The following is a 230,686-nucleotide window of genomic DNA, read 5'->3' as shown; positions in this document are numbered from 1 at the left end:
GGTGTGTATTTCGGTGAGAACTGGATCAGCATCGACCCTGCAGTGGACTATGACGAAACCTTGGCCAAGGTCCAGGAAGTTGTCGAGGGCTATCCCGGCATCGTGCGCGATGTTCAAACATATCTGAAGGAGAGAATCCGCGAGGTGCTGACGGGCGCCAGCACAGCCGTCGTCGTAAGGCTTTACGGGGACGACCTGGCGCTCCTGCGCTCAGAGGCCGCAGAAATCCAGGCGATCTTTGACAGCACCGAGGGGGCCATCGACGTCCACACAGAGCTGCAGAAGGACATACCACAGATCGATATTGAGGTAGATCTGGAAAAGGCCCAGCAACACGGGCTGAAGCCGGGCGACGTGCGGCGGCAAGCGGCATGGCTGGTCGCCGGTGAGGAAGCCGGCGACGTCTACCGTGGCGGCAAGGCCTATGACGTCCAGGTCTGGAGCCCGGTAGAGGTCCGTTCTGACCTCACCAGCATCAGGAATCTCCCCATTGATACTCCCAACGGAGAGAAAATCCTGTTGTCCGACGTGGCAAGCGTGCAGGTGAAACCAACACCCAACGTCATCGAGCGTGATGCTCACTCAAGGCGCATCGACATCGAGGCAAACGTGACAGAAGGATCCCTGGGCACGGTTGTTGCGGCCATGGAGGAAGGGCTCAAGAACGTGGAGCTGCCCCCGGGCTTCCGAACGGAAATCCTGGGCGAGTTCAAGGAGCGCCAAGAGGCGACCAACACGCTGCTGACCCTCTCCACCGTGGCGCTGGCCGTGATTTACCTGCTGCTGCAGGTAGCCTTCGGAAGCTGGCGTCTTGCGACGTTGGTCATCCTCACGCTGCCAATTGCCCTCGTCGGCGGTGTGTTCGCCGCCTTCCTCGGAGGGGGGGTGCTGTCACTGGGCTCCATTGTGGGCTTCCTGACAGTCATGGGCATCGCGGCCAGGAACGGCATTCTGCTCATCAACCACTGCCAGCACCTGGAGAAAAATGAGGGCATGAAGTTCGGGCCCGATCTCGTGCTGCGCGGTGCTGCAGAGCGGCTCTCGCCGATCCTGATGACCACGCTCTCCACCGGGCTGGCCCTCGTTCCTCTGGTGGTCCTGGGCGACCTTCCAGGTCACGAGATTGAACACCCCATGGCGCTCGTGATCCTTGGCGGGCTGGTGACGTCCACACTGGTTAACCTCTTCGTGGTGCCGTCGCTCTACCTGAGGTTCGCCAAGTCCCGGAAACAGCGGGACGAGGCGCCGCCACGGGAACCGGAGCTCGCCAACGCCTGACGAGCTGCATGCAGTAACTAGGCCTTCCGCCGCCCACGCCCCGCCAACCGCGGGAACGTGGGCGGCGGTGGCGTGGGGACGCCCTGCAGATCAACGCCGCTGCGCCGCCGGCGTAGTTCCAGGGCGAGGCTTTCGTGCCCCCGTTCCATGGCCCATCGGTGGTTCGCCGCGAAGGCGGGTTTCAGGAGCAAGCCCAGGCGCCGGAGCAGTGGCTTGGCTGCACTGACCTGCCAGTCGTAGGTGATGACGGTTTCCGGGCCGTCCTGCTCGAAAGTCCAGTGGCCGGTGCCGTTGAGATCCCCGGTAGCCCGGATACTGAAGCCTGTGCTGGTGACTGGGGAGGTGACGGTCAGCGTCCATCGCAGCGTATAGGGCAGCCAGCCTTTGGTGTGAAGCTTGGCCATTCCTCCCACTCCGCCGTCCCGCCCGCGGTGTAGGGGCTCCACGGATAGGTAGACCGAAGGCCACCACTCCGGAAGTGCGGTGGCGTCTCTGAGGACGGCTACGACCTCATCCGGCGTAGCGGCCACCCGCCATACTGTCCGGAACTCATAGTCACTGCTGCTCACGGTTGCCTCCCGGCAGTCGCCTGTCGCAGCAGTTCACGTTTGGGTCAGCGTTCATACCGTGGATGTTATCCGGGCCGGACAATGTTGATCGTTCCTTGATGTGCCGTCCGTATACTCCGGAGCACCCGTAGCCGCAATGATGCAGGCCTTCTGCGGCGAAGGTAGGTAGCCCGCTCTGACTTCCAATGGGGCGGGCTGCCGCTCCAACCCGGTCAGGAACCCAGGAATGGCCAGGGGGGATACGCGGCCGGTCGGGTGCGTTCCGCGTGTGGGGGCAGGGCGGATCACCCGGCAAGGGCCGCAATTTCACAATCGGATGTTGTCAGAATGTAGCCACGCAGGCTCTTTTGACAGAGCAAAGGCCCTGTTTCCCTTGGAAAGGATAGGGAAACAGGGCCTTGCTCATTGGCGGTGACGGTGGGATTTGAACCCACGTTGGCTTTGACACCAAACAACATTTCGAGTGTTGCACCTTCGGCCGCTCGGACACGTCACCAACCTCAATAGGGTACCGGAGCATGGCGCCCAACCCCAAAACGTCCCCTCAGAACCGGGGGGTTAGCCATCAGCACTGGAACAGGAGGCCGCGCCGTGAGTCTGCTTTCGCCCGCGGGCAGCCGGGCGTTAGATTCATAAGCAAGATGACTACTTCCCAGCAGCACGCAGAAGCAATCGCATATTGGACCACAGGCCCGAACCAAGGCGAGATCCGCGCCGAGGAGCTCCAGCGCCCCGGTCCGGATGAGGCCCTCGTCCGAACGCTGTATTCCGGCATCAGCAAAGGCACGGAGCTCGTGGTGCATCGCGCTGCGGTGCCGCCGTGCGTCGCCGGGCGGATGCGTGCCCCATACCAGGAAGGTTCTTTCCCTGCCCCCGTAAAGTTCGGCTATCTCTCGGTGGGAATCGTTGAGGAGGGTCCGGGGGACTGGCCAGGCCAGGCCGTGTTTTGCCTGCATCCGCACCAAGACCGGTACGTCGTCCCCGTCTCGGCGCTGACCCGCATTCCCGACAACGTCCCTCTCCGCCGGGCCGTGCTCACCGGCACCGTGGAAACCGCCGTGAACGCGTTGTGGGAGGCAGGGCCGCGGCTGGGGGACCGTATCGCCGTGATCGGTGCAGGCCTGGTCGGCGGGATGGTGGCGACTCTGCTGCGCACCTTCCCGCTGGCCAGGCTCCAGCTCGTGGACGTGGACCCGGCCCGCAAGGACCTTGCCGACGCCCTCGGCGTGGAGTTCGCCCATCCGGATAACGCCCTGCCCGACTGCGACATCGTGTTCCACTGCTCGGCGTCCGAAAGCGGCCTGGAACGCAGCCTGAACCTCGTCGGCGACGAGGGCGAAATCATCGAGATGTCCTGGTACGCCGACCGCAAGGTGACGCTGCCCCTGGGAGAGGACTTCCACGCCCGCAGGCTCTCCATCCGGGCGAGCCAGGTTAGCGAGGTGGCGCGGGCACGGCGCCACCGCCGCACCAACGCCCAGCGCCTCGAAACGGCGGTGGCGCTGCTGACGGACCCGGTTTTCGACGCTTTCCTCACCGGCACATCTGCGTTCAAGGAACTGCCCGACGTCGTCCAGCGGCTGTCGGACGGGACGTTGCCGGCGCTGTGCCATGTCATCGAATACCCGGCAGACATCGAATATCCAACTACAGAAACCACGAGGTAACCGTGTTCAGCCTGACCGTCCGACGCCACTTCATGATCGCCCACAGCCTGCCCCGGGAAGCTTTCGGGCCGGCCCAAGCCCTGCACGGGGCGACCTTCGTGGCCGAGGTGGCCTTCCGCCGTCGTGCACTCAACGATGAGGCCATCGTCCTGGACATCGGCGCGGCCGGCGGGATCCTCGAAGAGGTGCTCGCCGGGCTCAACTACCGCAACCTGGACGAGCACCCGGACTTTGCGGGGAAACTGACCACTACGGAAGCCCTGGCGCAGTACATCGCCGAGGCGGTGGCCGAGCGGCTGCGGAACGACGAGGACGGCCGCGAACTGTCCGGCCTGGACGTCACCTTGCGGGAGAACCCGGACGCCTGGGCATCCTATGCCCTCGACTTGTCCTAGGTGTCCTGATGCAGTTCCGGCCGGCAGCCGTCCGCCTCCTCGTTCCCGGCAACATCCAGCACAACTCCGGCGGCAACGTCTACAACGCGTCCCTGATGGATGGGCTCGCCCGGTTGGGGGTCAGCGTGGCCAGCGAACCGGTGGAGGGTGAGTGGCCGGTCGCCTCCCCGGAAGACCGACGGCGGCTGGCTGGTCTGCTGGTGGCCGGCGCCGTCGGGCCCGGGACCGAGTCCCACGACGATTCCGACGGCGGAACGGTCACCGTTGTTGACGGGCTCGTCGCCTCCGGCGCGCCCGAGGCGTTGGAGGAAGCGGCGGCGGCCGGCCAGCGGCCCTGGATCCTGCTGCATATGCCGCTGCTTGACCATCCTGAGTTGGAGAGCCGATCGCTCCGCGCCGCTGCCGGGGTGATTTGCACGAGCAGTTCCGTGGCGGCGGAGATCACTCAGCGGCACAGCGCAACCCGAGTCCATGTCGCGCTGCCGGGAACCGAACCCGCTGGGCCGGCCGGAGGCTCGGATCCCCGCCACTTGATCTCCGTGGCGGCGTTGCTCCCGAACAAGGACCAGCTGACCCTCCTGCATGCCCTTGCGCTGGTGAAGGACCTGCCGTGGACTGCCGCCCTCGTCGGTTCCCAGGAGGCGGACCCGGACTACGCCGGGGCTGTCCGGGCGGCATGCAAGGAACTCGGGCTGCAGGACCGGGTGCGGATCGCCGGGGAAGTGACGGGCCAGGCGCTGGATAAGGAATGGCATGCCGCCGACCTCAGCCTGCTCGTTTCCAAGGTGGAAGCCTTCGGCATGGCCGTCACGGAGTCCCTGGCGCGCGGCCTTCCGGTTGTGGTCCGGTCCGGCACCGGGGCAGTGGAGGCCCTGAGCCTGGGGGCCGTGGAGAGTACAGCAGCGGGAGGCGGCACCACTGCATTGCCAGGGGCCGTCGTCGTCCTTGGCTCAGACCCCGCCCCGCTCGCGGCTGTACTCCGCGACTGGCTTACGTCACCTGAGCTGCAGGCGACGTGGCGCCGCGCGGCGCTCGCTGGAAGGGAACGGCTGCCCGGCTGGGACGCAACCGCCCGCGGTGTCCTTGACATCATCAGCCGCGAAGAGCTTTAGGAGGCTCACCCCTAAGCCATGCCGGTCCTCACGTCCCCGGGGGATCACCTGCACCTTGGATTCTTGCGGGTTCGACCCTGCGATGCGCGGCGAAGAACTCGCGCAGCACCGCGCCGCATTCCTCTTCCTGCACGCCTGCATACACCTCCACCCAGTGGTTGAGGCGGCGCTCACGGAGGATGTCGAACACCGACCCGGCAGCTCCAGCCTTTTCATCCCAGGCACCGAACACCACGCGGTGGATCCGTGCCAGCACGATCGCCCCGGCGCACATCGCGCAGGGTTCCAGCGTCACCACCAGGGTGCAGTCCTCGAGCCGCCAGCCGTCACTCCGCCCACCCTGAAGCTCAGAGCGCTCCCGAAGCATTGCCGCGGCCCTTCGGATGGCCACCACCTCAGCATGGGCGGTGGGATCCCCAAGCGCCTCCCGTTCGTTGCGGCCGCTTGCCAGGACTGCGCCGTTCGGGCCGATAACGACGGCGCCGATGGGCACGTCTTCGGTGGCCAGCGCCCGCCGGGCTTCTTCGAGGGCGAGGCCCATCCATGCGAGGTGTTGCGGATCTGCCGGGCCCATGGCTCAATGATAGTTTCGAAGGGTATTTAGCTTCGGACACCACCTCGCCGGGAGAGATCATGAAATCTCTGACAGATCGATTTGGCCGGTGGCTGGGACCGTACGCCGCTTTGTGGATCACGCTCATCGTGGGCGGTTTCCTGGTGATCACGCTGGCGCTGCTCGGGGCGGAGGTCTACCAGGACGTTGTGGCCAAGGATGGGGTTTCCGGCCTGGACCGGCCCGCCCTTGAATTGGCCAAGCAGTACCGGAACCCGGGGGTGGATGCCGCAGTCACGGCGTTCACCAATATAGGTGGCGGCATCGGCATGCCCATTCTCGCGAGCATCCTTGTCGCGTGGCTGACCTACGTGAGCCGCAGCTGGCGTCCCCTCATTCTTGTCGGCGGCGCGGCGGCGGTTTCAGTCACCGCAACTACCGTGGGCAAAACCCTGATGGGCCGGGTGCGTCCCGACCACCTGGACGCTGTTCCGCCTTTCGAATTCTCGCCCTCGTTCCCCAGCGGACACACCCTGAACACCACGGTGGTGATCGGTGTTGTGGTGTATCTGATGTGCCTGCAGATGGACAGAGCCAGGGTCCGGGCCGCCGTCATCACCGTAGGAACGCTGTTCATCATCGCCATGGGCCTGAGCAGGGTCTTTCTTGGACATCACTGGCTTACCGACGTTATGGCGGCGTGGTTGCTGGGACTGGCTTGGGTGGGCATCGTCATTCTCGCCCACCGGCTGTTCCACATGATCCGGCGGCGCGAGCATGCCGGGCCGGCACCGACCTTCGAGCATCCTGCACACCTCACCCCTGAGCCCGAGGGCGGCGGCGCCGGGGCAGAGGCTGCAGCTCCGGAGACGTCCGGCGTTCGCCATGGCAACGAGGCTGACAGGGAGGATCCGCGCGGCGGCGGCGATGGCGGCGGCGGCTCCCATGGCAGCCGAAGCCGGGGTGGGGAGCCATTGTCCGGGTGATAGTTTTGACGCATGCGCACACTCGTCGTGGATCATCCCCTGGTCGCCCACAAGCTCACCGTCCTGCGGGATAAGCGCACTTCCTCGCCGGGATTCCGCCAGCTGACGGAGGAGCTCGTTACGCTCCTCGCCTATGAGGCCACCCGGGATGTCCGGACCGAGCCTGTCACCATCGAAACCCCGGTTGCCAGCACCGTGGGAACTGCCTTTACCAAGCCCACCCCGCTGGTTGTTCCGATTCTCCGGGCAGGCCTGGGCATGCTCGAAGGCATGACCAAGCTGGTTCCCACCGCCGAGGTCGGCTTCCTGGGTATGGCCCGCGATGAGGAAACCCTCGACATCATCACCTACGCGGAGCGGCTGCCGGAGGACCTCACGGGCCGGCAGATCTTCGTGCTGGACCCCATGCTTGCCACCGGCGGCACCCTGCGCGAAGCCATCAAGTTCCTCTTCAAGCGCGGAGCGTCCGACGTGACGTGCATCTGCCTGCTGGCAGCCCCGGAAGGCCTGGCGAAACTTGAAGAAGAACTTTCCGGCGCAAACGTAACGATCGTGCTTGCCTCGATCGACGAGAAACTGAACGAGAAGTCGTACATCGTGCCCGGCCTCGGTGACGCCGGCGACCGCCTGTACGGCCCCGCGCATTAGGCCCCGCACGGCGGGCCCCCATGCACCGGTTTTCCGGAGCAGGTCTTACGGCATAGGGGGTGGCCGGCGAGCCTGTGCCGATGGACCGGAAACTTGAACTCGTTTTCGTCCCGGTATCCGATGTGGACCGCGCCAGGAACTTCTATGTCAACAAGGTGGGCTTCAATGCGGACTATGACGGGCGGGCAGTAAAAGGAATCCTTTTCGTCCAGTTGACCCCGCCGGGCGAAGTCAGGGCTGATGAGGCAGGATGGAAGCCATGAGACTTCCCGCTGAATCCACCACCATCACGCTGACTGCCCGTGCTGTCCTGTTTGACATGGATGGCACACTGGTGGACTCCACTGCGGTGGTGGAACAGGTCTGGGGCGACTTTGCAGCACGTTACGGACTGGACATCGCCGAGATCCTGCGGACATCCCATGGGATCCAGGCCGGGGACACCGTGCGGCGTTTTGCCCCGGAGGGATCGGACGTAGTGGCATTGACCGCCGAGCTGGGCGCCATGGAGCGGGTCCGCACGGAGGGCATTGTTGCCTTGCCGGGTGCTGCTGACCTGTTGCGGAGCCTGCCTGCCGACGCCGTGGCACTCGTGACGTCCGCGGACCGCGTCCTAGCTGACATCCGGATGGAAGCAGCGGGACTGGGCATGCCGGCCACGGCCGTCACCGCGGAGCTTGTCACCCGGGGCAAGCCCCACCCCGAAGGATACCTGCGGGCCGCCGAACTGCTGGGCGTGGATCCTGCGGACGCTGTGATTTTCGAAGACGCCCCCGCCGGCATTGCGGCTGGACGGGCCGCAGGCATCCGGACCATAGCGGTAGGCATGAACACCGGTGAAGTGCCCGACGACGTGCTCCGCATAGCCGACTACGCCTCGGTCAGGGCGTCCGTGGCAGCGGACAGCCACGGCAGCAGGGTCATTTCCCTCAGCCTCTAACTCCACTGCCACCAACTGCACTGCCGCTGACTCGTCGCATTTCTGCACCGCTTTCCGCTCCGCAGCATGGTGCAGTGATGCCGAAGGGCCCCGGACCACGCGGATCCGGAGCCCTTCGGGGACTCAAAGCGGCGCAGAAATGCGGGCCGTCCCCGGGAAAAGTGCCGGGACAACCATGCCTCGGTGGTTTAGTACCAGTTGTTGGCGTAGTGGAAGTTCAGCGCCTGGCAGGGAGAACCGTACCGCTCCTCGATGTAGCCCAGGCCCCAGTTGATCTGGGTGCGGTAGTTGGTGCGGTAGTCGGCCCCGGAGCTGGCCATCTTTTCAGCGGGCAGGGACTGCACAATGCCGTAGGCCCCGCTGCTGGGGTTTGTGGCGGTGGTGCGCCATTCGGACTCCTTGGTCCAGAGCTTCTTCAGGCACTGCATCTGGTCCGGAGCCCAGCCGTAGGATGACAGCTTTCCGGCGGCGTAGGCTTGGGCGCCGGCCGGGTCGTTGACAGCGACCGGAGCTGCGGGCTTGCGGGCCGGGGCAGGCTTAGTTGGTGCAACCTTGGCGGGAACGACCTTCGCTGCCGGAGCAGCGGCCGGCTTCGGTGCGGGGGCAGCCTTCACAGCCTGCTTGGGAGCGGCCTTGGCCGGTGCAGCCTTGGCCGGTGCCGGTGCGGCCTTCTGCGTGGCCTTGGGTGCAGGCTTGGTGACGGACTGCGGTGCAACCGAGGCTGCCGTCGGGGACGGCAAAGCGGAAATCAGCGTCTTGTCGAAGCTGAGCGTTTCAATGGCGTCGGCTGCGGCCGGAGCCGCCTCGGACGTCGCTTGGGGAGTGGTCTGCTCGGCCGCCTGCCCTGCGGCGCCGACCCCTACGAGGACCGTGCAGGCGGTGGCCAGCACTGCCGTGCGGCGGCCCAATGACGGGATGTTCGCGGTGAGCCGGCCCCAGGCAGATGCGGGGCGGGCGGACTCGGCGCGGTGGCGTGAAATCTTACGGCTGGACTGCTGGGAAGCGCGATCAGGGCGCGACTGTGCCTTGAATTCAGACATGGTTGATTGCCTCTCAACACCTGCGGAGTTAGCTGTCGGGTTCGGATGAGGTCATCCGGCCGCACGGAAAAAAATTCACGTGCCGGCTTCACCCCAAGGGCTGATGCGGAAAGCCCGGGACTCTGGTTCCCCCGCCTCTGCCTGGTCTAGCGGAATCCGGGAAGCGGCAGAGCTGGGCGTCAATCCGAACATGCGGCCCTAGTGGTTGCCGCACTCTATCGACCGTACAGGAGGCTTCGGTCAAAATCACAATTAGGTAACGGACATCACGACTGCGGCGCGTCGTCTTGTGCCGCGACCCCGGGGCAGTGGAGCCGTGAACCGGGTCCGGCCGGGGCGCGGTGTGATTGCCACGCCCCCTAATGCGCCTCGACAGTCGACTGCACGATCAGCAGCCCCCGGCCCGCTGTGCGTCGGCCGATTTTTTTTCATTGTGTCCCCGTTACGGCTGGACAACGGTGAATTCATGACTCTCGAATTCCGGCCATCCTTGGGCGGCTGAAGAATCTACGATTGTAAGGGTGCTTCTTTTCCTAAAATTCGCCAGAAGCGCGTATCTGAACGTTCGGTCTGGAAAAAGGCGCCAAGAAGTTACCCGTCGGAGAATTGTGATTTGAAGCACAAAAGGGCGACTTGTCTCACGATGCGGACCAATCCGCCCATTGTTACTTGCTAGTTCTCATTGTTACGTTGCACACTTTCAAGTGTGAACAAGGACTCAACAGCACCTGCAGCCGCAGACCATTGGACCAGCACACCCGCTGCTGCCTACATGCGCTGTTGTCGAATGCACGCCTGACTTTCCCATCCCTGAAGTTATAGGCATTCGCCCCCCAGCCCAGCGTCGGGCGCCCTCCCCAGACCCATTGCGGGGACCAAGCATTCGAGCCGCGATGACGGCCATTCACATTGAGGTAAGCATTCATGTCAGTTGCATCTGGATACGTCCACATCTCCGTCCGTAACGCCAATAAGGCAGGCCAGGCGCAGGGACTGCGCCAAGGCTTCGGGGCCCGCCCGGCGTTCCCCGGCAGCCAGGTCAGCAGCGCCCCTGCACCCGGCTATGCGCCGCAGGGTTACAACCCTAATTCCTATGGCCAGCTGCGCGCTGTGCCGACCGAGGAAGCTGCCCCGCTGACGGCCCCGACCCCCGTCCTGGCTCCCGGAGCCGGCGCCGCAGTCCGGCCCGTGCAGAACGACAACGTTGCGCGTGGCTTCGTCCTCTACATGGGCATCGATGAGGAGACCGCCGCGGCCGCGGGGACCTCGATCGCAAAGCTGGCCCAGGAGATCCGGGCGTACGCGCAGTCGCTCGTTACCGGCGCAGAAAGCTATGCAGCCGTCGCAGTAGCGCCGGCCAGCGCTCCCGGGTCCGCGCTCGACGTCGTCCGCTCCACCTTCGGTGACCCCACCGTCAACACAAGACAGCAGCGCCCCGAAACCACTCGCCTACAGCCTGCCCAGGATCCCCGCCCTTCCGGCGTCCTGATCGACCTCGCCCGGCGTGAGGTGCACCTCGACGGCGAATCGCTGAACCTGACTTTCAAGGAGTTCGAACTGCTGAACTACCTCGTCGAGAACGGAACGCGCACGGTGGGCCGCGATGAGCTGCTGGAAGGCCTGTGGCGCAATGCGGAGGAAGTGCCGAATGAGCGCACCATCGACGTTCATATCCGCCGCCTCCGTTCGAAGCTGGGCCGACTGGCCAACACCGTCCGGACTGTCCGCGGCCAGGGATACCGCTTTTATGAGCACCCCGAAGTGGTTGTTTGGGCCGCTCCGGAATACTCGATCTAGTCCTTCAGCGACGCGCCAAAGCGGCTTTCTGCCGTGCCTTAGACACCTCCTTCGTTCCTCCCCACCGTCCCCCTCGCCTCGCAAGCTCGGCCAGGGCACCCTGACGGCGAGGCCCCTCGTCGGCGATGCGGCACCATGCAGAAAGTCGCTTTGCCGCATTCGGGTCCAGCGAGCATCGGCCTCCGCGGCTATCGGGGCTAGCGGGTTTGGGTTGGCTAGGCTGGGGCCATGAGTGCTCACCATAAGAAGCGACTGGTCATTATGCGCCATGCGAAGGCCGACTGGCCGGGCGGCGTGGCTGACCACGACCGTCCCCTGGAAGCACGGGGTCACCGGGAGGCCCCCTTGGCTGGCAAATGGCTGCTGAAGCACAACATTGTCCCCGACTTCATCCTGTGTTCGAGCGCGTTGCGGACCCGCCAGACCTGCACCTGGGTGTGCAGCGAGCTGGGCGACAAGGCTCCGACGCCGAAACTGGAGGACGGCCTCTACGGCGCCACCGCGCTCCGCATGTTGTCCGTCATCAACCATGTGCCGGACACAGTGACCACCCTCATGGTGATCTCGCACATGCCCGGGGTCCAGGACCTGGCCATGCACCTGGCCTCGCGGGACTCGAATCACGACGCCTACATGGACGCCGCCACCCGCTTTCCCACCAGCGGACTCACAGTCCTGGAAACCGAGAAATCCTGGGCAGAGCTGGACGGGCAGGACGCACGGATCACCCACTTCAAAGTGCCCCGGGCGCACTAGAAAATCCGCGGGTACTCTTAACCTAGCGCTGTCTAGTGGGGAAGGGCCCGCCATGCTTGATTCTGTTTTGTTACGGTGGCGGGCGGATGCGCGGCGGTTCGCCGCCGTCGTCGTGGTTTTGGCTCTCTTCCTGGCAGGCGCACCGGGTGCCCAAGCTGCGCCCGCAGGCGAGCAGCTGTCCACCAGTGTGGTGACCACGCCCACCCATCCCTGGGTGCTTGTGAACAAGTCCCGGCCCCTGAACCCGATTCAGTTCGTTCCGTCGGATCTGGTGTATTGGAACGGCACCGGCCACCGGCTCAGGAGGAGTGTTTCGGCCGCGGCGAATCAGATGTTCACCGGTGCGCGCGCTGCCGGGCACTCGCTGGAAGTGATCAGCGGTTACCGTTCCTATGCCACGCAGCGGGACCTGTACAACTACTATGTCCAGACTTATGGCCAGGCCTACGCTGACCAGATCTCCGCCCGCCCTGGCCACAGCGAGCACCAGACCGGCCTCGCCATGGATGTCGGCAACGTGGGCGGAGGCTGCGGCCTGACCGCCTGTTTTGGGGACACGGCCGGCGGCCGCTGGGTTGCGGCAAACGCACACCGCTACGGTTTCATCGTCCGGTACCCGCAGGGCTACACGCACATCACGGGATACGCGTACGAGCCGTGGCACCTGCGCTATGTAGGGGTCGCGCTCGCCACCGATATGAAAGTCCGCAGCATTCCGACCATGGAGCAGTTCTTCTCGCTTCGACCCACGATCAAGAGCGCAGCGGACGTGCTCGCGGCCGATTCAAGCGGAGCACTCTGGAACTACCCGGCCAACGGCCGGGGCGGATACGGTCCGCGGGTGAAGATCGCCAGCGCCGGATGGACCGGGCTGAAAGCAGGCTTTGTGGCGGACTGGAACTCAGACGGAATCAACGACATTGTGGCCCAATGGAACAGCGGCCGGCTTGCGGTCTACCGCGGCAAGGGTGCCGGCGGTTTCCTCAGCCCGATCATCGTCGGAGCGACCGGCTGGCAGCCCATGAACATCACTGTCGGCAAGTGGCACAACGGTCACCGTTACCCGGGCGTCGTGGGCACCGGCGCCGGCGGCGTCCTGGTCTACTACAGGAACACCGCCGGCGGCGCCCTGAGCACGCCCCAGCGCGTGGGTTTCGGTTTCGAGGGGACGAAACTGACTATGGCGGATTTCGATAACGACCGCCGGCAGGATCTCCTGGTCACTAAGCCAACGGGCGAACTCCTGCTCTACCGGTCCGACGGGTCCGCCCGGCTCCTGCCCGAGGCGCGGCGGAAGCTGGGGAATGGCTGGCACGTCATCGCGCAGTCACACGCCTCCTTTGGATTCCTGGGCACAGAAACACGGGGCCTCGCCGCGAAAACCACGGACGGACGGCTGTTCTACTACGGCCTCCGAACCAACCAGTTCACGTCAACCCGCCAAGTGGGCAACGGATGGGGCGCCTACAGCGTCTTCCGCTGAGGCCGCTGGGTCCGCTGCACCTGATGCTGGGACGGTTGACGTTGCGTGGCCTGGCGCTGTCGCGGTTGACGTTGCGTGGCTTGGCGCTGCGGCGTTTGACGTTGTGTGGCCTGCCGCTGTGGAGCCGGACGCCGTGCAGCGGGTGACCGGGCGGCAGAAGACGGCGCCGCGCGCCGTTGCCCCACAGTGGCGCGTGAAGGGCGGGCCGCGCGGCGGCGTCCCGGCCACGTCGCGGCGCCAAACAGCACGAGCAGCGTGACTGTTCCCGCGGCGGCAGCCAGATAGAAGTAGATATCCGGGTCTGTCGTAGATACCGCCCTGCCCAGAGTGGAAGGAGTATCAGTGAACGCCAGCCCCCACATCCGCAGGAACGCCATGCCGCACCCGATGAAAAGGCTCGTCCCGGCGGCGCCGACCAGCAGGGCAAGATAGCGGCGGCGGGCAAACGCTTCCGCTACGGACGCCACATAGCCCACAGCCAGGAGCCCAAGGAAGGTGAACAGCACGGCTTCTTCCAGCGTGATGGCAGTCAGCACCAGCATGCCGAGGGCGGCGAAAAACGCTCCGACCGCTGTCTTTCCGCTCCTACCCATGTGGCTCATGGGACTAATCATCTCCGAGAACCGCGCTCCTGCAGCACCAGCCACGCGTATGCGCCGAGACTCAGGCGCCAGTCGCGTCCGGGGGTGTCAGAGGCCGTATTTTTCAAGCAGCCGCAGCCACACCTCACTGATCGTGGGGTAGGAGGGGACCGCATGCCAGAGGCGGCCCACCGGCACCTGGCCCACAATGGCTATGGTTGCCGCGTGCAGCATCTCCGCGACGTCGGGGCCTGCAAAGGTGGCGCCCAAGAGTACCTTCCGTTCCTCGTCGATGACGAGCTGTGCCCAGCCGTCGTAGTTGTCCGCGTGCAGGGACGAGCCCGCGACGGCGATGGGCAGTTCCACCGACGCGACGCTGTAGCCGTCCTTCCGCGCCTGCTCGACGGAGCGGCCGACGCTAGCCACCTCGGGGTCGGTGAACACCACACTGGGAACGGCGTGCTCGTCGGCGGTCTGGGCATAGCGGCTCCACGGCTCGGGGGTTCCTTGCAGCTCTCCCTTGGCACGTGCGGCGATCGCGGCGCCGGTGGCACGTGCCTCGTACTTCCCCTGGTGCGTGAGCAGGGCTTTGCCGGCAGCATCGCCAACAGCGTACAGCCACGGGCCCTGCTCGTTTCCGGCAGCGGCGTTCACCAGTCCGGTTGAGTCGGTGCTGAGGGTGAGGGGCTTTCCATCCCGGGCAGCGAGTCCGGCGTTCTCCAGGCCGAGTCCGTCCAGCGCCGGCCGCCGCCCGGTGGACACCAGCAGCCTGTCCGCCGTCACGGTGCTGCCGTCGTCAAGCGTCAGGGTGAGTGAACCGTCGTCGTTCTGGCGGACGCGCTCGGTTGTGGTGTGGAGGCGGATTTCCACTCCGTCAGCCCGGAGTCCGGCGGCCACCAGCTGTGCTGCCTCTGCCGGTAAATTGCCCAGCAGGCCGGCGCGGGCCACGAGCGTGACGGCCGATCCGAGGCGTGCGAAGGCCTGGGCGAGCTCCGTGCCGGATACGCCGCCGCCCAAAACGGCAAGGCGTTCGGGCACCTCCTTGGCGGAGGTGGCTTCGCGCGTGCCCCAGAACCGGACGTCGGAAAGGCCCTCGACCGGGGGTGTGTTGGGCGTGGAGCCGCTGGCAAGTACGACGGCGTGGCGCGCCGCGAGCGTGTGGGCAATGCCATCCAGTCCGGCTACTTTTACGGATCGCGGAGCAGCAATCCGGGCCTTGCCCCGGATCAGTTCGATGCCGGCGCCGTCCACCCAAGCCACTTGGCTGTCGTCCTGCCAGTTGGCAGCGAACGAGTCCCGTCGCTTGAGAACGGCAGCGGCATCCAGAGTTTGGGTGACTGCTTCGCTGGCACCCGGCACCGCCTGTGCCCCATGGAGGGCGGAGCCCGGCCGCAGCAGCGCCTTGGACGGCATGCAGGCCCAATACGAGCATTCGCCGCCGACGAGTTCGGCCTCGATCAGCACGGCTGTCAGACCGCCCTGCACCACCCGGTCGGCCACGTTTTCCCCGGAGGCACCCGCTCCGATCACAACTACATCAAATTCCCGCTCAACGGCCTGTGGCGACATGGCTACAGCCTACGCCCGCCGTCCCCGTGACCTGCCGGCAGGAACGGTGGCGGACACAGCGGGGAGGCGCCCGCGTCCGAAGCCGCCTGCGTAACAATGGCGGTTCCCCCGAGCCGCATATAGGACATCCGCTAGCGTGAGGAATCCAGCCCCCGAAGGAGAGCCGATGCCCGTCAGCAAACATGGTTCCGCCTGCCCGGTTCAGTGCCCAGGCTCGTCTCCGTGCCCTCCAGTCCGACATCATGGAGCTGATCCTGCAACGCGAACTGGAAGTGGGGGACGCCCTGCCCACCGAAAATGAGCTGTGCGTGGCCCTGGGGGTCGGGAGGAACACGCTGCGCGAATCGCTCAAGGTGCTCCAGGCCCTGGGCGTCATCGAGGTCCGCCAAGGCTTCGGCATGTTCGTTGCGCCGAGCAATTTCGAGGCGCTTGCCGACGGGCTCATCTTCCGCGGCAGACTGTCACTGCGCCACCACGGGCTCGAAGCGCTGCAGCTCGTGGACGTGCGCCAGGCGCTGGAGTCGGGGCTCATCGGAAGTTCAAAATGGACGTGATGGAGGCCGGCCAGCTCGCGGCCATAGAAGAGTCCGTGGTCCGCATGGAGGACCTCGCAGCCATGGGCGAGCCGTTCGTGGAGGCGGATTCTGATTTTCACAGCAGACTCTTTGCACCCCTGAACAACGAACTGCTGCTTAACCTGCTGGGCGTCTTTTGGAAGGTCTACCGGAAGATCCACACGGAGATCGGGCCGGGCATTGAGGACCTGCCGGCCTTGGCCGCCCTGCACCGTGACATTTATACGGCGGTGGCTGCCGGGGACAAGGCCAGGGCAGCTGAAGAGCTGGGCCGGCACTTCGCGGGGATCCGCCGGCCTCGCTGAGGCTGTGGGGGAGTAAAAAGACTCGTCCGTGCCCTTTCGCAGCAGGCATGCACCAGCTCATCGCCTTAACGCAGAAGGTCCGCACCATCCGGTGCGGACCTTCTCTCTGTGCGCCCAAAGGGATTCGAACCCCTGACCTTCTGTTCCGTAGACAGACGCTCTATCCAGCTGAGCTATGGGCGCATCTTCGGCTCCGGCGAACTTTCCGCTCGCCCCGAACCTCGAATAACTTTACGCGAGGAGAGCCGTAGTTCCAAATTGGAAAGTGTGTAATATCCGTAACTAGACCGGCCTACGTGACCTTCGTCACTAATTTAGGAAAATGTCAAACACTTCCCCTTGATTTTCCGCGGTTTTTGTCTCCGAAAGAGAAGACGTCCGATGTCTGACTGGAAATCTAGACCACTGGAAGCCCAATAGCATTTAGGACACACCACTGAACCCGAAGAAGGGAACCGAAATGGGCCATCTGGCGCGACTGCCGCTGCTTGAGAAAGCACCCACCACACACGCCGGCCTGCTGGCGTGGGTTGAAGAGGTCGCTGGGCTGACCCAGCCGGACCGGATTCACTGGGTTGACGGCTCTGAGGAAGAGAATACCCGCCTGACGGACGAGTTGGTCGCCGCCGGCACACTCAAGCGGCTGAACCCGGAGCTTTTCCCCAATTCTTTCGCTGCATTCTCCGACCCCGCCGACGTAGCTCGGGTGGAGGAGCAGACCTTCATCTGCTCGGAGAATGAACACGATGCAGGCTTCACCAACAACTGGATGCCGCCGGCCGAGATGAAGGAGAAGCTGCGCGGGCTGTTCTCCGGCTCGATGCGCGGCCGCACCATGTACGTCATCCCGTTCGTGATGGGCCACCTCGACGCCGAGGACCCCAAGTTCGGTGTGGAGATCACGGACAGCGCCTACGTTGTGGCCTCGATGCGGATCATGGCGCGCATCGGCACCGACGTGCTGGACCGGATCACCGAGACCAACGCGTTCTTCGTTCCCGCCCTCCACTCGCTGGGCGCACCCCTGGAGCCCGGCCAGGCCGATGTGCCGTGGCCGTGCAACCCGGACAAGTGGATTGTGCACTTCCCGGAGGAGCGCTCCATCTGGTCCTTCGGCTCCGGTTACGGCGGCAACGCCCTGCTGGGCAAGAAGTGCTACGCCCTCCGCATCGCCTCGGTCATGGCACACGACGAGGGCTGGCTTGCCGAGCACATGCTCATCCTCAAGCTGACTTCCCCGGAAAAGAAGACCTACTACGTTTCCGCAGCTTTCCCGTCGGCCTGCGGCAAGACCAACCTTGCCCTGCTGGATCCCACCATCGAAGGCTGGAAAGTGGAGACCCTCGGGGACGACATCACCTGGATGCGTTTCGGCAAGGAGGGCGAGCTCCGCGCAGTCAACCCGGAAGCCGGCCTGTTCGGTGTCGCACCCGGCACCGGCTGGGGCACCAACCCCAACGCCATGCGCGCCATTGCCAAGGGCAACAGCATCTTCACCAATGTTGCGCTGACCGACGACGGCGGCGTGTGGTGGGAAGGCATGACCGAGGACGTGCCCGCCCACCTTACCGACTGGCAGGGCAGCTCCTGGACGCCGGAGTCCGGCAAGCCGGCTGCACACCCGAACTCCCGTTTCTGCACGCCGATCGACCAGATCGACATGCTGGCCGAGGAGTACCACAACCCCGACGGTGTGGAGCTCTCCGCCATTCTCTTCGGCGGCCGCCGCAAGACCACCATCCCCCTGGTCACCCAGGCCCGCGACTGGTCGAACGGCATCTTCATGGGCGCAACGCTGTCCTCGGAGACCACCGCTGCTGCAGCCGGTGCCGTGGGCGTGGTCCGCCGCGACCCGATGGCCATGCTGCCGTTCATCGGCTACGACGCGGGTGACTACCTGAACCACTGGGTCAACCTGTCCGCCAAGGCAAACCCCGCCCGCCTGCCGAAGATCTTCCTGGTCAACTGGTTCCGCCGTACCGCCGACGGCGGGTTCGCCTGGCCCGGCTTCGGCGACAACGCACGTGTGCTCAAGTGGGCCATCGAGCGGCTCGAAGGCAAGGCCGATGCGGTCGAGACCCCCATCGGTTTCGTGCCGACGGGTGATTCGATTGACCTCACCGGACTGGACATGACCCCGGAGCAGGTCGAGGAGGCTGTCCACGTGGATCCGGCTGAGTGGCAGACCGAGCTGGCCTCGATTGAGGAATGGTTCGCGAACTTCGGCAGCTCGCTCCCCGAAGCCCTCCGCCAGGAACTTGAGGGCCTGAAGGCCCGCCTGGGCTGAGACACAGAGTCTTCAACAACTGAAAACCCGTACGACGGCGGCCCCGCACCTTTTCAACGCAAGATGCGGGGCCGCCGTCGTCCGCTCTGCCCCCTGCAGCGTGAGGGCAAGCGCGAACGGACACTTAAGCCCCGGGGCTTAAGTGTCCGTTCGCACTATTTAAGGGTGGCGTCAGAATGCCTCCCAGCTGTCCGGACCGGAAACTTCGTAGTGGATCCGGGTCGCCGCGATGCCGCCGTCGATGGCTTCGCTAGGATCTTCTTCATGAAAGGGAGCGGGCCGCGCAGGTACAGTGCGGCGTCGGCCGGGAGCGCCACCTCGCGCAGGGACAGGAACCCGGATGCCGTGCCCGCCTGCGGCTCCTCAAGCCACAGCTCGAGCTCAGCCCCATCCAGGCGCGCCGCGTCCGCGGTCATCTCCGTTAGCGCGGACCGGGGGCAGGCCAGAAGGCCGGAGGCTTCAGAGACGGGGGCTCAAAGGCCGGAACGCAGCCCGATGGCCTTAAAGACGGGTGCCATCTGGCGCGAATTCGGAAGTTCGGACACCACAACCTCGTCGAGTTCCTGATAGAAGGCCTCGCGGGCGCGTTTAAGGGCGCCGCGTAGAAGGCACTCTTTAATGAGCGGGCAGTTCCCGGCCGGGCCGACGCACTCCGCGGCGTCTTCCCGGGTATTGAGCTGCCTCAGTACCTGCCCTACGGTGACGCGGCGGCCGGCTGGACTGAGCCGCGATCCTCCATTGCGTCCCCGTTCGACGTCGATCAGTCCCAAAACCCGCAGTTTGGCCATGGCCTTGCTGACGTGGTTGTAGGGCGTGCCGACGGCGTCTGCCACACTCTGGGTGGTCAGGAGACCGGCCTCCGGCGCGGCCGCGAGCACCATGAGGGCGCGCAGGCTGACGTCGGCGAAGGCGTTGATTTTCATGGCTCAAGCCTAATGACCCGGTGCAAGTCACACTGCGGGGTTGACGGCGGCATGGCCGGCCTAGTCCACCCAGACGGCGGGTTCGTTGGCGTCCGCGGCGATGTCTCCGAATTCCCACGCGGTGTTGTCCCGGTTGGGGGCGTAGGGCAGTACAGCTGCGAAGACGGCACCGCTTCGGTGCTCCGCCGCCACGTGAATGGCATCGGAGTTTTCCTCGGTCAGGGTGATGTCGCAGACGATGGCGGCAGCACGGAACTCCTCGCGCTTCTGGCGGAGCAGCTCGGTGATGTCGTTGATCATGCTGTCAGCATCGAACTCGTCGCCGTCTTCCGCCGGGGATACCGTCAGGAGACGGACCTCGCCACCGTTCTCCACTACGAGGGCGAAGGGCAGGAAGGCGCCGTTCCGCTCAAGCTGCTCCCGGGCTGCCCCCATGCCGGTACCGAGCAGGTTTTCCAGGTCGGCGGCCGTTGCCTCCGGAACCGAGTCCCGCCAGGACGGTTCGGACTGCGGCGCTGCTTTTGCTGCGCCGTCTGCCATTCCTTCTGTCATGTCGGGAGCCTAGCTGCGGACGAGGGCGAGCACGCGGTCGCGGACCCGCTGCATGGTGGCCTGGTCAGTTGCTTCTGCGTTCAGCCGCAGGTAAGGCTCGGTGTTCGAGGGGCGGAGGTTGAACCAGTAGCTGCCGTCATTGGCCGTGAACGTGCTGCCGTCCAAGTGGTCCACCGTGACATCTTCGCCGGCAAAATCGGTGCGGACGCGTTCGACGGCGGCGGCTTTGTCCTCGATCGCGGAATTGATTTCGCCGGAGGAAACATACGGTTCGTATTCTCGGCCGAGTTCGGACAGCGGGCCGTCCTGCTCGCCCAAGGCAGCCAGCACGTGCATCGCTGCCAGCATGCCGGTGTCAGCGTTCCAGAAGTCGCGGAAGTAGAAATGGGCGGAGTGCTCCCCGCCGAAGACGGCACCCTCTTTGGCCATGACTGCCTTGATGAACGAGTGTCCAACCCGCGTCCGGACCGCGCGGCCACCCGCCTCTGCTACGATCTCGGGCACTGCTCGGGACGTCAGCAGGTTATGGATGATGGTGGGCGTCTCCTCGCCCTGGGCTTTGGCCCGGACGATCTCGCGGCGGGCCACCATCGCGGTGATAGCAGACGGCGACACTGTCTCGCCCCGCTCGTCAATAACGAAGCAGCGGTCGGCGTCGCCGTCGAACGCCAGGCCGATGTCAGCCCCGTGTTTGATGACGGCGGCCTGCAGATCGCGCAGGTTTTCCGGCTCCAGCGGGTTGGCCGGGTGGTTCGGGAAGGAACCGTCCAGCTCGAAGTACAGCGGGATGATGTCCAAGGGGAGCTTGGGCAGCAGGGCGTCGCCGAGGACAGCGGGAGTGGTCAGGCCCGCCATGCCATTGCCGGCGTCGACTACCACCTTCAGCGGCCGGGAACCCGAGAGGTCAACGAGCTTGCGCAGGTATTCGGAGTAACCCTTGAGAACGTCCTGCACACCGATCTGGCCGCGGGCCGCGGCAGCCGGGATGGAGCCTTCGTTGAGGTAGTGCTCGGCGAGGGCCTGGATCTCCTTGAGTCCTGTTTCAGAGGAGATGGGCACGGCACCTGCCTTGGCCATCTTGATGCCGTTGTATTCGGCCGGGTTATGGCTCGCAGTAAAGGTGGCGCCTGCTGCATTGAGCGCGCCGCAGGCGTAGTACAGCTCGTCGGTGGAGATCAGGTCCAGCAGTTGGACATCTGCTCCGCGGGTGGCGGCGCCATTGGCGAAGGCCTTGCTGAATTCGGGGGAGGAGGGGCGCATATCGCCGCCGACCAGGACCGTTTGGCCTTCCAGTTCCAGCACATCGACGAATGCGGCCCCCACGGCTTCGACGATTTCAGCGGTGATGGATTCGCCCACGATGCCGCGGACGTCGTACGCCTTGAAGGAAGCTGAAAGGTCAAAAATATTGGTCTCGTTGCTAGTCACGGGACTTATCTTACGTTGAAGCGCTCTGCAGCCTGGGGAGGGGAAGTCATGAACGTGCCTATGGCGGCCCGCTGCAATTTTCCGCTCGGCCGGGGCGCGGGGCGCGGGGCGTTGTCCACATGGGAGGCTCCGGGCTTTGGCGTGTCAGAGGCGGCTGGGATACTGAATCAATGCCCCATAACCAGCACGCCTCAGTTCTTGCCTCTGCCACCGGCGCACCGTCAGCATCCTCAGCAGCGTCACCCAAGGGGCCTGCGGGGTCGCGTGACGAGGCGCTCGGCGTGCTGCGGGAGCTGGTCGGCCACCCGGGCGCTGAGTTACATGACGGCCAGTTTGAAGCGATTGAGGCACTGGTCGACGGCGGGCGGCGGGCACTTGTGGTCCAACGGACAGGCTGGGGCAAGTCGGCGGTGTACTTCGTGGCATCACTGCTGCTCCGGCGGCGCGGTGCGGGTCCTACACTGATCGTGTCCCCGCTACTGGCGCTGATGCGGGACCAGGTTGCGGCAGCTGCCCGTGCCGGGGTGCGGGCGGTGGCCATCAATTCCGCGAACCAGCTGGAGTGGGACAACGTGCGGGAGCAGCTCGCGGCGGACCAGGTAGACGTTCTGCTCGTTTCCCCCGAGCGGCTCACGAACCCATCGTTCCGTGAGAACCAGCTTCCGGAACTGATCCGCCGCACCGGGCTCCTCGTGATTGACGAGGCGCACTGCATCTCGGACTGGGGCCACGATTTCCGCCCCGATTACCGGCGGATCGCGGACCTCATCACCCAGCTCCCGGACACCGTTCCCGTGCTGGCCACCACCGCCACGGCCAACTCCCGCGTGGTTCACGACATCGAGGAGCAGCTGGGTGATGGCGTGCTGACCATCCGCGGCTCGCTGGGAAGGGAATCCCTGCGGCTGGGTGTGCTCACGCTTCCGGATTCACGTGAGAGGCTGGGCTGGCTGCTGACCCATCTGGCGGATCTACCGGGCAGCGGAATTATCTACACCCTGACGGTATCGGCAGCCGAGGACACAGCCCGGCTGTTGGCGGAGGCCGGGCACCAGGTGCTGGCCTATACCGGCCGCACCGACCCGGCTGACCGGGAACGGGCGGAACAGCTCTTGAAGGACAACGACGTCAAGGCACTCGTGGCCACATCCGCGCTGGGAATGGGCTTCGACAAGCCGGACCTCGGCTTCGTCGTCCACCTCGGGGCCCCGTCCTCGCCGGTGGCTTATTACCAGCAGGTGGGCCGCGCCGGGCGTGGGGCTGCCAACGCGGACGTCCTGCTGCTTCCGGGGTCCGAAGACAGGGACATCTGGCAGTATTTCGCCACGGCATCCATGCCTTCGGAAGAGAAGGCCTCCGCGGTGCTGACTGCCTTGGCTGAAGCCGGTACGGCCGTTTCGACTGTGGCGCTGGAGGCCCGCGTGGACCTGCGGCGGACACCGCTGGAGCTGTTGTTAAAAGTGCTGGCCGTCGACGGGGCCGTCGAGCGCGTGGGCGGCGGTTGGCGGTCGACCGGGCAGCCCTGGACGTACGACGCCGAGCGCTACCGCAGGATCGCGGAAGCACGGGTAGACGAGCAGGATTCCATGGTCATCTACCAGGACACCGCCGGATGCCGCATGGAGTACATCACGTCAGTGCTGGACGACGAGACCGCCGCGGCTTGCGGGCGGTGCGACAACTGCGCGGGCCGGTGGTTCCCGGCGGACATCTCGTCCTCGGCGACGGAGGCTGCCGGCCAGACACTCAGCCGGGCGGGCGTCGTCCTCGAACCGCGGCTGCAGTGGCCGAGCGGTATGGACCGGCTTGGGGTGCCGGTGAAGGGGAAGATCAAGCCGGACGAGAGCCTTGCAGAGGGCCGGGCGCTGGCCAGAATGACTGACCTGGGGTGGGGAGGTGCCCTGCGGGAAGTCTTTGCCGCGGGCGCTCCGGACCGGGAAGTGGATGCCGGCATGCTGCAGGCGTGCGTCCAGGTGCTGCGCGAATGGGGCGCCGGCGACTCCCGGACTCCCGGTTGGAGTGGCGCCGGCCGGCCGGCCGCCATCGTCAGTTTGCCGTCGCGCGGTAAGCCGGTGCTCGTGGAATCACTGGCCAGGGGAATTTCCGACATTGGCCGCATTCCATACCTGGGCCGTCTGGATCTGGAGCATGGCGGGCCAACGGGCGGCCGCGGCGGCAACAGCGCCTACCGTCTCGCGGGGGTGTGGGAGCGGCTGGTGGCCGGCCCGGCGCTGCAGTCGGCTTTGGCAGGACTTGGCGGGCAGAGTGTCTTGCTGATCGATGACCTGGTGGATAGCCGATGGACTGTGACCGTTGCCGGCCGTGCGCTCAGGCGGGCCGGTGCCGGGGCGGTTCTGCCGCTGGTGCTCGCCCAGGCCGGCTAATTTCGGCCCCGGCATGGCGGGGCAGCATCAGGCTGTCCGCCGTGCTGAGCAGCATCAGCAAGGCGATGGCCAGGAAGGCGCCCCGGTAGGCCGCCGCATCCTCTCCGCCTGCTGAGGCGCCCAGCACGGCGTCCCATCCGGCCGTGAGGAGAGGAGCCGCGTCGAATACGCGGAGGAGAAGTGCTCCCACCGCGATGCCTGCCCCCGTGCCAAGCTGGACAAGCGTGGCCGAGACGGCGTTGGCTGAAGTCAGCTGCCCGGGCACGATGTCTGCATACTGGACCGAAGCGTAGGCAGAGAACCCGATCGACCGGAATGCGCCGCTGCAGACCAGCAGCGCAAAGATCAGCGGCTCGGGAGTCCCCGGAGTGAGGGTGCCGAAGAGCGCGAATGTCACCGCTGAGGCCAGGGACGCAAAAACGAGGACCGGCTTGAACCCGAAGCGGCGGATCAGCGGCGTGGTCGCCGGCTTGATGCCGATGTTCCCTATGAATACGGCTGCCACCATGATGCCGGCATGGATGGGGCTCCACCCGAAGCCCTCCTGGAACATCAGCGGCAGCAGGAAGGGCACGGCGCTGATGGTGAGCCGGTAGATGAAGCCGCCGGTGTTCGTTGCCCGGAACGTGCGTGTCGAAAAAACCGTCAGGTCGAACAGCGGATTGGCTGCCTTGCGCATCCACAGCACTGCGGCGGCCAGGGCCGCCACTCCGGTTAGAAGCGCCGGCAGGCTCCAGGGCCCGTCCAGGTGGGCACTGGCCAACTCCAGCCCGGCAACGAGGGAACCGACGCCCGCGGTGGTGAGAACCAACCCAAGCCAGTCGAGCCGGCGTTCGCGGTCAACCGGCACTCCCGGAACGAGACGGAGGGCTGCCAGGAACGCGGCGATGCCCAGTGGCAGATTGACCAGGAATATCCAGTGCCAGGATAAGTACGTCGTCAGCGCCCCTCCCACCAACGGCGCCAGCACCGGGGCCAGCAGGCCGGGCCACACGAGGTAGGCAGTGGCGCGCAGCAGCTCAGCCTTGGGGGTCCCGCGGAGTACCACGAGCGTTCCCACAGGGACCATCATGGCCCCGCCTGCGCCCTGCAGAATGCGGCTGAACGTCAGCATTGTGAGGTCCTGGCTCAAAGCGCAGAGCAGGGAAGCCACCGTGAAGAGCGCAATGGCAAGGCAGAAGACGCGCCGGGCTCCCAGCCGCTCGGCCAGCCAACCGCTCAGCGGAATGCCCATGGCCACGGTCATCAGGTAGGCGGTCATGGTGATGTTTACGCTGGCCGCCGCCACGCCGAAGTCCGCGGCGATACTCGGAATGGCGGTCACCAGCACCGTTCCGTCCAGGAACTCCATGAAGAACGTGGCAGCCACGAGCAAAGCCAGCCTCGGGTTCCAGGGGCGCACGGCGGCTCCGCCGCTCATGGGCTCCTGCACCAGCTCATTGCACTCATCCCATCATCCTGCCACTGCGGGAGGGATGGCTGCCTTCTGTGTCCGCGAACCGGAACACGGGCAACCCCCGCCAGGAACGCAAAAGGCCCCGGTCCAAGGACCGGGGCCAAACGCGGAGACGGGGGGATTTGAACCCCCGGTCGAGTTTAACCCCGACCCTTCATTAGCAGTGAAGTCCATTCGGCCGCTCTGGCACGTCTCCATCGGCTATTACTAGCCCACCAAGGATACGCAGAACCGGCCATTCAGTGCAAAACCGCGCGGGGAAGTCCCTGCAGCGTGTCGGGCTGAGGCGAGGGTTTTCTCGGGATGGTGCGTTCATTCCCGGTGCTTTGTCCCGCCCAACGCAGGCCAGAACAACGCCGCCGAGGGGTCAGGCAGTCCCACCCGCCAGGGACTTCCAGAGGAAGTGCTGGCTGCGGCCCTGGAGTGCTGCCGCCTGCCGGTTGTCCGACGCCCCGGCATGCCCGCCTTCGAGTGCTTCATGGAACCAGACGTTCCGGATGCCCATGGCCTGCATGCGGGCGGCCATTTTGCGGGCCTGCACGGGGCCCACCCTGTCATCCGAGGTCGCCGTCCAGATGAAGGTCTCCGGATACTCGACCCCGTCCTTCAGCAGGTGATAGGGAGAGAAGGTCTTGATGAATTCCCAGTGCTCCGGGACGTCGGGGTCCCCGTACTCCGCGATCCACGAGTGCCCGGCCGACAGCTTGGTGTACCGCCGCATGTCGAGCAGGGGCACGCCGCAGGACACCGCCCCAAAGAGGTGCGGATAGCGGGTCAGCATGTTGCCCACCAGGAGCCCGCCGTTCGAGCCGCCCACACAGCCAAGCCGCTCCCGGCTTGTGACGCCCCGGGAGATAAGGTCCTTCGCCACGGCGGCAAAATCCTCATAAGCCCGGTGCCGGTTTTCCTGCAGCGCTGCCCGATGCCACGAGGGCCCGTATTCCCCTCCGCCGCGGATGTTGGCCACGACATAGACCCCGCCCCGGCTGTGGGAAGTAGCTGCGCCTGCGTCAGAAGCGCCGCCACCGGCGTCCGGGACCGGGGTACTGTCCGCACCATCGGCGCTGCCAGGCGAGCCGTGCCCGCTAGCATCGGCAGGCGCCGTCCGCCGCTCCAGCCAGGCGCGGCCGACGGCCCCGCTGTAGGCAGGCGTACGGGAGACTTCGAAGCCCCCATACCCGGACAGCTGGGTTGGGTTTTGCCCGTCCAGCACGAGGTCGCGCGAGGCGATCTGGAAGTACGGCACCCGAGTACCGTCCTCGGAGACGGCAAAGTGCTGCTGCACTTCATACGCAGCGTCGTTAAAGAACGACGGCGATGCCTTGACCACCGCATGGCTGCTCACCACGCCTGATTCCCCGGCAGGAACGGGGCCCCCGGCAGGATCTGCCCGTTTCAGGGTTCCGCGCGTCAGCGTGGTGGGGGTGGTGAAGCCGGTAGCGACCAGCCAGAAATCGTTTCCGGCTCCTCCGGGAGCGCCTTGGGATAGGTAGTCAGTGTCGTCATCCGCGTCGTCCTCATCGTCCACGGCGTAGGCATTGACGTCATGGAGCGGCGGGCAGGCGTCCAGCAGTGAGGAGGCCCAGGCACCGTTTCCTGTTGCGGAGGCGGCCTGAGAGGGATCAAGCACGCGAATCTCGGAGGAGACATCCCGCAGCAGGTTCAGCAGCAGGAAATTCCGGGTCCAGCTCCAGGACTGCAGCGACGTTTGGGCGTCAGGTGTAAAGAGGACCGTGAGCCCGCGCTCGCCGGAGAGGAAGCGGTCAAAGTCCGCAGCGAGCAGCGATCCCGCCGGGTAGCTCGTGCCGTCCACCGTCCACTCGCCCTGGGGGCGGAAGAGCAGCCACTCCCGGTGCAGGCTGAGGTTGACGTCGGTTGGAACGTCGATGGCCGTCCAGGAATCGCCCCTGAGCACCGACGTCGTCCTGTTGAAGAAGTCGATCCAGTCGACCGCCAGGGTCCGCTCAAAGCCCGGCGTATCGTCGTGAACCACGATTGCCATCATGTGGTCCTCCGGGATCTCGAAGATCCGCGGTGCCTTGGTCAGCGGTTGGCCGCGGCGCAGCCGGACCGCCGTCCGCGCATAGGAAGAGACCGTCCGCGGCAGGCCGTCGGCCGTGCTGGCCACCAGCAGCGTGTCCGCGTCCAGCCACGAAACGTTCCCCTTCGCCGTCGGAAGGTCAAAACCTCCGCGGGCGGGGTCCACGAAGGTGCGGGTTTCGACGTCGAACTCGCGGTAGCGGTTGGCGTCCCCGCCGTCGGGGGAGAGTGCCAGCAGTGCCAGCCGGTAGGGCTGGCCGGGTTCGGGCCGGAGGAAATTCGCCCCGTGAAAGACCCATTCCTCACCTTCGTCTGCGGCGAGCGCGTCCACGTCCAGCAGCACGTCCCACTCGGGGGCATCGCTGCAGTAGCTCTCCCACGTGGTCCGCCGCCACAGGCCCTTCGGATTCTCCCGGTCCTTCCAGAAGTTGTAGTACCAGTCACCGCGCTTGGTCACCATCGCGATCTTGTCCGTGGAGTCCAGCACTTCGAGGATCTCGCCTTCGAGACGCTCGTACTCGGCGTCCTGGAGCAGGTCCTCCGTGCGGGCGTTCTGCTCGCGTACCCACGCCAGCTGTGCTTCGCCGTGGATGTCCTCCAGCCAGATGTTTTCGTCAATAGGCTCGGGTGCGGTCCCTGGTGGAACGGCGTCCGATGCGGGAGCTGAGTCAGCTGTGATGGTCATCGCCCCATCCAAACAACTTCGCGGCTCAGTCAGCAAGTCACATGCCGATACTCTGGATGCCGTGGTCACATCGCAAAACATCCGGACGGTACTGATAGGTGCCGGCCCGAGGGGCACCAGCGTGCTGGAGCGGCTGTTGGCCAACTGGTCCGCCGCCGCCGCTGCCGATCCCGGAGCAGGCCTGCACATCGATGTGGTCGATCCCTACCCGGCAGGCCCCGGCCATGTGTGGCAGCCGGGCCAGTCGCGGCTCTACCTGATGAACACGCAGTCTTTCTATCCCACGCTTATCCCGGAGGACCCGCACCTGGCCGCCCCCCTCGCCGGAACGACATTCGACCGCTGGCGCGAATCCCAGCAGCAGGACCCGCTCCCCACCCTGACGGATGAGGAACGGGCGGAACTGGCGGTCCTCAAGGCCGGCGATTTCCCCAGCCGTGCCCTCTACGGCAGGTACTTGCGCTCCACGCTTGAGGAGCTGCTTGCGGTGCTGCCCAACGGCGTCACAGTGGACTTTCATGAAGCCGTTGCCACCGCGGTGCGCCCGTCAGGGGACGGAACGTTCGACGTCGAACTGGCCGACGGCGGGCCCCTCACCGCGGACTCGGTCGTGTTCGCCCTGGGCCACCTGGACGCACGGCTGAGCCCCGAGCAGCGACAGCTGCAGGCGGCGGCCGCAGAGCTGGGACTGCGCTACTTCCCGCCGGCCGCTCCCGCCGACGTCGACTGGTCCGCGGTTCCGCCGCTCGAACCGGTGCTGGTCCGCGGCATGGGGTTGAACTTCTTCGATGTCATGGGCCAGCTCACCGAGGGCAGGGGCGGCAAGTTCGTCGAGGGCGGTGAAGCGTTGGCGTACGTGCCCTCCGGCCAGGAGCCGCTGATCATTGCGGCATCCCGTCGCGGCACGCCCTATCGGGCCAAGGCGGCACTGGGCGGCTATTACCCGGCCTCCGTAACCCTGAAGTACTTCACGCCTGCGGCAATAAACCGCTTCGAAGCTACCGGCATCACTCCGGCCTTCGACCACGACCTGTGGCCCCTCCTGCACCGTGACGCCCTGTGGGCCTACTACTGCACACTCGTGCGTTCCGAGCCGGAAGCTGTACCGGATTCCGGCTCGTTCCTGAAAGAACTGGACGTGGCCATGCACCCGCACGCCCACAGCACGGTGAGGTGGGAGGAAACTGTCCGTGCCGTCGTCGAAAGTCACGTCCGGGAAGAGGACAGGATCGACCTGCTGAGCCTCGCGGCGCCGCTGGCGGGGCGCAGCTTCAGCTCACGCGCGGAGCTGGACGCCGCCGTCACCGAGTACCTGCTCGATAACGCCCGCCGGTCGGCGCGCGGCGAGGACGACCCGGTGAAAATGGCCATCGGAGCCCTGCATCACGGCCGCGCCGTGCTGAAATCGGTGGTGGCCGACGGCGGTATCACCGACGAGTCATGGGTCGCCGGCCTGCGCGGCTGGTTTGAGTCCTTTGTGGAGGGCCTGGCCAGCGGCCCTCCGGCGCTCCGGTCCGAGCAGTTGGCGGCGCTCGCGCAGGCCGGAGTCGTCAGCTTTGTGGGGCCAGACCCCAAATTCGGCGTGGACCGGAAAGCTGGTTTGTTCACCGCCGTCTCACCGTGGGTGGACGGCGGGGCAGCGGAGGCCCGGACCATGGTGGAAGCCCTGGCCCCGGCCAACCGGGTGACCGTCAATGAATCCCCGCTGCTGGAACAGCTCCTGACGGACGGCCTCGTGCGGCCACGGACCATGATGACCGTGGAAGGCACCCCGGTGCAGGCGACCGGGCTGGATGTCAGGCCGCACCCCTACCGTCCTGTGGCTGCCAACGGGGAAGTGGCGGACCGGCTCTTCGTGCTGGGACTCCAGCTCTCGGCCACGCAATGGGGCACCGCGATCGCTGCGGAGGCTGTCCAGCAGGGCGGGCCCGTCTACCCCAGCGGCCAGCGCACCCTGCGCGACGCCGACGAGATCGCCCGCGCCATCCTCCACCTCTGACGCTCTCTCAGGTCCTGCCGCTTTGGCCCTGACGCTCTCTCAGGTCCTGCGGGTTTCCCCTGACGCTCTCTCAGGTTCTGCCGCTTTGGCCCTGACGCTCTCTCAGGTCCGGCGGGTTTCCCCGGGGCAGGGCGGGCAACCCTGACGGCAACCCGCACTACGGTGCCGGATTCCTCCGCAGTGAGAACTAGAGTTCCACTACCGGCAGCCGCATGCGGAGGGAACCCTCAGGTGCACCGTCGCGGCGCCACCCACGACAGGGATGCTGCCCAGAGGAGTGACGGTGCCGGCAGAGTCAGTAAAGACCGTACCCATCGACCTGTTGACGGGACTGCCCAAAGACGCCATGTCGAGTCTGGAGACTTCGAGCGTTACGGCGTCCCCTCTGCTGACTTCGGCAGGCGTGGAGTTCATCACCGCCGCTGAACGCCGGGCGAAGTCAGCAGAGGGGACTGTGCCCACGAAGGTACAGAATCCAGGCATCGCGGCGTCGTAGGTGTAGCTGATGTTCCTGGACAGAGCGAGCTGCTGATAGGGCCGGCTGGGCACGGTTCCGTCCGGGTTGGTCTGCCATTGCTGTTCCAGCAGCATCTTGAACTGGGCGCCGGTCAGGGACGTGGTCCAGAGGCTGTTCACGAACGGCAGGACGGAATTGGCCTCGGCGTACGTGATGGTTCCGTCAGGGGCGTAGTACAGCTCATTCCGCAGACCGCCGGCGTTTCATCACACCGATTTCCGCTCCACCGGCTTCAGGAGACCACAGTGCGTTCCGGAGGGCCTCCGCTACGAGGTTGCCAGCGTGGATTCGCTGGCCCGGTCGTCCCTTTGTGCCGGCGTGACGAGGCTAGGCACCTCCTGGGTCACCGTGCCGATGACCGCCACCCTGATGCCGTTCATAACGAGGACGGTGTACTCGGGCAGCACCGGGTCGGCGGTGCCCTTTGCATAGACGTTGGCCCCCAGGTACGGGAACCGGACGCCGCCGCCGGCGATGCGGTCACCCGGCTCAGCCCAGCCGCCGTCGAACTCGTGGTTACCCACCGCGGAGGCTTTCAGCTCGAGGGCGTCCAGGACATCAAGGGTGGGCTGGTCCCGTGCCACTGCAGAGGCGAACAGCGAAGCGCCGATGTTGTCTCCGGCGGAGAGGAAGGCTGTGGCTCCCGGAGCGGCTTCGGCACGCAGCTGCTCGATTGTTCCCGCAACTCGATTGTTCCGGCAAACAGCACCGTGTTCGTATCGATGCGTCCGTGGAAGTCGTTGATGCCGAGAAAAACCAGGTCGATCGTGTCCAGCGCAGGAGGGGGTCCGGAGCCAGCCACGGCGCGCTGGTGGTGGCCGTCTCCGTTCCCGTGCCGCCCCATGTGGGTTCCAGAGGACGCCGGGGGCTCAGCTCTGCGCCCCCCGGCCGGTGTCTGCGACGATCTTGAACGTGGCTCCGATGGGGTCCGTCAGCGTGGCGATACGCCCGAAGGGAGTGTCTTCCGGACCCTCCACCACGGTCCCGCCCATTTCCACAGCCTTTGCGATCGACGCATCAGCGTCCGACACGGCGAAATAAACCTGCCAGGTGGAGGGGGCTTCGGCGGGAAGATAGCCGGAGGCGTCCAGGATGCCTGCCTTCGCCTCAGCGCCGGCGCCCAGCGTTGTGTAGCGGAACTCCGGAGTGTCGCTCATGATGTCTGTGGCCCAGCCGAAGACCCGCTGGTAGAACTTCACGGCGGCGTCGTAGTCCTTGGCGTGGAGCTCGTGCCATGCTGGGGTGCCGTCCTCGGCCACCAGTTCGTAGCCGCGCATTTCACGCGGCTGCCAGGCGCCGATGGAAGCACCGGAAGCGTCGCCGAAAATTGCCATGTGCCCCTGCTCCGGAACGTCCATGGGCGCGACAAACACCTGCCCGCCGTTGGCTGTGACGGCCTCGGCGGTGGCCGCTGCGTCATCCGTCCGCAAGTATGTAGACCACATATCGGGCAGGGCGGCCTGGTCGGCATCCTTCTGCATGATGCCTGCGACCATCTTGCCCTTCTTCAGGGCGGTGATGTAGCCGCCGTACTTCTCCTGGTCGCCGGCCTGGAAGTCCCAGCCGAACAGTGCGCCGTAGAACTGCTGCGCTGTGTCTGCGTTGGAGGTCATCAAATCGATCCAGCAAGGAGCGCCAGGGGTGATGTCAGGCGTGGGCATAGTCAGCTCCTGGTGTCGGCAGCGGAAACACGTCCGCAGGTCAAGGGGATGTGGAGACAGCTCCGACCCTATGCCGGGGCAATGACAGTTTCAATGGTTCCGGCAGTCAGAGCCGGTCGGAGTAGGACGTCCCGGGCTCGTTGTCGTCATCTGCTTCCACCCATTCGATGAAGTCTTTGAGCGACATGCACCAGTAGTAGTCCGAGTACCTCAGGCCCTGCTTCTCTGTCTTGCTCACGGCGGCGACCTCCCCCCCGAAAAATCGAACTGGCTGCGTAGTGGTGCCCCTTCCCGGGACGGGGCAAGGGCGCCGTGTTCTTACTAGTGAACGCCTGCGCTGCCGTTTGCGCATGAGTGGTGCGTACTCGAATTTTCCCGGCGCAGGTACTCGCTGATACTTGCTTTTGAGGGCGGCGATTCCGGTCTACCTGCAATGGAAGAGGCCTGCCGGTCAACCTCGCGGTTGGCCCGGCAGGCCTCTCATGTGCGCTCAGAAATGCGCTGTGCGGAAGGTAAGAGATTCGAACTCTTGGTACGGGGTTACCGCACACTGGTTTTCAAGACCAGCTCCTTCGGCCGCTCGGACAACCTTCCCTGACTAGTAGTGTTTCATAGGCAGTTGGCTGCAACAAAAACTGAAATGTGGCAGTTGGTGCCGGAGCACACTACTTTGGGGGCAGTATCAGCAAGGAAATCGGGAGTTCTGCATGAAAGCCGTCTACATCTCTGAGCCGGGAGGGCCGGAAGTACTGGAAATCCGCGAGGTCCCAGCCCCGGTTCCCGGGCCCGGCGAAGTCCTGATCGATGTTGTGGCTGCAGGCCTGAACCGCGCGGACGTGCAGCAGAGGAGGGGCTACTACCCGCCCCCTCCGGGTGCTTCGGAGGTTCCCGGCCTTGAAGTTTCCGGCCGCATCGCCGGCTTTGGTGAGGGCGTCACCAAACCGTTTTCCATTGGGGACAAAGTTGTGGCCTTGCTGGCCGGCGGCGGTTACGCGGAACGGGTCGCCGTCCGTGCAGAGCAGGTTCTGAGAGTTCCCGACGGCGTTGACCTGGTCACCGCTGCGGCCCTTCCGGAGGTCGCGGCTACGGTCTACTCGAACCTCGTCATGACTGCACAGCTGCAGTCCGGTGAAACAGTCCTGATCCACGGGGCCACCGGCGGGATCGGCACCATGGCCATCCAGTTCGCGAAGGCAATCGGTGCCACGGTCGCCGCTACGGCCGGCACCGATGAGAAAGTCGGCACCGCCAAGGCCTTCCTGGGGGCAGATATCGCCATCAACTACGCGGAGGAGAACTTCGCGGAGAGCCTGCGTGCCCAGAACGGCGGCAAGGGCGCAGACGTGATCCTGGATGTGGTCGGCGCCAAGTACCTGCAGCAGAACGTTGATGCGCTCGCAGATTATGGCCGGCTCATCGTCATTGGCCTGCAGGGCGGCGCCAAGGGCGAACTCGACCTTGGGCAGCTGCTGCGGAAGCGGGCCGCTGTTGTTGCCACTGCTCTCCGGCCCAGACCCGTCGAAGAGAAGGGCATAATCATGACCGCTGTCCGGGATGCCGTGTGGCCACTCGTCGCTGACGGCCGAATCCACCCCCTCGTGGCCAAGACGTTCCCGCTGGACCAGGTCAGGGCCGCCCACAGGTATTTCGACTCAGGGGAACACGTGGGCAAGATCCTGTTGGTGATGTGATGTCCATCCGCCACAGCCTCCTTGCCCTGCTGCAGGAACGGCCGCGGTACGGGTACCAGCTCAGGAGCGAGTTCCAGGACCGTACGGGTGCCGCGTGGCCGCTGAACATCGGGCAGGTCTATACGACGCTGGAACGCCTGGAACGTGATGGTCTCGTCCGGAAGGATCCTGGGACAGACGGCGGGCAGGTGGTGTACAGCATCACCGATGAAGGAGCAGGCCAGGCCGATGCCTGGTTCTCGGCCCCTGTTGAACGTTCGAATCCGCCGCGGAATGAGCTGGCCATCAAGCTCTCGCTTGCCCTGTCGTTGCCCGGGGTGGATGTCGGGGCCATAATCCGTGCCCAGCGCGCAGCAAGGCTTGCCGTGCTGCAGGAGCAGACCAAGGTAAGGCGTCAGACGGTTGCGAACCCGCGAAGGGCGGACCTGGCCTGGCTGCTGGTCCTGGACTCGTTGATCTTTCAGGCTGAGGCAGAGATTCGCTGGCTGGACCTCTGTGAGGCCCGCATGGCGCAGCTGGCTCCCAGCGGTAGTGCCGCCAGTCGCTGAGCCGTAGCCGTTTGGCGCATCATTCCTACCGCACGGTGATTCTGCATTCCGATCGCTTTCCCTCGTTGGTAGGGTGCGCGTGAGGGAATTGTTCCATTGTGGAATCTCAAGGAGGAGACATGAGCAGCAGCATGCCTGGCGGCAGGGCTGGTACGGCAGATGAGGATCTGGAGCTGAAGCACGATCCGTCGCTGCCGCCGACGGCCGTCGATGACGCGGTCCGCGAAGCTGAGGAGCGTAAGTGGACGCCCATGAAGATTGCGATCTGGTCAGCGATCGCGCTTTTGGGCGGCGTGGCCTGGTTCATGCTCGCCATCGTCCGGGGCGAGACCGTCAACGCGATCTGGTTCGTGTTTGCCTCCGTCTGTACCTACCTGATCGCCTACCGCTTCTACTCGAAGGTCATCGAGCGCTACATCACCAAGCCGAACGACCGGCGGGCCACCCCTGCTGAGTACAAGGCCGACGGAAAGGACTACGTCCGCACGGACCGCAATGTTCTGTTCGGACACCACTTTGCGGCGATCGCCGGCGCCGGCCCGCTGGTGGGCCCGGTCATCGCGGCGCAGATGGGCTACCTGCCCGGCACTATCTGGATCATCCTCGGCGTCGTTCTTGCCGGAGCCGTGCAGGACTACCTCGTCCTGTTCTTCTCGATGCGGCGGGGCGGGCGCTCGCTGGGCCAGATGGCCCGTGAAGAACTAGGCGTGATCGGCGGAACTGCCGCTCTCATTGCCACACTGCTCATCATGGTGATTATCGTGGCGATTCTCGCCCTCGTCGTCGTGAACGCCCTGGGCGAAAGTCCATGGGGTATCTTCTCCGTGGGAATGACCATTCCCATTGCCCTGTTTATGGGGGTTTATCTACGGTTTATCCGTCCCGGCAGGGTCATGGAAGTTTCCCTGATCGGCTTCGTCCTGCTGATGGCCGCGATCATCGGAGGGGGCGTTGTTGCGGAGACCGAGTGGGGCGCGGCGTTCTTCCACCTGGACAAGGTCACCATCGCATGGGGCATCATCGTCTACGGCTTCATAGCCGCGATCCTGCCAGTCTGGCTGCTCCTGGCTCCGCGTGACTACCTCTCCACGTTCATGAAGATCGGCGTCATCGTCATGCTTGCGCTGGCCATCATAGTGGTCCGCCCCGAAATCAGTGTTCCGGCGTTCAGTGAGTTCGCCAGCCGCGACAATGGCCCGGTTTTCCCGGGGGCGCTGTTTCCGTTCCTCTTTGTCACCATCGCCTGCGGCGCCCTGTCTGGCTTCCACGCGCTGATCTCCTCCGGCACCACGCCGAAACTGGTCGAGAAGGAACGCCAGACACGCCTGATCGGCTACGGCGGAATGCTCATGGAGTCCTTCGTGGCGATCATGGCCCTCGTGGCAGCCATCTCCATTGACCGCGGGCTGTACTTCGCCATGAACTCGCCAGCCGCTCTGACGGGCGGGACCGTGGAAACCGCGGCCACCTGGGTGAACAGCCTGGGGCTGTCCGGGGTGAATCTGACACCTGAGATCCTGTCGCAGACTGCGGCCAACGTCGGCGAGGAAAGCATCGTTTCCCGCACCGGCGGCGCACCCACCCTGGCCGTGGGACTGGCCCACATCATGCAGCAGTTCATCGGTGGTACCGCGATGATGGCGTTCTGGTACCACTTCGCCATCATGTTCGAGGCGCTGTTCATCCTGACAGCAGTGGACGCCGGCACCCGCGTGGCACGCTTCATGCTGCAGGACTCCATCGGCAACTTCGTCCCCAAGTTCAAGGAGCATTCCTGGCGGCCGGGAGCCTGGCTGTGCACCGCCATCATGGTTGGGGCCTGGGGTGCCGTGCTGCTGATGGGCGTTACCGACCCGCTGGGCGGCATTAACACGCTGCTTCCGCTGTTCGGAATCGCAAACCAGTTGCTCGCTGCCATAGCGCTATCCGTGTGCATGGCCATCGCAGCCAAACGGGGCTCTTTCAAATACCTCTGGATTGTCGCCCTTCCGCTTGCCTTTGCTGCGGTCGTAACCATCACGGCGAGTTTCCAAAAGATCTTCTCGCCGGTTCCGGTGGTGGGGTACTTCGCCAACAATGCGGCGTTCAGCAAGGCACTTGCGGAAGGCAAGACTGAATTCGGCAGCGCGAAAACCGTGGCGGCCATGGAGGCCGTGGTCCGCAACACGATGATCCAGGGATGGCTCTCGGTGATCTTCGTAGTCCTGAGCATCATCGTCATCATTACGGCGGTGATCGCCACGGTAAAGGCCTTCCGGAACCAGGCCAACGGCGTCTCCCACACCGATCACGAGGACCCGGCAGTACCCTCGAGGGTATACGCGCCGGCCGGCTTCATCCCCACCCCGGCAGAGCGCGAGTTGGTGGCAGAATGGAACAAGCTTCCTGCCGAACTGCGGCTCGAAAAGCCCGTGCACCACTGAGACGGCGCCGACTATGAGCGCGATAACCGAAGGATTGCGGGACTTTGCCCGGTACCTTGGCGGTGTGATGGGGGCGGACGCATATCAGAAATACCTGGAGCACCATGCCGCTGCCGGGCACCCAAACCCGCCCCTGACTGAGCGGGAATTTTGGCGGGACAAGACTGACCGGCAGGACAGCAACCCGCAGGGACGGTGCTGCTGACCCCACATGGTCACCGCGCCGCCGCCGGACACTGCAACGTCCGACGGCGGCACGGCCTTTCCTGCCGAAGGAAACGTGCACTTTTGGCTGGCAGGACAGCCAGGCCCTGATCAACAGCTTCATCGACTGGACTCCCGATTCGGGGGTCGTGAGAGTATGAACCCATGAGCGATCCGAACGACACTCGAACCACCCCGGCTGACACGTCAGACCCAGCATTCGAGGGCTCCAGGCCCGGCGACGAGTCCCCCGTGGAGGGCACGGCCATTGAGGCTGAGCCGATCCCGGTGAACGGCGACAAGCCCGATGGCTCCTCCAAACCCAAGGGGAGCAGTCTGCAGGATCTCGTGGATGAGCCCGCCAAGGTGATGCGGATCGGCACGATGGTCCGGCAATTGCTGGAAGAGGTGAAATCCTCCCCGCTGGACGATGCTGCGCGCGGCAGACTTGCCGAAATCCACGAGCGTTCCATCAGGGAACTCGAGGACGGTCTCGCCCCGGAGCTCATGGAGGAGCTGGAACGGATCAGCCTGCCGTTCCCGGACGATGCCACGCCGTCGGACGCGGAGCTGCGGATCGCCCAGGCCCAGCTGGTTGGCTGGCTCGAAGGCCTGTTCCATGGAATCCAGACAGCCATTGCTGCCCAGCACGCGGCACGGGAACACGCCATGCTCCAGCTGCGCCAGCTCCCGCCTGGCACTGTCATTGCGCCAGGTGTGGTCATCGGCGAGAACGGCGAACCGCAAAGGGCCAAGTCCCCGCAGCAGCCGGCCAGCCCGCTGAAGCCGGGGGAACCTGAGACTCCGGACCACGGCCCGGGCCAGTACCTGTAGGTCGGGATTGGGGTTTTTCACAGCCGCCCGGCAAGGGCGCAGAGACGACGCCGAACTCGGCAAAGGCCTGTGGCGCCGGGCGCATGACCGCTTTCACCGTGGACTGGACCGCTACCACCAGGTCCTGGAGGGCGTTGAGGATGAGCCCCTCTACGCGGAACTTGTCGACATCGCGAATCAGCTTGCGGAACTGTCCGGCCGCGTCCGGGACGTCTGCGTTGAAGCGCAGCGGCGTTCTCCGAGTGAAGGGCTGGACATCCCGCACTCACTCTCCGGTGTCCACCGTGCACTGTCGAAGGCAGGGAACTCGCTGGCGGCGACAGCCGAGGCGGCAGCCATGCTTCGGCTTGCGGTCGGGCCGGTTCCGGTGGGCGCTGCGTCGGTCTGGAGAAGGGCGGAGACCGTGTTTGAACAGGTAGCGGAGGCCGAGCGCCAACTTGCTGCCGCCGGTCCCGCTCCTGGCCTGTGATTACGGCCGTGATTCCAGGGCTGCGACCGGGAGCGTGACTCTTGGGATGCGGAAATATTCCCCGCCCGGGGCATTAAGCGCCTAGCTTACCTGCCGGTAGTTTCCTGCCGCTGCGCGGCACTTCTTGGCAAGATGGACAAATGACTTCTTCACGCACACTGACATTCAATGACGGCAATACCATTCCCCAGCTCGGCTACGGGGTGTGGCAGGTGGAAGACGACGTTGCCGAGAAGGTGGTCTTCCAGGCATTCCAGGCCGGGTTCCGCCACATCGATACGGCCAAGATCTACGGCAACGAGTCCGGAGTGGGCCGCGCCATCGCGAGCTCGGGGCTGTCGCCGGAGGAAATCTTCATCACCACCAAGCTGTGGAACTCGGACCAGGGTTACGAGTCAACGCTCGCGGCCTTCGAGGAGTCCATGGAGCGCCTGGGCCTGGAAACCCTGGATCTCTACCTGATTCACTGGCTTCAGCCGAAGCAGGACAAGTACGTGGACACCTGGAAGGCGCTGATTGAGCTGCAGAAGCGCGGCAGGGTGAACTCGATCGGCGTCTCCAACTTTACGGTGGAGGGCCTGCAACGCATCATCGACGAAACCGGCGTGGTTCCCGCCATTAACCAGGTGGAGCTGCACCCGTTCTTCAACCAGGCTGAACTGCGGGAGTTCAACGCGTCCAAGGGGATCCTGACGCAGGCCTGGTCGCCGCTGGGCCAGGGCGGCGAGCTCCTGCACGACCCCGCCATCACCGCCATCGCGGACAAGCATGGTGCAACGCCGGCGCAAGTGGTTATCGCGTGGCACCTGGCCATTGGAAACGTCGTCATTCCGAAGTCGGTGACGGAGTCCCGGATCCGCGAAAACTATGCGGCCCTGGACATCACGCTCGATGCCGCCGACGTCGAATCCATCAACGGACTGGACCGTACTGCTGCAGGGACCGGACGCATCGGCCCGGACCCGGCCGTCTCCGACTTCGCCTAACCGCCCGGACGAAACGTCCGGGCTGGCAGGCCCCGTCGCCCTGAGCTGCTGTTTCGGCAGGGTTCTCAGCGCGGCGGGGCCTGCCCTTGCGGGCACCAGTACGGTGGCACCAGCCGTTCGAGCCTCATGCCCGGACTCGGTACGGTCAGGCCGCGGCCTGTTCCTGCCGGACAGCCACTGCATCGACAATGGCCCAGTCGTCCTCGCATGACAGGCAGCGGCTGACGAACCTCTCGGCTTCAGCCTGGGTATCGAAGATCTCGGTCCTGATGCGTCCGCAGTCGGCTTCGAAGTACGTGACGTGGAATTCATGGTTCATTTCCATGCCTCCATGGTGCAGCCGGGGTCTGACATTTTTAGCTTTTCAGTCCGGTGTGTTGCGGAGACGGAGCACACGTTCCTTCGCCAGCATTGCCGTCCGCCGGCTCTTCTCCGCAGCCCGGACAGACTGCTTTGCCTCTGCCTCTGCCGTTTCGCGCTCTTTCCGCAGTGCCTCCAGGGACGCTTCCAGGGCTCTTAGCCGTTGTCTGGTCTCACTGACGTCAGCTGTCAGGCGCGCGAATTCCTCGGCGGCCTTGTTAAGGGCCTCCTCGCGCGCCTCGGCCTCTGCCGCCGCTGCGGAGGCGGCTGCCTCTGCCTCAGCCAGTGCCGCTTCGGCTTTTTCGAGAAGGGAGGGCGAGGGCGGCCGCGGAGTCCGGTCCACGGCCTGCAGGCGGGGTTTCTCCGGACCGGCCGCAGGGCGGCGTTTGGACTGTGGCTGACTCTCAGGGCGGATTTTGACAGGTGGTTTCGGGCCCGCAGCTTTGCGGGTAGCTGGTTTCGGAGGTTCAGCTACCTGACCGAGGGCGGAAGGAACTGCAACCGCGCCTTCGAGATCAACCCGGTCCACCCCGTCGGCGTTGAGAACCCGCAGGAGCATGCCACTTTGTACGGCGGCCGCAGCCGCGGGGTCGGCGGTGGCAGCCCGCAGCGTCTCCTCCACCTCGGCGGCCACAGGGGCGCTGACCGGCCTCCCCTGTTGTTTTGCGGCGAGGCGCGCTGCACCGACGGCGTCGGTGAGCAGCTTGCGCCGCTCCCGTGCCAGCTCCCGTAACGCCGCGGCGTCAAGCGCTGCCTGGGCGCCCTGCATCGTTTGGCCCAGGTCGCGGAGCTGCCGGACAGTGTCCGGACGGTGGTAGGCCAGCATGTTCACGGTCCAGGCTGCGGCGGAGGGCTTGGGCAGGGCCTTGATAGCCAAGGACAACGGCCGGTTCGATTCAGCTGCCGCAGCCTTGGCGGCGGCGGTGCGGGCAGCGACAAACTCGTCGAACGGCAGCGCGTAAAGGTGCCGCGCGACGCCGGCAATCTCCTGCTCTTCCATGCCAGTCATCTTAGGACGGCGGTGATCAAGAACTGCATAGGGGCCGACGGCGGCTGGGGGACACCGCCCTGGTCTCAGACAGGCGGTTCCGCCGCCGGCCCAGCTCCGGTGTTCCATTTCTTATTATGGTCTTTTTTTACGTGCAGAAAAGGGGCGGCATTTTCCCGGAGCGGCATGCCATGGTTACCGCTTCGCGGCAGCGCTGCGTACGAAGGCGTCACCGCTGCTGACGAAAGCGTCAGCGCGTGGTTGTGGCTCCGCTTGCTCCAGTCGTACGCTGTGCGGCGTTGAGGATGACCTGGCGCAGGTTCCGGGTTTGTTTAAGGACGCGTCGCTGATGGTGGGCTCCCGTGCCGTTGGCCAGGATGTGCTGCATGGTGTCGTGGACTCTGGTGAAGTCCCCGGTATCAGTCAATGCCGGCCGGATGTGCTCCAGAAGTGCTGAGAGGCATTCTTTTGCGGGCCGTGGTTTGTTATGCAGGGGGTGGATGAGGTCCCCGTCGAGGCTGAACCTGCTGGCCCGCCAGGAGGCCAGGCGCAGCATTTCAGCCGGCACGGCCGGGGGTTCGTTTCCTCGTGCCCAATCCCGGGCTGCGGTTTCAACCAGCGCCCGGGCGACTGCTGCGATGGCAATGGCGTGGTCAGCGTCAAGGCAGACGTCGGGAACTCGGACTTCAACGGTTGGGTAGGTGGCAGAGAGCCGGGCGTCGAAATAAACCATCGCCCCGTCGAGCAGGACGTTGCAGGAGAGCAGCATGTCGAGGAGCCGGTTATAGGCTTGCGCGGAACCGAAGACCTCCGTAGGCCCTGCCGTTGGCCAGCGTCTCCAGACCTGGTAGCGGAAGCTGGCGTACCCGGTGTCTTGGCCGAGCCAGAACGGGGAATTCGTCGACATCGCGATCAGGAGGGGAAGCCAGATGCGGATCCCATCCAGGACTGCCACGCCTTCTTCAGCTGAACTGATCGAGACGTGGATGTGGAATCCGCACATGAGCTGTTCGCGCAGAATGAGCCCGAAGCGTTCCTCCATGGCTTCATAGCGCGGGCGGCGGGTAGGGCGCGGAAGATCCGGGAGTGGTGAGGTGCCCACCGCCACCGCCAGGGCGCCGAATGCCAAAGCCTGCCGATTGGCTTCCACGCGGCCGGCCCGCACAGCGTCGGCCAACCGGTCAAGGCTTGTGAAGGGCGCGGACACGGCTTCAACCTGCTCCAGCTGAACCTCGCCCCTTAGAGAGTTATTCCGCCTGCCGGGGTCCGGCTGTTCCCGGGCAGCGGCGGGAGCCTTCCCCGCCCGGGGACTGGGTGCCGCATCCACCAGTTGTTGGCCCACGGGAGCATGCACACCTGTCCTGGCGTCCACCAGCAGGAATTCCTCTTCGACACCGAAGCTTCGCACACGGACAGTCTTGCGTATCTCCGAGGTTGGACGGAAGGGATGGCGCCACCGGGCGGGCCCCCTCTTCCGCAAACATGCCAGAGTGTGTTGGGATGGCCTGATCTTGAGAAAGGCGTGACCATGACCGAAGAGAATCTTCCGGATGATGAACTTGAAGTAGTTCAGGATGACGACGTCCTGCTTGATGAAACTCCAGGTGCAGCTTCCTCCATGGAACTGGACCCTGTGTTCGGAGAGCCGGACAGCTATCCGGGAGCTGCCGAGAATAACCCTGACCGCTGGCAGGATGATCCACTGCTGCAGGAGGAGGCAGTTTCGGGGGAGGAAGAGGATTTCCTGAGTGAGCAGACCCTGCGTGATGAAACACGGGGAAGGGCAGACGTGCCGACTATTGGAGAAGCCGCCGCCGACGTCGATTTCGGCGAAGTTCCTCCTGGCGAGGAAGCGGACGCAAGTGATGACCAGACGAATTTTGGCGGGTCCCCGCTGAGCCAGTTCGACCCGGATGACCTCGAGCGCTGACCCGCCACCGCGCCGTCAGGAGGGGAACCTGCAGGGTCTGGACACCGGTAGACAGCAGACTTACCGTTCAGGAGTAGTGGTTGCCTGTTCCATCAGGGCAGGAACTGCTGCCGGTCCGTTTCGGACCGCCCGTTACGACAGGAGGAAGCAGATGGAAACCGTTGAAGAGACTGTTGATGTCGCAGTCCCGGTCCGTACGGCGTATAACCAGTGGACGCAGTTCGAATCCTTTCCGCAGTTCATGTCCGGTGTGGAATCCGTGACCCAACTGACCGACACAACCAACCACTGGGTTACCAAGGTCGGCGGGGTGAAACGTGAATTTGATACGGAGATTGTTGACCAGGAGCCTGACGACCGGATCGCCTGGCGCAGCACCGACGGCAAATCGCACGCCGGCATCATCAGGTTCACACCCCTGGATGCCAATCACACCAAGGTAAAGGTCCATTTCGAGTGGGCACCGGAAACAGTCACGGAGAAAGCAGGAGCGGCTCTCAAGATCGACGAAATGCAGGTCAAAGCCGACATGCGTAAGTTCAAGGATTTCATCGAATCGCGCGGCACCGAAACCGGCGGATGGCGCGGGGAAGTCGAGGATACCGGCCCGACCGGGCAGATCTAACTCCGCAGCTGCCGGGGAGGGGTACTTCCCATGATTGCGGGGAAGTACCCTGTCAGTCGGGCGTCCGGGCTTTTCCTACTCACTGGTAGGGGCGCTCCGGCGCCCGATGTCGCGTGACGGCTACCACCCGCGGCGGCGTGCCCACGGACTGAGTGGAAGGCCCGCCCGGGGAAGGCAGGCGGGAGGCGCGCCTATATCCGAAGAGGGTCCGAGGAAATTCATGGTTCTCCCCGGTGTTTTGGTTTCTTCCGCTACTCCGAAACCCATCCCGGTTCCGGCAGCTCGGGCTTACTCCGGCACCCGGGGACCAGTACATTTGCCAGGAGGGGCTTTCGTGCAGTACCTGCACCAAGTAGAGTCCCGGAATGAGCACTTCACCGTCAGCCCGGCTCTCGGCGCCGTTGAAGAGAGAAACCTTTTCGTCGCGAAGGCTCTTCATCCTGTCCGCCATCGGATCCGCTGTGGGCTTGGGCAACATTTGGCGCTTCCCCTACATTGCTTACGACAATGGTGGCGGAGCCTTCCTGATCCCCTACCTCACGGCGCTGCTGACGGCCGGCATCCCGCTCCTGTTCCTCGATTATGCGGTCGGGCACAAGTTCCGCGGCTCCCCACCCTTGGCCTATCGGCGGCTTCACCGGGCCGCTGAGCCGCTGGGCTGGTGGCAGGTGCTGGTCTGCTTCGTCATCGCAGCCTATTACGCGGTGATTATCGCCTGGTCGCTGATGTACATGATCTTCTCCTTTACGGAAGCCTGGGGCGACGACGCTGAGGGCTTCTTCTTCGGAGAGTTCCTGGCCGTGGCTGAAGCGCCGGGCCTGGGTTTCGAGTTCGTACCCTCGGTGTTCTTCCCGCTGCTGCTTATCTGGGTTGCTGTCATTGCCATCATGGTGGCCGGGATACGCAAGGGCATCTCCCGCGCGAACGCTGTCCTGCTGCCGCTGTTGATGGTGATGTTCCTCCTGCTGGTAATCCAATCACTCTTCCTGCCGGGGGCGGCGGACGGCCTGAATGCTTTCTTCACCCCGGACTGGTCCGCCCTCGGTGACCCGTCTGTGTGGGCTGCGGCCTACGGACATATCTTCTTCTCACTCTCCGTGGGCTACGGCATCATGGTCACCTACTCCTCCTACCTCAAGCGCAGGACGGACCTGACCGGATCTGGAATGGTGGTTGCCTTTTCCAACTCCGGCTTCGAGATCCTCGCCGGTATCGGCGTTTTCGCGGCACTGGGCTTCATGGCGCAGGCTTCCGGGGCTGCGGTTGGCGACGTCGTGACCCAAGGCATCGGTCTGGCGTTCATTGCGTTTCCCACCATCGTGTCGCAGGCCCCTTTCGGCGCCTTCATGGGAGTGCTGTTCTTCGGATCCCTGGTGTTTGCCGGCATTACATCGTTGATTTCCGTGCTGGAAGTGATTGTCGCCGCTGTGCAGGACAAGCTGGGCTGGGACCGCGTCCCGGCATCAGTGGTGGTCAGCGTCCTGGTTGCGGCCGTCTCGCTGGGGCTGTTCCCCACGGCGACAGGCCTGTACCTGTTGGACACCTCAGATGCTTTCGTCAACAGCTTCGGCATTACCCTCGGCGCGCTCGTGACCGTAGTGGTGCTGGCGTGGTTCCTGCGCAAGCTTCCACTGTTGTCCGCCCACCTCAACCGGATTTCGACCATAAAGATGCGCCGGACCTGGATGGTGTTGGTCTCAGGCATTGTGCCGCTCGCGCTTATTTACATGGTGGCCAATGAATTCACGACGAAGATCTCCACGACCTATGAGGGTTACCCCGACTGGTTCGTTGGAGTATTCGGCTGGGGAATGGCAGGTGGACTGATTGTCCTCGCGCTGGTACTGACCTTCATTCCATGGAGCAGGCGCTCCAAAGCCCACCACGACCCTGAATACGACTCCCTGGTGGCCAACGAAGCAAAGGAGACGGCGCTGTGACACCTATCGCCATCATCATGATGATCATTGCCATCGTTACCGTCTGGGGCGGCCTGGTGCTGGCACTGCTGAACCTTCACAGGCACCCGGAAGACGAAGGGGCGTTGCCCGAGGAGCAAGCCTGGGAGCTTTGAACCCAGAGGTACTCGCTCTCTTGGCCAGCGTCGCCACAAACACCCCTTACCGCCACGGGATCAGCGATGCTGCGCGGTCCTTCCCGAGCTGGCTATCAGAATTGGACTGAGACCTTTTCGTTGCGCACCTCCTCCCGCCGGGCCGGTCGCGGCGTCGTCTTCCCGCAGCGCCGTGCAGCCCGGCGGCTTGAGGAAACGCACGACGGCGTGCGGCGGTGTTGGGTGACAAGGTGCTGCTCCTCATGGTGCATCCGCCGCCCTGATTCATGTGTGAGAATGAGGCGGGGTTGAGCAAACGGCCTGCGGACCTATGCCTAGGAGCAATGTGGCTTACCTTATCCGGAGCGGTAGCACTTCCGCAGTTGGTCGGGAGCAGTCAGTGAATCCGCGCGTCCTTGGGGGTACGCAATGACGCGCAGGATGGGCGTTGAGGAAGAATTCCTGATCGTGGACGGCGAGAACGGGACCCCACTGCCTCTGGGCGAAGTCCTCGAACAGCTCAGCGACTTTCCCCGCCTCACCAGCGAGATGAAACAGGAACAGGTTGAAACCTGCACCCTGCCGCGGGTCAGCCTCTCCGAACTGGCCCATGACATCAGTTCCGGGCGGGAGAACGCAGACGCGGCGGCCAGGAGGGCAGGAGCACGGGCGGCTGCGCTGGCAACCTCGCCGCTGCCGGTGGAGTCCACCATCGCCCCGGGGAAACGCTGTGCGCAGCTGATGGAGAGGTTCGGGCTTACCGCCGTCGAACAACTGACCGGCGGCTGCCACGTGCATGTGGAGATCGAGTCGGAAGACGAAGGCGTCGCCATCCTGGACCGCATCCGGATCTGGCTGCCCGTCCTACTGGCCATCAGCGCCAATTCGCCGTATTGGAACGGCCTGGACTCAAGCTACGCGAGCTACCGCTGGCAGGCCTGGGGCCGGTGGCCCACAACCGGCCCGGCTGACATATACGGCTCCGCTGCTGCCTACCACCGTGAGATCGGGCAGGTCCTCAGCTCCGGCGTGCCTCTGGACAAGGCGAACCTGTACTTCGACGCGCGGCTCAGCCACAAGCACCCGACCGTGGAGGTCCGGGTGGCGGACGTGTGCTTGTACGCGGACGACGCCGTACTGATGGCAGCCCTGGTCCGCGGGCTGGCGGAGACCGCGGCACGGCAGTGGCGCGACGGCGTCAGCCCGGTCCCGGCTTCAGCCACCCAACTGCAACTCGCGTCCTGGCGGGCCAGCCGCTACGGACTCGATGGCGAGTTGGCGGACCCCGTGTCAGGAAAGCCCCGGGGTGCATTCGAGCCGGTGATGGCCCTGCTGGACCACCTCCGGCCGGTGCTGGAGGAACAGGGCGAGCTCAGTACCGTGGAGTTCCTGCTATTCCAGGTCCTGAACCGGGGGACCGGCGCCGCCGTGCAGCGCAACTCCTACGCGCGTGCCGGAAGCATGCGGGATGTGATCGCCGATGCTGTTCACATCACCTGCATTCCGGCCACACCATTGCGGGAGGCGGGCAGCAGTACGGGAGAGACCCAGCATAGGCTCATGGCGAAGGGACGGGTGACGTTCGGGGGCGGAGTTTTCCTCCGCCGGGGCTCCGGTGACTAATGCGCCACCAGACGGGGGAACTAATTCAGGCCTGAGTGGAATCGCCTCGTCCTTGAAGCTCCATCCTGATCCGAGGGCGACCATAGCCTGCCCTGGCCTTGGCAGGGCTCAGGTTAACCAGCGAAAAACCCCGCATTATCGTCGAAATCAACGACAATACGGGGTTTTGCCCGAGCTTCCTATCAGAATCGAACTGATGACCTTTTCATTACGAGTGAAACGCTCTACCGACTGAGCTAAGGAAGCACCGCACGCCTGACCGTAAAATCCCGGCTGGTTCATGCAAGAGTCAACTGTAATAGAGTCCCTGCGTCCGGGTCAAAATGACAGGAGGAGAAGCTCAGCAGACCGTGTTGTCTGCCGGTTTCTTGCCGTCGACCAGGTACGAGTCAACGGCGTCTTCGATGCAGCTGTTGGCCCGTCCGTATGCCGTGTGGCCTTCGCCCTTCCACGTCAGCAGCGAAGCGTTGCCCAGCTGCTTGCGGAGGGAGGTGGCCCACTCCACGGGGGTGGCAGGATCTCCGGTGGTGCCGACCACCACGATGGGGGATTCGCCGTCATATTTCACGGCCGCCGGAGCGGGCCGGACGTTCTTGTACGGCCAGTTGGCGCAGTTGGCCGCGCCGTAGGCGAAGAAGTACCCAAGCGTCGGTGACGCCTCACGGAGCTTCAGTTCCTCTTCCCGCATGGCGGCAGGATCGCTGTCCATCGGGTAGTCCAGGCAGTTGATCGCAGAAAACGCGAACGTTGTGTTGGAGGTGTATTTTCCGTTGGAACTGCGGTTGGCGCCGAGGTCCGCCAGGCGGAGCATGAGGCTGACGTCGCCCTTGGTTACAGCGTCAAGCGCCTGCGTCAGGGCGGGCCAGTTTTCGTTGGCATACAGGGGCACAATTAGTCCGCTGGCGAAGGTGTTGCCGCCGACAATCCGGCCGTCCTTTGCCGGGCGGGGGTTGGACGCGACCGACTGAATCATATCGCTGATCTGCTGGACACCGTCTTCAACCGTGCCGCTCAAGGGACAGGCTTCCTGCTGCAGGCAGTGCCCGACATAGGCGCGGAGTGCCTTGTCGAACGCCTTCGCCTGGCCAAGCGTGATTTCGTCAGCGCCGAGGGACGGGTCCACCGCTCCGTCGAGCAGCATCCGTCCGACGTTGTCCGGGAACAGCGAGGCGTAGGTCGCGCCGAGGAAGGTCCCGTAGGAGAAGCCCGCGTAGTTGAGCTTGGCGTCGTTGACCACTGCGCGGAGGATGTCCAGGTCCTTGGCGGCACTGACGGTGTCGATGTGTCCCAGTGCGGGCCCTGTCTGTTGGGCGCACTTCTCGGCGATTGCTTTGTTGTCGGCGAGGAGGGTGGCCAGGCCGGCGTCTGTTTCCGGGGCGTAGATCTTCGCCCGGGCCTCATCGCGTTCCTTGTCTGTCAGGCAGGTCACCGGCGCGGAGCGCTTGACGCCACGCGGGTCAAAACCAATGAGATCGTAGTTGGCCCGCACCTTCTCGGAGAAGTTGGTGAAGCCGGCGTCGCGGACGAAGTCGTAACCGGATGCCCCCGGCCCCCCGGGGTTGATCAGCAAGCTCCCTTGCTTGTCTTTCCCGCTGCTGGGGATCTTGAGGGCTGCGAGTTCGATGGTTTCGCCGTCCGGTTTGGCGTAGTCCAGCGGCGCCTTGACCTTGGCGCACTGCATCTCCTCCTCGCAGGACTCCCACACAATACTCTGGGAGTAAAAGTCTTCCAGACCTTCGGGAGCCGCCGCTGCTATGGATGGATCCGCCTGGCCCGTAGAGTTCCCCTGCTGCCCGCCGTCCTTGGAGCTCCCCAACAAGGTGCATGATGTCAGGAACAGAACCACCGCCATCGCTCCGGCAGCCCGCACTGCGGTCGCGAAGGAGCGCGATCGCGCGGTCGGGGGGAGTGTGGACATCATGCGGTTCTCCTTGGGCAGGGCGTTTGGCGGCATTGGGGCAGGCGGAATGCGGGCCGGCTAGATCAGGCCGGTGGCCATTGCCTCGATGGTCAAAAGCGGTGCGACGTTGGTGGTGGTGATGCGCTTCCTTGCCTTGTTGATGGCATCCATCCTGGCGAGGGTGACTTCTGGGCCTGAACGGCCGGCGAAGTCCTCCAGTTCAGCCCTGAGCTCAACGTTCACGAGCTCCACGGAATTCCCCATCTGGATGATGAGCACATCCCGGTAGAAGGAGAGGAGATCGGTGAGCGTCCGGTCCAGGGAATCGGTGATAGAACGTTTCGCGCGCCGTTTCTGGTCGTCCTCAAGCTGTTTGACCTGGCTGCGCATGGCGGGCGGCAGCTGTCCGGTCTCAGGGGCGCCCAGCGTGGCCAGCAGTGCGGCCTTTTCGGCGGCGTCGCGCTCCTCATTGGAGCTGTTGGCCTCCTCGGTGGCGATCTTCACAAGTTTATCAGCCATCATGACGGCGGCCGTGACGCCCTGGAGACCCAACGGGAAGCGAACCGTTTCCAGCCGGCGTTCCCTTGCCTCGGCGTCACGTGCCAGCCGGCGCGCAATTCCTACATGGCTTTGCGCCGCGCGTGCTGCGCGCTGAGCGAGGTCCAAATCCACGCCATCGCGCTTGACCAGCAAGGCGGCGACGTCCGCAGCGGGGGGAAGCCGCAGCGCCACAGCCCGGCACCGCGACCGGATGGTCACCAGGACATCCGCGGGGGAGGGCGCGCACAGCATCCAGATGGTCCGCGGCGTGGGTTCCTCAATGGCTTTTAGGAGAACGTTGGTGGTGCGTTCCGCCATACGGTCCGCGTCCTCAACCACGATGATCCGCCACCGGCCCGACGACGGCCTGTTGCCGGCCGTCGACACCAATTCCCGGGCTTCCTCAATCGTGATGGTCACCTTTTCGGTGCGGACAAAAACGACATCGGCGTGCGTCTCTCCGAGGATCGTCCTGCACGCGTGGCACTCGCCGCAGCCGCGCCGGGCGACATCGTCCTGGTCGCAGTTCAGCGCCGCCGCGAAGGCTTTCGCGGCGTTGGAGCGGCCCGATCCCGGCGGGCCGGTGAACAGCCAGGCATGTGTCAGCCCTTCGCCCATGGCCGCCTGCTGCAGCTGGGTGACGACGGCCGGTTGGCCCTGCAGGTCCTCCCATACGGTCATCGCAGACTCCTGGCGGACGCTGCCAGCAGCCGGTCCACGCGGTCCAGGATGCGTGCGGTGAGCTCGTCCACGGACTGCTGTGCCTCAAGGACGAGGTACCTGTCCGGCCGGGCGGCGGCAAGGTCCAGAAATGCCTGCCGGATCCGGGCGTGGAACTCATCGGCTTCCGATTCCAGCCGGTCCTCTGCTGCGTCGCCGGCGGTGCGGCGGCTGCGTCCATCGGCTGGATGGACGTCAAGCAGCACTGTGAGGTCCGGCTGCAGTCCGGAGGTGGCCCACTCGTTGATGCTTCGCACGGCATCTGTTCCGAGGTCCCGGCCGGCTCCCTGGTAAGCCACCGAGGAGTCGATGTAGCGGTCTGTCAGCACCACTTCTCCGCGTTCCAGCGCCGGCCGGATCACCTGGCTCGCGTGTGCGGCGCGGGAGGCAGCGAAAATCAGCGCCTCCGTGTGGGCGTCGATGTGGCCATGGCCGTGTTCCAACACCAGGGCGCGCAGCTTCTCACCGATCGGGGTTCCACCCGGTTCCCTGGTCCGCAGCACGGTCAGGCCGCGGGACTCCAGTGCCCCGGCCAGCCGGGCGGCCTGGGTAGACTTGCCGGCGCCGTCACCGCCTTCGAAAGCGATGAACAGTCCGGGACTCTGCTTATTCACTCATCCAGCGTACCGACTCCTGCTGACCGTAAGCCCTACGGCCGCTTTTTCACACAGCTGGAGCCCACGTACCCTTTGATCATGAGTCTTTCCCAACAGCGTGCCGCGTCCCTTTCGGCTGAGACGGTGGTTGTGGCCGCCGGCCGGCCGCCCCGCGAACGGGACGAGCCTGTCAACCCGCCGATCGTGCTGTCCTCCACGTACTTCGGAACCGCCGCCCTGGACGACGGCGACCGCGGCTACGGCCGCTACTCCAACCCCACCTGGGACCCGTTCGAAGAAGCGCTGGGTCAGCTTGAAGGCGCCTCCCTGCCCGGCCTGCTCTACGCGTCCGGGCTGGCTGCCGTCAGCTCAGCCCTGTCGCTTATCCCGGCCGGGGGAGCGCTCGTCATGCCGTCCCACAGTTACGCCGGTTCGCTGGTGATGGCGTCCGAGCTGGCAGAAAAGGGCTTCATCGAGTTGCGCACGGTGGACATCGCCGACACTGCTGCCGTCCTTGCCCAGCTCACGCCGGCGGGCGGGAAGCCGGCGGCGATGCTGTGGCTGGAAAGCCCCACCAACCCCATGCTCGGCATCGCCGACATCCGTGCCCTGACCCAGGCCGCGCACGACGCCGGAGCCGTCGTCGTCACGGACAATACCTTCTCTACGCCGCTGGTGCAGCAGCCGCTCGCCCTGGGGTCCGACGTCGTCCTCCACTCGGTGACCAAATACTTGGCCGGGCATTCCGACGTCGTGCTGGGCGCCCTGGTGACCTCCGATCCGGAACTGCGGAACACCCTGCTCCACCACCGCATCATCCACGGCGCCATAGCGGGCCCGTTCGAGGCCTGGCTGGCGCTGCGCGGGCTGCGGACTCTGGCGCTGCGGATCGAACGCTCGCAGGCCTCCGCTGCCGTGCTCGCCGAAAGGCTCAGCGCCCACCCGCGCGTCGAAAGCGTCCGCTACCCGGGCCTCGCCACAGATCCCGGCCATGACCGGGCCAAGTCCCAGATGACCGGCTTCGGGTCCGTCGTCTGCATCCAGATTTCCCCTGCGGACGATCTCAGCGGCGCGGACGCAGCGGACAAACTGGTCCGCTCGCTGCAGCTGTGGCTGCCCGCCACGTCGCTCGGCGGTGTCGAGTCATTGATCGAACGACGACGGCGGCACGTAGCGGAGCCGGAAAGCGTGCCGGAGAATCTCGTGCGCCTCAGCGTGGGGATCGAAAACGTCGAAGACCTTTGGTCCGATTTGCAGCAGGCTTTGGCCGCCTTGGACAGATAGGCTTGTCAGGTGGACGGAACAGTACTGATCAGAGTTGTCGAAAGCGCGGTCTACTACGTCTTGGGGCTGGTGGCACTGGTCCTGGAAGTGTGGGCCTTCTTCGACTGTGTCCGCCACAGGGCCAACGCCTTTGAGGCTGTGGGTAAGAGGACCAAGACGTTCTGGCTGGCGCTCACCGGCGGCAGCCTGGCGATCGGTGCCTTGTCGGTACTGGGCGGCGGGGGAGGCGGTCTGATTGGACCGTTTGGCCTGTTCGGCCTCGCAGCTGTAGTGGCAGCGTCGGTCTACCTGGCGGATGTCCGGCCCGCGGTCAAGGACGCCGGCCGCGGCGGCAGCCGCAACACCGGCCCCTACGGACCCTGGTGACCTCGCACAGCCAGTGACCCAACTGCGGAGTAGCTAAGGCCGGAGTAGCTAAGGCAGCGGAGCCACCGCTTCCCAGCCCACCGTGAGTTCCCCCAGTCGCCAGCGTGACGGTCCGTCGTGGACCGGCCACCCTCCATCGCGCAGCATCACGCACATGGACGTCCAGCGTTGTCTGTTCCCGAAGGCTGCCAGCGCCGCCGACTCAAGCCACGTGCGGTCCATGGCCTGCAGCAGCGCATGAACGGGCTCGCCGGGGACGTTGCGGTGGATAAGCGCTTTGGGCAGGCGTTCGGCCACGTCCGACGGCCGTTCAAAGCTGCCAAAGCGCATGGACATGCTCAACGAGAGCGGACGCGCGGCATCCAGCGCAATCCACGTAACGCGCCGGCCGATCTCGTCGCAGGTTCCGTCAATAAACAGCCCGTCCGGAGCGAGCCGGTCCTGCACCAGACGCCAGATCCCGCCGACGTCCGCCTCCTCATACTGGCGCAGCACATTAAAGGCACGGACGAGGACTGGTTTTCCCGGCACCGGGATTTCGAAGCCTCCGAGGAGGAAGCTGAGTCCCGGTCGTTCCAGTGCGCTGGCGGCCTGCACGCGGTCGGGCTCGATTTCGATACCGCACAGGCGGACGTCCGGCCGGACGGCGGAAAGCCGCTCAAAAAGCTCGACGGCGGTGGCCGGGGAAGCGCCGTAGCCCAGGTCGACTGCCAAGGGATCTGCCGCTGACCGCAGACGCCAGGCCTGCGGCCCGGTGAGCCAGCGGTCCACGCGGCGCATACGGTTGGGGTTGGTGGTGCCGCGGGTAATGTTGCCGACAGGGCGTCCGCCGCTGCCACGGCTGTCCGGATGTGCCACCCGCTCTGCTTTCTGAACCACCGCCCCAGACTATCCTGCAGGGAAATGTAACGGACGGCGGCGGAAGTCCCTGCTCGGCTAGGATGAAAATCATGACTTACAAGCTGATTCTGCTGCGCCACGGCCACAGCGAATGGAATGCCAAGAACCTCTTCACCGGCTGGGTGGACGTTGACCTCAACGACCAGGGCCGCGAGGAAGCAGCCCGCGGGGGAGAGCTCCTGGTCGAGCACGACGTGCTCCCGGACATCCTTTACACGTCGCTCCTGAAGCGGGCCATCAACACGGCCAACATTGCCCTGGACAAGGCCGACCGCGGATGGATCCCGGTCAAGCGCGACTGGCGCCTGAACGAACGCCACTACGGTGCGCTGCAGGGCAAGGACAAGGCCCAGACCCTCGCCGAGTACGGTGAGGAGCAGTTCATGGAATGGCGCCGGTCCTACGACACCCCGCCGCCGCCCCTTGACGACGACTCACCATTCTCACAGGCGCACGATCCCCGCTACGCCGGCCTGGGCGACAAGCTGCCCCGTACGGAGTGCCTCAAGGATGTCCTGGTCCGGCTGCTTCCGTACTGGGAATCGGACATCAAGGAAGATCTCAAGTCAGGCAAGACCGTACTCGTCACGGCCCACGGCAACTCGCTGCGCGCCCTGGTGAAGCACCTCGACGGCATCAGCGATGAAGCCATCGCCAGCCTGAACATCCCCACCGGCATTCCGCTGGTCTACGACCTGGACGAGAACTTCCAGCCGCTCAAGCCAGGCGGAACGTATCTTGACCCCGAGGCTGCCGAGGAAGCCATCCTGGCCGTGGCGAACCAGGGCAAGAAGTAAGAATAGACGACGACGGCGGCCGGTCACCTAGGTGACCGGCCGCCGTCGTCTGTTGGCTGCGGTGCTACTGCATCAGCCGTGTTCGATGCTGCTGTTCGGGTGCCACGCGCCCGTCACGAGGTACGTGACCTTCTGCGCCACCGAAACACCGTGGTCGGCAAAGCGCTCGAAGTACCGGCTGGCGAGGGCCACGTCCACAGTGGTGGCGGGGGTTTCCTGCCAGTCGCTCCGGGCGATGGCCTTGAAAACGCTGACGTGCAGGTCGTTGACCTCCGAGTTCGCCTTCAGGATGTCCCGGGCAACTTCAAGATCGCGGGTCTCCAGCAGCTGCGTGAGTTTGTTGGCGATCACGATGTCGTGCTCGGCGAAACTCTTGAAGGTTTCCGTCAGGGAGGCGGGGATCACCGTGGAGGGAAAGCGGAGACGGGCCAGCTGCGCGATGTGGCGGGCGAGGTCGCCCATGCGCTCGAGCGAAGCGCTCATCCGCAGCGAACCCACGATCATCCGCAGGTCGCTGGCCACCGGCCCCTGGAGGGCGAGGATGTCGATGGCTCGTTCATCAAGGCTGTTCTGCAGGAAGTCGATCCGGGCATCAGCCGCGATGACATCCTGGGCCAGATCGACGTCGGCGACTTCAAACGACGCGGTTGCCTTCGTGATCGCGTCGCTGACCAGCTTTGACATTTCGATGAGGTCTTCGCCCACCTGGGCGAGCTCTTCCTGAAAAACCTTACGCACGTAGGCGTCCTTTCCTTGGAGGCCCGGCCCGCCGCGATGGGCGGTCCGGGTCTCGTATCACCGTTCCGGCAGTCCAACCCGCCACTCTTCCAGTGTCGGGTGAACTGTTACGCACCTCTAGATGAACGTTAGCTGAATCCGCCCCGTTCTGGTCCTGGAACCGCTGTGCGGGCATTTCGAAAGCATAAGCTGGAGCCGTGGATCCAATGCTCATCGGTGTCATCGCCGGCCTGCTCGGCCTGTCGTTCGGCGTCTTCGGTATGCTCGCCTTCAGGGTCAGCGAGCAGCAGCGAAAGATTGTCGACGTCGAAGTCGATGAACCTGCGCTGCCGCCAGGCGCCGCTGAAGTGCTCGCCGTCATCGGCAAGGCCTTCGTGGTCGTGGACGCCATCGACGGCGTGGTCCGGGCAAGCCCGGCTGCCTATGCATACGGGCTGGTGCGGGGCCACACCGTGGTGCACCGGGAGCTGCTGGACATGACGGCGAACGTCCGCCGCGACGGCGTCATCCTCGAAAAGCGCCTCGAGCTTCCGAGGGGCCCGCTCGGCCAGGGCGCCATCATCGTGCAGGTCCGGGCCGCCATGCTCGGAGAGGAATATATTCTCCTCCTGGCCGATGACCGGACCGAAATCACGCGCACCGAGGAGATCCGCAACGACTTCGTGGCGAACGTGTCCCATGAACTGAAGACTCCGGTGGGCGCACTGTCCCTGCTGGCAGAGGCGATCGAATCCTCGGCGGCCGACGAAGAGGCCGTCCGGCGCTTCGCGGCCCGCATGCACAAGGAATCCGCCCGGCTTGCGGCGCTGGTACAGGACATCATCGAGCTCTCCCGCCTGCAGGCCGCAGATGTGGCGCAGCAGGGACAGGAAGTTGACATCAACGACGTTGTCGCAGAGGCGGTGGACCGCTCACAGCTGCCGGCGGAAAGCAAGAACATTCAAATTGTCATCGGCGGCCGGGTCGACGCCAAGGTCTACGGGGACCAGGACCTCCTGGTGACCGCCCTGCGCAACCTCATTGACAATGCCATCCGTTACTCCCCGGAGAACACGAGGGTGGGGATCGGACTCCGGGCCAAGGAAGGCCTCGTCTCGATCTCCGTGACGGATCAGGGCGAGGGCCTTTCGGCCGAGGACCAGGAACGCGTGTTCGAACGTTTTTACCGCGTGGATTCCGCACGGTCACGCCACACCGGCGGGACCGGGCTGGGCCTGAGCATTGTCAAACACGTCGTTTCCAACCATGGCGGAGAGGTGACCCTGTGGTCGCAGCCGGGCCAGGGTTCGACGTTCACGCTGCGCCTGCCGGAAATGGAAGGGCAGGCGTCGCATGCAAAAGAACCAAGGGACGCCGCCGGCGTCCAAGAACGAGGAGTTACCGCTTGAGCAGGATTCTTATTGTGGAGGACGAGGAATCGTTCAGCGATCCCCTGTCCTATCTGCTGGGCAAGGAAGGCTTTGAGGTCGAGGTCGTGGACAACGGCCTGGACGCGCTTACGGAATTCGACCGCAACGGAGCCGACCTGGTGCTCCTGGACCTGCAGCTGCCGGGCCTGTCCGGGACGGAAGTCTGCCGTCAGCTGCGCCAGCGCTCGGGCGTCCCCGTGATCATGCTCACCGCCAAGGACACGGAAATCGATAAGGTGGTGGGGCTGGAGCTGGGTGCCGACGACTACGTCACCAAGCCGTACTCATCGCGGGAGCTGGTGGCCCGCGTCCGGGCGGTGCTCCGCCGCCAGGGCGAACCGGAAGAACTCGTTTCCAGCACGGTGCAGGCCGGTCCGGTTCGGATGGACATCGAACGCCATGTCGTCAGCGTGGGCGGGGAGCAGGTGGCGCTCCCGCTGAAGGAATTTGAACTCCTCGAGATGCTGCTCCGGAATTCGGGCCGGGTCCTCACCCGCGGCCAGCTGATCGACAGGGTCTGGGGATCCGATTACGTGGGTGACACGAAGACGCTCGACGTCCATGTCAAGCGGCTGCGCAGCAAGATCGAACCCGACCCCTCCCTTCCGCGGTACCTCGTGACCGTCCGCGGCCTGGGGTACAAATTCGAACCGTAAGGGGCACGGCCTGGCTGCCGCCTTCCGGCCGGCCGGAGTGTCCGTCATTCGATATCCGGCCTTAAACGTGCAGGAGGGCATCCCGATTGGGATCCCCTCTGCACGTTGAGCGAGGTGGCGGTGTCAGTGGCCGCCCTCGGTGGGTGCGGCTCCTTCTGTGTGCGCGCCATCAGTGTGGGTGCCGGTTTCACTCGGCGTGGGGGTGGGGGTGCTGCCTGCGGGCAGGTACGCCTGGTATTCCTTCAGGGTTCCGTCCATAACGGGGATCTTGACGGTCTTGTTGACGTTGGTGCCGTCTTCGCGGACGGTGATGTCCACGAGCGAGCCCGGGCGGCCACCGGCGGTGCTCAGGATGGCCGGTTCCGTGGACTCGTTAAGCAGGGTGTAGGAGTTCTTCTTGACCGGGATCTCGGTCTGGGCTCCTTTGGCTCCACTCAGAGTGACCTTGACGTCATTGGAGGAGGAGTTGTAGACGGCACCGATCACGCGGCCGGGCTGGTTCTCGCCTGAGGCTACGATCAGCATGTTGCGCAGCTGCACGGGTCCGACGTCGGAGCGTGTTCCGTCCGAGGCGGCGTACTGCTCGGAGGTCTGCTGGGCGTTGATGTAGCCGCAGCCGGTCAGGGTGAGCAGTCCGACGCTCAGGACGGCAGCCGCCATGGCCATCTTGCCGCACTGGCCCCGGTTCATCGCAGTGAAACGCACGTCACGCACTCCTAGAAAGTCTTGAAACTTGGTTTAAGCCATAGCCTATCGGCAAACACGGCTGAACGAGGATTCCCGCCGTACACAATAGCGCCTGTTTGGGGACCCGGTCCGGTGTTGACGAGGGACCGCGGACTACCGCCGCGTAGCGCTTGTCGGCACTAGGGTCATGCACTATTATCCGCGTTCGTCAAGGGGTCTGAGCCGCTGATTCTGCCCATTTTCCGCGTATTTCCGCGGTTCCCGGGCCTGATCCATGCCAGTCATATGCCTTAATCGTGATAAACTGGTCTGCGGGAAAGGGGAAAGTCCACATGGTTTTTGAGGTCGGCGAGACAGTAGTTTACCCTCACCACGGTGCAGCAAAAATTGAAGAAATCAAGATGCGCACTGTCAAGGGCGAAGAGAAGATGTATCTCAAGCTCAAGGTGGCTCAGGGTGATCTGACCATTGAAGTTCCAGCAGAAAACGTTGACCTCGTTGGGGTACGCGACGTAGTGGGCAAGGAAGGTTTGGAGCACGTATTCGATGTGCTCCGTGCCGAGTTCACTGAAGAGCCCACCAACTGGTCGCGCCGTTACAAGGCAAATCTGGAGAAGCTTGCTTCCGGTGACGTCATCAAGGTAGCAGAGGTCGTCCGCGACCTGTGGCGCCGGGATCACGATCGGGGCCTTTCCGCAGGTGAGAAGCGAATGCTGGCCAAGGCACGGCAGATTCTGATCTCAGAATTGGCTTTGGCCGAGAGAACCGACGAGGAGAAGGCTGCAAGCGTTCTCGACGAGGTTCTGGCTTCCTGAGAATTGAACCCCGGTGGCACGGTGCCGCCGGGGTTTCTTTTTGCCCAAAAACACCCTCGCAACCAGGTGTTAGAGGGGAGCGCGGCCGGGACGTAGGCTAGTCGGCATGAACGATCCAGCCACGCGACCCGTCACCGCCGTCATCCTCGTTGCTGCAGGGACAGGGCAGCGGCTTGGCTACGGCATGCCCAAAGCGGCAGTGCCGCTGGGCGGCGAGCCGATCCTTCTCCACGCCCTCCGCGGCATCGTCGCTGCCGGCGTGGCAAGCCAGATTTGCATCGCCCTGCCCGCCGCCGACGCCGGGCTTCGGCAGCTGATCGAGGATTTCAGGCTGGAGTTGGCAGACGGCGGTCCGCTTCTGATAATGGTCGACGGCGGAGCCACCAGGGCGGATTCCGTCCGGTCAGCCCTGTCAGCCGTGGAGGAGGGAACCGAGGCCGTTCTCGTCCACGATGCCGCCCGCGCCCTCACGCCGGAAGCTGTCTTCCACCGGGTAGTGCAGGCCCTGGCCAGCGGAGCCTCGGCCGTCATCCCCGTCATCCCCGTCGTGGATACGGTCAAAACCGTGGCCCCAACTGACGGCAGCGATGCTGACATCGCGCCCGAGGTCGTCACGGGAACTGTGTCCCGGCAGGAGCTGCGCTCGGTCCAGACCCCGCAGGGATTCAAACTGGACACGCTGAAGGCTGCCCACGCGGCTGCGGCAGGCTTTGACGAAGGCCGAGTAGCGGCAGTCACCGACGACGCGATGCTGGTGGAGCTCCTTGGCGAACCCGTCCACGCCGTGCGAGGAGCCAGCCAGTCCCTGAAAATCACCACGCCGCTGGACCTCATCCTCGCTGAAGGTCTCCTCGAGGGTCCGCTCGGCACGCGCTGGGTGGAAGGCTGACGGCGTGAGCCTGGACGGGGCGAGTGAAGACAAAGTGAACCGACCAGAAAACGAAAGGCCCGGCATGATCCTGCCCCGCACCGGAATCGGTGTCGACGTTCACGCTTTCGCCCCTGAGGGCGCCGGCAGGCCGCTCTGGCTTGGCGGACTGTTGTGGGAGGGGGAGCGCGGGCTCGCCGGTCATTCCGACGGCGACGCCGTGGCCCATGCTGCGGCGGATGCCCTGTTCTCCGCCTGCGGGATTGGCGACCTGGGAACGCACTTCGGGACCGACCGCCCGGAGTTCGCGGGTGCGTCCGGGATTACCCTCCTGGCAGAAGCGGCACGTATTGTCCGGGCATCCGGGTTCGAGATCGGCAATGTGGCAGTCCAGTTCGTGGCGAACCGCCCCAAGTTCGGCCCGCGCCGCGAAGAGTCGCAGCGCGTCCTTACGGAAGCCGCCGGGGCGCCTGTCAGCGTCACGGCCACCACGAGCGACAGTCTCGGATTCACCGGCAGGGGTGAAGGCATCTCCGCCGTAGCCACGGCCTTGGTCTATCCCGCCTCCTGAACATTCCTGGGTACAGCGTCCGCGGCACCCAAAGTCACCGCGCCGGTTTCAATCACCTACGCTGGAAGAAGGACCTGCGGCGTGCCCGCGGGTGCCATCTGTACCGCCACATCAGGAGACCTCCCGTGAAAAAGCTGCTTCCCGCCGTCGTGATTGCCTGCCTGCTGCTGACAGGCTGCGGCGGCACGCCCAGGATGAGCGTCGCTGAGAGCTGCGCCTTCCTCAACAGCGATACGTTCAAACCCACCGGAAACCAGCAGCAGCAGGCGGACCAAATCGCGAAGCACTACGAGGAGGTCGCCGACAAGGTAGCCCCCGAAATCGCGGACCCGATCCAGAAAATGGCCGACGTCATGAAGCAGGTGGCCGGCACTGCCCTGGGCGACAAGAGTGAGGCGCAGATCGCCGAGCTGACCAAACAGAACAACCGGATCGGCGGTATCTGCAAGTAAGCGGACGGGCATAAGCGGGAGGTAAGCAGGATCAGGCCAATCAGCTAATCTGGAGCGGTGACCCTGCGCTTTTACGACACTGCATCCGCCGAAGTCCGCGACTTCGTTCCCCTCGTGCCGGGCAAGGTGAGCCTGTATTACTGCGGTGCCACTGTGCAGGGCATGCCGCATGTGGGGCACATCCGTTCTGCCATCGCCTTTGACCAGCTCACCCGCTGGCTGCAGTACCGGGGGTTCCGCGTAACGGCGGTCCGGAACGTCACGGACATCGACGACAAGATCCTCGCCAAGTCCGCGGCGTCCTTCGAAGCTGGCTTCGAGCAGGAACCGGGCGCCGTCCCCGAAGAGGAATGGTGGGCGCTGGCCTACCGGTACGAGCAGGAGTTCCTCAAGGCCTACGACGTCCTCGGCGTCTCCCGGCCCACCTACGAACCCCGCGCCACCGGCCACATTCCCGAGATGCACGCGCTCATTCAGCAGCTCATCGACCGCGGCCACGCCTACCCTGCGCTGGACGGGTCTGGCGATGTCTACTTCGACGTCCGCTCCTGGAACAAGTACGGCTCCCTGACGCGGCAAAAGATCGACGATATGCAGGGCGCCCCGGATGTTGAACCACAATTCATCAACCGGAAGAAGGACCCGCGGGACTTTGCGCTGTGGAAGGGACACAAGGAAGGGGAGCCGACGACGGCGGGCTGGGTTTCGCCGTGGGGCACGGGCCGTCCGGGCTGGCACCTGGAATGCTCTGCCATGGCCTCCAAATATCTGGGCACCGAGTTCGACATTCACGGCGGCGGGCTTGACCTGCGGTTTCCGCATCACGAAAACGAGATGGCCCAGTCCCAAGCCGCCGGACAGGGCTTCGCCAACTTCTGGATGCACAACGGGATGGTGACCTACCAGGGCGAAAAGATGTCGAAGTCCGTGGGAAACACGGTGAGCCCGGCCGAAATGCTGGAGCTCGCTCCGCCGCGGGTCGTTCGTTACTACCTCGGGCAGGCGCAGTACCGCTCGGTCCTGGACTACCAGCCGACGTCGCTGCAGGAGGCGACCGCCGCCGTCGAACGCATTGACGGTTTTATTGCCAGGGCAATCCGGGCGCTGTCCACGGATGGTGCCCTGCTGGTCGGCGGCAGCGGCGAAGTCCCTGGCGCGTTTGCCGCCGCCATGGACGACGACCTCAACGTCCCGCAGGCCCTCGCGGTGCTGCACGACACCGTCCGGGCAGGGAATTCGGCACTGACAGCCGGGGATCTTGGGGCTGCACGGCAGGCACTTGCCAGCGTGAACGACATGCTCCGGGTCCTGGGGATCAACGACGCGGCTCAGCCGGCCGCCGACAACGAAGCGACGGCGGCACTCGGCATACTCGTGGAGGCCCAGCTGGCGGCACGCGCCGACGCCCGTGCCCGGAAGGATTGGGCGGCCTCGGACGCGATCCGCGACACCCTCGCTGCTGCCGGCATCCTGGTCGAAGACAGCGCTGACGGACCCAGCTGGAGCCTCCAGCGCGGCTGAGCCGGGGCATCCACCCGCTCCGGACGACGATTTAACTGCAGTCAGTAGACTGGAGTTCAGACTTACTCAATACAACCAAGGGTGGAATCATGGCCAACAACGGTCGCCCGGGCGCAATCCGCAAGAACAAGAAGGGCCCCACCACCGGAACCGGTGGCCACGGCCGCAAGGCTCTCGAAGGCAAGGGGCCAACCCCCAAAGCCGAGGACCGCACCTACCACAAGGCGCACAAGACCAAGCAGCTCGCCGAGCGTGCGGCCGCCAAGCGTTCCGGCGCCCCCCGCGGTGCGGGTGCGGGGGCCCGGTCGGGGCCAAAGGGCCGTGCCACCGAAGAAGTCGTCACCGGCCGCAACTCCGTGGTGGAAGCGCTCCGCGCAGGCATCCCGGCCAAGGCGCTGCACGTGGCCGTCCGTATCGAAATGGACGACCGCGTCAAGGAGTCACTCAAGATCGCTGCAGAGCGGGGCATCCCGCTGCTCGAGACCGGCAAGCCCGAGCTCGACCGAATGACCGACGACGCCGTGCACCAGGGCCTCGTGCTGCAGATCCCGCCGTACGAATACCAGGACGCCTACGACCTCGCCGAAGAGACCGTTGAGAAGTGGAAGAAGGGGCACATCTCGAACGCTCCTCTGTTCGTGGCACTGGACGGCATCACCGATCCCCGCAACCTCGGCGCGATCATCCGCTCCGTTTCAGCCTTCAGCGGGCACGGCGTCATCGTCCCCGAGCGCCGTTCCGTGGGTGTCACGGCCTCTGCATGGAAGACCAGCGCCGGGGCCGCCGTCCGCGTCCCCGTGGCCCGCGCCTCGAACCTGAACAATGCCCTGAAGCAGTTCAAGGGCATGGGGATGTTCGTTCTGGGGCTCGACGGCGACGGCGACGTTTCGCTGCCGGACCTTAGCCTGGCGGCGGAACCCATCTGCATCGTGGTCGGCTCTGAGGGCAAGGGCCTGAGCCGCCTCGTCCGCGAAAACTGCGACCAGATCGTCTCGATCCCCATCGACTCCGCCATGGAGTCCTTGAACGCGTCAATGGCCGTCGGCATCTCCCTCTACGAAGTCTCCCGCCAGCGCGCCACCACCAAGTAAGACCCAGGGCCCACCCCGCAGCCCCAAATTTGAATTGCAACGAAACGGGCGACGCTCTCTCACGTTTTGCAGTGAAATGGTCGACGCTCTCTCACGTTTTGCAATGCAACGAGGAACGCTCTCTCACATCACGTGAACTGGTCCCCGATAGTTGGACTGGCTAAATGGGATTCTAGGCTGCAAGGGTCTGGGCCCGGTATTGCACCGGGCTCAGGCCCTTGAGCTTTGTGGAGATTCTTTTGTTGTTGTACCAGTGGATGTATTCCTCTATTGCAGCTGCCAGTGCGTCGGTGTTGAGGAATCGGACGCGGTGGAAGAGTTCTTCCTTGAGGTGGCCGAAGAAGTTCTCCATGACGGCGTTGTCGTAGCAATTGCCCTTGCGGGACATGGATTGGACCGCGCCGGCGTTCTGGATGAGGGTGCGCCAGGACGCGTGACGGTATTGGAAACCTTGGTCCGAGTGCACCAGCGGCTGCTGACCGGGCTGCAGACAGGTCAGGGCCTCACGCAGGGAATCGTTGGTGAGCGCCAGGTTCGGGGATAAGCCCAGCGAGTAAGAAATGATCTGCCGGTCAAAGAGGTCCATCACCGGTGAGAGGTAGAGCTTCCCGCCGCCGACGCTGAACTCCGTCACATCCGTAACCCACTTCCGGTTCGGCGCATCAGCCTCGAACTCCCGGTTCAGCACGTTGGGCGCTACCGCGCCCTGTTCGCCCTGGTAGGAGTTGTAGCGCTTCCTGCGCCGGACCTTGCGGGCCAACCCAAGGGCCTCCATTAGCTTCAGCACGGTCTTCTTCGCGACCGTCCACCCGTGCTTGAGTAGCTCCGTGTGGACCCGGCGGTGCCCGTACCGGCCATGGTTCGTTTCAAAGATCTCCGTGATCGCCGCTTTGAGCTTCTCTTTCGGGTCCGGCGCCTGGAGCCGGAGCTGGTGATAGAAAAACGTGGATCTGGCCAGCCCGGCGACGTCCAACAGGACAGCAAGGGGATAGTCAGCCTTGAGGGAAACGACGGCCTGAACCCTTACCGTCGTCCCTGTTCCCTCAAGGCCCGCAGTTTTCCCAGGTACGCCACCTCAGCGCGCAGCCGCTCGTTCTCCCGCCGCAACCGCTCAAGCTCCGGCAGCTCCCCAGTCGGCGGGGAATCGGGTTTCCGCGGTCTGCCCTTGGGCTTTGGCCGCAACCCGTCCTCACCGTCCATTCGATACGCCCGGACCCACTTTTGCAGCAGCTCACGGGAGGCCAAACCGGCCTCCACCGCCAACTCCGGGCCGGACTCGCCCGCGAGGAACCGCTGCACCAAGGCCAGCTTGAACTCGAAAGAGTAGGACTTCGCAGGCCTGCTCACCAGCACTCCTTGCCCATGAATCCTCCACCGCCCATACAGTGCCCTGACCGGTACCCAAGGCGCATCCAGCAACCGGGCCGCCGCCCGATAGCCGATGCCCTTCTCAAACAACGCTACAGCTGCCTCGCGCTGCGCCTCAGCCAATGAACTACGTGCACGCATAAAACTGCTCCCCGGAAGTCGGAACTGAATTTCTCAGTCCAACTTCCGGGGAGCAGTTCACACGTGAGGGAGCGCTTCTTTTTTGTAGAAAAGGCACAGGCGGCGGCTGCGCCTGCCACCGAAGGAACGCGTCTAACTGACGGCAACGCTCCTATATCCGTGGGACGCTGCGCGGACACGGCGGGATCTGCGAGAGCGTTTCGGTTTGGGGTGCAGGACCTGCGCGAGCGTCGGGGTTTGGGGCGCAGGATTCGCGAGAGGGTGGGTTAGAAGTCGCGCCGGTTGGCAAGAACAGGGAGCTTCGTGCGGGCTTCCTTGACGACGGCGGGATCCAGGTCGGCGAACAGGAGGCCGGGGGCGCCGTCGAGCTCTCCGAGTACCTCCCCGAAAGGCGACACGACGGCGCTGTGTCCGACGCCGGTGGGTGCCGCGCCGCGGGGCTCGGTGCCCTGCGTGGCGGGGTCGCCCTGGCCGCAGGCGAGGACATAGGTGGTGGTGTCGACTGCGCGGGCGCGGGCCAGGAGCTTCCACTGGTCGATCTTGCCCGGGCCGGCTCCCCAGGCTGCGCAGATGATGTTCACATCGGCTCCACGGTCGGCATTGGCTGTGAAGAGGGCTGGGAAACGGATGTCGTAGCAGGTGGCCAGGCCAAAGGTGAGACCATCGGCGTCGAACGTAACTGGTCCTGACCCGGCGTCCACGGTGTCTGACTCGAGGAAGCCGAATGCATCGAAGAGGTGCACCTTGTCGTAGCTGGTGTCTACACCCGGGCCGGTAACCAGTAGCGTGTTCCGGACCTTCGCCCGGCCGCCATGAGTTGCGGAGCCTGGAGTGAACATGCCGGCAACGATTAGGATTTCCAGCTGCGCAGCAATGGAACGAACCCGGCCGGCCCAGGGACCGTCAAGCGGCTCTGCGATGTCATGTAAGGAATTGCCAAATGCGCGCATGGTCGCTTCCGGGAAGACAACGAGTTCCGCACCGCCCTCCTTTGCCTGGCGGGCGTAATCCTCGAGCACCTCGAGGTTGCGCTCCACGTCACGGCCGGAAATGATCTGGGCCAGTGCAATCTTCACGAATACCTCCACCTGGGCGTTTTCCGGTCGGCAGTATGCCGCCACCGGCAACCGAGTCGTCACATGCCGGAACAGATCGGCTTTTGAGAGCAGCACTTAAGCTTTAATCGATAGTAATGCCCCTTATTGATACAGCCTCCACGATGGACGCCGCTCCGGCGTTCCCCCTTGGCGTAAGTTCGGCGGGACCGCGATCCGCCGGGACTGGTTCCCCCGACAGCCGGGCGAGCGTGGCGGTCTATGCACCAGGCGTCCAGACTTTGGAGATCGCCTATCAGGCACCCGGCGGGGACTGGCGGATCCATACGCTGCCCAACGTGACCAAAGGCGTCCACTACGGCGTGGTGGATGCCTTTCCCGTTGGCTCCCGCTACGGTTTCCGCCCCGCCCCGGACCGCCAGGTCCTGCCACTCACCGTTCCCACAACTGATCTTGACGACGACGGCGGCAATCAGCCGCTGCTGCTCGATCCCTATGGGCGCGGTGTGGACCAGCGCAACGGATTCCTCACCAGTGTGAGGACGTCCAGCGACTTTGACTGGGGCTCCGACCAGCGGCTGCAGACGCCGTGGCGCAACACGATTATTTACGAGGCGCACGTCCGCGGGCAGAGCATGCTCCACCCGGACATCCCGGACGCTCTGCGCGGCACCTACGCCGGCTTGGCCCATCCCGCAATGATCGAGCACCTTACGGGCCTTGGAGTCACGGCGGTGGAATTGCTGCCCGTCCACTTCCACCTCGATGAGCCGCACTTGCAGAACCTCGGCCTGACCAATTACTGGGGCTACAACACGGCCGCATTCTTTGCCCCGCACCCGGCGTACGCGACCAAGTCGGCGCAGGAGTCAGGACCGCAGGCAGTCCAGGACGAGTTCAAGGCCATGGTCAAGCTCCTGCACGCCGCTGGCATCGAAGTTCTCCTGGACGTGGTCTATAACCACACTGCAGAGGGCGGGCCGGACGGGCCCACCTTCTGCTTCCGGGGCCTGGGGGAGCGGAACTATTACAGAACCGATGGCAGCGGCAAGTACGTCGACACCACAGGATGCGGGAATACCCTTAACTTTGCCGAGCCCCGCGTTGTCCAGTTGGTACTGGATTCGCTTCGGTACTGGGTGAACGAGTTCCATATCGACGGATTCCGTTTCGACCTTGCCGTTGCCCTCTGCAGGAACGCGGCCAACGAGTTCGATCCCAAGCACCCATTCCTGGCCGAAGTGGGAGCGGACCCCGTGCTCTCAAGCGTCAAGCTCATCGCCGAACCCTGGGACGTGGGCCACGGGGGCTGGCAGACCGGGCGCTTCCCGCGCGGCTGGGTGGACTGGAACGACCACTACCGCGATTCCATGCGCTCGTTCTGGGTTGCGGACCGTGCCGCCATCGACGCCGGGGGCCAGGGAGGGTCGGTGGCACGGCTGGCAGACGCTCTCTCCGGTTCGGCCAGACTCTTTGAAGCCTCAGGCCGTTCCCGCCTTGCATCCCTGAACTACATCACCTCCCACGACGGCTTCACCATGGAAGACCTCGTCTCCTACGACCGCAAGCACAATGAGGCCAACGGGGAACAGAACCGGGACGGGCACGGGGACAACCGGAGCTATAACCACGGGTTCGAGGGCCGGACCGAGGACGAAGCAATCCTTTCCCGGCGTGCCCAGACGCGGCGGAACCTCATAGCATCGCTCATGATCTCCGTCGGGGTTCCCATGATCACTGCCGGCGATGAACTTGGCCGGACACAGCAGGGAAACAACAACGCGTATTGCCAGGACAACCCGCTCACGTGGGTGGACTGGACGAGCACTCCGGAATCGCATGCCATGCTTCGGAGCACCAAGCGCGTGATACGGCTCCGCAAGGAGTTCCTTGCCGGACAGCCGCATGACTATCCCGCGCGCGACGACAACTCCTTCCTGCACTGGTTCGATGAGAACGGCGAGCCCATGAGCATGGAGCAGTGGAACGATTCGAAGCACAGGGTCGTGCAGCTGCTGCTGGGCTCCGATGACGGCCAGGTGGCCGGACTCATTGTTGTCAATGGCGGCCGTGACGATGTGATGGTCGCGCTTCCGAAGGGCATCGGCAGTTTGGGCGCAGACGGCGGGCGGACGTTCGAATTGCGCGTCACAACGTCCGGACTCCATGACCAGCGCCAGGGCATCAACGTCGCACCCGGCGACCGGGATCTGGCACAGGCCAACACCATCAACATCTACCGCGCCTAGTACGAAGGACTGGAACACTTGACTATGCGCAGGCTGCTGGCCTCGGTGGTGCTGATGGTGCTGCTGGGTGTGGCGCTCGTGGTTTCCAACGGACTGCAGCCCCAAACGGACTGGCCTGCCCCTGCAGGATCCGAAACAGCACGGCCCGGCACCACACAATCAAGCACCGCCCTAGCCAGCCCCGCACGACCCGGCACACCGCCGTCGTTGTCCTCTCCGCCGCCGGCGTCGTCCCTTGCGCCCTCGGCAGCCGACGGCGGAACGGTCGCCAATCCCTCACGTCTCCCCACGATCAGGGAATCCGAACTCCCGCGCGAAGGGCGGCTCACTCTTGCGCTCATCCGCCAGGGAGGGCCGTTTCCGTACGAACGCGACGGCGTGACCTTCGGAAATTTTGAGCGGATCCTGCCGCGGAAACCGGGTGGCTATTACAAGGAATACACCGTGCCGACTCCCGGGGAGTCTGACCGCGGGGCCCGCAGGATTGTCGCGGGCAAGGCCGGCGACAAGTACTACACAGCCGATCACTACGAGTCGTTCACATTCATAGCAGAGGGTAAATAGCTCCGTGAAGATCTATTCGGCAGACACCTGGACCATCGATGAACTGCGTGACCAAGCCGCTGATGCGGGCCGCCGCAGCCTAATGATCCCGGCTGCGGACGCCAAGAAGGGAGTACTTGCCGCCTTCGGCGAGGCCCTGCAGTTCCCGGAGCACTACGGGGTCAACCTGGACGCCCTGAACGACGCGCTCCACGACTTCGCCGATGCCATTTCCGACAACGGTGAAGACCCTCTCACGGTGATCTGGCAGGTGCCCGCCGCCTTCCGCAGCGACCGCTCCTTCGGCGTCATCTGCGAAATCCTCCAGGACGCCGAAAACTACGCCGGACGGGACCTCGCCGTCATAGCTGTCTGCCTGTAGGCGCAGCAGCCTGGCTGGGGGCGGGCCGCACGGCGAATTCAGGCGGGGCGCAGGGCGACCCGTCAGCGGCGGGCCACCCTGCTGTGAAGGCCTACGCGTTGACGACCAGCCCCAGCTCGGCCTTGGATGCGAGTGCCTCGTGCTTCGGGAGCACCCGCACCGTATAGCCGAAGGATCCGGAGCGGTCGATCACGATGGAGCCGGTGAACAGGTACCGGCCGTTGCCCAGTTCGTCCTTGGGCTCGAGCTCCACTAGCGTCACATTGGCCAGTTCATCACTGTCCTCGGCCTGCCCGTAGGCCACTTCCACCGAAACGTCCTCGGGCGTCAGGTTGTGCAGCCCAACGTAGGCGTTGACCTGGAGGGTGTCGCCGATCTGGGGATCCTCGGAGACACCCAGCGAATCCACATGCTCAACGTGGAGTTGCGGCCAGGCAGCGCGAACTTTGGTGGTCCAGGCCGCAAGGCCCTTTGACTGGGCGAAGGAGTTTGCCACCGCGTGCCGCCCGGAAACTGCAGCGGGCCGGTACAAGACGTTGACGTAGTCCCGCAGCATCCGCTCAGCCGACACTGCGGGTCCGAGGTGGGCGAGTGTGTGCTTGATCATGGACACCCAGTGCGTGGGGATTTTCTCGCGGCCGGTGTCGGATGGACCGGCTGCACCGGCTCCCTCGGAGACGGTGTTGCCGTAGAAGCGCGGCGCCACCTGCGTCTCGAGCAGCTCGTACAGGGCCGCAGCCTCGATGTCGTCGCGCTCATCCGCTGACGCACCGTTGTTGGCGGTCGGAATCGCCCAGCCGTTTTCGCCGTCGTACATTTCGTCCCACCACCCGTCGAGCACCGAAAGGTTGAGGGAACCGTTGATGGCTGCCTTCATGCCCGACGTGCCGCAGGCTTCCAGCGGACGCAGCGGATTGTTCAGCCAGACGTCGCAGCCGGGGAACAGCGTCCGGGCCATGGCGATGTCATAGTTTGGCAGGAAGACGATGCGGTGGCGGACCTTGGGGTCGTCCGTGAAGCGCACCAGGTCCTGGATCATCTTCTTGCCCGCGTCGTCAGCCGGATGGGACTTGCCTGCAATCACCAGCTGAATCGGGTGCTCCTTGTGCAGCAGGAGGGCCTTGAGGCGTTCGGGCTCGCGCAGCATCAGCGTCAGCCGCTTGTAAGTGGGAACGCGCCGGGCGAACCCGATGGTCAGGACATCCGGATCGAGGACGGAGTCCGTCCAGGCGAGCTCGGCATCGGCCGCCCCGCGCTTCTTCCAGGCTGCGCGGAGCCTGCGCCGGACGTCCTCCACGAGTGAGGTACGCATGTCCCGCCGCAGCTGCCAGACTTCGGCATCGCTGACGTTGTAGGCCAGATCCCAGCGGCCCATCGCCTCGGCTTCGGCCCCGAAGCGTTCACGGGCCAGTTTAGAGATCCTCGAGTCGACCCAGGTGGGTACGTGCACGCCGTTGGTCACGGAGGTGATGGGCACTTCTGAATGGTCGAATCCGGGCCAAAGGGCAGAGAACATGCCGCGGGACACTTCGCCGTGGAGCTTCGCCACGCCATTGGCGCGCTGGGCGAGGCGCAGGCCCATGACGGCCATGTTGAACACGAACGGGTTGCCCTCCGCGAAGTTCTCGCGGCCCAGGTCGAGGATCCGGGACGTGGGGACATCCGGGGCGAGCCCCGCCTCGAAAAAGTGTTGAATCTGGGCGGCCTCGAAGCGGTCGATGCCGGCAGGCACAGGCGTATGGGTGGTGAAAACCGTGGACGCACGTCCCGCGGCGAGGGCCTCGTCGAATGTGAGGGCTTCCTCGCCCGCCATCAACTCCTGGATTCTCTCGATGCCGAGGAAACCTGCGTGGCCTTCATTGGTGTGGAACACCTCGGGCGCGGGGGTGCCGGTCAGTCGCTGGTAGGCGCGCAGCGCCTTCACCCCGCCCATGCCAAGCAGCAGTTCCTGCTGGAGCCTATGGTCACCGCCGCCGCCGTACAGCCGGTCCGTGACGCCGCGGGCGGCGTCGTCGTTGCCGGGAACGTTGGAGTCCAGCAGCAGGAGGGGAACACGTCCGACGTCGGCACGCCAGATATACGCCGCAAGGCGCCGGCCGTTGGGCAGCGGCAGCGCGATTTCGATTGGCTTGCCGCTTCCGTCCGCTGACGGTTCCCGCAGCAGTGTCAGCGGCAGGCCGTCGGGATCAATCACCGGATATGTCTCCTGCTGCCAGGCGTCCCGGGACAGGGACTGCTTGAAGTACCCCGCCTGGTACAGCAGGCCCACCCCGATCAGGGGAACGCCGAGGTCGGATGCGGCCTTGAGGTGGTCACCGGCCAGGATGCCGAGGCCGCCCGAATACTGCGGCAGGACTTCCGTGATACCGAACTCGGGTGAGAAGTAGGCGATGGAAGCAGGGGCGTCCTCGCCCAGGCTCTGGTACCAGCGAGGCTCCTCAAGGTACCGGTCAAGATCCTCGGCAGCCGCACGCACCCGGGCCACCACATCGGGATCGGTGGCCAGGCGGTGCATCTCTTCGCGGCCCACCAGTCCCAGGAAACTCACCGGATCGTTGCCGCATTCGGCCCAGACCTTTGGATCCAGACTTTCGAAGAGTTCCCGCGTGGGCCGGTGCCATGACCAGCGCAGATTGGTGGCCAAGCGGGCCAACGGCCTGATCGGCTCGGGAAGAACGGTACGGACAGTAAATCTGCGGATTGCCTTCACTTGCGTCACACTAATCGAGAAGCTGAACGTCAGGAACCGCTTTCGATTACTTTCCGGTAAATGACGATTCGGCACGCCAATTTAGTTCGCACGCTTAGCAATGGGTGCCATTTATCGCTAAGGTCGAGGCTGTGACGACTAACACGCGAACCAGTGCCCCAGCCAAGCAGACGCCCAACGCTTCGATCATGGATGGCCTTCGATTCGGCCGTTTCCCGATCACCAATGTTCAGCCGGTAGTCGAAGGCGGGAAGTTTCCCGCCAAGGCGCTTCCGGGTGAGGACATTGTCGTTAGTGCACAGGCCTTCCGGGAAGGCCATGACCAGCTGGGCGTCAGTGCCGTCCTGCTCGATCCCAAGGGCAAGGAGCGCCAGCGGGTCCGGCTGCACCCGCCCCGCGGTGATCGCGGCAAGGGCACCGACTTGTGGGAAGGCAAGCTGACTCCCACCTCGACGGGCCGCTGGTCCTTCGTGATCGAAGCGTGGCACGACCGCTATGGAACCTGGCACCACAACGCCGAGGTGAAGGTTGAGGCAGGCATCGACGTCGAACTGATGCTCGACGAGGGAGCTGCGCTGCTGTCGCAGGCTGCAGAGGAGTCTTTCCGTAACTCCTCCGACCGGAACACGCTCCGCGCCGCCGTCGTCGGTCTCTCCGACACCTCAAAGTCCGCTGAAGAACGGCTGGCCGCCGGTTTCAGTGCGGACGTCACCGAAGTCGTCGGACGCGAGCCCATCCGCGAGCTGGTGACTGTTTCTGAGCCGTTCCCCCTGCTGGTGGAGCGCGATCTCGCCGGCCGCGGCTCCTGGTACGAGTTCTTCCCGCGCTCTGAAGGTGCCGTCAAGAACCATGAGACCGGGCAGTGGACCTCCGGCAACTTCCGCACGGCTGCGAAACGTCTGGAAGCGGTTGCCGACATGGGCTTTGACATAATCTACATGCCGCCGATCCATCCGATCGGTGTGCAGCACCGCAAGGGCCCGAACAACACGCTTATCGCCGGTCCGAACGACCCCGGTTCCCCGTGGGCCATTGGGGCGAAAGAGGGCGGCCACGACGCCATCCACCCGGACCTGGGCACGTTCGAAGACTTTGACGCATTCGTCGCACGTGCCAACGAACTGGGTCTGGAAGTAGCACTCGACCTGGCCCTTCAGGCCGCCCCGGACCATCCGTGGGTGACCGAGCACCCGGAATGGTTCACCACACGGGTGGACGGAAGCATCGCCTATGCGGAAAACCCGCCCAAGAAGTACCAGGACATCTACCCGCTCAACTTCGACAATGATCCTGAGGGCCTGTCCAGGGAAATCCTCCGCATCGTCGAACTCTGGGTCAGCCACGGCGTCAAGGTCTTCCGCGTGGACAACCCCCACACCAAGCCCGTGTGGTTCTGGGAATGGCTGATCGCCAAGGTCAACAAGAAGAACCCCGACGTCGTGTTCCTCGCCGAGGCCTTCACCCGGCCGGCGATGATGCACGCGCTTGGCCGGGCCGGCTTCCAACAGTCCTACACGTACTTCACCTGGCGGAACACGAAGAAGGAGCTGGAAGAGTACTTCCATGAGGTCAGCCACGTCTCGCCGGCCTTCTTCCGGCCGAACTTCTTCGTCAACACGCCCGACATCCTCACGGAGTACCTGCAGTACGGCGGTCCGGCCGCCTTCAAGATCCGGGCTGTCCTAGCCGCGACTGCCAGTCCGCTGTGGGGCGTCTACGCCGGTTACGAATTGTACGAGCACGTGGCACGGCCGGGTGCCGAAGAGTACATCGACAATGAGAAGTTCGAGTACAAGGCCAGGGACTGGGATGCTGCTGCCGCATCCGGCCGGAGCCTTGCGCCATACCTGACCAGGCTGAACGAAATCCGCAAGGCCCATCCGTCCCTCGGGGACCTGCAGAACCTGACTCTGCACCACTCCACCGACGACGCGACGATCGTGTACTCCAAGCACAAGACGCTTCCGGACGGCACAAAGGACTCCATCATCGTGGTGGTTAACGTAGATCCGCACAGCACCAGGGAAAGCACGGTGTCGCTTGACCTCGCCGCGCTGGAGCTTGGCCCGGATGACCTCACGCCAAACGGCGGCTTCAGGGTGGACGACCTGGTCTCAGGGCAGTCCTGGGAATGGGGCGAATACAACTACGTCAGACTCGATTCCCACGTAGAACCGGCGCATATCCTGAACATCCGGAGGTAGCCTCAGTGAGTTTCAGCCCGCAGACATCCTCACACCACTTCACGCCAAAGAGCACCTTCGAGCTGAACGCCCCGGGACTGCAACACGATCCGCTGTGGTACAGGAAAGCGGTGTTCTATGAAGTGCTCGTGCGGGGCTTTGCGGACGCCAATGGGGACGGGTCGGGAGACTTCCACGGCCTGATTGATAAACTCGACTACCTGCAGTGGCTGGGGGTCGACTGCCTCTGGCTGCCTCCGTTCTTCCAATCACCGCTGCGGGACGGGGGCTATGACATCTCTGACTACAACTCTGTGTTGGACGAGTTCGGGACCATTAGCGACTTCAAGCGGCTCGTCGCCGAAGCCCACGCGCGCGGCGTCCGGGTCATCATCGACCTGCCGCTGAACCATACGTCCGACCAGCACCCCTGGTTCCAAGAGTCACGCAAGGACCCGGACGGTCCCTTCGGCGACTTCTACGTGTGGAGCGACACGGACGAGAAGTACCAGGACGCCCGCATTATCTTCGTGGATACGGAAGAGTCGAACTGGACGTTCGATCCCATCCGGCGCCAGTTCTTCTGGCACCGTTTCTTCAGCCACCAGCCCGACCTCAATTTCGAAAACCCCAAGGTGATCGACGCCGTGTTCGACGTCGTGCGGTTCTGGCTGGACCAGGGGATCGACGGGTTCCGTGCCGACGCCATCCCGTACCTCTACGAGGAGGAAGGCACCAACTGCGAAAACCTGCCCGCGACCCACGAATTCCTGCGCAAGCTGCGCAAGATGGTGGATGAGAGCTACCCAGGCAGGGTGATCATCGCCGAGGCCAACCAGCCGCCAAACGAGGTGGTGGAGTATTTCGGAACGGAAGAGGAACCGGAATGCCACATGGCCTTCCACTTTCCGATCATGCCGCGGCTCTACTACGCACTTCGCGACCAGAAGGCCGCCCCGATCATCGAGACGATGCATGACACCCCGGACATCCCGGAAGGCGCCCAGTGGGGAACGTTCCTGCGGAACCACGACGAGCTGACGCTCGAAATGGTCACCGCCGACGAGCGCGCGGCGATGCTGGGCTGGTACGCCCCGGACCCGCGGATGCGCGCCAACATCGGCATCCGGCGGCGCCTGGCGCCGCTGCTGGACAACTCCCGGGCCGAGATCGAACTCATCAACGCCTTGCTGCTGTCGCTGCCGGGCAGCCCCTTCCTTTACTACGGGGACGAGATCGGCATGGGCGACAACATCTGGCTGGAAGATCGCGACGCCGTGCGCACCCCCATGCAGTGGAACCCGGACCGCAATGCAGGGTTCTCCAACGCCGACCCGGGCAAGCTCTACCTGCCGGTGATTCAGTCGCTGGTCTACAACTACAGCATGGCCAACGTGGAGGCGGAGGCCGCCCACTCCGGATCCCTCCTTCGGTGGACCCGGCAGATCCTCAGTGTCCGGCGCAACCACCCGGCCTTCGGGCTGGGAACCTTCCGGCACGTCGAAGCTGACCACGAAGTGGTGCTTGCCTACCTACGCGAACTTCCCGAAGGCAACTCAGCCGGCGAACCTGCCGAAACCATTCTGTGCGCCTTCAATCTCTCCCAGCACCCGGTCTCGTCGACGCTGAAGCTGCCGCAGTTCGCCGGCCGCGGACTGCGCGATGTGTTTGGCGGACAGCCATTCCCGGGCGTGGGAGAGGACGGGAACTTGACCCTCACGCTGGGCAGCCACGACTTCTTCTGGCTGCGCCTGCGTTCTGCTGCTTCCAACCCCGCATCACCTTTCACCCAGGCGATGCCCGTTCTTTCGATCGAGGGCTGAGATGAGTCAATTAACACTGACCCCCACACTCAAAGAGCTGCTCCGCCAGTGGCTGCCCCGCCAGCGCTGGTTCCCGGTGAAGGCGGGAGCTTTTTCGTTGGACCCGGCAGGCGGCTTCCTCCTGAACGATTCATTTGATGAGGTCGGCCTTGAGGTGTTCCTCGCCGCCGTGGTCTCGGAAACGCCCGACGGCGGCCGCCGCACCGACGTAGTGCAAGTGCCGCTCAGTTACCGCCGCAACCCCCTGCCCGGTGCGGATCGCGCCCTCGTCGGGGAAAGCGACCACCCTGAACTGGGACACCGCTGGATCTACGATGGTGTCCACGACCCCGTGTTCATCGCGACATGGCTTGACCTCATGCGGACTGAGGGCGCCGCTGCGGCAGGCGCCGCGACCGGCCACCTTTCGGGAGGCGGCCAGCCGCTTCCCCGAGCGACCGGAACAGTGCGCGTCCTGTCGGGTGAGCAGTCCAACACGTCCGTCATCGTCGACGACGGCGACTCTGCGGCGATCGTGAAATTCTTCCGTGTGCTTTCCGCCGGACGGAACCCGGAGGTGGAAGTGGGAGCCGCCCTTTCCGCCGCGCGCACCACGGAAGTACCCGCCACGCTCGGCTGGGTCACCGGCGAGTGGTTCGTGCAGACGGGGCCGGCCGGTGTGCCTGAACGCGCCCTGGGCGAACTCGCAGTGGCACACGAGTTCCTGGCCGGCGGCCGTGACGCCTGGAGGCTTGCAGTCGAAGCGGCGGCAGCGGGAACGGACTTCACCCAGGAAGCACACGCCCTCGGCCACGCCACCGCCACTGTCCACCGGCGGCTCGCCGAGACCTTGGGTGTATCTGCGGAAGACGTCCCCGGCGGCGTCATTGCGCCCGGAGTAGCCCAGCGAGTGCGGCAGGCCTGGACGGAAGCCGGTCCCGCCGTCGGACCGTATGACAACGAACTGGAACTGCTGCTTGCAAACCTTGAGGGCACCCCGGCCGGCGCCCTGCAGCGCATCCACGGGGACCTCCACCTCGGCCAGATCCTGCAGGTTCCCGGCCGCGGCGGGGGGCCGGACCGCTGGGCAATCCTCGATTTTGAGGGCGAACCGCTCCGACCTATCGCCGAGCGGAACTTTCCTGACGTCCCACTGCGGGACGTGCTGGGCATGCTCCGCTCCTTCGATTACGCAGCCGGGGCCGCCGAGCGTGAGAATCGTAACGCCCGCGTTCCGGAGACCTGGGTGGATGACTGCACCGAGGCGTTCCTGGCCGGCTACTCGGAAGTCACACCCGGCACCGTTGACAGGAACTCGCCGCTCTTTGTGGCATTGTGGCTGGACAAGGCGCTCTACGAAGTCGTCTATGAGATGCGCAACAGGCCGGACTGGCTGGCCATCCCGGCGAATGCGGCCAGACGGCTCCTCAGCAGTAAAGGCACCGGCGAACCGGCCGGTGCCGCAGCGGAAGGTAAGAACATGACAGGCTCTGTACCCACAGATCGGCCCCACGCGCCCCTTCACGTGGATGCGCATACGCTCTCCCGTGTGGCTGCCGGTGAGCACCACGCCCCGCACTCCGTGCTTGGCGCCCACCTGGATGACTACGGCCACGTGACCATCCGGACCGTGAAGCACATGGCCGAAGCGGTGACCGTAGTAACGGAGGCAGGCTCCGTCCCGATGACCCATGAGTCCGATGGCGTTTGGGTGGCCGTGATGGAGCCTCTCCAGGCGGGGCATGTTCCGGACTACCGCCTGGAAGTGACGTACGAAGGCCTGGACCCGGTAAGGGTCGACGAGCCTTACCGGTACCTCCCGACCGTTGGCGAAATTGACCTGCACCTGATCGGGGAAGGCCGCCATGAAACGCTGTGGACCGTCCTCGGCGCCCACGTGCAGCACTACAAGTCCTCTCTCGGAGACGTCGACGGCGTGTCCTTCGCCGTGTGGGCCCCGAACGCCGAGGCCGTGCGTGTCAAGGGTGACTTCAACGCGTGGGACGGGCGGGAGCACTCCCTCCGTTCCCTGGGCTCCTCCGGCATCTGGGAGCTCTTCGTCCCTGGCGTCGGAGCCGGCGCGTGCTACAAGTTTGAGATCAAGACCAAGGGCGGCTACTGGGTTGAAAAGGCCGACCCCCTGGCCTTCGGCACGGAGGTGCCGCCGCTGACCGCCTCCAGGGTTGTCGAATCCCATTACCGGTTCGAAGACGACGAATGGATGACGGCGCGCGCCGAGCGGGATCCGCACAACTCGCCCATGAGTGTTTACGAGGTCCACCTGGGATCATGGCGCCTCGGACTGGGCTACCGTGAGCTGGCCAAGGAACTCGTCGAGTACGTCAAGTGGCTGGGCTTTAGCCATGTCGAGTTCATGCCCGTCGCCGAGCACCCCTTCGGCGGCTCCTGGGGCTACCAGGTCACCTCCTACTTTGCGCCAACGTCCCGCTTCGGGCACCCGGACGAGTTCCGCTACCTGGTGGACGCGCTCCACCAGGCCGGCATCGGCGTCATCCTTGACTGGGTTCCGGCGCACTTCCCGAAGGACAACTGGGCCCTCGCCCAGTTCGACGGCCAGCCGCTGTACGAGCACGCAGACCCCAACCTGGGCGAGCACCCGGACTGGGGCACCCTGATTTTCGACTTCGGTCGCACCGAGGTCCGCAACTTCCTGGTGGCGAACGCGCTTTACTGGCTGGACGAGTTCCACATCGACGGCCTGCGCGTGGACGCCGTTGCTTCCATGCTCTACCTCGATTACTCCCGCGAGGACGGCCAGTGGCAGCCGAACCGCTACGGTGGACGTGAAAACCTCGAGGCCATCTCGTTCCTGCAGGAGGCCAACGCCACGGTGTACAAGACGCACCCCGGCGCGGTCATGATCGCCGAGGAATCCACCGCGTTCCCGGGTGTGACCGGTCCGACCAGCCACGGCGGACTCGGCTTTGGGCTCAAGTGGAACATGGGCTGGATGCATGACTCGCTGAAGTACATGTCGGAAGACCCGGTCAACCGCAAGTGGCACCACGGTACAGTCACGTTCTCGCTGGTCTACGCCTTCACCGAGAACTTCCTCCTGCCCATCAGCCATGACGAGGTTGTCCACGGCAAGGGCTCGATGCTGCGCAAGATGCCGGGCGACCGCTGGCAGCAGCTGGCGAACCTGCGCGCGTTCCTGGGATATCAGTGGGCACATCCCGGCAAGCAGCTGATCTTCATGGGTACCGAATTCGGCCAGGAAGCGGAATGGTCGGAGCAGCATGGCCTGGACTGGTGGCTCGCAGATATCCCGGGCCACAACGGCATCCAGCTGCTGACGAAGGACCTGAATGAGCTGTACAAGTCCACCCCGGCTCTCTACTCACGGGACAACGAACCCGGCGGCTTCCAGTGGATCAACGGAGCCGACGCGGACCGCAACGTGCTGACCTTTGTCCGCTGGGACAAGGACAGCAATCCCGTGGTCTTCGCCGTCAACTTCTCCGGTGCCCCCCACAAGGATTACGCCCTGGGCGTGCCAACCGCCGGTGGATGGACCGAGGTGTTGAACACCGACGCCGCCGCCTACGGAGGGTCCGGTGTGATCAACGCCGGGACCCTGGTCGCGGAGGACGAAGCCATCGACGGGCAGCCCGCAACGCTGACAGTTACCCTGCCCCCGCTCGGCGCCGCATACTTCAAGCCGACCGGCACGGCCGCCCAGTCCCTGCCGGCGAAGGCGGCCCAAGCGGAACTGCCGGAAACCACGGTGAGCTAGCGCAGCCAGGGACACTGAACCCCGTGGAGAGGCCTGGAATCCTTGAGATTCCGGGCCTCTTCCGTTCGTTCGTTCACTACGCGGATGGCTGTTCGGAACACTGCCTTCAAGCGGGTTGGCGTCCGCGAAAACTAGTGGTAGAGTTTATTTCCGCGCCGCTCCCCGGAGTTGGTCGGATCAGTGAGTAAGATGCCCAAGGCATCCTAGACTTGCAGAGGCCGATTTGACTAGGATGGTGAGAGCAGGTAAGTTTGAAAAGTTGCTCCGGAGCGATCCTGAACGTGGGTTTGGGTGGTGCCGGGTGTGTCTGTTGTTTGAGAACTCAATAGTGTGCCAAGTTTGTTGATACCGATTTTTTATTAAATTGGTTGAATTGCCGGGCTGCGCCTGCCCCTGTGGGTGTGGTCTGGTGTTTTGGCTGGTTTCAAATTTTGTGCAGCCTTCGTTCCTGTTATTTCCGGGGGTGTTGGTTGTGTCTGTTTTACTTCAACGGAGAGTTTGATCCTGGCTCAGGATGAACGCTGGCGGCGTGCTTAACACATGCAAGTCGAACGATGATCCGGTGCTTGCATCGGGGATTAGTGGCGAACGGGTGAGTAACACGTGAGTAACCTGCCCTTGACTCTGGGATAAGCCTGGGAAACTGGGTCTAATACCGGATATGACTCCTCATCGCATGGTGGGGGGTGGAAAGCTTTTGTGGTTTTGGATGGACTCGCGGCCTATCAGCTTGTTGGTGAGGTAATGGCTCACCAAGGCGACGACGGGTAGCCGGCCTGAGAGGGTGACCGGCCACACTGGGACTGAGACACGGCCCAGACTCCTACGGGAGGCAGCAGTGGGGAATATTGCACAATGGGCGCAAGCCTGATGCAGCGACGCCGCGTGAGGGATGACGGCCTTCGGGTTGTAAACCTCTTTCAGTAGGGAAGAAGCGAAAGTGACGGTACCTGCAGAAGAAGCGCCGGCTAACTACGTGCCAGCAGCCGCGGTAATACGTAGGGCGCAAGCGTTATCCGGAATTATTGGGCGTAAAGAGCTCGTAGGCGGTTTGTCGCGTCTGCCGTGAAAGTCCGGGGCTCAACTCCGGATCTGCGGTGGGTACGGGCAGGCTAGAGTGATGTAGGGGAGACTGGAATTCCTGGTGTAGCGGTGAAATGCGCAGATATCAGGAGGAACACCGATGGCGAAGGCAGGTCTCTGGGCATTAACTGACGCTGAGGAGCGAAAGCATGGGGAGCGAACAGGATTAGATACCCTGGTAGTCCATGCCGTAAACGTTGGGCACTAGGTGTGGGGGACATTCCACGTTTTCCGCGCCGTAGCTAACGCATTAAGTGCCCCGCCTGGGGAGTACGGCCGCAAGGCTAAAACTCAAAGGAATTGACGGGGGCCCGCACAAGCGGCGGAGCATGCGGATTAATTCGATGCAACGCGAAGAACCTTACCAAGGCTTGACATGGACCGGACCGCCGCAGAGATGTGGTTTCTCCTTTTGGGGCCGGTTCACAGGTGGTGCATGGTTGTCGTCAGCTCGTGTCGTGAGATGTTGGGTTAAGTCCCGCAACGAGCGCAACCCTCGTTCCATGTTGCCAGCGCGTTATGGCGGGGACTCATGGGAGACTGCCGGGGTCAACTCGGAGGAAGGTGGGGACGACGTCAAATCATCATGCCCCTTATGTCTTGGGCTTCACGCATGCTACAATGGCCGGTACAAAGGGTTGCGATACTGTGAGGTGGAGCTAATCCCAAAAAGCCGGTCTCAGTTCGGATTGGGGTCTGCAACTCGACCCCATGAAGTCGGAGTCGCTAGTAATCGCAGATCAGCAACGCTGCGGTGAATACGTTCCCGGGCCTTGTACACACCGCCCGTCAAGTCACGAAAGTTGGTAACACCCGAAGCCGGTGGCCTAACCCCTTGTGGGAGGGAGCCGTCGAAGGTGGGACTGGCGATTGGGACTAAGTCGTAACAAGGTAGCCGTACCGGAAGGTGCGGCTGGATCACCTCCTTTCTAAGGAGCACCTACGGATTCGTGCCGGCGTGTAGGCGCCGGTGGCGGGTTTGTCAGGAGTAAAGGCCCGTTGCGCAGGCGATCGTTCTGCGGCGGGTGCTCATGGGTGGAATATCAATGAATAGCGGCCGCTTGGTTCTTTTCTTCGTCTGGTACGGATGCTTTTGGGTGTCCTGGAACGGCGGGGCGGGGGAGTGGGTGGTTTCGTGTTTGGCACACTGTTGGGTCCTGAGGCAACAGGGCCGGGGTTTTTCGTGGTGGCGTGTCCTTTGGGGCGGGTGGCTGCGGGGGGTTTCGGGGTTTGTTTGTTTCTGGTTTCCTGGCTGCACCGATCGCACGGTTTGTTCTCCCTTTGGGGGGTGTGTGGGGTGTGTGGTTTGGGGTTGTTGTTTGAGAACTACATAGTGGACGCGAGCATCTTTTATAAGAAGCAATTTCCAAGAATATGAACCTGGATCTGGCTGTGCCCTGTTTTTTGCGGGGTGTGGTTGGTTTCTGTGGTTCTCTCGAAATTTCTGATTGATCTTTGTGGTCAAGTTTTTAAGAGCACACGGTGGATGCCTTGGCATTAGGAGCCGAAGAAGGACGTAGGAATCTGCGATAAGCCTGGGGGAGTCGATAACCGGACTGTGATCCCAGGGTGTCCGAATGGGGAAACCCCGCCAGACGCGCGAGTGATCTGGTGACCCGCATCTGAACACATAGGGTGCGTGGGGGGAACGCGGGGAAGTGAAACATCTCAGTACCCGCAGGAAGAGAAAACAATAGTGATTCCGTTAGTAGTGGCGAGCGAACGCGGATCAGGCTAAACCGTTTCCATGTGTGATAGCCGGCGGGCGTTGCATGGGCGGGGTTGTGGGACTTTCTTTCCTGGTTCTGCCGGACCGGGAGGGTGTGAAGTGCTGGCATAGGTGAACGGTCTTGAAAGGCCGGCCGTAGAGGGTGTGAGCCCCGTAACCGTAATGTTGTGCACCGCCTGGAGAGTATCCCAAGTAGCACGGGGCCCGAGAAATCCCGTGTGAATCTGTCAGGACCACCTGATAAGCCTAAATACTCCCTAATGACCGATAGCGGACCAGTACCGTGAGGGAAAGGTGAAAAGTACCCCGGGAGGGGAGTGAAACAGTACCTGAAACCGTGTGCTTACAATCCGTCGGAGCAACCGCACCTTGTGTGCATAGTAGTTGTGACGGCGTGCCTTTTGAAGAATGAGCCTGCGAGTTAGTGTTACGTCGCGAGGTTAACCCGTGTGGGGAAGCCGTAGCGAAAGCGAGTCTGAACAGGGCGTTGCAGTGGCGTGATCTAGACCCGAAGCGAAGTGATCTACCCATGGCCAGGTTGAAGCGACGGTAAGACGTCGTGGAGGACCGAACCCACTTCAGTTGAAAATGGAGGGGATGAGCTGTGGGTAGGGGTGAAAGGCCAATCAAACTTCGTGATAGCTGGTTCTCCCCGAAATGCATTTAGGTGCAGCGTTGCGTGTTTCTTGCCGGAGGTAGAGCTACTGGATGGCTAATGGGCCCTACAAGGTTACTGACGTCAGCCAAACTCCGAATGCCGGTAAGTCAGAGCGCAGCAGTGAGACTGTGGGGGATAAGCTTCATAGTCGAGAGGGAAACAGCCCAGACCACCAACTAAGGCCCCTAAGCGTGTGCTAAGTGGGAAAGGATGTGGAGTTGCGAAGACAACCAGGAGGTTGGCTTAGAAGCAGCCATCCTTAAAAGAGTGCGTAATAGCTCACTGGTCAAGTGATTCCGCGCCGACAATGTAGCGGGGCTCAAGTACACCGCCGAAGTTGTGGCATTCATACGTGTTCTAAGCCTTTGTGGTTCAGGAGTGTGGATGGGTAGGGGAGCGTCGTGTGGGCGGTGAAGTCGCGGTGTAAACCAGCGGTGGAGCCTACACGAGTGAGAATGCAGGCATGAGTAGCGAAAGACGGGTGAGAAACCCGTCCGCCGGATGATCAAGGGTTCCAGGGTCAAGCTAATCTGCCCTGGGTAAGTCGGGACCTAAGGCGAGGCCGACAGGCGTAGTCGATGGACAACGGGTTGATATTCCCGTACCGGCGAAAAACCGCCCATGCTGAACGGGGGATACTAACCGCCCGAAGCCTGCCCAATCACCCTTGTGGTGTGCGGGTTTTGGTGGAGCGCGGGATCTGATCCCGGGAGGCAAGCGTATTAACAGGTGTGACGCAGGAAGGTAGCCGAGCCGGGCGATGGTTGTCCCGGTCTAAGGATGTAGGGCGAACGGTAGGCAAATCCGCCGTTCATGTGCCTGAGATCTGATGGGACCCCCGTTTGGGGGGATTCGGTGATCCTATGCTGTCGAGAAAAGCATCGGCGCGAGGTTTTAGCCGCCCGTACCCCAAACCGACACAGGTGATCAGGTAGAGAATACTAAGGCGATCGAGAGAATTATGGTTAAGGAACTCGGCAAAATGCCCCCGTAACTTCGGGAGAAGGGGGGCCCCAACCTTGAACACCACTTGCTGGTGGGAGGGGATCGGGGCCGCAGAGACCAGGGGGAAGCGACTGTTTACTAAAAACACAGGTCCGTGCGAAGTCGCAAGACGATGTATACGGACTGACTCCTGCCCGGTGCTGGAAGGTTAAGAGGACCGGTTAGCCGCAAGGCGAAGCTGAGAATTCAAGCCCCAGTAAACGGCGGTGGTAACTATAACCATCCTAAGGTAGCGAAATTCCTTGTCGGGTAAGTTCCGACCTGCACGAATGGAGTAACGACTTCCCCGCTGTCTCAACCATAAACTCGGCGAAATTGCAGTACGAGTAAAGATGCTCGTTACGCGCAGCAGGACGGAAAGACCCCGAGACCTTTACTATAGTTTGGTATTGGTGTTCGGAGTGGCTTGTGTAGGATAGGTGGGAGACGTTGAAGCCCGGACGCCAGTTCGGGTGGAGTCATCGTTGAAATACCACTCTGGTCACTTTGGACATCTAACTTCGGCCCGTAATCCGGGTCAGGGACAGTGCCTGATGGGTAGTTTAACTGGGGCGGTTGCCTCCTAAAAAGTAACGGAGGCGCCCAAAGGTTCCCTCAGCCTGGTTGGCAATCAGGTGTCGAGTGTAAGTGCACAAGGGAGCTTGACTGTGAGAGAGACATCTCGAGCAGGGACGAAAGTCGGGACTAGTGATCCGGCGGTACATTGTGGAATGGCCGTCGCTCAACGGATAAAAGGTACCTCGGGGATAACAGGCTGATCTTGCCCAAGAGTCCATATCGACGGCATGGTTTGGCACCTCGATGTCGGCTCGTCGCATCCTGGGGCTGGAGTAGGTCCCAAGGGTTGGGCTGTTCGCCCATTAAAGCGGTACGCGAGCTGGGTTTAGAACGTCGTGAGACAGTTCGGTCCCTATCCGCTGCGCGCGCAGGAAATTTGAGAAGGGCTGTCCTTAGTACGAGAGGACCGGGACGGACGAACCTCTGGTGTGTCAGTTGTACTGCCAAGTGCACCGCTGATTAGCTACGTTCGGATGGGATAACCGCTGAAAGCATCTAAGCGGGAAGCTCGCTTCGAGATGAGATTTCCATACACCTTGTGTGTGAGAGGCCCCCAGCCAGACCACTGGGTTGATAGGCCGGATGTGGAAGCGAGGACTAACGACTCGTGAAGCTGACCGGTACTAATAGGCCGATAACTTACACCACACACCCACCCCGCAAACGCCCCTTCAAAAGCGTTTGCACCCGGGGCGGGTAAAAGATCCAAGAGCGCTTGCGTCCACTATGTGGTTCCCAACCAACAAACCCGCCACCGGCAGGGTTTGCTGCCAGGGAACCCACAACTCAATAGCACAACACCACACCTGCCATAACCGGCAGGGCATGTTGTAACCACAGATTTTCCCACCCCCGCCACCGCGGGGGGACGGGTCACAGGGTTACGGCGGTCATAGCGTGGGGGAAACGCCCGGTCCCATTCCGAACCCGGAAGCTAAGACCCACAGCGCCGATGGTACTGCACCCGGGAGGGTGTGGGAGAGTAGGTCACCGCCGGACATAAATTACAGCAAGGCCCCGACACCACCGTCGGGGCCTTCGCTTTTTAACCACCCAAAGCCCCTCCCACTACACTCCCTACCGTCGATTCCCCTGACGCTCTCTCACCTCCGGCCGGTAATCCCGGGACCTCTGCCACCTCCTGCACCGCACCCCGCAAACCCTCCAGCAGATCCGGCACCAGGACAACAACAGGCACCCGGAACCCCGGCAGGAAATGGAAGAGCGCCGGCCCGGAAGCGGCAGGAAATGAGAGAGCGTCCGCCCGGAAGCGGCAGGAAATGAGAGAGCGTCCGAGGGGTTGGCGGGCGGGCCTGTATGGTTAGTGACCATGGAAAACCTCTTCAGCCACCCGCCCGCTTCAGGTGCGGAGGAACCTGGCAGGCCTGCGGACCTGGATCCGGTGGTCTGCACTATCGTCGTCCCCGGTCCCGTCTCCCGGGCTTTCATTGGTTTCACGGAGCACACGCACCTCTGGTGGCCGATGGAAACCAACAGCGTGTATGGTGCCGGATCCTATGTCGAGTTTGAAGAGAACCTCATTCTTGAAACAGCTGACGATGGCAGGAGCACTACCTGGGGCACCATTGATGACTGGCAGCCGCCAATGTCCTTCCACGCATCCTGGTATCCCGGTGCCACTGCCCTGTGGTCCACGGAGCTGCGGGTTGCCTTCAGGTCCGTCAACGGGGGCACCGAAGTGCGGGTCGTCCACGACGGCTGGGAGGGTGCAGAAGACCCCTCCGCCACCCACGCCCAGTCAGAGCGGGACTGGCCCGACGTGCTGGCGCGCTACGCAAGGTTCATGGGCGCCGCTGCAGATTAGCCGCTGCGCGGCTGGCCACTAGGGACAAGCAGCCCAGGCCGCCAGTTCCTAAACCGATCGTGGCACGGCTGTGCTCCGCCGCAGATAAACGCCGCACGGTAAACCTCGTCGGGTACTCGATATCGCTGGCGGGGGCGTGCTTGCTGCCGGCCAGTCCTTCCAGAAGCAGGCGCACCGCGAGAGCCCCCTTGGCCGCGCGGGTCCTGTTCAATGTGGAGAGGCCAAAGAGCTCCCCGAGCTCGTGTCCGTCCATCCCGACCACCGACAGGTCCTCAGGAATCCTCAATCCGAAGTCACGTGCACCTAATGCTTTTGACAGTCTGCATCAACCGCCACCACAACGAGGCAAAGCAGCAGCGGAAACTGGAGGCGTCTGCACCTCTGGACGGCGTTGCTGCGGCGCTGCAGTACCCTACAGCCCGATAGCCACGCCCGGGCCATAGACTTAATACACGTGTGACGCGAACGGGAGATTCAATGGGCAGCATCGCTGACGGGCTGACTTCAACGCTGGGGCCAGGCAAGGTCGTGCAGGATCCAGCCGTATTGGCTGCATACGCCGTCGACCAGGCACCTGTGCTGGACTATCGGCAGCCGCTTGCGGTTGTGTTTGCAGAATCCGTCCCCGACGTCCAACACATCGTTCGGATGTGCGCCGAGCTGCGGATTCCGATTGTGGCCCGCGGAGCCGGTACGGGGGTCTCCGGCGGCGCCCACGCCACCGAAGGCTGCGTCGTTCTGAGTCTGGAACGGATGAACCGCATTCTGGACCTCAACCCGGACGACGAGACCGCCGTCGTCGAACCCGGCGTGATCAACGCCGACCTGAACGACGCAGCGGCGGCGCACGGGCTGATGTTCGCACCTGACCCGGCAAGCTTCCGTATGTCTACCATTGGCGGCAATGTAGCCACCAACGCCGGCGGACTGCGTTGTGCCAAATATGGGGTCACCCGTGATTCTGTACTGGCACTGGACGTCGTGCTGGCGGACGGTTCCCTGATCCGTACCGGCCACCAGACGTTCAAGGGGGTAGCGGGGTACGACCTGACCGGGCTGTTCGTGGGATCCGAGGGAACGCTGGGGATCGTCGTCGGCGCCACCGTACGCCTGAAGTACCTGCCCCGCGAGGTCCACACGATCGCCGCCTTCTACTCCGATTTCCGGCAGGCTGCGGCAGGGGTTTTGGCGGTGGGCAAGGCCCGTGTGCAACCGGCCATCATGGAACTGCTCGACGGCGGGTCCCTCGCGCAACTGGATGAGATCCACGGTTCGGACCTTGCCGTCAGGGGAAAATCGCTCCTGCTGGTCCAGACTGACGGTTTTGGCGCCGCGGCCGAGGCCGCAGTGGTACGGGACGTCCTTGCTGCGGGCGGAGCTGTGGTGACCACCGAGGCCAGCGAGGAGGCCGAACGCCTGGTGGAACTGCGGCGGAACAGCCGAGGCGTCGAAGTGGACGATCAGTACCGGGTGGGCGAGGACGTCGCCGTGCCCCGTTCCCGGCTGGTGGACTATGTGGCCGCCCTTGAATCTTTGGCCGAGGTCCATGAGGTGAAGCTCAAGGTGGTGGCGCACGCCGGGGACGGCAACCTGCACCCAACGTTCTGGGTGGACCGCGTGAGCAGCCTCGTCGACGCCGGGGCCATGCTCCGCCTGAACAAGGCCCTGGACGCGTCAATCGCCGTGGCGCTGGACATGGGCGGCACCATCACCGGCGAGCACGGCATTGGCCAGTACAAGCTGCGCTGGCTGGACCTGGAACAGCCGCAGCCCATCCGTGAGCTGCAGCGGCGCGTGAAGGAGCTTTTCGACCCGCAGGGGATACTCAACCCGGGCAAGGCAATCTAGCCGGCAGGAAAAGCCGGCCCCCGCAGGCGGCCCGTCCGGACCGCGAAGGCCAGCGGCAGCTTAGTCGTCAGAGTCGGGGTACTCGTCGACGGATTCCTCGGCACCGTAGCGTGACTGCTCGGTTTCCACTTCGAGGATTTTCAGCAGCTCTGTATCAGGGTTCAGCATGATTGCTGCCTCGTCCCGGCGGTGTCGCAGGATGGAGTCGATGTAGGACTGGACGGCCTCGGCCAGCGGAATGTGGCGCTCCTGCTTTTCGGACATGTACCAGCGGTGCTCCAGCACCTCATGGACGGCTTCTGCAGGTTCCAGCTTTCCCGAGAGGTCACGGGGAATCGAGCGGACGATCGGTTCGAAGATCTGGCTCACCCAGAGGTGGGCGCTGTATTCCTCATCCATGTCCGGGTTGTTGTCGGCCCTGAACGAGTCCATGTCGTTGAGCAGGCGGCGCGCCTGGTTCTCCTGGGCGTCCAGGCCAGTGAGCCGGAGCAGGCGCCGCTGGTGGTGGCCGGCATCGACCACCTTGGGCTGGAGCTGGATGGTGGAGCCGTTCTGCGTCGTCTTGATGGCGTATTCCTCGACGTCGAAGCCCAGCTCGTTGAGGCGGCGGATGCGCGCGCCCACGCGCCACCGCTCGCCGAGTTCGAACGATTCCTTCTCCGTCAGCTCCGTCCACAGGCGGCGGTAGCTTTCCATGATGAGTTCGCTCGTGGCCACCGGGTCCACCTTCTCCTCGATCAGGCCGCCGTCGAGAAGGTCCATGAGTTCGCCCGCGATGTTGACCCGGGCAATCTCAAGGTCGTATTCGCGCTGCCCTGTGGACAGGTCCGGGTAGAGCTCACCGGTCTCGGCGTCCACGAGGTATGCGGCGAAGGCGCCGGCGTCGCGCCGGAACAGTGTGTTGGAGAGCGACACGTCCCCCCAGTAGAAACCTATGAGGTGGAGCCGGACCATCAGCAGGGCCTGCGCGTCGATGAGCCGCGTCAGGGTGTCCTTGCGCAGCATCTGGGAGAACAGGGCGCGGTAGGGCATGGAAAACTTCAGGTGGCGGGTGACCAGTACGGGGTTCAGCGGCCTGCCGTCGAGGGTGGTGCGGCCCGTGATGACAGCCACGGGCTCCACGCAGGGCACGTCCAGCCGGGCAAGTTTGCGCAGCATGTGGTACTCGTGCCGGGCAACGTGTTCGGAGGTCTCTTTGATGGCGATGACGGAACCACCCAGGTGAGCGAACCGGACGATGTGCCGTGAGATACCGCGGGGGAGAGCAGCGAGGTTCTCCGCGGGCCAGTCCTCCAGGGCAATGTGCCACGGCAGGTCCAGCAGCTCAGGGTCCGCTGCCGCAGCGGTGATGTTCAGATTGCTGGCGACCGAGGACGCCTTGGCGTCCTTCGCACTCGCGGCCTCGAACCTTGGCAGTTTGCCGATCTGTCCATAGTCGGTGGGTTCGTCGTGCCACTGGGCGCTGTGTTCCTCGGTCATGGGTCAATTCTTCCGTACGTAGGGGCCGGGCACCTAAAGAAAGCCTGCTGCGGCTGTCGTCACCTGGCGCTTCTTAGCGCCTGACGGCGTTTAACGCCCGACGGCGGCCCTTCCGTTGAGGGGAGGGGCCGCCGTCGTTTGTTGTTGTGGAGCCGGTGGGCGGGGACTAGTCGCCCAGGCGCTCGCCGGTCTTGGTGTCGAACAGGTGGACGTGGCCGGACTGCGGACGGACCCAGATGGACTCGCCCTTCATCGGGGGGCGGCGGCCGTCGACGCGTGCCACGATGTCATGGCTCTTGCCGTCCAGGGTGGTGTGGCCGTAGACGTAGGCGTCGGCGCCGAGCTCTTCGACGACGTCGACCTCAACCTGCAGGCCTTCGCCCTGCGGGGCGCTTTCCAGGTCTTCGGGACGGCTGCCGAGCGTCACGGTGGTGCCGTGTGCCTCCTCGAGGACGTTGCGCGGCACGGGGTAGACGGTGCCGCCGAACTGCACGCCGCCATCGACGACCGGAAGTTCGAGGAGGTTCATGGCGGGGGAGCCGATGAAGCCGGCAACGAATACGTTCTTGGGGCGGTCGTACAGGTTGCGGGGAGTGTCCACCTGCATCAGCAGGCCGTCCTTGAGTACGGCAACCCGGTCACCCATGGTCATGGCTTCGACCTGGTCGTGCGTCACGTAGACGGTGGTGACGCCCAGGCGGCGGGTCAGGGACGCAATCTGGGTTCGGGTCTGGACGCGGAGCTTTGCGTCCAGGTTGGAGAGCGGCTCATCCATGAGGAAGACCTGCGGGTTACGGACGATTGCGCGGCCCATGGCAACACGCTGGCGCTGACCGCCGGAAAGTGCCTTCGGCTTGCGGTCCAGGTACGGTTCGAGGTCCAGGAGCTTGGCAGCTTCACGGACGCGCTCGGCACGTTCCTCCTTGCTCACGCCGGCGATCTTCAGCGCGAAGCCCATGTTGTCCGCCACCGTCATGTGGGGGTAGAGGGCGTAGTTCTGGAAAACCATCGCGATATCGCGGTCCTTCGGCGGAACGTCAGTGACATCGCGGTCGCCAATGAGGATACGGCCGGCGTTTACGTCTTCCAAGCCTGCGAGCATGCGCAGGGAGGTGGACTTACCGCAACCGGAGGGTCCAACGAGGACCAGGAACTCGCCGTCGGCGATTTCAATGTTGAGCTTGTCAACAGCGGGCTTCTCTGTGCCCGGGTACAGACGCGTAGCGTTGTCAAAAGTAACTGTTGCCACAGTTATCAATCCCTTCACCGGCAGGTACGTGCCGGACGATCCGTAGTGAATGGTTCATGTAATTCAGTTATTTGCTCCCCGCCTCTAAATGTATAGAGGCAGAGGAGCATCGCATGACGCCGCACGGTTCCTGTGCGCCACATCACATGCAAGAGTATGTCAGATTTATCCGCAATGGACGCAAATGTTACGGACCTCACATGTGAGATCCGCAACGCGCCCCGTCCTCACGCCGTGTGTGAGACCGCCTTGCGGCGTTCCCTCAGCAGGGTTTCCAGCAACTCTGCGATGTGCACTGGGGCCTCGACGCGGAACTGGGCCTGTGTAAAGTCCAGGCCGACCTTCACGCCGACATCGCCGGGGCCAAGCCTGCCCAAGGCATCCTCATCAGTGACGTCATCCCCGGCGAAGAGGACAGCCGTAGCCCCGGTGGCCTGCTTGAGGAAGTCCACACCCTCACCCTTTGAGGCATGGACTACTGATGTTTCCAGCACGCGCTTGCCGTTTTTGAGATGGACGCCCTCGAGGTCCTGGAGCGCCGCCCGCGCGGCCGCCACGGCGTCCTCCGCCACGTCGTCTGACGCCAGCCGGGTGTGCAGGACCACCCCTGCCGGTTTTTCTTCGAGGAGCGTGCCGGGCGCGAGCTCCACGATTCCCTCCAGGATGCTGCGGACCTCCGCCAGGAGCTCCAGCTGCCCGGGGTCCAGGACAAGCGGCGCGGAACCGGGCCCCAGCCATGCCTCGGCCCCGTGGCTGCCGATGAGCAACGTCTCATCCGGAGGCGAGGCGACCGCGCGCAGGCTGTCGAGTGCCCTGCCAGAGATGAGGGCCGTCGTCGTGCGCGGAAGGGTGGCCAGCTCCTTGAACGCCGCGGCGGAGCGCGGCAGCGGACGGGCGTCTCCGGCGTGGTCAACGAGCGGGGAGATCGTGCCGTCGAAATCCATTGCGATCAGCAGCTGCTCCGTGCCGGCGATCTCCCGCACGGCTTCCAGCAGTTCCGGTGAAAGGGTAAGGCGAGTGTTTGCGCGGGAATGGGTGCGGTCTGCCTCAGGAGTCATCGCGGACCACCTTCTCGTTGAGGGCGTGCAGGAAGTCGGCGGACCAGTGGTCGACGTCGTGGTCCAGGATCTGCTTGCGCATGGCGCGCATGCGTCGCGCCGACTCCCGGGGGGACATGTTGACGGCCCGCATCACGGCGTCTTTGAGCCCGTCAATGTCGTGCGGGTTCATCAGCAGGGCCTGCTTGAGTTGGTCGGCCGCCCCCGCGAATTCGCTGAGGACCAGGGCGCCGTCGTTGTTGGTCCTGGCCGTCACGTATTCCTTGGCCACGAGGTTCATACCGTCCCGAAGGGCGGTGACGAGCATGACGTCGGCAGCCAGATAAAGCGCTACCATCTCCTCGATGGGGTAGCTGTGGTGCAGGTACCGCACCGCCGTGTTTTCCAGTGTGTCGTAGGTTCCGTTGATATGGCCCACAGTGCCTTCCACCTCTTCCCGGAGGAGGCGGTACTGTTCCACACGCTCGCGGCTGGGGCTTGCCACCTGGATCAGTGTTGCGTCGCCAACGGTGAGCTTCCCTTCGTCGAGGAGCTCCTCGTAGGCCTTGAGCCGGTGCCGGATGCCCTTGGTGTAGTCAAGGCGGTCAACGCCGAGCAGGATCGTCTTGGGGTTGCCGAGGTCCTGGCGGATTTGGCGGGACCGCTCGATGATGTCGGGGTTATTGGCCAGCTCGGTGATCTGCCGGACGTCAATGGAGATCGGGAAGGACTGGGCGCGGGCGATGTGCGTCATGTCGCCGTTCTGGCCCCTGACGTGGACCTGCTGCTGCTTGACGCTGGCGCCGAGGAACCGGCGTGCCGAGCGCATGAAGTTGCCGGCATCGCTGCTGCGTTGGAAGCCCACGAGGTCGGCGCCCAGCAAACCGTCGATAATCGCCTGGCGCCAGGGGAGCTGGGCGAAGATCTCCGGCGGCGGGAACGGGATGTGGTTGAAGAAGCCGATCCGCAGGTCGGGACGCGCCTCACGGAGCATCCGGGGCACGAGCTGGAGCTGGTAGTCCTGCACCCACACTGTTGCGCCGTGGTCGGCATGGCGGACGACGGCGTCGGCGAACCTTCTGTTGACCTTGCGGTAAGAATCCCACCAGGTCCGGTGGAACTCCGGCGGAGCGATGACGTCGTGGTAGAGCGGCCAGAGCGTGGCGTTGGAAAAACCTTCGTAGTACAGCTCGACGTCGTCGGTACTCAGCTGCACCGGGACCAGGTCCATGCTGCCGTGGCTAAACGGTTGAACCGTTTCGTCGGGCGCACCGTGCCAGCCCACCCATGCGCCGTCGGTCTTGGTCATCATGGGCGCCAAGGCTGTCACCAGGCCGCCAGGGGAACGGCGCCAGCCGGAGCCGTCGTCACCTTGCTCCCCCGGAGCGCAGCGGTCCACCGGCAGGCGGTTGGACACCACCATGAAGTCATACAGCGTGGCGGCCGAGTTGCTTCCGGAACCCGCCCCGCCGTCCGCAGGTGTCTGCGGCTTGTCGCGTTCAGGTCGTTGCATTGCGCCCCCTAGGGTTGCTTGTGGATCTCTGTCAACCCTAACGGGCCGGAATCTTACGTGCTATTCATCCGTTGGGCAGACTGAAGAAATACTTGAAGGCGCAAGCACCCGCGTTTCCCCCTAAACTGGGAGAGTTGCCCCTGGGTGGTCCGCACCTGTCCGATCGACACGAGGAACTAATGAGCCCCGCAAACGAAGCCCGCAAGTCCAAAGCTGAGCGCACAGCAGAGGCCCGCGAGAAAGCCCGCCAGATCCGCGAAGCACAGCTTAAGAAGGACAAGCGGAACAAGCTGCTGATCGGGTGGGGCATCGTGGCCGCGGTGGTGGCCATCCTTGTTGTCGTGGGTCTCGTGGTCAGCACGAGCCTGCAGAACAATGCCCCGGTTGCGGATCAGGGCCCCACACCGGCCAACGGAAACGTTCACGGCGGCGTCACCCTTCTGAAAGGCACTGAGGTGGCCAAGACCGAGCCCGCCACAGTGAACGTGGCGGACCTTCCGGAGCCGGCGGCATCGGCCCCCGCCACCATCGCTGCGCCCGGTGCGGAAGCTGAGGCCGGCAAACCGGTTAAGGTTGTCCTCTACATCGACTTCATTTGCCCCGCCTGCAAGAACTTCGAGGCGCAGTTCAACGAGACCCTGACGTCGCTCCGCAACGAAAGCAAGATCACCGTGGAGTACCGGGCTCTGGGATTCCTGGACAGCCGCTCCACCACCAACTACTCCTCCCGTGCAGCCAACGCCGCTGCCTGCGTCGTGAATGAGTCCCCGGAGAAGTACGCGGAGTTTGTGGACACGCTGTTCGCCAACCAGCCGGCCGAGGGCGGCCCCGGACTCTCCGACGACGAGCTGAAGAAGCTGGCCACGGACGTCGGGGCCAAGAGCATCGATACCTGCGTCGAGGAAAAGCGCTACCGTCCTTGGGTGAAGTACACCACCCAGGAAGCGGCTGCCATCGGCGTTGCCGGCACCCCGACTGTTCTGGTGGACGGCAAGCAGTGGGGTAAGGGTGACAGCGCCCAGACTGAATTCCCGGCCTTCCTCGAGGCGGCCATCAAGGCCAAGGCCTAGTTCCTGCATCAGCCTGGACGGCAGCCTTAGCGGCGGCCTCTTGGTGGCGGCCCGCGCCCCGGATCGAACCGGGGATGCGGGCCGCCACCGTTTTTACCTCCGGGCAGTCCTTGGGCTAATCTTGACTAGCGCCATATGGCGCCCACCCTGACGGGTGTGCCTCCTTAGCTCAGTTGGCCAGAGCACCGCTCTTGTAAAGCGGGGGTCGTCGGTTCGAATCCGACAGGGGGCTCCAGGAAGGCCGTGAGCTGCGATGCCAGTACCGCAGGTCAGGGCCTTTGCATTTTCAGACCCCTGGACTCAACCGTTCCGGTGTTTCGCGCCCATGACATTGAGCGGGCCGACATCGGCCACATCATAGCCGTGGGGGTAGACCGGCATCAGCGGCTGGCCGGACCTGAAGCTTGGTACTGTGCGCAAGGGAGTGTGGCGACGGATCCCATTGCGGACTGCCAATCCGGCATCAAGCGCAAACCGTGACCACCAGGTGCTCCGGGGGAGCCCGAGCGCTGCGGTGAGCCGTGCGTCGTCGAGCATTGTGGCTATCATGAGCCTTGTCAGCGGATGGAGCATCCGCGGCTGCATGCTTTGAAAGACCTCTACCGTAGCCTTCATGAGTGCCCGGCCGGCAGGGCTTGGGCGGACTCTCCGGCTTTCGTAGTCGTCGAAAAAGGCCTCCGCCTCCTCGAAGGTGGCAGGGATGTTGGAGATGTGCATCCTGGTGCCCAGCCCTGTGAAGAAACGGATGGCGGCGTTTCTTTCGGTCTGTGTGGGTTTCCGCCAGCCGTGGCGGTGCGACCACCGTAGGGGGACAACCAAGAGTGTCATCAGCACATACAGATAGTCTTCGTCGCTGCCAGGAACGTTGCGGTGAACTCGATTCAGCAAAGCTGTCATTTGTCGACCACGCTCGGAGTCCAGTCCGTTTGCGATGAGTTCATAGATGACGATTGCAGTGTCAAAGGAACGCTTCACGGGCCGCGCTGGGATTTCCCCGTTTGTGACAAGAGTGTCTGAACCGGATGGAATGGTGAAATTCCGGTAGTACGCGAGGAGGAACCCGAGCTTCATGTCTTCGGCAAGGTCGAAAAGGACCATCTGCCTGAACGTTTCCTCCCAGTCCTCCGGGTCCCTGGTTACTTGCCGGCTTAGGCTCTGCTCGAGAGATGGATGAAGATGCATGATGATGTGGGACCTCCATGGCGGAGACGCGGGCCTTAGAAACACCAACCGAGAGGTTCACGACGACGGTGTCCCTCAATCGTAGGACGGGGCGCCGGGAGATTCGAGGAGTTGCTGCGAACAGGTCCGTGAAGCGGAGGGGGCTGTCCCCACGCCGACCGCTCATGGTCAGATAGGAGGGTTAGACCGGCTGTCCGAGTCCGACCGCGGCCTCGGCCTATGGAAGGAACAACATGACCGATCACCAGGACCATCCTCCGATCCCCACTCCGGGCAGCGCCCAGGGTCTGGACACCAAGATCGAGGGTGGGTGTCCGATCGCCCATGACAGCGTGACCTCGCACGGCAGCGAGAGCGAGAACCCGGCCATCGACTCGCCGCAGCCCAAGGCGCACCGTCCCCGAACGAACGCAGACTGGTGGCCGAACCAGCTCGATCTCTCGGTGCTCCATGGGAACCATCCGGCAGGCAACCCGCTCGCCCCCGGTTTTAGCTACCGGGAGGAGTTCCAGAAGCTCGACGTTGAGGCACTGAAGCAGGACATTATCGAGGTCCTGACCACGTCGCAGGACTGGTGGCCGGCGGACTTTGGCCACTACGGCGGCCTGATGATCAGACTGAGCTGGCACGCTGCCGGCACCTACCGGGTCCACGATGGCCGCGGCGGAGCGGGTGAAGGCAGCCAGCGCTTCGCTCCGCTGAACAGCTGGCCGGACAACGCCAATCTGGACAAGGCCCGCAGGCTGCTGTGGCCGGTGAAGCAGAAGTATGGCCAGAAGGTCTCGTGGGCGGACCTGCTGGTTCTCGCGGGCAACGTCGCCCTGGAGTCCATGGGCTTCAAGACCTTTGGATTCGCCTTCGGCCGTGAGGACGTGTGGGAGCCCGAGCAGATCTTCTGGGGGCCAGAGGACACCTGGCTCGGCGACGAACGCTACATCGGAGAAGGCCAGATGTCGGAGGAGGTCGGCTCCACCGAGATGGGCCTGATCTACGTCAACCCCGAGGGCCCGATGGGCAACCCGGATCCCAAGCTCGCTGCGTCGTTTATCCGCGAGACCTTCAAGCGGATGGCGATGAACGACGAGGAGACCTTCGCGCTGATTGCCGGCGGCCACACCTTCGGCAAGACCCACGGCGCCGGGGACGCCGACGCACACGTCGGCCCCGAGCCGGAGGCTGCCGACCTCGAGGCGCAGGGCCTGGGCTGGCTCAGCACCTACGGCAGCGGCAAGGCCGGCGACACAATCACCTCCGGGCTCGAGGTCACCTGGACCGATCGGCCGACGGAGTGGAGCAACCGTTTCCTGGAGATCCTGTTCGAATATGAGTGGGAGCTCACCAAGAGCCCGGCAGGTGCCCACCAGTGGGTCGCCAAGGATGCCCCGGAGATCATCCCGGACGCGCACGACCCGGAGAAGAAGCACCGCCCAACCATGCTCACGACCGACCTGTCACTGCGCTTCGACCCGATCTACGAGAAAATCGGGCGGCGCTTCCTGGAGAACCCGGACGAGTTCGCGCTCGCGTTCGCCAAGGCCTGGTACAAGCTGCTGCACCGCGACATGGGTCCGGTGGGCCCGCACCTGCTCGGACCATGGGTCCCGGAGCCGCAGCTCTGGCAGGACCCCATCCCGGCAGCCGACCACGCGCTGATCGACGAGCAGGACATCGCCGCGCTTAAAGCCCAACTCCTGGAGTCAGGTTTGTCCGTCTCGCAGCTCGCCAGCACGGCGTGGGCAGCAGCGTCCACCTTCCGCAAGACCGACAAGCGCGGCGGCGCGAATGGCGCGCGGATCCGGCTGGAGCCCCAGCGCGGCTGGGAAGTTAACGAGCCCGAGCAGCTGGCCACAGCGCTGCGGGCCGTCGAGACGGTGCAGCAGCAGTTCAACTCCGCGCAGACAGGGGGCAAGAAGGTCTCGTTGGCAGACCTGATCGTCCTCGGTGGCTGCGCTGCGGTGGAGAAGGCCGCGAGGGACGCCGGCTTCCCCGTCACCGTACCGTTCCGTGCAGGCCGGGCAGACGCCTCCCAGGATCAGACCGACGTCGAGTCATTCCAGTATCTGCAGCCGCGGGCGGACGGGTTCCGCAATTACATGCGCCCCGGCGAGAAGCTGCAGCCGGAGACCCTCCTGCTGGACAAGGCGTACCTGCTGGGCCTCTCCGCGCCGGAGATGACAGTCCTTATCGGCGGCATGCGTGTCCTCGGCACCAATGCCGGCGGTTCCGCCCACGGTGTCCTCACCGACAGGCCGCAGGTCCTGACGAACGACTTCTTCGTCAACCTCCTCTCCCCGGGCACGCGGTGGAGGGTATCGGGGGCTGAGGAGAACGTCTACGAGATCAGCGACATCGCCACCGGCGAACTGAAGTGGACGGCCACGGCTGTCGACCTGGTCCTCGGCTCCAACTCGCAGCTGCGGGCGCTGGCCGAGGTCTACGCGAGCGAGGACGCCCGGGAGAAGTTCGTCAACGACTTCGTGGCGGCCTGGGTGAAGGTCATGGAACTCGACCGCTTCGACCTGCGCTAACCGGGTCCGTCGGCCGAGGCGCCCCGGGCCGGCTGCAGATGCGGCCGGCCGGGACGCCCGGGCGACGGCGACTGGAGCGAGCCGGCCGACGGCGGCCCGGGGGCCGCCCGGGTCCGGCTGCGAGAGCCAGCCGAACCACGCGGCCTCAGCCGGCGTCGATTTCTTCCAGCAATTTTTTGGCTGCCTTAGCGATGTCCTCGTGGTCGTACTGCGCTGCGCGGCTTTCCAGCGAGATGATGGCGCAGCGGTGGACCTTCTTGAAGTCGCCGAACGGGAAACTGACGCTGCCCTTGGTGCCGTCCGATTGCTCCCGGTCAATGCCGAGATGCCACTTGGAAAACTCCTCAAAGCCGTGCTTGTCGATGAACGAGTTTTCATCGTCAGTCGAGGGGGCGTGTTCGCTCCAGTCGTCACGGATGTCGCGCTCAACCTTTCCCTTTTTCACCAGTGCGCGGGCATTCTCCAGGGCCTTGCGATTGAGTTTGGTGGCCATGAGGTGCCTCCCTGCGGAGAACGAGTTGATCTTTCGTTCAGGCTAAAACCGGCAGCGCCCGGCCGCCAGTCCCAAAGGGCGTATCAGCCCTGAAAAGGCCCGGATGTCGGCTTGGCCACACTAGTCTTCCCTTTTGCGCTTTATGACCTAAACTGCTTCACTGAGGTGCCTGAAATGGCGCTGCGCAGCAACGAAAGTGAACACGTTATGGCTACCGATTACGACGCCCCACGCAAGACAGAAGAAGAGAATCCCTCCGCATCGTTGGAGGCCCTTCAGGCGTCCCGCGGCGGCGGCGCGCAGACCGCTGTTATCGACGTCGATGAGAACGATACTGCTGAGGGCATCGACCTTCCGGGCGCAGATCTCTCCAACGAAGAACTCACGGTCATTGTTGTTCCGGAGCAGTCCGACGAATTTACCTGCTCCTCCTGCTTCCTGGTCCGCCACCGGTCCCAGGTTGCGCGCGAAAAAAACGGCATGAAGTATTGCCGCGACTGCGAAGGCTGACCCCCACCCGCGCCGTTTTGCGGGCTTCAGTAGCAAGGCAAAGCGAGACGCCGGCACCCGACAGGGACGCTGGCGTCTCGCTTTTTTATGCCCACAGTGCATTCGACCGTACCGCCACGATATTGGCCGTTACCGGCGGTAACGGCCGTGTAGAGAAAGTGCTACGAACGTCTCTCGAGGGCCCTGAAAAACGCTCGGGAATTACGGTCCCGTGATCGGTTTTCCGGCGGTTTAACGGTTGTACGAAGAACCGGAAACATCCCTCGTTTCGGGCCTTTGGCGCTCCTACGCTGGAGTTATCCAATCACTCACACCCGAAAGGGGTGCCTACATGAAAAAACTAAGCGCCTGGCTGACTGCCATCATCATGGCTCTCGGGCTGGGCCTGCTGGCTCCGGGGTCCGCCTCGGCAACCACTTCCTACTGCGGACTGGTCTGGGGTTCACTTGCCAAGTCCAACCAGACCATGAGCGCCGCACCGGTCACCAATGTGCGCTCGGGCCAGCACTACTGCTTCGACCGCCTCGTGATCGACATCAAGGGAAAGGCAACCGGTTACAACGTCCGCTACGTTTCGAAGGTTGTCCAGGACGGATCAGGGCTGCCCATCAAGCTGAGGGGCGGTGCATTCCTGCAGGTCACCGCCCACTCGCCCAGCTATGACAGCAACACGGGCAAGGCCACGTTCGTGCCGGCCAACCGCTCCGAGGTGACCAACGTTTCCAAGTACCAGACGTTCCGGCAGGTTGCCTGGGCGGGCAGCTTCGAGGGCCACACCACTCTTGGCCTCGGCGTCCGCGCCCGGCTGCCCTTCAAGGTGTTCACCCTTGCCGGTCCCGGCAACGGATCCAGGCTCGTGATTGACGTCGCCCACCACTGGTGACGGCAAATAAAGCCGGTTAAGCAGCGGTGCCCCGCCCCGAGGAGGAGGCGGGGCCCCGCTGTGCCTGCGTCATGCTGTACATCGTGCGGCGATGGGTGCAGTAGCGCCTAGTCGGGAACCACCAGTGCCGGGGTGTCCTGACGTATTGTCTCGCCACGGAAGAACCCAGGCCGCAGGCGCGACATCACCAGCATGAACACAGCCCCGAGCGCCAGGATGCCGACGCCAAGCACGAACACCAGGCCCACACCGAAGACCTCGGACCCGCTGCCGAATTCCGGGGCCCAGCTGTCCGCGGCCGTCTGGAGGAAGACCACCAGGAGGCCCGCCCCGCCCAGCAGGGGACAGACCAGCCGCAACATGAAGTTGCGGGCGCTGCTGAACACGGTGTTGCGGAAGTACCAGGCGCAGGCGAAAGCAGTCAGGCCGTAGTAGAAGCAGATCATCAGGCCGAGGGCGAGGATGGTGTCGTTGAGAACGTTCTCGCTTACCACGTGCATCACGGCGTAGAACCCCGCCGAGAGGACCCCCGAGGCGATGATGGCGAAGCCCGGCGTCGCGAACTGCGCGCTCATGCGGCTGAAGGGCCTTGGCAGCGCGCCGTAGTGCGCCATCGCCAGCAGGCTGCGTGAGGGCGACGTAAACGTTGACTGAAGCGAGGCTGCCGAACTGGACAGGACCGCCAGCGACATGAGGATGGCTAAGGGGCCCATAACGGGCGACGCCAGCGCCGTGAAGATATTGGCGTGGTTTTCCTCATTGTTCAGGCCAATCCCCGCGGTGCCAACCCCGGCGAACATCATGGTGGCGATAGTGATCAGGAGGTAAATGCCAAGAACGACGACGGCGGTCACGGTGCCTGCGAGGCCGGCGGTTTTCTTGCCGTTGGTGGTTTCCTCGTTCACGGTGAGGCAAACATCCCAGCCCCAGTACACGAAGATGGACAGCGAGATGCCCGCCGCGAGCTGGCCGAACGTCTCGATCTTGGTCACGTCGAACCACTCCCAGCTGAAGGGGATGGAGGTTTCGGACGAGGACCAGTTTGCAAAGGCGAGGCCCACGAACAGGGCCAGCACCAGCAGCTGGAACCCCACGAGTCCATACTGCACGATCTTTGTGCTGTGCAGCCCGCGGTAACTCACCCACACGGCCAGCGCGACGAAAACGAAGCAGGTGGCCACGTTGAGGAGCTTGTTGGCGGCGAGGTCGGCCAGTTCCGGGGTCCCCGTCAGCTGCGCGAGGAAGAGATAGAAGAAGTCCACGGCCACCGCCGCCAGGTTGGACAGCACGGTGATGTTGGCGGCCAGCAGGCCCCAGCCGCCCATCCACCCCACCCAGGGCCCGAAGGCCTTGGTCACCCACGTGAAGGTGGTGCCGCTGTCCGGCGAATCGGTGTTCAGCTCCCGGTAGGCGAGGGACACGAGGATCATCGGGATGAAGCCGATGAGGAAAATGACCGGTAGCTGCAGCCCGGCCTCGGCAACGGTAGGACCGAGGGCACTGGTAAGCGTATAGGCCGGCGCAATCGTCGAAATGCCGAGAACAACGACGGCGAGGAGGCCCAGCTGCCCGCCCTTCAGTCCCTTGCTGGTAATGCCGTGCGCGGGGCCGGCGGTGCCGGCAGTAGCTCCGGCCGACGCGGTTGGGCGGGTGGCTTGGCTCATGACGTACCCTCTCTGGGAGGCAGCCCGGTCCAGGGGACAGCGGGCTGCTGCTGGGTGATGCAGTGGATTCCGCCGCCGCGGGCGAAGAGGTCACGCGCGTCAATGCCCACCACGCGGCGGCCGGGATAGGCATCGGCGAGAATGCGGAGGGCTTTCTCGTCGTTGGGGTCGGAGAACGTGCAGGCAAGGACTCCGCCGTTCACCACAACGTGGTTGATATAGCTGTAGTCCACGAACCCTTCGGCGTCCGTCAGCGTCTCGGGGGCGGGCACCTCGATGATGTTCCATTCCCGTCCGGCGGCATCCTGCGTGGAGGACAGAAAGCTGATGAGTTCCTGGCTTACGCCGTAGTCGGGGTGCGCCGGGTTTCGCTGCGCGTGGACCAGGAGCGTGCCGGGGGACGGGATGGCTGCAACGAGGTCCACATGGCCCCGGGTGCCGAATTTTTCTGAATCACGCGTCAAGCCGCGGGGCAGCCAGATCACGTGGCTGGCACCGAGGGTCCGGACCAGCTCCGCTTCGATCTCGGCTTTGGTCAGGCCGGGATTGCGCCCGGGATCGAGCTGGACGGTCTCGGTGACCAGTACGGTGCCCTCGCCGTCCACCTGGATGCCGCCGCCCTCGTTCACCAGTCCTGACACCAGATGGTCTGCGCCTGCCCGTCCCGTGATTTCGGCCGCTATGCGGGCGTCTTGGTCCCAGCGGGCCCATTCCTGCGCACCCCAGCCGTTGAAGACCCAGTCCACCGCACCCAGCGTGCCGCGGCCGTCCAGCACGAACGTCGGGCCGATGTCCCGCATCCAGGCATCGTTCAGCTCCGCCGTCAGTACCTCGACGGCGGGTGCGAGATACCCCTTTGCGGTATCGGCGTCGTCGGGGGCCACCACCACCGTGACCGGCTCGAACTCAACGGCAGCGTTCGCGACGGCGGACCACACCGAACGCGCGGCATGCGCCTCCTCTGCAGTCCCGCCCAGAGTGTAGCCGCCGGTGGGGAACGCCATCCAGAGCCGCTCCTGGGGCGCCGTTTCTGCCGGCATGCGCCAGGTGCTCATGCCGTCACCTCCGCCAGGGCATTGGCCGCGGCCAGCCGATTGGGCTCAACCAGCGGAGCCGGCACTCCGCCGAAGGGGGCGTCGTGGCGCACTGGTTCAGTGAGACGTGAGTAGGTGTCCGGGCGGCGGGTGGTGAGGAATGGGAAGAGCGTGAGCCAGTCTCGGCGCTGGTCCAGATCCACGTCCGCGACGAGGACGGCCGATTCGTCACGCGGTGCCTGGACCAGGATGCGTCCGTAAGGATCCGAGATGAAGGAGGACCCGTAGAAATTGAGGGCGTCCTCCTGGCCCCAGCGGTTGGGGACCACCATGAACAGCCCGTTGGCGATGCCGTTGCCCACGATAACCTGCTGCCACAGGGGCTGCGTGTCAAAGTCCGGGAACAGCGGTTCTGAACCAATCGCCGTCGGATATACCAGCAGCTCCGCGCCGCCCAGCGCGTAAAGGCGTGCCAGTTCCGGGAACCACTCGTCCCAGCAGGTGGGCATGCCGAGGCGCGCGCCGTCGAGCTCGGCCGGAGCGTGGACCGCATAGGCGTCTTCGGCTGCCGGGCCCTGCCGGAAGAACCTGTCCTCGTAGTAGCCAGCAGTGACGGGGATGTGCAGCTTGTGCGTGCGCGCCAGCAGCTCAGTGGAGGGGGAGACAAGGATGGAGGTGTTCAGGCCGAGGCCGTCGTCGCTGCCGTCAGGGTGTTCTGCCTGCTGGTAGAGCGACGCGTGGACGCAGATGCCGTGGCGGCGGGCGGCTTCAGCCGCGAAGCGGAAGGTGGGACCGCCGAGGAGATCCTCCGCCACGTCCGAGGGTCGCGAACGGGTGCGGCCCAGGGACAGGTCGTTGTCCGGGACCTGGTCCGCAGGGTAGCGGGACAGCGTCAGTTCGGGAAGGAAGACGACACTGGCGCCGAGGCGGGCAGCGCGACCGATGCCATCGTCCAGTTCGGCGCGGACAGCGGCGTTGCTGCTGTGCCAGTGGTGCTGGACAACTCCGATCCGCAGGGCGGGCCGCGTGGACGGCGCTGTCCGGGCGGGGGAATCGAGGGCATCCAGGCGGGTGATTTCGATCATGATAATCACTCCATTGCGACGGCCGCATACTAAATGAATGACGTTCATTTAGTATGCGCAGTGCCTGCGGTGCTGGCAAGGGTTATTTGAATGTCGATCATTTATGACGGAAAGTACTAAGTAAGCTGATGGTGAAACGGCGGCTTGGTTCTGCCGCCCGGATTAGGGGCTGGGGTAGCGTCGGAACTGCTGGACCAATCGAGGAGGACGAATGAAAGCTTCACCGACCCTGACCAACAACATGCAGGCTGTGCTCGCGGACCTGATCGAGCTGCACCTCCAGGGCAAGCAGGCACACTGGAATATCGTGGGGACCAACTTCCGGGACCTCCACCTGCAGTTGGACGAGATTGTGGACGCCGCGAGGACCTTCGCTGACGACACCGCGGAGCGGATGCGCGCACTCCATGCGCTGCCCGACGGCCGCAGCGAGACGGTGGCCAAGTCCACCAACCTTGCCCGCTTCCCGGACGGCCTTATCAGCACCCAGGACGCGGCCGAGCGGATTGTTGCCGCCTTGGAAGCCGCGGTCGGCACCATGCGCAAAGTCCATGACGAGGTGGATGAGGAAGACCCCACCACTGCTGACTTGCTCCACACCTTCATCGAGAAGCTGGAGCAGTTCGCCTGGATGCTGAGTGCTGAGAACATGAAGCCCACCGCCAGCGTCACGCAGCCTGACGGCAAGTAACTTCGCGTGCTGCGGCCCGGCCGCAAAGGCAAAACAGCCCCGGAACGAGCTCCGGGGCTGTTTTTGTGCCGGACACCTTTGTGCAGGCCCCTTTTGTGCAGGCCCTCTTTTGGGTCGGCACCGCCCGACGGCGGACAGGACGGCCGCTGCTGCCATCAGTACCAGCGCGATGGCAGCATGATGTGGACGCCCGAGTCGAAAGCCGTGCGGGCAGCCTCTGCGAGAGCCTCGGAAGCCGGGGCCGGCAGCATCCCGGCCAGTTCCACCGCGCCCGCGAGTGTTTCGCCTGCGCCGGCCAGCGCTTCGGCCGGCGCCGTCTCGGGGGAAGTGCCCACGACCGCAGGTGGCAGCGCCAGATGCTGCTGATACGAGGCCGTGAGGATGGATCCCAGCACGGCTGTCCCGAGCAGGGACCCACCTCATAGCCTGTTTCCGAAATCGCCGCGGCTGCCCCTGACCTGGCTGGCGGAACTGCCCCCAAGGATCAGGTCGTTGGAAATTGTCTCCGCCCCGCCCACGCCGACGGCCAGCAGGAGCAGTGCGCCCAGCAGTAGCCCCGGCCCTGATGAATGGTCGTCTAGGGCGACGAGCCTGTAGCCCGCAGCGCTGAGGAACAGGCCTCCGGCCACAACAAACCCGGGGCGCAGCTTTTTCACCAGCGGCACCACGAGCAGCCCGGCCATCACCATCGCGGCAAGGGCGGGAAGCATGGCCATTCCAGATGCCGAAGGGGACATGCCCTCCAGCAGCTGCAGCTGCAGGTGCTGCGCCAGGAACAGGATGAAGCCGTTGTAGGAGAACAGCGCCAGGACATTGGCCGTGATGGCCGTGCTGAAGTCGGGGTTGCTGAAAAGCGATAGGTCCAGGAGGGGCGACGCCAGGCGCTTCTGCCGCCGGACAAATGCCCAGCCCATGAATGCGCCAAAGGCGATGACGGCAACCGGCGCCCCCGAGGCCTGCGGTGGCAAGTTCCTTGATTCCGTAGAGGCCCGCGCGGGTGTTCCAAAGGAGGGCTGCTCTACCATTTCCCGAACAAGGAAGCGCTGATCGGCGTCCTTTTGGATCGCCTGGACGAGTACGCCGAAGCCGATGCGCAGGCCATGTCCACCGCGCCCGAAGGGGCGGCCGCCTACTTCATCAGGTCCTCCGTCTGGGCGGACACCCACTGGACCCTGCCATCGTCGCCTCCACGCGACTGGCGGAAGTGGCCCACGAGGAAACCCGGCGCCGGTTCGCCCGCATCCAGCAGCGGTGGCTGGACGAGATTGCCAAGGACGTGGGACCCGACCTCGCCTAGGCGGTCCTGTATATGGGTGACGGCGTGTACTTCAATGCAATGCTCTCCATCGGGCCCGCCGCGACCGCCGCAGAAACGGCTGCCGACGGCGAAAGCCTGCTCTCCGCGCTGGCGCGGCTCCGGGGCTGAAGAGCGCTTTCCCGCGGGGAACCCGATGATTGCGCGGCGTCGGCCGGCCGCGGGCCCGGACGCCGCTGCTGCAGTTTGCGGACGGGTTCGGGACGTAGGAGAATGGCCGGTGTGGCTGATGCCACGGCTAACTGAATACGCCTTTGATCTGCGGCGGGAGAGTCCTGCAAGTAGGTACAAGCAGGCGCCGTAGGAGCAAACCCTCCCCAGGAATCTCACAGGCCCATGTACCGCCGCGGCGAGGCAACTCTGGAAAGTAGCAGGCTGTCGGCCGTAAGGCCCGGGATCACCCGACAACTCAGGACACGCTGTGCTCACCGACGGTGCAAGCGGCGCCGCGCACGATGCGCGCCGCGGAAACTCTCAGGTCCAATACAGAGCGGGGAGGAACCCGAATCACTGTGGCGTACCCGCGCCGCCTTAGTTATGGAGTTCCTTTGACCGTACATTCAGCCTCCGCCACCTTCGTCGACCGGCACATCGGAGCCCGCCGCGAAGCCCATGTTGCCGCCATGCTCAAGGCTGTGGGCTTCGACACCGTTGATGCCCTGGTTGACACCGCCGTTCCCAAGGACATCCGGCAGGATGTTGCGCTGGAACTGTCTCCGGCGCTGAGCGAGGTTGAAGCGCTCGCCGAGCTCCGCAGGCTGGCCGCGAAGAACAAGACGGCTGTACAGATGATCGGCCAGGGCTACTACGACACCGTGACGCCTCCGGTGATCCGCCGCAACATCCTGGAATCCCCTGCGTGGTACACGGCCTACACCCCGTACCAGCCGGAAATTTCCCAGGGCCGCCTTGAGGCGCTGCTGAACTTCCAGACCATGGTCCAGGACCTCGTTGGCCTGCCAATCGCCAATGCCTCGCTGCTGGATGAAGCAACGGCGGTGGCCGAGGCGGTGCTGCTGATGCGCCGGGCCAACAAGAACAAGCAAGCCCGCGAGGGCAAGACCGTCCTGGACGCTGACTGCCTGCCGCAGACCATCGCCATCGTCAAGGGTCGCGCCGAGGCGCTGGGCTTCGAGGTCGAGGTCGCGGATTTGTCCTACGGACTGCCTGACGGTGACATCAACGGCGTCGTCCTGCAGCAGCCCGGAGTCTCCGGCCGGGTCTGGGACCAGTCCCCCGTGATTGCCGCCGCCAAGGAACGTGGTGCCCTGGTCACGGTCTCAGCTGACCTGCTGGCCCTGACCCTGATCACGCCTCCCGGCGAGCAGGGCGCGGATATCGCCGTCGGGTCCGCGCAGCGGCTGGGTGTGCCGCTGTTCTACGGCGGACCCCACGCCGCCTATATGGCAGTGCAAAAGGGCCTTGAGCGCTCCCTGCCCGGCCGCCTGGTGGGTGTCTCCAAAGACTCTGCCGGAGTGCCCGCGTACCGCCTCGCGCTGCAGACCCGGGAGCAGCACATCCGCCGTGAAAAGGCGACCTCCAACATCTGCACCGCGCAGGCGCTGTTGGCTATCGTCGCGTCGATGTACGCGGTCTACCACGGACCGGAGGGGCTGAAGGCGATCGCCGAGACCGCGCACAGCCACGCCAAGGTTCTCGCGGCATCGCTCAAGGCAGCCGGCTTGGAAGTCCTGCACAACAGTTTCTTCGACACCGTGACCGTTTCCGTTCCGGGCAAGGCGGCCGGCATCATCGCCGCAGCAGAAGAAAAGGGGATCAACCTCCGCGTGATCGACGCCGACACCGTCGGCATCTCCACGGATGAAACAACCACACCGGCCATCGTGGCGGACGTACTCGCCGCCTTCGGCGCCACGGCAGTGGGAGCCCCGGGCAGTTTCGCTCTTGACCCCGCCGTCGAACGCACCTCCGGTTACCTGGAGCATCCGGTGTTCAATACGCACCGGTCCGAGACGCAGCTGCTGCGTTATATCCGGCGGTTGTCGGACCGTGACCTGGCGCTGGACCGCACGATGATTCCGTTGGGGTCCTGCACGATGAAGCTGAATGCGACGGCCGAGATGGAGGCCATTTCCTGGCCGGAGTTCGCCTCGATCCACCCGTTCGCGCCGGATTCCCAAACGGCGGGCTGGCGTGAGCTGATCGCTGATCTGGAGGCGCAGCTGACCGAGATCACCGGCTATGACCAGGTCTCGATCCAGCCCAATGCCGGGTCCCAAGGTGAGCTGGCGGGTCTGCTGGCGATCCGCGGTTACCACCGGTCCCGTGGCGAGGGCCAGCGGAACATTTGCCTGATTCCGGCCTCGGCGCACGGCACGAACGCTGCCTCGGCGGTGCTGGCGGGCATGAAGGTCGTGGTGGTGGCCACCGCGGCGGACGGCACCATTGACCACGCGGACCTGTACGCGAAGATCGAGGCGCACAAGGACGTGCTGTCGTGCATCATGATCACCTACCCCTCCACCCACGGGGTGTACGACGGGGACGTCCGTGAGGTCTGCGACGCGGTGCACGCCGCGGGCGGGCAGGTCTACGTTGACGGCGCGAACCTTAACGCCCTGGTGGGGCTGGCCCAGCCGGGCAAGTTCGGCGGGGACGTGTCGCACCTGAACCTGCACAAGACCTTCTGCATCCCGCACGGCGGCGGCGGGCCCGGCGTCGGCCCGGTCGCGGCCAAGGCGCACCTGGCACCGTTCATGCCCGGCAACGCGGCGTCCTGGAGTGAGGGTGATGACGTGCCGATCTCGGCCTCGCGCTTCGGCTCCGCCGGGGTGCTGCCGATCTCCTGGGCGTACGTGAAGCTGATGGGCGGGGACGGGCTGACCGAGGCCACGAAGTCGGCGCTGCTCGCGGCGAACTACGTCGCTGCGCGCCTGGATGAGCACTTCCCGGTGCTGTACACCGGTGAGGGCGGCCTGGTGGCGCACGAGTGCATCCTGGACCTGCGCGAACTCACGGCCCGGACCGGTGTCACGGCCGAGGACGTGGCCAAGCGCCTGATCGACTACGGCTTCCACGCCCCCACCCTGGCGTTCCCGGTGGCCGGGACCCTGATGGTGGAGCCGACCGAGTCCGAGGACCTGGCCGAGATCGACCGGTTCATCGAGGCCATGGTTTCCATCCGCCGCGAGATCGACCAGGTCGCCAACGGTGACTTCACTGTGGAGAACAGCCCGCTGCGTAACGCCCCGCACACCGCGGCCGCGGTCATCAGCTCCGACTGGAACCGTGACTACCCCCGCGAGCAGGCCGTGTTCCCCGTGCACTCCCTCAAGCAGGACAAGTACTTCGCGCCCGTGGGCCGCATCGACGGCGCAGCCGGGGACCGGAACCTGGTCTGTTCCTGCCCGCCGCTTTCCGAATTTGAGAACTAAGGATCACCCCCCATGACTGAGAAGTACACGGCCCTGTACGAAGAGCACAAGAAACTCGGCGCCTCCTTCACCGACTTCGGCGGCTGGCAGATGCCGCTCAAATACACCTCCGAGCTGGCCGAGCACCACGCCGTCCGCAACGCCGCCGGCATCTTCGACCTCTCCCACATGGGCGAAGTCTGGGTCACCGGGCCGGACGCCGGAGCCTTCCTGGACTACGCCCTCGCGGGAAAGATCTCCGCCATGGCCGTCGGCAAGGCCAAGTACTCGCTGATCTGCAACCAGGACGGCGGCATCATCGATGACCTCATCGTGTACCGGCGCCCTGCCGGTGCTGGTGCTGCCGGTGCTGGGACCGCGGAGACCGGAACCGCCGACAGGTTCCTCGTCGTGCCCAATGCCGGCAACGCTGCCACCGTCGCCGCCGCCCTCGTCGAGCGCGCGGCAGGATTCGACGTCGTCGTGGACGACGTCTCCGCCGAAACCTCGCTCATCGCTGTGCAGGGGCCGAAAGCTGAAGAAATCCTTCTTCGCCTCGTTCCCGCAGCCCAGCACGAGCTCGTCACCGGACTGAAGTACTACGCCGGCGTCGAGGTCCCATTCCTCGTGGCCGGCGCGGGTCAGGAGCTGCTGCTGGCACGCACGGGCTACACCGGGGAAGACGGCTTTGAGATCTTCGTGGACAATGCCGACGCCGCCGCCCTCTGGCAGGCAATCATCGCCATCGCCGACGAGGGGGAGCTGACGCCGGCCGGCCTGGCCTGCCGCGATTCCCTCCGCCTGGAGGCCGGCATGCCGCTCTACGGCAACGAACTGTCCCTCGACGGCGACCCCTTCGCCGCCGGCCTGGGCCCCGTCGTCGCGCTGTCCAAGGAAGGCGACTTCGTCGGCAAGGCAGCCCTGGCGGCCAAAAAGGAAGCCGGAGCCGGAACCAGCACGGGACGGAAGCTCGTAGGCCTCAAGGGCCTGGGCCGCCGCGCCGGCCGGGCACACTACCCTGTGCTTAAGGACGGCAACGTCGTCGGTGAAGTGACCTCCGGCCAGCCCAGCCCCACCCTGGGTTACCCCGTCGCTATGGCTTACGTCGACGTCGAATACACCGAGCCCGGCACGTTCTTGGACGTAGACCTCCGCGGCAAGGCAGAACCCTTCGAAGTCGTGGCACTCCCGTTCTACAAACGCGCCAAGTAGTTTTGCGGGAGAGCGTCCGGGACCACCTACCCCCGGACGCTCTCTCACTTTCTGCACAATTAACCCGGCGCTCTCTCACTTTCCGTCGGGTTTAACCCGACGCTCTCTCACTTTCCGAAATCACCGAAACGTAAGGAACCAAACAACATGGCAAAAGTTGCCGCTGATCTGCAGTACTCCGAAGAACACGAGTGGCTGTCCCGGAAGGATGGAAACGTTGTTTCCGTCGGCCTTTCCGCCGTGGCCACCGACGCCCTCGGCGACATTGTTTACGTGGACCTGCCCGAGGTCGGCTCCACTGTGACTGCCGGCGAGACCTGCGGCGAGGTGGAGTCCACCAAGTCCGTTTCGGACCTCTACTCCCCGGTCACTGGCGAGGTCACGGAAACCAACCCGGCCGTCGTCGACGACCCGGCGCTAATCAACAGCGACCCGTACGGTGCAGGATGGCTCTTCAAGGTCGCCGCCGAGTCGGAAGGTCCGCTGCTGTCCGCCGAGGAGTACGCGTCCAAGAACGGCGGCGAGCTTTAAGCCATTGGATTGCGCTCGGGGCTGCCCTCGCGGCGCCCAAAACGGCGTAGCGTTGGTAAGAGAGATTGCTGGCAAGTCCGCTGGTTGAGCTTGTCGAAGCCCGGCCCGTCGGGTTCAACCTTTGTGCATGCCGGGCCCACGCCGTCCGGGTTCCCTGGCCGAGCTTTCGAGGTTAGGGGGGACGGCGGGGAGCATGCTGCCGGAGGCCGGACCCGAAGGGGCCGCTGCTCACCTCTCGATTACTGACTTTTTAGGAACTGATCATGGCTGTTGGTGTCTTTGACCTTTTCTCCATCGGAATCGGCCCGTCGAGTTCGCACACTGTGGGGCCGATGCGTGCTGCTGCGGTGTTTGCGGAGGAGCTTAGGGCGTCCGGGGTGTTGGAGCGGGTGGCGTCGTTGCGGGTGGATCTGTACGGTTCGCTGGCTGCGACGGGTCACGGGCACGGGACGATGACCGCGGTCCTGTTGGGCCTGGAGGGCTTTCATCCGGAGTTGATCCTGCCGGAGGAGGTGGAGTCCCGGCTGGCGGACATCGCGGAGACCGGGATGCTGCAGCTGGCCGGCGCGGGCGGCGGTGTGCGGTTGCCGTATGGGGTGGAGGATATTGTGTTGCGGCCCTTGACCGTGCTGCCCCGGCACACCAACGGGATGACGTTTACCGTGTCCGACGCCGCCGGCGAGGTGCTGCACAGGGCGACGTTCTTCTCGGTCGGGGGCGGGTTCATTGTCCGGGAGGGCGAGGAGGACGCGGCGCTGCAGGAGCTGGAGGAGTCCAAGAAGGAGCTGCCGCTGCCGTTCCGCACGGCCGCGGAGCTGCTGGAGCATTGCCGTGCCCAGGGCCTGTCGATCAGCGAGGTCATGTTCGTCAATGAACGCGCTTCCCGTTCGGAGGAGGAGATCCGGGAGGGGCTGGGGCGCATCTACTCCGTGATGGAGGCGTGTGTGCAGACCAGCCTGAAGCGGGAGGGACTGTTGCCGGGCGGGCTGAAGGTCCGCCGCCGCGCCCCGGACTGGCATCAGCGGCTGCTGAAGGAAGACACGGACCGGGACGGCCGGTATTGGCAGGAATGGGTGAACCTGGTCGCGCTGGCGGTCAATGAGGAGAACGCTTCGGGCGGGCGGGTGGTCACGGCCCCGACGAACGGGGCCGCGGGCATCATCCCGGCGGTGCTGTATTACGCGCTGCACTACGCCCCCGGCATGGATCAGGCGACCCAGGCCGACCGGGACGATGTGGTGGTGAAGTTCCTGCTCGCCGCCGGCGCGGTCGGGGTGCTGTACAAGGAACAGGCGTCCATTTCCGGGGCGGAGGTCGGCTGCCAGGGCGAGGTCGGGTCGGCGTCCTCGATGGCCGCCGCGGGCTTGGCCGAGGTGATGGGCGGGTCCCCGGCGCAGGTGGAGAACGCCGCGGAGATCGCGATGGAACACAATCTGGGCCTGACGTGTGACCCGATCGGGGGCCTGGTGCAGGTGCCCTGCATCGAACGCAACGCGATCGCCGCGGCGAAGGCCATCAACGCCGCGAAAATGGCGCTCTGGGGCGACGGCACCCACCGCGTCTCACTGGACGAGGTCATCATCACCATGCGCGAAACCGGCAAGGACATGAGCGATAAGTACAAGGAAACCGCCATGGGCGGCCTCGCCGTCAACGTCGTGGAATGCTGATCCCTCTTCAGCTGGTCGAGCTTGCCGGGACTTAGTTGTTGCACCCCGTACATCCTGAGACCGGTCCTGGGCCTGGCGCTGCGGCTGCGCCAAACGACCCACGCCGCCACGGCCATGGAGGCACACAGCACAGTCCAGACCGGCCCGAACACCCAGTTGGGCGTAGACCACGGCGCCTTGTCCGCCGCCGCGTACCAGCCGCTGACATTGTTGATGGTTGCCTGAGAGCCGGGCCACGCGACCAGAGCGGACGCTGCCAGAAAAGCGAGGAGTGCCGCGAGCTGCACAACAACACGCCTGCTGTCCGAGCGTACGGTCCCGTCCTTGTTAATCGAAGTCCCCGGACTCCCTCCGGCAAGCGGTCCGTGCCTTCCCACTTGCCGTGCGTGAGGCCGGAGTCAAGGCCACGTGCCACCATTGGATCCATGAACGGAGGCTACGATCCTGGCTTCCTGCTGGAGGCCGTTGACCTTCCCTGCCCGAACGCGCCTGCCGTGCTGCTCGATTACACCCACTTCTCGGTGCGGCTTCAGTCCTCCCGCAGGCTGGCTGCCGTCGTCGGGGTCAATATCAACGGCGGGGAACTCCGCCCGCTCGAGCGCAGCGGAACCTGGCATTTCGACCCGAGGGTGCCCCGTGGGCACCAGGCCGGCCCAGAGGTGTACCGGAACAACAAGCTGGACCGGGGACACCTGGTGCGCAGGCTCGACCCCGTGTGGGGAGACCCGGAGACCGCCCGGAGAGCAAACCAGGACACGTTTGCCTTTCCCAACGCGGCGCCGCAGGCAGCGGACTTCAACCAGGATAAGCAGCTCTGGCTCGGCCTCGAGGACCACGTGCTGAACCATGCCGACATTTACGACGCCAAACTGAGCGTCTTCACCGGACCGGTCCTCGCCCACGACGATCTGCCGTACAGGGGGATCCAGATACCACGACGGTTCTGGAAGGTCGCCGCTTGGACCGGAGACGGGGCACTCGCCTCGGCGGGATTCGTGCTCGACCAGTCACCCCTGCTGGAAGGGCTGGAGCTGGAGCAGGCCGTCCTCCGGCGGCTGGCCGCGGGCGAGCCGCCGCCGCTGGGACCCTTCCGCACCTTCCAGGTCCCGGTGAGCCAGATAGCCGGGCTCACGGGGATCGACCTCACCCGGCTGGCGGCCGCCGACCGGCTGACCAAGGGCGCCGGCATGGGCGGCCTGGTACCGGCGGCCGCACGCCTGCAGGACTTCGCCAGTGTAAGGCTGTGACGGAAAGCCCACCGCCTGGGTGCCCCTCACTCGGCGAGGGCGCGGGCTGTCCCGATAGACTTGAGGCTGCCTCATCGGGCACCTTCTGCAGAGCTACGTACGCGAAGATTGGACACGGCACCCTTGCGAGAATTCACCGCCCGCTTTGCCACCTCCGAAGAGGTCGCCAACTGGGATTCCCACGTCACCGCGAATCCGAACGGCGGAAACCTCCTGCAATCCGAGGCCTTCGCTGACGTCAAACAGCACTATGGCTGGAAGACACTGCACCTCGTCTATGAGACAGCCGACTACGTGAGCTACAACCTCGTCCTTGAAAAGAGCTTTCCGGTGCTGGGCAAGCTCTGGTACATCATCAAGGGCCCGGACGTGGCCGATGTCGAGGACATTCCCGGCATCGCCAAAGCCAACGCCGACTTCGTCAGGCGGGCACGCCTCGGGGTCTTCGCCATCAAGATCGAGCCGGATATCGTACTCAGCGACCATGCGCGTCAGGTCATCGAAGGCGCCGGGCTGGTCAAGACCCACAACCTTCAGCCCAATGACTCCACCGCACTCCTGGACATTTCCCCGGACGAGAACCAGCTGCTCCGCAACCTCCACTCGCGGGGCCGGAACGCAATCCGCCGTGCCATCCGGGAAGGCGTCGAGGTGCACAATGTGGAACCGACGGAAGAGAACTTCCGCGCCATGTACGGTCTCATGACCACAACGGTGGAGGCCAAGTCGCAGGTCCGGGTCCGGGAGTACGAGTACTACCGCCAGTTCTGGACCAACTTCATCAAGCGTGGCCAAGGGCGGCTCCTGTTCGTTTACGAGGACGCGGTCCCCTCTGTGGGCGCCTTTGTCATCAACTACGGACGCAAGGGCACGTACAAGGACGGCGGCTCACTGCAGAAACGCAGCCAGTACGGCGATTCGCACCTCGTGCAGTGGACAGCGATCAAGCAGGTCAAGGAGCTGGGCTGCACGGAATACGACTTCTGCGGCACGCCCCCGAGCGACAAGCTGAAGGACACATCCAACCCCTTCCACGGTCTCGGGCTCTTCAAGACAAGCTTCAGCAAGACCGTCACGGATTTCGTCGGTTGCTATGACCAGGTCATCAGCCCGCTGAAGTACAAGCTGTGGACCGCCGCCGGTGAACGGGTGGCGCGGCAGGTTTACACCCGCCGGACGGGGCAGCAGTTCTACTAGACATACTGGTACGCCGAGCAGCATTAACTCACGGAGGGAGGCCGGAATGACCAAGCAACCCGACGGGGCCAAGCGCCCCCATACCGACAGCCTGCCCAAGACCGAGCCGCTCTCCGCTTCGCAGCTGCGGCAGAACGCCGCGGCCAAGCGCATGCTGCGCCGCCTCGTGCAGGGGGAGAACCCGCCGACGGCGCCCCTGAGCATCGTGGACCGGCTCACTGGCAGCCCTTACGCCAACCCCATGATCCAGGTGGGCGCGGTGGACACCTCCGCGCGCAAAACCATGGACTTTGCTCTGCGCCTCGCCGAAGCGATGTTCCGTTACGGCGCCGGCGCCCTCGAAGTGGAAACCAGCATCATCGCCGTCACCGCGGCGCTCGGGCTGAGCAACATCGAGGTGGACATCACCAACCAGTCGGTGGCCATCAATTATGCGCCCCAGGACCAGACGCCCATCGCGCTGCTGCGCGTGGTGCGTTCCTGGACCAACAATTACGCGGGCCTGGCGAAGGTACACCAGCTCGTTACAGACATCGTGGCCGGAGGCGTCGGCCGGGACGAGGCCGCCCGACGGCTTGACGAAATTGTCCGCAGCCCCAAACCGTTCCCGCGCTGGATGGTCACGGTCGCGTTCGCGGTGTTTTCTGCCATGTTCGTGGGCGTGATCGGCGGCGGCCCGGGTGCCTCGGCCGTCGCGTTCGCCTCCAACCTGCTGATCAGCCTTCTGGCCCGGAAGCTGGGCCGCTGGCGGACACCAGACTTCTTCATCACCGCGGCGTGTTCCTTCGTTGTCACCGTGATCGCGCTGCTCCTGTGGCGATTCGGCAGCCCCTTGGGGATACAGCTTGCCCCGGCCATCGTTGTGGTGGGCGGTATCCTGCTGCTGCTTCCCACCGGCCGGCTCGTATCGTCGGTCCAGGACGCCATCAACGGGTTCCCTGTTACCGCGGCCGGCCGGTTCCTGTCGACTCTGCTGACCTTCGGTGCCGTGGTGGCCGGGATCGCCGTCGCCTTCGTGGTGGGGGACAGGATCGGCATGGAGCCCATCGACGTCACGGAAACTTTCCCGCCGGCGTATCCGCTGTGGGTGCAGGTGTTCATGGTGGCCGTCGCCGTCGTCGCGATCGGCATCACGGAACAGACGGACTGGAAGCTGTTGCTGCCGACGGCGGGAGTCGGCGTGGTTGGGCACCTGGCCCTTATCGGCGCCGAATCACTGAATGTTGGCGCACGCTTCTCACCGGCAATTGCCGCCGTAGTGATCGGCCTGCTGGCCCGCGTGGTGGCCCTGAGGATGGGTGCTCCCCAGCTGGTGGTTGCCGTCCCTGCCGGCCTGATTCTTCTGCCCGGCCTGACCATCTTCCGGTCGATGTACGTGCTCACCATCGAGGAATCAGAGATCCTGCTAGGAGCCGGAGGCATGCTCAGCGCAGGGGCCATCGTCTTCGGCGTCGCTGGTGGCATCGTGCTCGGCGACACCCTGGCGCGGCCGCTCACCAGGAGCCTTGCGAGCAACGAACGACGGCGGGCCCGCCGCCGCTAGCGGCAGGCGGATCCTGGCGCTGAAGAGCTGGCCGCGTTCAGATCTTGGCCGCGCCTAGATCTTGCCGATTCTAGATCGTGCCCGCGCCTAGATCTTGCCTGCTCCTAGATTTTGCCTGCTCCTAGATCTTGCCGATCGGGAGCTTCTTTTCAGCCTGGAAATCATCTTCCACCCGGCCCTTGGCCCAATATCCGGACAGCGACACCTGGCGCCGTTCCAGTCCACGCTCCTTGAACAGCACGTCGCGCAGGGCCTTCATGTAGCCCCGTTCGCCGTGCACAAAGACGTCCACCCTGCCCTTCGGCCACTGGGCCTCCCGCACAGCATCGATCAACAGGGTGCTGTCGCCGGCGGGTACGCCCTGCCGTTTGAGCCAGACGACCTCCACTCCGGCGGGTGCGGCAATGTGCTGGGCATCGGCGTCGTTGTCCACCTCGAGGAATGCCTGCCCGCGGGCGCCGCTGGGAAGGGATTCGACGACGGCGGCGATGGCCGGCAGCGCCGCTTCATCGCCGGCCAGCAGGTACCAGTCCGCCGAGGGATCCGGGTTGTAGGCGCCGCCCGGGCCGGTGAAGATCAGGCTGTCACCGGGCTGGGCTGACGCGGCCCACGGCCCGGCGAGGCCGGAGTCTCCGTGGAGGACGAAGTCGATGGCCAGTTCGCGAGCCGCCATATCAACCCGACGGATGGTATAGGTGCGGGTGAACGGCCACTGCTCCCGTGGCATGGTCTCGCGCACAGCCCACAGGTCAAGCGGCTCGGGGTACTCGACGCCCTGCTGCGGAAAGACGATCTTGACGTAGCGGTCAACAAAGTCATTGTTGACGTAGTCTCCGAAACCTTCGCCGCCCGCGATGATCCTCACCATGTGCGGCGAAAGCTGCTCCCGGCGCAGAACGGTCAGGTTGATCTGGGGACGGGATTTCTGGGTCGCCGATGTGGTGGCAGGCAGAACAGTCATGAAAGTAAGCCTAGCCTAAGTATTCTTTCCGGCTGCCTTCTGTTGCCTTTCAAGGCTTAATGAATCAACGCGCCCTCCAGCTTGGGCCAGGGCAAGAGGCCCGGCTCTTAGACTCCGGGTACGAACGGCGGAAGCTCCCAGTCGACTGCGTCGGCGCCCTGTTCTTCCAGCAGGGCATTGGCGCGGCTGAACGGCCGGGAGCCAAAGAAACCCCGCGACGCGGACAGCGGGCTGGGGTGGGCGCTGGCCACCACCGGCGTGCTGCCGAGCAGGGGGCGGACGCTCTCGGCGTCCTTGCCCCAGAGTACGGCGACCAGCGGTATCCGGCTTCCCTCCGCCGTGCCGCGGCCGGCGACGGCGGTAACGGCCGCCGTCGTGATGGTTTCCCAGCCCCTTCCGCGGTGGGACCCGGCAGCACCCTCGCGCACACTTAGCACCCGGTTAAGCAGCAATACGCCCTGGTCAGCCCATGCACCGAGGTCCCCGTGGGTACGGGCGGGGTAGCCGAGGTCCGATTCCAGTTCCTTGTAGATGTTCGCCAGGCTCCGGGGGAGGGGCCGGGTGCGGCCGTCCACGGAGAACGCCAGGCCTACGGCGTGTCCCGGCGTGGGATACGGATCCTGTCCGACGATCAGTATCCGGACGTCTGCAAGCGGCTGCCGGAACGCCCGGAGGAGGTTCGACGGCGACGGCAGCACCCGGTGCCCTGCAGCTTCCTCCCCGGCCACGAAGGAGAGAGCGGACCTCAGCTCGTCCTCCACGTCAGCCAATGCCGCGGCCCAGTCCGGCGCCACCAGCTTCTCCAAAGGCATGGCCCTCATATCAGCGAGTACTTGGTCTTCAGCCGGCGCATGGCTCTCCAGCACAAACAGGGGCTCAGGTTCAGTCACACGGACCATTGTTCCAGCGCAGGGCCTCCGGCGTAACGCCGCGTAAATGACAATGCTGTTATTCGTCCGTAACATGGTGGTTGGTCTTTTTCCCGGAACCAGCCAAGGAGTGTGCAGTGGCCGAACCGTTGCAGGACCATCTCACAGACCGCGCCGCCGTCTCTGCAGCAGAGCGATCCGCTGCAGCAGAAAGTCCTGCTGCGGGGCCGCGCCGCGGGTCCTTGCTCGAGGATTTTCAGCTGCGGGACTCTCCGTTGAGCGAGCGCGAGCAGCAGATCCTGGCGCTGGAGCGGCAGTGGTGGAAGTACGCCGGCGCCAAGGAACAGGCCATCCGCGAACTGTTCGATCTGTCGGCTACGCACTACTACCAGATCCTCAATGCGCTCATTGATACCGAGGCCGCCCTGGCCCACGATCCCATGCTTGTGAAGAGATTGCGTAGACTACGTACGTCACGTCAGAGGGCCCGCACCGCGCGCCGCTTGGGGTCTGGCGCCTAAATCGTTAGTGCCGGCCTACCGGCAAAAGACCAGCAAGGACGTCGTTTTACCATGACCAATTACGCCCGGGATGAATTCGACAGGGTACCTGAGGCCGCCTCACGGCAGGGCGTCCACCGGGCAGCGGCGGCGCCAAAGCGTCCCCGTCTGTGGCCCATCCTGAGCGTGGGGACCGCTTCCTTGGCCGTGGGCATGGCGGCGTTCGTCCTGCTGCCGCATGGTGGGTTCGAGACCCCGGGACAGTCTGCGTCCGAGGCTGCGGCCGCCGTCGCCCAATCCGGGAGCTCGGCGTCCGGGGCGTCCTCACCCAAGCCATCATCCGCTGCACCCGCTGCGGGTGCCTCCAAGCCGGCCTCCCCGTCTGCTGCCGCGTCTGCGGACCCCTCCGAGACCGCGCCGTCATCGCCGGCTGCGACGGACCCCGCCTCGGTCGACGTGCTGGCTTCAACCGTGGACAAGGCACTTCCGGTCTCGATCTTCAACGGGACTTTGACTTCCGGGCTGGCTGGCCGTGTGGGTGCCACCGTCGAGGCCGACGGCTGGACCTTGGGTCAGGTCGCTAACTGGCAGGGTGCGCCTCAGCAAACGTCCGTCATCTTCTATCCGGGCGCCGAGCACAAGGCCAGCGCTGAAGCGCTGGGGGAGTTGTTGAACATTCCGACGCTCGTTCAGAGCCCGGGTTTTGAGTCGTCCGTTGCCGTTGTGCTGGGCCCCGGATTCCAGTGATGAACCGGGTTACGCCCGAATAACTATTGCGCCAGGTTTCGGCTGTCCGTCTGCCTCCGGTCGCCTGCCGGTGGATAGAGTGAAGAAAGTCTTCGCAGCGTAATTCGCGGCACACGCTGAGGTGGGCCTTACGGAAGCAATCTGAAAGTGTGGAAATCATGGCATTGGGAACCGTGAAGTGGTTCAACGCTGAAAAGGGCTACGGCTTCATCACCGTTGACAGCTCGGGCGATGACATCTTTGTGCACTGGTCTGCCATCCAGGGAGACGGCTACCGCGCCCTCGATGAGGGCCAGCGGGTCGAGCTCGATGTCGGAGAGGGCGAAAAAGGCCCACAGGCCGAAAACGTCCGGCCTGCCTAGTGGCTGGCCGCGCCATCGCGGAGACCGCCCAAGATAGTGCCGGACGGACGACCGGCGCCTTGCGCTTGCCCCGCACGTCCTTCACCCGGAGGCCCTTCACCCACGGGCCCTTCATTCGCATGGCAGGGTTTGGCGCTGCCGCCGTTTTGGTGCTGGGGGCATGCTCGGGGCAGGCGGGAAACGCAAGGACGGCCTCGGTCGAAGCAAGTGGCGACGGCACCTTGCGGATTGGCCTGATTCTCGACAACTCGGGATCCCAGGCGTTCCTAAATGCCGCGCAGCTCGCGGCCGCCAAGCTTGCTGTCCAGGAAATTAACGCGGCGGGCGGGCACAAGGGCCGGCCCCTGGAGCTGCTGCCGGAAAAGATTGGCGGGGAAGCAGCGGACCAGGCCAGGGCGCTGGTGGAGGCAAAGGCCGACGTCGTCGTAGGCCCCACGGATTCCAGTCGGGCTCCTGGCGCCATCGATGTGCTGTCCAAGGCCAAGGTGGTTCTTATCTCGCCGGCCAACACTGCAGCCAGCCTGAGCCAGTACCAGAGCGGGGGCTACTACTTCCGGACTGCGGCAACCGACGTGGCCCAGTCGCCGGTCCTGGTCAAGCTGGCCAAGGACGGCGGCGCCAGGAAACTGGCTGTTGTCCACGAGCAGAGCGCCTACGGCACCGATGTGTCGGCGGCCGTGTCCTCCTCCGCCAAGGAAGCGGGGATGGAGGTCGTCACGGTGGCCGGATTCAAACCCGGTGAAGCGCAGAAGGCGGCGGCGACTGCGGCGGAAGCCTCGCCGGACGCCGTCGTGCTCATTGCCCGTGATGGCGCCCAGGGTGCCATCGCCGAACTGCAGAATGCGGGCGTGACCGGAAGTCAGTTCATCTTGGCAGACGGAGCCTTTAGGCAGTATGGCTCGGATCTTGGGTCACGGGCGCTCGAAGGGGCCAGGGGGATCGTTGCCGGCGCGTTTCCCTCCGCCCATCTGCAGGGTGAACTGGTCGCCGTGGACAAGGGGCTCAAGGACATGACCTTTGCTGCCGAAACGTACGACGCGGTCAATCTCGCTGCCCTTGCCGCCGCTGTGGCTGATGATGACGCCGGCGCCTCCGTGGCCGCCCACCTCATTGGCGTCTCGGGCGGTTCAGCGGGTTCTGCCGCAGCAGGTACCCGGTCCGCCGGGAAGCCAATGCTCTGCAGATCGTACAAAGACTGTCTCGCCGGTATCAGAGAGGGAAAGCCGATTGATTATGACGGCGAGTCGGGGCCCGTGCGGTTCGATGAGAACGGGGATGTAACAGCGGCCAGGTACATGGTGTTTACCTACGGGCCGGACAACAGGGCGAAACTGACCGGCAGCGAGACGGCCGGCAGGGCTCAGCGCTGAACAGCGTTCGCGTGTTCGCGTGATCGCGTGATCGCTGGGAGCGAAGCCGGTCGCGAAGTGGCGAGGTTTTAGCGGCGACTGCTTGCACTCTCCCCGGGGGAGTGCTAATTATTGATTAGCACTCCTGCATATCGACTGCTAACTCATCGCCCGGTTTAGGCCGCAAGCGGGGTCAGTGGCCGTGCATGGAGCGAAAGAAACACCTGGTTGGGGTGAGATCGGGACTGCCGGCATACAGAGGCCGTCAGGAAGGATCGTCCGTCGCGGGCACCGCAGCGAGGTTCATTCTTAACGACTGTCCCGAAAGGACTACTGCCGTTATGGCCAAGATCATTGCATTTGATGAAGAGGCACGCCGCGGTCTTGAGCGGGGCCTGAACACCCTCGCCGACGCCGTCAAGGTCACCCTCGGCCCGCGTGGACGCAACGTCGTCCTCGAAAAGAAGTGGGGCGCCCCCACGATCACCAACGATGGTGTGTCCATCGCCAAGGAGATCGAGCTGGACGATCCTTACGAGAAGATCGGCGCCGAGCTGGTCAAGGAAGTTGCCAAGAAGACGGATGACGTCGCTGGCGACGGCACCACCACGGCTACCGTGCTGGCCCAGGCCCTGGTCAAGGAAGGCCTGCGCAACGTTGCCGCCGGCGCTGACCCGCTGTCCCTCAAGCGCGGCATCGAGAAGGCAGTTGAAGCGGTAACCCGCGAACTGCTGGACAACGCCAAGGAAATCGAAACCAAGGAAGAGATCGCTGCCACGGCCTCCATCTCCGCCGGCGACGACGAAATTGGTGCCCTCATCGCCGAAGCCCTGGACAAGGTCGGCAAGGAAGGTGTCATCACCGTCGAGGAGTCCAACACCTTCGGCCTGGAGCTTGAGCTCACCGAAGGCATGCGCTTCGACAAGGGCTACATCTCCGCCTACTTCGTCACGGACACCGAGCGCCAGGAGACGGTTCTTGAGGACCCGTACATCCTGATCGTCAACTCCAAGATCTCCAACGTCAAGGAACTGGTTGCTGTCCTCGAAAAGGTCATGCAGTCCAACAAGCCGCTGCTGATCATCGCCGAAGACATCGAGGGCGAGGCACTGGCCACCCTGATCGTCAACAAGATCCGCGGTACCTTCAAGTCCGTCGCCGTCAAGGCCCCGGGCTTCGGTGACCGTCGCAAGGCGCAGCTCGCCGACATCGCCATCCTCACCGGTGGCCAGGTCATCGCCGAGGAAGTCGGCCTGAAGCTGGAGAACGCGGGCCTCGAACTCCTGGGCCGCGCCCGCAAGGTCGTTGTCACCAAGGACGAGACCACCATCGTCGAAGGTGCAGGCGACGCTGACCAGATCGCCGGTCGCGTTTCCCAGATCCGCGCCGAGATCGAAAACTCCGACTCCGACTACGACCGCGAGAAGCTGCAGGAGCGCCTGGCCAAGCTGGCCGGCGGCGTTGCAGTCATCAAGGCCGGTGCCGCAACCGAAGTTGAGCTCAAGGAACGCAAGCACCGCATCGAGGACGCAGTCCGCAACGCGAAGGCTGCTGTTGAGGAAGGCATCGTCGCCGGTGGTGGCGTTGCCCTGATCCAGGCTGGCCTGAAGGCCTTCGCCAACCTCGACGTCAGCGGTGACGAAGCAACGGGCGCCAACATCGTCCGCGTTGCCATCGACGCCCCGCTTAAGCAGATTGCTTTCAACGCAGGCCTCGAGCCCGGCGTTGTTGTGGACAAGGTCCGCGGCCTGCCCGCAGGCCACGGCCTGAACGCTGCAACCGGCGAGTACGTCGACCTGCTGGCTGCCGGTATCAACGACCCCGTCAAGGTAACCCGCTCTGCCCTGCAGAACGCGGCATCCATTGCCGGTCTCTTCCTCACCACCGAGGCCGTCGTGGCCGACAAGCCGGAGAAGAACGCTCCGGCCGTCGGCGGCGGCGACGAGATGGGCGGCATGGGCGGTTTCTAACCACCCCTCCCATCGCTGAGCAGGTCAGCGAGCATTGCGTAAGTGCGGCGGCGGTTCCATCTTCGGATGGGGCCGCCGCTGGTCTTTAACGGGTACGGTTGATGTGCGGCTTTCAGTGTCTGCCCGGTCTGGCAGGATGGATTTGTGACGATTACAGCAGCGGCCGACGGTTCGGCTTTAGGAAATCCCGGTCCGGCCGGATGGGCCTGGTACGTGAACGATGATTGCTGGCGCGCCGGAGGCTGGCCGCACGGCACGAACAACCAGGGCGAGCTGATGGCCGTGCTGGACCTGTTCCGTTCCACCGCGCACATTCCTCAGGAAGACCTGCGGATCCTGTGTGACAGCCAGTACGTCATTAACTCAGTGACCAAATGGATGCCGGGCTGGAAGCGCAAGGGATGGCGCAAGGCCGACGGCACGCCCGTGCTGAACGTGGACCTGCTCAAGGAGATTGATAAAGAGCTAGTCGGGCGCAAGTACACATTCGAGTGGGTCAAGGGCCATGCCGGACACGACCTCAATGAGGCGGCCGACGAGCGTGCACGGGCCGTAGCTCTGGCCTACCAGCAGGGTATCGCAGCGCGGTCCGGCCCAGGCTTCCGCGGAGCGGCCGCACTGGCCGAGGAGGAGGAGGCTGTCTCAAGGCCGGGAGCCGCTGGCCTGACACAGGACGACGACGCGCTGGCACAGGGCCACGTCTCGCTGGGACGGAATGCCGATGCCGCGCTGGAACGGGACGCAGGACTTCAACAGGACGAGGCGGAAGAGCTGGACCTGTTCGGCGGCCTGGAAAGCGGGCTTTCTCCTAGCGCCGGACGCAGTCGTGGACCCGCCGGTGCCGTGGAGGACGCTGGGGCAGTGGCCAGCGCTGGGAGAGTGGCAAGCGGTGCGGCAGCGGCAAACGGCAGTACAGTGGCGGGCAGCGGGTTGGCAGAAGAGCTGGACCTGTTCAGCGAACTGGACGATGACGCCTTCAGCTCGCCACTGGGTAAGGCGAGCCCGGAACTAACTGTCGAAGCGCTCGAACGTGAGCTCCTCCGCCCTGAGGTACGCAGTGACATCGGGCGGACCGGTGTGCTGCTGCATCCGGAGTTCACCGAGATCGGCACCTCCGGAAGGCTCTGGACCCGCGACGCCATGATGATGTCCCTGGAGGAAAGCCCCGGCAGTCACATGGAGCTGGAACTGATATCCGTGGACCGCGTCGGCGCAGAGGCCATCCTGCTCGTTTACCGTAGCCATTCCCGCGAGGGTGCGGCCCTCCGGAGCTCCCTGTGGGTCCTTGACGGCGGACAATGGCGCCTCCGCTTCCACCAAGGCACTCCTGAGGCCTGAGGCAGTCAGAAAAAACCGGTCAACTGAAGCGTTGCGCGTTGCCCTGCTCGGCTTGGGCATAGGTGGTTGCAGCCGATGACAGCGCGAGGTTGATGGACGCCAGTGACGCCTCAACCTTTCCCTGCGTCAGGGTCCACTCAGTCACGAGTGCCTGGAAGTTGGTGGCTGCCGAACCCCGCCAGGTTCCCTGGAGCTCGTCCAGGCCGTGCTTCATGGCCTGGACGTCTGCACTGATGCGGTCCACGGTTGCCCTGACGCTTGCCGATTTCAGCTGGAGGAGTTCGGTATCGACGGAAATGATGCTCATGGCTCTGGCCTCTCAACGTGCTGCACGGGCGATGGGATGCCGGTGCTGGACGAAAGCGGACAGGTTCTCCGGTCCGCTGTATCGAGCCTACGAGCCGGGCAGTATCGGGAACACAGGGTCATCCCTGTATGTGGATAACCTGCCCGTCGTCCTTGCTGTCGCGGCCTTCTCCTTGGCTGTCCCGGCCTGCATCTTCCCGGACTGCACCTCCGCTCACGCTGTGGGGCACAGTTTGCTGTGAGTCGTCGCGCAGCGGAAGGCTGACTGTCAAAGTTGCGCCCCCGCCGTCAGTGGTATGGACCCGCACGGAGCCGCCATGGGAACCCACAATGGCTGCCACAATGGCCAGGCCCAGTCCGCTGCCGCCTGTTTCCCGGGTGCGGGAGGTGTCCGAGCGGTAAAAGCGTTCAAAGATCCTTGGCGCCTCGCTGTCCGGAATGCCAGGTCCGTGGTCACGGACTTCAAGGACGGCATGCGGGGCTCCGTCCTCTCCGAGGCGGACACCAACCGCCAGCTCGATCGGAGTGCCCTCGGGTGTGTATCTCAGGGCGTTGCCCACCAGGTTTCCAACGACCTGGCGGAGCTTGGCCTCGTCGCCGAGAATTGGGGCCGGTGTGGCATGCCCGCCGTCGAGCCCGATCAGGGTGATGCTACGGTTCCTGTCACTGGCCTGGGTGTCCACCACGGCGTCGTGGGCGATCAGCTGCAGGTCGACCGGTTTCTGCTGCAGCGGCCGCTGCTCGTCGAGCCGGGCGAGCAGCAACAGGTCCTCCACCATGGATCCCATCCGTTTGGCTTCGCTCTCGATCCTTCCCATGGCGTTCGAAATGTCTTCGTCGGACTGCAGGGCGCCGTGGCGGTAGAGCTCTGAGTACCCCCTTATGGTCACCAGTGGAGTGCGCAGCTCATGTGAGGCGTCAGCGGCGAAGCGCCGCATCCGTTCCTCCGAGGCCATACGTGCGGCAAAGGCTGCCTCAATGTGCGCCAGCATGGCATTGAGTGAGCGTCCCAGCCGGCCGACCTCTGTCTCCGGGTGCTCCACCGCCACGCGGCGCGACAGGTCCCCGGCCGCGATTGCAGCGGCGGTCTTTTCCACGCGGGCGAGCGGCCGGAAAGACTTGGTTACCGTCCAGGAAGCGATAAAGGAGGCCAGAATCATGGTCAGCAGGCCGACGCCCACTACTACCAGCGTGGCATGGCGCAGCACTTCGTCGACCGGCGAAAGAGGCAGTCCCACAACCACGACCGCCCGGCGCTGTTCCCGGTCCACAACGTTAACCGCAACGACGCGCCAGTTCTTTCCGTCGCTGCCCTTTACCTGGTATGGCCTCAGTTCGCGCTCGCGGGCTTCCTCTACCGAGATTTCCTCGATGTTGGGGCGGTTGGACTTTCCGTCAAGGTTGCTTCCTGCGGCTCCGGGGTAGTAGATGGTCACGGTGTAATCCGTGGGTACCACGGGGTTGGGCACGATGAGCTGGTTGAAGGAGCGCTGCCGCTGTGCGGACTCCACTGCTGCCTGGAGCTTGTCGTCCACCTGTCCCTCAAGATAGCTGCGCAGCAGGGTAAGGGTGCCAGCCCCAGTCACGGCGAGGGCCACCAGCATGAGTGCCATCATGATGGCCACCAGCTGGGAGCGGAGGGTGGCAGACTTCCAACGTTCGAGCAAGGTCAGCGCTTTTCTGCCGTCCGCAGCACGTAGCCCACACCGCGCTTGGTCTGGATCAGGGCAGGGGCTGCGGGATCGGTGTCCACCTTGCGGCGCAGGTAGGAAATGTAGGATTCCACGATCGAGGCGTCACCGTTGAAGTCGTATTCCCACACGTGGTCCAGGATCTGAGCCTTGGACAGGACACGGTTCGGGTTCAGCATGAGGTACCGCAGCAGTTTGAACTCGGTGGGGGACAGTTCGATGACGGTCCCGCCGCGACGGACCTCATGGGCATCATCGTCGAGCTCGAGGTCGTCGACACGGATGACGGCTTCGTCGTCATCCATCATCGGCTGCGTGCGGCGCAGGACAGCCCGGATCCTGGCCACGACCTCGTCGAGGCTGAAGGGCTTGGTGACGTAGTCATCGCCGCCCACGGTGAGACCGGTGACTTTGTCCTCGGTGTCGTCCTTGGCGGTCAGGAACAGGACGGGAAAATGCTTGCCGGCGGCGCGCAGGCGCCGTGTGACTGTGAAGCCATCCATGTCCGGCAGCATGACGTCCAGCACGGCAAGGTCCGGCGCGTGGCTTTCCGCGGCGGCCAAGGCCTCCCGTCCGTTGCCCGCAGATACAACCTCGAATCCTGCAAACCGCAGGGAAGTGGACAGCAGTTCGCGGATGTTGGGTTCGTCATCTACCACGAGGAGCTTCGCTTCGGCACCGTTTTTCTTCATAAGTCCATGATGCTCCCCCAGTCTGGGAGTTTTCTGGACGAATCTTGTGTGTTGCCGGCCTTAGGCAGCCTTTCTCCGTGGTCCATGGTCCTGCTTGCCACCGGTGGCGTTGTCACCGTCGCCCGCCATGATCAGTCCGCGGGCCCAGCCGACGGGGACGGTTCCGTAGCCTTTGCCGCCGCAACCGGAGTGCGGGTGTCGGGGGCGGGTTCTGATCGATCATACTGAAGCGGCACAGGCCGTACGCCACCTACCGGATCAGATGGCCAAAGGTACTGCCGAGAAAGCCGAAAGCGGGACGCTAGCCCAGGGCGCCGGCGTCCTTCGCGTCCATGATCCGGTAGGCATAGCCCTGCTCCGCCAGGAACCGCTGGCGCTTGGCGGCGAAGTCCTGGTCCAGGGTGTCACGCGCCACCAGGGAGTAGAAGCGTGCCGCCCGCCCGTCCTGCTTGGGACGCAGCAGCCTGCCCAGCCGCTGGGCCTCCTCCTGGCGGGATCCGAAGGAGCCGGAAACCTGGATGGCGACGGACGCTTCCGGCAGGTCAATGGAGAAGTTGGCCACCTTGGAGACAACGAGGGTCTGGACGTCGCCCGCCCGGAACGCGCCAAAGAGTTTCTGGCGCTCCTTCACAGAGGTGTCGCCCTTGATCACAGGGGCGTCCAGCCGCTCGCCGAGCTCATCGAGCTGGTCGATGTACTGGCCAATCACCAGGACCTGTTCGCCGCGGTGCTTTTCCACAAGCTGCTCCGCCACCACGGTCTTGGTTTCAGACGTGGCGCAGAGGCGGTATTTATCGGCGTCGTCGGCCATGGCATAGGCGACGCGCTCATCACGAGGCAGGTCCACACGCACTTCCACGCAGTCAGCGGGTGCGATGTAGCCCTGCGCCTCAATGTCCTTCCACGGCGCGTCGTAGCGCTTCGGGCCGATCAGGCTGAACACTTCCCCCTCCCGGCCGTCCTCCCTGACCAGGGTGGCGGTGAGGCCCAGCCTTCGCCGGGCCTGCAGGTCGGCGGTCATCCGGAAGATCGGCGCCGGCAGGAGATGGACTTCATCGTAGATGATCAGGCCCCAGTCGTTGCCGTCCACCAGCTCGAGGTGCGGGTACAGTCCGCCGCGCTTGGTGGTCAGCACCTGGTATGTGGCAATGGTGACCGGACGGACCTCCTTCACGGCTCCGGAGTATTCGCCGATCTCAGCTTCGGTGAGGGAGGTCCGCTTGAGGAGCTCGTCCTTCCACTGCCTTGCCGAAACGGTGTTGGTAACGAGTATGAGGGTGGTGGTGGAGCTGGTGGCCATCGCGGCGGCGCCCACCAGGGTCTTGCCGGCGCCGCAGGGGAGCACCACCACACCGCTGCCGCCGGCCCAGAAGTTCTCAGCGGCGTGCTGCTGGTACGGCCGCAGTTTCCAGCCGGATTCATCCAACATAATCGGGTGCGGAGTCCCGTCGACGTATCCTGCCAGGTCCTCCGCCGGCCAGCCGATCTTGAGCAGCAGCTGCTTCAGCTGGCCGCGCTGGGAAGAGTGCACCACCACGGTCTCACCATCGATGCGCGGCCCCAGCAGCGGCTGGATCTTTTTGGCGCGGCTGACCTCCTCCAGCACCGGATAGTCGCTGGTCCGCATGACGAGGCCGTGCTGCGGATCCTTTTCCAGCCGGAGCCTGCCGTACCGGGACATCGTTTCTTCGATGTCGATGAGCAGCGAATGCGGCACCGGAAAGCGTGAGTACTTCAGCAGCGTGTCCAGCACCTTCTCCGCATCCAGGCCGGCCGCACGCGCATTCCATAGGCCAAGGGGAGTCAGCCGGTAGCTGTGCATGTGCTCCGGCGCGCGCTCCAGCTCGGCAAACGCCGCGATGGCGTGCCTTGCCTCGGTGGCCTGCTCGTGGTCGACTTCGAGGAGAATTGTCTTGTCGCTCTGGACGATCAGGGGGCCGTCGTTCACGCGGTGAAAACCTTCACGGATGGATGTCCTCTGCTGCTTCAATATCGATGATCCGGTGGATGGACAGCACTCGTTCCGTGTCTTTCGAGGGGTCGAAGACCCGCACACGTCCGCCCGTCACCGATACCGGAACAACCGTTTCCAGTTTCGCATTCCCAAGGCTGTCCACCACATTCATGGTCACCCGCTGTTTAAGCCGGATAGCCTTCCGCAGGGTTTCCAGCCCCAGCTGGGTTGCTTCCTCGCCCCCGTTTAGTCCGGCACCCGTCCGGTGGCCGTTTGTTACGGCCGCATGGCTGCGAAGCACGGCCAGCTGCGCGGCGATCTCCTCATCGGGCGGCGCTGTGCGTGGAGCGCTGTAGACCGGGCGTCCGCTGACGCCGGCGGGCGCTGCCGTCCGGTTAAGGCGTACGACGGCGGAACCCGCCTCGTCGACGGCGGGCGAGAGTCCCAGCCCGCGCAGCACGAGAGCAGTTTGCCGGGGCGGGGCGTGCGAAATCAGAACGGTCGGGGCGATGCGGATCAGGTTGAGGGAGGCTGCCGCGGCTTCACCCGAGAGATCCGCAAGCGCCGACTCGTCGTCGCTCTGGATAAAGCTGCCGGCCGCGCCAACCCGCAGTTTCCCGTGCCGCTGTGCGGTGTCCTCGATGAGGTACTCCAGCGGCTGCGGGACGGGGGTGGCTGAGTGCCTGCGCAGGAAATTCAGGATCGCGGCGGCGTCTTGCCCCGCGTCCAAGGCCCGCCTGACGGATTGCACTGAAAACCTGTAGATGGTGGCGGGTCCCTGCCCCTCGGCGTCGGCCATTTGCATTAGCTGCTTGGTGAGACCGGGGGTCAGATAGCCGGGGGCGACGGCCGTAAGGTCCGCCTGCAGCAGGACATGGTTCAGTGCGGCGGGAAGGTGTTCGCCGAGGATATCCATGGCTTCTTCCGGCTCTTCGGCGGCGATGGCTGCGCCAAGTTGGCTCAGCGCGCCGGATCCGAGCAGGCCGAGCATCTCTGCTTCGGCCAGGACTCCCCGGATAAGGGAGCTGAAGCGCCGTGCCATCCGTGGCTGCAGCCATTCGGCACGCTGCAGTACAGCTTCGGTGTTGAGGACGGGGGCAGTGCCGTCCGGCGCCTCGGCTTCCCGCGTCAGTTCCTGCAGTATCTCCAGGATCCTCTTTCGCACAACCGGGGCGTCGGTCCGTTGTGCCTCTGCGGAGAGCGCATTGACGGTGGCGGCTGCGGCTGCTTTTTGGCTGGACGGACCCCCGGGTCCTCCGTTGATTGGCTGGCCGACCATTGACGGCGCCCTTTCGCTCGCGAGCCAGGCGGTGACCAGCCACAACCATTGTTCCTGGCGGGGGAGGCCCAGCCACTCCAGCTCGGGAACCTGAATCCAGCAGGAGCTGTCCACATCCAGCCGGATCAGCCCGGACAGGGCGCAGAACTCGAGGAGGATGGCGGCCGTGTGCTGGTCCACCCGCAAAGCGTCGGCAAGCCGCCTCATTTCGCGAATGCCCACTCCGCCGCTCCTGAGGGTGGCCAGCGGCTGTTCCCGAACCGCGTGGAGCAGTTCACCCGTGAGCCGCAGTGTTTCGGCGATGGCTCCCAGGGCCGCGTTCCGGCGTAGCGAAGCAGTGGTGGTTCCGAGTGTCGGTCGGGGTGGAGAGAGGGAGAAGCTGTCAATTACAGCGCCGCCACGGAGGGAAACGCCGACGCTGTGGGGTAGCTCCACGTGCGCTGCGTCCAGGGGCACGAGCAGCCCCCGGGCGAGCAGCCAGTCCACTGGCCCGACGTCGTGCCCCTCGGTGGTGACGGAAACTTTCCGCTGCGCCTGGGGGACCGCACCCATGGCCCAGTTGCTGAATCTGGCGAGGAGCGCCGTCGTGCGTTCCGGAGCCTTGGCGAGGACGGCATGCAAGGCTTCGGGGGAAGCCGTCCAGTGCTGCAGGGCCAGCGCCGCCTCCATGGGGGTGGTGGCGGGCTGGATTGTGGCGCCGCTGCGGTGGAGTTCCCCGACGATCTGCACGACGCGCTGGGCGAAGGCAGGCTGCAGGCGGACGAGTTCAGTGTAGCTGCGCCCGAGTCCGGCCGGATAGATGCCGATGACATCTTTCAGGCTGACTACGGGCAGATAGAAACGCTGCCGGTGGGCTGACGGGCTGGTGGAGTGAGGGGGTTCGGCCCGGTGGACCAGTGCCAGCTCCTGGAGCGACATCAGGATCCGTTCAACGGCTGAGAGCGTTGAACCCGCAATCAGTTTTTTGACACCCGCGGCGGAAGCACTGTGTCCGGTATCCGTGTTGGTGCAGAGGTGCAGCGTCTCCAACACTTGCATATGCGGCCGGTCCAGGCGTTCCAACGCGCGCTGCACACTGACCCTGGCGCTTGCGCGTGCGGCCAAGGCGGGGAAGTCAGGTACGCCGGGCGAGATGAGGTCCGGGCGCGCAATGAATAAGCCACGCAGCGAGTCGTCGCTGCGTGCCTCCAGTTCCTTGCTGAGCGCACGAATAAGGGACATCAGTCCAACGTTACCGCCCGCCGCCGTTTCCTGCCCGGCGCCGTGCTGCCACGCCATCAATCAGCAGCACGAACATCAGGATGAAAGCGAGCGGAAGCCCGTAGAGGGCGGTGGAGGTAATCCAGGGCGGGGCAGCCTGCCCTCCGAAGGCCAGCGCCATGACTGTTCCTACGGCCGCGAGGGAAAGCACTGCGAGGACCGCGGACGCGATCATCAGGGGGCGCCGGAAACGCGTGGTAATCATGTACGTAACGCTAACAGCCCGGTCACCCGGCGGCGCCTCAAAGCAGGAATCCCAAGCCAGTCAGGATAACCTTGAAGGAGTAGACCAACATGGACCAGGCGGTCATACCCTGAACCCGTACATCAGTGCGGATGCGGTGACGGCCGGACGTGTATTAGACAGTCAGAAGAAGAAGGTTGATTACGTGCCTACCGGCAAAGTCAAGTGGTATGACAAGGACAAGGGTTTCGGATTCCTCGCGGGGGAGGACGGACAGGAAGTGTTCCTGCCCAAGTCCGCGCTTCCGGAAGGCGTTAACGATCTGAAAGCCGGCACTCGAGTGGAATTTGGTGTGGCCGACGGCCGCAAGGGGGCACAGGCTCTGGGCCTGCGCGTTTTGGACAAGACTCCCTCCATCGCCAAGGCCAAGCGGCCCAACGCCCGCGATCTCGCGCCCCTGGTGCAGGATCTGGTCACTGTCCTGGACAACCTGTCCGGCACCCTGTCCGCCGGCAAGTACCCGGAGGGTCACAAGGGCAAGGCCATCGCCGCTGCCCTGCGTAAGGTTGCCGACGAGCTGGACGCTTAGGCCTGCCCATGAATCCGGAACCTGAACAGGCCAAGCCGCAGGCGGAGCCCACGCCGTCCAAAAAGCGTGCCGCTGTTCCCGCCTGGCGGACCGGCAAACCGGACGCTGTCTTGGCCGCCGCGGTTGACGTGGCGCGCACCGCCATTGAAGGCATCGCGAAGGCGTCCGAGATTGGCGAGCACGTGGCGGCCCGCACCGAGGGCGACCGCCTCGTGACGCACCTGTTCGAATCAAGGCTGCCCGGCTACGTCGGCTGGCACTGGTACGCGGTGCTCACCCGCAATTCACGCTCCAAGGTGGTCACGGTCAGCGAGCTGGGCCTGCTGCCCTCGGAGGACTCGATCCTCGCTCCTGAGTGGGTTCCCTGGGCGGAACGCGTCAGGCCTGAGGACGCGCAGGCTGAGGACGTCCAGGCTGAGGAGGTCCAAGCCGAGGACGCGCGGACCGGGGACTCGCAGATCGGGGACGCCCACGCCGGCGTCCAGGAAGACGAGCCGACTGAGGCGGAACCCCGGCCAGCAGAGGGCGGCCCGGCCGGACCCGCGGGCCCTGTTGACGCATCCGACGGCGAATCCGATGGCGACCCCGCCACGTTGGCTCGGGCCCCCCATCTGGAACCCGCCGAAGCGTACGACGGTACCCCGGCCGACGACACCCAGGGCGACGGCACGCCGGCGGACGACACCCAGGGCGACGGCACCCCGGCCGACGACACCCAGGGCGACGGCACCCCGGACGACGACACCCAGGACGGGAGCGCTCAGGGCGGGAACTCCCAAGGCGGGGACGCGGTTGAGGCGGACAGCCCCGGGCAGGGCTGACCACGCCATTGACGTTCCCGGGGTTTGAGCGGCGCGAAGGCAGACGATGATGTCCACCTTCCGGTCCCTGCACATTCTCAATTATCGGATCTGGTTCATCGGAGCCCTTGTCTCCAACATCGGCACCTGGATGCAGCGGACCGCCCAGGACTGGCTGGTCTTTGACCACCTGACCAGGCACGACGCCGGCGCGATGGGCGTCACCATGGCCCTGCAGCTCGGGCCGCAGCTGTTTCTGGCACCAGTTGCAGGACTGGCCGCCGACCGCTACAACCGCAAGCAGTTGCTCGTCATGACCCAATCCGTCATGGCGCTGCTGAGTGCCGGGCTCGGCATCCTGGTGGTGCTTGGGGCCGCCGAACTGTGGCACGTGTATGTGTTCGCTCTCATGCTCGGAATAGTCTCGGCATTGGACGCACCTGTGCGGCAGACGTTTGTCTCCGAGCTCGTCAAGGATGAACTCCTGCCCAATGCCGTGGCCCTGAACAGCGCTTCGTTCAACGTTGCCCGGATGATCGGCCCAGCAGTAGCCGGCCTCCTCACGGTGGCGGTGGGACCCGGGTGGGTGTTCCTGATCAACACCCTCACGTTCCTCGCTCTGCTGGCCAGCCTCGCCAAAATCCCGACGCCGTCGCTCCGGTCCCTGCCCCGCGCAACCGGAGGAAAGGGCAGGATCCGCGAGGGTCTTCGCTATGTTCGCTTCCGCCCGGACATCGTGGTGGTCCTGGTGGCCATCTTTATCGTCGGCACGCTGGGGCTGAACTTCGTCCTGTTCATAGCGGCGATGGTTGGCACCGAATTCGGTCTGGACGCGAAGGCCTTCGGGCTGATGAACTCCATCATGGCCCTTGGCTCCGTGGCAGGTGCACTGCTGTCCGCCCGCCGCAGCAAGCCGCGGCTTCGCATCATTTTTGGTGCCGCTGCAGGTTTCGGCGTTGCCTCCGGACTCGCAGCGCTGGCACCCGACTACTTCTGGTTCGGCGCCGCGCTGGTGCCCGTGGGGCTCTTCGCGCTGACCATGCTCACGAGCGCCAACGGCTATGTGCAGGCCACCACGGACGCTGTGATGCGCGGCCGCGTCATGGCCCTTTATATGGCGATCTTCATGGGCGGCACTCCCATCGGCGCGCCCCTTGTCGGCTGGGTGGCCAACGTGGCCGGCCCCCGCTGGGCCATGGCAGTGGCGGCCGGGTCAGGCTTGTTGGCCGCAGCCATAGGTCTGGTGTGGGTCATCCGGGCTAGGATGCTCCGGCTCCGGGTAAGCCGGCCGCCCCGCGGGCTACCGCGGTTCACAGTGATTTCGGGGGCGGGCGCCGCTGCACCGGACGGAACAGCGGGCTCAACAGCGGACGGCGCCGCCCGGCACTCAAGCCCGGACGACGCCGCCGAACGCTGAGGCTCTGAAGCGTCACCAGCAGGACAGCGACCCTGGTCCGATCACCGCCAGTGATGCAGGAGGCTACTTTTTCAGCTCGCCCACCACGTAGTCGATGCAGTCCAGCAGCGAGGAGACGTCGGAGGGCTCAATGGCCACGAAGGTGGCGATGCGGAGCTGGTTGCGTCCCAGCTTCCGGTATGGCTCCGTGTCCACGATGCCGTTGGCGCGCAGGATCTTGGCGACCGCGGCGGCATCAATGGAGTCGTCGAAATCGATGGTGGCGATGACGTTCGAGCGCTCGGCTGCATTCGTGACGAACGGGGTGGCGAACTCTGACGACTCGGCCCACTTGTAAACGCGGCCCGCGGAGTCTGCCGTGCGCCGGGCGGCGAAGTCCAGGCCCCCATTTGAGTTGAGCCACTGCACCTGGGCATCCAGGGTCACGAGGGTGGCCAGTGCCGGGGTGTTGTAGGTCTGGTTCAGCTTGGAGTTGTCGATCGCCGTCTGCAGGTCCAGGAAGTCGGGGATCCAGCGGCCGCTCGCCTTGACCCGGGCCGCGCGCTCCAGCGCGGCAGGGGAGAAGAGCCCAAGCCACAAACCGCCGTCGGACGCGAAGTTCTTCTGCGGCGCGAAGTAGTAGACGTCGGTCTGGGCGACGTCGACATCCAGGCCGCCGGCGGCGGACGTTGCATCCACCAGGACGAGCGATCCGGCATCGGCGCCGGCCACCCGCTGGACTGGGGCAGCAACGCCGGTGGATGTCTCGTTCTGGGGCCAGGCGTAGACGTCAACACCGGCTTCGGACTGGGGTGCAGGGCATGTTCCCGGTTCCGACGTGATGATGGAGGAGTCGGAAAGGAACGGCGCCTTGTTGGTGGCTGCGGCAAACTTCGAACCGAACTCGCCGAAGGAGAGGTGCTGGGCTTTCTGCTCCACCAGGCCGAAGCTCGCTACATCCCAGAAAGCCGTTGAGCCGCCGACGCCGAGGATCACTTCGTAGCCCTCAGGAGCGCGGAAGAAGGTGCTTAGGCCCTCACGGACGGAACCGACCAGGTTCTTTACAGGGGCCTGCCGGTGGGACGTGCCCAGGAGCGTTGTGGACGCTGCGGACAGTGCTTCAACCTGTTCGGGCCTGACCTTGGAGGGCCCGGCGCCGAACCGTCCATCCTTTGGCAGGAGATTTGCTGGGATAGTGATGCTGGTGTCGCTCACAGTGGCTCCAATTTTCGGCATGGACATGCAGTTCAGCTGGGGGATCGATGACCAGCGGCCAGACATGGCTGCCGCGAAGGCCCCTTTTATTCTGCCTGAGACGCTGAAATCCGGGGTAACCCGGCCGTCACAGTCCAGCTATTGAGACGCCTCCGCGCTCAGCCAAATTATCTGGAGTAATTCAAAATAGGCTAAGCTTTTAGAGGACGTAGGGGCGGAAAGCCGGTGTTGCGCCGCCGCCGGTTTGCGGCCGCGGTGCTGAACGCCGCAACCTCGGACGTAGGCCCGCGGTACGGTGGGACGGACGCAAGTACTGTGCTCGAGGAGCTGAGCTGAATGACGGATCTGATCGATACCACGGAGATGTATCTTCGGACCATTTTGGAGCTTGAAGAAGAGAACATCGTGGCACTTCGGGCCCGCATCGCAGAACGCCTCCGCCATTCTGGCCCCACTGTTTCGCAGACCGTAGGCCGTATGGAGCGCGACGGACTGGTGGTGGTTTCCGGCGACCGTCACTTAGAGCTGACGGAAACAGGCCGGAAGCGCGCCACTGAAGTCATGCGGAAGCACCGCCTGGCTGAGCGGCTCCTCGCCGACGTGATTGGCTTGGACTGGGCATACGTCCATGACGAGGCCTGCAGGTGGGAGCACGTGATGAGCGAGCGCGTGGAACGCAGGATTTACGAGTTGCTTGACCATCCCACAGAGTCGCCATACGGAAACCCGATTCCAGGGCTGGCTGCACTTGGCGGTGAGCCCTCACGGGCATTCGCGGACGGCGTCATGAATCTGCTTGAAGCGATGGCCGGATATGCTCCGGAGTTACGGGTCACTGTCAGCAGACTGGCAGAGCCCATCCAGGTTGAGCCCGAGCTGCTGCTGCAGCTGGACGAAGGCGGCATCAGGCCCGGTGCAAGTGTGTCCCTTGAGCGCGTCGGAGAGTACATCTCCGTTCGGGTTCCGGGTATAGAGGGCGCCCTTGAGCTGCCGCCGGAAGTAGCAGCGCACGTGTTTGTCCGCGTGGGTTAGACCTCTCCAGCAACGAGCAGATGTCCGACATCAGTTGGCAGACGACCGACTAGTTTTGCACATTCGAGGTAACGGATTTATTACTGGAACCTTTAATCGCCTATAGTTAAATCGCAGCACCGATACCAAAGCGTTACCTGATCCGGAGCCGAACTCTGCCAGCGGATCAGTAGCTCGAAACACCTTCTGGCAGAGGCGGGGGAACCACAACCGGCCGTTCAACGAACGGCCTTGGGGTGAAGTCCGCAAGGCAAGCCATTCTCACAACTGGAATCTCCTGGGATACCCCTGTGCCGAAAAGCTTGCCGTGGCGGACCGGGTCAATGATCTCTCTGGCCCGAATCCGACAGCTAACTTCGCAGGCTATCCAGAGAGGAACAGTTCTTGACCATGCAGAATGCCCGGGGCCGTCGCCGTGCGACGGGCCCCGCTGCGGAGCCGCGCACTCCCATAGCAGTCGCCGTCGAGCGGCCCCGCGATGCCCAGCGCGAAGCGCGCAGGCGACGCGGCCCCTTCCGTCAGGTCACAGACTTTGCCGCCGCCAGCGGCATGGGCCAAAAAGCCGGAGTCGCGCTGGCTGCCACAGGCCTCCTGCTGACTGTCACAGTTCCCGCCACCAGCCCCGTCATGGCGACGCCGGACCAGGGCGGCGCAGCGCCGGCGAATGCGGCTGTGGCGGCAGCCGCGCCCAAGGTTTCTGCCGAGGCGGCGGCCAAAATTGACTTCAGCCGCACCTCCGTAGCTACAGCCGGTGACCCCGAGGGCAAGCTCAAGCAGCTCCTCAGCGCCCAGTCTGCCGGCAGCATTAGCCGGGCGGCGTCAGCGGGCAGCCTGGGCCTCCCGCTGGAGACCATGGTCAAAACTTCCCCGTTCGGCTACCGCGTGAGCCCGATTACGGGCGGCGCGGGAGAGTTCCACCGAGGCCAGGACTTTGCTGCCCAGTGTGGAACACAGGTGTTCGCCGCCGCGAGCGGCAAGGTTACCTTTGCCGGCTGGCACCCGTACGGAGGCGGCAACAGGGTTGTCATCGACCATGGCAACGGCCTGGAAACCACGTACAACCATTTGTCGTCATCAAGCGTCCAGGTAGGCCAGAAGGTCACCCGCGGCGAAGCGGTGGCACTTAGCGGGACCACCGGCGCTTCTACGGGCTGCCACCTCCACTTTGAGGTGATGGTCAACGGAGACGTTGTCAATCCCGCTGTGTGGCTCTAAGCAAAACGATGGAGAACTCTCACATTCTCGTGACACGCCGTGATCTGAATGTGACATTCGCTCCGAACTGCTGTACCGTCTAAACCGCGTCAACTTTTCCGAAGTTGACGCCTTTGAGTGGATTGCCTAACTCTGCCACCGCTCAAGGTCCGTTCGCATTACATCGTCTGGCAGGGGCGGGGGAACCAATTTTGGTCTTCGCAAGAAGGCCTTGGGGTTAAGTCGCAAAGCTTCTCAGGAAGCAGCGCGGCCGGGTGACTCCCATCCGAATCCGACAGCTCACCTCGTAGGCATTGGGAGAGGCTACCTTCGTGTCTTCACGCCACAATTCTGCGCGCCACCGTGCGCAAACGGTTCGCAAGAACCCGATCGGCGCCGTGTCCAAGGCAGTAAGCGCCAACGCAGGAACAGTAGGTCGCCAGGCAGCAGTCGTCGCAGCCGCTTCAGGTCTTGTCCTGAGCGTCGGCATGCCAGCCAATGCAGCCGACGCCAATGTTGGTATTTCCGCCTCCGCTGAGTCGGGATCCCAGGCTACGCAGCTCGCTGTGACAGCCGCGCCCACCGCCACGGTCTCGTTCGAGCGTCCCGCCGTCACCACCGAGGCAGCGCCGGTCATCGAAACCCTCGCGGTGCAGTCCAGCGACGACACCGCCGCTGCAGCGGCAGACGTTGCCGCCGAAACCGTAACGGCCAAGGCTGAAACGGCTGACGCAGCAGGGTCGGGCGCAACTGCGGGTCTCGCTGCCATCGCCTACACCGGCATCGGCAACCCCTACGTATGGGGCGGCACCACCCCCAGCGGTTGGGACTGCTCTGGATTCACTCAATGGGTCTACGCACAGGCAGGCATCAGCATTCCCCGCGTGAACGCGTGGAACGCCATGCAGCCCACGTCTGCTCCCGCTCCCGGTGACCTGGTCATGCAGAACGGCGGTGCCCACGTTGGCATCTACGTAGGCAACGGCATGATGATCAGCGCGCTGAACCCCTCGCAGGGCACCCTCCTGCACGCAGTGTCCGCCACGGGCACCGCTTCGTATTACACCCTTCGCTAAGAACCCCACTCGAGACGATCCGGCGTACCCCCAAGATGCCGGCGCGTCGCTAAACCGCGGCCTGCTACAGCGGGCAGCGGACCACGAAAGAGAGAAATCATGACTACACGTGCGACCAGTGCACGCCACCGCGCCGAGGTTACCAAGACCAACTCGCTGACCGTCATTGCCAAAGCTGTCGGCGACAACGCCGGTGGTGTAGGCCGCCAGGCTGCAGTTATCGCTGCTGCTTCCGGACTCGTTCTGACCAGCGGCGTTGCCGCTAACGCTGCTGAGACCAACGTCCAGCGTGACTCCGCTTCTGCGTCCACCCTCGAAGTGCAGTCGCTTGCTTCCGCTCCGATTTCCGCCGCATCCAGCATCGCCATCTCCTACGAGAAGCCTGCTGTCACCACCGAAGCTGCCCCCGTTGTCGAGGCCCCCAAGCCCGTCGTCAAGGTGCAGGAAGCTGCCCCCGTTGAAGCGGCTCCGGTTGCCGAGGCAACAGTCGAAGCTGCTCCGGCAATTCAGACCGCTTCCGTGAAGACCGCCGCAACCACCGAGTCTGCTCCGGCCAAGGCGGCTGCCAGCAGCGGCATGGGCGCGTCGATCGCTGCTGCTGCATACGCCCAGCTTGGCGTTGCACAGGACTGCACCCGACTGGCGACCAACTCCCTGGCCGCCGTCGGCATCAACTACCACGGCTGGCCGGCAGGTTACCTCTCCCTGGGCCGCACCGTCAGCGCCGCTGAGGCCAAGCCGGGCGACCTCGCCTACTACAAAGACGGTGGCATGGGCCTGGCCCACATCGCTGTTTACGTCGGCAACGGCCAGGCTGTCCACGGTGGCTGGAACGGTGGAACCACCGCTCTGTTCAGCGTGAACGTCGGCTCCGGACCGGTCTTCATCCGCGTCGGCGGCTAAGACAACACACGTTCCAAGCTCTCTAGGACCCCTGCCATTGGGCAGGGGTCCTTTTGTCTGCGCGGCGCAATGGGCCCGGCTAACTGTGCCTTTAATCATGCCGTTTACCCACGACACGCGTCCTGCGACATTTGGTCGATTCGTCGATCTGGGCTATGAGTGTTTACTCTTATGGTGTCGATCCATAGCCCGGACATGCAGAGGGCAGCCGGCCCTCGGGCCTCTGCCGGGTGCGGCCGTGAAGAGGTATGCGCATGCGCACGCTCGTTCTCAATGCTGGATATGAACCGCTGGCGGTTGTAAGTTTCCGCCGGGCGCTGGTCCTTGTGCTGACCGGGAAAGCCAGTGTGGTAGCCGAAGGTGACGATCCCGTCGTGGGACCGCAGGACATCATGGGCCGCCCGTCCGTGATCCTCCTGAACCGGTATATCCGGCCGCGGTACACCATGGTCACCGCCGTGAGCCGGCGCGGGGTGCTGCGCCGGGACGGGCACAGGTGCGCTTACTGCGGAAAAGCAGCCCACACCATCGACCACGTCCACCCAAAGTCACGGGGCGGCGCCGATTCGTGGGAAAATCTCGTCGCTGCCTGCCTACGGTGCAACAATGTCAAGGGCGACCACACACCGGCGGAAATGGGCTGGAAGCTGCGTTTCGTTCCCGCCCCGCCTGTCGGAACGGTCTGGCAGATTAAGGAACTGGAGAAGCCCACGCCTGCGTGGGATCCGTTCCTGCTTCCGGAGACCGCCGCGTAATCCTTCCGCAGTAGGCTGGGGATGTGGACTTCGACACAATAATCCTGGCCGGGGGGCGATCCTCGCGGCTCGGCGGCTCACCCAAATCTGAACTGACGTACGACGGCGGGACCCTCCTTGAGCGGACGATCGCTGCGGCGGGCGGTGCCCGCCATATAGTTGTCGTCGGTCCGGTGACGGAAGCTCTCCCTGCCGGCGCGCACGGCTGCCGGGAAGACCCGCCGTTCGCCGGGCCCGCTGCTGCGATCGCCGCGGGCCTCGCAGAGCTCCAGTCCCTGCATCGGTCAGGGCTTGGTGAAGCCGTGGCTTCCACAGGAGTTGCCCCCTTTACCCTCGTACTGGCCTGTGACATGCCCCATGTGCACATGGCAATCCCCGTGTTGCAGGAAGTACTGCTTTCCCTGGACTGGGAGAATCCGGATGACGGAGCACGGTGCGGCGGTGTCATGGCTGCCTCCCCCGAAGGGCGGAGGCAGCCGCTGGCGGGTTTTTACCGCACCGCTGCGCTCCGTGCTGCCGTGGATGATGCTGCCGCGCGGAACGAGCTGAACCACGGGTCAGTTTTCGCTCTGCTTGCTAGGCTTGACGTAATGGCTGTCACCGTCCCCTCCGGCTCCACAGATGATGTGGATACCTGGGATGATGCTGCCGCATTGGGAGTTGACGCGGGCGCGAACCGGGCTGAACGGCCGGGCCGCAGCTGAATTTGGAGGCAGGCATGAAAAGCCAGGACGAAACGCTTGAAGAGTGGTGCCGGCTGCTGCTTCGGACCTTCGAGCTCGAAGACGTGCAGGTGGACGTCAATGAGGTGTTGTCGATCGCGGGGGTTGCTGCGCACTCTGTCGTTAGGCCGGCAGCGCCGTTGACCACCTTCATCGCCGGTTTTGCCGCCGGCCTTGCATCCGGCTCCGGCCAGGCTTCGGACGTGGCCTCGATGAAATCCGCCCTGGACGTGGCGCGCACCGTGTCGAAGGCGTACGCGGCTGGGGAGGCAGGGGAGAACCCCGCCCCTCCTGCCGCGGGTACCTCCACCGGCTCGACGACTCCCACCGGAACGTCTCCGACCGGGATGCCGGGGGAATGACATCGCCCCCCGCACATTCCGCCGACGGAGCCGCCCACCCGGTCAGTATTTCCGCCGAAGAATCCACCCAGGCAGCTTCTTTCGGTGAGACACCCGTCCACATGGCCCACACGTGGGAGGAGGCCCGGCAGGCGGCTTTTGACTGTGCCGCCCCGATTCCTCCCGGCCTGGTACCGCTGCGTGAAGCCTTGGGCAGGACCTTGGCCGAGGACATCACAGCGCTGCAGGACATGCCCCATTACGCCTCCTCCGCCATGGATGGCTGGGCCGTGAATGGTAGTGGCCCCTGGATCATCGCCGAGCCCGGGCAGCGGCTCGCTCCCCATCAGGCAAGTGCCATTGTGACCGGCGGGCTCCTTCCGCCAGGAGCCAAGGCCGTGCTGCGCAGCGAGAGCGGCGTCATGTCCACGGATGATGAGGGCTTGCCGGTCCTGGCCCTCGGCGGCTCAGCCCGTCCCGGTGAACCCCGCAACGGCCAGCACATCCGTAAAGCAGGGGAAGAAGCAGCGGCCGGTGAAGTGCTGGTCAAGGCCGGTGCCCGGATGAATCCTGCCCATGTGGCCCTTGCTGCCCTGGCCGGCTACGACGCCGTGCAGGTCCTGGGGAAGCCGGTGGTGAAGCTGCTGCTCACCGGTTCCGAAGTCGTGGAGCGCGGCCTGCCGGAACCGGGTAAGGTGCGCGACACCTTCGGCCCGCAGCTGGCCGGCGTGGTGGAGATGTTGGGCGGCATCTGCGCGTCGCAGGTCAGGATCGGCGACAGCTACTCAGAGTGGCTCGAAGCGCTCGAGGATGAGGGACCCTTGGTGGACCCGGAGGTTACGCCGGTGGAGGTGGTGGCCTCGGCGCTGCCTGCCGACGTCGTAATCACCACCGGCGGCACGGGAGTGTCCGGCACCGACCACTTCAGGCGGGCCGTAGCGGACCTCGGCGGGCGGCTCGTGATCGACAGCGTGGCGATGCGGCCCGGCCACCCGGTTGTCCTTGCCGAGCTTCCGGACGGGCGCTTCGTGCTGGGCCTGCCGGGCAATCCGCTTGCCGCCATGATGGCCCTATTCACGGTCGGCGCTCCGCTGCTCGCCGCGCTGGGTCATAGGACCCTGCCGCCGATCGAGGAGGTGCCGTGCGGAACCATGATCGATCCTGATCCCGGCCGGACGCGGCTCATGCCCTTCCGGCTCCTCTACGGCATGGCCTCGCCCGCCCAGCATGCGGGCCCCGGCATGATGCGGGGCCTCGCCTCCGCCGACGGTGTGATGGTGGTTCCGCCGCACGGGGTGCAGCTCGGTGAAGGCGTCCCGGCTTTTGCCCTGCCGTGGGGGCCGCCGATTCCCAGGCCCAAGCGCGCCGACTCCAGGCCCAAAGCTGGACAACGGAAGGCCGGAAGCCGGTCGGCTGCCAAAGTCGACGCGAAAAGCGGCCCTGTGGACTGGAGCGCCCTGCTGGATTAAGTCGCCTGCTGGACTGCGGCAGGGTGCCGTGGCCGAAGCGAAGCTGCCCTGCTGATGTTTCGGCGGCGATGCTCTGGGCGGACGTCCCTTGGTGTGCAGGCGCCTCGCTTGCAATGATGGAGGCATGAACAGGCTGGAACCCGGGGTGATCCTATGGGACGCGTGACGCAACGACGCAAGATTCACAGGTACGTCCTGGACGGGTCGCCGTCCGCCCTTGAGTTTCCGGTCCGGCACCGTGAAGACGTGCTCGCCGTGGAGGAGCCCCTCGAGATCCGGCTGGGCAACCTATCCTTCTCGGTCACCATGCGCACACCGGGGGATGACTTCGACCTCGTGGCGGGCTTCCTGGTTTCTGAAGGTGTCATCTGGAGCCCGGACCAGCTGATTTCGCTGCGGTTCTGTGCGGGCGAGGACGAAAACGGCGTCCAGACCTTCAACGTGGTGGAGGCCCAGCTCAGGCCGGACGTGGCCCTTCCGGACACCGGCCGCCATGTCTACACGTCCAGTTCCTGCGGCATCTGCGGCACCGACTCCATAGAGGCCGTGCGGAAGTCCTCCCATTTCCGCCCCGCTGAGGACACCCTGTCCGTCCCGGTCAATACGCTCGCGTCCCTGCCGGACCTGCTCCGGGAGGCACAGGCAGTCTTCGAGACCACCGGCGGCGTGCACGCTGCCGGCCTCTTCAGGATCGACGACGACGGCGGCGCCCGGCTGCTCTGCCTCCGCGAGGATGTGGGACGGCACAACGCAGTGGACAAGGTGGTGGGATGGGCACTGCGCGAGCGGCTCCTGCCGCTGTCCGGCACCGTGCTTCAGGTGTCCGGCCGGGCGTCCTTCGAGCTGGTGCAGAAGGCCGCCCTTGCGGGCATTCCGGTGCTGGCCGCGGTGAGCGCTCCTTCCAGCCTCGCCGTGGAACTGGCTGAGTCCAGCGGGGTCACGCTGGTCGGTTTCAGCCGGGGAAGCAGCCTCAATGTCTACACGGGCAGGGAACGAATATCGCTGCCGGCAGCCAAGCCGCTGCAGGAGCCGCAACCGCTTGGCTGAAGCCAAATTCCCAGCCAGCGTCACGACAGGCATTTCGCTGCTGCCAAGTGTACGGGACCCTTGGCTAACGCTGCCCAACGCAGTAGATTTTATCCATCGAATGGACACGTTGCTCCGCTCTTTCCGGAGGTGAAGCCTGCCGGAACACCAGCTGCGGAACGCATGGGCCGGCCAACAGCCGGGCATGGCGCCCCAGCCCCACGTATTGAAGAGGAATATCTTGCACGACGACCGCCGGATCACGGAAGTGCGCCTCGACCGATTCCTGCGGGAACGCATCGTGCCCGCAGTCTACTCACGCAGCGTGCCGCTGGCCCTGAGCAGCTGGGAAGCGCCTGACGAACCTGTCCCCGTCGCGGAGGCCCTGCTCCAGGACTTTACGCCGCAGGAACACGGCGCCGCCTGGGGCCGCCCCTGGGGCACGCTGTGGCTGCGTCTGCAGGGCGAAGTACCGGATTCCTGGGGGATGGCCCCGGATACAGAGGTGGAAATGGTGGTGGATCTGGGCTTCACCGCCGAAATTCCCGGCTTCCAATGTGAGGGAACGGCGTGGCGTCCGGACGGCAGCATCATCAAGGCAATTTCCCCCCGGAACCAGTACATTCCGCTAAAGCTGCTGGGCAGTGGGATGGCCGTGGACTTTTATGTCGAGGCCGCGGCCAACCCTGACGTCGCCCAGGGCTGGACCTTTGCCGCTACACCGTACGGAGACAAGACGACTGCCGGCGACCAGCCGCAGTACCGCCTCGGCAGCATCGCTATAGCGGAACTCAACAGGACAGTATGGGAGCTGCAGCAGGACGTCTGGACTCTGCGGGGGCTGATGCATGAGCTGCCGATGGAACTGCCGCGCCGCCACGAGATTCTCCGGGCGCTGGAGCGGATGCTGGATGTCATGGATCCGGACGACGTCCCCGGCACGGCAGCTGCAGGCAGGGCCGAGCTCGCCAATGTGCTGGCCAGGCCGGCGTATGCCTCTGCCCATCAGCTCGTCGCGACTGGCCATGCCCACATCGACTCTGCCTGGCTGTGGCCCGTCCGGGAGACCATGCGGAAGTGCGCACGGACGTTTTCCAGCGTCCTCGCCCTTATGGACGAGGACCCGGACTTTGTGTTCTCCTGTTCGTCCGCCCAGCAGATGGCATGGATTAAGGAGTTCTACCCCGAGCTGTTCGGCAGGATCCGCGAGAAAGTAAGGTCCGGACAGTTCGTTCCCGTCGGCGGGATGTGGGTGGAGTCGGACACGAACATGCCCGGCGGCGAAGCCATGGCGCGGCAGTTCCTTGAGGGCAAGAGTTTTTTCCTGGAGGAGTTTGGCATCGATTGCCAGGAAGCATGGCTTCCCGACTCTTTCGGTTACTCGGCTGCGTTGCCGCAGATCGTCAAGTCCGCAGGCAGCCGGTGGTTCCTTACCCAAAAGATCTCCTGGAACCAGGTCAACCGGATGCCGCACCACACCTTTAACTGGGAAGGCATTGACGGGACCCGGCTCTTCACCCACTTCCCGCCCGTGGATACCTACAACGCCGAACTGAGCGGTAGGGAGCTGGCCCACGCGGAGCGCAATTACCGCGACCACGGGTACGGCACCGTCTCGCTGATCCCCTTCGGCTATGGAGACGGCGGCGGCGGACCCACGCGGGAGATGCTGGCGGCAGCACACCGCGCCGCCGATCTCGAAGGTTCGCCCAAGGTCCGGATCGGGACGGCCCGCAGCTTCTTCGAGCAGGCCGAGGCCGAGTACAAAGCACTGCCGGTCTGGGTGGGCGAGATGTACCTCGAACTCCACCGCGGCACCTACACGAGCCAGGCCCGTACCAAACAGGGGAACAGGCGCAGTGAACACCTGCTCCGCGAAGCCGAGCTGTGGTGCGCCACAGCCGCCGTCCGGACAGAAGGGACCTACGCCTATCCCGCAGCCGAACTGAAGCGGCTCTGGCGGCTGGTGCTCCTGCAGCAGTTCCACGACATCCTGCCCGGCAGCTCCATCGCCTGGGTCCACAAGGACGCCGAACGGAACTACGCCGCTGTGGCGCGGGGACTCGAGAATCTCATTGCGCAGGCCGCGGCGGCTGTCCTGGGGGAGGGACCCACAGAGTTCCTGCTCAATGCCGGCCCCCACGAACGCCAGGGGGTTCCGGCGCTCGCGGCTGCCCCGGCGGTACACCCGGAAGAATCCATCCAGGCGGAACCGCGCGACGGCGGATTCCTGCTCGACAACGGGATCGTCCGTGCCGTGGTGGACGCCAACGGCCTGCTGACCTCGCTGCAGGACCGTGCGAGCGGACGGGAGGCGATAGCCCCGGGGGAGTTCGGCAACCACCTGGAACTGCACCGCGACACCCCGAACGAATGGGACGCCTGGGACATTGACGAGTTCTATCGGCGGAACGTCACTTCCCTGACCCAAGCAGCGTCCGTTGCGCTGGAGCGTCACGGCGGGGACGCCGTCGTCATGGTTGAACGGCTGGCGGGCAACTCCCGCATTACCCAGCGCATCACGCTGGCAGCGGGCAGCGCGGCGCTGGCAATCTCCACTGAAGTGGACTGGCAGGAACGGGAGAAACTGCTCAAGCTGGGCTTCCCGCTGGACCTCAGGGCGGACCGATCGGCAGCGGAGACGCAGTTCGGCCACGTTTTCCGGCCCACTCACGTGAACACGTCCTGGGAGGCAGCGAAGTTCGAGATCTGCGCCCACCGCTGGATCCATGTGGCCGAACCCGGCTATGGCGTTGCCATCGCCAACGCCTCCACGTACGGGCATGACGTCTCCCGGAACATCAGGGACGACGGCGGCTCTACCACCACCGTGCGGCTGTCACTGCTGCGCGCAACCAAGTTCCCTGATCCGCAGGCAGACCGGGGCCGCCATGTCCTCGACATCCTGATCCGGCCCGGCGCCGGCATCGCGGAGGCCGTCGAGGAAGGCTACCGTGCCAACCTTGCGCCGCGCACGGTAAAGGGAAGGCATGCCGTGGAGCCGCTGGTCTCCGTCGATAATCCGGCGCTCGTGGTTGAAGCCGTGAAGCTGGCTGAGGACGGGTCCGGAGACGTCATCGTCCGCCTCTATGAGTCACTGGGTGAGCGCTCCTCGGGGCGGCTGGCAGCCAACTTCCCAGTCCGTAGGATCCAGGCCGTGGACCTGCTGGAGTGTGCGGTCGAGGCACCCGGTGTGGCGACCGGAGTCGATACCGCAGACCTCACGCTGCGGCCCTTCCAGCTCGTCACCCTCAGGTTTGTCCGCTAGCCGGAAATCAGCCCGTTGGAATTCGGCGACATGGGAAATCAGCGCCCGTTGAACTTAGCGCCGGTCAAACCCGTGGCTGTCAAAATTCATGGAGCAGCCGCTTGATGAATTGGCGGGTGCGCTCCTGGCGTGGAGCCCGCAGAACCTCTGCTGCGGGACCGCGCTCCACGACGACGCCGCCGTCCATGAAGATGACTTCATCTGCCACCTGGCGCGCGAAGGCGAGTTCATGGGTAACGATCACCATGGTCCAGCCCTCCTCAGCGAGTTCCTGGATGACCCCCAGCACGTCGCCCACCAGTTCGGGGTCCAGCGCCGAGGTGGGCTCGTCGAACAGCAGCAGCTGGGGCTTCAGGGCGAGGGCACGCACAATTCCCACACGCTGCTGTTGCCCGCCCGAGAGCTCAAACGGGTAGGAATCGCGCTTGTCTGCCAAGCCCACGCGGGCGAGCAGCTTCTCCGCCTCGGCAACTGCCTCCGCCCGCTTGCGCTTCTGCACCTGAACCGGGCCTTCAATGACATTCTGCAGGACGGTCATGTGCGGAAACAGGTTGTAGTGCTGGAAAACCATGGCGCTGCGGTCGCGCAATTCCGCGACGTCCTTACGCGTTACCCGCGCCGAGAAATCGAGCGACAGGTCCTTTCCCTTGGCAGTGTCCGCGAACGTAACGGTGCCGGCGTCGGGGGTTTCCAGCCCGTTCAGGGAACGAAGCACGGTGGTCTTGCCGGAACCGGAGGGCCCGATGAGGGCCACCACATTGCCGCGGCGCACGTCCAGGTCGATGTCGCGGAGCACCACGTTGCTGCCGAACGCTTTCGCCAGGTTGCGGACACTCAGCACAGGTTTCGACCGGGGCTTTCCAGTGGAGGGCGGCTGGCCGGGGAAAGCTCCCGCGGGAGGGCTAGTGGGCGACATAGCGGTCCAATCTCTTCTCGAGGGCGGATTGTCCCGAGGACAGCGCGAGGCAGATGACCCAGTAGACGAGTGCGGCCTCCAGGTACAGCACCATGAACTCTTGGCTGAACGCGGCGATCTGCTGCGCGTTCCGGAAGAGCTCGGTGACCAGGATCAGCGAGGCAAGGGACGTGTCCTTGACCAGAGAGATGAACGTGTTGGACAGCGGCGGCACGGAAACCCGGGCTGCCTGCGGCAGAATGATGCGGCGCAGGGACTGGCCCCGCGACATGCCGATGGTGTGCCCGGCCTCCCACTGCCCCTTGGGTACCGAGAGGATGGCCGCCCGGATAATCTCCGCCGCGTAGCCTCCCACGTTGAGGGAAAACGCGATGATGGCGCTGGGCCAAGGGTCAAGCTTCACGCCAATGGTGGGCAGACCGTAGAAGATCACGAACAGCTGCACGAGCAGCGGGGTTCCGCGGATGACGGAGACGTAGAACCTCGCCGCTCCTGACAGCACGGTGCTCTGGCTTAACCGCATGAGCGCAACGACCAGCGCCAGTGCCAGGCCGAGGGCGAAGGAAGCCAGTGTCAGCGGGATCGTCCCCGTGACGGCGCCGGAGATAAGTGGGCCGAAGGAACTCCAGACGAGGTCCCAGTTCAACGGCATTTACCTGGTGACGTCCGCGCCGAAATACTTTTCCGAGATCTTGGCCAGGGTGCCGTCGGCGCGCAGATCGGCCAGGGTCTTGTCCACGGCGGCGGTCAGTTCGGTGGAACCCTTGCGGAAGACAAACGCACTCTCCGACTTTTCGGTGGTTTCAGCCGCAATCTTCAACCCGGAGTCAGGATTGGTCTTGGCGTAGTCAAGGTAGGTGAGCTTGTCGTTGACGATTGCGTCCACCCGACCCTGCCGAACCAGTGCAACGCCCTGTGCCCAGCCTTCGACGGACTGGACGTTCGCGCCGGCATCCACTGCCATCTTGTAGAAGTTGCTGGTCAGCGACTGGGCAGTCGTCTTGCCCTTGAGACTCTCGAAGCTGGTAATGCTGGAGTCGTCCGCCTTGGTCACAATCACGCCGGTAGACACCGTGTACGGGGTGGAGAAGTCGTATTTCGCCTTGCGCTCGGCATTGATGGAAATTTGGTTGGCAATTGTGTCGAAGCGCTTGGCGTCGAGGCCGGCAAAGATGCCGTCGAACTGGGTCTCCTCGAACCGGGCCTTTACTCCCAGCTTCTCCGCGACAGCCTTGGCAACCTCCACGTCGAAGCCCGTGAGGTCGCCGGCGCCCTCGGCGTGGAAGCTGAACGGCTTGTACGTGCCTTCGGTGGCGATGACGATCTCACCCCTGGTCTTCACGTCGCTGAGGGACGTGTCTGAGCCTGCGGTGGCGGGGGTCTCTGAACCGCCTCCTGTGCCTCCGCCGCAGCCGGACAGTGCCAGGGCAAGGCCAGCGAGGGTGGCGGCGACCGCACTGCGGCGAGTGGGAAAGCGGTTCATGGCGGTTCCTTTGGTCGGCTGGCGGCAGGCTTGCAAAGCCCATTCAATTCGCCATCATACGGTGGAGTGAACCACGCCTTAAACAGGCTGAGTGGGGGCGGTCCCCAACGGCCGCCACCACTCATCCCCCCAATGTATGCTCCGGCATGCGCCACGGCCCTCCGCTTTATGGAGTGCCAGGCAGCAGCTGCCTTCACACATTCATGATTCTCTCATGCTCTAATGATTTTGTGAATCCCGGGGTCCTACCTGTCGGTATGTGACGTTCCGGGTCTTCGTCAGGATGCCCTTCTCCGCTCTTTTCCCGGGATCCCAGGCCCTGTGGCCCGCACCCGTGCCAGCCAGACCGCTGCCAGACCCAGGATGAAGAAAACCACGGCCGCGTTGTTGACCGCCGAGCGCAGAAGGTTGAGGGAGGGACCGCTGAACTCAAGCAGAAACCCCGCGGCGGTTGCCGCTGCACCGGCCGCCATAAGTGCCGCACCCGTGCGGACGAGGCCCGCCAGGCTGCTGTTAACGGTCCGGACAAGGCAGGGAAGGAGGGCGAGGGCGACATACGCCGGATAGCCTCTCGCAGCGGTCCAGTAGAAAGGAAGCAGTGCGGCATTCCGGGCGCTCTCGTCGCCGACGTCCGCCAGGCCCAGGGAGGAAGCGGCAGGGTCCATCATGGCAAAGATGCCGACCAGGGCAGCCGCGAAAACGGCCAGAACGGTGAGTCCGGCCGGGCCGGAGATGAGGCGGTATGCCCCGGCATCGCCAAAAGCCTTGCTCACCCGCAAAGCGATCAGGTGGATCGTGGCGAAAATGATCAGCCGCAGGAGGACGCTGGCGATGTTCATTCCGCCAATGGCGCGGTCGGCCGGCAGATAGAACTGTTCCATGCTCAGGATGGCTGCCGCTGTGGCCAGCAGGAAAATCAGGAAAAGCGAGCGGTTCCTGCCCTGCAGGGCGCTCGGAATCCGGGCCAGGGCCGCGGTGGCGCACACGATCAGGGTGATCCATTGCAGGGTCTCGATCATGGGCGGCTCTTCCGGATGGTTCGTTTGTTGGTCTCCTAGTTGCCGGCAACGGGATGGCGCCTGCCGGCTGGCTGTTTCCTTGCTGCCCGCCCCTTCGCCACCCAGACGAGCATGAATCCGCCAACAAAGCACAAAATGGCCGTGTAGTTGATGATGAACGGCAGGAAGCCCAGTGCCGGAGGAATGACAGGAAACAGCAGGCTCAGCGGTATGGCGATTGCGCCGACGGCCATCAGCAGGGCGCTGATCCGGAGCGGGACCGGCAGCGTGCTGCCCACGGCCCGCATCAGACCGGGGAGGATGGCCAGGCAGATGTAGGCGGGATAAGCGCGTCCTGCAGCGCCGTAGAACTCAACCAGTGCTGCGTTGCGCTCGTCTTTCCCGCCCACCGCTATCATGCCGGCGGACGACCCTTCAGTGTCCATAAGGGCAAACAGGATCACCAGCGCAACGGAGATCAGACCCAGGACCAGGACGCCGGACCGCCCTCTGATGAGGGTCAGGCCTCCGTTGTCCCCAAAGCCCGTGGCAATCCGGATGCCCAGGAAGTAGATGGCTGCGAAGATGATGAAGCGCAGCAGAAGGTTGGCCACGTTCATGCCGCCGAGGAGGCCGTCAATGGCGGCATAAGGCCCCTTGATGCTCAGCAGAATGGCCAGTGTCAGCAAAGCGAAGATGTAGAACAGGGACCTGTTCTTCTTCTTGCGGAAGCTTGGAATGCGCCATAAGGCGGCAGCGGCGCAGGCAGCAAGGGTTGTCCACTGCAGGATTTCGATCATCCCAGGTTCTCCCAGATTTTTTCGGTTTGTTCGTGGTCTTGTTCCTGCCGGCGCAGGGTTCTGCCCAGCGCCTGGAGCCTCTCGCCCGCTAGCGCCGTGAGTGCCCCGTCCGAAAGCCTGTCCAAAGCGGCCCTGCGGGCGCCGGGCGGCCAGCCGGCTTCGGCTTCCGTGATCAGGCCCGAGGCGACCAGGCCGTCGGCCAGCCCGACGCCGGCCGCCCGCGACGTGGCGATCGCAACTTCGGGCGCAAGCCGGTTCGCGCTCAGCTGCGCGGAGTAATTTTGCGGCGCGATCCCGGTGGCGGCTGACACGCGGTGCCGGAGTTCGCCGTCGTCGATGGCGTCAACCCAGTTCTTCACGGAAGTGGCATGGGGTATGGGGCTAAGCTCCCAGTCCTCCACCGGGCCTTGAGCTCCTGTTGTGGGCACGCCGCCTTCGCTGCCTGGGGCGCCATCCGCCCCCGGAACAGTGCGGGCGATGACCTCCCGCAGCAGGTCCACGGTGGCGATCTGGCTGACGAGTTCTTCCTGGCGGGGCGGGATGGGGGGTCCGGCGAGGTCGCGGTACGTGTCGAAGAAGGCGAGCGAAGCTACCGGGTCAGTGTTGAATGCCCGGCTGATGCTCACAACCGTCGCTTCGGCTACCTTGCCCCGCACGAGCTGCTGCGCCAGGGTGGTTCGCTTTACCTTGGACAGCCTGCAGACGTCGGCCATGCTGGTATCGGGGGCAATGCCGTGCAGCCAGCGCTGGAACGCTTTGGCGGGGAGTGGCATGAAACGCTCTCTGCTGACGAATTGGTTGGCACGGTCGTAGCTGCCGGCTTTTTCGATTTTACGTTGGCGGCAGCTTCCACTATGCTAGTTTCTCGAACCCGTTGGTCCGTACACCCCCCAAGTCCGGACCAGCGGGTTCTTTCATGCCCGCCGGAATCTCCGGGCCGGGCCGGTATCTCCGGACCCGCCCAGGCAGCGGTGAGAGGATGGACTAATGACGGCAACCCTAGTTGCGAAGGACCTGGCGGGCGGTCATGATCACCGCACCCTCTTCTCAAAACTTTCCCTGACAGTAGCACCGGGCGACGTAGTTGGCGTTGTCGGGGCCAACGGGGCAGGCAAGTCCACACTGCTCCGGCTGCTGGCCGGCGTCGACCTGCCGCTGGAAGGTGCTGTCAGCCTGGCTCCGGCCGACGCCTTTGTCGGCTGGCTCCCCCAGGAGCATGAGCGGGTCGCCGGGGAGACGGTGGGCGCTTACATAGCCCGCCGCACCGGTTGCGCCGACGCTACCGCTGACATGGAGGCCGCCGCTGATGCCCTGGGCGGGGGAGCGCCCGGCGCCGAAGATGCGTACGCCCTGGCTTTCGACCGCTGGATGGCGTCCGGGGCTGCGGATCTGGATGAGCGGATTCCCCCGGTCCTCGCCGACCTGGGTCTGGATGTCGGAGCGGACGCGCAAATGTCCGGTCTCTCCGGCGGGCAGGCCGCCAGGGCCGCGCTCGCGGCGCTGCTGCTGAGCCGGTTCGACATCGTGCTGCTTGATGAGCCGACGAACGATCTTGACCTGGACGGCCTGGCCAGGCTTGAAGCCTTTGTGCAGGGGCTGCGGGGCGGAGCCGTGCTGGTCTCGCACGACCGCGAGTTCCTGGCCCGTTGCGTGACCAGGATTGTTGAGCTGGACCTCGCCCAGAACGCCGTGGCGGTTTACGACGGCGGCTACGAGGCGTTCCTGGAGGAGCGCGCCGTCGCCCGCCGGCATGCCCGCGAACGGTATGAGGAGTTTGCGTCCACGAAGGCGGATCTGGTGTCCCGTGCAAGGACGCAGCGCGAGTGGAGCTCCCAAGGTGTCCGGAACGCGATGAAGAAGAACCCGGACAACGACAAGATCCGGCGTGCGGCGAGCACCGAATCATCCGAAAAGCAGGCGCAGAAGGTCCGGCAAATGGAATCGCGCATCGCCCGCCTCGACGTCGTCGAGGAGCCCCGCAAGGAATGGCAGCTGCAGTTCAGCATCGGCCAGGCGCCGCGTTCCAGTTCCGTGCTGGCCACACTCCGGGACGCCGTGGTCCGGCAGGGCGATTTCACACTCGGCCCGGTCAACCTGCAGCTCAACGCCGCTGAACGGATCGGCATCACCGGTCCGAACGGTGCGGGCAAGTCGACCCTGCTTCGCCTACTGCTCGGGGTCCAGGAACCGGACTCCGGCAGTGCCTCCAGGGGTGTGTCAATCGCAGTCGGCGAGATCGACCAGGCGCGCGGGCTGCTGGCCGGACACCTGACCTTGGGAGCCGCCGTCGAACGGGTGCTGGCAGACCAGACGCCGGCGGAAGTGCGGACGCTGCTGGCCAAGTTTGGCCTCAAAGCGGACCACACCTCACGGACGGTGGACTCGCTCTCACCCGGAGAACGCACCCGCGCTGCCCTCGCCCTGCTGCAGGCCAGGGGCGTTAACCTGCTGGTCCTGGATGAGCCCACCAACCACCTGGACCTGCCGGCAATCGAACAGCTTGAGCAGGCGCTTGACAGCTATGAGGGCGCGCTCCTGCTGGTCACCCACGACCGCCGCCTGCTCGACAACGTCCGGCTGGACGCCCGCTGGAATGTGGACAGGGGAGTGGTTGCTGAAGCTGGAAGCGGCACAACTTCATGACCGGCAAAGCATCATGACCAGCACGATGGAGCAGAAAAAATGAGCATGGATGGCGTCGCCTGGCGCTCGCTGTACAACATCACCAGGGCCAAGAGCGGTTCCAAACCGTTTTCGAAGGAGACCCTGAAGCGCGTCATGGGGTTCGCCCGCCCGCACCGGGGCCGACTCGTCGCCTTCGTCCTCGTGTCTGTTGCCATGGCCTTTCTGGCCGTGGCAACGCCGGTTCTCGCCGGCCAGGTGGTGGATGCCATCGTGGCGGCGGCCGGCGCGGAGGTGGTCTTCCGCCTTGCGGCGCTGATCGCCGGCGTGGCCGTGGCAGAGGCCGCGCTCGGCATGGTGAGCCGCTGGCTCTCTGCGACCATCGGGGAAGGCGTCATCCTCGACCTGCGCACAAGGGTGTTCGACCACGTGCAGAAAATGCCGATCGCGTTCTTCACGAGGACACGAACCGGTGCCCTCGTCAGCAGGCTGAACAACGACGTCATCGGAGCGCAGTCGGCCTTCGCCGGAACACTGTCCGGCGTGGTGAGCAACGTCGTGGCGCTCATCCTCACCCTCGTGGTCATGCTGAACACCTCCTGGCTGGTCACCGTGCTGGCGATGCTCCTGCTGCCCATCTTCCTCATCCCGGCCCGCCGGATGGGTTCGAAACTGGCGGACCTCCGGCGCGAAGCCGCAGAGCACAACGCCGCCATGGGCACCCAAATGACGGAGCGTTTCTCCGCCCCGGGCGCCACGCTCGTGAAGCTCTTTGGACGCCCGGCAGAGGAATCCCGCGAGTTCGCCGTGCGTGCCGGCCGTGTCCGTGACATCGGCGTGCGGACAGCGATGTTGCAGTTCACTTTCGTCACAGCCCTGACGCTGGTCTCGGCACTGGCCCTGGCACTCGTGTACGGCCTCGGTGGCTGGCTCGCAGTTGAGGGCCAGCTCGCAGCCGGCGACGTCGTCGTGCTGGCCCTGCTGCTGACCCGCCTCTATGCGCCGCTCACGGCCCTCTCCAACGCCCGGGTGGAGATCATGAGCGCCCTGGTGAGCTTTGAACGCGTCTTCGAGATCCTCGACCTCAAGCCGCTCATCCAAGAGAAACCCGACGCCGTGGAGGTACCGCCGGGACCTGTGGCCGTGGAGTTCGACGATGTGCGGTTCGCCTACCCCTCTGCTGACAAGGTCTCCCTGGCCTCGCTGGAAGAGGTTTCCACCCTGGACACCCGCGGCGGTGAAGAGGTGCTGCACGGCATCAGCTTCCGCGTCGAACCGGGCCAGACCGTAGCACTCGTCGGTTCCTCCGGGGCCGGCAAATCCACCATCGCCCAGCTGCTCTCCCGGCTTTACGACGTCGACTCCGGCGCCGTCCGGCTTGGCGGCCAAGGTCCGAAGGCAGGGCTGGACGTCCGGGACCTCACCTTCGACTCCATGCGGGCAACTCTGGGCATGGTCACCCAGGACGGGCACCTCTTCCACGAAAGCATCGCCTCCAACCTGCGGCTGGCCCGACCGGAGGCCACGGAGCAGGAGATGTGGGATGTGCTGCGGCAAGCCCGGCTCGAGTACATGGTCCGGTCCCTGCCGGACGGCCTGGACACCGTGGTGGGGGAGCGCGGCTATCGGCTTTCCGGGGGCGAGCGCCAGCGCCTGACTATCGCCCGGCTGCTGATTGCCCAGCCGCGCGTGGTCATCCTCGACGAGGCCACCGCTGCCCTGGACTCCACCAACGAAGCCGCCGTGCAGGCGGCGCTGGGCGCCGCGCTCGAGGGGAGGACCGCCGTCGTCATTGCGCACCGGCTCTCCACCATCCGTGCCGCGGACGTGATCATGGTGGTGGAGGACGGCGCCATTGTGGAACGCGGAACCCATGCCGGGCTTCTGGCCGCGGACGGCCGCTACGCCGAGCTGTACCGCACCCAGTTCGCCGAGGCAACGGCTGTGGCCGAGGACGCCGTTCCGGAACTCTGACCGAAGGTGTGGCGCCGAAGCTAGCTGGGCCGGGCCGCTGCGAGCGCCGGCAGGATATGGTCGGTGAGGAGTGGCGCCAGGTCACCGGGCAGTTCCGCCGACAGGTCGAGCCACCGGATCTCCGCGATCTCGGCCGAGGGATGCGCTTCCCAAACACCCGGCGCCCTGAAAACCGTTGCCTCAATTTCGGTGGCGGCCTCGTTGGCAGCCTGTGCAAGCCATACGCCCATCAGCTCCAGCTCGCGCGGGTCCACAACAATGCCCACCTCCTCCTGCAGTTCCCGGGCAGCAGCCTGTACCGCGGATTCGCCGGGCTCGGGTTTGCCGCCCGGATGCATGAACTTGTCGGTACCGCGCTTGCGGACGGTCAGGAGCCGGCCGGTGGAGTCATAGACACAGACGGCGGAGACAATGATGCGGGGATTCACCTTACGAGCCTAGCTTCCGCCGGGCGGCCCGGGCTGCCGCCGCAACAAGGATTCCAACAGCAGGTTCTTCCGGGGGCCGGTGACATCCCAGACGTAACTGAACTCCCCGGGACCCAGCAGTGTGTAGGTGACACGGTAGGTGTCAGGGTCGCACCAGTGCCGGTCCTGGCTCGCCTCCGGTGTGAAGCTCATCCGGTGGAAGGGCCGACCGTCGGGAAAGGTCATGTCCAGGGCGTCGGGGGAGCCGGTCGGCACGAGCAGGTACTCCCGAGTGGCAGGTCCGGTGAAAATTTCCCCGCCCTCAGCAGGCCAGCGGACGGTGCCTTCCTCGCGGAAGCGCAGCCCGCGGTCCCCGTTTGCTGAGAAGACCGCGACGCCGGTAAAGGTTCCACGGGTGCCCGCCGACCGGTCGAAGAGCGTGCGTTCCACCAACCAGCGCGCCACGGTGGGGGCGTCCGGAGGCGCGGCGCCCAGGAGGTAAGCGCGGAGCCCTGGATACGGCTGCAGATTCAAGTGCCCTCGATTGGAATCGAACCAACGACACCGGCTTTAGGAGAGCCGTGCTCTATCCACTGAGCTACGAGGGCGGGCGTCCCGGCGTTCCGGCTGGACCGGCCCGTTCGGACACGCTTACAAGCATACAAGGTGACGGCGCGTACTACGCTCATTGGCATGGCCGCCGCACCTTCCGCACCCTCCGTCCGGGGAACTTTCCTGCCCGATACCGCCACCACCCGCCAGTACATCGGCGCCTGGGCTGTGCTGAGCGTGGTGCAATATTTCGTTGCCGAAGCGGCCGTCATTGAGGCCTGGGCCGGGCCCCAGCCATACGACCGGCGCACCGGGTTCATCAGCGACCTCGGCGCAGTCCACTGCGGGATCTTCGACGGCAGGAACGTCTGCTCACCACTCCATGGACTGATGAACGCGTCCTTCGTGGTGCAGGGACTGGGCATGCTGCTGGGCGCCCTGCTGCTGAGCTCGGCACTGCTGAGGATTGCAGCCCGCCCGGAGGTGCGGGTCGCCGTGACACACTCCGGCGAGGTGCCGTGGTTTGCGGCCGTCGGCGCGCGCCTGCTGACCGGAACCGCCGGCACCGGAACCGTCATTGTGGGTCTGGTGCCCGAGGACGTGGGATCGGGCTGGCACTACGCCGGCGCCGTGATGTTCTTCGCCGCAGGGTCCCTCGCGCTGCTGCTGCTGGGCGGGCTCTGGCTGAAACAGACCCCGGTGGGCTGGTTCATCCTCTCCTGCGGCATCGTGTCCTTCAGCGCCCTTGTCACCGGGGGAGTGACCGGCATGAAGGTGCCGGAACCCGGAACGCTCGAGCGGCTGATGGGCTACCCGATCACCATCGGCCTGGCAGCGGCCGGCCTGGTGATCGCCCAGCGCGTCCACCATGAGCGCTCCATCCGGAAAGCCCAGGGCGTACGGACGGCTTAGCCTGCGGCGGTCTCCGGAGCCGGCTTTGCCGGCCCGCGTCCCGGTTTTGGCGACCCGCGTCCCATCAGGACGGCGGCGCCGCCGGCGACCAGGCTCAGCACCAGCAGCACCCAGCCGGCAACAGTAAGGCCCGATGCCAGGGCGACCTGCCCGGGTTGCAGCACAGGAGCGGAGATCATGGCGTCGATAGCTACGTTGCCCCACAGCCGGGCCACCACGAACAGCAGCGGCAGGGACCACAGGGCCCAGCGCAGCCGCTTCGCGGCCACGTTGGAGCCGATCAGGAGAAGCCACGTAAAGCCGAAGATCAGCGGAAAGAGTGTGCCGGCGGTCTTGTGGAGGTAGTTCAGCTGGCCCAGGGCATCGCCCGTCAGGACGCGCCTCAGTTGCTCCACGAACGCCTGATCAAAGCCGCCGACCAGCGAGTCGGGCATCGGCAGGCCGCCGGAAAGCTGGGTGAGCTGGCTCAGCGTCAGCAGGTGCAGATACCAGAACAGGAAGAGGCTGGCCACGACGCCTGCAACCACAATGACGTTGCTGTTGTTCTGGGCCTTCCGCGGCGAGCGGGTGGTGGTGGGGTTGATTACCGGCGGCAGATGGTGCTCCGGGACCACCGCCTTTGCGCCGTGCTTCTTGATCCGCTGTGCAGGTGTCTTGGCCATGTGTCCATTATCGCCCGCTGGGCCTGCTGTGCAGTGTCTGCGGCCGCCGATAGGCTGGGGACCGTGACGGAACTCGGCAGACATAAACTCGGCAAACACAGCGCCTCCACTTTGAGCCCCTCCCTCGACGACTTCGAGCTGGCCGCCGCGCTGGTGCGCGAGGCAGGACTGCTGGCCCTGATGATGCGGCAGGGCGGGCTGGATGCCCAGCGCAAGACGTCGGTTTCCGACATCGTCACCGCGGCCGACCATGCCGCGGAGGCCTACGTCCTGCAACAGCTGCAGAACTGCCGGCCGGACGACGGCGTCTTGGGGGAGGAAGGCGCAGCCGTCCATGGCAGCAGCGGCCGCACCTGGGTCATCGACCCCGTGGACGGAACGTACAACTTCATGCAGGGCTCCACGTACTGGTGTTCTGCGATAGCCCTCAAGGACGAATCCGGCGTTCTGCTCGGCGCCATCTACCAGCCGGAAGAGGACAAACTATGGCTCGGGGGCACCGGGCGGCCGGCCACGCTCAACGGTGATCCCGTGACCACGTTCAGCGCGGACGGCGCCCAGCGCGCCGCACTTCCCCTCTCGGACCTCGGGGCCGCCACCTACATCCACCCGCGGTGGCTCGCGGACCCCATGTGCGCCATGCCGTGGCATGCCGCCGCCACGTCTGCGGCCACGCTCCGCATGCTGGGATCAGGCTCCTGTGACCTGGGCCGGGTCGCCGACGGCGAGATCGGCTGTTGGTTCCAGCACAGCTGTCCTGAGTGGGACTGGCTTCCAGGTAAAGCGATCGTGCTCGCGGCAGGCGGTGCCGTGGGCACGGTGCACGTGAACGGCCTTGAGTGGTTCATGGCAGGGGGCGCGACGGCGGTACATCAGTTGAGGGCAGCCCTCGAGTCCGGATCCGTGGACTAGGTTCTGCAACTGTCTCTCCGGCGTTTATCCACAGGCCCGGAGCCGGGTGTCAGTCCCACCGCCTAGACTTGTACTCACCATGGACATGTTGTTTGACCCGTACGCTGACGGACCCTTCAAAGCAGGCACGCACACGGCCGCGCTCACCAAGTCGCGCCCCGAACCGGGACTGACCCCGCTTGAATTCGGCGGGGCTTCGCCCGCTTCGCCCGCTTCGCGGGAACCCAGCCGGTACAGTTCGGGCCAGGAACAGGGCCACCACGACCCGGGACGCCGTGAGGCTGCAGGCGGTGCGGCAGGCGAGTGGGCCCGCCCTCACCTGCCGGACGCCGGTTCCCTCCTCGAGGGACTCAACCCGCAGCAGGAAGAGGCAGTCAAACACGCCGGCAGCGCGCTGCTGATCGTGGCAGGCGCAGGGTCAGGCAAGACACGCGTCCTCAGTAACCGGATTGCCTACCTCATAGCCACCAAGCGCGCCCACCACGGCGAAATCCTGGCCATCACCTTCACCAACAAGGCGGCAGCTGAGATGCGGGAGCGCATCGAGGCGCTTGTGGGCAACAGGGCGAAGGCCATGTGGATCTCCACGTTCCACTCCTCCTGCGTCCGCATCCTGCGCCGAGAAGCAGCCAATGTCGGGCTGAAATCCAACTTTTCCATCTACGACTCCGCTGATTCGCTCAGGCTCATCACGCTCGTGGCCAAGAACCTGGACCTGGATCCCAAGAAGTTTGCGCCCAAGGCCATCCAGCACAAGATCTCGGCACTCAAGAACGAGCTGGTCGATGCAGAGGCCTTCGCGTCGGCGGCCAATTACAACGACCCCTTTGAGCAGGCCGTGGCAGATGTCTTCAAGGGCTACACGCAGCGACTCCGCCAGGCGAACGCCATGGACTTCGACGATCTCATTGCAGAGACCGTCTACATGTTCCGGGCCTTCCCCGCGCTCGCCGAATCCTACCGCCGCCGCTTCAGGCACGTGCTGGTGGACGAATACCAGGACACCAACCACGCCCAGTACGCCCTGGTCCGGGAAATTGTGGGGGAGGGGCAGGGCGCCGCTGAACTCACCGTGGTGGGCGACTCCGACCAGTCCATTTACGCCTTCCGCGGCGCAGACATCCGCAACATCGTCGAGTTCGAAAATGACTACCCGGACGCCCGCACCATCAAGCTGGAACAGAACTACCGGTCCACGCAGAACATCCTGAGTGCGGCCAACTCCGTCATCTCACGCAACCCGAACCGGCCCGAGAAGCGGCTGTGGACGGCCGAGGGTGAGGGCCACAAGATCATTGGCTACGTCGGGGAAAACGAGCACGACGAAGCGCAGTTCATTGCCAAGGAGATTGACCGGCTGCAGGACGAGGACAACCTCCGCCCCGGGGACGTCGCCATCTTCTACCGCACCAACGCCCAGTCGCGCTCCATTGAAGACGTGCTGGTCCGCGTCGGCCTGCCGTACAAAGTGGTGGGCGGCACCAGGTTTTACGAGCGCAAAGAGATCAAAGACGCCCTCGCCTACCTCCGCGTGCTGGTCAACCCGGACGACGACGTGAATCTCCGGCGCGTGCTCAACGAGCCCAAGCGCGGGATCGGCGACCGCGCTGAGGGCGCGGTTGCCGCACTGGCGGAACGGGAACGGACCTCCTTCATGGCAGCCGCCCGGCGCGCCGACCAGGCCCCGGGCATGGCCACCCGCTCAGTCAACGCCGTCCTCGGCTTCGTGAAGCTGCTGGATGATCTCGTGGAGGTCGCGGCAGGATCCGGCGCTGCGGCCGCGCTCGAGGCGGTGCTGGAGCAGACCGGGTACCTTGCCACGCTGCGGTCCAGCACCGATCCCCAGGACGAATCCCGGGTCGAGAACCTCGCGGAACTCGTCGCCGTCGTGCGCGAGTACGAACAGGAGAACCCGGAAGGTTCCCTCGAAGCCTTCCTGGAACAGGTCTCACTCGTGGCGGACGCGGACCAGATTCCTGACGCCCCCGGCGGTGACGCCGAGGACACGGCCGCCGCCGTGGCAGAGGCCAAGCGCCTGGGCGTGGTTACCCTGATGACGCTGCACACGGCGAAAGGCCTCGAATTTCCCGTCGTGTTCCTTACCGGGATGGAGCACGGCCTCTTCCCGCACCAGCGCTCGGCCACCGACCCGAAGGAACTGGCCGAGGAACGCCGGCTGGCGTACGTCGGCCTGACCCGTGCCCGGAAGCGGCTGTATGTCACCCGCTCCGAGGTGCGGAACATGTGGGGCCAGAGCCAGTACAACCCGGCCAGCCAGTTCCTGGAGGAGATCCCGTCCGAGCTCGTCGAGTGGAAGCGTGAGGGCACCAGCAGGCAGGCAGGGGGCTGGGGAAGCGGCGCATCCATTGGCTCGAGCCGTTACGGGGGATCCTTCTGGGGCGCAGGAACCGCCCGCGGCAACCTCCCCGACTCCTCAGCGGGCTTCAAGGCGGACGTGCCGGCCGCCGTGGCGAAGAACAGGGTGCAGCCGCAAAAGGAAGTCATTGCGGTCAGCGTGGGGGACAAGGTCAACCACACGAGTTTCGGGAACGGCACCGTGCTGGCAGTGGAGGGCGCGGGGGACAAGACAGTCGCGAAGGTGAAGTTCGACATCGGCGAGAAGCGCCTGCTGCTGCGCTACGCGCCGCTGACGAAACTCGACGCCTGACGGCGGTCTCCACGCCGCTGAGGGCCGCCGGAAGCGGGGCCGGGCCGTGCTCGTACCCGCAGGCTGTTCCGTGAAGGTGAAGGACCCCCGGGTACACCCCGCCTCCGCCGTTGCCTGCGCTCAAGCAGCTGAAGCAGGCGCCGCTGAGCGGTGCCGCAGCCCTCACTGCCGCCGGCGACGTGCTGGCCTTCGTCACAGCGGACCGCAACATTGCCTGAGCCTTGACTTGTGCGCGCCGGCACGGACCACACCGAATCATTACGAACTCGTCTCTCCGGAGGGCAAAAACGCCGAAGCGGCGCCCTCAAAGGCTTCAAAATCCCCGTAATCATGCGGTTTTTCTACGCTCCATAGAATAGTGTCCTTACTCACAGAACAGGTAGTCTGGAACAGGCTCATCCCCTCAAAGGACTAGAGTTCCCAAAGGAGCATTGCGCCGCGTGGCTCGTTTCCGGACCTGCCGCAGGGCGCCTTAATTCCGCAGCCCGGTCCGCATCCTTGGGTGTAGTCCGGCTGTACAGAAACTACTTCGACGTAGAAGGACACTAAACCGTGGACCTGTTTGAATATCAGGCGCGCGATATGTTCGAAGCGCACGGTGTACCCGTGCTCGCCGGCATCGTGGCGCACACCCCTGAAGAAGCAAAGGCAGCTGCCGAGAAGATCGGCGGCGTAACTGTCGTCAAGGCACAGGTTAAGGTCGGTGGCCGCGGCAAGGCGGGCGGCGTCAAGGTCGCCAAGTCCGCCGATGAGGCACTTGAGCACGCCACCAACATCCTGGGCATGGACATCAAGGGCCACACCGTCAACAAGGTGATGATCGCCCAGGGTGCGGACATCGCCGAGGAATACTACTTCTCCGTCCTGCTGGACCGCGCCAACCGCAACTACCTGGCCATGTGCTCGGTTGAGGGCGGCATGGAAATCGAGCAGCTCGCCGTCGAGCGTCCCGAGGCCCTGGCGAAGATTGCCATCGACCCCGCTGTCGGCATCGACCAGGCGAAGGCTGACGAGATCGTCGCCGCTGCCGGCTTCGCTGAGGAACTGCGCGGCAACGTCGCCAGCGTGATCCTCAAGCTCTGGGACGTCTTCAAGAAGGAAGATGCCACCCTCGTTGAGGTCAACCCTCTCGTCAAGACCGGCGCCGGCGACATCGTCGCCCTCGACGGCAAGGTCTCCCTGGACGAGAACGCTGAATTCCGCCACCCCAAGCACGCCAAGCTTGAGGACAAGGAATCCGCCGACCCGCTCGAGGCGAAGGCCAAGGCGCAGGACCTGAACTACGTCAAGCTGGACGGCGAAGTTGGAATCATCGGTAACGGTGCAGGCCTCGTCATGTCTACCCTGGACGTCGTCGCCTACGCCGGCGAAAACCACGGCAACGTCAAGCCCGCCAACTTCCTGGACATCGGCGGCGGAGCCTCCGCTGAGGTCATGGCCGCGGGCCTGGACGTCATCCTGGGCGACGAGCAGGTCAAGTCTGTGTTCGTCAATGTCTTCGGCGGCATCACCGCCTGTGACGCCGTGGCCAAGGGCATCGTCGGCGCGCTGGCTGAGCTGGGCCACTCCGCCAACAAGCCGCTGGTAGTCCGCCTCGACGGCAACAATGTTGAAGAAGGCCGCCGCATCCTCGCCGAGGCCAACCACCCGCTGGTCACCTTGGCCGCCACCATGGACGAGGGCGCCGACAAGGCAGCCGAGCTCGCCAACGCCCGCTGATCGAGCCTGCCGAGATCTAGGAAAGAAAACATGTCTATTTATCTGAACAAGGACTCCAAGGTCATCGTCCAGGGCATTACGGGCGGCGAGGGCACCAAGCACACCGCCCTCATGCTCAAGGCCGGCACCAACATCGTGGGCGGCGTCAACGCCCGCAAGGCCGGCACAACTGTGCTGCACGGCGATAACGAGATCACGGTTTACGGCACCGTCAAGGAAGCCATGGCAGAGACCGGCGCCGACGTCTCCATCGTCTTCGTTCCGCCGGCCTTCACCAAGAGCGCGGTCGTCGAAGCCATCGAAGCAGGCATCGGCCTGGTCGTTGTCATCACCGAGGGCGTCCCGGTCCAGGACTCCGCCGAGTTCTGGGCGCTGGCCCAGTCCAAGGTGGACGCCGACGGAAACCAGGTCACCCGCATCATCGGGCCGAACTGCCCTGGCATCATCACCCCGGGTGAAGCCCTCGTCGGCATCACCCCGGCCAACATCACGGGCAAGGGCCCCATTGGGCTGGTTTCCAAGTCCGGCACCCTGACCTATCAGATGATGTATGAGCTCCGCGACCTCGGCTTCTCCACCGCCATCGGCATCGGCGGTGACCCTATCATCGGCACCACGCACATCGATGCGCTGGCCGCTTTTGAGGCTGACCCGGAGACCAAGGCGATCGTCATGATCGGCGAAATCGGCGGCGACGCCGAAGAGCGTGCTGCCGACTTCATCAAGGCCAACGTCACCAAGCCGGTTGTCGGCTACGTAGCAGGCTTCACCGCGCCGGAAGGCAAGACCATGGGCCACGCTGGCGCCATCGTCTCCGGTTCCGCCGGGACCGCCCAGGCCAAGAAGGAAGCCCTCGAAGCCGCAGGTGTGAAGGTCGGCAAGACGCCGTCCGAGACCGCCAAGCTGCTGCGTGAGGTCTACGCAGCCCTCTAAGCGCCATACAACAGCAACGCGGGGTGACTGCCGCCTAATCCGGACCGCGGATCGGGTGCAAAGTGACCCCGCGTTGCGTCATTTAAGTTGGGCTACCCCTTGTGCGGAAAATGGCACGGGTCTATTGTGATTAACAACCCGTCAGTTGATAAACCGTTAGGTTGATTAGAGCCGGTCGATTGATTGGCCATAGGTGACATCAGGCAAGGGCAGTGGCAGTGGACACGGGCAATGACGACGAACTTCTCAACTTGGCCTTTTTGGCCTTGTCGGATCCGGTCCGCCGCCGTCTCATCTCCCGGCTCAGCCGGGGACCCGCCACTGTCAATGAACTGGCTGAACCCTTCGCGATCACCAAACAGGCGGTCTCGAAGCACATCCAGGTCCTCGAGCAGGCGCAGCTGGTCACGCGCACCCGCGATGCCCAGCGCCGGCCCGTCCACCTGAATCCCGCACGGCTCGAAGCCCTTACGGCGTGGATCGACCAGTACCGGCTGGCCCGCGAAGCGCAGTTCCGCAGCCTCGATGCCGTGCTCCGCTCCAGCGCCGCCGCGGGCGGCGGAAGTCAAGAGGAAGAAAATGAGCAACGCGCTTAAACTCACCGTTCCTGACGGCGTCCCGTTCATCGATTGGGAGCGGGAGTTCGATTTCCCGGTCGCGGACGTTTTCCGGGCGCACAGGGAGCCTGAACTGATTACCAAGTGGCTCGGTCCGCGGGGCACGAATGTGGACATCGACCACTATGACTTCCGCTCGGGCGGCAGCTACGTGTACAACCACACGGGTTCCGACGGGGTGACCTATTCGTTCAACGGGATTTTCCACACCGTTCGTGAGAACGACTTTGCTATCCAGACGTTTGAGTTCAGCGGGTACCCGGATGTCGTGAGCATCGAGTTCATGAACTTTGAGGACCTCGGCGGAGGGCGCTGCCGTATCCGCGGGCACTCCGTCTACCCGACCCAGGAGGCGCGGGACGGCATGGCCCAGTCCGGGATGGAAAGCGGCATGTCGGACGGCTACGAGAGGCTCGATGAACTTCTCGCGAAGTAGGCAGTCGAAGCCGAAAAATTGATAAAGAACGACGTCGGGCGGCCCCCTTTACGAAAAGGTGGCCGCCCGGCGTCGTTCTTGTTGTCAGGTCCTGCAGCGGCCGGCGTCCACCGCTGGGGAGATCTTGTCGCCTTCATTGCTACTTTAATAGTATGACAGGACAAACTATCCAAGGAGTACCAATTGCCACTCGTTCGAATCGACGTCAATGAAGGCCGCACCTCTCAGGAGTTGAAGCAGCTCAGCAGGGGGATCCATGATGCCATCCTCGCTGAATACCGCATCCCCGAGCGTGACTACTTCCATATCGTCACGGAGCACCCGGCCGGCCAGATCTTCGCGCAGGACGCCGGGCTCGGCTTTGAGCGTACGCCAGAGGTTGTGATGATCCAGATCTTTACCCAGGGCGGCCGGAGCCAGGAAGCGAAGCAGTCACTTTTTGCCGCCGTAGCGGAAAAGCTGGGGGAGTTGGGGATAGCCGGCGAGAACGTCTTCATTGGATATGTGGAGAACACGGCAGGTGACTGGTCCTTCGGATTCGGGCGCGCCCAGTACGTACCGGTGAGCTCGCGGTTCCCAGGAAGTAGCACCCGGGGCGTGGTGGCCAAGCCCTGGCGGCGGCCGTCTAATCCCTTCCTGCCAGGGCGATCGGCAGGCAGAAATGCAAGTTGTAAATATGTCAGTACAAACCTTTGACAGGACATTCAATCTAGGGCAAAGTAGGTGTGTGGCCCCGCTCACGGGGCCGGATACGCACAGTAGCCCCGGCTGTTCGGCTGCTTAGGTACAGAGTTCAAACAGAAAGGTCCACGATTACCGTGACCCACGAACTGCTCACGATCGGGCGAATCAGCGTTGATATCTACCCGAACGACATCGGGGTGGGGCTGGAGGACGTGACGTCCTTCGGCAAGTACCTCGGCGGATCACCGTCCAATGTCGCAGTTGCCGCCGCCCGCCATGGACGCCGCACCGGAGTCATTACCCGCACCGGTGATGACCCCTTCGGGTCTTACCTGCACCGCGAACTGGAAAAGTTCGGTGTTGACGACTCCTTTGTCACGCCAGTCCAAGGGCTCCAGACGCCGGCGACCTTCTGCGCTATCCAGCCGCCGCATGATTTTCCGCTCTACTTCTACGGCCGTTTTCCCACCGCTCCTGACCTGCAGATCAAGGCTGACGAACTCGACACCGACGCTATCCGGAAAGCAGGCATCTTCTGGTCCACCGTCACCGGTCTCTGCCAGGAGCCGAGCCGTGAAGCGCATATCAAGGCCCACGAAGCCCGGCCGCGCACCGGCCTCAAGGAAGGCCAGTACACCATCCTGGACCTTGACTACCGCCCCATGTTCTGGGCCTCCGAGGAGGAAGCCCGGGCCGAAGTAGCCAAAATCCTGCCGCACGTCACCGTCGCCATCGGCAATGACCAGGAATGTGCCGTGGCCGTCGGGGAGGGCACGCCCGATGAGCAGGCGGACCGCCTCTTGGCAGCCGGCGTGGAAATCGCCGTCGTCAAGCTCGGCCCCGAAGGCGTGATGGCAAAGACCCGGACCGAGCGCGTGGTCTCCGCCCCCGTTCCTGTCGAGACCGTCAACGGACTGGGTGCCGGGGACTCGTTCGGCGGGGCCTTCTGCCACGGACTGCTGTCCGGTTGGCCCCTGGCCCAGGTCCTTGATTATGCAAATGCAGCCGGCGCCATTGTTGCCTCCCGGCTGTCCTGCGCCGACGCCATGCCCACCCCGGCTGAGGTCACCTCCCTGCTTGCCGAGCGGGGACGCCTTGTTCCTGGCACGGATTCCGGTCCCGGCAAGCCTGCCGTAACCGGCCAGGACTCCAACACTTTTACCCCCGAAGGAGCGGCACTGTGAGCCTCAACCCCGGCAGCGCCACCCTCACCACGGTGGATGATGACCCCCGCCGCTACGAACACCTGAGCCGCATCCGCCTCGAGGACCCCGAGGCCGTCGCCCGCGCCGCCAAGGCGCGCCGCCGCCACCCCGGGCCGAAGGCGGGCCGGCAGAACTTTATCGTCGCAGCCGACCACCCGGCCCGCGGCGCCCTCGCCGTCGGCAGCGATCCGGTGGCCATGGCGGACCGCCGCCAGCTGCTGGACCGGCTGCGGATCGCCCTGGCCAACCCGGACGTGGACGGCGTGCTCGCTTCCCCGGACATCATGGATGACCTGCTGCTGCTGGGAGCGCTCGAAGGCAAGCTGGTCTTTGGGTCGATGAACCGCGGCGGCCTCACCGGGCTGGTCAATGAATTCGATGACCGGTTCACCGGCCACACCGCTGCTGCCCTGGAGGCCCTTGGTGCCGACGGCGGCAAGATGCTCACGCGCATCTGCCTTGAGGACCCGGACACCGTGGTCACGCTGGAAGCAACCGCCAAAGCCATCGACTCCCTGGCCGAACGCAAGCTGATCGCAATGGTGGAACCCTTCCTCTCCGTCCGCGTCAACGGCAAGGTCCGCAACGACCTCTCAACCGATGCTGTGATCAAGTCCATCGGCATCGCGGAGGGCCTCGGCTCCACCAGCGCTTACACCTGGATGAAGCTGCCCGTCGTGGCGGAGATGGAACGCGTCATGGCGGCCACCACCATGCCCACAGTCCTCCTCGGCGGCGACCCTGAGGGAACGCAGGACGAGGTCTTTGCCAGCTGGGAAGCGGCGCTCTCCCTCCCCGGCGTGCAGGGCCTCACCGTCGGACGGACGCTGCTGTACCCGCAGGACGGCGACGTTGCCGGCGCGGTCGCCGCAGCGGCTTCGCTCCTCCACCACACGACAGAAGTATCGGAGTAACCTCCCATGGAGACGAGAACAGCAACAGGAACCCGCCGAATGACCGTGGCGCAGGCCGTGGTCGAGTACCTCTCCAAGCAATACACGGTTGACCGCATCGGCAGCCAGGACTACCGTGAGCGGCTCATCCCCGGCACCTTCGGCATCTTCGGCCACGGCAACGTGGCCGGTGTGGGCCAGGCGCTGAAGCAGTACCAGGCCGCGGATCCCTCAGTGATGCCGTACTACCAGGGCCGCAATGAGCAGGCTCAGGTGCACCAGGCTGTCGGCTACGCCCGGCATACCCGGCGCCGCCAGACGTTCGCGATCAGCACGTCGATCGGCCCGGGTTCGTCCAACCTCCTCACCGGCGCGGCGCTGGCCACGACCAACCGCCTGCCGGTGCTGCTGCTGCCCAGCGACACCTTCGCCACGCGCGCGGCGGATCCTGTGCTGCAGCAGCTCGAGCAGCCGTACGCCTATGACATCACCGTCAACGACGCTTTCCGGCCGCTGTCGAAGTTTTTCGACCGGGTCTCCCGGCCCGAGCAGCTGTTCTCGGCGTTCCACCACGGCCTGCGGGTGCTGACGGACCCGGCCGAGACCGGTGCGGTGACCATCTCGCTGCCGCAGGACGTCCAGGCCGAGGCCTTCGATGTGCCTGAGGAGTTCCTGGCCGAACGCGAGTGGCGGATCCGCCGCCCGGACGCGGAGGACGAGGACATCCGCCGCGCCGCCGAAGCGATCCGCGCGGCGAAGCGGCCGCTGATCATCGCCGGCGGCGGCGTGCTCTACGCCTACGCCAACGAGGAACTCGCGACCTTCGTGGAGCTGACCGGCATCCCGGTGGGCAATACCCAGGCCGGCGTCGGCGTGCTGCCGTGGGACCACAAGTTCTCCCTCGGTGCCATCGGCTCCACCGGCACCACGGCGGCCAACGCCATCGCAGCCGAAGCGGACCTGATCATCGGCATCGGTACCCGCTACGAGGACTTCACCACCGCGTCCCGCACGGCCTTCCAGAACCCGGACGTGAGGTTCATCAACATCAACGTCGCCGCCATCGACGCGTACAAGCACGGCACCTCGCTGCCGATCGTGGCTGACGCCCGCAGGGCCCTGGTCAAGCTGAACCAGGTCCTGGGCGGCTACCGTGTGGGCGCGGACCTTGAGCAGAAGATCGCCGCGGAAAAGCAGCGCTGGGACGCCACCGTGGACGCAGCCTTCGACACCCGCTACACGCCGCTGCCGGCGCAGAACGAAATCATCGGGGCGACCAGCCGGGCCATGGACGCCCAGGACGTCGTGATCTGCGCCGCCGGCTCGTTGCCGGGTGACCTGCACAAGATGTGGCGCGTCCGCGACCCGTTCGGCTACCACGTGGAATACGCCTACTCCTGCATGGGCTACGAAATCCCCGGCGGCCTGGGCGTCAAGCGCGCAGCGCTGGCCGAGGCCGCTGCGGGGGGAACCCAGCGTGACGTCGTCGTGATGGTGGGGGACGGCTCCTACCTGATGATGCACACCGAACTGGTCACCGCCGTCGCCGAACGGATCAAGCTGATTGTGGTCCTGATTCAGAACCACGGCTACGCATCCATCGGCTCCCTCTCCGAAATGCTCGGTTCCCAGCGTTTCGGCACCCAGTACCGCGCCTTGGATGAGGAACAGCACAGCTTCGACGAAGGCGATATTCTTCCCGTGGATCTGGCCACCAATGCTGAAAGCCTCGGGGTGAAGGTCATCCGGATCGAACCGGGGGAGAAGGTCATCGCTGAACTCGAGCAGGCCATCCGCGACGCGAAGGCCGCCCCGGAACGCAGCGGCCCGATCCTCATCCACGTCGAATCCGACCCGCTGCTGGACGCACCGTCCTCCGAATCCTGGTGGGACGTTCCCGTTTCCCAGGTCTCGGACCTGGAATCGACGCAGCAGGCGTACAGGACGTACACCGACCACAAGAGCCGCCAGCGCAAGCTTCTCGGCTGACCGCTCCAGCGAACTACAGCACCCTTAGACCACTCACATTTGATCACTCAAGGAAGAGTTCCATGACGACCACCACTGCAGGCACCACCACCATCAACCACTTCATCAACGGCGTTGAAACCGCAGGTGTTGGCGACCGCACCCAGCCGGTCTACAACCCCGCCACCGGCCAGGTCAGCGCGGAGCTGCGCCTGGCCAACCGGGCGGACCTGGACAACACCGTCGCCGCAGCCCGCGCCGCCGCCGACAGCTGGGGCGACATCTCCCTGGCCAAGCGCACCGCGGTGCTGTTCAAGTTCCGCGAGCTCGTCGCCAGCCACGTGGACGAACTCGCCGCCCTGATCACCGCCGAACACGGCAAGGTCCTCTCCGACGCCAAGGGCGAGATTGGCCGCGGCCTGGAGGTCATCGAGTTCGCCTGCGGCATCCCGCAGCTGCTCAAGGGCGACTACTCGGATCAGGTCTCCACGGGCATCGATGTCTTCTCCTTCCGCGAGCCCCTTGGTGTCGTCGCCGGCATCACGCCATTCAACTTCCCCGTCATGGTGCCGCTGTGGATGGCCCCGATGGCGATCGCCACGGGCAACGCCTTCATCCTCAAGCCCTCCGAGCGCGACCCCTCCGCCTCCATGCTGCTGGCCAAGCTCTGGAAGCAGGCCGGCCTGCCCGACGGCGTCTTCCAGGTCCTGCACGGCGACAAGGAAACCGTCGACGGGCTGCTGACCCACCAGGACGTGGACGGCATCTCCTTTGTCGGGTCCACGCCGATCGCGAAGTACGTCCACGAAACGGCCACCGCGCACGGCAAGCGTGTCCAGGCTCTGGGCGGGGCGAAGAACCATGCCATCGTCATGCCGGACGCCGACCTCGACAACGCCGCCGACCACCTCGCTGCCGCCGCCTTCGGTTCCGCCGGCGAACGCTGCATGGCTATCTCCGTCGCCGTCGCTGTTGCCGACGCCGCAGACCTGCTCGTGAAGAAGGTCGAAGAACGCGCCCTGGCCGTTAAGGTCGACAACGGCACCGCCCCCGGCGCCGAAATGGGCCCGGTCATCACCCCGGCGTCGAAGGAACGCATCGTGCGGATCGTCACTGAAGCCGAACAGGCAGGCGCCGCCATGGTGGTGGATGGCCGCGACCTCGTGGTCCCCGGCCACGAAGAAGGTTTCTGGGTCGGCCCCACCGTGATCGACCACGTCAAGACCGAAATGACCGCCTACACGGAAGAGATTTTCGGGCCCGTCCTCGTCGTGGTCCGCGTCGACAGCCTCGAAGACGGCATCAGGCTTATCAACTCCAACCCCTACGGCAACGGCACCGCCATCTTCACCTCCTCCGGTGCCTCCGCCCGCAAGTTCCAGCGCTCTGTCACGGTCGGCATGGTCGGCATCAACGTCCCGCTGCCCGTCCCGGTGGCCTACCACTCCTTCGGCGGCTGGAAGGCCTCGCTCTTCGGCGACAAGCACATGTACGGCCCCGAAGGCGTCTCCTTCTACACCCGCGGCAAAGTCGTCACCTCCCGCTGGCCCGAACCCACCCACGCCTCCGGTGCCTCCTACAACTTCCCCTCCCACGCCGACGACAGCCACGCCGTCCGCCACGACGGCATCGCAGAGGGGCTCCCGGACGAGCTCGCCGGAGGAGAGGACGCCGTTCCCGGACGCGCCGACGACGCCACGGAAGGCCGGGGACGTCGGGACTGACGCACTCTCGCCCTACGCCGCCGCCCCGAATCAGCTGACAAGAGAAAGACAATGCTGTCATGACAGATAAAGAGAACAAGCTCATCATCGGCACGGCCCCGGACTCCTGGGGGGTCTGGTTCGCGGACGACCCGCAGCAGACCCCGTGGGAACGGTTCCTCGACGAAGTAGCAGAATCTGGCTATAAGTGGATCGAACTCGGCCCCTACGGCTACCTGCCCACCGACCCGGCACGCCTCGCCGAGGAGCTTAAGCAGCGCGACCTGAAGGTCACGGCCGGAACCGTATTCACCGCTTTCCACCGCGGCCTGGAGCAGTGGGAAACGGCCTGGGAGCCGGCCCGGAAGGTTGCCGAGCTCACGGCTGCGATGGGCGGCGAGCACATCGTGGTGATTCCGGCGATGTGGCGAGACGACGTCACGGGGGAGGCCGTAGAAAGCGGCGAGCTCAGCGACAAGGCCTGGAGCGACCTCTTCGCCGGGCACAACCGGCTAGGGAAGACCCTGCTGGAGGACTTCGGCCTGAAGCAGCAGTTCCACTCCCATGCGGACTCGCACGTAGGAGCCCAGGAGGACATTGAAACCCTGCTGCGCGCGACCGACCCGCAGTACCTGAACCTGTGCCTGGACACCGGCCACGCCGAATACTGCGGCGCCTCCAGCCTGGAGCTCATCAAGAACTACCCGGACCGCATCGGTTACCTGCACCTCAAGCAAATCAACCCGGACGTACTGAAGAAGGTCAACGAGGAAAACATGACCTGGGCCGCAGCCAACCTGGCCGGCGTCATGACGGAACCGCCGAACGGCTTGCCGGACCTGCGTGCCGTCATCGAAGCCGTCGAGGCCCTCAACCGTCCCATCTTCGGCATTGTGGAACAGGACATGTACCCGGTGGCCTTCGACGTTCCCATGCCTATCGCCAAGCGCACCAGGAACTACCTGCTCTCCTGCGGTTCACGGACCGCTGTCAACTAATCGGCATCCTGCCCACGCCAACTGCAAAGGAAGAGAACAATGACTGAAACCCTTCGCGTCGCCGTCATCGGCGCCGGACGCATGGGCGCGGACCACATCCAGCGCCTCAGCAAGCGGATCCACGGCGCTGAAGTCGCCGCCGTCGTAGACGTCGACCTGGGCCGTGCGCAGGCCGCCATTGAAGGCATCCCCGGTGCAGTAGCCCTGGCCGACGCCGAAGAGGCCCTCAATAACGGCGACGTCAACGCCGTGCTGATCGCCACCCCGGGATTCCTGCACGAGGACATCCTGCTCAAGGCCCTCGAGAAGGACATCCCGATCCTTTGCGAGAAGCCGCTGACCCCCGACGCGGAAACCTCCTGGAAGATCGTCGAGGCGGAGCAGAAGCTTGGCCGCAAGCGCATCCAGGTCGGCTTCATGCGCCGCTTCGACGCGGAATACGCAGCGCTCGGCGGGATCATCCGCAACCGCGAGCTCGGCGAGCTCCTCATGCTGCACCACCAGCACCGCAACCCCACCACACCGCCGGGCTTCACCAACGAGATGCTCATCAACGATTCCGTGGTGCACGAGTTCGACGCCATCCGCTACTTCACCGGCGAGGAAATCACTTCCGTCCAGGTCCGTCTGGGCAAGCCGACCAAGAACGCTCCGGCAGGGCAGCACGATCCCCAGCACGTCCTGATCGAAACCGAGTCCGGAGTCCTTGCCGACGTCGAGATTTATGTGAATGCCAAATTCGGCTACGAGGTGGCCACGCAGGCGTCCTTCGAGGATGGCATCGTCAGCATCGGCGGTGACCAGGGCCCCTACGTCCGCACCGAAGGCCGTTGGGGCGGCAAGGTGACACCCGGTTTCGAAGAGCGCTTCGGCGCCGCATACGACGTCGAAATCCAGGCCTGGGTGGACGCCGCACTCCGCGGCGAAATCGGCGGCCCCACCGCCTGGGACGGGTACGCCACCGCAGCATGCTGTGAAGCAGGCGTCGAAGCCCAGAAGAACGGCGAAAAGGTCGCCGTGAAGCTGAACGCCAAGCCCGCTCTCTACAGCTAAGAGCCCGCCCTCTATAGCGTTCACGGAAGGGGCGGACCCGTCCGCCCCTTCCTTTGCCGTTTCAGAGCACTTGTATCGCCCTGACTGATCCACCATGGAGTGTATCCCCCGTGAAAATTGCCCTTGATCCCACCCCGTTCCACCACAGCCACAGCCTGCTGGAGTTCCCCGAGGTCGTCGCCGATCTCGGCTACAAGTACATGCAGATGACCCCGCACGCCGACTTCATCCCGTTCTTTAACCACCCCAAGGCCGACGACGAACTGGTGGGCCAGCTGAAGAAGGCCTGCAGGGACGCCGAAATCGAAATTGCCTCGGTGCTGCCGGTGCTGCGCTGGTCCGGGCCGGATGAAGACGCCCGCGAGGCAGCCGTCCGGTACTGGAAGCGCGCCATCCAGATCACGGTCGATCTGGGCGTGAGCACCATGAACACCGAGTTCAGCGGCCGGCCGGAAAAGGCTGAGGAATCCGAGCGGGCGTTTTACCGCTCCATGGAGGAGCTGCTGCCGATTATCGAGCGCGAAGGCATTGACCTTCTCATCGACCCTCATCCGGACGACTTCGTCGAAGAGGGACTGGCAGCCATCCGGGTGATCCGCGGCCTGAACTCCAAGAATGTCGGCATGGTCTACGTGGCCTCGCACAGCTTCCACATGAAGAACCGGCCCCTGGACATCATGCGCGCGGCAGGAGACAAGCTGCGCCTGGTCCATGTCGCGGACACGATGGACCACCACGCCTCCCATGGCCTGCGCTACATCACCAACCCGCCGGGCAATCCCGTCCGGGTGCACCAGCACCTGAAGATCGGCGACGGTGACGTCAACTGGGAAGAATTCTTCGGCGGCCTGAACGAGATCGGCTTCCTGGACCGGGATGACACCGTGATGGTGTCAAGCGTCTTTGCCGAGAACGAGAAGGCGGAGGAGGTCTCCCGGTACCAGCTGGACACGATGAACAACTACATTGCGAAGGCACGGTGAAGGCCGACTCCATGAAGCACGCAGATAACGAGACACTGACTGAAGAGGCATCGACCCAGGCGCCGCCCGCTCGGGAGGAACCGGCGCGCCCTGCGGCAGCGGCAACCCCGGAAGAACCCGCCGCTGCCACTAACCCCAAGGGCTTCATGCGGAAGGTGGCGCTGTTCTCCACCTTTGGCGGCCTGCTGTTCGGCTACGACACAGGTGTCATCAACGGTGCCCTGCCGTTTATGCAGCGGGACCTGGGGCTGACACCGCTGACCGAAGGCCTGGTCACTTCGACCCTGCTGTTGGGCGCCGCCTTCGGTGCCATCACAGCCGGCCGGCTGTCGGACCGCTTCGGCCGCCGCAGGACCATCATGGCCCTTGCCCTGATCTTCGCCGTTGCCACGATAGGGTGTTCCATTGCACCCGGTACCGAACTGCTGGTTGTTGCCCGCACCGTCCTTGGCCTGGCGGTCGGTGGTGCCTCGGTCATAGTGCCCGTGTACCTGGCGGAAATGTCACCGGCAGCCCAGCGCGGGCGCATTGTGACCCAGAACGAGCTGATGATCGTCACCGGCCAATTCCTGGCGTTCACCTTCAACGCCCTGATCGGCAACGCCTTCCCCGACGCCTCCCACGTGTGGCGGTGGATGCTCGTGATTGCCACGCTGCCGGCAGTGGTGCTGTGGTTCGGAATGCTGGTGTTGCCCGAAAGCCCCCGCTGGCTGGCCTCGGCCGGGCGCTTCGGCGAAGTTCTGGAGGTGCTGCGCAAGACGCGTGCTTCGGCCAACGTCGCCGACGAATTCGATGAAGTGCGGCAGGCGGCACGTGAGGATTATCAGTCCAAGCTCGGAACGTGGCGGGACCTCACCGTTCCCTGGATCCGCCGCATCTTTGTGGTGGGGCTCGGCATGGCGGTGATCAACCAAATCAGCGGTGTCAACGCCATCATGTATTACGGCACCTCCATCCTCTCCAGCTCCGGATTCGGAGACCAGGGTGCCCTGCTTGCCAACGTGGTCAACGGGGTGACGTCAGTAGTCGCAGTGGTGGTCGGCATGGCACTGATGACGCGCGTGGCCCGGAAATCGATGCTGATCGTTGGGCTCGTCGGTACTGCGAGCTCCCTGCTGGCCATTGGCCTGATCTCGCTGCTGATCCCCGAAAGCACCCTCCGCGGCTACCTCGTGCTGCTGTTCATGGTGACGTTCCTGGCGTCCATGCAGTCCTGCATCGGTACCGTCACCTGGCTCACGATGTCCGAAATCTTCCCGCTGCACGTTCGCGGCATCGGCATGGGCATCTGCGTGTTCGTGCTGTGGATGATCAACTTCCTGATCGGCTTCTTCTTCCCGCAGATGGTTTCGTGGATCGGCGTCTCAACGACGTTCTTCATCTTTGTCGCTATCCAGCTTGTGGCCATCGTCTGGGTCAAGCGCGTAGTGCCGGAAACCCGGGGCAAGAGCCTCGAGGACCTGGAGCACTACTTCAAGGGCATGGCCGGGGCACAGGCTGCAACGGCCGGAAGCCGGACCGTCTGAGGGACCGCTCAAAAATCGAAAAACAGTTCTGACGAGAAACAGTTCTGACACAGACCAGGCCCCCTCGCCATTGGCGAGGGGGCCTGGTTCTATTCAAAAAACGCTGCCCGGCCTCGGAGACTAGCCGCCGAACGGCAGGCGCGGGTCCACGTCCTGGCCCTCCCAGGTTTGGCGGACCCAGCCATGGTGCGGGTCGTCGCTGATCAGCCAGTCGCGGACCCGGCCCGGTCCGGCCATGACGTTCAGGTAGTACATGTCGTAGCCGGGAGCGGCCATGGCGGGTCCGTGCCAGCCGTAGGGGACCAGGACCACATCGCCCGTGCGCACCTCGGCGGCAACATCGATGGGACGCTCGTCGGAGGCGTAGACACGCTGGTAGCCGATGGCGTCAGCGTTACCGGCAGGGGCAGCCGTGCCGGGTTCCACCCGCGTTTCAAAGTAGTAGATCTCCTCGAGGCGCGTCTCGCCTTCCTTCTCCTCGTCGTGCTTGTGGGGCGGGTAGGAAGACCAGTTGCCGGCGGGCGTAATCACCTCGCAGACGATAAAGCGGTCCGCTTCCAGGGCAGCAGGCGTGCCGAAGTTGTGGACCTGGCGCGAGCAGTTCCCGGCACCGCGCAGCTCCACAGGCGTTTCGGCGGCCGTAATCAGGCGGGTGGGGTACTGGACCTTGGCGGGAGCCGTGGCGATGGCAACCCGGCCGCCGTCGGACGATGTCACCGTCACTGCCTTTTGTGTGCCGGAGTACAGCACGTCACTGGGGCCATTGAACACACTCGCCCGGCCGGCCAGCTGGTACTTCTCACCGTCAACGCTTACTGTGAACGCTCCGCTCAGCGGAATCACAATGCGTTCCTCGCCCGCGGCGGGGAGTTCGACGGCGGCGCCCGGCGCCAACGAGGCCACCTTCAGCCCCGTGTGTTCCCACCCGTCGACGGTGATGGCGGAGTCCGCTGTTCCCAGCGAAACATCCCAGCAGCCTTCGGCTGCGCTGCCCAGCGGATATACCCATTCGGCCATGGATTAGTCTCTTTCAGGTCGGTGTTATCAGGATTGCAATGCAGGTACTGCGGTAAGCGCCGGAGCTTACCTCTGCACGAGCGTCATTTCGAAGCTGTAGGAATCACCTCGGTACACGTGGTGTCCGGTCTCAACGTTACGGCCGGTGTCATCCACGGCCGTGCGCTCCATGGTCACCAGGGCGGAGCCGGGCTTTGTTTCGAGGAGCGGTGCCTGGTACTCGTTGGCCACCACGGCGCCGATCCGCTGCGTGGCGAGCCTGAAATTGACCCCGCCGCTGCGGAGGATCGCGTAGAGGCCTTTCGAGGCCAGCAGTTCCTCATCAATAGGCGTGATGTCATCGCGGACCCAGTTTTCCATCAGCGCCAGCGGCTTGCCGCCGACTTTGCGGAGTCGCGTGAAGTGGTAGACCTTCGCACCGGCGGGCAGGTGCAGCGCCTTGAGGGTGGCGTCATCGGCTTCGACGTGCGCGAAGGTCAGCACGTCGGTTGTGGGCTTGCTGCCGTTGCTGGTGAGGTCGTCGTACAGGCTGGAGAGCTCAAGGGGCCGGCGGACCTGGCTGGAAACCACCTGGGTGCCCACGCCGCGTTTACGGACCAGCAGGCCTGCACGGACCAGTTCGTCCATGGCCTTGCGCATGGTGGGGCGGGAGAGGTTCAGCTGTGCGGCGAGGTCAATTTCGTTCTCCAGCCGGCTGCCCGGTTCCAGCAGCCCGGTGTGGATGGCAGCTTCGATGCCCTGTACCACCTGGTGGTACAGGGGCACCGGCGACGACCTGTCAATGCTGAGGTGAAGTTGGTTCGCCATTGAATGCTCCCTTATGTGCCGCGGCGGGTCCTGTGCCCGGGCTGTATGTCCGGTGCATGTTTGCTTGATAGGACATACTGCCTTTCGATAGTAGCAGCGACGCGCCGGGGGTCAAGAGGACCGGTCTGGGAAGACTGCCTTTGGGGGTGAAAGCACGTTCCTTCTCGTAAAAACATCCTAATGTCAGGACAAAGTATTGACATCTGTGGCCTGAGTCACCATGATCGGTGTAACAAGCCTGCTGAATCCCGCGATGTGGCGGGCTGAGGCTTTCGAATCGAAGGAGATTTACTGTGACCAAATTCTTTTGGCGCCGGGCGGCCGTCGCGGCCGTCGCAATCCCGATGCTCGCTCTGACAGCTTGCTCCAGCCAGGGGGGCCGTGCTCCCGAAGGGAACACTGGGGGCGGCGCCGGGCAGGTTGCCTCGACCCCTCGCATGAAGGTTGCACTCATCACCCATGCCGCCCCGGGTGACACGTTCTGGGACATCGTCCGCAAGGGGGCCGAGGAAGCCGCCGCGAAGGATAATGTGGAATTGCTCTACACCTCGGATCCCGAAGGCGGGCGCCAGGCGCAGCTGATCCAGCAGGCGATTGATCAGAAGGTCGACGGCATTGCTGTGACCCTTGCCAAGCCGGATGCGTTGAAGGACTCCCTCAAGAAGGCCACTGACGCCGGCATTCCTGTGGTCAGCCTCAATGCCGGTGAATCAGTCTCGGCTCAATTGGGTGCTTTCACTCACTTCGGGTCGAACGAAAAACTCGCTGGCGCTGCCGTCGGAACAAAGCTCACTGAACTGGGCCTCAAACACCCCATCTGTGTTATTCAGGAGCAGGGGCACGTGGGTCTGGAAGCCCGCTGTGCAGGTGTGAAGGAAAAGGTGGCCGGAACGGAGATCCTTTACGTTCCCGGTACTGACATGGCGCAGGTTTCCTCCACGGTTACCGCCAAGCTGCAGGCTACCGCTGACGCCGATGCCATCATTGGCTTGGGTGCACCCTACACGTTGACCATCCTGAAGGCTGTGACCGGGGCGGGCAGCAAGGCCAAGGTGGCCTCGTTCGACATGAACCCTGAGCTCGCCCAGAAGATTGCTGACGGCGATGTCGTTTTCACGGTTGATCAGCAGCCGTGGTTGCAGGGCTATGGCGCAATCGATTCGCTGTGGCAGGCAAAGCGCGGCGGCTTCAAGATCGGTGGCGGGCAGCCCGTGCTGACCGGCCCCTCTATCGTCGACCAGGCCGCAGCCACCGACGTCCTCAAGTTCGCCAAGGAAGGCCTCCGCTAACAGCCCGCTAGCCGGACTGCGGACCCGACCCTTAGGTAGGAGAATCATCATGACCATCACCCAGAGTGTGACAAAGCCCCCGGCACTGCGCGATGAGCGCGTGGCCAAGCGCAACCCCTTCCAGAAACTCCTCGCACGTCCCGAAGTCGGCGCCCTCGTGGGCGCAATCGTCCTCTTCGTCTTCTTCGCCTCGGTCTCCCAGACCTTCATCCAGCCGAACGCCTTCGCCACCGTCCTCTACGGCAGCTCCACCATCGGCATCATGGCCGTGGGTGTGTCGCTGCTGATGATTGGCGGCGAGTTCGACCTTTCCACCGGCGTTGCCGTGATCAGCTCGGCCCTGACCGCCTCGATGTTCAGCTGGTACTTCAGCATGAATGTGTGGGTCGGCGTGGTCCTGGCGCTCGTCGTGTCCCTGGGCATCGGCTACATCAACGGCTGGATCCTGATGAAGACCAAGCTGCCGAGCTTCATCGTTACCCTCGCAACCTTCCTGATGCTGACCGGCCTTAACCTGGGACTTACTCGTATGATCGGCGGCGGCGTGTCCTCCCCGTCAATTTCCAGCATGGACGGCTACCAGGCGGCCCGGGCCATCTTCGCCTCCTCGGTCAACATCGCCGGCGTGGACGTCAACAACACCGTCTTCATCTGGATCGCCCTGGTTGCCGTGGCGTCCTGGGTGCTGCTGCGCACCAAGGTGGGCAACTGGATCTTCGCTGTCGGCGGCGACGCGAATGCCGCCCGCGCCGTTGGTGTTCCCGTCAAAGCCACCAAGATCGGCCTGTTCATGGCCGTCGGTTTCTGCGGCTGGATCCTCGGCATGCACAACCTGTTCGCCTTCGACGCCGTGCAGTCCGGCGAAGGCGTGGGCAACGAATTCCTCTACATCATCGCCGCGGTCATCGGCGGCTGCCTCCTCACCGGCGGCTATGGCTCGGCCGTGGGCGGCGCCATCGGCGCCTTCATCTTCGGCATGGCCAACAAGGGCATCGTCTACGCCCAGTGGAACCCGGACTGGTTCAAGTTCTTCCTGGGCCTGATGCTTCTCCTGGCCACCATCGTGAACCTGATCGTCAAGCGCCGCGCAGACGCAAGCAAGTAAGGGCCCCTAAACCATGAACGCCAAGCAGATCGACCAGCAGCAGCTCCTCAAGGACGAAAAGGACCCGCTGACCCACACCCCCGTGCACCTGCTCTCCATGGAGAGCGTGGGCAAGCACTACGGCAACATCGTCGCCCTCACCGACGTCACGATGGCCGTGGACAATGGCCGCGTCACGTGTGTCCTCGGTGATAACGGTGCCGGCAAGTCAACCCTGATCAAGATCATCGCCGGGCTGCACCAGCACGACGAAGGCGTCCTGAAAGTCATGGGGGAGGATCGCAAGTTCACCTCCCCCAGGGACGCCCTGGACGTAGGCATCGCCACCGTCTACCAGGACCTTGCCGTGGTGCCGCTGATGCCCATCTGGCGCAACTTCTTCCTGGGCTCCGAGCTGACCACCGGCGTGGGCCCCTTCAAGAAGCTGGACGTCCAGAAGATGAAGGACATCACCAAGAAAGAGCTCGCCGATATGGGCATCGACCTGCGCGATGTCGAACAGCCCATCGGCCAGCTCTCCGGCGGTGAGCGCCAATGTGTTGCGATCGCCCGCGCCGTCTACTTCGGCGCCAAGGTCCTGATCCTGGACGAACCCACCGCTGCCCTCGGCGTCAAGCAGTCCGGCGTCGTGCTGCGTTACATCCTGCAGGCCCGTGACCGCGGACTGGGCGTCATCTTCATCACCCACAACCCCCACCATGCCTTCCCGGTGGGCGACCGGTTCCTGCTGCTCAAGCGCGGCCGTTCCATCGGCTACTACGACAAGAAGGACATCACCCTCGACGAACTCACCGCCCAGATGGCCGGCGGCGCAGAACTCGCCGAACTCGCCCACGAACTTGAACAGCTGGGCGGGCACGGCGACATCGTGAAGGAAGTCCAGGCTGAAGTGGCCGGAACCGGGAACGCAGGTGCCCCGGAAACCGGGACTCCCAGCCACGTACGCGGCTGAGCCTCACGATCCAGCCTCATCTCCAGCAGTAAGGAACTTCATGAAGGACATCACCCTCGGACTCGTCGGCGTGGGCCGCATCGGCGTCATGCACGCCAACAACATCGCTTCCCTGAACGGGGTGCTCCACCCGCAGAACATCAACGTCCAGCTCAAGCTGACAGATGTGGCCGCTGACCACGCACGCGCCGTGGCCGAAGGGCTGGGTGCAGAGTTCCTGCCGTCCGTGGAGGCCCTGTTGGAGTCGGGGATTGATGGCCTGGTCATCGCCACTGGAACCGGCACCCACCCCGACCTGATTAGGGCAGGGGTGGATGCCGGAGTCCCGGTGTTTTGTGAAAAGCCTGTGGCCATGAACGTGGCTGACGCCCTGCCCGTTCTTGAGTACATCACGTCCAACAGGGGGACTGTCCAGATCGGGCACCAGCGGCGGTTCGACGCAGGCTACCTCGAGGCAAAGCGCGCCTTCGAAGCCGGCGAGCTCGGCTGGATCCATTCCGTGCGGGCCGTCACCTGCGACATGACACCCCCTCCGGTCGATTTCCTGGCGACATCAGGAGGCCTCTTCCGGGACTGTTCCGTGCACGACTTCGACATCCTGCGCTGGCTCACCGGCCGGGACATCGTGGAGGTCTACGCCAAGGGCTCCAACAAGGGCGACCCCGCGATCGGGCACGTGGGAGACGTGGACACCGCGCTGGCGGTGGTGACGTTCGACGACGGGACGCTGGGTTCCGTCGTCGCCTCGCGGTACAACGGAGCCGGGCACGATGTACGGCTCGAAATCCAGGGTTCCGCAGGATCTCTGATGGTGGGCCTGGACGAAAAGACCGCGCTGGGGTCGGCGGAAGCCGGCGTCGCCTTTCCAGCAGGAGAACCGCACCGGACATTTGCTGACCGGTTCGACCAGGCCTACCGCTCCGAGATGGCGGCCTTCGTGGAACTCGTGCTCGGCCAGCGGGACAACCCGTGCACGCCGGAAGACGCAGTAGCGGCATCACGCGTGGCGGACGCAGCCCAGGAATCACTTGAAACCGCTGTGCCGGTCCGCGTTGCCGCGGCTGTCACGATCTGAGGCTGCGGCAGGCCTCGACTGCGGTGCCACACCGCCCCGGGGCCGGAGGCAGTGGCTGCATTCTGCATGTTCACGTTCTGCACCACGGCCCCCGTTTCTGCCGCACTTGAAGGTGACGCGCCAAGGGCTGCCAACGCGTCCTGGTGTTTACTCCCGACGCCCCGGTTTCTGTAGTGTTAGGCCCATCAGTGTCGGGCGCTCGGGGCCTGATACGAGGCGAAAGTAGGTCGTTCCGCATGGGTCGCAGGACGCTTGTTGACCACCTTGTGGACGGCCTGCTGGATGACATCCTCGACGGCAGGCTGAAGCCCCATGATGCCCTGCCCCCGGAATCCGATATCGCCAAGATTTATGACGTCAGCCGGCTGACGGTCCGGGAAGCACTCAAGGCGCTGCGGGCACAGAACATTCTCTATGTGAAGGCCGGCCGCGGAACCTTCGTCAACCCCGCGGAAAACTGGACCGGTCTGGATGCGATCATCAAGGCGGCATCGCACGGCAATGCCGACGACCAGGTGTCCAGAGGCCTTATCGAGGTGCGGCGAATGGTCGAAACGGGCGCTTCGGCCCTTGCGGCGAAGCGGCATTCGCCGGAGCACATTGAAAGCATGCGCCAGGCAATTGCTGCCATGAAGCGTTTCCATGAGTCCGGGGATCTGGACGGATTCGTGACGGCCGATATCGAGTTCCACGACGCCGTGCTGAAGGCCTCGGGAAATCCGTTTGTGCGTGCCCTGCTCGCCCAGTTGGGCCAGTCGCTATACCGGGCACGCCGCGAAACCTCCGCCGTGCGGGAAATTCAGGCCCACGCCATCGTCTTCCACCAGCGCGTGCTGGACAGCATCCTCACGGGCGACTCCGAGCTCGCGCGCCGGGTCATGGATGAGCACATGGACCAGACGTTCGAGGACTACGAACGCTACGTTCACGGCTCGCAGAGCTAAGGCACTTTTCCTCGCCGGATCTGCCCGCCTTGACGTAATCCGCATCACCCTCCTAAGATCTCTTTCATGCTCGTCCGTCAGATGTCTGACATCAGATTCAACTCAGCAACATGAAAATGATGTTCCCCCGTGGAGCGGACAGAAACCCCAATAAAAGCAATCGGATTCCTCCGCGCGTAGCCGCCGGCCGGAAACCGTCTGATAGAAGGTCGATGATGACTTCATTAACCACAAAGTCCTCGGGACTCGGCGAGCTTGGCGACCGCACTCTCCGCAAAGTCCGCCGCCGCGTCATGCCCCTGATCGTGCTGCTGTACTTCATCGCTTACCTGGACCGGAACAACGTCGGTTTCGCCAAGCTGACCATGAGCGAGGACATCGGCCTGAGCGCTGCCGCCTATGGCTTGGGCGCGGGCATCTTCTTCCTCGGCTACGCACTCCTCGAGGTGCCCAGCAACGCCGGTATGTACAAGTACGGTGCCCGCAAATGGCTGGCCCGCATCCTGATCACCTGGGGCATCTTCGCCACGGCGATGGCCCTGGTCAACGGTGAATCCACCTACTACATCATCCGGTTCCTGCTCGGTGCCGCTGAAGCCGGCTTCTTCCCGGCCATCCTCTTCTACCTCACCCTGTGGTTCCCGGCCGCGCAGCGTGTCACCGTCCTGGGCATCTTCATCCTGGCCCAGCCCATCTCCAACGCCTTGGGCGCACCGGTCTCCGGACTGCTCCTCCAGATGGACGGCATTATGGGCCTGCACGGTTGGCAGTGGCTGTACATCATCGAAGGCATCCCCGCCATCCTCCTCGGCGTGCTGACCCCCATCCTCATGACGGACCGCCCCCGTGACGCCAAGTGGCTCAATGCCGATGAGCGCGAATGGCTCACCACCACCATGGAGGCCGAACTCGCAGCAAAGTCCAAGGGCGGCAGCCACAACTTCCTGGCCGGCCTCAAGGACAAGCGCACCATCGTCTACTCGGCACTCTACTTCGGCCTCGTTTGCGGCATCTACGGCCTCGGACTCTGGATGCCCACGATCGTTGCCGCCCTCGGCAAGTTCTCCACCGCCCAGGTCGGGTTCATCGTCCTCATTCCGTACGCCATCGCAGCCGTCTTCGTATATTTCTGGAGCAAGCGTGCCGACAAGACGGGCAAGCGTGCCTGGCACAGCTCCGTCAGCATGGTGCTCGCCGGTGTGGGTCTGCTGTCCGCAGGCTACCTGCTCCAGGTCAACCCCATCCTGGCCCTGATTGCACTCACCGCCGCGGCCATGGGTATCTACGGTGCCATCGCCCCGTTCCTGTCCATGCCATCCGCAGCACTCACCGGTGCAGCAGCAGCCTCCGGCCTGGCCATGGTGAACTCGCTGGGCAACCTTGGAGGCTTCGTTGCCCCTTATGCCGTCGGTCTGTTCAACGACGCCACCGGCAGTAACCAGAGCGGCCTGCTGTTCCTCTCCTTCTGCCTGTGCACCACCGCGGTAGCCACCTACCTCTACGCCCGCAAGCGTCCCGAGGGGGACGCCGCCCTGGATCCCGCTGTCGAGGCAGCTGCCAAGGTCGAAGTCGAAGTCACCCGCTAAGAACCGTCCGCCACGTACCGGCTATCACCAGCTAAAGGAAATACCTGCAATGAGCTCAACCACTCCCTTCCCCGCAGACCGCACGGTCGTCCTGACCGGCGCTGCCTCCGCCCGCGGCATCGGCCGTGCCGCTGCTGACCGCATGGCCAGCGAAGGCTGGTCCATCGCTATCCTGGACATCAACGCCGAGGACGCGAAGGCCGCTGCCGCAGAGATCGGCTCCAACCGTGCGGTAAAGGCGATCGGTGTCGGCGCGGACGTTTCCGACGAAGCGTCCGTGGACCGGGCCATCACCGAGATCGAAGAGTCCCTGCCGCCGATTGTGGCACTGGCCAACCTTGCAGGCATCAGCTCGCCGACCCCCTTCATGGAAACCACCGTTGCCGAGTGGGACAAGGTCTTCGCCATCAACATGCGCGGCACCTTCGTGGTCTCCCAGCGCGTCCTCAAGGGCATGATCGAGCGCAAGCTCGGACGCATCGTGAGCATCTCCTCGATCTCGGCACAGCGCGGCGGCGGCACCTACTCCAAGGTTGCCTACAGCGCCTCCAAGGCCGGCATCATCGGGTTCACCCGTGCTTTGGCACGCGAAGTCGGGGAGTTCGGCGTCACCGTGAACGCCATCGCCCCGGGCCCCATTGATACCGACATCATGGGCGGCACCCTGAGCGAGGAGCGTAAGGCGCAGATGTCCGAAGGCATCATGATGGGCCGTGTCGGAACCCGCGAGGAAGTGGCTGCGCTCATCTCCTTCCTGCTGGGTGCGGACTCCGGCTACATCACCGCCGCCACGTACGACATCAACGGCGGGCTCCAGGTTTCCTAAGCCTGGCCGCTCAGTTCGTGAGGACGCACCCCGCCGGGCTTCGGCGGGGTGCGTCCTTTTCGGCGGGGTGCGTCCCTTTAACTGGCAAGCATCCCGGTAACTGGCAAGCATTCCGGATAACCGGCAGTATTCCAGTGAAGCCGGCCTTGCCTGCCAGTCCAACGGCACTGCCCGGCCACTAGGCTGGCACCATGAATCCCTCCGGCAACCTCAACCCGAGCCCGCGGACCCTCGATATTGAAAGCCTGGTCGGCTTCGACCAGCTGGTTCGGACCGGAGCGAAAAGCATGCACGGCTGGCACGCCCAGTCGCTCGACCTGCGCGGACGGGCATCTGCGCTTGCAGAAATGGACGCCGAAGGCGCCATCTTCCTCGGCTGCACGTTTGATCCCGGCGTGGAGGATGCGTTGCGCCGGCGCGGCGCCCTCATCTTTCCCAAGCTGACCGGCGTACCCTTCGACGCCTACCGCGGGGAGCTCTATACGCCGCAGGAGCTTTACGCCGGCATCCGGGACGCCCCCTACGAAAAGTCCCCGGATGCGCTGGTGTATCAGTGGAGCATCCAGCCCGGGCAGCGGCACCGGCTCGACGCCACGCTCGCCGCTGCCCTTCACGACCATGCCATCGGCGACGCCCTGGAAGAACTGTCCCACTCCGTGCGCAGCGAGGGACGCCCGATTGTCGGGGTAATGGGCGGCCACGCGGCGCAGCGAGGAAGCCTCGACTTTGCCGACGCCGCGAAGCTGGGCAGACTCCTGACCCTCAGCGGGCGGATGGTGGCGACCGGCGGGGGTCCGGGAGCCATGGAGGCGGCAAACCTCGGCGCTTACCTCAGTGAATGTCCCGACAATGATGTCCTGGACGTCCTCGCAGAACTGGCCGCCGTCCCGGGCTTCCGGCCCTCGGTGTCCGCGTGGGCGCGGGCGGCGGCAGCCGTCGTCGACCGTTTTCCTGACGGCGCGGCGTCGGTGGGCATTCCGACGTGGTTTTACGGGCACGAGCCGCCCAACTATTTCGCGACGCACATTGCCAAGTACTTCACGAACGCCGTCCGGGAAGCCATCCTCCTGGAGCTCTGCAACGGCGGGATCGTGTTCCTGCCCGGCGCGGCGGGAACGGTGCAGGAGATCTTCCAGGATGCCTGCGAGAACTACTACGGCGCGCCTGAGACCATGACCCCCATGGTGCTGGTGGGCCGGGACTACTGGGAACACCGCTACCCGGCCTGGCCGATGCTTCAGCGCCTCGCGGCAGGGCGGGCCATGGAGGAGTGGATATTCCTGGTCGACAGCGTGGATGAGGCAGTTGCCGTCTTGGGCGGGTGATCTGTGGCCCGTCAATAACGCACTTCAGCACGTAGGTCTTAGAGATCCTTCCGGCACGGAGCGCTCCCCAAGGCGTGCAGGCCATTGAGATCCCCGGCGGCAAGGCCGTCAGGCGTGCCGATTTCCGGATACATCAGCTGGACCGGATCGCCGACATGCTCGAGCCCCATGACATGGCCGAGCTCGTGCAGGATGACGGCCCTGGCGTAGGCCGAGCCGTCGGGCCGGTGCAATCCGACGCCAATCTGAGGCGCGTCGAGCTCGAGGCTTCCGGTGACGAAGCTCTTGGGCCCGCCCTCGTAGCTGAAGTGCGTGCTGCCGCCGGTGCCAATGATCTGCCCTTTGAGCTGAGGAGCGGCCTCGGGCGTGGTCCAGCTGATGAGCAGCGGAGCCCATCGCTCGCCGTAGGCCTCCGGCTGGTAGGGGTCGCGCTGGTCGGAAGGCTGCTCACGGGTGGCGCCGTCGCTGATGAAGCGGATGCCCGTCGCCCGCGACATCGTCCTGATGGCCTCGTGGACCAGGCCCTCCGCGCCTGCGGGGGCGAGGTCGGCATTCATGACATAGTGCAGCGGCCGGCAGGGTGAATAACCCACGGGGGTGCCGTCGTCGTTCATGGCGAGAAACTTGTATGAACTGCTCGGCGCCGGAGGAGGCAGCGGCGTGCCCAGCGGCTCTGCCGCTTCCTCTACTCCGGGCGGCGGGGCGTGGGCCGCGCCGTTCGTGGCCAGCTCACCGCCGGGCCCGCCCGCCCTGCCGGATTCGTGCGTCCGTCCGGTCTCGCCGTCTGCAGTACCTTCGCCGAAGGGACCGGAACTGTCATTTCCCGTGCCCGCATTTCCAGGATCCAGCCGGAAGTCCAGCAGTGCAGCAAGCCGCGGGCCGCCATAAGCCAGACCCGCGGTGAGGAAGGCTCCGCATCCAACCACCGCCACCAGGACGAGGTAGCCCATGAAACGGCGGGCGGCGTTGGCCTGTCCCGAATGACGCCCTGACGGCCGGTGCCCGGCGTCCCGCACTAGGCGATCACCGCGCCAAAGGCCATGCCCAGCAAGTAGGTCACGCCGGCGGCGCCCAGGCCGATCACCAGCTGCCGCAGGCCGCGGGTCAGGGGAGAGGTGCCGGACAGCAGGCCGACGACGGCGCCAGTCGCCAGCAGCGCCACGCCCACCAGGGCAGCGGCTACGACGAGCGCCGCGAGGCCGGTCATGCCGAAGACGAAGGGGAGGATGGGGACGACCGCGCCGGATGCAAAGAAGCAGAAGCTGGACAGCGCAGCACCCCATGCCGTACCCACGGCCTCGTGCTCATCATCGGATGCGGGCAGCTCGGGCCGGAGTGAGAGGCTGGGGTCGCAGTCGCAGCTGAAGCGGCCCATCCGCTCCGCGACCCGGTGCTCAGCTGCTTCCCGGGACATGCCCCGGGCCAGGTACACAAGCAGGAGCTCATTGTGTTCGATGTCGAGCTGCGGTGCCGCGGCGAGCGTGACCTGCGTGGGCCGAGTGGCGGCAAGCAGCTCGCGCTGGGAGCGGACAGAGACGAATTCGCCGGCCCCCATGGAGAAGGCGCCGGCCAGCAGGCCCGCGATGCCACTGAGCAGCACGACTGAACTGGCGACGCCTGTCGCGGCCATACCCATGACGAGGGCGAGGTTGCTGACCAGGCCGTCGTTGGCTCCAAACACGGCGGCACGGAAGCTGCCGGCAAGGCGGTTGCGGCCACGAGTGGCAAGACCCCGCACCACCTCTTCGTGAATCTGCTCGTCCGCTGCCATGGCCGGCGTGGCGGACGGCTCCTTTAGGTAAGGGGAGCGGCCCTCTGCCCGCTGAGCCAGGGCCAGCACGAAAACAGATCCGAAATGCCGGGCAAGGAATCCCAGGAGGCGGCTTCGGGCCGAGGCGCGGCGGGGCTTGCCTGCGTGTTCGCCGAGCAGTCTGAGCCAGTGTGCTTCGTGACGGCCCTCTGCCGCGGCGAGTGCAAGGAGAATCGCGCGTTCTTCGCCCGAGCGGTTCTGCGCCAGGTCCCGGTATACGGCGGCTTCTGCGCGCTCGTCGGCCAGGTATTGGCGCCAGCGCCTGATGTCTGCCGGGGCCGGGGCGGCGCTGGTATCGGCTTGGAAGGCTTGGTCAGATCTGGCGTGCTGGGACACGGAAACTCCTGGGCTGGATGGGGCTGGTTCGGCCCCATTGCTTGCCCAGCTTACCCCGCAATTCCGCGGATTTTCGGCCGGTATTCCTCAGGCGGAAGTTTAGGGATCCCGTAATTTTGCCTGTTCAGGGGCTGCTTTCCGGCCTGCCATCGTGCCCTTGACCCACTGCAACGGCGGTGATCTGATGAAAACGTGCCTCGCTGACGGAGGGCACGGAAGTCCAATCACACGGAGGTTTGCAGTATGAACACCACCGGAGCACGTCCCGAGCCTGCCCGCCACACCCTCGAATCCGATCCCGCCTACGACTTTGCCGAGGACACCCCGGTAGAGGAAGACTGGGACGCCGAAGACGAGTTCCTCGATTCCGAGGAACGCGTCGTTCCCGCCGTGCCGGAGGCGGCGGACGACGACGAGCGGGTCGTTTCGCTGGACACAGACGAGTTCCGTGACGACGAGGAATATGATCGCTGACTCCCCGTCCGGCCCCGGTCCCCTTTCTTGATCACGACTTCGTAACCCCGGCTTAGCCCCAACTTTCACCTCGACGGCGGTGCCTTCCCAACAGAGGGAGGGCACCGCCGTCGAACGTTAATAGGGTGAAGACGCAAATGTCTGCGCAGCGATTCCCCGGGGTCAGATCGGCGGCGGGCCGCTAGTATGTCTCCAGAGATGGGGCCGAGCGGCCGGCCGTGAAAGGTTCATAGATGAAGGCACTTCCAGTTGAGCCGAGCAATATTCCGGTTGCCATCGGTTCAAGAATCCGTGCCGCCCGCCAATCGCAGCGGCTCACGATCGAACAGGTGGCGGACGCCACCGGGCTGACCAAGGGTTTCCTGAGCCGCGTGGAACGTGACCTGACGTCGCCGTCGGTGGCCTCCCTCGTGACCCTGTGCCAGGTGCTGTCCATCTCGATCGGCGACCTGTTCGCTGCCCCGGAGACTCACCTGACAAAGCGCAACGCCGGTCCCCGTATCTCGCTCGGAGGCGAAGGTATCGTTGAGCGGCTGCTGACCGCACGGTCCGAGCGGCGGGTCCAGGTCATTCAGGCCGTCATCGAACCGGAGGGGCGAGGCGAGTCCGAGCTTTACGCAGTGGACTGCGACGTCGACGTGCTGCACGTTATCAAAGGCAGCATCAAGCTCATCCTTACCAATGAGGAGTACGAGCTTTCTACCGGCGACACCGTGACGTTCCCGGGCCGCGAACCGCACACCTGGGTGAACCCGACGAGCGAATCCGTCGAGGTGCTCTGGGTCCTGGTGCCCGCTGCCAGCAGGTAGCACCGTCCCTTCCGGGGCCTCCCCTTCCAGCGCCTTCCGTTCCCGGTTTCCTTCGTGCAGCCGGCTCTTGTGGAGTGCGTGGATTCTACAATTCCCCAAGCGAGCGAGCTTTGTAAACAAGTGATGCGCATTAGGCAACATCGTGTGTATGATGGCTGCCACATCACCTTTCATCCTCGAAGGAGAGGCGTTCCCTTGGAAGAGCTGCGCATCGAAGCCAACGGCAATCTTGGCCCCATGGATTCATCCCGTATCCCCCGCTACGCAGGCGCTGCAACTTACGCCCGGCTGCCCCGACTGGACCAGGTATCCCATGCCGACATCACCGTGGTTGGCGTCCCCTTCGACTCCGGCGTTTCCTACCGCCCCGGCGCCCGCTTCGGCGCCAACCACATCCGCGAGGCCAGCCGGCTGCTCCGGCCGTATAACCCCGCTTGGGATGTCAGCCCTTTCGAAAACTGCCAGGTGGCGGACGCCGGCGATATGGCCGTGAATCCGTTCAATATCAACGAGGCCATCGAGACCATCCAGCACAACGCCCTGGAGCTGACCGCATCGGGCAGCAAGCTGGTCACCCTCGGCGGGGACCACACCATCGCGCTGCCGCTGCTGCGTGCCGCAGCCGAACGCGCCGGCGGGCCCATCGCCATGCTGCACTTCGACGCACACCTGGACACCTGGGACACCTACTTCGGTGCGGAATACACCCACGGGACTCCTTTCCGCCGGGCCGTGGAGGAGGGCATTCTGGACACTGATGCCATCAGCCACATCGGCACCCGCGGCCCGCTCTACGGCAAGAAGGATCTCGACGACGACCACCGCTTCGGCTTCGGCATCGTCACCTCAGCCGACGTTTACTACCAAGGCGTCCTCGAGACCGTGGCCAAGGTCAGGGACCGCATCGGCAGCCGCCCCCTGTACATCTCCGTCGACATCGACGTGCTTGACCCGGCGCACGCGCCCGGAACCGGAACGCCGGAAGCCGGCGGAATCACCAGCAGGGAACTGCTCGAGATCCTCCGGGGCTTCCGCGGCATGAACCTTGTCGGCGCCGACGTCGTCGAAGTTGCCCCCGCCTACGACCACGCGGAAATCACCGGCGTCGCCGCCAGCCACGTCGCCTACGAACTTGTCACGCTCATGGCCGACAATGCCGTCGAAGGCAGCCGCCTCGGTGCCGACACCGGTTACGCAGCCCAGGCGCTGGGCCAGGAAGCCCGCCGGCCGGCCGGTTTCGCTAATCCGGTGGCCTCACTGTGACCGGCCTCCGCAATGGCGGGGACCTCGTCGTCGAAACCCTCGAAGCGCTCGGTGCAAAGACCGTCTTCGGCATTCCAGGCCAGCACGCGCTGGGCCTGTTCGACGCGATGGGCCGGGGCAACTTAAAGTTCGTGTCCTCCCGCGTCGAAAACAACAGCGCCTTCGCTGCAGACGGGTACTCACGTGCCACCGGGGAAGTGGGCGTGCTGTTTCTGTCCACCGGGCCGGGGGCGCTGACCTCCCTCGCCGGGCTGCAGGAAGCATATGCCACCGGAGTGCCGATGGTTGTGGTCGCGAGCCAGATCCCGCTGGAAGGACTGGGGGCGCGCCGCAAGGGAATGCTGCACCAGCTCGATGACCAGAAGGCCTCGGCCGCGAACGTCACAAAAAGCCAGCGCCTCATCCAGCACGCGTCCGGCATCCCGTCGGCCATCCAGGATGCCTGGACTGAAGCCATCTCGTCACCGCAGGGCCCGGTCTGGATCGAGATCCCGCAGAACGTCCTGCTCGACCCCATCATGGTGCCGCGGGTGGAGGACGCCCTTGCCGAAGCGGCTGACAACCCGCCCCGCGTCGAGCTGGTCCGGGAAGCCGTCAAATGGCTGTCGGCAGCAGAGCGTCCCGCCATCATCGCCGGCGGGGGCACCCGCCGCGGGCGGGCCGAGAAGTCTTTGCTCTCCATCGCCGAGAAGCTGCGGGCGCCGGTCATCTGCACTCCCGGCGGCAACGGCGCATTTCCCTGGAACCACGAACTGTCGTTGCAGTCCTGGATCGAGGACCGGTACATGACAGACGTCCTCGAGGACGCAGACGTGCTGATCGTTATCGGGTCCTCCCTGGGCGAGGTCACCTCCAACTACTTCACGTTCGAGCCGCGCGGCCGGATCATCCAGATCGACGCCGAACCCAGGGTGCTTGAATCAAACCGGCCGGGGCTGGGGATCCGCGCTGACGCCGGCCAAGCGCTCGCAGCACTGGATGAAGCCCTGACTGCGGCCGGTCCCGGTGAAAGGCGCCCCAACTGGCGCGGCAAGACACCGGAAGAACTTGTTCGGGACTCCCTGACGAAGGTGCGTGACCGGCTGGAGTCGCAGGACCTCGGCAAGGAGCTGAAGTTCATGGCCGACATCCTGGAGGCGGTTCCCGCGGACATGCAGACCTTCTGGGACATGACGATTTCCGCCTACTGGGCCTGGAGTTGCTGGGATGCCCGGGAGGGGCAGTTCCATTCCGCCCAGGGCGCCGGCGGCCTGGGCTTCGGGTTCCCCGCAGCGATCGGGGGAGCGGTGGGGCTGGAAACCGTGGGCAAGACGGGTGCTTCCGCACGTGTCCTTGCAGTCTCGGGCGACGGCTCCGCCATGTACTCCATTTCGGAACTGGCCACGGCGAAGCAGCACAATGTGCCCGTCACATGGCTGATCGTGGATGACGGCGGCTACGGCATCCTGCGCGAGTACATGGTGGGCGCGTTTGGCAAGGCGACAGCCACCGAACTTGCCCGGCCGGATTTCGTAAAGCTCGCCGAAGCCTTCGGCGTCCCGGCCACCCGTGTTGCGCCACAAAACGTGGGGGACGCGCTCAAGGCGGGCTTCGCCGCGGACGGCCCGAACGTCGTCGTCGTCGAAACCCTCCTGAAGATGTTCGCACCCACCCACCTGACCGCCTAACCCCGGCCACCACCCAGCGCGAACGGACACTTGAGGCCCCATTCCGTGAAGAGATTGGGGCCTCAAGCGCCCGTTCGCGCTCCCCGAGGGTTCATGGCAAACTTGCCGCTGCCACGCGACCATCCGCGACGCCGATACGATCTTGGTCATGGAGAACGGAAAAATAGTCGAGCCGGGCAACCATCAGGTGCTGCTTACTGCAGAAGGCACCCGCTACCGTCTGTACATGTCGCAGTTCGCCGGCGGCCGGGTTGAGGAAATGCCCGTGGACGGTTCGACGGCGGTGTTCAGCTGAGCGCCCAGCGGCCGGAGGCCGTGACTATGCAGGCGCCAGGGGCCGCGGCTTCACAGGTGGTGGCCAGGGCTTCCCGACGCATCGAGGTGCATGTGCCGATGCGCTGGGGCGACATGGACGCCTATGGCCATATCAACAACGTCCAGATCGTCCGCATGCTGGAGGAAGCACGCATTGCCGCCTTCGGCCCGCCCCGCGGCGCCGGGCTGCCGGGCGTGGAGCCGCAGGTGTCGTTGTTCAATGACGTGCCGGAGGGCACCATGGCGCTGATCGTGGACCACCGGATCCGTTACGTCCGGACGCTGGAGTACCGCAACATCCCCGCTCTGGTCCAGGTGTGGATCGGCGCCGTCAAAGGCGCCAGCTTCGACATCCACTACCTTGTGCAGGACCCCGTAACTCGCGAGGATTGTGTGAAGGCCTCGAGCCACCTCGCGTTCGTCGACGAAGCCAGCGGGCGGGTGTTGAGGCTGACGCCGGAACAGAAAGAGCGCCTCGCGCCCTATATCGAACACAGGCCCGCCGAACGCAAGGAGCACTGACCGTGGCACGAAAGAAGAAGTCCTGGAAGGAGCTGCCCCCGGCAGCCCGCTTTGGCACCGTTCTGGTGGGAGTTGCCCAGCTGGCCTACCTTACTGCAGCCCAGCGCGATATTTCACGCCGTCCGGCTGAACAGATCCGCGGCTCCAAGACGCTCTGGCGGTTCGCCACGCTGGTCAATTTCATTGGTCCCGGCAGCTACTTCGCATTCGGCCGGAAGAGGCTGCCGAAGCCTGCCGGCAAGTAGCCGGCGAAGGGGGCATGGTGCCGGCGTCCAGCGAAACACTGTAAATTTGAAGCCATGACCCCCAACCCCAAACCTGCCATGCACCGTGCCCTCGGCGTATCCAAGGAAATCGAAGAGGCGGCGTGGTTCGTGCTCGGGGCGGGTCTGCAGGGCAAGCCCTCGGCGCTTGACGGGCGAACCCAGACGTGGACCGCGGATGCCGCCTCGGAGCTGCTTGAACGGCTGGAAAAGGGGGTGGCGGATGCCAAGGCGCCCATGATGACCAACCTTCGGCACAACCTCGCGGACGCCTCCAGGCCGGCGAAGCAGCTTGCCGTTGAACTGCTGTTCCTGCAGTCACTGCCGCTGGCCCACGAGGTGAAATCGCTGAAAGTGAAGCGAGCCCGTGTGGCCGAGGCTGCGTCGTGGCTGGAGCCGCCCCTTGAGCTCCCGGACGAGCTGTACAAGGGCATGACCGACCACGGCGTAATCCGGGACCGCACGGCCGAATTCAACTGGACCATCTGGGACCACCTCATGTGGCTCTGCAGGTTCGTCCGCCACGTGGACCAACAGTCCACTGCTGTGATCACCAAGGCGCTGAAGGATCCGCTGGCCTTCCACGCCCTCGCCGCTGGAACTCCGGACGACCAGCCGGCCATCCGGCGCAGCATTGAGTTCCTGACTTGGCCGAATTTTTTTGAACCGGTTGTGGCCGACGTCGAGCGGCGGGAGATCCGGGACGCCTTCGCATCGCTCGTGGGCGGCGCCAAGGGCGACAGTGACGAGGACATCACAGCCGACATCCGCCGCATCCGCCTGCACCTGGACGAGCAGGCCGGCCAGCGCATCGACTGGTACTCCCGGCAGCTGGTGAGCCAGTGGCGCAAGGTGGGCGATCCGGGCCGCCGTGCCTGGCTGCTGCGCACCCACCATGACAATGCCGAACTCCTGACAGCCTGGCAGGCCGAGGAAAAGGTGACGCTCGACGTCGAGCATCTCCGACTGCTGGACGCAGGCGTCACAGCCGGAGTGGTCCAGCACGCCGTGGACGAGGATTACAAGCACCTCGGCTATGTGGAACGCGAGGACACCAAGACCGCGGTTTTCGCGTTTCTGACCGTCATGAAGCCCGGCGACCTCGCGCTGTACCAGAACGCCGGCGCCGTCCGCATCGGCGTCGTCCTCGGCGAGCCGGACCACAACGCCGACAACCGCCGGATGCGCCGGAAGGTGCGCTGGTTCGACGAGGCTCATGGCATGGCCGACCTGCCGCGGCACGTGCAGCGTCAGCTCGCGACACCGGGGATCGTGGTTGACGTGACGCGCGTCGTGCAGGCGCTGGAGGCGCTGGTCCCGGCGGAAGCGGAAGCAGAGCCCGACGGCGGCACGGAACCTGCCGCCGTCGTTCTGCCCGCCCCGGGCGGGTTCCGCCCGCTGAGCGGCCACTTCGCCGAGTCGCTCCACATGGATCTGGAGCCACTGCAGGAAATTGCGGACCTGCTGGAGGAAAACCGGCAGTTGGTGCTGTACGGCCCGCCGGGCACCGGAAAGACCTACCTCGCCAAGCACCTCGCCGCCGAACTCGCGCAGGACAGCACTGACGAACGGGTGAAGCTGGTGCAGTTCCACCCGTCCTACGCCTATGAGGATTTCTTCGAGGGGTACCGGCCGGACAAGACGGACGAGGGCCAGGTGTCCTTCAAACTGGTGGCCGGGCCGCTGCGCCGGCTCGCCGAGGAAGCCGCCAAGCCGGGCAATGAGTCGAAGCCGTACTTCCTGATCATCGACGAAATGAACCGCGCCAACCTGGCCAAGGTCTTCGGCGAGCTGTACTTCCTGCTCGAGTACCGGGACGACCGGATCTACCTGCAGTACAGCCCGAATGAGCCGTTCACGCTCCCCGACAACCTCTACATCATCGGCACGATGAACACCGCGGACCGCTCCATCGCCATGATGGACGCCGCCATCCGCCGCCGCTTCGCGTTCATCGAGCTGCACCCCAAGACGGAACCGGTGAAAGGCTCGCTCTTGCGCTTCCTCGAGGCACGGCAGCTGGACACCACACCGGCGCTGCTGCTGGATGCGCTGAACGACTCCATCGATGAATGGGACCGCGACCTGATGATCGGACCGTCGTACTTCATGAAGAAGGCTGCCCAGACTCCTGCAGGGCTACGCCGGATCTGGAAGTACGAGCTCATGCCGCTGCTGGAGGAGCACTACCACGGCCAGCTGACCCGCGCCCAGCTGGAGGAACGGTTCGGGCTGGACCAGCTGATGGGACGCCTTGCAGTCCGCTAGTGCGGTGCGGCCGGAAGCGTCGGCCACGGAAGTACCAGGCCCTGGCACGGTGCGGGCGGGAGCGCCCGGACAGGGACTATCCGGACAGGGACTATCCGGGCAGGGGTTCCGGCACGTCGTGCTGGATGAATTGTCCGGCGGCATCGTCGAGAAGCTGGATGCCGCCAGCGCTGCGTGCGTCAACTCCAGCGGCCTCGCCAAAGCTTCCCCAATGGGCATGGGTCTGTACCGGATCGAGCCGGTGGGCCTGGTGGGTTCCGTCAGGACTCCGCAGGTGCAGCTCGACGTGCGGCCCAAAGACCGGCTCGGGCTGAGCCGCCTGCTGTTTTTGCTGTGCTACGCCGGTGACCAGGGGTTCCGCGAGGATACAGTTGCAGCCGCTGAAGACCCCGGGCTGTGGAGCGCACTGGCATCGTCCCTGGTGCAGCTCGCCGAACGTGCACTGAAGCGGGGCGTGCTGCAGGGGTACCTTACCGTCGACGAATCCCTCCGGACCGTCAAGGGCAGGATCCGCATCTCGGACCAGATCTCGCGCCGCCCCGGCATGCTGGTCCCTCTTGAGGTGTCCTACGATGAATTCACCGTCGACATTCCCGAAAACCGGATCCTTCGCGCCGCCCTGGAGCGCATGTCCCGCGTCCCCGGTGTCCGTCCCGAGGTGCTGAGCCGCCTACGCCAGCTCAAGGGAAAGCTCGACGACGTCACCCGCCTTCAGTCGGGCGCTCCACTTCCGCCGTGGCACGCCAACCGGATAAATGCCCGCTATCACGCAGCGCTGCGCCTCTCGGAGGTCATCCTGCGCAATGCGTCGGCTGAACCGGGCGAGGGAATGCAGGAGAGCGCCTCCTTCGTGGTGGACATGGACCGGGTCTTTGAGGAATTCGTGGGCAAAGCCCTCCGCCAAGCGATGGCAGCCTTCCCCGGTGAGATGCGGCTGCAGTACAACGCCCTGCTCAATGAGGCCGTCCGGGACTCGGACCGGCTTTCCGTCCGGCCTGACGCGGTGCACCTGCTCGGCGGCCGTCCGGTGGTGGTCTACGACGCGAAATACCGGGCACGCTCTGACCGTGGGGCCTCGCTGTCTGCTGACCACTTCCAGATGCTGGCCTACTGCACCGCGCTTGCGGTCCCGACCGCCTGGCTGGTCTATGCCGGCGCCGGGGAGATGAAGCTTAGAAGGATCCTCAACACGGATATCGACATCGTGGAGTTTCCGCTGGATCTTTCACGGCCGCCGTCGGAAATCCTGGATGCCATCGCTGATCTCGCCGAGCAGTCGTGGGGCGAAGTAGTCCGGCAGGCCCGTGCTGGCCGGCTGACTCACGTTGGCGACTGAACCAGACCGGCAGCGCCTAGTCCAGGTGGCTGGCTGAAGAAACAGCTTCCGATGTGTTCCATTCGGCTCCGTTGCATCTGGCTCGGTTGAGTCAGACGGGCTCGGGAGCCCAGTGGTCTTGGGCGTCATCGAGGAAGTCGCTCTGCATGGAGCGGAGGTGTTCCAGCAGGGCCTTCTCGGGGCAGCCGGGGTGCTGGGCGAGGAGTGCTCGGAGGCGGGTCCTGACGGCGGCAGTCTCCGGACTGACGTCATCGAGGATCGAGGAGATGATTGCCATGACCTGGCGCCGCATTGGCCCCAGTTCGGGATCCTTGGTGGGTTGCCTGTATTCCGGCCATGAGGCGAGCGGCGCGGAGTAGGGCCGAAGCCCTGTGGGGACTAGATTCTGGCTCACGTCACGCTCCGGTTCCCTTGGGTGTCAGGTATTCAATGCAATTGCGGTGCTTCCCTCGTGCGTATCAGGACTGCCTCAGTGCGGTGGGATCGGCCACCTCCTGTGGAATGAACAGTCTGTAAGAACTTTATCGGAAGACAGACAAGTCTGTCTTGCTTTTGGGAGTAGGATGTTAAACAAATGGAAGATACATCCAGAACCGCTTTACCAAGCGCCGGGGTCTTTCCATCCCGCGGGCTCCAGTCTGACCCGCAGGCCCTGAACTTGCCAGGTGAGGGGCACGAGGTGCGCCCCAGCGAGTTGCCTGCAGCCTCAAGCCCGGGTGCGGCCGCGACCGCTACCAGCCCAGTTGGAATCCGGGAGCGGATCATCGACACGGCTTACGATCTCTTTGCCCGCCGCGGCGTCCGGGACGTAGGTATCAATGAAATCATCAGCCGCTCGGGCGTCGCCAAGGCCACTTTTTACCGCCACTTCGCCTCCAAAGACCAGGTGGTGCTGGCGTTCCTGGAACAGCGCGACCGCGTGTGGACGGTGAACGCAATCGTTGGAGAGGCACGGCGCCGGGGGGACACGCCGGAAGAGCAGCTCCTGGCCATCTTCGACGTGTTCTCCGACTGGTTCCACCGCACGGATTTTGAGGCGTGCTCATTTATCAACGTGCTTTTGGAGATGGGTTCCAGCCATCCGCTTGGACGGGCCAGTATCGATTACCTCGCCAAAATCCGGGGACATGTTCGGCAGCTAGCCGACGAGGCCGGCCTGCAGCGGACCGATGATTTCTCCCGTTCATGGCACATTTTGATGAAGGGGTCCATTATTTCGGCGGCCGAAGGCGACACGGCCGCGGCGCAGCGTGCCCGCCAGCTCGCAGGCTGGCTGATTGAGCACCACCGTACTTAGATCATGGGCCCCCGTCATGCCGGAACGGCAAAGGTGAACGTGGTGCCCCGCCCTACCTCGCTGTACAGCGAAACGTGGCCGCCGTGCGCCTCCACGATGGCTTTGCTGATGGACAGCCCCAGCCCGACGCCGGGAATAGCCGAGTTGCGTACGGACTGGGAGCGGAAGAACTTGGTGAAGACCTCGTCCTGGTCCTCCTTGCTCATTCCCATGCCGGTATCGCTGACGCTGCATACGACGTTCCCGTCGTCGGACCGCAGCGAAACTGTCACCTCACCGCCGTCGGGGGAGTACTTGATGGCGTTGGAGACCAGGTTGTCCAGGACCTGGGCGACACGGGCGGCGTCAATGTGTGCCTCCAACCGCTCAGGGACGTCGGCCCGCAGCTGGACCCCGGATTGGGTGGCGCGGGGAAGGGCCGAGGTGATACTGGCGCGCACCAGCTCGGCGACGTCCACGGCGTGGCGATTAACCACCAGCTGCCCGGTCCGGCTCGACAGAAGGTCGGAAACGAGGGTCAGGAGCCGTTCAGAGTTCCGGCGGATGATCTCCAGGGGCCCGCGAACGTCGTCTCCCAGAGCCTCATCATCCAGCATTAGCTCCACATAGCCGAGGATCGAGGTTAGCGGTGTCCGGAATTCGTGCGACACGTTGGCCACAAATTCGTCCTTGGCTGCGAGGGCCTTGACCAGGTCTGTGACGTCACTGAAAACTATGACCGAGCCTGCGAAGTTGCCGTCCTGGTCCGTCATCGGCCTGGCGCTCGTCGTGACGGCGCGTTGTTCGTCGCCGACGCCCAGCCAGACTAGGTAGTCGGTGAACTCCTCGCCCAGGATGGCCCTGCGGACAGGCCGCTGCTCGACGGGAACAAGGGTGGTCCTGTCACGGTCGAAGACGAGCAGCTGGGACTCGTTGGGGTCAGGGTTGTCTGGCGGCGAAGCCAGCAGGTGATGGATCCGCTGCTTCCGGTTCATCAGGATGTCGTGCCCCTCTGCATCCACCGCGAGGACGCCGAGGTGCACAGTGTCGAGAACGGTATTCAGGAGCCGCTCCTGGTGCTTGCTTGCGTCCAGCACTCTACGCAGCTGCCTGTCCTTCTCCTCTACGTCCCGTTGCTGCCGCATCATGCTCAAAGTCATGACAGTGACGGAAACGCCGATCCCCAGCATCATGACGGGGAGCAGGAGCGACCGGGCAAGATCCTGACCAGTGAGGTCTCCCTTGATGAGAAGGGGAACCCAGATGATGCCGAGGGGAGCGAGAAAGGACAGGGCCACCGCTGTCCGGGGAAATACCCCGGACGCACAGAGCCAAATCACCGGGAAGACCGCCATTAGGCTGATGCCGGTCAGGCTGTCCTGCCCGCCCTCCCTTCCCAGCGCGATCGAGGCGAGGTCCAGCATCGGAATCACGAGGAAGCTGGGATAGGGCAGGCGCTCCCAGGGGATAACGAAGCAAAGAATCAGGATGGCGGCCTGGGAGAAAAGGAAGCTGAGAAACAGCGGATTCAGCAGCGTTCCCGGGAAGTAGACCAGAATTAGCAAAGCAGTCAGGGCTACCGTCACAGAAAGCGGCAGCTGGCTCAGTGTCACCCGGCCCCGCATGGAATACTCGTGGAAGGGCCGGCTGAAGAGCAAAAACTTGCCCGGTGCCTCGTTCCTCGCCTTTCTGCTCATGGGTGCGGCGTAGTGCGGGCGCGGCGGAAGTGGTGCATACAAGCAGGATATCGGGCGAGGGCTATACTTCTGACGGGATGTAGCGGGCTGAGGGGACTGCAATGGGCGACACACGCGTGGGTTTAGTTATTGAAGACGACCACGATATTCGAGAGCTTGTTCGGGTTGTACTGACGCAGGCGGGATTTGAGGTTACGGCTGCCTCCAGCGGAGCCGAAGGTGTTTTGGCAGCAAGAAATCTGGACCCCGCCGTCATAACCCTGGACCTTGGCCTGCCGGACATCGACGGGTTCGAAGTCGCACGGCAGATCAGGCAGTTCTCCGATGCGTACATCGTGATGCTCACCGCGAGAGCGGAGGAGCTGGATACCCTGATCGGCCTGGAATCCGGAGCTGATGACTACCTCACCAAGCCCTTCCGGCCCAGGGAGCTGCGTGCCCGTGTTGCCGCTATGATGCGGCGCCCGCGTTCAACGCCGGAGCTGGCCGAGGATTCAGCCGCGCCTTCCGCCGGGCCCGATGATTCAAGAAGCTACCGCCACAATGGGCTTGATCTGAGCTACGAGTCCCGGATGGTCGCGGTGGACGGCCAAGAATTGAGCCTCACCCGTACTGAATTTGATTTGCTGCACGCCTTGCTGGAAGCAAACCGCATGGTCCGTACCAAAGCGGACCTGGTGCGCCGGCTGCGCGACGAGCCGTACGACGTCGGAAGTTACATCAGCGAAGCTGACGAGCGGTCTGTCGAGGTGCATATGGGAAACCTCCGCAAGAAGCTTGGTGATTCGGCGCAAAATCCGCGCTGGCTCCAGACCGTGCGCGGCGTGGGCTACCGGTTGGCTCCCGAACAGGACTGAAGCGTCAGAGCGTTCGGGGGTTCTGGAGGAACCTCTCCAGATGTTCTTCCAAGGCCTGCCGGTCCTTCAGCTCGCACTCCCATACGGTGAGCACATCCCACCCTGCGGTTTCGAGCCGGTGCCGTTGGTCGGCGTCGCGGTTTCTGGTTTTGGTCCTTTTGGCTTCCCAAAATTCGGCGTTGGCTTTTGGCGCGTGCTGACCCACCCGGCAGTCGTGGAAGTGCCAGAAGCATCCGTTGATAAATATGACCTTGCGACGGCTGGCAAAAACAAGATCCGGGTTTCCCGGCAGCTTAGTCCCTCCGGAGGCCCCGTGAAGGCGGTAGCGGTAGCCCTTGGCATGCAGAAGCCCGCGCACCAGCAATTCAGGTTTTGTGTTTTTTCCCCTGATCCGGGACATGTTCCAGCTGCGTTGTTCAGGTGTCAGCCGGTCAGCCATGGTTTCTATTTTAGGGGCCCTTCGCGGACTGTTGCCGGTAGCATCAGGGGTTGAAATCGGGTTCCGCGCCGAACTCGAAGTGCCTTCCGCTGACGGATTGGGGCTCGACCTCAACGTAGAAGTCCTTCAGGGTCGGGACCCAAGAAGCCAACCCCAGTTCCTCTACCTCTGCTATTTCCGCGGACTGGTGCAATACCCTGGCGGTGCCGCGCACCACGACTGACCATGCCTGGTCCGACAGGATGCCGTCTGTTTCGAAGAGGACCCGGTCGTTGATGGTCAGCTCTGCCAACTTATTGCCCGGCGCCGTGCGGAAGTAAAGCTTCCGGTCATTCGTCACGTAATTCACGGGAAAAATGTCGGGCTCGCCGGCGACGGTGACAACCAACCTGCCGTGCCTTGCGCCCTCCAGTAGCTGCCAGCACTGCTCGTCGTTGAGGATGAGAATAGGATCGCCGTCAGGATGGTTGAACATCAGGGCTCCATTCTTCTACGCGATGTAGAAAAAGGGTAGGGTGTAAGTCACATTTTCCAGTACCTGGCGCACATCTGCCAGAGCCTGCCCGGGCAGTTCCCAGCTATCTCCGCTTCTGGTCATTGTCCCGTTTGCGGACAATTTCCCTTCTTTTCGGAGTCGTCGGGTGGTAGAACGAGATGGTTGCCAGGGTGTGGATAACTTTGAGTCGGTAAATGCGGCCTCAGTTACCCTTTAACCATTGTTCGGACACAGACGTCTGAAACCTATCCGGGGGGATTAGCTGAGCATGACTTCTCGTCGATCCATTTCCGGGCGCGTGCGCCTGACAGCTATTTCATGTATTGCCGCCTCCGCCGTCCTTATCAGCGGCTGCAGCAACGGCGGCTCTCCCCAGGGCAGCCCTAGTGCCGGGCCCACTTCCGCCGGTTCTCCGAAAGTCTCCGTTACGCCGGCTGCCTCGCCAACTCCTAAAGCAACCCCCGTGTATAAACCGGCCGACGCGAAGGGGCGGGCACAAAATGTTCCAGTGCCGGTGAAGCCTGCGCTGGCGGACAAGAACTCCAAGGAAGGGCTGGAAGCGTTTACGAAGTATTGGTATTCGCTGCTGAATTACGGATTTGAAACGGGAGACCTCTCTTCATGGGTAAAGCTGACTTCGACGTCCTGCGAGTTTTGCAACGTGCTACGAAACAGCATCACAGTTGGTTACAAGGAAGGGCGTTGGCAGGTTGGCGGCCGCCTTTCCACTCCTTCTGTTGAGCCAAGGTATAAACCCGGCGCGCAGAGTCAGCAGGTTATCGTGCAAGTCATTCAGGAGAAGACTCAGTTTTATAAGGCGGACAAAAGCGTGGGACGCGGCCCTGCTGCTCGATCAAATACTGCCTCAGTAGTCCTCGCAGAGTATTCCGGCGGCAGATGGACTGTCTCGGACCTTCACCCCGTTCGGTAGTGGCTACGATGCGTCTGAGGATGCTGCGTAGAGCGGCGCTTGTCGGACTAATTTCGCTTGGGGTGTATCCGCAGGCTCAGGCACTCGATGATGACTACGGTGGGTCGGTAACCTATGGCGAAGGGAGCCTCGTGGTTGGTGGTTGGGTTCATGATGTGACGACCGGCGAAATTGTTCCTGCACCGGCTGGTTATGTCAGTGAGGACCCAAACCAATACAACGCATTTCCGCAATGCCAGGTGGACGATGGCAATCTTGACATCAAATGCTTAGCCGGCCAACGCCCTTGCCCTGCAAGGGCGGATGGCAAGCCCGGAATTCCGGTCCTTTGGAAGGTGGCCCCCAGATCGATCGAGAACCCAACCTGGACAGACTGGCAGGGGAATGGCGGGGGGCCGACCTGTCTCTACGACAAGAACCCAGAAGATCTGCTGCCCCGCATCGCTGCACTGATTCAGCGAGAGTTCGAAAAATTGCCTGTGAATCCAGGACAGGTGACCGCACAGCCGAGTCCACATACCCTTAGAGCTGCCGAGACAAACTTTTACGCTAATGCCGTCGATCAAGAATTCGATATCACGATCTTGGCCCAGAAAATTCACATCATCGCCAAACCCGTCCAGTACCGTTGGGACTATGGGGACGGCACTTCGCTCGGCCCGACCAGCACCATGGGCGGGCCGCTGCCGCAGGACCGCTGGGGAGAAAAGACCCGCACCAGCCATGCCTACGCTGCGACGGGGGACTTCGACGTTGTCCTGACCACCTACTTCCAGGGCACCTACTCCGTCAACGGGGGCCCGGCACTACCCATACCGAATCAAGGCCAGTTCAGCTCAGCTCCCCAAACAGTAAGCGTCTGGCGCTCAGTCACCCGGAACTACGCGGACGACTGCATCGCAAACCCCCGCGGGGAAGGGTGTCCAACAAGATGAAACGGCCGCTGCAGTTTCATCTCCGATCCGTGCCCGGGGTGTGACTCTCAGCGCATCCGGAATACCGGTCCTCAAGAGGCAGTTGCGGAATGTAGACCCCAATGCATTCTGAAAGGAACACGCATGCTGTTTTCCCCGCTGCGCCTCGGAGAACTCGAACTCCCCAACCGCCTGGTCATGGCGCCCCTCACCCGCGTCCGCGCAGGCAAAGACGGTGTCCCCGGGCCGCTCCTTGTCGAACACTACCGCCAGCGCGCGTCCCTCGGACTGATCGTCAGTGAAGGCACCTACCCGAGCCCCGCCGGCCGCTCCTACCCAGGGCAGCCGGGGCTGGTCACAGCCGAGCAGATCGCCGGGTGGAAGAAAGTCACCGACGCAGTCCACGCCGAAGGCGGCCGGATGTTCGCGCAAATCATGCACGGCGGACGTGTCTCCCATGAGGACATCACCGGCGGCCACCAAGTCGTCGCGCCCAGCGCGATCGCTGTCGACGCCGAGACCCGCACCTACAACGGCAAGCAGCCCCACCCCGTTCCTCATGAACTCACTGCTGACGAGATTCCCGTGGTGATCCAGGAGATTGTCACCGCATCGCTCAACGCGATCGAGGCGGGTTTCGACGGCGTCGAACTCCACTCTGCCAATGGTTACCTGCTGCACGAGTTCCTCGCGCCGAACACCAACGTCCGCACCGACAGCTACGGTGGTTCTCCCGAGAAACGCGCCCGCTTTGTCATCGAGACAGTCAACGCGGTCGTGGAGGCACTGGGGGCAAACCGCGTGGGCATCCGGATTTCCCCGGAGCACCACGTCCAGGGCATCGAAGAGAACAACCCCGAGGACGTGCGTGCTACCTATGAAGTCCTGGTGAACTCCATAGCTCCGCTGAACCTCGCCTACCTGAGCATTCTCCACGCCGATCCGTCGGGAGACTTGGTTCAGGACCTGCGTGCCCGTTTCAATGGCACCTTCCTGGTCAACACCGGCTTCGGCGACATCACCACGCGGAAGGAAGCTGTCTCGCTCGTGGCGGACGGCCACGCAGACGCGGTTGTTGTCGGCCGACCCGCCATCGCCAATCCCGACCTCGCCCGCCGCTGGCGTGAAGGGCTGCCGCTCAACGAGCTCGACCTGAGCACGATGTACGGCGAAGGAGCCAAGGGATACACGGACTACCCGGCCTACCAGCCGTCTTAGTTCTTCTCACCAGAAGCTCCTCTCACCAGAAGAACCGCCAGGGCTCCGGGCGGTTCTCCTCGTTGTGGCGTGCTTGACCTTCCGGCAAAACCGCGGGGTCCTTCCAACTCCACAGGAGCAGCAGGAGGCGGAATCCTCAGCGCAGGTGCATGCCGTCGCCATGCACACCTATAGGATTTGAGCATGCAAAAAGCCTCCAGCGGCGTCCGCGCCGACAGCCGACACACCGGGGAGAGCTCCCAACGCTCCGCCGGCCGGGCCGTCAGCCGGCAGGTTCTCGCTGACCACGTCTACGAGGAACTCCTCGCCGCCCTCATGGACGGCCGCCTGGAACCCGGTGCCGCCGTCAGCATTGACGGCACCGCCCGCGACCTCGACGTCTCACCCACTCCGGTCCGTGAAGCCCTCGCCAGACTGGAACATACCGGGATGGTGCGGCGGGTGGCGTTGAAGGGATACCGCGTTGCCCCCGTCTTTACCCGTGAGGACTTCGCGGAGCTGATGGAGGCGCGGCTGGCCATCGAGCCCGTCAATGCCCGTCTGGCCTGTGCCCGGCTCACGCCCGAACGCCTCGCGGACCTCGAGAAGACAGTTGAGGCCCTGAAGTCCGCTCCGCGTGGCCCTTCCTTTGCTGAGTACAAGGACTACCTGGAAGCCGACGAACACTTCCACCAACTCATCGCGCACCAGACGGGCAACCAGTTCATGGAGGCGGCCTACGGGGCCCTCGGCGGGCAGGTCCAGCGGTTCCGGCTTTTCGGGGGCGTGGGAATTACCGACGCCGAATACGCCATCGCCGAGCACCAGGCGGTCCTGAACGCACTCTCCACAGGGGACCCTGAAAAGGCCGAAGCGGCCATGGCCGACCACATCCAAAAGGTGCGGGCCCGGGCCATCGCCGACGCACCGGAAGATTAGGGCCCAGGAGCAGGTCAGGCGGCGGCGCCAAGCCCAAAGTAGCTCGTAAGAGGTGCGGCTTGACCGCTCAAAACGGCAGCTATTGCGAGTTAGTGTGGCAGGTCGGAGCGAAGGCATGCCCCTGCGGCGTAGCATCGGGCGGCCCCCGTATGCGTTTCTCAGAAGTGACGCCCTTCACAGGCTGAAGAGCGCCCTATAGGATCTTTGATCGGAAGAGAAGGAATCAAAGAGCCTTGACAGCCTCACCGGGATAGTAGATCCTATAGGAAACAGGATTCACGAAGGAGTGCACCACGTGGCTTATACAGCTGACAACTGGCCCATCACCGCAGCCCTGCTGCAGTTCCCCGGCGTCGACGCCCAAGGAACCCCCATCAATGACGCCGGCGCTTCCGCCTGGGCCGAGGTATTCACCGAGGTCAAGGAAGCCGGCTTCGCGAACGTCGACCTCACCGACAGCTGGGTCCGCCCCGGCGATCTGAGCAAGGAACGCCTTGCAGAATTCAAGCAGACAGCGGACAACGTGGGTATCGGCATGCCGGTCATTTCCGCGATCCGCCGCAGTGTAATCGAGGAGGGCAACTGGGAAGCCAACCTCGAGTACAGCCACCGGACCATCGACGCCGCCGCTGAACTGGGCTGCGAGGTTGTCTCTTTCGGCCTGCACCAGGCGATTACCCCGGAGCAGCAGAAGCAGCTGTGGTTCTGGACCCTCGAGGGCTACAAGGATCCGCTGGGAGACAAGGAAGTTTGGAATAACGCCGTCTCGCGGCTCCGCGAACTCGGCCGCCATGCAGCAGAGGTCGGCGTCCTGCTCTCCCTCGAAATGTACGAAGACACCTTCCTGGGCACCGCCGACTCGTCCGTGCAGCTGGTCCAGGACATCGGGCTCTCCAACGTCGGCCTGAACCCGGACATCGGAAACCTGATCCGCCTGCACCGCCCCATCGAGGACTGGCGCGAACTCGTGGCCAAGACCCTGCCGTACTCCAACTACTGGCACGTGAAGAACTACATCCGTGACGAGGACACCGCCCGCGGCATGTACGTCGCCATGCCTTCTCCGATGGAAAGCGGCCTCATCAACTACCGCGAGGCTTTCAAGGTTGCCCTCGCAAACGGTTTCCAGGGCATCATCTGCACGGAACACTACGGCGGAGACGGCCTCTCCGTGACGGCGAGCAACCAGGAATACCTGCGCCGCCACGTGCTCCCCAAGAAGGACGGCTACGCGCTCGGCAAGAGCCTGGTGGCGCAGGGCCGGCAGCAGCCCGCCGTCGAACTCGCTTCATCCTGAAGCTACCTCCACCAAACAAAACCGGCGGAATCCGCCAGAACCGAACATCCCGACCCGGATTCAATGAGGAACCATGACCCAGATCTTCGACAATCCCGCCGACTTCGCGGATGAGGCACTGGACGGCTTCGTCGCTGCCAACCGCGGTTACGTTGCCCGTGTTGACGGCGGCGTCGTCCGATCCACCGAGATGACGCCCGGCCAGGTGGCCCTCGTCATCGGCGGCGGCTCCGGACACTACCCGGCTTTCGCCGGACTCGTGGGGCCCGGCCTGGCAGCCGGCTCAGCGTGCGGCAACATGTTCGCATCACCGGCCGCCGGCCAGGTTTACCGCGTGGCCAAGGCATCCAACGCCGGCGGTGGCGTACTTCTCAGCTACGGCAACTACGCCGGCGACGTCCTGCACTTCGGACAGGCCCAGCTGCGGCTCAATGCCGAAGGCATTGAGACGCGCACCGTCCTCGTGACCGACGACATCGCCAGCGCCCCGCTGGACCAGATCGAAAAGCGCCGCGGCATCGCCGGCGACCTCACGGTCTTCAAGGTTGCCGGTGCTGCCGCCGAGGCAGGGCTGAACCTGGACGAAGTGGAACGCCTCGCCATCAAGACCAACAACCGTACCCGGTCACTCGGCGTCGCCTTCGACGGCTGCACCCTGCCCGGCGCGAGCGAGCCGCTCTTCCACGTCCCGGCAGGGCAGATGTCGCTGGGCCTCGGAATCCACGGCGAACCCGGCATTTCCGAGCACCCCATGCCGACCGCATCCGAACTGGCCGAGTTGCTGGTGTCGCGGCTTTTGGAGGACAAGCCGGAGGACGCCGGGGACCGCGTCGTGGCCATCGTCAACGGACTCGGCACGGTCAAGTACGACGAACTCTTCCTGCTCTTCGGCAAGGTCGAGAAGCTGCTCACCAGGGCCGGACTGACGGTAGTGGAGCCCGAATGCGGCGAACTCGTCACCAGCCTGGACATGTCCGGCCTCTCCTTGACCCTGCTGTGGCTGGACGACGAGATCGAGCAGTACTGGGCAGCACCGGCGGACACCCCGGCCTTCCGCAAGGGAAACCTCGCACCCCGTACACGGCGCGAAGTCACCGGTACCGAGGACGCGGTGGCAGAAGAAGCAGAGAGCGCCACGGCTGCGTCTGCTGACCTTGGCCGACTGGCAGCCGCCGTCCTCGCGCAGGTGCGGGACGTCGTCGTCGAACATGAAGAGGAACTGGGCAACCTGGACGCCATCGCCGGCGACGGCGACCACGGCATCGGCATGCGCCGCGGCGTCGATGCCGCCGCTGCCGCCAGTGAGCAGAACGCTGCTGCCGGAGCCTCAGTGCAGCGGGTGCTCACCGCTGCCGGCGAGGCATGGAGCGAACGCGCCGGCGGCACCTCCGGTGCGCTCTGGGGGTCGGCAGTCATTGCTGCCGGACTGGCGATTGGCAACCGCGAGTCCTACCAGCCAGAGAACGCCGCCGCTGCAGTGGAGGCTTTCACCAACGCGATCACCGAACTCGGCAAAGCCGAACCGGGGGACAAGACCATGGTGGACGCCCTCCTCCCGTTCCGGGATGTCTTCCGCAACGAGCACGGCGGCGGCGCCTCCGTCGGCGATGCCCTCGCCGCCGCAGCCTCCGCGGCAACGGAAGCAGCCCGCCAGACTGCGGACCTGCGCCCGTTGAAGGGACGCGCCCGTCCGCTGGCTGAAAAGAGCCTTGGGCACCCGGACCCCGGAGCGATCTCTTTCGGGCTCATCACTGAACGGATTGCCCGCTTTATCCAATCTGACCCGGCCACGTCTGATCTGGCCTCATCCGAGATGGCCGCACCGGCCGGAAATGGAGCATAAGCATGACCACGACTGCAGGCTGGCGCATTGTCATCGGCAACGATGAGGCCGGCGTTGAGTACAAGGAAGCACTGAAGGCGCTCCTGGAGGCGGACGACCGCGTGGCCTCCGTGCTGGATATCGGTGTTGCTGCCAACGACTCCACCGCCTATCCGCATCTCGCCGTCGCGGCTGCCCGCAAGGTGGCCGAAGGCGAAGCCGACCGTGCACTGCTCATCTGCGGCACGGGCCTGGGCGTAGCGATCGCGGCGAACAAGGTCCCGGGGGTCCGCGCCGTCACCGCTCACGACAGCTACTCCGTGGAACGCTCCGTCCTGAGCAACAATGCCCAGGTCCTCACCATGGGACAGCGCGTCATCGGCCTGGAACTCGCCAAGAAGCTCGTCGGCGAATGGCTGAACCACCGCTTCGATGAGACCTCGTCCTCGGCGGCCAAAGTGGACGCCATTTGCTCCTACGAACCCGACTACACAAAGGCTGACTGAACCATGACAGAGACACCCACCAGCTCACGCAAGTACGCCGTCGTCGGATCCGGTTACATGGGCGGCGGCATCGCCCAGGTCCTGGCCCTCGGCGGGGCGCGCGTTGCCCTCGCCGATGTGTCCGCGGAAGTGGCGCAGAAGAACTACGAGCGCCTGCTCACGGAATCAGACCAGTTCGTGGCCGATGGCTTGTTCCCCGAAGGCTCCACGGAAATCCTGAAGCAGAACCTCTGGGCCGCGAAGGACATTGAAGAGGCCGTGGCTGATGCTGACTTCATCGAGGAGGCCGTCCCGGAAGTCATCGCGATCAAGCACGAGACCCTCGCCCGCATCAGCGCCGCAGCCCGTCCCGATGCCATCATCGGCTCCAACACCTCCACAATCTCCATTGCGGAGCTGTCCGAGCCCGTTGCCAACCCGGAGCGCTTCCTCGGCGTCCACTTCTCCAACCCCTCGCCGTTCATCCCGGGCGTGGAGATCATTCCCCACGCCGGAACCTCGGCTGAGACCGTTGGCGCAGCCCGCGACCTCGTGCACGGCGCCAACAAGCAGACCGCCGTGGTCAAGGACGTCACCGGTTTCGTGCTCAACCGCCTGCAGTATGCGCTCTTCCACGAGGCCGCGCAGCTGGTGGAGCAGGGCATCGCGACGGCGGAGGACGTGGACACCCTGGTCCGCACCACCTTCGGCTTCCGGCTGCCGTTCTTCGGGCCGTTCGCCATCGCCGACATGGCAGGCCTGGACGTCTACAACTTCTGCTACAAGTCCCTGCAGAGCGACTTCCCTGAGCGCTTCGCCACCCCGAAGATCCTCACGGACCTCGTCGAGGCCGGAAAGCTGGGCACCAAGACCGGGGCTGGCTTCCTCAACGTCCCCGCCGAGCGCACGCCGGAGCTGATCGCGTACCGCAACAAAGCCTACGTGGCGATGCAGAAACTGATCGAGGAACTCGGCCCAGCGCCGATCAACTAGCGCCGATCAACCAGCCCCGATCAGTTGGCCCCGATGAGTTAGCACCGGTCAGCTAGATCCATCCCCTGCACAGGACCGTGCCTGCCCCAGCGGCAGGCACGGTCCGCTGTGCCGCGCCCAGAAACCCCGACATTCAGGAGGACATCCATGAGCACTTTCCCGTCAGAACGAACCGCCATTGTCACCGGAGCAGTCTCCGAACGCGGCATCGGCCGTGCCACGGCAAACTACCTCGCAGAGCAGGGCTGGAACATCGGCATCGTCGACTTGGACGACGCCCTATGCCGGGCAACCGCCAAGGACATTGCCGGCACATACGGTGTGAAGGCCCACGGCGTCGGAGCCAACGTGGCCGATGAAGCATCCGTGCGCGCCGCCATCGACTCCATAGAGGCGGAGCTGCCCCAGATCGTCGCCCTCGCGAACGTGGCCGGTGTCAGCTCGCCGGTCCCGTACCTCGAACTCGAGGCGGCTGAATGGGACCGGGTCCTGAACATCAACCTCAACGGCGTCCACTACGCCACCCGCCGCGTCGCCGAATCCATGGTGAAGAACCGTATCGGCCGCATCGTCAACATCTCCTCCGTTTCCGCGCAGCGCGGCGGCGGAACGTTCTCCAAGACCCCTTACTCGGTGGCCAAAGCAGGCGTCATCGGCCTGACCCGTTCCACCGCCCGCGAGCTGGGGGAGTACGACATCACCGTCAACGCCATCTCCCCGGGGCCCATCGACACCGACATCATGGGCGGCACCCTCAGCCAGGAACGGAAGGAAGAGCTCACTCAGGACCTCGTGGTCAACCGCGTCGGCACCACGCGCGACATTGCGGCAGCCATCGCCTTCCTCATCAGCGAGGACGCCGGATACATCTCCGGCCAGACGCTGAATGTGGATGGCGGCCTCTACATGCATTAGACCTCGCACCAGGAAGGATCACCATGACCTCATGGACCAGAGAACGCAAGATCTACCTCGCCGTCGGCGTCCTCGCCAGCCTGGCAGGCGTTCTGCTCATCGCGTTCTCGCTCTAAGCACGACCTGCTTCAAGCACCACCTCGCTCCGGGCACCACCGAAGCGAAGCACCACCTGATTGAAAGCCGCCCACGGTCTCGGGCTGCTGTTTTGCCATCTGATTTGCTCACTTACTTACTCAACGAGGAGTTTGAATGACTGTCACGTCAACAACGTCCGCCACCAGGGAGCTGCTGGACTCCCCGGTGCTGAAGTCGGCCATATCCAAGGCCTCCTTCCGGCTCATGCCCATGCTGGTGATCCTCTACGTGGTGGCGTTCCTGGACCGCACGAATGTGGGCTTCGCCGAAGCGGCACTCGAGGTCGACAGGGGCATCACGGCCGGCGCTTACGCGCTCGGAGCAGGCATCTTCTTCATCGGCTACGCCTTGTTTGAAATCCCCTCCAACCTGCTCCTCACGAAGTTCGGAGCGAAGGTGTGGCTGGCCCGCATCGCCATTACCTGGGGTATCGTCTCTGCCTGCTTCGCGTTCGTTCAGGGGGAAGTGTCCTTTATCATCCTGCGGTTCCTGCTGGGCGTCACGGAAGCCGGTCTGTTCCCCGGCGTCATCATGTTCCTCGCCGCTTGGTTCCCCAACAAGGTCCGCGTGAAGATGTTCGCCATCTTCTACCTGGCCCAGCCCTTCTCCCAGATGATGGGTGCGCCGCTGTCCGGCTGGCTGATCAACATCGGTGACCAGGTTCCCGGCGTCCACGGCTGGCAGGTCATGTTCTTCGTCGAGGGCATGCTCGCCGTCGTCGCTGGTATCGCGGCCTATTTCTTCCTGATCAACAGCCCGCAGGACGCGAAGTTCCTCAATGCAGGTGAAAAGAAGGCGCTGCTCGACGTCATGGCCCTTGAGGACAACGTCAAGGAAGAATCCGGCCCCCGCGGCGTGCTTGCCGCGATGAAAAACCGCCGGGTCTGGTACTTCACCCTCATCTACTTCTGCCTGCAGATCGCGGTTTACGGTGTGACGTTCTATCTCCCGCAGCAGGTGGCGCAGCTGACCGGCCAGAAGGTGGGACTCGCCGTCGGCCTGCTGGCTGCCATTCCGTGGTTCTTCGGCATGTTCGCCTGCTACTTCATCGGTAAGGCCGCCAATACGGTGGTCCGCCGGCGCGTCTGGGGCACCGGGTTGTTCATCTCCACCGGTCTGTGCATTTTCGGTTCGGCCTGGGCAGGTGCCAACCACGTTCCGGCGCTGGGCATCCTGTGCATCAGCCTCGCAGTCTGCAGCTTCCTCTCCATCGGCCCCATCGCCTGGTCCTACCCGACGGCGTTCCTCACCGGTACGGCCGCGGCCGCAGGCATCGGGCTGATCAACTCGCTGGGCAACCTCGGCGGCTTCGTGGCTCCGATCCTGCGCACCTCCGTCAACCAGATCACCGCGTCCGACACCGGCACTATGGGTGTTTACGCGCTGGGCGTGATGCCGTTCCTCGCTGCTGCGATGATGTACGGCACGCGGAAGTTCAAGAACAAGGCCGATGACCTGCTCGAAAAGTAGGCGTCGCGGAAACGCTCAACGCAACAAGAGCTGGACCGGACTACAAGGAGTAAAACCAGAATGACGCAGCCCCGCCTGGCCACGGGCCCCGATACCGGGGAGACCCGGGCCGCCGAAACCAGGTATGTCGGTGTGAGCACCAAGATGTACCTGGGATACGCGGACAGCCTGCGCTGGCTGGGCGAACTGCGCTCGGAAGTGGACGCCCGTCCGGCCCTCAGGGCCGGGCGGGTGGTCCCGTTTGTCATTCCGTCCTTTCCCATGCTCCCCGCAGCCCGTGAGCTGCTGGCCGGGTCCCCTGTCCTTCTCGGGGCGCAGGACTGCGGCTGGGCGGACGGTCCGTGGACCGGCGAGGTGTCGCCGTCGCTGCTCGCCGAGCTTGGTGTGCGCCTCGTGGAGATTGGCCATGCCGAGCGGCGCCGGCACTTCGGTGAGGATGACGCCATGATTGCACTCAAGGTCAAAGCAGCCGACGACGCCGGGATCACCCCGCTGCTCTGCGTCGGCGAGGAAACGGCAGGGCCGGGTCTGGGGACGGAAAAAGCCCCTGCGGCATCAGCCGAAGCGGCTGCCGAGGCCGCAGCTTCCTTCGTCTATAGCCAGATCGAGGCTGCAACCGGCGGGAACTGGGAGCTCGCGTCGCGCCTGGTAGTCGCCTATGAACCCGTCTGGGCCATCGGCGCTGCCGAACCTGCCGGCGCAGGCTACGTGTCCGCCGTCGTCAATCATCTGCGTGGACGGCTCCGCGCCCACGGACTGCACGATTTGCCGATTATCTACGGCGGTTCCGCGAAACCCGGACTTCTCCCCACGCTTGACGCTGTGTCCGGTCTGTTCCTGGGCCGGTTCGCACACGACGCCGCGAACTTCGGAAAGGTTTTGGACGAGGCTCTCGCTGTGACCGTGGCGGACTAGAGGAACGCTTCGCGGCCGGTGCCTTCGTTGAGGACCAGTTCGCCGTCCTCGATGGACACCAGGAGGCTCTTTGGCCGTCCGTGCAGCTTCTTCTCTGCGCTGAGGTTCCGGCTGGTCACCTCGACACCCACCGTGGCGCCCTTGGCGGGAAGCTCCACCGAGACCTCCTCGGCCATGCCCAGCAGCTCACGGGTGGTCACGTCGCGGTCGAACCGGGCCTCCTTGCCGTTGACGGTGATGGCGACCTCGTCTTCATCGAAGCCGTCCTGGAAAATAATCAGCAATTCCTGCATGGTGCACCGCCTGCCCGAAGGATTTCTGCCTACAGCCACTACATCACTTAAGCCCAGCCGTGGGTAGAGCAGCTTGGTGCCGCTGCAACGGCGCGGCGGGTTTGGGCCGGCCGCTTCCCCGATCAATGCCGGTCACCAGGCCGTTCGACGCCCGCCCGGCCGGGTAAGGCAAAATAATGGGGTGACCCAACTCCCGCAGCACCCGCCCGCCACCCGTATCGCCGACAGCATCGCGGCCCAGATTGCTTCCGAGCTCGGAGTACAGGCCTGGCAGGTAAAGGCCGCGGTGGAACTGCTCGACGGCGGAGCCACCGTCCCCTTCATCGCCCGGTACCGCAAGGAAGCCACGGGGACGTTGGACGACACCCAGCTGCGCGGGCTCGACGAGCGGCTGCGCTACCTGCGCGAACTGGAGGACCGCCGTCGTGCAGTCCTCGAGGCGATAACCGCCCAAGGCAAACTGACGGCGGAACTCGAGGCAGCCCTCGTCGCCGCCGACACGAAGTCCAGAGTGGAGGACATCTACCTGCCCTTCAAGTCCAAGCGCCGCACCAAGGCACAGCTCGCGCGCGAAGCCGGGCTCGAGCCGCTCGCCGACACACTGCTCAAGCGCCCCGACCTGGATCCGGAGCGCGAGGCGACGAAGTACCTGAACGCCGAGCATGCTGTCGACGATGCCGCCGCTGCGCTCGCCGGTGCCCGCGCCATCCTCGTGGAGCGCGTGGCGCAGGATCCCGACTTGGCAGAGACCCTGCGCGAACGGTTGTGGACGCAGGGCCGGATGGTGTCGCGCGTGAAGAAGGGCAAGGAAGCCGAGGGGCAGAAGTTCGCGGACTACTTCGAATTCGCGCAGCCTCCGGCCGGGATGCCATCGCACCGCGTCCTCGCTTTGCTGCGCGGCGAAAAGGAAGGCGTGCTGGAGCTCGACCTCGCCGAGGCGGACCCCGGGGACGACGACGCCCTGGCCGCCGCCCGCTCCCGGTACGAGTCCGCGGTGGCCAGGTTCCTCGGGGTTGCTGACCGCGGACGGCCGGCAGACGCGTGGCTGCTGCAGACGGCGCAGGTGGCTTGGCGCTCGCGGGTGCTCGCCCGGCTCACAGCCGACCTGCGCGGACGGATGTTTGCCGCAGCGGAGGACGAGGCTGTCCGCGTCTTCGCGGCGAACCTGCGCGACGTGCTGCTCGCCGCGCCGGCCGGGAACCGCGCCACCCTCGGCCTGGATCCCGGGCTGCGGACAGGCGTCAAGGTGGCTGTGGTGGACGGAACCGGCAAGGTGGTGGCCACAGATACCGTGTATCCGCACGCTCCAGCCCGAAAGTGGGACGAAGCGCTGGCCACTTTGGAGCGTCTGGCGCGAAAGCACGCCGTCGAACTTGTGGCCATCGGCAACGGCACAGCCTCGCGCGAGACGGACAAGCTGGCCGCCGAACTTATCAAGAAACTCTCCGCAGACAAGGCGTCCGCAGACAAGGCGTCTGCAGGCGGGCTGTCGACAGACGCAGGCGCCGGGCCGAAGCCGCAAAAGCTCGTAGTGTCCGAAGCCGGCGCGTCCGTTTACTCCGCATCAGCCCTGGCCGCTGCTGAACTGCCCGGCATGGATGTGTCCCTCCGCGGTGCCGTGTCCATCGCGCGCCGGCTGCAGGACCCGCTGGCTGAGCTGGTGAAGATCGACCCGAAGTCCATCGGCGTCGGGCAGTACCAGCACGACGTCACCCCAGCCAAGCTGGACCGCAGCCTGGATGCGGTGGTGGAGGATTGCGTGAACGCGGTGGGCGTTGACGTAAACACTGCTTCGCCCGCGCTGCTCAGCCGGGTGGCCGGGGTTGGACCTTTGCTGAGCGAGAACATCGTGGCCTACCGGAACCAGAACGGGCCCTTCACCAAGCGCACGGAGCTGAAGAAGGTGCCGCGGCTGGGGGCCAAGGCATTTGAGCAGTGCGCCGGATTCCTGCGGATCACCGGGGGAGCGGAACCTCTGGATGCTTCCAGTGTCCACCCCGAGGCGTATCCGGTTGCGCGGAAGATCATGGCCGCCGCTGCCCCGGAGGAGTTTTCGAAGGGAGGGTTGCCGTCCTCCGGCCTTGCCGGGGCCACTTCGCTGGATCCGCAGGACTTTGTCGACGGCACCTTCGGTCTGCCCACAGTCCGCGACATCATCGCCGAGTTGGAGAAGCCGGGACGCGACCCCCGGCCGGCCTTCAAGGCCGCCTCGTTCTCGGAGGGCGTTGAGAAGATCTCCGACCTCAAGCCCGGCATGGTGCTTGAGGGGACGGTCACGAACGTGGCTGCCTTTGGTGCGTTCGTGGATGTCGGAGTGCACCAGGACGGGCTGGTGCACGTGTCCGCGCTCGCCAACCGCTTCGTGTCCGACCCCCGTGAAGTTGTGAAATCCGGACAGGTTGTGCGCGTCAAGGTGCTCGAAGCCGACCCGGAGCGGAAGCGGATTTCGCTAACCCTGCGGCTCGATGACGAACCGTCGCAGTCCGGCGGGCGGAACGCCGGCGGGCGTGGTTCCAATGAGGGCGCCAAGCCGGCCAGCGGTGGACGTGCTGCTGGGAGTGCAAACGCTGGCAGTTCAAACGCTGGGAGTTCAAACGCCAGCCGTTCAGGCGCGGGGGGCGGAAGCGGTCGCGGGACAGGCGGCCGCAACCGGCGTGAGGCCCCTGCGCCTCAAAAGCCCGCGCCAGCTCCTGCGAACACTGCCATGGCGGAAGCCTTGCGGCAGGCCGGCCTCGCAAAGTAGGCACAGAGCCGAGTAGGCACGAAGCAAAGTCGGCACGGAGCCCAGCAGCCAGATCAGAAGCCGTGTCGCGGGCGCGTGTCCTCGAGACGGCGGAATGCGGTGCCTAGAGTATCTGCATGAGCTATACGCGGCCGGACCCTTTCACTACCCGCCCCACGCTGCGAGGCACGTTTGGCATGGCTGCGTCGACGCACTGGCTGGCAACGGCCACAGCGCAGTCTGTGCTCGAGCGCGGCGGGAACGCGTTCGACGCCGCTACCGCGGCCGCCTTCGTGCTGCATGTTGTGGAGCCGCACCTCAACGGTCCCGGCGGCGATATGACGGGTGTTTTCAGCACGGCGGAGGAGCCTGGCAAGCCCATCGTACTGATGGGGCAGGGGCCGGCACCGTCCGGAGCTACCGTGGAGCATTACCTTTCCGAAGGACTGGAACTTGTGCCGGGCTCCGGCGCGCTGGCCGCGGCGGTTCCGGGCGCCGTCGACGCCTGGCTTTTGCTTCTGCGGGACCACGGGACATGGGAGCTGGCGGAAGTGTTGGACTTTGCCATCGGATACGCGCGTGACGGACACCCGGTTCTCGCGCGGGTCGGTGCCACCATCTCGGCGGTATCGGAGCTGTTCCGCGAGCACTGGCCCACGTCCGCTGAGCTGTGGATGCCTGAGGGGCGAATTCCGGTGGAAGGCGAGCTGATCCGGAATCCCGCCCACGCGCGAACCTTGCAACGGCTGGTCCAGGCCGGGGCCGGTATCGGTGAAGCTGCTGGAACTGCTGCTGCCCATACGCGGGAAGCACGCATCGACGCGGCGCGCAGGGAATGGAGTGAGGGATTCGTGGCGAGCGCCGTGGCGAGGGCAGTGCAGACTCCGCACCGCCACTCGTCTGGGACGGATCACCGCGGCGTCCTGACCATGGCGGACATGGCGGGCTTCCGTGCCGGTTATGAAGTGGCAGTGACGTTGGAATTCCGAGGCCATACAGTCGCCAAGACTGGCCCGTGGGGCCAGGGGCCAGCATTGCTGCAGACTCTCGCCATCCTTGACGGCTTCGACGACGAGCACCTCGACCCGTCCACCGAGCTCGGCGCCCACACCATCCTTGAAGCCCAGAAGCTGGCGCTCGCCGACCGCGAGGCGTACTACGGAGATGTCGACGTGCCGCTGGAGCACCTGCTGTCCGCTGACTACGCCGCGGAGCGCCGGCAGCTGATCAACGAGAGTGCGTCCCATGAGTTCCGCCCGGGACGGGTTCCGGGGCGTGAGCCCTATATGCCGGTGCTGCGCACCGAGTATGTTCCGCCGGCGCTCGCGGATGGCGCCCGTGGTCCGGGCGCCGGGAGTGCGGGAGTGGGGGAACCGACGGTGGAAAGGACCGGGGAGACGCGGGGCGACACGTGCCACCTCGACGTCGTGGACCGCTGGGGCAACATGGTTTCGGCAACTCCCTCCGGTGGCTGGCTGCAGTCGTCCCCGGCGATCCCGGAACTCGGCTTCTGCCTGGGCACCCGTCTGCAGATGACCTGGCTGGAAGCGGGGATACCGTCCACGCTGACGCCGGGTAAACGGCCGCGGACCACGCTGACGCCGACCCTGGTGCTCCGCGATGGAGCATCAATCTCCGCGCTCGGCTCGCCGGGCGGGGACCAACAGGACCAGTGGCAGTTACTGTACCTGTTGAGGACGATCGTTGGAGGGTACTCCCCACAGCAGGCGATCGATGCACCCGCCTTCCATACGACGTCGATGCCTGGTTCATTCTGGCCACGTATTTGGGAGCCGGGCGGTGCCGTTGTGGAGGGCCGACTTGGGGATGCGGTTATTGCGGGGCTTGAGCGGAGAGGCCACCTGATCACCCGCGCAGGTGACTGGACGCTGGGACGGCTATCCGCCGTCGTCCGTGATCCCTACACCGGGGTAGTGCAGGCCGCTGCGAATGCGCGGGGGGCGCAGGGATATGCCGCTGGGCGGTAAATGCCGGCCAGACCTTCAGGCGGCCGTGCCTCTGGTGAGGGAGGTCCCCTTCTCATGGCGAACAGGCGCGTCGGGGTTTCGGGCGTCGGAGCTTTCTGCAAGGCTGGGGCCATGAACTATTTCCTGGAATACACGGTCCCCGCCGCTCCTGAAGACGCCGAGTTCGAGTTCCCGCACAATGAGATTCAGTCGGGCACCACCATCCCGCTCTCGGAGACTGACTCGGAAATAGTGCACACACCTGAGCTGCCGGCCAGGACCGGTATCATCGGCGCAACCATCCCGGAGGCCAAGCTCGAGGCCGAGCAGCTCATCAACCACAGCCGGGCCACGGAGGCATCGCTGTACGAAGATCCATCCAACTCGCTCCAGGCCGGCGTCGGCACACTGGTTGCCACCTACCTTGAGGGCCGGGGCTGGCAGGACGCCTAGTCCTCCTTACCCCTGTTGTGCCGGACGTTACTCCTGTTGTGCCGGACGGCGGCTAGTTCCGGACGGCGGCGGCGCCCCTGCTTGTCGTCCGAACCGCGGTCTTGTGGTGGGGCTTCAGCTCTTGCCGAGCATGTGAGGCAGTCCGAAGCTGCTGAGGACTCCCGGGGAATGAAGCCGGATTCTGGATGTCCCATAACTTTGATTCCCGTTGCTGCAGCAGCTGGTCGCCCAGCGAGCCCGCTCTGCCCGGTAAAGCGGCCAAGCCGGATGCGTTTGGCCGATACAGGGTTCGTCGAGCAACTGGGTGTGCAGGCCGAACCGGGCTGTGAGATGGATGGACAGCGGGCCGTTCGCCTCCTGGCCGGGGGCTGGTCTCACTGAGAAGTCAGACGTTGAGCCATGCCGGAACCTCTATACAGAGTAGGCAGCGCCGCCGACCGCCTCAATAAGTGGACGCAAACCGCTGCCCGCATCAATTCCTGGACGGAAACTGAGGCGAGACCAGATGTAGGCCAACCGGGTCGGCCCGCGCGGCCGCAGCGAAGGCAAGCCGCGACGCATCCATGCTCAAAAACACGGCTCCCCGCCTGTCGCCTGGCTCGCGTGAGTACAGCGGGACGTTCACTTCGTTGGCGGCTGTAGGAGCCAGGGGACGGGTGACCTGTCATGCGTGCTCCTTGCAGGTCAGCAGCATGGGCAGAGCTCAGTCCCCAACTGCCGCTCTAAAGAAGTGCCGACCACAGAAAATATGAGCTGCTTTTATGTTCTGTGGTGGTGGTTGCGGCGGGGTTTTTGGTGAGGGTCGATGTGGGGTGGGGGGATGAACCAGGGGATGCCGTTTCTAATGTGGATTTGCCAGTGTTCTTTGTGGATGAGGTGGTGGTGGTGGGTACAGAGCAGGACGCCGTTGTCGGTGTTGGTGGGTCCGCCGTGTGACCAGTAGGTGGTGTGGTGGGCTTCGCACCAGGGTGCGGGGATGGTGCAGTTGGGGAAGGCGCAGCCTTGGTCGCGGGCGGTGAGGGCTTTGCGGATGTGAGGCGGGAAGACCCGGGTGGTGCGGCCGATGTCGAGGATGCGGCCTTCGCTGCCGAGCAGGATGGGGATGATGTCGGCGTCGCAGGCGATTTTGCGGACGGTGGAGGCGGTGACGGGTCCGCTGAACACGAACGTCCCGGACGCCGTGCCTGTAGCGCTTCCTGCGGAGGAGCCCGGGCCGGTTTCGATTCCTGGACCCGTTCCCGTGACCGTCCCGGTTCCGGCGGTGGTCCAGCCTGCGGTGCCGGTTCCCGCCCGCGGGGATGCTTCGGGTTCTGTTCCGGTCCCTGCAGAGGAGTCTGCGCCGGTGCGGGGGCGGAGGCGGGTGAGGAGGTCTTGGTAGTTGATGGTGACCATGACTTGGGGGCGGAGTCCTCCGGTGGCGGGGAGGGTGTTGGCGGCGAGGGCGGTTTTGCAGGCGCCGACGAGGCCGTCGAGGAGTTGCTGGGGCCGGGTGCGGCGTTCGAGGTGGGCGTCGTTGGCGGCGGTTTCGGCTGCCGGACTGAAGCCGGGCCCGGTGAGCGGTTGGGTGAATGGATCGGTGCCGGCTTCCGTGGCCGGTGCGACGCTGCCGTCGGTTGCGGGACCGTCGCCTGGTGGCGTGCGGGGGTTGGTGGCGGTGTTCATGACGGTGAGGAGGTGTTCGTATTGGTCGGTGGTGGCGAAGATTTCCACGTGGTGCAGTCCGCGGCGGGGGCGGCGGAGGAAGGCGCCTTGGCGGTGGCGGAGTTCTTCTTCAGAGGGTTCCGTGCCGTCCTGGTCGATGGCGTCCATCCAGCGGTGGGCAATGCGGGCCAGGAAGTCCTGGTCCGTTTCGATGGCGGTGTGCAGCAGGGCCTCTTCCATCTCGGCCAAGGTCTCGGGGCTGGCGATGGGGCGTGCTTTGTCCAGGGCGGTGGTGATGATGGTCCCGGCGCGGGAGGCGATGCTGCCCGCTGCCAGCGCGGCGCCGGTCTGGTGGCAGGGCGCCGGCAGGGGTGCGCCGGTGATCCCGGTGCCCGGGAGCACGGCTGGGGCGAGGGCCAGGCGGCGGCGCGCTTCACTGGCGCTGATCCGGAGCCGGACCCGCAGGAACTCGGCGGTGTTCCGGCACCCGTCATCGGCCGGGTCTACGTCCGTTGCCTTAAGCGCTCCAGGTGTTGCGGTCCCGGACCCCGCCGCCACCGCGGTCCCCGACGAAGTGGCCGCTGCTGTCCCGGTTTCGCTGCCGGAAACCGGAGTGGCTAAGGTGCCGGTTCCGGTTCCGGTGGCGGGTTCGGCGCGCCAGCCGGTGGTCCAGTCTGCGGCCTTGCCGGCAGAACCGGCTGACTTGCGCACTGCGGTGCGGGAACGGTCCACCGCCGCGGCGGCGAGCAGCTGGAGGTGATCGACCCCGCGGGAGAGTCCCTCAACCATCTCGGCGTAATCAGCCGCCTCACCGAATTCGGCCAGGGCCAAAGCAGCAGGAGCGGAATCAACAGCGGTCTCCACGGCTTCAAGGCAACGCCGCAAATCAACGAAAGCACCGCCGTCGGACGCCGGGACTGCTTCATCGGCGGCCGCGGCCAGCGGGACGGCACCCTCAACGAAAGCACCGCCGTCGAACGCCGGGCCACCCGATGCCACGCCGTCAGTGCCGAAGGGGACAGCGGAAGCGCTTTGGAGACCGCTGGCTGGAAGCAGCGCGCCGGGAGTGAAACCGGCAATGAAGCCGGGTGCTGCAGCGCGCAGAGCGGCGTGCGCCGGTGAGCAATCCGCTGCGTCGTCCCTAAAGGCTTCCATAGGGACACTTTGTCAGAGGGGTGCGACATTAATAGTCCCAACATCACCACAGCATTGGGTTTCATCAGCGGTCGCTTTGAAGCTAGTAATTGCCACGGCAGCACCCCAAATCACAACCCAAATTTAGACCCAAATTACGTATCGGCTGCTGCCGCACCGCGGTGCTCCGGAGCACCTTGGGATCCTGTACGGGCAGGTGAGGGTTCTTTCTGCCATGGCCACCGGCCCGTGATTTCAAGTTCAAGCGCAAAGCTCAGGAAAGTACGAATGAGGACGATGATCGCCAGCACGCCTACGCTTTCATAAGTAGGCGTGACCGCTACGGTGCGAATGATGTCGGCTGCCACGAGCAACTCCAGTCCGAGCAGGATTGAGCGGCCCAGCAGCTGGCGGTATGAGCGGTACACGGTTATGGGCTCGGCATCGGCCGGAAGGCGTCGGGGCTGGTAACCGCGCAGAGCCATGGGGATTGAAACAACGGCACCGATCACCATGACAGCCACGCCCGCGAAGTCCATGAACTTGCCGACTTCTTCAATGATGTGCTGAAACTCCATCAGGGCCCCTCGTGGGTTTGGTTCGATAGTGTCGCCGCAGCAGTCCCGTTCTGAGCCGGGAGCCGTCACGGCATCCAAGGAACAGCCTAGGGGTGGCGCACGCCGACACCGGCAAGGATGTCCCGATATCCCTCCCGGAATGTCGGGTAGCGGAACGAATAACCTGTGGCGCGCAGCAGGGCGTTGCTGCACCGCTTGTTGCCGGCGCGGGCATCGCCGGCATCACCGGTGGGCGGGGCGTCCAGCCCCAGCTCTGCCGCCAGGAAACGCAGGACGTCGCCGAGTTCAGCGGGATCGTTGTCCACGCCCACATAAACCGGGGATGGCTCGTTCTCCATCATGCACAGCTGAACGATCGCGCCGGAGGCGTCGTCCCGGTGGATGCGGTTCGTGTAGCGCGGGACATCAGGAACTATGGCCGACCCGGTGCGAACCTGGTCGATGAGCCGTGTGCGTCCTGGCCCGTAGATGCCCCCAAGCCGAAGGGCCACTGCCGCTGACGATGTTCCGCGGAGTCGGTCGGCGAGAAGACTTTCAGCTTCTACGAGGATGCGGCCGGAGAAGCTGCCAGGTGCAGGCGTCGTGCTCTCGTCGACCCAACCGCCGTCGGCGTCGCCGTAGACGGCAGTGGAGGAGACGAACAAAACGCGGTGCGGCGTCACGCCGTCGCGCTCTAACGCGTCCAGGACATGCGCGAGTCCGTCCACGTAGGCGGCACGGTACGCCGCTTCCGTGGGCGAATCGGCGGCAACAGCAACGACGACGGCGGTGGTATCCGCCGGGACCGGCGGAAGGTCGGGGGAGCTCAGGTCAGCTGCCACGCCTTCAATTGCGGGCGGCAGTTTTGAAGGGGAACGCCGCCAACCAACGACCTTCTGACCGGCAGCGGCGAACCGCAGGCCTGCTTCGGTTCCCACATCGCCGCAACCGGCCAGAAGGATAGTCATACCTGCCAGTTTGCCAGTCCACCGGGGGAGCCATGAAATGGACAGCAGCCCCGAACCCGGAGCAGCCCCGCACTGGCAGCCGCGGTCTGGCGCCTGCGCTAGAGCGCAGGAACCGGGAAGAACACCCGGGGATCCTGCAGGAGGGCGGGGTAGTCGAACGCGGAGCGGTCGATAATTTCGGTGACTTGGAAATGCCGTCCGAAGCGGCCATCTTCAAGCGTGATGGGCCGGCCGACAACCATGCCTACTGCGAACTTGCTGCCGCCCTCAAAGGGAACGGCAACGGGGGACTTCCCGGGGAGGGTGGAGAATATCGCTTCCTGGCGCTGGCGTTTCCGTGACGGCTTCTTCACCTGCTGCTTAGGGGGCAGCTTGCGCGCCACCTTCAGCGGCCGGCGCGATGCAGACTCGGCATAAACCGGTTGGTACTCGTCCTCCGTGACGTCCTGATCAGCGTCGCCCGTGGCCTGGGCAGCGCGGCCCACGGCCGGCAGGCCGACTTTGTCGAGGCGCTCCGGATCGATGTCGCCCACGTTTTCACGCAGGATCCACAGGACGTCACCTTCGGGGTCCTCCGGCAGGAACACGTGGCGGGGCTCCGGCCAGACGTACTCGAGGTCGGATTCGGTGTCCGGGAAAATCGGGGTGTAAAAGCTCGGGTCTTTGCGAATGAGGTTGGAGCGGTGGCTCAGGTGCAGCTCCCGATCGCCAAGCCACGGCGGCATGAGAATCTTGGAAGCGTAGTCGGGGTGGGCGGCCTGCGGAGCGAACTCGCGGATGTTGTCGCGGGTGGTGTCCGCAGAGCCGCGCTTTATCCATTCGTCTGCCATCGCCAGGCCGTACATGGTCAGGGCGGGGACATATCCCATCCACATGCGGATGGCTGGATGCGACTGCCAGCCGTACTCCGGGATCACCAGCGCACGGAGTGCCTGCAGCGCCTCAACGCGCTGCTTGCCGAGCCTGGCGGGGTCCAGCGCGGCTGCACTTTGCTGGAAATCGGGATACGGGAGGAAGGTCTGCATCCTTTTAGTCTGAGGCCACGCGCCCAATGTGCCAATTGCGGTGTCCCGGCCCACACTCTGACCTCTTTGCCGAGTGGTCCACAATGCGGACCGATGCATACCTCGGGGGTGTGAAGCCACTAAGATAGCCAAAACCCTAACCGCGTCTGGAAGCCCTTCACATGACTCTTACCTCCCCTGCGCCCTTGGTTAGCGCCCCTTCGGCGTCCGTTTCACAGCCGTCACGCCAGCCCCAACTGTTCGTTCCGAAGTATGGCAAGATGCTAGGCCCCGAGGCGAACGGCATCCTTGTTCTCGACGAGTTCACCCTGGATCCCGCGGCTGCCCGCAAGGAGCAGCACCGCTTCCGTGCCGCCTTGGGCTCAGTCACTCTCACCCTGCGCCGGCTGGTCGCCCTCCGCGTCGTTATCGCCATCGTGGCCATCGCGAATCTGCCGCTGTTCCTGATGTCGACGGGGTGGTGGATCTATCTCGTGTCCCTGTCCCTGGTCGTGGGAGTGCACCTGGCGGTCAACTGGCTGAACCGGCACGAGCCGCGTGTCAAGGAGCGCCACGAGATGGAACTCCACCGCCACCGTGAACGCAGCGCCAACTACCGCAAGGTGCGCGACGCCGTGAAGTTCGTCATTGATACGCCTTCCCGGATGAACGAGCACCTCTACCTGGAGTTGCTGCACGCTAAGCGCGTCGCTCTTCACCTCGCCTCGGGCACCGTCGCCCTGCTGGACACGAGTGACGACGCCGCTTGGAAGGTTCGCATCGTCCGCGAACTGCCCGCGGCCGGCTAAGCGAACACGCAAAGGCCGGCTAGACGCACAGGCCGCGGGTCGCGAAGAAACGCGGGTCGCGAAGATACAAGAACAAAGACAAAAGTACGACGCCGGGATGATCCTTCTTATGGGGGGGCATCCCGGCGTCGTACTGCTTTAAGGTCGTCGTACTGCTGCTGCAAGGTCGTCGTACTTGCTGCAACTTGGCTTTGGGGGGGCGCGTTTAGCCTGCGAGGGGCCTGCGCGGTACGCAGCAGCGCTGTGACGAACACCGCCGCCTCCCCAAGCACATGGCCCTCCCCAAGCACATGGCATTGGGCCCGGTTAAACGAGCAACGCCGGGTGCCCGAAATGGGCACCCGGCGTTGCTCTGGACAGTCGCTACTGTCGGCCAGCGCCGAGATTAGGCGGCAGGCAGCTGCAGAACCTGGCCGACGAAAATCAGGTCGATATCATCGATCGTGTCAGCATTGGCATCGGCGAGGGCCTGCCAGCCACCCTGCACGCCGAGCTTCGCAGCGATCTTGCTGAGGGTGTCTCCAGCCTGGACGGTGTAGGTCTCGCCGCTGACGGCGACGGGAGCCACGTGCTTGGCGTGGGTCTGTACGGGGGCAGCCTGGACGGGGGCCGCCTGGACCGGAGCGGTCTGCACGGGGGCAGCCTGAACGGGAGCAGCTTGGACTGGTGCGCTCTGCGGCTGAATCTGCGGTGCAGGAGCGCCACCGCCGCCACTCAGGCCCAGCTTGGCGGCGCAAGCAGGCCATGCGCCCCAACCCTGTGTAGCCTGAACGCGCTCGGCCACAGCGATCTGCTGGGCGCGGGAAGCGTTCTCGGGCGAACCGGTACCACCGAAGCCGGCCCAGGTCTGCGGGGTGAACTGCAGACCACCTGAGAAGCCGTTGCCAGTGTTGATGGCCCAGTTGCCACCGCTCTCACACTGAGCGAGTGCGTCCCAGGTGGATCCGGGGGTTGCGGCGTTGGCTGCAGTGGCGGAGAGGGCCAGGCCCGCAGCGGAAACGGCGGCAATGGTTACACCGCGGCGCGCGGCAGTAGTGAAAGTAGATTTCTTCATTGTGGGATGCTCCTGAGGCCACCCGCGCTCGGTCCGTCCCCGGACGTTGTCGCGCTACCACCCGCCCCTGACGAACTAGAGGTCATTCGGTGTCCGCCGGCCGGGCAGTAATTGGTGGAGGCGGCACCGGGCATTCATGGGCCCGCAACTGATGCGGGCATGTGTCCCACCGTAAAGGAGTCCGGCTCCGTTATCAAATTGAGATCAACATTGACAGTCAAGCGGCCGAGGATGGGAACCGACGGATGCTATAGGAACTGGCCGAACCCTGGCAAAGCCGCGCCAATTCAGGACGCGGAGGCTTTCGCCGCCCCTGTCCGCGACTGCCCTTTACTCCTAAGTCAGTGACTTGACGGAAACACCAGCGCCGGCAAGAGATCACGATGCTGTTATCGATCACGCTGATGTTTCGCTGCACATCTTGTTCCGCCCTGGCGTTGAGGGCTGGCTTGGGGGGTCTATTCTTGCGTTGTGGATACCTACGACGGCGCCGCCGACCCCGCCAATCACACCGCACTTGACAACGAACGGGACGCCGCAGGGGCACCGCCCCTCATGCCTCTGGCGGAACTGCACCTGCACATTGAGGGGACGCTGGAACCGGAGCTGATCTTTGCCCTCGCGGAACGCAATGGCATCCAGCTTCCGTATGCCGACTTGGATGAGCTGCGTGCCCGTTACGAATTCACTGACCTGCAGTCCTTCCTGGACCTGTACTACGCGAACATGGGTGTGCTGCAGACCGAGGCGGACTTCGCGGACATGGCCCGCGCCTATCTTGCCCGGGCAGCCACGGCGGGAGTGCGGCATGCCGAGATCATGCTGGATCCCCAGGCCCACGTGTCCCGCGGAGTGCCGCTGGAGACCTGCGTCTCCGGCGTGGCCCAGGTGCTCGCCACATCGGAAGAGGAATTCGGGATAAGCACCCTTCTGATTGCCGCCTTCCTGCGCGACCTGCCGGAAGAATCGGCCCTGGAAGTGCTCGAAGCGATGCTGGCCATGAACGCACCTATTGTCGGCATCGGCCTGGACTCCGCCGAAGTAGGTAACCCGCCCTCCAAATTCCAGCGGCTCTTTGCGCGGGCCGGCGAAGCAGGCCTGCGCAAGATCGCCCACGCCGGTGAGGAGGGGCCGCCGTCGTACATTGTTGAAGCGCTGGACCTGCTGGGAGTCGACCGGATTGACCACGGGATTCGGTGTATGGAGGACCCTGATCTTGTCGAGCGGCTGGTGGACGAGCGGGTGCCCCTGACCGTTTGCCCGCTGTCGAATGTGCGGCTCCGGGCGGTGCACAAGCTGGCCGACCACCCGCTTCCGGCCATGCTGGCCGCCGGGCTGAACGTTAGCGTCAACTCCGACGATCCGGCGTACTTCGGCGGGTACGTGGATGACAACTTCGCCCAACTGGAACAGGTGACGGGCCTGTCGGAGTTTGACCGGGTCAGGCTCGCCGCTAATTCGATCGGCTCATCCTTCGCCTCTGAGGAGCGCAAGGCGGAACTGCTGGCTGAACTCTCCGGCTGAGGCTGTGTAGGAGTGCGGCAACGAAGTCGTGCACCTGGCGCGCCGGCCGGGCGGCCCGCTGCTGATTGGCCTCTCCGCAGCGGGCAATGTAACGTTTAGGTCACCGGTTGGCTCACCCGCCCTTCAGGACGTCCTGGAAGCTGTCGCGTGTGCTAGTGCGCCAGGCAGCAATGTGGGGCGCGGCCGCAGACCGGAACTAACATCGGCAGGACGTTGTCCCTCATCGGCCTTCCCGTTTCCGCACTCCCCGACAGAGGCTTTATATCCCCATGCCCAGGAAAAATTTGCTGGCCCTCAGCATGCTCTCGGTCCTACTCGTTTCGACAGCATGTAGTGCCGGGGCCGACGCCGAGCCCTCACACTCTGCGGGCTCGGCCGGCACAGGCGCAGAGGCTAACGCCGGCTCCACGTACACGGACCTGTCCTCAGAAGTCGGCGTCTCCCAGAGGGCCGCGGCTGAGAAGGCCAAGATTGCGGCCAAGGCAAAGAAAACGGCAGCGGCGAAGGCCAAGGTGCTCGAAGCCAACGAGGATGCCGCGGCCGCAAGGGCCAAGGCCGCGGTGGTTGACAAGGAAGCGGCGGTAGCCAAGGCGCAGGCCGCAGCAGCCAAACCCGCCACACCCACAAGGGAAGCCGCTGCATACGCCGCAGCGAAGAAGGCGGCCGGAAAGTCCGCTGCCAAGA

At 64.7% G+C, this 230,686-nt stretch carries 196 protein-coding genes, 7 tRNA genes, 3 rRNA genes, 9 pseudogenes and 5 riboswitches (2 of these 220 only partly in view); of the genes and pseudogenes, 136 read left to right on the top strand and 79 right to left on the bottom strand.

The genetic code is table 11. From position 1 onward, the window contains the following. Positions 1-1,278, top strand: the final stretch of a protein-coding gene (locus M1E01_RS16380) for an efflux RND transporter permease subunit (RefSeq protein ID WP_457972588.1). Its footprint begins 1,863 nt before the window's first position; only the last 1,278 of its 3,141 coding nucleotides appear in the window; the start codon falls outside the window, past its left edge; it ends in the stop codon at positions 1,276-1,278. Positions 1,279-1,295: 17 nt separating this feature from the next. Here the strand turns inward: M1E01_RS16380 and M1E01_RS16375 are convergent, their stop codons facing one another. Beyond that, the gene (locus tag M1E01_RS16375) at positions 1,296-1,847 is read right to left on the bottom strand and encodes an SRPBCC family protein (protein ID WP_457972587.1); all 552 of its coding nucleotides are present in this window, start codon (positions 1,845-1,847) and stop codon (positions 1,296-1,298) included. A 406-nt stretch (positions 1,848-2,253) separates the two neighbouring features. Then, positions 2,254-2,343, bottom strand: a tRNA-Ser gene (locus M1E01_RS16370). A gap of 145 nt (positions 2,344-2,488) precedes the next feature. Between M1E01_RS16370 and M1E01_RS16365 the strand changes: the two genes are divergently transcribed. From M1E01_RS16365 to M1E01_RS16355, 3 genes are read left to right on the top strand one after another with little or no spacing between them, the layout of a single operon-like run. Beyond that, positions 2,489-3,514 (top strand): zinc-dependent alcohol dehydrogenase, encoded by a 1,026-nt coding sequence (locus tag M1E01_RS16365; RefSeq protein ID WP_457972586.1) that lies wholly within the window; start codon positions 2,489-2,491, stop codon positions 3,512-3,514. A gap of 2 nt (positions 3,515-3,516) precedes the next feature. After that, a complete protein-coding gene (locus tag M1E01_RS16360) occupies positions 3,517-3,909 on the top strand; it encodes a 6-pyruvoyl trahydropterin synthase family protein (RefSeq protein WP_457972585.1) in 393 nt (130 codons plus the stop codon). 8 nt (positions 3,910-3,917) lie between these two features. Then, positions 3,918-5,021: a glycosyltransferase family 4 protein gene (locus tag M1E01_RS16355; RefSeq protein ID WP_457972584.1), complete on the top strand. Its 1,104-nt coding sequence runs from the start codon at positions 3,918-3,920 to the stop codon at positions 5,019-5,021. Between the two features lie 28 nt (positions 5,022-5,049). Here M1E01_RS16355 and M1E01_RS16350 read toward each other — a convergent pair whose 3' ends face one another. After that, entirely contained in the window at positions 5,050-5,595 is a 546-nt protein-coding gene (locus M1E01_RS16350; protein WP_457972583.1) for a nucleoside deaminase, read from the bottom strand. Positions 5,596-5,654: 59 nt separating this feature from the next. Here M1E01_RS16350 and M1E01_RS16345 point away from each other — a divergent pair, with 59 nt between their 5' ends. The 4 genes and pseudogenes from M1E01_RS16345 to M1E01_RS16330 all read left to right on the top strand — a co-directional run bounded on the left by M1E01_RS16345 (position 5,655) and on the right by M1E01_RS16330 (position 8,148). Beyond that, the gene (locus M1E01_RS16345) at positions 5,655-6,560 is read left to right on the top strand and encodes a phosphatase PAP2 family protein (RefSeq protein WP_457972582.1); all 906 of its coding nucleotides are present in this window, start codon (positions 5,655-5,657) and stop codon (positions 6,558-6,560) included. A 12-nt stretch (positions 6,561-6,572) separates the two neighbouring features. Next, the gene (gene upp / locus M1E01_RS16340) at positions 6,573-7,208 is read left to right on the top strand and encodes a uracil phosphoribosyltransferase (RefSeq protein ID WP_457972581.1); all 636 of its coding nucleotides are present in this window, start codon (positions 6,573-6,575) and stop codon (positions 7,206-7,208) included. 80 nt (positions 7,209-7,288) lie between these two features. Next, positions 7,289-7,435, top strand: a pseudogene (locus tag M1E01_RS16335) (glyoxalase); the annotation flags it as partial. 32 nt (positions 7,436-7,467) lie between these two features. Then, positions 7,468-8,148: an HAD-IA family hydrolase gene (locus M1E01_RS16330; RefSeq protein ID WP_457972580.1), complete on the top strand. Its 681-nt coding sequence runs from the start codon at positions 7,468-7,470 to the stop codon at positions 8,146-8,148. A gap of 188 nt (positions 8,149-8,336) precedes the next feature. Here M1E01_RS16330 and M1E01_RS16325 read toward each other — a convergent pair whose 3' ends face one another. After that, positions 8,337-9,188 carry an aggregation-promoting factor C-terminal-like domain-containing protein gene (locus tag M1E01_RS16325; RefSeq protein WP_457972579.1) on the bottom strand — a complete coding sequence of 284 codons (852 nt, stop codon included), beginning with the start codon at positions 9,186-9,188 and terminating at the stop codon, positions 8,337-8,339. A gap of 5 nt (positions 9,189-9,193) precedes the next feature. Continuing rightward, a riboswitch (cyclic di-AMP (ydaO/yuaA leader) is annotated at positions 9,194-9,360 on the bottom strand. Positions 9,361-10,112: 752 nt separating this feature from the next. Between M1E01_RS16325 and M1E01_RS16320 the strand changes: the two genes are divergently transcribed. The 3 genes from M1E01_RS16320 (at position 10,113) to M1E01_RS16310 (ending at position 13,224) form a co-directional block, all read left to right on the top strand. Further along, the gene (locus M1E01_RS16320; protein WP_457972578.1) at positions 10,113-10,985 is read left to right on the top strand and encodes a winged helix-turn-helix domain-containing protein; all 873 of its coding nucleotides are present in this window, start codon (positions 10,113-10,115) and stop codon (positions 10,983-10,985) included. A gap of 228 nt (positions 10,986-11,213) precedes the next feature. Then, the gene (locus M1E01_RS16315) at positions 11,214-11,741 is read left to right on the top strand and encodes a SixA phosphatase family protein (RefSeq protein ID WP_457972577.1); all 528 of its coding nucleotides are present in this window, start codon (positions 11,214-11,216) and stop codon (positions 11,739-11,741) included. A gap of 52 nt (positions 11,742-11,793) precedes the next feature. Further along, positions 11,794-13,224 carry a D-alanyl-D-alanine carboxypeptidase family protein gene (locus M1E01_RS16310; RefSeq protein WP_457972576.1) on the top strand — a complete coding sequence of 477 codons (1,431 nt, stop codon included), beginning with the start codon at positions 11,794-11,796 and terminating at the stop codon, positions 13,222-13,224. On the opposite strand, the gene M1E01_RS16305 is transcribed toward M1E01_RS16310, so the two are convergent. Both M1E01_RS16305 and M1E01_RS16300 read right to left on the bottom strand, forming a co-directional pair. Beyond that, positions 13,206-13,826 (bottom strand): hypothetical protein, encoded by a 621-nt coding sequence (locus tag M1E01_RS16305; RefSeq protein WP_457972575.1) that lies wholly within the window; start codon positions 13,824-13,826, stop codon positions 13,206-13,208. The genes M1E01_RS16310 and M1E01_RS16305 overlap by 19 nt on opposite strands. Positions 13,827-13,913: 87 nt before the next feature. Next, positions 13,914-15,374, bottom strand: a complete 1,461-nt coding sequence (locus M1E01_RS16300) for a dihydrolipoyl dehydrogenase family protein (protein WP_457972574.1) — start codon at positions 15,372-15,374, stop codon at positions 13,914-13,916. A 182-nt stretch (positions 15,375-15,556) separates the two neighbouring features. Between M1E01_RS16300 and M1E01_RS16295 the strand changes: the two are divergent. Beyond that, positions 15,557-16,270 (top strand): annotated as a pseudogene (locus M1E01_RS16295) (FadR/GntR family transcriptional regulator). A gap of 93 nt (positions 16,271-16,363) precedes the next feature. Here the strand turns inward: M1E01_RS16295 and M1E01_RS16290 are convergent. After that, a tRNA-Arg gene (locus M1E01_RS16290) sits at positions 16,364-16,437 on the bottom strand. Positions 16,438-16,714: 277 nt separating this feature from the next. Here M1E01_RS16290 and M1E01_RS16285 point away from each other — a divergent pair. Further along, positions 16,715-18,541: a phosphoenolpyruvate carboxykinase (GTP) gene (locus M1E01_RS16285; protein WP_457972573.1), complete on the top strand. Its 1,827-nt coding sequence runs from the start codon at positions 16,715-16,717 to the stop codon at positions 18,539-18,541. 155 nt (positions 18,542-18,696) lie between these two features. Here M1E01_RS16285 and M1E01_RS16280 read toward each other — a convergent pair whose 3' ends face one another. Genes M1E01_RS16280 through M1E01_RS16265 form a run of 4 tightly spaced genes read right to left on the bottom strand, consistent with a single transcriptional unit; the run spans position 18,697 to position 21,444 of the window. Continuing rightward, on the bottom strand, positions 18,697-18,957 hold the full coding sequence (locus M1E01_RS16280; protein WP_457972572.1) for a hypothetical protein: 261 nt from the start codon (positions 18,955-18,957) through the stop codon (positions 18,697-18,699). A gap of 57 nt (positions 18,958-19,014) precedes the next feature. After that, positions 19,015-19,464 carry an RrF2 family transcriptional regulator gene (locus tag M1E01_RS16275; RefSeq protein ID WP_457972571.1) on the bottom strand — a complete coding sequence of 150 codons (450 nt, stop codon included), beginning with the start codon at positions 19,462-19,464 and terminating at the stop codon, positions 19,015-19,017. Between the two features lie 60 nt (positions 19,465-19,524). After that, positions 19,525-20,016: a hypothetical protein gene (locus tag M1E01_RS16270; protein WP_457972570.1), complete on the bottom strand. Its 492-nt coding sequence runs from the start codon at positions 20,014-20,016 to the stop codon at positions 19,525-19,527. A 9-nt stretch (positions 20,017-20,025) separates the two neighbouring features. After that, positions 20,026-21,444: a phosphomannomutase/phosphoglucomutase gene (locus M1E01_RS16265; RefSeq protein WP_457972569.1), complete on the bottom strand. Its 1,419-nt coding sequence runs from the start codon at positions 21,442-21,444 to the stop codon at positions 20,026-20,028. Between the two features lie 170 nt (positions 21,445-21,614). On the opposite strand from M1E01_RS16265, the gene M1E01_RS16260 reads away from it, so the two are divergent. Then, entirely contained in the window at positions 21,615-23,828 is a 2,214-nt protein-coding gene (locus M1E01_RS16260) for a RecQ family ATP-dependent DNA helicase (protein ID WP_457972568.1), read from the top strand. Here the strand turns inward: M1E01_RS16260 and M1E01_RS16255 are convergent. The 3 genes from M1E01_RS16255 to M1E01_RS16245 form a co-directional block, all read right to left on the bottom strand. Next, positions 23,773-25,248: an MFS transporter gene (locus M1E01_RS16255; RefSeq protein WP_457972567.1), complete on the bottom strand. Its 1,476-nt coding sequence runs from the start codon at positions 25,246-25,248 to the stop codon at positions 23,773-23,775. The genes M1E01_RS16260 and M1E01_RS16255 overlap by 56 nt on opposite strands. Positions 25,249-25,391: 143 nt before the next feature. Next, positions 25,392-25,480: transfer RNA gene (locus M1E01_RS16250), tRNA-Ser, on the bottom strand. A gap of 171 nt (positions 25,481-25,651) precedes the next feature. Beyond that, the gene (locus M1E01_RS16245; protein WP_457972566.1) at positions 25,652-28,009 is read right to left on the bottom strand and encodes a prolyl oligopeptidase family serine peptidase; all 2,358 of its coding nucleotides are present in this window, start codon (positions 28,007-28,009) and stop codon (positions 25,652-25,654) included. Between the two features lie 61 nt (positions 28,010-28,070). Here M1E01_RS16245 and M1E01_RS16240 point away from each other — a divergent pair, with 61 nt between their 5' ends. Further along, positions 28,071-30,008, top strand: a complete 1,938-nt coding sequence (locus M1E01_RS16240) for an FAD/NAD(P)-binding protein (protein ID WP_457972565.1) — start codon at positions 28,071-28,073, stop codon at positions 30,006-30,008. 198 nt (positions 30,009-30,206) lie between these two features. On the opposite strand, the gene M1E01_RS16235 is transcribed toward M1E01_RS16240, so the two are convergent. The 5 genes from M1E01_RS16235 to M1E01_RS16215 form a co-directional block, all read right to left on the bottom strand. Continuing rightward, positions 30,207-30,680 carry a 5'-nucleotidase C-terminal domain-containing protein gene (locus tag M1E01_RS16235; protein ID WP_457975003.1) on the bottom strand — a complete coding sequence of 158 codons (474 nt, stop codon included), beginning with the start codon at positions 30,678-30,680 and terminating at the stop codon, positions 30,207-30,209. A gap of 111 nt (positions 30,681-30,791) precedes the next feature. Next, the gene (locus tag M1E01_RS16230; protein WP_457972564.1) at positions 30,792-31,109 is read right to left on the bottom strand and encodes a hypothetical protein; all 318 of its coding nucleotides are present in this window, start codon (positions 31,107-31,109) and stop codon (positions 30,792-30,794) included. Positions 31,110-31,394: 285 nt separating this feature from the next. Further along, entirely contained in the window at positions 31,395-32,186 is a 792-nt protein-coding gene (locus M1E01_RS16225; protein ID WP_457972563.1) for a VOC family protein, read from the bottom strand. 106 nt (positions 32,187-32,292) lie between these two features. Next, positions 32,293-32,424: a hypothetical protein gene (locus M1E01_RS16220; RefSeq protein ID WP_457972562.1), complete on the bottom strand. Its 132-nt coding sequence runs from the start codon at positions 32,422-32,424 to the stop codon at positions 32,293-32,295. Between the two features lie 268 nt (positions 32,425-32,692). After that, positions 32,693-32,780: transfer RNA gene (locus M1E01_RS16215), tRNA-Ser, on the bottom strand. Between the two features lie 113 nt (positions 32,781-32,893). Here M1E01_RS16215 and M1E01_RS16210 point away from each other — a divergent pair. The 7 genes from M1E01_RS16210 to M1E01_RS16180 all read left to right on the top strand — a co-directional run bounded on the left by M1E01_RS16210 (position 32,894) and on the right by M1E01_RS16180 (position 39,341). Then, positions 32,894-33,877, top strand: coding sequence for an NAD(P)H-quinone oxidoreductase (locus tag M1E01_RS16210; RefSeq protein ID WP_457972561.1), 984 nt, complete (start codon positions 32,894-32,896; stop codon positions 33,875-33,877). After that, positions 33,877-34,425, top strand: a complete 549-nt coding sequence (locus M1E01_RS16205; protein ID WP_457972560.1) for a PadR family transcriptional regulator — start codon at positions 33,877-33,879, stop codon at positions 34,423-34,425. Before M1E01_RS16210 ends, M1E01_RS16205 begins: the two co-directional genes overlap by 1 nt. 131 nt (positions 34,426-34,556) lie before the next feature. Continuing rightward, positions 34,557-36,848, top strand: coding sequence for a carbon starvation CstA family protein (locus M1E01_RS16200; RefSeq protein ID WP_457975002.1), 2,292 nt, complete (start codon positions 34,557-34,559; stop codon positions 36,846-36,848). A 13-nt stretch (positions 36,849-36,861) separates the two neighbouring features. Beyond that, complete coding sequence (locus M1E01_RS16195) at positions 36,862-37,053, top strand: YbdD/YjiX family protein (protein WP_457972559.1); 192 nt, start codon at positions 36,862-36,864, stop codon at positions 37,051-37,053. Positions 37,054-37,217: 164 nt separating this feature from the next. After that, entirely contained in the window at positions 37,218-37,886 is a 669-nt protein-coding gene (locus tag M1E01_RS16190; protein WP_457972558.1) for a bacterial proteasome activator family protein, read from the top strand. Between the two features lie 7 nt (positions 37,887-37,893). Then, a complete protein-coding gene (locus M1E01_RS16185) occupies positions 37,894-38,355 on the top strand; it encodes a hypothetical protein (RefSeq protein WP_457972557.1) in 462 nt (153 codons plus the stop codon). A 140-nt stretch (positions 38,356-38,495) separates the two neighbouring features. Then, positions 38,496-39,341 carry an aldo/keto reductase gene (locus M1E01_RS16180; protein ID WP_457972556.1) on the top strand — a complete coding sequence of 282 codons (846 nt, stop codon included), beginning with the start codon at positions 38,496-38,498 and terminating at the stop codon, positions 39,339-39,341. Between the two features lie 145 nt (positions 39,342-39,486). On the opposite strand, the gene M1E01_RS16175 is transcribed toward M1E01_RS16180, so the two are convergent. From M1E01_RS16175 to M1E01_RS16165, 3 genes are all read right to left on the bottom strand, one after another. Next, a complete protein-coding gene (locus M1E01_RS16175; protein ID WP_457972555.1) occupies positions 39,487-39,666 on the bottom strand; it encodes a hypothetical protein in 180 nt (59 codons plus the stop codon). A gap of 39 nt (positions 39,667-39,705) precedes the next feature. Next, on the bottom strand, positions 39,706-40,701 hold the full coding sequence (locus tag M1E01_RS16170; RefSeq protein ID WP_457972554.1) for a hypothetical protein: 996 nt from the start codon (positions 40,699-40,701) through the stop codon (positions 39,706-39,708). Between the two features lie 238 nt (positions 40,702-40,939). Further along, positions 40,940-42,097, bottom strand: a complete 1,158-nt coding sequence (locus M1E01_RS16165) for a glutamate--cysteine ligase (RefSeq protein WP_457972553.1) — start codon at positions 42,095-42,097, stop codon at positions 40,940-40,942. A 120-nt stretch (positions 42,098-42,217) separates the two neighbouring features. Here M1E01_RS16165 and M1E01_RS16160 point away from each other — a divergent pair, with 120 nt between their 5' ends. The 5 genes from M1E01_RS16160 (at position 42,218) to M1E01_RS16140 (ending at position 46,920) form a co-directional block, all read left to right on the top strand. After that, positions 42,218-42,619 (top strand): hypothetical protein, encoded by a 402-nt coding sequence (locus M1E01_RS16160; protein ID WP_457972552.1) that lies wholly within the window; start codon positions 42,218-42,220, stop codon positions 42,617-42,619. A 151-nt stretch (positions 42,620-42,770) separates the two neighbouring features. Beyond that, on the top strand, positions 42,771-43,244 hold the full coding sequence (locus M1E01_RS16155; protein WP_457972551.1) for an SRPBCC family protein: 474 nt from the start codon (positions 42,771-42,773) through the stop codon (positions 43,242-43,244). Between the two features lie 365 nt (positions 43,245-43,609). Beyond that, positions 43,610-45,184: a sodium-dependent transporter gene (locus tag M1E01_RS16150; RefSeq protein ID WP_457972550.1), complete on the top strand. Its 1,575-nt coding sequence runs from the start codon at positions 43,610-43,612 to the stop codon at positions 45,182-45,184. Beyond that, a complete protein-coding gene (locus tag M1E01_RS16145) occupies positions 45,181-45,318 on the top strand; it encodes a methionine/alanine import family NSS transporter small subunit (RefSeq protein ID WP_457972549.1) in 138 nt (45 codons plus the stop codon). Before M1E01_RS16150 ends, M1E01_RS16145 begins: the two co-directional genes overlap by 4 nt. A gap of 408 nt (positions 45,319-45,726) precedes the next feature. Beyond that, the gene (locus M1E01_RS16140) at positions 45,727-46,920 is read left to right on the top strand and encodes a glutamate--cysteine ligase (RefSeq protein WP_457972548.1); all 1,194 of its coding nucleotides are present in this window, start codon (positions 45,727-45,729) and stop codon (positions 46,918-46,920) included. Between the two features lie 173 nt (positions 46,921-47,093). On the opposite strand, the gene M1E01_RS16135 is transcribed toward M1E01_RS16140, so the two are convergent. The 4 genes from M1E01_RS16135 to tmk all read right to left on the bottom strand — a co-directional run bounded on the left by M1E01_RS16135 (position 47,094) and on the right by tmk (position 50,694). After that, positions 47,094-47,166 (bottom strand) — tRNA-Thr (locus tag M1E01_RS16135). Positions 47,167-47,260: 94 nt separating this feature from the next. Further along, positions 47,261-48,838: an alpha/beta hydrolase gene (locus M1E01_RS16130; protein ID WP_457975001.1), complete on the bottom strand. Its 1,578-nt coding sequence runs from the start codon at positions 48,836-48,838 to the stop codon at positions 47,261-47,263. Positions 48,839-48,898: 60 nt separating this feature from the next. Beyond that, positions 48,899-50,041, bottom strand: coding sequence for a DNA polymerase III subunit delta' (locus tag M1E01_RS16125; protein WP_457972547.1), 1,143 nt, complete (start codon positions 50,039-50,041; stop codon positions 48,899-48,901). Continuing rightward, positions 50,038-50,694 (bottom strand): dTMP kinase, encoded by a 657-nt coding sequence (gene tmk, locus M1E01_RS16120; protein WP_457972546.1) that lies wholly within the window; start codon positions 50,692-50,694, stop codon positions 50,038-50,040. The genes M1E01_RS16125 and tmk overlap by 4 nt, the downstream gene beginning before the upstream one ends. An 81-nt stretch (positions 50,695-50,775) precedes the next feature. On the opposite strand from tmk, the gene M1E01_RS16115 reads away from it, so the two are divergent. Then, positions 50,776-51,960 (top strand): trans-sulfuration enzyme family protein, encoded by a 1,185-nt coding sequence (locus M1E01_RS16115; protein ID WP_457972545.1) that lies wholly within the window; start codon positions 50,776-50,778, stop codon positions 51,958-51,960. Positions 51,961-51,969: 9 nt separating this feature from the next. Continuing rightward, the gene (locus M1E01_RS16110) at positions 51,970-52,326 is read left to right on the top strand and encodes a DUF2516 family protein (protein WP_457972544.1); all 357 of its coding nucleotides are present in this window, start codon (positions 51,970-51,972) and stop codon (positions 52,324-52,326) included. A gap of 48 nt (positions 52,327-52,374) precedes the next feature. On the opposite strand, the gene M1E01_RS16105 is transcribed toward M1E01_RS16110, so the two are convergent. Beyond that, positions 52,375-53,205, bottom strand: a complete 831-nt coding sequence (locus tag M1E01_RS16105) for a class I SAM-dependent methyltransferase (protein ID WP_457972543.1) — start codon at positions 53,203-53,205, stop codon at positions 52,375-52,377. 71 nt (positions 53,206-53,276) lie between these two features. Between M1E01_RS16105 and M1E01_RS16100 the strand changes: the two genes are divergently transcribed. Then, positions 53,277-54,023 (top strand): phosphoglyceromutase, encoded by a 747-nt coding sequence (locus M1E01_RS16100; protein WP_457972542.1) that lies wholly within the window; start codon positions 53,277-53,279, stop codon positions 54,021-54,023. A 72-nt stretch (positions 54,024-54,095) separates the two neighbouring features. Here M1E01_RS16100 and phoU read toward each other — a convergent pair whose 3' ends face one another. Beyond that, positions 54,096-54,761 carry a phosphate signaling complex protein PhoU gene (gene phoU / locus M1E01_RS16095; RefSeq protein WP_457972541.1) on the bottom strand — a complete coding sequence of 222 codons (666 nt, stop codon included), beginning with the start codon at positions 54,759-54,761 and terminating at the stop codon, positions 54,096-54,098. 206 nt (positions 54,762-54,967) lie between these two features. Here phoU and M1E01_RS16090 point away from each other — a divergent pair, with 206 nt between their 5' ends. Next, positions 54,968-56,149: a sensor histidine kinase gene (locus tag M1E01_RS16090; protein WP_457975000.1), complete on the top strand. Its 1,182-nt coding sequence runs from the start codon at positions 54,968-54,970 to the stop codon at positions 56,147-56,149. Then, complete coding sequence (locus tag M1E01_RS16085) at positions 56,146-56,826, top strand: response regulator (protein WP_457972540.1); 681 nt, start codon at positions 56,146-56,148, stop codon at positions 56,824-56,826. The genes M1E01_RS16090 and M1E01_RS16085 overlap by 4 nt, the downstream gene beginning before the upstream one ends. A gap of 123 nt (positions 56,827-56,949) precedes the next feature. Here M1E01_RS16085 and M1E01_RS16080 read toward each other — a convergent pair whose 3' ends face one another. Continuing rightward, complete coding sequence (locus tag M1E01_RS16080; protein ID WP_457972539.1) at positions 56,950-57,531, bottom strand: hypothetical protein; 582 nt, start codon at positions 57,529-57,531, stop codon at positions 56,950-56,952. 314 nt (positions 57,532-57,845) lie between these two features. Here M1E01_RS16080 and M1E01_RS16075 point away from each other — a divergent pair, with 314 nt between their 5' ends. From M1E01_RS16075 to rlmB, 6 genes are all read left to right on the top strand, one after another. Then, positions 57,846-58,328 (top strand): CarD family transcriptional regulator, encoded by a 483-nt coding sequence (locus tag M1E01_RS16075; protein ID WP_400477689.1) that lies wholly within the window; start codon positions 57,846-57,848, stop codon positions 58,326-58,328. 106 nt (positions 58,329-58,434) lie between these two features. After that, positions 58,435-59,217, top strand: coding sequence for a 2-C-methyl-D-erythritol 4-phosphate cytidylyltransferase (ispD, locus tag M1E01_RS16070; protein ID WP_457972538.1), 783 nt, complete (start codon positions 58,435-58,437; stop codon positions 59,215-59,217). Between the two features lie 64 nt (positions 59,218-59,281). Further along, positions 59,282-59,767: a 2-C-methyl-D-erythritol 2,4-cyclodiphosphate synthase gene (ispF, locus tag M1E01_RS16065; RefSeq protein WP_457974999.1), complete on the top strand. Its 486-nt coding sequence runs from the start codon at positions 59,282-59,284 to the stop codon at positions 59,765-59,767. A gap of 125 nt (positions 59,768-59,892) precedes the next feature. Continuing rightward, the gene (locus M1E01_RS16060) at positions 59,893-60,219 is read left to right on the top strand and encodes a hypothetical protein (RefSeq protein WP_457972537.1); all 327 of its coding nucleotides are present in this window, start codon (positions 59,893-59,895) and stop codon (positions 60,217-60,219) included. Positions 60,220-60,276: 57 nt separating this feature from the next. Further along, positions 60,277-61,740 (top strand): cysteine--tRNA ligase, encoded by a 1,464-nt coding sequence (gene cysS, locus M1E01_RS16055; protein ID WP_457972536.1) that lies wholly within the window; start codon positions 60,277-60,279, stop codon positions 61,738-61,740. 89 nt (positions 61,741-61,829) lie between these two features. Beyond that, complete coding sequence (gene rlmB, locus M1E01_RS16050; RefSeq protein WP_457972535.1) at positions 61,830-62,831, top strand: 23S rRNA (guanosine(2251)-2'-O)-methyltransferase RlmB; 1,002 nt, start codon at positions 61,830-61,832, stop codon at positions 62,829-62,831. A 172-nt stretch (positions 62,832-63,003) separates the two neighbouring features. Here rlmB and M1E01_RS16045 read toward each other — a convergent pair whose 3' ends face one another. The 3 genes from M1E01_RS16045 to M1E01_RS16035 form a co-directional block, all read right to left on the bottom strand. Then, positions 63,004-63,804: an IS3 family transposase gene (locus M1E01_RS16045; RefSeq protein ID WP_457971453.1), complete on the bottom strand. Its 801-nt coding sequence runs from the start codon at positions 63,802-63,804 to the stop codon at positions 63,004-63,006. A gap of 50 nt (positions 63,805-63,854) precedes the next feature. Beyond that, positions 63,855-64,340 (bottom strand): helix-turn-helix domain-containing protein, encoded by a 486-nt coding sequence (locus M1E01_RS16040; RefSeq protein WP_457971454.1) that lies wholly within the window; start codon positions 64,338-64,340, stop codon positions 63,855-63,857. A 266-nt stretch (positions 64,341-64,606) separates the two neighbouring features. Next, positions 64,607-65,416, bottom strand: a complete 810-nt coding sequence (locus tag M1E01_RS16035; protein WP_457972534.1) for a carbon-nitrogen hydrolase family protein — start codon at positions 65,414-65,416, stop codon at positions 64,607-64,609. Positions 65,417-65,532: 116 nt separating this feature from the next. On the opposite strand from M1E01_RS16035, the gene glgX reads away from it, so the two are divergent. Genes glgX through M1E01_RS16020 form a run of 3 tightly spaced genes read left to right on the top strand, consistent with a single transcriptional unit; the run spans position 65,533 to position 68,569 of the window. Beyond that, positions 65,533-67,644, top strand: coding sequence for a glycogen debranching protein GlgX (gene glgX / locus M1E01_RS16030; protein WP_457972533.1), 2,112 nt, complete (start codon positions 65,533-65,535; stop codon positions 67,642-67,644). Positions 67,645-67,668: 24 nt separating this feature from the next. Next, positions 67,669-68,208: a ribonuclease domain-containing protein gene (locus M1E01_RS16025; RefSeq protein ID WP_457974998.1), complete on the top strand. Its 540-nt coding sequence runs from the start codon at positions 67,669-67,671 to the stop codon at positions 68,206-68,208. 4 nt (positions 68,209-68,212) lie between these two features. Continuing rightward, positions 68,213-68,569 carry a barstar family protein gene (locus M1E01_RS16020; protein WP_457972532.1) on the top strand — a complete coding sequence of 119 codons (357 nt, stop codon included), beginning with the start codon at positions 68,213-68,215 and terminating at the stop codon, positions 68,567-68,569. Positions 68,570-68,660: 91 nt separating this feature from the next. Here the strand turns inward: M1E01_RS16020 and glgP are convergent, their stop codons facing one another. Beyond that, a complete protein-coding gene (glgP, locus tag M1E01_RS16015) occupies positions 68,661-71,279 on the bottom strand; it encodes an alpha-glucan family phosphorylase (protein ID WP_457972531.1) in 2,619 nt (872 codons plus the stop codon). Between the two features lie 188 nt (positions 71,280-71,467). Here glgP and M1E01_RS16010 point away from each other — a divergent pair, with 188 nt between their 5' ends. The 7 genes from M1E01_RS16010 (at position 71,468) to M1E01_RS15980 (ending at position 85,879) form a co-directional block, all read left to right on the top strand. Continuing rightward, positions 71,468-73,483: an alpha-1,4-glucan--maltose-1-phosphate maltosyltransferase gene (locus M1E01_RS16010; protein ID WP_457972530.1), complete on the top strand. Its 2,016-nt coding sequence runs from the start codon at positions 71,468-71,470 to the stop codon at positions 73,481-73,483. 5 nt (positions 73,484-73,488) lie between these two features. Further along, positions 73,489-75,285, top strand: coding sequence for a maltose alpha-D-glucosyltransferase (treS, locus tag M1E01_RS16005; protein ID WP_457972529.1), 1,797 nt, complete (start codon positions 73,489-73,491; stop codon positions 75,283-75,285). 1 nt (position 75,286) lies between these two features. Beyond that, positions 75,287-79,021, top strand: a complete 3,735-nt coding sequence (locus M1E01_RS16000) for a 1,4-alpha-glucan branching enzyme (protein WP_457972528.1) — start codon at positions 75,287-75,289, stop codon at positions 79,019-79,021. 486 nt (positions 79,022-79,507) lie between these two features. Then, positions 79,508-81,033 (top strand): 16S ribosomal RNA (locus M1E01_RS15995). Positions 81,034-81,563: 530 nt separating this feature from the next. Next, a 23S ribosomal RNA gene (locus M1E01_RS15990) occupies positions 81,564-84,702 on the top strand. 234 nt (positions 84,703-84,936) lie between these two features. Then, positions 84,937-85,053, top strand: a 5S ribosomal RNA gene (rrf, locus tag M1E01_RS15985). Together the 16S, 23S and 5S rRNA genes form the textbook arrangement of a ribosomal RNA operon. A 331-nt stretch (positions 85,054-85,384) precedes the next feature. Further along, the gene (locus tag M1E01_RS15980) at positions 85,385-85,879 is read left to right on the top strand and encodes a hypothetical protein (protein WP_457972527.1); all 495 of its coding nucleotides are present in this window, start codon (positions 85,385-85,387) and stop codon (positions 85,877-85,879) included. Here M1E01_RS15980 and M1E01_RS15975 read toward each other — a convergent pair. Further along, the gene (locus M1E01_RS15975; protein ID WP_457974997.1) at positions 85,857-86,132 is read right to left on the bottom strand and encodes a hypothetical protein; all 276 of its coding nucleotides are present in this window, start codon (positions 86,130-86,132) and stop codon (positions 85,857-85,859) included. The two genes, M1E01_RS15980 and M1E01_RS15975, sit on opposite strands and share 23 nt — an antisense overlap. Positions 86,133-86,356: 224 nt before the next feature. Here M1E01_RS15975 and M1E01_RS15970 point away from each other — a divergent pair, with 224 nt between their 5' ends. Continuing rightward, on the top strand, positions 86,357-87,727 hold the full coding sequence (locus tag M1E01_RS15970) for an FAD-binding oxidoreductase (RefSeq protein ID WP_457972526.1): 1,371 nt from the start codon (positions 86,357-86,359) through the stop codon (positions 87,725-87,727). A gap of 60 nt (positions 87,728-87,787) precedes the next feature. On the opposite strand, the gene M1E01_RS15965 is transcribed toward M1E01_RS15970, so the two are convergent. From M1E01_RS15965 to M1E01_RS15950, 4 genes are all read right to left on the bottom strand, one after another. Then, positions 87,788-89,206 carry a DUF4032 domain-containing protein gene (locus tag M1E01_RS15965; protein WP_457972525.1) on the bottom strand — a complete coding sequence of 473 codons (1,419 nt, stop codon included), beginning with the start codon at positions 89,204-89,206 and terminating at the stop codon, positions 87,788-87,790. A 166-nt stretch (positions 89,207-89,372) separates the two neighbouring features. Then, a complete protein-coding gene (locus M1E01_RS15960; RefSeq protein ID WP_457972524.1) occupies positions 89,373-90,455 on the bottom strand; it encodes an ABC transporter ATP-binding protein in 1,083 nt (360 codons plus the stop codon). A 227-nt stretch (positions 90,456-90,682) separates the two neighbouring features. Further along, positions 90,683-91,513, bottom strand: coding sequence for a trehalose-phosphatase (gene otsB, locus M1E01_RS15955; protein ID WP_457972523.1), 831 nt, complete (start codon positions 91,511-91,513; stop codon positions 90,683-90,685). Continuing rightward, positions 91,503-93,005 carry an alpha,alpha-trehalose-phosphate synthase (UDP-forming) gene (locus tag M1E01_RS15950; protein ID WP_457972522.1) on the bottom strand — a complete coding sequence of 501 codons (1,503 nt, stop codon included), beginning with the start codon at positions 93,003-93,005 and terminating at the stop codon, positions 91,503-91,505. Before M1E01_RS15950 ends, otsB begins: the two co-directional genes overlap by 11 nt. 179 nt (positions 93,006-93,184) lie before the next feature. On the opposite strand from M1E01_RS15950, the gene M1E01_RS15945 reads away from it, so the two are divergent. Further along, complete coding sequence (locus M1E01_RS15945; RefSeq protein WP_457972521.1) at positions 93,185-94,075, top strand: DsbA family protein; 891 nt, start codon at positions 93,185-93,187, stop codon at positions 94,073-94,075. A gap of 158 nt (positions 94,076-94,233) precedes the next feature. Continuing rightward, positions 94,234-94,310: transfer RNA gene (locus M1E01_RS15940), tRNA-Thr, on the top strand. Positions 94,311-94,375: 65 nt separating this feature from the next. Here the strand turns inward: M1E01_RS15940 and M1E01_RS15935 are convergent. Beyond that, positions 94,376-95,173, bottom strand: coding sequence for an oxygenase MpaB family protein (locus M1E01_RS15935; protein WP_457972520.1), 798 nt, complete (start codon positions 95,171-95,173; stop codon positions 94,376-94,378). Positions 95,174-95,490: 317 nt separating this feature from the next. Here M1E01_RS15935 and katG point away from each other — a divergent pair, with 317 nt between their 5' ends. Then, positions 95,491-97,785, top strand: coding sequence for a catalase/peroxidase HPI (katG, locus tag M1E01_RS15930; RefSeq protein WP_457972519.1), 2,295 nt, complete (start codon positions 95,491-95,493; stop codon positions 97,783-97,785). Positions 97,786-97,930: 145 nt separating this feature from the next. Here the strand turns inward: katG and M1E01_RS15925 are convergent, their stop codons facing one another. Then, positions 97,931-98,278: a hypothetical protein gene (locus M1E01_RS15925; RefSeq protein ID WP_457972518.1), complete on the bottom strand. Its 348-nt coding sequence runs from the start codon at positions 98,276-98,278 to the stop codon at positions 97,931-97,933. A gap of 207 nt (positions 98,279-98,485) precedes the next feature. Here M1E01_RS15925 and M1E01_RS15920 point away from each other — a divergent pair, with 207 nt between their 5' ends. Further along, the gene (locus tag M1E01_RS15920) at positions 98,486-98,788 is read left to right on the top strand and encodes a DUF4193 domain-containing protein (RefSeq protein ID WP_457972517.1); all 303 of its coding nucleotides are present in this window, start codon (positions 98,486-98,488) and stop codon (positions 98,786-98,788) included. A 331-nt stretch (positions 98,789-99,119) separates the two neighbouring features. Then, on the top strand, positions 99,120-99,671 hold the full coding sequence (locus M1E01_RS15915) for an AMIN-like domain-containing (lipo)protein (RefSeq protein ID WP_457972516.1): 552 nt from the start codon (positions 99,120-99,122) through the stop codon (positions 99,669-99,671). 107 nt (positions 99,672-99,778) lie between these two features. Here the strand turns inward: M1E01_RS15915 and M1E01_RS15910 are convergent, their stop codons facing one another. From M1E01_RS15910 to M1E01_RS15900, 3 genes are read right to left on the bottom strand one after another with little or no spacing between them, the layout of a single operon-like run. Further along, positions 99,779-101,335: an APC family permease gene (locus tag M1E01_RS15910; RefSeq protein WP_457972515.1), complete on the bottom strand. Its 1,557-nt coding sequence runs from the start codon at positions 101,333-101,335 to the stop codon at positions 99,779-99,781. After that, entirely contained in the window at positions 101,332-102,390 is a 1,059-nt protein-coding gene (locus tag M1E01_RS15905) for an agmatine deiminase family protein (protein ID WP_457972514.1), read from the bottom strand. The genes M1E01_RS15910 and M1E01_RS15905 overlap by 4 nt, the downstream gene beginning before the upstream one ends. Further along, positions 102,387-103,454 carry a nitrilase-related carbon-nitrogen hydrolase gene (locus tag M1E01_RS15900; protein WP_457972513.1) on the bottom strand — a complete coding sequence of 356 codons (1,068 nt, stop codon included), beginning with the start codon at positions 103,452-103,454 and terminating at the stop codon, positions 102,387-102,389. Before M1E01_RS15900 ends, M1E01_RS15905 begins: the two co-directional genes overlap by 4 nt. Positions 103,455-103,665: 211 nt before the next feature. Here M1E01_RS15900 and M1E01_RS15895 point away from each other — a divergent pair, with 211 nt between their 5' ends. Next, positions 103,666-104,145 carry a Dps family protein gene (locus tag M1E01_RS15895; protein ID WP_457972512.1) on the top strand — a complete coding sequence of 160 codons (480 nt, stop codon included), beginning with the start codon at positions 103,666-103,668 and terminating at the stop codon, positions 104,143-104,145. 126 nt (positions 104,146-104,271) lie between these two features. On the opposite strand, the pseudogene M1E01_RS15890 reads toward M1E01_RS15895, so the two are convergent. After that, positions 104,272-105,132 (bottom strand): annotated as a pseudogene (locus M1E01_RS15890) (MFS transporter); the annotation flags it as partial. An 8-nt stretch (positions 105,133-105,140) separates the two neighbouring features. Here M1E01_RS15890 and M1E01_RS15885 point away from each other — a divergent pair. From M1E01_RS15885 to M1E01_RS15865, 5 genes and pseudogenes are all read left to right on the top strand, one after another. Then, positions 105,141-105,571, top strand: a pseudogene (locus M1E01_RS15885) (TetR/AcrR family transcriptional regulator); the annotation flags it as partial. A gap of 144 nt (positions 105,572-105,715) precedes the next feature. Beyond that, positions 105,716-105,814, top strand: a riboswitch (glycine riboswitch). Further along, a riboswitch (glycine riboswitch) is annotated at positions 105,815-105,959 on the top strand. A 49-nt stretch (positions 105,960-106,008) separates the two neighbouring features. After that, on the top strand, positions 106,009-108,855 hold the full coding sequence (gene gcvP / locus M1E01_RS15880; RefSeq protein ID WP_457972511.1) for an aminomethyl-transferring glycine dehydrogenase: 2,847 nt from the start codon (positions 106,009-106,011) through the stop codon (positions 108,853-108,855). 12 nt (positions 108,856-108,867) lie between these two features. Next, on the top strand, positions 108,868-110,046 hold the full coding sequence (gene gcvT / locus M1E01_RS15875) for a glycine cleavage system aminomethyltransferase GcvT (protein ID WP_457972510.1): 1,179 nt from the start codon (positions 108,868-108,870) through the stop codon (positions 110,044-110,046). A gap of 147 nt (positions 110,047-110,193) precedes the next feature. Beyond that, positions 110,194-110,577, top strand: a complete 384-nt coding sequence (gene gcvH / locus M1E01_RS15870; RefSeq protein ID WP_457972509.1) for a glycine cleavage system protein GcvH — start codon at positions 110,194-110,196, stop codon at positions 110,575-110,577. A gap of 263 nt (positions 110,578-110,840) precedes the next feature. After that, entirely contained in the window at positions 110,841-112,247 is a 1,407-nt protein-coding gene (locus M1E01_RS15865) for an L-serine ammonia-lyase (RefSeq protein ID WP_457972508.1), read from the top strand. A gap of 95 nt (positions 112,248-112,342) precedes the next feature. On the opposite strand, the pseudogene M1E01_RS15860 reads toward M1E01_RS15865, so the two are convergent. Further along, positions 112,343-112,534 (bottom strand): annotated as a pseudogene (locus tag M1E01_RS15860) (TspO/MBR family protein); the annotation flags it as partial. A 138-nt stretch (positions 112,535-112,672) separates the two neighbouring features. On the opposite strand from M1E01_RS15860, the gene M1E01_RS15855 reads away from it, so the two are divergent. From M1E01_RS15855 to M1E01_RS15845, 3 genes are all read left to right on the top strand, one after another. Beyond that, a complete protein-coding gene (locus M1E01_RS15855; protein WP_457972507.1) occupies positions 112,673-113,494 on the top strand; it encodes a DNA/RNA non-specific endonuclease in 822 nt (273 codons plus the stop codon). A gap of 123 nt (positions 113,495-113,617) precedes the next feature. After that, the gene (locus tag M1E01_RS15850) at positions 113,618-114,691 is read left to right on the top strand and encodes a lipid II:glycine glycyltransferase FemX (RefSeq protein ID WP_457972506.1); all 1,074 of its coding nucleotides are present in this window, start codon (positions 113,618-113,620) and stop codon (positions 114,689-114,691) included. Positions 114,692-114,737: 46 nt separating this feature from the next. Further along, positions 114,738-116,234: a threonine/serine ThrE exporter family protein gene (locus M1E01_RS15845; RefSeq protein ID WP_457972505.1), complete on the top strand. Its 1,497-nt coding sequence runs from the start codon at positions 114,738-114,740 to the stop codon at positions 116,232-116,234. A gap of 121 nt (positions 116,235-116,355) precedes the next feature. Here the strand turns inward: M1E01_RS15845 and M1E01_RS15840 are convergent, their stop codons facing one another. Then, the gene (locus tag M1E01_RS15840) at positions 116,356-117,195 is read right to left on the bottom strand and encodes a siderophore-interacting protein (protein WP_457972504.1); all 840 of its coding nucleotides are present in this window, start codon (positions 117,193-117,195) and stop codon (positions 116,356-116,358) included. Between the two features lie 107 nt (positions 117,196-117,302). Next, positions 117,303-118,094 (bottom strand): uracil-DNA glycosylase, encoded by a 792-nt coding sequence (locus M1E01_RS15835; RefSeq protein WP_457972503.1) that lies wholly within the window; start codon positions 118,092-118,094, stop codon positions 117,303-117,305. A 212-nt stretch (positions 118,095-118,306) separates the two neighbouring features. Between M1E01_RS15835 and M1E01_RS15830 the strand changes: the two genes are divergently transcribed. The 6 genes from M1E01_RS15830 to M1E01_RS15805 all read left to right on the top strand — a co-directional run bounded on the left by M1E01_RS15830 (position 118,307) and on the right by M1E01_RS15805 (position 124,330). Continuing rightward, entirely contained in the window at positions 118,307-118,585 is a 279-nt protein-coding gene (locus M1E01_RS15830; protein ID WP_457974996.1) for a DUF3263 domain-containing protein, read from the top strand. Positions 118,586-118,636: 51 nt separating this feature from the next. Then, the gene (locus M1E01_RS15825) at positions 118,637-119,311 is read left to right on the top strand and encodes a LytR C-terminal domain-containing protein (protein ID WP_457972502.1); all 675 of its coding nucleotides are present in this window, start codon (positions 118,637-118,639) and stop codon (positions 119,309-119,311) included. A 158-nt stretch (positions 119,312-119,469) separates the two neighbouring features. Beyond that, the gene (locus M1E01_RS15820) at positions 119,470-119,673 is read left to right on the top strand and encodes a cold-shock protein (protein WP_457972501.1); all 204 of its coding nucleotides are present in this window, start codon (positions 119,470-119,472) and stop codon (positions 119,671-119,673) included. Between the two features lie 119 nt (positions 119,674-119,792). Further along, positions 119,793-121,043 (top strand): ABC transporter substrate-binding protein, encoded by a 1,251-nt coding sequence (locus tag M1E01_RS15815; protein WP_457972500.1) that lies wholly within the window; start codon positions 119,793-119,795, stop codon positions 121,041-121,043. 320 nt (positions 121,044-121,363) lie between these two features. After that, on the top strand, positions 121,364-122,992 hold the full coding sequence (groL, locus tag M1E01_RS15810; protein WP_457972499.1) for a chaperonin GroEL: 1,629 nt from the start codon (positions 121,364-121,366) through the stop codon (positions 122,990-122,992). A 144-nt stretch (positions 122,993-123,136) separates the two neighbouring features. Continuing rightward, on the top strand, positions 123,137-124,330 hold the full coding sequence (locus M1E01_RS15805; RefSeq protein WP_457972498.1) for an RNase H family protein: 1,194 nt from the start codon (positions 123,137-123,139) through the stop codon (positions 124,328-124,330). 19 nt (positions 124,331-124,349) lie between these two features. Here M1E01_RS15805 and M1E01_RS15800 read toward each other — a convergent pair whose 3' ends face one another. From M1E01_RS15800 to M1E01_RS15775, 6 genes are all read right to left on the bottom strand, one after another. Beyond that, complete coding sequence (locus tag M1E01_RS15800; protein ID WP_457972497.1) at positions 124,350-124,637, bottom strand: WXG100 family type VII secretion target; 288 nt, start codon at positions 124,635-124,637, stop codon at positions 124,350-124,352. A 118-nt stretch (positions 124,638-124,755) separates the two neighbouring features. After that, a complete protein-coding gene (locus M1E01_RS15795) occupies positions 124,756-126,303 on the bottom strand; it encodes a sensor histidine kinase (protein ID WP_457972496.1) in 1,548 nt (515 codons plus the stop codon). Between the two features lie 2 nt (positions 126,304-126,305). Continuing rightward, the gene (locus M1E01_RS15790) at positions 126,306-127,019 is read right to left on the bottom strand and encodes a response regulator transcription factor (RefSeq protein ID WP_457972495.1); all 714 of its coding nucleotides are present in this window, start codon (positions 127,017-127,019) and stop codon (positions 126,306-126,308) included. A gap of 301 nt (positions 127,020-127,320) precedes the next feature. Then, the gene (locus M1E01_RS15785; RefSeq protein WP_457972494.1) at positions 127,321-128,967 is read right to left on the bottom strand and encodes a DNA repair helicase XPB; all 1,647 of its coding nucleotides are present in this window, start codon (positions 128,965-128,967) and stop codon (positions 127,321-127,323) included. A gap of 13 nt (positions 128,968-128,980) precedes the next feature. Next, the gene (locus M1E01_RS15780; RefSeq protein WP_457972493.1) at positions 128,981-131,473 is read right to left on the bottom strand and encodes a helicase-associated domain-containing protein; all 2,493 of its coding nucleotides are present in this window, start codon (positions 131,471-131,473) and stop codon (positions 128,981-128,983) included. A 10-nt stretch (positions 131,474-131,483) separates the two neighbouring features. After that, a complete protein-coding gene (locus tag M1E01_RS15775; protein WP_457972492.1) occupies positions 131,484-131,717 on the bottom strand; it encodes a hypothetical protein in 234 nt (77 codons plus the stop codon). Between the two features lie 184 nt (positions 131,718-131,901). Here M1E01_RS15775 and M1E01_RS15770 point away from each other — a divergent pair, with 184 nt between their 5' ends. From M1E01_RS15770 to M1E01_RS15760, 3 genes and pseudogenes are all read left to right on the top strand, one after another. Next, positions 131,902-132,285 (top strand): cold-shock protein, encoded by a 384-nt coding sequence (locus M1E01_RS15770; protein WP_400480332.1) that lies wholly within the window; start codon positions 131,902-131,904, stop codon positions 132,283-132,285. Between the two features lie 8 nt (positions 132,286-132,293). Beyond that, positions 132,294-132,693 (top strand): annotated as a pseudogene (locus M1E01_RS15765) (DUF3027 domain-containing protein); the annotation flags it as partial. Positions 132,694-133,155: 462 nt separating this feature from the next. Continuing rightward, positions 133,156-134,502, top strand: coding sequence for an MFS transporter (locus M1E01_RS15760; RefSeq protein WP_457974995.1), 1,347 nt, complete (start codon positions 133,156-133,158; stop codon positions 134,500-134,502). A gap of 63 nt (positions 134,503-134,565) precedes the next feature. On the opposite strand, the gene serC is transcribed toward M1E01_RS15760, so the two are convergent. Further along, positions 134,566-135,696 carry a phosphoserine transaminase gene (serC, locus tag M1E01_RS15755; protein WP_457972491.1) on the bottom strand — a complete coding sequence of 377 codons (1,131 nt, stop codon included), beginning with the start codon at positions 135,694-135,696 and terminating at the stop codon, positions 134,566-134,568. A 336-nt stretch (positions 135,697-136,032) separates the two neighbouring features. Between serC and M1E01_RS15750 the strand changes: the two genes are divergently transcribed. From M1E01_RS15750 to M1E01_RS15705, 10 genes are all read left to right on the top strand, one after another. Further along, positions 136,033-136,728, top strand: a complete 696-nt coding sequence (locus M1E01_RS15750; RefSeq protein WP_457972490.1) for a metal-dependent transcriptional regulator — start codon at positions 136,033-136,035, stop codon at positions 136,726-136,728. Positions 136,729-136,889: 161 nt separating this feature from the next. Beyond that, positions 136,890-137,108: riboswitch (cyclic di-AMP (ydaO/yuaA leader) on the top strand. Between the two features lie 4 nt (positions 137,109-137,112). After that, positions 137,113-137,943 carry a M23 family metallopeptidase gene (locus tag M1E01_RS15745; RefSeq protein ID WP_457972489.1) on the top strand — a complete coding sequence of 277 codons (831 nt, stop codon included), beginning with the start codon at positions 137,113-137,115 and terminating at the stop codon, positions 137,941-137,943. A gap of 137 nt (positions 137,944-138,080) precedes the next feature. Further along, a riboswitch (cyclic di-AMP (ydaO/yuaA leader) is annotated at positions 138,081-138,250 on the top strand. A gap of 70 nt (positions 138,251-138,320) precedes the next feature. After that, positions 138,321-138,998 (top strand): C40 family peptidase, encoded by a 678-nt coding sequence (locus M1E01_RS15740; protein WP_457974994.1) that lies wholly within the window; start codon positions 138,321-138,323, stop codon positions 138,996-138,998. Positions 138,999-139,097: 99 nt separating this feature from the next. After that, positions 139,098-139,901 carry an NlpC/P60 family protein gene (locus M1E01_RS15735; RefSeq protein WP_457972488.1) on the top strand — a complete coding sequence of 268 codons (804 nt, stop codon included), beginning with the start codon at positions 139,098-139,100 and terminating at the stop codon, positions 139,899-139,901. 254 nt (positions 139,902-140,155) lie between these two features. Beyond that, positions 140,156-140,656 carry an HNH endonuclease gene (locus M1E01_RS15730; protein WP_457972487.1) on the top strand — a complete coding sequence of 167 codons (501 nt, stop codon included), beginning with the start codon at positions 140,156-140,158 and terminating at the stop codon, positions 140,654-140,656. A gap of 23 nt (positions 140,657-140,679) precedes the next feature. Then, the gene (gene mobA / locus M1E01_RS15725) at positions 140,680-141,360 is read left to right on the top strand and encodes a molybdenum cofactor guanylyltransferase (RefSeq protein WP_457972486.1); all 681 of its coding nucleotides are present in this window, start codon (positions 140,680-140,682) and stop codon (positions 141,358-141,360) included. Between the two features lie 14 nt (positions 141,361-141,374). Next, positions 141,375-141,740, top strand: coding sequence for a DUF6457 domain-containing protein (locus tag M1E01_RS15720; RefSeq protein ID WP_457972485.1), 366 nt, complete (start codon positions 141,375-141,377; stop codon positions 141,738-141,740). A gap of 101 nt (positions 141,741-141,841) precedes the next feature. Further along, positions 141,842-143,188, top strand: coding sequence for a molybdopterin molybdotransferase MoeA (locus M1E01_RS15715; protein WP_457974993.1), 1,347 nt, complete (start codon positions 141,842-141,844; stop codon positions 143,186-143,188). A gap of 153 nt (positions 143,189-143,341) precedes the next feature. Continuing rightward, positions 143,342-144,235: a formate dehydrogenase accessory sulfurtransferase FdhD gene (fdhD, locus tag M1E01_RS15710; protein WP_457972484.1), complete on the top strand. Its 894-nt coding sequence runs from the start codon at positions 143,342-143,344 to the stop codon at positions 144,233-144,235. Positions 144,236-144,455: 220 nt separating this feature from the next. Next, positions 144,456-147,482, top strand: coding sequence for an alpha-mannosidase (locus M1E01_RS15705; protein WP_457972483.1), 3,027 nt, complete (start codon positions 144,456-144,458; stop codon positions 147,480-147,482). A 79-nt stretch (positions 147,483-147,561) separates the two neighbouring features. Here the strand turns inward: M1E01_RS15705 and M1E01_RS15700 are convergent, their stop codons facing one another. The 6 genes from M1E01_RS15700 to M1E01_RS15675 form a co-directional block, all read right to left on the bottom strand. After that, positions 147,562-148,398, bottom strand: coding sequence for an amino acid ABC transporter ATP-binding protein (locus tag M1E01_RS15700; protein ID WP_457972482.1), 837 nt, complete (start codon positions 148,396-148,398; stop codon positions 147,562-147,564). Then, a complete protein-coding gene (locus M1E01_RS15695; protein WP_457972481.1) occupies positions 148,385-149,050 on the bottom strand; it encodes an amino acid ABC transporter permease in 666 nt (221 codons plus the stop codon). The genes M1E01_RS15700 and M1E01_RS15695 overlap by 14 nt, the downstream gene beginning before the upstream one ends. Next, entirely contained in the window at positions 149,051-149,881 is an 831-nt protein-coding gene (locus M1E01_RS15690; RefSeq protein WP_457972480.1) for an amino acid ABC transporter substrate-binding protein, read from the bottom strand. Positions 149,882-150,159: 278 nt separating this feature from the next. Further along, entirely contained in the window at positions 150,160-150,900 is a 741-nt protein-coding gene (locus M1E01_RS15685; RefSeq protein ID WP_457972479.1) for a hypothetical protein, read from the bottom strand. Between the two features lie 35 nt (positions 150,901-150,935). Further along, positions 150,936-151,679, bottom strand: a complete 744-nt coding sequence (locus M1E01_RS15680) for a hypothetical protein (RefSeq protein ID WP_457972478.1) — start codon at positions 151,677-151,679, stop codon at positions 150,936-150,938. Continuing rightward, positions 151,676-152,452, bottom strand: a complete 777-nt coding sequence (locus M1E01_RS15675) for a hypothetical protein (protein ID WP_457972477.1) — start codon at positions 152,450-152,452, stop codon at positions 151,676-151,678. The genes M1E01_RS15680 and M1E01_RS15675 overlap by 4 nt, the downstream gene beginning before the upstream one ends. Positions 152,453-152,666: 214 nt before the next feature. Between M1E01_RS15675 and M1E01_RS15670 the strand changes: the two genes are divergently transcribed. Both M1E01_RS15670 and M1E01_RS15665 read left to right on the top strand, forming a co-directional pair. Then, positions 152,667-154,322 carry an ABC-F family ATP-binding cassette domain-containing protein gene (locus M1E01_RS15670; protein ID WP_457972476.1) on the top strand — a complete coding sequence of 552 codons (1,656 nt, stop codon included), beginning with the start codon at positions 152,667-152,669 and terminating at the stop codon, positions 154,320-154,322. Positions 154,323-154,361: 39 nt separating this feature from the next. Further along, a complete protein-coding gene (locus M1E01_RS15665; RefSeq protein ID WP_457972475.1) occupies positions 154,362-156,275 on the top strand; it encodes an ABC transporter ATP-binding protein in 1,914 nt (637 codons plus the stop codon). Positions 156,276-156,295: 20 nt separating this feature from the next. Here M1E01_RS15665 and M1E01_RS15660 read toward each other — a convergent pair whose 3' ends face one another. From M1E01_RS15660 to M1E01_RS15650, 3 genes are all read right to left on the bottom strand, one after another. After that, the gene (locus M1E01_RS15660) at positions 156,296-156,703 is read right to left on the bottom strand and encodes an NUDIX hydrolase (RefSeq protein ID WP_457972474.1); all 408 of its coding nucleotides are present in this window, start codon (positions 156,701-156,703) and stop codon (positions 156,296-156,298) included. Positions 156,704-156,712: 9 nt separating this feature from the next. Next, positions 156,713-157,216: a DUF6314 family protein gene (locus M1E01_RS15655; protein ID WP_457972473.1), complete on the bottom strand. Its 504-nt coding sequence runs from the start codon at positions 157,214-157,216 to the stop codon at positions 156,713-156,715. Between the two features lies 1 nt (position 157,217). After that, a tRNA-Arg gene (locus M1E01_RS15650) sits at positions 157,218-157,290 on the bottom strand. An 85-nt stretch (positions 157,291-157,375) separates the two neighbouring features. On the opposite strand from M1E01_RS15650, the gene M1E01_RS15645 reads away from it, so the two are divergent. Further along, positions 157,376-158,146, top strand: a complete 771-nt coding sequence (locus M1E01_RS15645) for a DUF998 domain-containing protein (protein WP_457974992.1) — start codon at positions 157,376-157,378, stop codon at positions 158,144-158,146. Here M1E01_RS15645 and M1E01_RS15640 read toward each other — a convergent pair. Next, on the bottom strand, positions 158,143-158,808 hold the full coding sequence (locus M1E01_RS15640; RefSeq protein WP_457972472.1) for a hypothetical protein: 666 nt from the start codon (positions 158,806-158,808) through the stop codon (positions 158,143-158,145). The genes M1E01_RS15645 and M1E01_RS15640 overlap by 4 nt on opposite strands. A 63-nt stretch (positions 158,809-158,871) precedes the next feature. Between M1E01_RS15640 and M1E01_RS15635 the strand changes: the two genes are divergently transcribed. The 15 genes and pseudogenes from M1E01_RS15635 (at position 158,872) to M1E01_RS15565 (ending at position 177,106) form a co-directional block, all read left to right on the top strand. Further along, entirely contained in the window at positions 158,872-159,720 is an 849-nt protein-coding gene (locus tag M1E01_RS15635; protein ID WP_457972471.1) for an inositol monophosphatase family protein, read from the top strand. Between the two features lie 79 nt (positions 159,721-159,799). Further along, the gene (pcrA, locus tag M1E01_RS15630; RefSeq protein WP_457972470.1) at positions 159,800-162,388 is read left to right on the top strand and encodes a DNA helicase PcrA; all 2,589 of its coding nucleotides are present in this window, start codon (positions 159,800-159,802) and stop codon (positions 162,386-162,388) included. Positions 162,389-162,940: 552 nt separating this feature from the next. Next, the gene (gene sucC, locus M1E01_RS15625) at positions 162,941-164,107 is read left to right on the top strand and encodes an ADP-forming succinate--CoA ligase subunit beta (protein ID WP_457972469.1); all 1,167 of its coding nucleotides are present in this window, start codon (positions 162,941-162,943) and stop codon (positions 164,105-164,107) included. A gap of 30 nt (positions 164,108-164,137) precedes the next feature. Next, positions 164,138-165,040, top strand: coding sequence for a succinate--CoA ligase subunit alpha (gene sucD / locus M1E01_RS15620; protein WP_457972468.1), 903 nt, complete (start codon positions 164,138-164,140; stop codon positions 165,038-165,040). A gap of 218 nt (positions 165,041-165,258) precedes the next feature. Next, a complete protein-coding gene (locus tag M1E01_RS15615) occupies positions 165,259-165,636 on the top strand; it encodes an ArsR/SmtB family transcription factor (RefSeq protein WP_457974991.1) in 378 nt (125 codons plus the stop codon). After that, positions 165,620-166,093, top strand: coding sequence for an SRPBCC family protein (locus tag M1E01_RS15610; RefSeq protein ID WP_457972467.1), 474 nt, complete (start codon positions 165,620-165,622; stop codon positions 166,091-166,093). The genes M1E01_RS15615 and M1E01_RS15610 overlap by 17 nt, the downstream gene beginning before the upstream one ends. Before the next feature lie 183 nt (positions 166,094-166,276). Continuing rightward, positions 166,277-166,680 (top strand): annotated as a pseudogene (locus M1E01_RS15605) (tautomerase family protein). Positions 166,681-166,911: 231 nt separating this feature from the next. Next, entirely contained in the window at positions 166,912-167,961 is a 1,050-nt protein-coding gene (gene iolC, locus M1E01_RS15600; RefSeq protein ID WP_457972466.1) for a 5-dehydro-2-deoxygluconokinase, read from the top strand. Beyond that, positions 167,958-168,896, top strand: coding sequence for a Cgl0159 family (beta/alpha)8-fold protein (locus tag M1E01_RS15595; RefSeq protein WP_457972465.1), 939 nt, complete (start codon positions 167,958-167,960; stop codon positions 168,894-168,896). The genes iolC and M1E01_RS15595 overlap by 4 nt, the downstream gene beginning before the upstream one ends. A 39-nt stretch (positions 168,897-168,935) precedes the next feature. After that, positions 168,936-170,864 (top strand): 3D-(3,5/4)-trihydroxycyclohexane-1,2-dione acylhydrolase (decyclizing), encoded by a 1,929-nt coding sequence (gene iolD, locus M1E01_RS15590; RefSeq protein ID WP_457972464.1) that lies wholly within the window; start codon positions 168,936-168,938, stop codon positions 170,862-170,864. Positions 170,865-170,926: 62 nt separating this feature from the next. Next, positions 170,927-172,438 (top strand): annotated as a pseudogene (locus M1E01_RS15585) (CoA-acylating methylmalonate-semialdehyde dehydrogenase); the annotation flags it as partial. A gap of 188 nt (positions 172,439-172,626) precedes the next feature. Continuing rightward, entirely contained in the window at positions 172,627-173,544 is a 918-nt protein-coding gene (locus M1E01_RS15580; protein WP_457972463.1) for a sugar phosphate isomerase/epimerase family protein, read from the top strand. 39 nt (positions 173,545-173,583) lie between these two features. Next, positions 173,584-174,597, top strand: a complete 1,014-nt coding sequence (locus tag M1E01_RS15575) for a Gfo/Idh/MocA family protein (protein ID WP_457972462.1) — start codon at positions 173,584-173,586, stop codon at positions 174,595-174,597. A gap of 110 nt (positions 174,598-174,707) precedes the next feature. Further along, positions 174,708-175,580 (top strand): sugar phosphate isomerase/epimerase family protein, encoded by an 873-nt coding sequence (locus M1E01_RS15570; RefSeq protein WP_457972461.1) that lies wholly within the window; start codon positions 174,708-174,710, stop codon positions 175,578-175,580. Between the two features lie 11 nt (positions 175,581-175,591). Continuing rightward, entirely contained in the window at positions 175,592-177,106 is a 1,515-nt protein-coding gene (locus M1E01_RS15565; RefSeq protein ID WP_457972460.1) for a sugar porter family MFS transporter, read from the top strand. A 120-nt stretch (positions 177,107-177,226) separates the two neighbouring features. On the opposite strand, the gene iolB is transcribed toward M1E01_RS15565, so the two are convergent. Together iolB and M1E01_RS15555 are read right to left on the bottom strand one after the other, a co-directional pair. Continuing rightward, complete coding sequence (gene iolB / locus M1E01_RS15560; RefSeq protein WP_457972459.1) at positions 177,227-178,123, bottom strand: 5-deoxy-glucuronate isomerase; 897 nt, start codon at positions 178,121-178,123, stop codon at positions 177,227-177,229. Positions 178,124-178,189: 66 nt separating this feature from the next. After that, positions 178,190-178,930, bottom strand: coding sequence for a GntR family transcriptional regulator (locus M1E01_RS15555; RefSeq protein WP_457972458.1), 741 nt, complete (start codon positions 178,928-178,930; stop codon positions 178,190-178,192). Between the two features lie 293 nt (positions 178,931-179,223). Between M1E01_RS15555 and M1E01_RS15550 the strand changes: the two genes are divergently transcribed. The 8 genes from M1E01_RS15550 to M1E01_RS15515 all read left to right on the top strand — a co-directional run bounded on the left by M1E01_RS15550 (position 179,224) and on the right by M1E01_RS15515 (position 188,032). Next, positions 179,224-180,219 (top strand): substrate-binding domain-containing protein, encoded by a 996-nt coding sequence (locus M1E01_RS15550; protein WP_457972457.1) that lies wholly within the window; start codon positions 179,224-179,226, stop codon positions 180,217-180,219. A 49-nt stretch (positions 180,220-180,268) separates the two neighbouring features. Then, positions 180,269-181,324 carry an ABC transporter permease gene (locus M1E01_RS15545; RefSeq protein ID WP_457972456.1) on the top strand — a complete coding sequence of 352 codons (1,056 nt, stop codon included), beginning with the start codon at positions 180,269-180,271 and terminating at the stop codon, positions 181,322-181,324. 13 nt (positions 181,325-181,337) lie between these two features. Further along, positions 181,338-182,276: an ATP-binding cassette domain-containing protein gene (locus tag M1E01_RS15540; protein ID WP_457972455.1), complete on the top strand. Its 939-nt coding sequence runs from the start codon at positions 181,338-181,340 to the stop codon at positions 182,274-182,276. 40 nt (positions 182,277-182,316) lie between these two features. After that, positions 182,317-183,351 (top strand): Gfo/Idh/MocA family protein, encoded by a 1,035-nt coding sequence (locus tag M1E01_RS15535; protein ID WP_457972454.1) that lies wholly within the window; start codon positions 182,317-182,319, stop codon positions 183,349-183,351. Positions 183,352-183,587: 236 nt separating this feature from the next. Beyond that, positions 183,588-184,295 (top strand): FadR/GntR family transcriptional regulator, encoded by a 708-nt coding sequence (locus M1E01_RS15530; RefSeq protein ID WP_457972453.1) that lies wholly within the window; start codon positions 183,588-183,590, stop codon positions 184,293-184,295. Between the two features lie 212 nt (positions 184,296-184,507). Beyond that, complete coding sequence (locus M1E01_RS15525) at positions 184,508-185,881, top strand: MFS transporter (RefSeq protein WP_457972452.1); 1,374 nt, start codon at positions 184,508-184,510, stop codon at positions 185,879-185,881. A 49-nt stretch (positions 185,882-185,930) separates the two neighbouring features. Continuing rightward, positions 185,931-186,707, top strand: coding sequence for an SDR family NAD(P)-dependent oxidoreductase (locus M1E01_RS15520; RefSeq protein ID WP_457972451.1), 777 nt, complete (start codon positions 185,931-185,933; stop codon positions 186,705-186,707). A gap of 191 nt (positions 186,708-186,898) precedes the next feature. After that, positions 186,899-188,032 (top strand): LOG family protein, encoded by a 1,134-nt coding sequence (locus tag M1E01_RS15515; RefSeq protein WP_457972450.1) that lies wholly within the window; start codon positions 186,899-186,901, stop codon positions 188,030-188,032. Between the two features lie 38 nt (positions 188,033-188,070). Here M1E01_RS15515 and M1E01_RS15510 read toward each other — a convergent pair whose 3' ends face one another. Beyond that, positions 188,071-189,048: a matrixin family metalloprotease gene (locus M1E01_RS15510; RefSeq protein ID WP_457972449.1), complete on the bottom strand. Its 978-nt coding sequence runs from the start codon at positions 189,046-189,048 to the stop codon at positions 188,071-188,073. Beyond that, positions 189,048-190,178 (bottom strand): VIT1/CCC1 transporter family protein, encoded by a 1,131-nt coding sequence (locus M1E01_RS15505; protein WP_457972448.1) that lies wholly within the window; start codon positions 190,176-190,178, stop codon positions 189,048-189,050. Before M1E01_RS15505 ends, M1E01_RS15510 begins: the two co-directional genes overlap by 1 nt. 243 nt (positions 190,179-190,421) lie before the next feature. On the opposite strand from M1E01_RS15505, the gene M1E01_RS15500 reads away from it, so the two are divergent. The 9 genes and pseudogenes from M1E01_RS15500 (at position 190,422) to M1E01_RS15460 (ending at position 199,095) form a co-directional block, all read left to right on the top strand. Next, positions 190,422-190,652 carry a hypothetical protein gene (locus tag M1E01_RS15500; protein WP_457972447.1) on the top strand — a complete coding sequence of 77 codons (231 nt, stop codon included), beginning with the start codon at positions 190,422-190,424 and terminating at the stop codon, positions 190,650-190,652. Positions 190,653-190,885: 233 nt separating this feature from the next. Then, positions 190,886-191,461, top strand: coding sequence for a helix-turn-helix domain-containing protein (locus M1E01_RS15495; RefSeq protein ID WP_457972446.1), 576 nt, complete (start codon positions 190,886-190,888; stop codon positions 191,459-191,461). 195 nt (positions 191,462-191,656) lie between these two features. Beyond that, complete coding sequence (gene speB / locus M1E01_RS15490; RefSeq protein ID WP_457972445.1) at positions 191,657-192,724, top strand: agmatinase; 1,068 nt, start codon at positions 191,657-191,659, stop codon at positions 192,722-192,724. Further along, positions 192,721-194,391 carry a thiamine pyrophosphate-binding protein gene (locus M1E01_RS15485; protein ID WP_457972444.1) on the top strand — a complete coding sequence of 557 codons (1,671 nt, stop codon included), beginning with the start codon at positions 192,721-192,723 and terminating at the stop codon, positions 194,389-194,391. Before speB ends, M1E01_RS15485 begins: the two co-directional genes overlap by 4 nt. Before the next feature lie 115 nt (positions 194,392-194,506). After that, positions 194,507-194,686 (top strand): annotated as a pseudogene (locus tag M1E01_RS15480) (hypothetical protein); the annotation flags it as partial. A gap of 98 nt (positions 194,687-194,784) precedes the next feature. Further along, the gene (locus M1E01_RS15475) at positions 194,785-195,228 is read left to right on the top strand and encodes an acyl-CoA thioesterase (protein WP_457974990.1); all 444 of its coding nucleotides are present in this window, start codon (positions 194,785-194,787) and stop codon (positions 195,226-195,228) included. 2 nt (positions 195,229-195,230) lie between these two features. Then, entirely contained in the window at positions 195,231-195,473 is a 243-nt protein-coding gene (locus M1E01_RS15470; protein ID WP_457972443.1) for a hypothetical protein, read from the top strand. Positions 195,474-195,527: 54 nt separating this feature from the next. Continuing rightward, complete coding sequence (locus M1E01_RS15465; RefSeq protein WP_457972442.1) at positions 195,528-197,759, top strand: McrB family protein; 2,232 nt, start codon at positions 195,528-195,530, stop codon at positions 197,757-197,759. Positions 197,760-197,880: 121 nt separating this feature from the next. Next, entirely contained in the window at positions 197,881-199,095 is a 1,215-nt protein-coding gene (locus tag M1E01_RS15460) for a 5-methylcytosine restriction system specificity protein McrC (RefSeq protein ID WP_457974989.1), read from the top strand. Between the two features lie 91 nt (positions 199,096-199,186). On the opposite strand, the gene M1E01_RS15455 is transcribed toward M1E01_RS15460, so the two are convergent. Next, the gene (locus tag M1E01_RS15455) at positions 199,187-199,489 is read right to left on the bottom strand and encodes a hypothetical protein (RefSeq protein ID WP_457972441.1); all 303 of its coding nucleotides are present in this window, start codon (positions 199,487-199,489) and stop codon (positions 199,187-199,189) included. A gap of 300 nt (positions 199,490-199,789) precedes the next feature. On the opposite strand from M1E01_RS15455, the gene M1E01_RS15450 reads away from it, so the two are divergent. After that, positions 199,790-200,392 (top strand): TetR/AcrR family transcriptional regulator, encoded by a 603-nt coding sequence (locus tag M1E01_RS15450; protein ID WP_457974988.1) that lies wholly within the window; start codon positions 199,790-199,792, stop codon positions 200,390-200,392. 14 nt (positions 200,393-200,406) lie between these two features. On the opposite strand, the gene M1E01_RS15445 is transcribed toward M1E01_RS15450, so the two are convergent. Next, positions 200,407-202,068 (bottom strand): sensor histidine kinase, encoded by a 1,662-nt coding sequence (locus M1E01_RS15445; RefSeq protein ID WP_457972440.1) that lies wholly within the window; start codon positions 202,066-202,068, stop codon positions 200,407-200,409. Between the two features lie 101 nt (positions 202,069-202,169). Here M1E01_RS15445 and M1E01_RS15440 point away from each other — a divergent pair, with 101 nt between their 5' ends. Next, positions 202,170-202,925 carry a response regulator transcription factor gene (locus M1E01_RS15440; RefSeq protein WP_457972439.1) on the top strand — a complete coding sequence of 252 codons (756 nt, stop codon included), beginning with the start codon at positions 202,170-202,172 and terminating at the stop codon, positions 202,923-202,925. A gap of 4 nt (positions 202,926-202,929) precedes the next feature. Here the strand turns inward: M1E01_RS15440 and M1E01_RS15435 are convergent, their stop codons facing one another. Continuing rightward, positions 202,930-203,364, bottom strand: coding sequence for a very short patch repair endonuclease (locus tag M1E01_RS15435; protein ID WP_457972438.1), 435 nt, complete (start codon positions 203,362-203,364; stop codon positions 202,930-202,932). A gap of 43 nt (positions 203,365-203,407) precedes the next feature. Next, on the bottom strand, positions 203,408-203,839 hold the full coding sequence (locus tag M1E01_RS15430) for a pyridoxamine 5'-phosphate oxidase family protein (protein WP_457972437.1): 432 nt from the start codon (positions 203,837-203,839) through the stop codon (positions 203,408-203,410). 529 nt (positions 203,840-204,368) lie between these two features. On the opposite strand from M1E01_RS15430, the gene M1E01_RS15425 reads away from it, so the two are divergent. The 11 genes from M1E01_RS15425 (at position 204,369) to M1E01_RS15375 (ending at position 215,876) form a co-directional block, all read left to right on the top strand. Beyond that, positions 204,369-204,791 (top strand): DUF6318 family protein, encoded by a 423-nt coding sequence (locus M1E01_RS15425; protein WP_457972436.1) that lies wholly within the window; start codon positions 204,369-204,371, stop codon positions 204,789-204,791. Positions 204,792-205,375: 584 nt separating this feature from the next. Beyond that, complete coding sequence (locus M1E01_RS15420; protein ID WP_457972435.1) at positions 205,376-205,726, top strand: PKD domain-containing protein; 351 nt, start codon at positions 205,376-205,378, stop codon at positions 205,724-205,726. Positions 205,727-205,849: 123 nt separating this feature from the next. After that, positions 205,850-206,923, top strand: coding sequence for an alkene reductase (locus tag M1E01_RS15415; RefSeq protein WP_457972434.1), 1,074 nt, complete (start codon positions 205,850-205,852; stop codon positions 206,921-206,923). Between the two features lie 183 nt (positions 206,924-207,106). Continuing rightward, positions 207,107-207,841: a GntR family transcriptional regulator gene (locus M1E01_RS15410; RefSeq protein WP_457972433.1), complete on the top strand. Its 735-nt coding sequence runs from the start codon at positions 207,107-207,109 to the stop codon at positions 207,839-207,841. Between the two features lie 295 nt (positions 207,842-208,136). Next, positions 208,137-209,138 (top strand): sugar phosphate isomerase/epimerase family protein, encoded by a 1,002-nt coding sequence (locus tag M1E01_RS15405; RefSeq protein ID WP_457972432.1) that lies wholly within the window; start codon positions 208,137-208,139, stop codon positions 209,136-209,138. A gap of 73 nt (positions 209,139-209,211) precedes the next feature. Next, positions 209,212-210,981, top strand: a complete 1,770-nt coding sequence (gene dhaL / locus M1E01_RS15400; protein ID WP_457972431.1) for a dihydroxyacetone kinase subunit DhaL — start codon at positions 209,212-209,214, stop codon at positions 210,979-210,981. A gap of 2 nt (positions 210,982-210,983) precedes the next feature. Next, positions 210,984-211,466: a ribose-5-phosphate isomerase gene (locus M1E01_RS15395; RefSeq protein ID WP_457972430.1), complete on the top strand. Its 483-nt coding sequence runs from the start codon at positions 210,984-210,986 to the stop codon at positions 211,464-211,466. 3 nt (positions 211,467-211,469) lie between these two features. Beyond that, positions 211,470-212,438 carry a 3-hydroxyacyl-CoA dehydrogenase family protein gene (locus M1E01_RS15390; protein WP_457972429.1) on the top strand — a complete coding sequence of 323 codons (969 nt, stop codon included), beginning with the start codon at positions 211,470-211,472 and terminating at the stop codon, positions 212,436-212,438. Positions 212,439-212,585: 147 nt separating this feature from the next. Continuing rightward, the gene (locus M1E01_RS15385; RefSeq protein ID WP_457972428.1) at positions 212,586-213,353 is read left to right on the top strand and encodes an SDR family NAD(P)-dependent oxidoreductase; all 768 of its coding nucleotides are present in this window, start codon (positions 212,586-212,588) and stop codon (positions 213,351-213,353) included. Positions 213,354-213,605: 252 nt separating this feature from the next. Next, positions 213,606-214,961, top strand: coding sequence for an MFS transporter (locus tag M1E01_RS15380; RefSeq protein ID WP_457972427.1), 1,356 nt, complete (start codon positions 213,606-213,608; stop codon positions 214,959-214,961). 60 nt (positions 214,962-215,021) lie between these two features. Then, positions 215,022-215,876 (top strand): triose-phosphate isomerase family protein, encoded by an 855-nt coding sequence (locus tag M1E01_RS15375; RefSeq protein ID WP_457972426.1) that lies wholly within the window; start codon positions 215,022-215,024, stop codon positions 215,874-215,876. On the opposite strand, the gene M1E01_RS15370 is transcribed toward M1E01_RS15375, so the two are convergent. Continuing rightward, entirely contained in the window at positions 215,873-216,169 is a 297-nt protein-coding gene (locus M1E01_RS15370; protein WP_457972425.1) for a hypothetical protein, read from the bottom strand. The genes M1E01_RS15375 and M1E01_RS15370 overlap by 4 nt on opposite strands. Before the next feature lie 181 nt (positions 216,170-216,350). On the opposite strand from M1E01_RS15370, the gene M1E01_RS15365 reads away from it, so the two are divergent. The 3 genes from M1E01_RS15365 to M1E01_RS15355 all read left to right on the top strand — a co-directional run bounded on the left by M1E01_RS15365 (position 216,351) and on the right by M1E01_RS15355 (position 221,311). Continuing rightward, complete coding sequence (locus M1E01_RS15365; RefSeq protein WP_457972424.1) at positions 216,351-218,912, top strand: Tex family protein; 2,562 nt, start codon at positions 216,351-216,353, stop codon at positions 218,910-218,912. A gap of 116 nt (positions 218,913-219,028) precedes the next feature. Further along, positions 219,029-220,879 (top strand): gamma-glutamyltransferase family protein, encoded by a 1,851-nt coding sequence (locus M1E01_RS15360; protein ID WP_457972423.1) that lies wholly within the window; start codon positions 219,029-219,031, stop codon positions 220,877-220,879. 111 nt (positions 220,880-220,990) lie between these two features. Beyond that, a complete protein-coding gene (locus M1E01_RS15355) occupies positions 220,991-221,311 on the top strand; it encodes a hypothetical protein (RefSeq protein WP_457972422.1) in 321 nt (106 codons plus the stop codon). Between the two features lie 472 nt (positions 221,312-221,783). On the opposite strand, the gene M1E01_RS15350 is transcribed toward M1E01_RS15355, so the two are convergent. From M1E01_RS15350 to M1E01_RS15330, 5 genes are all read right to left on the bottom strand, one after another. Next, positions 221,784-221,936, bottom strand: a complete 153-nt coding sequence (locus M1E01_RS15350) for a hypothetical protein (RefSeq protein ID WP_457972421.1) — start codon at positions 221,934-221,936, stop codon at positions 221,784-221,786. A gap of 134 nt (positions 221,937-222,070) precedes the next feature. Next, entirely contained in the window at positions 222,071-224,107 is a 2,037-nt protein-coding gene (locus M1E01_RS15345; protein ID WP_457972420.1) for a DUF222 domain-containing protein, read from the bottom strand. 134 nt (positions 224,108-224,241) lie between these two features. Then, positions 224,242-224,664 carry a DUF1622 domain-containing protein gene (locus M1E01_RS15340; RefSeq protein WP_457972419.1) on the bottom strand — a complete coding sequence of 141 codons (423 nt, stop codon included), beginning with the start codon at positions 224,662-224,664 and terminating at the stop codon, positions 224,242-224,244. Between the two features lie 86 nt (positions 224,665-224,750). Continuing rightward, on the bottom strand, positions 224,751-225,611 hold the full coding sequence (locus tag M1E01_RS15335) for an SDR family oxidoreductase (RefSeq protein ID WP_457972418.1): 861 nt from the start codon (positions 225,609-225,611) through the stop codon (positions 224,751-224,753). Positions 225,612-225,709: 98 nt separating this feature from the next. Beyond that, positions 225,710-226,636 (bottom strand): MSMEG_6728 family protein, encoded by a 927-nt coding sequence (locus tag M1E01_RS15330; RefSeq protein WP_457972417.1) that lies wholly within the window; start codon positions 226,634-226,636, stop codon positions 225,710-225,712. Between the two features lie 260 nt (positions 226,637-226,896). On the opposite strand from M1E01_RS15330, the gene M1E01_RS15325 reads away from it, so the two are divergent. Further along, a complete protein-coding gene (locus tag M1E01_RS15325) occupies positions 226,897-227,424 on the top strand; it encodes a hypothetical protein (RefSeq protein ID WP_457972416.1) in 528 nt (175 codons plus the stop codon). Between the two features lie 385 nt (positions 227,425-227,809). Here M1E01_RS15325 and M1E01_RS15320 read toward each other — a convergent pair whose 3' ends face one another. After that, the gene (locus M1E01_RS15320; protein WP_457972415.1) at positions 227,810-228,478 is read right to left on the bottom strand and encodes a transglycosylase family protein; all 669 of its coding nucleotides are present in this window, start codon (positions 228,476-228,478) and stop codon (positions 227,810-227,812) included. A 555-nt stretch (positions 228,479-229,033) separates the two neighbouring features. Here M1E01_RS15320 and M1E01_RS15315 point away from each other — a divergent pair. Both M1E01_RS15315 and M1E01_RS15310 read left to right on the top strand, forming a co-directional pair. Beyond that, the gene (locus tag M1E01_RS15315; RefSeq protein WP_457974987.1) at positions 229,034-230,002 is read left to right on the top strand and encodes an adenosine deaminase; all 969 of its coding nucleotides are present in this window, start codon (positions 229,034-229,036) and stop codon (positions 230,000-230,002) included. 269 nt (positions 230,003-230,271) lie between these two features. Continuing rightward, on the top strand, positions 230,272-230,686 hold the 5' portion of the coding sequence (locus M1E01_RS15310; RefSeq protein ID WP_457972414.1) for a hypothetical protein. 254 nt of this gene lie beyond the right edge of the window; the window shows 415 of its 669 coding nt (coding positions 1-415); its start codon is at positions 230,272-230,274; its stop codon lies off the right edge, out of view.

It is taken from the genome of Arthrobacter sp. D1-17 (assembly GCF_054130535.1).
The sequence above is the reverse complement of the archived record's forward strand: the minus strand, read 5'-3'. Positions and strand labels throughout refer to the sequence as shown.

What these genes read in the sequence shown, in the direction of transcription:
- M1E01_RS16365 (WP_457972586.1), top strand. Translation starts at nt 2,489, where the DNA reads ATGACTACTTCCCAGCAGCACGCAGAAGCAATCGCATATTGGACCACA.
- M1E01_RS16355 (WP_457972584.1), top strand. Translation starts at nt 3,918, where the DNA reads ATGCAGTTCCGGCCGGCAGCCGTCCGCCTCCTCGTTCCCGGCAACATC.
- M1E01_RS16350 (WP_457972583.1), bottom strand. Translation starts at nt 5,595, where the DNA reads ATGGGCCCGGCAGATCCGCAACACCTCGCATGGATGGGCCTCGCCCTC.
- M1E01_RS16345 (WP_457972582.1), top strand. Translation starts at nt 5,655, where the DNA reads ATGAAATCTCTGACAGATCGATTTGGCCGGTGGCTGGGACCGTACGCC.
- upp (WP_457972581.1), top strand. Translation starts at nt 6,573, where the DNA reads ATGCGCACACTCGTCGTGGATCATCCCCTGGTCGCCCACAAGCTCACC.
- M1E01_RS16330 (WP_457972580.1), top strand. Translation starts at nt 7,468, where the DNA reads ATGAGACTTCCCGCTGAATCCACCACCATCACGCTGACTGCCCGTGCT.
- M1E01_RS16325 (WP_457972579.1), bottom strand. Translation starts at nt 9,188, where the DNA reads ATGTCTGAATTCAAGGCACAGTCGCGCCCTGATCGCGCTTCCCAGCAG.
- M1E01_RS16320 (WP_457972578.1), top strand. Translation starts at nt 10,113, where the DNA reads ATGTCAGTTGCATCTGGATACGTCCACATCTCCGTCCGTAACGCCAAT.
- M1E01_RS16315 (WP_457972577.1), top strand. Translation starts at nt 11,214, where the DNA reads ATGAGTGCTCACCATAAGAAGCGACTGGTCATTATGCGCCATGCGAAG.
- M1E01_RS16310 (WP_457972576.1), top strand. Translation starts at nt 11,794, where the DNA reads ATGCTTGATTCTGTTTTGTTACGGTGGCGGGCGGATGCGCGGCGGTTC.
- M1E01_RS16305 (WP_457972575.1), bottom strand. Translation starts at nt 13,826, where the DNA reads ATGAGCCACATGGGTAGGAGCGGAAAGACAGCGGTCGGAGCGTTTTTC.
- M1E01_RS16300 (WP_457972574.1), bottom strand. Translation starts at nt 15,374, where the DNA reads ATGTCGCCACAGGCCGTTGAGCGGGAATTTGATGTAGTTGTGATCGGA.
- M1E01_RS16285 (WP_457972573.1), top strand. Translation starts at nt 16,715, where the DNA reads ATGGGCCATCTGGCGCGACTGCCGCTGCTTGAGAAAGCACCCACCACA.
- M1E01_RS16280 (WP_457972572.1), bottom strand. Translation starts at nt 18,957, where the DNA reads ATGACCGCGGACGCGGCGCGCCTGGATGGGGCTGAGCTCGAGCTGTGG.
- M1E01_RS16275 (WP_457972571.1), bottom strand. Translation starts at nt 19,464, where the DNA reads ATGAAAATCAACGCCTTCGCCGACGTCAGCCTGCGCGCCCTCATGGTG.
- M1E01_RS16270 (WP_457972570.1), bottom strand. Translation starts at nt 20,016, where the DNA reads ATGACAGAAGGAATGGCAGACGGCGCAGCAAAAGCAGCGCCGCAGTCC.
- M1E01_RS16260 (WP_457972568.1), top strand. Translation starts at nt 21,615, where the DNA reads ATGCCCCATAACCAGCACGCCTCAGTTCTTGCCTCTGCCACCGGCGCA.
- M1E01_RS16255 (WP_457972567.1), bottom strand. Translation starts at nt 25,248, where the DNA reads ATGAGCGGCGGAGCCGCCGTGCGCCCCTGGAACCCGAGGCTGGCTTTG.
- M1E01_RS16245 (WP_457972566.1), bottom strand. Translation starts at nt 28,009, where the DNA reads ATGACCATCACAGCTGACTCAGCTCCCGCATCGGACGCCGTTCCACCA.
- M1E01_RS16225 (WP_457972563.1), bottom strand. Translation starts at nt 32,186, where the DNA reads ATGCCCACGCCTGACATCACCCCTGGCGCTCCTTGCTGGATCGATTTG.
- M1E01_RS16210 (WP_457972561.1), top strand. Translation starts at nt 32,894, where the DNA reads ATGAAAGCCGTCTACATCTCTGAGCCGGGAGGGCCGGAAGTACTGGAA.
- M1E01_RS16205 (WP_457972560.1), top strand. Translation starts at nt 33,877, where the DNA reads ATGTCCATCCGCCACAGCCTCCTTGCCCTGCTGCAGGAACGGCCGCGG.
- M1E01_RS16200 (WP_457975002.1), top strand. Translation starts at nt 34,557, where the DNA reads ATGCCTGGCGGCAGGGCTGGTACGGCAGATGAGGATCTGGAGCTGAAG.
- M1E01_RS16195 (WP_457972559.1), top strand. Translation starts at nt 36,862, where the DNA reads ATGAGCGCGATAACCGAAGGATTGCGGGACTTTGCCCGGTACCTTGGC.
- M1E01_RS16190 (WP_457972558.1), top strand. Translation starts at nt 37,218, where the DNA reads ATGAGCGATCCGAACGACACTCGAACCACCCCGGCTGACACGTCAGAC.
- M1E01_RS16180 (WP_457972556.1), top strand. Translation starts at nt 38,496, where the DNA reads ATGACTTCTTCACGCACACTGACATTCAATGACGGCAATACCATTCCC.
- M1E01_RS16175 (WP_457972555.1), bottom strand. Translation starts at nt 39,666, where the DNA reads ATGGAAATGAACCATGAATTCCACGTCACGTACTTCGAAGCCGACTGC.
- M1E01_RS16170 (WP_457972554.1), bottom strand. Translation starts at nt 40,701, where the DNA reads ATGGAAGAGCAGGAGATTGCCGGCGTCGCGCGGCACCTTTACGCGCTG.
- M1E01_RS16160 (WP_457972552.1), top strand. Translation starts at nt 42,218, where the DNA reads ATGACCGAAGAGAATCTTCCGGATGATGAACTTGAAGTAGTTCAGGAT.
- M1E01_RS16155 (WP_457972551.1), top strand. Translation starts at nt 42,771, where the DNA reads ATGGAAACCGTTGAAGAGACTGTTGATGTCGCAGTCCCGGTCCGTACG.
- M1E01_RS16150 (WP_457972550.1), top strand. Translation starts at nt 43,610, where the DNA reads ATGAGCACTTCACCGTCAGCCCGGCTCTCGGCGCCGTTGAAGAGAGAA.
- M1E01_RS16140 (WP_457972548.1), top strand. Translation starts at nt 45,727, where the DNA reads ATGACGCGCAGGATGGGCGTTGAGGAAGAATTCCTGATCGTGGACGGC.
- M1E01_RS16130 (WP_457975001.1), bottom strand. Translation starts at nt 48,838, where the DNA reads ATGTCCACACTCCCCCCGACCGCGCGATCGCGCTCCTTCGCGACCGCA.
- M1E01_RS16125 (WP_457972547.1), bottom strand. Translation starts at nt 50,041, where the DNA reads ATGACCGTATGGGAGGACCTGCAGGGCCAACCGGCCGTCGTCACCCAG.
- M1E01_RS16115 (WP_457972545.1), top strand. Translation starts at nt 50,776, where the DNA reads ATGAGTCTTTCCCAACAGCGTGCCGCGTCCCTTTCGGCTGAGACGGTG.
- M1E01_RS16100 (WP_457972542.1), top strand. Translation starts at nt 53,277, where the DNA reads ATGACTTACAAGCTGATTCTGCTGCGCCACGGCCACAGCGAATGGAAT.
- M1E01_RS16090 (WP_457975000.1), top strand. Translation starts at nt 54,968, where the DNA reads ATGCTCATCGGTGTCATCGCCGGCCTGCTCGGCCTGTCGTTCGGCGTC.
- M1E01_RS16075 (WP_400477689.1), top strand. Translation starts at nt 57,846, where the DNA reads ATGGTTTTTGAGGTCGGCGAGACAGTAGTTTACCCTCACCACGGTGCA.
- ispD (WP_457972538.1), top strand. Translation starts at nt 58,435, where the DNA reads ATGAACGATCCAGCCACGCGACCCGTCACCGCCGTCATCCTCGTTGCT.
- ispF (WP_457974999.1), top strand. Translation starts at nt 59,282, where the DNA reads ATGATCCTGCCCCGCACCGGAATCGGTGTCGACGTTCACGCTTTCGCC.
- rlmB (WP_457972535.1), top strand. Translation starts at nt 61,830, where the DNA reads ATGGCCAACAACGGTCGCCCGGGCGCAATCCGCAAGAACAAGAAGGGC.
- M1E01_RS16040 (WP_457971454.1), bottom strand. Translation starts at nt 64,340, where the DNA reads ATGCGTGCACGTAGTTCATTGGCTGAGGCGCAGCGCGAGGCAGCTGTA.
- glgX (WP_457972533.1), top strand. Translation starts at nt 65,533, where the DNA reads ATGCCCCTTATTGATACAGCCTCCACGATGGACGCCGCTCCGGCGTTC.
- M1E01_RS16025 (WP_457974998.1), top strand. Translation starts at nt 67,669, where the DNA reads ATGCGCAGGCTGCTGGCCTCGGTGGTGCTGATGGTGCTGCTGGGTGTG.
- M1E01_RS16010 (WP_457972530.1), top strand. Translation starts at nt 71,468, where the DNA reads ATGGATGGCCTTCGATTCGGCCGTTTCCCGATCACCAATGTTCAGCCG.
- M1E01_RS16000 (WP_457972528.1), top strand. Translation starts at nt 75,287, where the DNA reads ATGAGTCAATTAACACTGACCCCCACACTCAAAGAGCTGCTCCGCCAG.
- M1E01_RS15980 (WP_457972527.1), top strand. Translation starts at nt 85,385, where the DNA reads ATGGAAAACCTCTTCAGCCACCCGCCCGCTTCAGGTGCGGAGGAACCT.
- M1E01_RS15975 (WP_457974997.1), bottom strand. Translation starts at nt 86,132, where the DNA reads ATGGACGGACACGAGCTCGGGGAGCTCTTTGGCCTCTCCACATTGAAC.
- M1E01_RS15970 (WP_457972526.1), top strand. Translation starts at nt 86,357, where the DNA reads ATGGGCAGCATCGCTGACGGGCTGACTTCAACGCTGGGGCCAGGCAAG.
- M1E01_RS15965 (WP_457972525.1), bottom strand. Translation starts at nt 89,206, where the DNA reads ATGACCGAGGAACACAGCGCCCAGTGGCACGACGAACCCACCGACTAT.
- otsB (WP_457972523.1), bottom strand. Translation starts at nt 91,513, where the DNA reads ATGACTCCTGAGGCAGACCGCACCCATTCCCGCGCAAACACTCGCCTT.
- M1E01_RS15950 (WP_457972522.1), bottom strand. Translation starts at nt 93,005, where the DNA reads ATGCAACGACCTGAACGCGACAAGCCGCAGACACCTGCGGACGGCGGG.
- M1E01_RS15945 (WP_457972521.1), top strand. Translation starts at nt 93,185, where the DNA reads ATGAGCCCCGCAAACGAAGCCCGCAAGTCCAAAGCTGAGCGCACAGCA.
- M1E01_RS15935 (WP_457972520.1), bottom strand. Translation starts at nt 95,173, where the DNA reads ATGGTCCTTTTCGACCTTGCCGAAGACATGAAGCTCGGGTTCCTCCTC.
- katG (WP_457972519.1), top strand. Translation starts at nt 95,491, where the DNA reads ATGACCGATCACCAGGACCATCCTCCGATCCCCACTCCGGGCAGCGCC.
- M1E01_RS15925 (WP_457972518.1), bottom strand. Translation starts at nt 98,278, where the DNA reads ATGGCCACCAAACTCAATCGCAAGGCCCTGGAGAATGCCCGCGCACTG.
- M1E01_RS15920 (WP_457972517.1), top strand. Translation starts at nt 98,486, where the DNA reads ATGGCTACCGATTACGACGCCCCACGCAAGACAGAAGAAGAGAATCCC.
- M1E01_RS15915 (WP_457972516.1), top strand. Translation starts at nt 99,120, where the DNA reads ATGAAAAAACTAAGCGCCTGGCTGACTGCCATCATCATGGCTCTCGGG.
- M1E01_RS15910 (WP_457972515.1), bottom strand. Translation starts at nt 101,335, where the DNA reads ATGAGCCAAGCCACCCGCCCAACCGCGTCGGCCGGAGCTACTGCCGGC.
- M1E01_RS15905 (WP_457972514.1), bottom strand. Translation starts at nt 102,390, where the DNA reads ATGAGCACCTGGCGCATGCCGGCAGAAACGGCGCCCCAGGAGCGGCTC.
- M1E01_RS15900 (WP_457972513.1), bottom strand. Translation starts at nt 103,454, where the DNA reads ATGATCGAAATCACCCGCCTGGATGCCCTCGATTCCCCCGCCCGGACA.
- M1E01_RS15895 (WP_457972512.1), top strand. Translation starts at nt 103,666, where the DNA reads ATGAAAGCTTCACCGACCCTGACCAACAACATGCAGGCTGTGCTCGCG.
- gcvT (WP_457972510.1), top strand. Translation starts at nt 108,868, where the DNA reads ATGACTGAGAAGTACACGGCCCTGTACGAAGAGCACAAGAAACTCGGC.
- gcvH (WP_457972509.1), top strand. Translation starts at nt 110,194, where the DNA reads ATGGCAAAAGTTGCCGCTGATCTGCAGTACTCCGAAGAACACGAGTGG.
- M1E01_RS15865 (WP_457972508.1), top strand. Translation starts at nt 110,841, where the DNA reads ATGGCTGTTGGTGTCTTTGACCTTTTCTCCATCGGAATCGGCCCGTCG.
- M1E01_RS15855 (WP_457972507.1), top strand. Translation starts at nt 112,673, where the DNA reads ATGAACGGAGGCTACGATCCTGGCTTCCTGCTGGAGGCCGTTGACCTT.
- M1E01_RS15845 (WP_457972505.1), top strand. Translation starts at nt 114,738, where the DNA reads ATGACCAAGCAACCCGACGGGGCCAAGCGCCCCCATACCGACAGCCTG.
- M1E01_RS15840 (WP_457972504.1), bottom strand. Translation starts at nt 117,195, where the DNA reads ATGACTGTTCTGCCTGCCACCACATCGGCGACCCAGAAATCCCGTCCC.
- M1E01_RS15835 (WP_457972503.1), bottom strand. Translation starts at nt 118,094, where the DNA reads ATGGTCCGTGTGACTGAACCTGAGCCCCTGTTTGTGCTGGAGAGCCAT.
- M1E01_RS15825 (WP_457972502.1), top strand. Translation starts at nt 118,637, where the DNA reads ATGACCAATTACGCCCGGGATGAATTCGACAGGGTACCTGAGGCCGCC.
- M1E01_RS15820 (WP_457972501.1), top strand. Translation starts at nt 119,470, where the DNA reads ATGGCATTGGGAACCGTGAAGTGGTTCAACGCTGAAAAGGGCTACGGC.
- M1E01_RS15815 (WP_457972500.1), top strand. Translation starts at nt 119,793, where the DNA reads ATGGCAGGGTTTGGCGCTGCCGCCGTTTTGGTGCTGGGGGCATGCTCG.
- groL (WP_457972499.1), top strand. Translation starts at nt 121,364, where the DNA reads ATGGCCAAGATCATTGCATTTGATGAAGAGGCACGCCGCGGTCTTGAG.
- M1E01_RS15800 (WP_457972497.1), bottom strand. Translation starts at nt 124,637, where the DNA reads ATGAGCATCATTTCCGTCGATACCGAACTCCTCCAGCTGAAATCGGCA.
- M1E01_RS15790 (WP_457972495.1), bottom strand. Translation starts at nt 127,019, where the DNA reads ATGAAGAAAAACGGTGCCGAAGCGAAGCTCCTCGTGGTAGATGACGAA.
- M1E01_RS15780 (WP_457972493.1), bottom strand. Translation starts at nt 131,473, where the DNA reads ATGTCCCTTATTCGTGCGCTCAGCAAGGAACTGGAGGCACGCAGCGAC.
- M1E01_RS15775 (WP_457972492.1), bottom strand. Translation starts at nt 131,717, where the DNA reads ATGATTACCACGCGTTTCCGGCGCCCCCTGATGATCGCGTCCGCGGTC.
- M1E01_RS15760 (WP_457974995.1), top strand. Translation starts at nt 133,156, where the DNA reads ATGTCCACCTTCCGGTCCCTGCACATTCTCAATTATCGGATCTGGTTC.
- M1E01_RS15750 (WP_457972490.1), top strand. Translation starts at nt 136,033, where the DNA reads ATGACGGATCTGATCGATACCACGGAGATGTATCTTCGGACCATTTTG.
- M1E01_RS15735 (WP_457972488.1), top strand. Translation starts at nt 139,098, where the DNA reads ATGACTACACGTGCGACCAGTGCACGCCACCGCGCCGAGGTTACCAAG.
- M1E01_RS15730 (WP_457972487.1), top strand. Translation starts at nt 140,156, where the DNA reads ATGCGCACGCTCGTTCTCAATGCTGGATATGAACCGCTGGCGGTTGTA.
- M1E01_RS15720 (WP_457972485.1), top strand. Translation starts at nt 141,375, where the DNA reads ATGAAAAGCCAGGACGAAACGCTTGAAGAGTGGTGCCGGCTGCTGCTT.
- M1E01_RS15715 (WP_457974993.1), top strand. Translation starts at nt 141,842, where the DNA reads ATGGCCCACACGTGGGAGGAGGCCCGGCAGGCGGCTTTTGACTGTGCC.
- fdhD (WP_457972484.1), top strand. Translation starts at nt 143,342, where the DNA reads ATGGGACGCGTGACGCAACGACGCAAGATTCACAGGTACGTCCTGGAC.
- M1E01_RS15700 (WP_457972482.1), bottom strand. Translation starts at nt 148,398, where the DNA reads ATGTCGCCCACTAGCCCTCCCGCGGGAGCTTTCCCCGGCCAGCCGCCC.
- M1E01_RS15695 (WP_457972481.1), bottom strand. Translation starts at nt 149,050, where the DNA reads ATGCCGTTGAACTGGGACCTCGTCTGGAGTTCCTTCGGCCCACTTATC.
- M1E01_RS15690 (WP_457972480.1), bottom strand. Translation starts at nt 149,881, where the DNA reads ATGAACCGCTTTCCCACTCGCCGCAGTGCGGTCGCCGCCACCCTCGCT.
- M1E01_RS15685 (WP_457972479.1), bottom strand. Translation starts at nt 150,900, where the DNA reads ATGATCGAGACCCTGCAATGGATCACCCTGATCGTGTGCGCCACCGCG.
- M1E01_RS15680 (WP_457972478.1), bottom strand. Translation starts at nt 151,679, where the DNA reads ATGATCGAAATCCTGCAGTGGACAACCCTTGCTGCCTGCGCCGCTGCC.
- M1E01_RS15675 (WP_457972477.1), bottom strand. Translation starts at nt 152,452, where the DNA reads ATGCCACTCCCCGCCAAAGCGTTCCAGCGCTGGCTGCACGGCATTGCC.
- M1E01_RS15670 (WP_457972476.1), top strand. Translation starts at nt 152,667, where the DNA reads ATGACGGCAACCCTAGTTGCGAAGGACCTGGCGGGCGGTCATGATCAC.
- M1E01_RS15665 (WP_457972475.1), top strand. Translation starts at nt 154,362, where the DNA reads ATGAGCATGGATGGCGTCGCCTGGCGCTCGCTGTACAACATCACCAGG.
- M1E01_RS15645 (WP_457974992.1), top strand. Translation starts at nt 157,376, where the DNA reads ATGGCCGCCGCACCTTCCGCACCCTCCGTCCGGGGAACTTTCCTGCCC.
- M1E01_RS15640 (WP_457972472.1), bottom strand. Translation starts at nt 158,808, where the DNA reads ATGGCCAAGACACCTGCACAGCGGATCAAGAAGCACGGCGCAAAGGCG.
- pcrA (WP_457972470.1), top strand. Translation starts at nt 159,800, where the DNA reads ATGGACATGTTGTTTGACCCGTACGCTGACGGACCCTTCAAAGCAGGC.
- sucD (WP_457972468.1), top strand. Translation starts at nt 164,138, where the DNA reads ATGTCTATTTATCTGAACAAGGACTCCAAGGTCATCGTCCAGGGCATT.
- M1E01_RS15610 (WP_457972467.1), top strand. Translation starts at nt 165,620, where the DNA reads ATGAGCAACGCGCTTAAACTCACCGTTCCTGACGGCGTCCCGTTCATC.
- iolD (WP_457972464.1), top strand. Translation starts at nt 168,936, where the DNA reads ATGACCGTGGCGCAGGCCGTGGTCGAGTACCTCTCCAAGCAATACACG.
- M1E01_RS15580 (WP_457972463.1), top strand. Translation starts at nt 172,627, where the DNA reads ATGACAGATAAAGAGAACAAGCTCATCATCGGCACGGCCCCGGACTCC.
- M1E01_RS15575 (WP_457972462.1), top strand. Translation starts at nt 173,584, where the DNA reads ATGACTGAAACCCTTCGCGTCGCCGTCATCGGCGCCGGACGCATGGGC.
- M1E01_RS15565 (WP_457972460.1), top strand. Translation starts at nt 175,592, where the DNA reads ATGAAGCACGCAGATAACGAGACACTGACTGAAGAGGCATCGACCCAG.
- iolB (WP_457972459.1), bottom strand. Translation starts at nt 178,123, where the DNA reads ATGGCCGAATGGGTATATCCGCTGGGCAGCGCAGCCGAAGGCTGCTGG.
- M1E01_RS15555 (WP_457972458.1), bottom strand. Translation starts at nt 178,930, where the DNA reads ATGGCGAACCAACTTCACCTCAGCATTGACAGGTCGTCGCCGGTGCCC.
- M1E01_RS15545 (WP_457972456.1), top strand. Translation starts at nt 180,269, where the DNA reads ATGACCATCACCCAGAGTGTGACAAAGCCCCCGGCACTGCGCGATGAG.
- M1E01_RS15540 (WP_457972455.1), top strand. Translation starts at nt 181,338, where the DNA reads ATGAACGCCAAGCAGATCGACCAGCAGCAGCTCCTCAAGGACGAAAAG.
- M1E01_RS15535 (WP_457972454.1), top strand. Translation starts at nt 182,317, where the DNA reads ATGAAGGACATCACCCTCGGACTCGTCGGCGTGGGCCGCATCGGCGTC.
- M1E01_RS15530 (WP_457972453.1), top strand. Translation starts at nt 183,588, where the DNA reads ATGGGTCGCAGGACGCTTGTTGACCACCTTGTGGACGGCCTGCTGGAT.
- M1E01_RS15525 (WP_457972452.1), top strand. Translation starts at nt 184,508, where the DNA reads ATGATGACTTCATTAACCACAAAGTCCTCGGGACTCGGCGAGCTTGGC.
- M1E01_RS15520 (WP_457972451.1), top strand. Translation starts at nt 185,931, where the DNA reads ATGAGCTCAACCACTCCCTTCCCCGCAGACCGCACGGTCGTCCTGACC.
- M1E01_RS15515 (WP_457972450.1), top strand. Translation starts at nt 186,899, where the DNA reads ATGAATCCCTCCGGCAACCTCAACCCGAGCCCGCGGACCCTCGATATT.
- M1E01_RS15500 (WP_457972447.1), top strand. Translation starts at nt 190,422, where the DNA reads ATGAACACCACCGGAGCACGTCCCGAGCCTGCCCGCCACACCCTCGAA.
- M1E01_RS15495 (WP_457972446.1), top strand. Translation starts at nt 190,886, where the DNA reads ATGAAGGCACTTCCAGTTGAGCCGAGCAATATTCCGGTTGCCATCGGT.
- M1E01_RS15475 (WP_457974990.1), top strand. Translation starts at nt 194,785, where the DNA reads ATGCGCTGGGGCGACATGGACGCCTATGGCCATATCAACAACGTCCAG.
- M1E01_RS15465 (WP_457972442.1), top strand. Translation starts at nt 195,528, where the DNA reads ATGACCCCCAACCCCAAACCTGCCATGCACCGTGCCCTCGGCGTATCC.
- M1E01_RS15445 (WP_457972440.1), bottom strand. Translation starts at nt 202,068, where the DNA reads ATGAGCAGAAAGGCGAGGAACGAGGCACCGGGCAAGTTTTTGCTCTTC.
- M1E01_RS15440 (WP_457972439.1), top strand. Translation starts at nt 202,170, where the DNA reads ATGGGCGACACACGCGTGGGTTTAGTTATTGAAGACGACCACGATATT.
- M1E01_RS15435 (WP_457972438.1), bottom strand. Translation starts at nt 203,364, where the DNA reads ATGGCTGACCGGCTGACACCTGAACAACGCAGCTGGAACATGTCCCGG.
- M1E01_RS15430 (WP_457972437.1), bottom strand. Translation starts at nt 203,839, where the DNA reads ATGTTCAACCATCCTGACGGCGATCCTATTCTCATCCTCAACGACGAG.
- M1E01_RS15415 (WP_457972434.1), top strand. Translation starts at nt 205,850, where the DNA reads ATGCTGTTTTCCCCGCTGCGCCTCGGAGAACTCGAACTCCCCAACCGC.
- M1E01_RS15410 (WP_457972433.1), top strand. Translation starts at nt 207,107, where the DNA reads ATGCAAAAAGCCTCCAGCGGCGTCCGCGCCGACAGCCGACACACCGGG.
- dhaL (WP_457972431.1), top strand. Translation starts at nt 209,212, where the DNA reads ATGACCCAGATCTTCGACAATCCCGCCGACTTCGCGGATGAGGCACTG.
- M1E01_RS15395 (WP_457972430.1), top strand. Translation starts at nt 210,984, where the DNA reads ATGACCACGACTGCAGGCTGGCGCATTGTCATCGGCAACGATGAGGCC.
- M1E01_RS15390 (WP_457972429.1), top strand. Translation starts at nt 211,470, where the DNA reads ATGACAGAGACACCCACCAGCTCACGCAAGTACGCCGTCGTCGGATCC.
- M1E01_RS15385 (WP_457972428.1), top strand. Translation starts at nt 212,586, where the DNA reads ATGAGCACTTTCCCGTCAGAACGAACCGCCATTGTCACCGGAGCAGTC.
- M1E01_RS15380 (WP_457972427.1), top strand. Translation starts at nt 213,606, where the DNA reads ATGACTGTCACGTCAACAACGTCCGCCACCAGGGAGCTGCTGGACTCC.
- M1E01_RS15375 (WP_457972426.1), top strand. Translation starts at nt 215,022, where the DNA reads ATGACGCAGCCCCGCCTGGCCACGGGCCCCGATACCGGGGAGACCCGG.
- M1E01_RS15370 (WP_457972425.1), bottom strand. Translation starts at nt 216,169, where the DNA reads ATGCAGGAATTGCTGATTATTTTCCAGGACGGCTTCGATGAAGACGAG.
- M1E01_RS15360 (WP_457972423.1), top strand. Translation starts at nt 219,029, where the DNA reads ATGAGCTATACGCGGCCGGACCCTTTCACTACCCGCCCCACGCTGCGA.
- M1E01_RS15355 (WP_457972422.1), top strand. Translation starts at nt 220,991, where the DNA reads ATGAACTATTTCCTGGAATACACGGTCCCCGCCGCTCCTGAAGACGCC.
- M1E01_RS15345 (WP_457972420.1), bottom strand. Translation starts at nt 224,107, where the DNA reads ATGGAAGCCTTTAGGGACGACGCAGCGGATTGCTCACCGGCGCACGCC.
- M1E01_RS15340 (WP_457972419.1), bottom strand. Translation starts at nt 224,664, where the DNA reads ATGGAGTTTCAGCACATCATTGAAGAAGTCGGCAAGTTCATGGACTTC.
- M1E01_RS15335 (WP_457972418.1), bottom strand. Translation starts at nt 225,611, where the DNA reads ATGACTATCCTTCTGGCCGGTTGCGGCGATGTGGGAACCGAAGCAGGC.
- M1E01_RS15330 (WP_457972417.1), bottom strand. Translation starts at nt 226,636, where the DNA reads ATGCAGACCTTCCTCCCGTATCCCGATTTCCAGCAAAGTGCAGCCGCG.
- M1E01_RS15325 (WP_457972416.1), top strand. Translation starts at nt 226,897, where the DNA reads ATGCTAGGCCCCGAGGCGAACGGCATCCTTGTTCTCGACGAGTTCACC.
- M1E01_RS15320 (WP_457972415.1), bottom strand. Translation starts at nt 228,478, where the DNA reads ATGAAGAAATCTACTTTCACTACTGCCGCGCGCCGCGGTGTAACCATT.
- M1E01_RS15315 (WP_457974987.1), top strand. Translation starts at nt 229,034, where the DNA reads ATGCCTCTGGCGGAACTGCACCTGCACATTGAGGGGACGCTGGAACCG.